The 193,053-nt window shown below is 62.0% G+C and carries 153 protein-coding genes, 6 tRNA genes and 3 pseudogenes; 64 read left to right on the top strand and 98 right to left on the bottom strand.

The genetic code is table 11. The features are described from left to right. Positions 1 to 105 precede the first annotated feature (105 nt). Together H621_RS0124755 and H621_RS0124750 are read right to left on the bottom strand one after the other, a co-directional pair. Complete coding sequence (locus H621_RS0124755) at positions 106 to 1,458, bottom strand: aminotransferase class I/II-fold pyridoxal phosphate-dependent enzyme (RefSeq protein WP_028945955.1); 1,353 nt, start codon at positions 1,456 to 1,458, stop codon at positions 106 to 108. A gap of 22 nt (positions 1,459 to 1,480) precedes the next feature. Beyond that, positions 1,481 to 9,004, bottom strand: coding sequence for a type I polyketide synthase (locus H621_RS0124750; protein WP_028945954.1), 7,524 nt, complete (start codon positions 9,002 to 9,004; stop codon positions 1,481 to 1,483). 520 nt (positions 9,005 to 9,524) lie between these two features. Here H621_RS0124750 and dusA point away from each other — a divergent pair. The 3 genes from dusA to H621_RS0124735 all read left to right on the top strand — a co-directional run bounded on the left by dusA (position 9,525) and on the right by H621_RS0124735 (position 13,621). Continuing rightward, the gene (gene dusA / locus H621_RS0124745; protein ID WP_028945953.1) at positions 9,525 to 10,535 is read left to right on the top strand and encodes a tRNA dihydrouridine(20/20a) synthase DusA; all 1,011 of its coding nucleotides are present in this window, start codon (positions 9,525 to 9,527) and stop codon (positions 10,533 to 10,535) included. Positions 10,536 to 10,659: 124 nt separating this feature from the next. Then, the gene (tal, locus tag H621_RS0124740) at positions 10,660 to 11,586 is read left to right on the top strand and encodes a transaldolase (RefSeq protein ID WP_028945952.1); all 927 of its coding nucleotides are present in this window, start codon (positions 10,660 to 10,662) and stop codon (positions 11,584 to 11,586) included. A 130-nt stretch (positions 11,587 to 11,716) separates the two neighbouring features. After that, a complete protein-coding gene (locus tag H621_RS0124735) occupies positions 11,717 to 13,621 on the top strand; it encodes an alkaline phosphatase D family protein (RefSeq protein WP_028945951.1) in 1,905 nt (634 codons plus the stop codon). 39 nt (positions 13,622 to 13,660) lie between these two features. Here the strand turns inward: H621_RS0124735 and rssC are convergent, their stop codons facing one another. Both rssC and rssB read right to left on the bottom strand, forming a co-directional pair. Further along, positions 13,661 to 14,143, bottom strand: coding sequence for an anti-sigma factor antagonist RssC (rssC, locus tag H621_RS0124730; RefSeq protein WP_028945950.1), 483 nt, complete (start codon positions 14,141 to 14,143; stop codon positions 13,661 to 13,663). Continuing rightward, positions 14,140 to 15,324 carry a two-component system response regulator RssB gene (rssB, locus tag H621_RS0124725; RefSeq protein ID WP_028945949.1) on the bottom strand — a complete coding sequence of 395 codons (1,185 nt, stop codon included), beginning with the start codon at positions 15,322 to 15,324 and terminating at the stop codon, positions 14,140 to 14,142. The genes rssC and rssB overlap by 4 nt, the downstream gene beginning before the upstream one ends. A gap of 271 nt (positions 15,325 to 15,595) precedes the next feature. Between rssB and H621_RS0124720 the strand changes: the two genes are divergently transcribed. Beyond that, positions 15,596 to 15,895 (top strand): PilZ domain-containing protein, encoded by a 300-nt coding sequence (locus H621_RS0124720; protein ID WP_028945948.1) that lies wholly within the window; start codon positions 15,596 to 15,598, stop codon positions 15,893 to 15,895. Between the two features lie 57 nt (positions 15,896 to 15,952). On the opposite strand, the gene H621_RS0124715 is transcribed toward H621_RS0124720, so the two are convergent. Beyond that, entirely contained in the window at positions 15,953 to 16,627 is a 675-nt protein-coding gene (locus H621_RS0124715) for an MlaA family lipoprotein (RefSeq protein ID WP_371919754.1), read from the bottom strand. Between the two features lie 228 nt (positions 16,628 to 16,855). Between H621_RS0124715 and pcrP the strand changes: the two genes are divergently transcribed. Both pcrP and H621_RS0124705 read left to right on the top strand, forming a co-directional pair. Then, on the top strand, positions 16,856 to 17,425 hold the full coding sequence (pcrP, locus tag H621_RS0124710; RefSeq protein WP_028945946.1) for an HAD superfamily inactivated hydrolase PcrP: 570 nt from the start codon (positions 16,856 to 16,858) through the stop codon (positions 17,423 to 17,425). A 124-nt stretch (positions 17,426 to 17,549) separates the two neighbouring features. Beyond that, complete coding sequence (locus H621_RS0124705; RefSeq protein ID WP_028945945.1) at positions 17,550 to 17,813, top strand: DUF4404 family protein; 264 nt, start codon at positions 17,550 to 17,552, stop codon at positions 17,811 to 17,813. Positions 17,814 to 17,860: 47 nt separating this feature from the next. On the opposite strand, the gene queF is transcribed toward H621_RS0124705, so the two are convergent. Then, positions 17,861 to 18,691, bottom strand: coding sequence for an NADPH-dependent 7-cyano-7-deazaguanine reductase QueF (queF, locus tag H621_RS0124700; protein ID WP_028945944.1), 831 nt, complete (start codon positions 18,689 to 18,691; stop codon positions 17,861 to 17,863). Positions 18,692 to 18,759: 68 nt separating this feature from the next. Then, on the bottom strand, positions 18,760 to 19,254 hold the full coding sequence (locus H621_RS0124695; RefSeq protein ID WP_028945943.1) for a cupredoxin domain-containing protein: 495 nt from the start codon (positions 19,252 to 19,254) through the stop codon (positions 18,760 to 18,762). Positions 19,255 to 19,410: 156 nt separating this feature from the next. Between H621_RS0124695 and H621_RS0124690 the strand changes: the two genes are divergently transcribed. Both H621_RS0124690 and H621_RS0124685 read left to right on the top strand, forming a co-directional pair. Further along, positions 19,411 to 20,091, top strand: coding sequence for a heavy metal response regulator transcription factor (locus tag H621_RS0124690; RefSeq protein ID WP_028945942.1), 681 nt, complete (start codon positions 19,411 to 19,413; stop codon positions 20,089 to 20,091). Continuing rightward, on the top strand, positions 20,088 to 21,449 hold the full coding sequence (locus H621_RS0124685; RefSeq protein WP_028945941.1) for a heavy metal sensor histidine kinase: 1,362 nt from the start codon (positions 20,088 to 20,090) through the stop codon (positions 21,447 to 21,449). Before H621_RS0124690 ends, H621_RS0124685 begins: the two co-directional genes overlap by 4 nt. A 65-nt stretch (positions 21,450 to 21,514) precedes the next feature. Here H621_RS0124685 and H621_RS0124680 read toward each other — a convergent pair whose 3' ends face one another. From H621_RS0124680 to H621_RS0124670, 3 genes are all read right to left on the bottom strand, one after another. Further along, positions 21,515 to 22,759, bottom strand: a complete 1,245-nt coding sequence (locus H621_RS0124680) for a lipoprotein-releasing ABC transporter permease subunit (RefSeq protein WP_028945940.1) — start codon at positions 22,757 to 22,759, stop codon at positions 21,515 to 21,517. A gap of 72 nt (positions 22,760 to 22,831) precedes the next feature. Then, positions 22,832 to 23,515 (bottom strand): lipoprotein-releasing ABC transporter ATP-binding protein LolD, encoded by a 684-nt coding sequence (gene lolD / locus H621_RS0124675; protein ID WP_177431073.1) that lies wholly within the window; start codon positions 23,513 to 23,515, stop codon positions 22,832 to 22,834. Positions 23,516 to 23,522: 7 nt separating this feature from the next. Continuing rightward, positions 23,523 to 24,773: a lipoprotein-releasing ABC transporter permease subunit gene (locus tag H621_RS0124670; RefSeq protein ID WP_028945938.1), complete on the bottom strand. Its 1,251-nt coding sequence runs from the start codon at positions 24,771 to 24,773 to the stop codon at positions 23,523 to 23,525. Positions 24,774 to 24,867: 94 nt separating this feature from the next. On the opposite strand from H621_RS0124670, the gene H621_RS0124665 reads away from it, so the two are divergent. Continuing rightward, positions 24,868 to 25,455, top strand: coding sequence for a PilZ domain-containing protein (locus H621_RS0124665; protein WP_028945937.1), 588 nt, complete (start codon positions 24,868 to 24,870; stop codon positions 25,453 to 25,455). A 27-nt stretch (positions 25,456 to 25,482) separates the two neighbouring features. Beyond that, a complete protein-coding gene (locus H621_RS0124660) occupies positions 25,483 to 26,205 on the top strand; it encodes a glycerophosphodiester phosphodiesterase (RefSeq protein WP_028945936.1) in 723 nt (240 codons plus the stop codon). A 42-nt stretch (positions 26,206 to 26,247) separates the two neighbouring features. Here H621_RS0124660 and sthA read toward each other — a convergent pair whose 3' ends face one another. From sthA to H621_RS0124645, 3 genes are all read right to left on the bottom strand, one after another. Then, complete coding sequence (sthA, locus tag H621_RS0124655) at positions 26,248 to 27,642, bottom strand: Si-specific NAD(P)(+) transhydrogenase (RefSeq protein ID WP_028945935.1); 1,395 nt, start codon at positions 27,640 to 27,642, stop codon at positions 26,248 to 26,250. A gap of 201 nt (positions 27,643 to 27,843) precedes the next feature. Beyond that, a complete protein-coding gene (locus tag H621_RS0124650) occupies positions 27,844 to 28,845 on the bottom strand; it encodes an FAD:protein FMN transferase (RefSeq protein ID WP_036990391.1) in 1,002 nt (333 codons plus the stop codon). Between the two features lie 73 nt (positions 28,846 to 28,918). Continuing rightward, positions 28,919 to 30,382, bottom strand: coding sequence for a glyceraldehyde-3-phosphate dehydrogenase (locus H621_RS0124645; RefSeq protein WP_036990390.1), 1,464 nt, complete (start codon positions 30,380 to 30,382; stop codon positions 28,919 to 28,921). 169 nt (positions 30,383 to 30,551) lie between these two features. Between H621_RS0124645 and mfd the strand changes: the two genes are divergently transcribed. The 3 genes from mfd to H621_RS27530 are packed head-to-tail and all read left to right on the top strand — an operon-like array spanning position 30,552 to position 37,891. Continuing rightward, entirely contained in the window at positions 30,552 to 34,001 is a 3,450-nt protein-coding gene (mfd, locus tag H621_RS0124640) for a transcription-repair coupling factor (RefSeq protein WP_028945932.1), read from the top strand. Positions 34,002 to 34,011: 10 nt separating this feature from the next. Next, positions 34,012 to 34,575: a CsiV family protein gene (locus H621_RS0124635; protein WP_028945931.1), complete on the top strand. Its 564-nt coding sequence runs from the start codon at positions 34,012 to 34,014 to the stop codon at positions 34,573 to 34,575. Between the two features lie 4 nt (positions 34,576 to 34,579). Continuing rightward, entirely contained in the window at positions 34,580 to 37,891 is a 3,312-nt protein-coding gene (locus H621_RS27530; RefSeq protein ID WP_084168036.1) for a DEAD/DEAH box helicase, read from the top strand. A gap of 63 nt (positions 37,892 to 37,954) precedes the next feature. Here H621_RS27530 and nagZ read toward each other — a convergent pair whose 3' ends face one another. The 3 genes from nagZ to H621_RS0124615 are packed head-to-tail and all read right to left on the bottom strand — an operon-like array spanning position 37,955 to position 40,260. Next, positions 37,955 to 38,953, bottom strand: coding sequence for a beta-N-acetylhexosaminidase (gene nagZ / locus H621_RS0124625; protein WP_177431076.1), 999 nt, complete (start codon positions 38,951 to 38,953; stop codon positions 37,955 to 37,957). A gap of 22 nt (positions 38,954 to 38,975) precedes the next feature. After that, a complete protein-coding gene (locus H621_RS0124620; protein WP_028945929.1) occupies positions 38,976 to 39,500 on the bottom strand; it encodes a L,D-transpeptidase in 525 nt (174 codons plus the stop codon). Positions 39,501 to 39,546: 46 nt separating this feature from the next. After that, positions 39,547 to 40,260 carry a TetR/AcrR family transcriptional regulator gene (locus H621_RS0124615; protein WP_028945928.1) on the bottom strand — a complete coding sequence of 238 codons (714 nt, stop codon included), beginning with the start codon at positions 40,258 to 40,260 and terminating at the stop codon, positions 39,547 to 39,549. 231 nt (positions 40,261 to 40,491) lie between these two features. Between H621_RS0124615 and lexA the strand changes: the two genes are divergently transcribed. Both lexA and sulA read left to right on the top strand, forming a co-directional pair. Next, complete coding sequence (gene lexA, locus H621_RS0124610; protein WP_028945927.1) at positions 40,492 to 41,100, top strand: transcriptional repressor LexA; 609 nt, start codon at positions 40,492 to 40,494, stop codon at positions 41,098 to 41,100. Positions 41,101 to 41,112: 12 nt separating this feature from the next. Continuing rightward, positions 41,113 to 41,595 carry an SOS-induced cell division inhibitor SulA gene (gene sulA / locus H621_RS0124605; RefSeq protein ID WP_028945926.1) on the top strand — a complete coding sequence of 161 codons (483 nt, stop codon included), beginning with the start codon at positions 41,113 to 41,115 and terminating at the stop codon, positions 41,593 to 41,595. A gap of 64 nt (positions 41,596 to 41,659) precedes the next feature. Here sulA and H621_RS0124600 read toward each other — a convergent pair whose 3' ends face one another. The 7 genes from H621_RS0124600 to H621_RS0124570 all read right to left on the bottom strand — a co-directional run bounded on the left by H621_RS0124600 (position 41,660) and on the right by H621_RS0124570 (position 49,940). Further along, positions 41,660 to 41,893, bottom strand: a complete 234-nt coding sequence (locus tag H621_RS0124600) for a hypothetical protein (RefSeq protein WP_010226971.1) — start codon at positions 41,891 to 41,893, stop codon at positions 41,660 to 41,662. Positions 41,894 to 41,943: 50 nt separating this feature from the next. Then, positions 41,944 to 42,465 carry a DUF6586 family protein gene (locus H621_RS0124595; RefSeq protein ID WP_028945925.1) on the bottom strand — a complete coding sequence of 174 codons (522 nt, stop codon included), beginning with the start codon at positions 42,463 to 42,465 and terminating at the stop codon, positions 41,944 to 41,946. Between the two features lie 131 nt (positions 42,466 to 42,596). Then, the gene (topA, locus tag H621_RS0124590; RefSeq protein ID WP_028945924.1) at positions 42,597 to 45,209 is read right to left on the bottom strand and encodes a type I DNA topoisomerase; all 2,613 of its coding nucleotides are present in this window, start codon (positions 45,207 to 45,209) and stop codon (positions 42,597 to 42,599) included. Between the two features lie 100 nt (positions 45,210 to 45,309). After that, a complete protein-coding gene (locus tag H621_RS0124585) occupies positions 45,310 to 45,561 on the bottom strand; it encodes a DUF1653 domain-containing protein (protein WP_028945923.1) in 252 nt (83 codons plus the stop codon). 77 nt (positions 45,562 to 45,638) lie between these two features. Further along, positions 45,639 to 46,814, bottom strand: a complete 1,176-nt coding sequence (fadA, locus tag H621_RS0124580; protein WP_028945922.1) for an acetyl-CoA C-acyltransferase FadA — start codon at positions 46,812 to 46,814, stop codon at positions 45,639 to 45,641. 29 nt (positions 46,815 to 46,843) lie between these two features. Continuing rightward, entirely contained in the window at positions 46,844 to 48,991 is a 2,148-nt protein-coding gene (fadB, locus tag H621_RS0124575) for a fatty acid oxidation complex subunit alpha FadB (protein ID WP_028945921.1), read from the bottom strand. A gap of 511 nt (positions 48,992 to 49,502) precedes the next feature. Next, entirely contained in the window at positions 49,503 to 49,940 is a 438-nt protein-coding gene (locus tag H621_RS0124570; protein ID WP_028945920.1) for a hypothetical protein, read from the bottom strand. Between the two features lie 109 nt (positions 49,941 to 50,049). Between H621_RS0124570 and H621_RS0124565 the strand changes: the two genes are divergently transcribed. Next, positions 50,050 to 50,493, top strand: coding sequence for a universal stress protein (locus H621_RS0124565; RefSeq protein WP_028945919.1), 444 nt, complete (start codon positions 50,050 to 50,052; stop codon positions 50,491 to 50,493). A 42-nt stretch (positions 50,494 to 50,535) separates the two neighbouring features. Here the strand turns inward: H621_RS0124565 and H621_RS0124560 are convergent, their stop codons facing one another. Next, positions 50,536 to 52,446, bottom strand: coding sequence for an ATP-binding cassette domain-containing protein (locus H621_RS0124560; RefSeq protein ID WP_028945918.1), 1,911 nt, complete (start codon positions 52,444 to 52,446; stop codon positions 50,536 to 50,538). 221 nt (positions 52,447 to 52,667) lie between these two features. Between H621_RS0124560 and H621_RS0124555 the strand changes: the two genes are divergently transcribed. Then, on the top strand, positions 52,668 to 54,596 hold the full coding sequence (locus tag H621_RS0124555; RefSeq protein ID WP_028945917.1) for a transglycosylase SLT domain-containing protein: 1,929 nt from the start codon (positions 52,668 to 52,670) through the stop codon (positions 54,594 to 54,596). 50 nt (positions 54,597 to 54,646) lie between these two features. Here H621_RS0124555 and H621_RS0124550 read toward each other — a convergent pair whose 3' ends face one another. Both H621_RS0124550 and H621_RS0124545 read right to left on the bottom strand, forming a co-directional pair. Then, positions 54,647 to 55,450, bottom strand: coding sequence for an MOSC domain-containing protein (locus H621_RS0124550; protein WP_028945916.1), 804 nt, complete (start codon positions 55,448 to 55,450; stop codon positions 54,647 to 54,649). A 45-nt stretch (positions 55,451 to 55,495) separates the two neighbouring features. Next, positions 55,496 to 56,431 carry a chemotaxis protein CheV gene (locus H621_RS0124545; protein ID WP_028945915.1) on the bottom strand — a complete coding sequence of 312 codons (936 nt, stop codon included), beginning with the start codon at positions 56,429 to 56,431 and terminating at the stop codon, positions 55,496 to 55,498. Positions 56,432 to 56,777: 346 nt separating this feature from the next. Here H621_RS0124545 and H621_RS0124540 point away from each other — a divergent pair, with 346 nt between their 5' ends. The 3 genes from H621_RS0124540 to H621_RS0124530 all read left to right on the top strand — a co-directional run bounded on the left by H621_RS0124540 (position 56,778) and on the right by H621_RS0124530 (position 59,263). Then, a complete protein-coding gene (locus H621_RS0124540) occupies positions 56,778 to 57,275 on the top strand; it encodes a hypothetical protein (protein WP_036990389.1) in 498 nt (165 codons plus the stop codon). Positions 57,276 to 57,716: 441 nt separating this feature from the next. Then, a complete protein-coding gene (locus H621_RS0124535; protein WP_028945913.1) occupies positions 57,717 to 58,607 on the top strand; it encodes a sensor histidine kinase in 891 nt (296 codons plus the stop codon). Then, positions 58,604 to 59,263, top strand: a complete 660-nt coding sequence (locus H621_RS0124530; protein ID WP_028945912.1) for a response regulator — start codon at positions 58,604 to 58,606, stop codon at positions 59,261 to 59,263. The genes H621_RS0124535 and H621_RS0124530 overlap by 4 nt, the downstream gene beginning before the upstream one ends. Here H621_RS0124530 and yegS read toward each other — a convergent pair. Further along, positions 59,247 to 60,146: a lipid kinase YegS gene (gene yegS / locus H621_RS0124525; RefSeq protein WP_028945911.1), complete on the bottom strand. Its 900-nt coding sequence runs from the start codon at positions 60,144 to 60,146 to the stop codon at positions 59,247 to 59,249. The genes H621_RS0124530 and yegS overlap by 17 nt on opposite strands. 262 nt (positions 60,147 to 60,408) lie before the next feature. Here yegS and H621_RS0124520 point away from each other — a divergent pair, with 262 nt between their 5' ends. Further along, positions 60,409 to 61,863, top strand: coding sequence for a mannose-1-phosphate guanylyltransferase/mannose-6-phosphate isomerase (locus H621_RS0124520; RefSeq protein ID WP_028945910.1), 1,455 nt, complete (start codon positions 60,409 to 60,411; stop codon positions 61,861 to 61,863). A gap of 66 nt (positions 61,864 to 61,929) precedes the next feature. Continuing rightward, positions 61,930 to 63,177, top strand: a complete 1,248-nt coding sequence (locus tag H621_RS0124515) for a glycosyltransferase family 4 protein (protein WP_028945909.1) — start codon at positions 61,930 to 61,932, stop codon at positions 63,175 to 63,177. Here H621_RS0124515 and H621_RS0124510 read toward each other — a convergent pair. Both H621_RS0124510 and moaB read right to left on the bottom strand, forming a co-directional pair. Beyond that, positions 63,166 to 64,353, bottom strand: coding sequence for a molybdopterin molybdotransferase MoeA (locus H621_RS0124510; RefSeq protein WP_051270715.1), 1,188 nt, complete (start codon positions 64,351 to 64,353; stop codon positions 63,166 to 63,168). The genes H621_RS0124515 and H621_RS0124510 overlap by 12 nt on opposite strands. 22 nt (positions 64,354 to 64,375) lie before the next feature. Next, on the bottom strand, positions 64,376 to 64,915 hold the full coding sequence (moaB, locus tag H621_RS0124505) for a molybdenum cofactor biosynthesis protein B (protein ID WP_028945907.1): 540 nt from the start codon (positions 64,913 to 64,915) through the stop codon (positions 64,376 to 64,378). Positions 64,916 to 65,091: 176 nt separating this feature from the next. On the opposite strand from moaB, the gene H621_RS0124500 reads away from it, so the two are divergent. From H621_RS0124500 to H621_RS0124490, 3 genes are all read left to right on the top strand, one after another. Then, positions 65,092 to 65,313 carry a YgdI/YgdR family lipoprotein gene (locus H621_RS0124500; protein WP_028945906.1) on the top strand — a complete coding sequence of 74 codons (222 nt, stop codon included), beginning with the start codon at positions 65,092 to 65,094 and terminating at the stop codon, positions 65,311 to 65,313. 65 nt (positions 65,314 to 65,378) lie between these two features. Continuing rightward, positions 65,379 to 65,455: transfer RNA gene (locus tag H621_RS0124495), tRNA-Pro, on the top strand. Between the two features lie 134 nt (positions 65,456 to 65,589). Beyond that, on the top strand, positions 65,590 to 65,964 hold the full coding sequence (locus H621_RS0124490) for a glycine zipper domain-containing protein (RefSeq protein WP_028945905.1): 375 nt from the start codon (positions 65,590 to 65,592) through the stop codon (positions 65,962 to 65,964). Positions 65,965 to 66,090: 126 nt separating this feature from the next. Here H621_RS0124490 and mqo read toward each other — a convergent pair whose 3' ends face one another. The 4 genes and pseudogenes from mqo to H621_RS0124475 form a co-directional block, all read right to left on the bottom strand. Next, the gene (gene mqo / locus H621_RS0124485) at positions 66,091 to 67,689 is read right to left on the bottom strand and encodes a malate dehydrogenase (quinone) (RefSeq protein WP_028945904.1); all 1,599 of its coding nucleotides are present in this window, start codon (positions 67,687 to 67,689) and stop codon (positions 66,091 to 66,093) included. A 391-nt stretch (positions 67,690 to 68,080) separates the two neighbouring features. After that, entirely contained in the window at positions 68,081 to 68,794 is a 714-nt protein-coding gene (locus H621_RS29340; RefSeq protein WP_413694616.1) for a methyl-accepting chemotaxis protein, read from the bottom strand. Between the two features lie 171 nt (positions 68,795 to 68,965). After that, positions 68,966 to 69,124 (bottom strand): annotated as a pseudogene (locus H621_RS29335) (HAMP domain-containing protein); the annotation flags it as partial. A gap of 724 nt (positions 69,125 to 69,848) precedes the next feature. Then, positions 69,849 to 71,621, bottom strand: a complete 1,773-nt coding sequence (locus H621_RS0124475) for an ABC transporter transmembrane domain-containing protein (RefSeq protein WP_028945902.1) — start codon at positions 71,619 to 71,621, stop codon at positions 69,849 to 69,851. A gap of 281 nt (positions 71,622 to 71,902) precedes the next feature. Here H621_RS0124475 and H621_RS28805 point away from each other — a divergent pair, with 281 nt between their 5' ends. Further along, positions 71,903 to 72,079, top strand: a complete 177-nt coding sequence (locus H621_RS28805) for a PA1571 family protein (protein ID WP_167332141.1) — start codon at positions 71,903 to 71,905, stop codon at positions 72,077 to 72,079. Between the two features lie 53 nt (positions 72,080 to 72,132). Here H621_RS28805 and pdxB read toward each other — a convergent pair whose 3' ends face one another. After that, on the bottom strand, positions 72,133 to 73,275 hold the full coding sequence (pdxB, locus tag H621_RS0124465) for a 4-phosphoerythronate dehydrogenase PdxB (protein WP_028945901.1): 1,143 nt from the start codon (positions 73,273 to 73,275) through the stop codon (positions 72,133 to 72,135). A 154-nt stretch (positions 73,276 to 73,429) separates the two neighbouring features. Here pdxB and H621_RS0124460 point away from each other — a divergent pair, with 154 nt between their 5' ends. Further along, positions 73,430 to 74,827 (top strand): MATE family efflux transporter, encoded by a 1,398-nt coding sequence (locus H621_RS0124460; protein WP_177431074.1) that lies wholly within the window; start codon positions 73,430 to 73,432, stop codon positions 74,825 to 74,827. On the opposite strand, the gene tusA is transcribed toward H621_RS0124460, so the two are convergent. After that, positions 74,824 to 75,066, bottom strand: coding sequence for a sulfurtransferase TusA (gene tusA / locus H621_RS0124455; protein ID WP_028945899.1), 243 nt, complete (start codon positions 75,064 to 75,066; stop codon positions 74,824 to 74,826). The two genes, H621_RS0124460 and tusA, sit on opposite strands and share 4 nt — an antisense overlap. 97 nt (positions 75,067 to 75,163) lie before the next feature. Further along, the gene (gene rlmM, locus H621_RS0124450) at positions 75,164 to 76,228 is read right to left on the bottom strand and encodes a 23S rRNA (cytidine(2498)-2'-O)-methyltransferase RlmM (RefSeq protein ID WP_028945898.1); all 1,065 of its coding nucleotides are present in this window, start codon (positions 76,226 to 76,228) and stop codon (positions 75,164 to 75,166) included. 253 nt (positions 76,229 to 76,481) lie between these two features. On the opposite strand from rlmM, the gene acnA reads away from it, so the two are divergent. From acnA to H621_RS0124435, 3 genes are all read left to right on the top strand, one after another. After that, positions 76,482 to 79,223 carry an aconitate hydratase AcnA gene (acnA, locus tag H621_RS0124445; RefSeq protein ID WP_028945897.1) on the top strand — a complete coding sequence of 914 codons (2,742 nt, stop codon included), beginning with the start codon at positions 76,482 to 76,484 and terminating at the stop codon, positions 79,221 to 79,223. A 152-nt stretch (positions 79,224 to 79,375) separates the two neighbouring features. Further along, positions 79,376 to 80,149 carry a CPBP family intramembrane glutamic endopeptidase gene (locus H621_RS0124440; RefSeq protein ID WP_028945896.1) on the top strand — a complete coding sequence of 258 codons (774 nt, stop codon included), beginning with the start codon at positions 79,376 to 79,378 and terminating at the stop codon, positions 80,147 to 80,149. Between the two features lie 75 nt (positions 80,150 to 80,224). After that, the gene (locus H621_RS0124435; protein ID WP_028945895.1) at positions 80,225 to 81,790 is read left to right on the top strand and encodes a methyl-accepting chemotaxis protein; all 1,566 of its coding nucleotides are present in this window, start codon (positions 80,225 to 80,227) and stop codon (positions 81,788 to 81,790) included. A gap of 41 nt (positions 81,791 to 81,831) precedes the next feature. Here the strand turns inward: H621_RS0124435 and H621_RS0124430 are convergent, their stop codons facing one another. The 4 genes from H621_RS0124430 to H621_RS0124415 form a co-directional block, all read right to left on the bottom strand. Next, positions 81,832 to 82,719: a pseudouridine synthase gene (locus tag H621_RS0124430; RefSeq protein ID WP_028945894.1), complete on the bottom strand. Its 888-nt coding sequence runs from the start codon at positions 82,717 to 82,719 to the stop codon at positions 81,832 to 81,834. A gap of 50 nt (positions 82,720 to 82,769) precedes the next feature. Continuing rightward, positions 82,770 to 83,081, bottom strand: coding sequence for a hypothetical protein (locus H621_RS0124425; RefSeq protein ID WP_028945893.1), 312 nt, complete (start codon positions 83,079 to 83,081; stop codon positions 82,770 to 82,772). Between the two features lie 92 nt (positions 83,082 to 83,173). Then, entirely contained in the window at positions 83,174 to 83,605 is a 432-nt protein-coding gene (locus tag H621_RS0124420) for a D-Ala-D-Ala carboxypeptidase family metallohydrolase (RefSeq protein ID WP_028945892.1), read from the bottom strand. 93 nt (positions 83,606 to 83,698) lie between these two features. Next, the gene (locus H621_RS0124415; RefSeq protein WP_028945891.1) at positions 83,699 to 83,935 is read right to left on the bottom strand and encodes a glutaredoxin family protein; all 237 of its coding nucleotides are present in this window, start codon (positions 83,933 to 83,935) and stop codon (positions 83,699 to 83,701) included. Positions 83,936 to 84,112: 177 nt separating this feature from the next. Between H621_RS0124415 and H621_RS0124410 the strand changes: the two genes are divergently transcribed. Continuing rightward, complete coding sequence (locus H621_RS0124410; protein ID WP_028945890.1) at positions 84,113 to 86,071, top strand: monovalent cation:proton antiporter family protein; 1,959 nt, start codon at positions 84,113 to 84,115, stop codon at positions 86,069 to 86,071. 6 nt (positions 86,072 to 86,077) lie between these two features. On the opposite strand, the gene H621_RS0124405 is transcribed toward H621_RS0124410, so the two are convergent. Next, entirely contained in the window at positions 86,078 to 87,286 is a 1,209-nt protein-coding gene (locus tag H621_RS0124405) for an ammonium transporter (RefSeq protein ID WP_028945889.1), read from the bottom strand. 301 nt (positions 87,287 to 87,587) lie between these two features. On the opposite strand from H621_RS0124405, the gene H621_RS0124400 reads away from it, so the two are divergent. The 6 genes from H621_RS0124400 to H621_RS0124375 all read left to right on the top strand — a co-directional run bounded on the left by H621_RS0124400 (position 87,588) and on the right by H621_RS0124375 (position 94,616). Further along, positions 87,588 to 87,902, top strand: a complete 315-nt coding sequence (locus H621_RS0124400) for an ElaB/YgaM/YqjD family protein (protein WP_028945888.1) — start codon at positions 87,588 to 87,590, stop codon at positions 87,900 to 87,902. A gap of 10 nt (positions 87,903 to 87,912) precedes the next feature. Next, on the top strand, positions 87,913 to 88,290 hold the full coding sequence (locus H621_RS0124395) for a phage holin family protein (RefSeq protein ID WP_028945887.1): 378 nt from the start codon (positions 87,913 to 87,915) through the stop codon (positions 88,288 to 88,290). After that, a complete protein-coding gene (locus H621_RS0124390) occupies positions 88,287 to 88,619 on the top strand; it encodes a hypothetical protein (RefSeq protein WP_028945886.1) in 333 nt (110 codons plus the stop codon). The genes H621_RS0124395 and H621_RS0124390 overlap by 4 nt, the downstream gene beginning before the upstream one ends. 78 nt (positions 88,620 to 88,697) lie before the next feature. Further along, entirely contained in the window at positions 88,698 to 90,029 is a 1,332-nt protein-coding gene (locus tag H621_RS0124385; RefSeq protein ID WP_028945885.1) for a deoxyguanosinetriphosphate triphosphohydrolase, read from the top strand. 304 nt (positions 90,030 to 90,333) lie between these two features. Then, positions 90,334 to 90,957: a response regulator transcription factor gene (locus H621_RS0124380; RefSeq protein WP_028945884.1), complete on the top strand. Its 624-nt coding sequence runs from the start codon at positions 90,334 to 90,336 to the stop codon at positions 90,955 to 90,957. 8 nt (positions 90,958 to 90,965) lie between these two features. Further along, positions 90,966 to 94,616 carry a transporter substrate-binding domain-containing protein gene (locus tag H621_RS0124375; RefSeq protein WP_028945883.1) on the top strand — a complete coding sequence of 1,217 codons (3,651 nt, stop codon included), beginning with the start codon at positions 90,966 to 90,968 and terminating at the stop codon, positions 94,614 to 94,616. A gap of 41 nt (positions 94,617 to 94,657) precedes the next feature. On the opposite strand, the gene H621_RS0124370 is transcribed toward H621_RS0124375, so the two are convergent. Continuing rightward, complete coding sequence (locus H621_RS0124370) at positions 94,658 to 95,002, bottom strand: YggL family protein (RefSeq protein WP_028945882.1); 345 nt, start codon at positions 95,000 to 95,002, stop codon at positions 94,658 to 94,660. Positions 95,003 to 95,205: 203 nt separating this feature from the next. On the opposite strand from H621_RS0124370, the gene dacB reads away from it, so the two are divergent. Next, positions 95,206 to 96,672 carry a D-alanyl-D-alanine carboxypeptidase/D-alanyl-D-alanine endopeptidase gene (dacB, locus tag H621_RS0124365; protein WP_028945881.1) on the top strand — a complete coding sequence of 489 codons (1,467 nt, stop codon included), beginning with the start codon at positions 95,206 to 95,208 and terminating at the stop codon, positions 96,670 to 96,672. Between the two features lie 9 nt (positions 96,673 to 96,681). On the opposite strand, the gene H621_RS0124360 is transcribed toward dacB, so the two are convergent. Together H621_RS0124360 and rlmKL are read right to left on the bottom strand one after the other, a co-directional pair. Continuing rightward, the gene (locus H621_RS0124360) at positions 96,682 to 99,078 is read right to left on the bottom strand and encodes a sensor domain-containing diguanylate cyclase (RefSeq protein ID WP_028945880.1); all 2,397 of its coding nucleotides are present in this window, start codon (positions 99,076 to 99,078) and stop codon (positions 96,682 to 96,684) included. A 101-nt stretch (positions 99,079 to 99,179) separates the two neighbouring features. Beyond that, a complete protein-coding gene (gene rlmKL / locus H621_RS0124355) occupies positions 99,180 to 101,387 on the bottom strand; it encodes a bifunctional 23S rRNA (guanine(2069)-N(7))-methyltransferase RlmK/23S rRNA (guanine(2445)-N(2))-methyltransferase RlmL (protein ID WP_028945879.1) in 2,208 nt (735 codons plus the stop codon). 539 nt (positions 101,388 to 101,926) lie between these two features. Between rlmKL and rmf the strand changes: the two genes are divergently transcribed. Continuing rightward, positions 101,927 to 102,142: a ribosome modulation factor gene (gene rmf, locus H621_RS28305; protein WP_010223328.1), complete on the top strand. Its 216-nt coding sequence runs from the start codon at positions 101,927 to 101,929 to the stop codon at positions 102,140 to 102,142. 97 nt (positions 102,143 to 102,239) lie between these two features. Here the strand turns inward: rmf and H621_RS0124350 are convergent, their stop codons facing one another. Then, on the bottom strand, positions 102,240 to 103,262 hold the full coding sequence (locus H621_RS0124350) for a quinone-dependent dihydroorotate dehydrogenase (protein WP_028945878.1): 1,023 nt from the start codon (positions 103,260 to 103,262) through the stop codon (positions 102,240 to 102,242). 151 nt (positions 103,263 to 103,413) lie between these two features. Between H621_RS0124350 and H621_RS0124345 the strand changes: the two genes are divergently transcribed. The 5 genes from H621_RS0124345 (at position 103,414) to cobA (ending at position 109,051) form a co-directional block, all read left to right on the top strand. Next, the gene (locus H621_RS0124345) at positions 103,414 to 104,628 is read left to right on the top strand and encodes a CmpA/NrtA family ABC transporter substrate-binding protein (RefSeq protein ID WP_028945877.1); all 1,215 of its coding nucleotides are present in this window, start codon (positions 103,414 to 103,416) and stop codon (positions 104,626 to 104,628) included. 15 nt (positions 104,629 to 104,643) lie between these two features. After that, entirely contained in the window at positions 104,644 to 105,219 is a 576-nt protein-coding gene (locus H621_RS0124340; protein WP_028945876.1) for an ANTAR domain-containing response regulator, read from the top strand. A 173-nt stretch (positions 105,220 to 105,392) separates the two neighbouring features. Then, on the top strand, positions 105,393 to 106,604 hold the full coding sequence (locus H621_RS0124335; protein ID WP_028945875.1) for a nitrate/nitrite transporter: 1,212 nt from the start codon (positions 105,393 to 105,395) through the stop codon (positions 106,602 to 106,604). A 9-nt stretch (positions 106,605 to 106,613) separates the two neighbouring features. Continuing rightward, entirely contained in the window at positions 106,614 to 108,284 is a 1,671-nt protein-coding gene (locus tag H621_RS0124330; protein ID WP_028945874.1) for a bifunctional protein-serine/threonine kinase/phosphatase, read from the top strand. Between the two features lie 29 nt (positions 108,285 to 108,313). Continuing rightward, on the top strand, positions 108,314 to 109,051 hold the full coding sequence (gene cobA / locus H621_RS0124325) for a uroporphyrinogen-III C-methyltransferase (protein WP_028945873.1): 738 nt from the start codon (positions 108,314 to 108,316) through the stop codon (positions 109,049 to 109,051). 57 nt (positions 109,052 to 109,108) lie between these two features. Here the strand turns inward: cobA and H621_RS0124320 are convergent, their stop codons facing one another. From H621_RS0124320 to ppsA, 8 genes are all read right to left on the bottom strand, one after another. Beyond that, positions 109,109 to 110,146, bottom strand: coding sequence for an OmpA family protein (locus tag H621_RS0124320; RefSeq protein ID WP_028945872.1), 1,038 nt, complete (start codon positions 110,144 to 110,146; stop codon positions 109,109 to 109,111). Between the two features lie 110 nt (positions 110,147 to 110,256). Next, a complete protein-coding gene (sigX, locus tag H621_RS0124315; RefSeq protein ID WP_036990388.1) occupies positions 110,257 to 110,823 on the bottom strand; it encodes an RNA polymerase sigma factor SigX in 567 nt (188 codons plus the stop codon). A gap of 113 nt (positions 110,824 to 110,936) precedes the next feature. Beyond that, positions 110,937 to 111,761, bottom strand: a complete 825-nt coding sequence (locus H621_RS0124310; RefSeq protein ID WP_028945870.1) for a mechanosensitive ion channel family protein — start codon at positions 111,759 to 111,761, stop codon at positions 110,937 to 110,939. A gap of 2 nt (positions 111,762 to 111,763) precedes the next feature. Further along, on the bottom strand, positions 111,764 to 112,012 hold the full coding sequence (locus H621_RS0124305) for a hypothetical protein (RefSeq protein WP_028945869.1): 249 nt from the start codon (positions 112,010 to 112,012) through the stop codon (positions 111,764 to 111,766). Between the two features lie 101 nt (positions 112,013 to 112,113). Then, positions 112,114 to 113,109 carry a zinc transporter ZntB gene (locus tag H621_RS0124300; RefSeq protein ID WP_028945868.1) on the bottom strand — a complete coding sequence of 332 codons (996 nt, stop codon included), beginning with the start codon at positions 113,107 to 113,109 and terminating at the stop codon, positions 112,114 to 112,116. 27 nt (positions 113,110 to 113,136) lie between these two features. Continuing rightward, positions 113,137 to 113,625, bottom strand: coding sequence for a ribonuclease E activity regulator RraA (gene rraA, locus H621_RS0124295; RefSeq protein WP_028945867.1), 489 nt, complete (start codon positions 113,623 to 113,625; stop codon positions 113,137 to 113,139). 199 nt (positions 113,626 to 113,824) lie between these two features. Continuing rightward, positions 113,825 to 114,823 carry an alpha/beta fold hydrolase gene (locus H621_RS27525; RefSeq protein WP_036990387.1) on the bottom strand — a complete coding sequence of 333 codons (999 nt, stop codon included), beginning with the start codon at positions 114,821 to 114,823 and terminating at the stop codon, positions 113,825 to 113,827. 107 nt (positions 114,824 to 114,930) lie between these two features. Continuing rightward, positions 114,931 to 117,306 carry a phosphoenolpyruvate synthase gene (gene ppsA, locus H621_RS0124285; RefSeq protein WP_028945866.1) on the bottom strand — a complete coding sequence of 792 codons (2,376 nt, stop codon included), beginning with the start codon at positions 117,304 to 117,306 and terminating at the stop codon, positions 114,931 to 114,933. Positions 117,307 to 117,482: 176 nt separating this feature from the next. Here ppsA and ppsR point away from each other — a divergent pair, with 176 nt between their 5' ends. Next, positions 117,483 to 118,301 (top strand): posphoenolpyruvate synthetase regulatory kinase/phosphorylase PpsR, encoded by an 819-nt coding sequence (ppsR, locus tag H621_RS0124275; RefSeq protein WP_028945865.1) that lies wholly within the window; start codon positions 117,483 to 117,485, stop codon positions 118,299 to 118,301. A 72-nt stretch (positions 118,302 to 118,373) separates the two neighbouring features. Here ppsR and H621_RS0124270 read toward each other — a convergent pair whose 3' ends face one another. Then, positions 118,374 to 123,239, bottom strand: coding sequence for an NAD-glutamate dehydrogenase (locus H621_RS0124270; RefSeq protein ID WP_028945864.1), 4,866 nt, complete (start codon positions 123,237 to 123,239; stop codon positions 118,374 to 118,376). A 348-nt stretch (positions 123,240 to 123,587) separates the two neighbouring features. Here H621_RS0124270 and H621_RS0124265 point away from each other — a divergent pair, with 348 nt between their 5' ends. The 13 genes and pseudogenes from H621_RS0124265 to H621_RS27515 all read left to right on the top strand — a co-directional run bounded on the left by H621_RS0124265 (position 123,588) and on the right by H621_RS27515 (position 139,948). Beyond that, the gene (locus H621_RS0124265) at positions 123,588 to 123,941 is read left to right on the top strand and encodes a hypothetical protein (protein WP_028945863.1); all 354 of its coding nucleotides are present in this window, start codon (positions 123,588 to 123,590) and stop codon (positions 123,939 to 123,941) included. Positions 123,942 to 124,015: 74 nt separating this feature from the next. Further along, the gene (locus tag H621_RS0124260) at positions 124,016 to 124,726 is read left to right on the top strand and encodes a FadR/GntR family transcriptional regulator (RefSeq protein WP_028945862.1); all 711 of its coding nucleotides are present in this window, start codon (positions 124,016 to 124,018) and stop codon (positions 124,724 to 124,726) included. A gap of 116 nt (positions 124,727 to 124,842) precedes the next feature. After that, positions 124,843 to 126,036: an L-2-hydroxyglutarate oxidase gene (gene lhgO / locus H621_RS0124255; protein ID WP_028945861.1), complete on the top strand. Its 1,194-nt coding sequence runs from the start codon at positions 124,843 to 124,845 to the stop codon at positions 126,034 to 126,036. A 45-nt stretch (positions 126,037 to 126,081) separates the two neighbouring features. After that, positions 126,082 to 127,410 carry an MFS transporter gene (locus tag H621_RS0124250; protein ID WP_028945860.1) on the top strand — a complete coding sequence of 443 codons (1,329 nt, stop codon included), beginning with the start codon at positions 126,082 to 126,084 and terminating at the stop codon, positions 127,408 to 127,410. A 181-nt stretch (positions 127,411 to 127,591) separates the two neighbouring features. Then, positions 127,592 to 128,551 carry an AAA family ATPase gene (locus H621_RS0124245; protein ID WP_028945859.1) on the top strand — a complete coding sequence of 320 codons (960 nt, stop codon included), beginning with the start codon at positions 127,592 to 127,594 and terminating at the stop codon, positions 128,549 to 128,551. 4 nt (positions 128,552 to 128,555) lie between these two features. Next, the gene (locus tag H621_RS0124240; protein ID WP_028945858.1) at positions 128,556 to 129,500 is read left to right on the top strand and encodes a DUF58 domain-containing protein; all 945 of its coding nucleotides are present in this window, start codon (positions 128,556 to 128,558) and stop codon (positions 129,498 to 129,500) included. Next, positions 129,497 to 129,991 (top strand): DUF4381 domain-containing protein, encoded by a 495-nt coding sequence (locus H621_RS0124235; RefSeq protein ID WP_028945857.1) that lies wholly within the window; start codon positions 129,497 to 129,499, stop codon positions 129,989 to 129,991. Before H621_RS0124240 ends, H621_RS0124235 begins: the two co-directional genes overlap by 4 nt. Continuing rightward, the gene (locus tag H621_RS0124230; protein ID WP_028945856.1) at positions 129,984 to 131,084 is read left to right on the top strand and encodes a vWA domain-containing protein; all 1,101 of its coding nucleotides are present in this window, start codon (positions 129,984 to 129,986) and stop codon (positions 131,082 to 131,084) included. The genes H621_RS0124235 and H621_RS0124230 overlap by 8 nt, the downstream gene beginning before the upstream one ends. Further along, positions 131,081 to 132,811, top strand: a complete 1,731-nt coding sequence (locus tag H621_RS0124225) for a vWA domain-containing protein (protein ID WP_028945855.1) — start codon at positions 131,081 to 131,083, stop codon at positions 132,809 to 132,811. The genes H621_RS0124230 and H621_RS0124225 overlap by 4 nt, the downstream gene beginning before the upstream one ends. Further along, positions 132,808 to 134,433, top strand: a complete 1,626-nt coding sequence (locus tag H621_RS0124220; protein WP_028945854.1) for a BatD family protein — start codon at positions 132,808 to 132,810, stop codon at positions 134,431 to 134,433. The genes H621_RS0124225 and H621_RS0124220 overlap by 4 nt, the downstream gene beginning before the upstream one ends. A 51-nt stretch (positions 134,434 to 134,484) precedes the next feature. Further along, positions 134,485 to 135,726, top strand: a complete 1,242-nt coding sequence (locus H621_RS0124215; protein WP_028945853.1) for an exonuclease SbcCD subunit D C-terminal domain-containing protein — start codon at positions 134,485 to 134,487, stop codon at positions 135,724 to 135,726. Next, positions 135,723 to 139,359, top strand: a pseudogene (locus tag H621_RS27520) (AAA family ATPase). Before H621_RS0124215 ends, H621_RS27520 begins: the two are co-directional and overlap by 4 nt. Beyond that, positions 139,356 to 139,948, top strand: a pseudogene (locus H621_RS27515) (glutathione S-transferase). Before H621_RS27520 ends, H621_RS27515 begins: the two co-directional pseudogenes overlap by 4 nt. 68 nt (positions 139,949 to 140,016) lie before the next feature. Here the strand turns inward: H621_RS27515 and H621_RS0124200 are convergent. The 11 genes from H621_RS0124200 to H621_RS0124150 form a co-directional block, all read right to left on the bottom strand. After that, positions 140,017 to 140,196, bottom strand: coding sequence for a hypothetical protein (locus H621_RS0124200; RefSeq protein WP_028945852.1), 180 nt, complete (start codon positions 140,194 to 140,196; stop codon positions 140,017 to 140,019). A gap of 121 nt (positions 140,197 to 140,317) precedes the next feature. Then, positions 140,318 to 141,457, bottom strand: a complete 1,140-nt coding sequence (locus H621_RS0124195) for a lactonase family protein (protein WP_028945851.1) — start codon at positions 141,455 to 141,457, stop codon at positions 140,318 to 140,320. Continuing rightward, on the bottom strand, positions 141,423 to 141,713 hold the full coding sequence (locus H621_RS0124190; protein WP_028945850.1) for a DUF5629 family protein: 291 nt from the start codon (positions 141,711 to 141,713) through the stop codon (positions 141,423 to 141,425). The genes H621_RS0124195 and H621_RS0124190 overlap by 35 nt, the downstream gene beginning before the upstream one ends. Before the next feature lie 106 nt (positions 141,714 to 141,819). Further along, the gene (locus H621_RS0124185) at positions 141,820 to 144,201 is read right to left on the bottom strand and encodes an efflux RND transporter permease subunit (RefSeq protein WP_028945849.1); all 2,382 of its coding nucleotides are present in this window, start codon (positions 144,199 to 144,201) and stop codon (positions 141,820 to 141,822) included. A gap of 20 nt (positions 144,202 to 144,221) precedes the next feature. After that, entirely contained in the window at positions 144,222 to 145,268 is a 1,047-nt protein-coding gene (locus H621_RS0124180) for a WD40/YVTN/BNR-like repeat-containing protein (protein ID WP_051270712.1), read from the bottom strand. Positions 145,269 to 145,487: 219 nt separating this feature from the next. Next, positions 145,488 to 148,145 carry an aminopeptidase N gene (gene pepN, locus H621_RS0124175; RefSeq protein ID WP_028945847.1) on the bottom strand — a complete coding sequence of 886 codons (2,658 nt, stop codon included), beginning with the start codon at positions 148,143 to 148,145 and terminating at the stop codon, positions 145,488 to 145,490. A 12-nt stretch (positions 148,146 to 148,157) separates the two neighbouring features. Then, the gene (locus H621_RS0124170) at positions 148,158 to 148,988 is read right to left on the bottom strand and encodes a DUF2797 domain-containing protein (protein WP_028945846.1); all 831 of its coding nucleotides are present in this window, start codon (positions 148,986 to 148,988) and stop codon (positions 148,158 to 148,160) included. Beyond that, positions 148,985 to 149,245, bottom strand: coding sequence for a YeaC family protein (locus H621_RS0124165; RefSeq protein ID WP_028945845.1), 261 nt, complete (start codon positions 149,243 to 149,245; stop codon positions 148,985 to 148,987). The genes H621_RS0124170 and H621_RS0124165 overlap by 4 nt, the downstream gene beginning before the upstream one ends. A 13-nt stretch (positions 149,246 to 149,258) precedes the next feature. Continuing rightward, entirely contained in the window at positions 149,259 to 150,131 is an 873-nt protein-coding gene (locus tag H621_RS0124160; RefSeq protein WP_028945844.1) for a rhomboid family intramembrane serine protease, read from the bottom strand. Next, complete coding sequence (locus H621_RS0124155; RefSeq protein WP_028945843.1) at positions 150,128 to 151,099, bottom strand: metallophosphoesterase; 972 nt, start codon at positions 151,097 to 151,099, stop codon at positions 150,128 to 150,130. The genes H621_RS0124160 and H621_RS0124155 overlap by 4 nt, the downstream gene beginning before the upstream one ends. Beyond that, the gene (locus tag H621_RS0124150; RefSeq protein WP_028945842.1) at positions 151,099 to 151,989 is read right to left on the bottom strand and encodes an NAD(+) kinase; all 891 of its coding nucleotides are present in this window, start codon (positions 151,987 to 151,989) and stop codon (positions 151,099 to 151,101) included. Before H621_RS0124150 ends, H621_RS0124155 begins: the two co-directional genes overlap by 1 nt. 136 nt (positions 151,990 to 152,125) lie before the next feature. Here H621_RS0124150 and H621_RS0124145 point away from each other — a divergent pair, with 136 nt between their 5' ends. Then, a complete protein-coding gene (locus tag H621_RS0124145) occupies positions 152,126 to 153,070 on the top strand; it encodes a DUF1853 family protein (RefSeq protein ID WP_028945841.1) in 945 nt (314 codons plus the stop codon). 171 nt (positions 153,071 to 153,241) lie between these two features. Here the strand turns inward: H621_RS0124145 and H621_RS0124140 are convergent, their stop codons facing one another. Beyond that, the gene (locus H621_RS0124140; protein ID WP_028945840.1) at positions 153,242 to 154,522 is read right to left on the bottom strand and encodes an arsenic transporter; all 1,281 of its coding nucleotides are present in this window, start codon (positions 154,520 to 154,522) and stop codon (positions 153,242 to 153,244) included. Between the two features lie 168 nt (positions 154,523 to 154,690). Between H621_RS0124140 and H621_RS0124135 the strand changes: the two genes are divergently transcribed. Beyond that, positions 154,691 to 155,239 carry a cytochrome b gene (locus H621_RS0124135; RefSeq protein WP_028945839.1) on the top strand — a complete coding sequence of 183 codons (549 nt, stop codon included), beginning with the start codon at positions 154,691 to 154,693 and terminating at the stop codon, positions 155,237 to 155,239. Here the strand turns inward: H621_RS0124135 and H621_RS0124130 are convergent. The 5 genes from H621_RS0124130 to H621_RS0124110 form a co-directional block, all read right to left on the bottom strand. Next, positions 155,236 to 156,132, bottom strand: coding sequence for a 1-aminocyclopropane-1-carboxylate deaminase/D-cysteine desulfhydrase (locus H621_RS0124130; RefSeq protein WP_028945838.1), 897 nt, complete (start codon positions 156,130 to 156,132; stop codon positions 155,236 to 155,238). The genes H621_RS0124135 and H621_RS0124130 overlap by 4 nt on opposite strands. A 72-nt stretch (positions 156,133 to 156,204) precedes the next feature. Next, on the bottom strand, positions 156,205 to 158,241 hold the full coding sequence (locus H621_RS0124125; protein ID WP_028945837.1) for an NADPH-dependent 2,4-dienoyl-CoA reductase: 2,037 nt from the start codon (positions 158,239 to 158,241) through the stop codon (positions 156,205 to 156,207). A 207-nt stretch (positions 158,242 to 158,448) separates the two neighbouring features. Next, entirely contained in the window at positions 158,449 to 160,896 is a 2,448-nt protein-coding gene (locus H621_RS0124120) for a TonB-dependent receptor (protein WP_036990385.1), read from the bottom strand. 76 nt (positions 160,897 to 160,972) lie between these two features. Further along, complete coding sequence (locus H621_RS0124115; protein WP_028945835.1) at positions 160,973 to 161,815, bottom strand: FecR family protein; 843 nt, start codon at positions 161,813 to 161,815, stop codon at positions 160,973 to 160,975. Next, on the bottom strand, positions 161,812 to 162,333 hold the full coding sequence (locus H621_RS0124110; RefSeq protein ID WP_028945834.1) for an RNA polymerase sigma factor: 522 nt from the start codon (positions 162,331 to 162,333) through the stop codon (positions 161,812 to 161,814). The genes H621_RS0124115 and H621_RS0124110 overlap by 4 nt, the downstream gene beginning before the upstream one ends. Positions 162,334 to 162,529: 196 nt before the next feature. Between H621_RS0124110 and H621_RS0124105 the strand changes: the two genes are divergently transcribed. Together H621_RS0124105 and H621_RS0124100 are read left to right on the top strand one after the other, a co-directional pair. Further along, positions 162,530 to 163,651 carry a nitrilase-related carbon-nitrogen hydrolase gene (locus tag H621_RS0124105; RefSeq protein WP_028945833.1) on the top strand — a complete coding sequence of 374 codons (1,122 nt, stop codon included), beginning with the start codon at positions 162,530 to 162,532 and terminating at the stop codon, positions 163,649 to 163,651. A gap of 7 nt (positions 163,652 to 163,658) precedes the next feature. Further along, complete coding sequence (locus tag H621_RS0124100; protein ID WP_028945832.1) at positions 163,659 to 164,699, top strand: AraC family transcriptional regulator; 1,041 nt, start codon at positions 163,659 to 163,661, stop codon at positions 164,697 to 164,699. Positions 164,700 to 164,914: 215 nt separating this feature from the next. Here the strand turns inward: H621_RS0124100 and H621_RS0124090 are convergent, their stop codons facing one another. The 21 genes from H621_RS0124090 to leuC all read right to left on the bottom strand — a co-directional run bounded on the left by H621_RS0124090 (position 164,915) and on the right by leuC (position 184,847). Beyond that, positions 164,915 to 165,799, bottom strand: a complete 885-nt coding sequence (locus H621_RS0124090; protein WP_028945831.1) for a DUF2242 domain-containing protein — start codon at positions 165,797 to 165,799, stop codon at positions 164,915 to 164,917. Positions 165,800 to 166,030: 231 nt separating this feature from the next. After that, positions 166,031 to 166,107: transfer RNA gene (locus H621_RS0124085), tRNA-Asp, on the bottom strand. A 112-nt stretch (positions 166,108 to 166,219) separates the two neighbouring features. Further along, positions 166,220 to 166,296, bottom strand: a tRNA-Asp gene (locus H621_RS0124080). 99 nt (positions 166,297 to 166,395) lie between these two features. Further along, a tRNA-Asp gene (locus H621_RS0124075) sits at positions 166,396 to 166,472 on the bottom strand. Positions 166,473 to 166,548: 76 nt separating this feature from the next. Beyond that, positions 166,549 to 166,624: transfer RNA gene (locus H621_RS0124070), tRNA-Val, on the bottom strand. Positions 166,625 to 166,718: 94 nt separating this feature from the next. After that, entirely contained in the window at positions 166,719 to 167,492 is a 774-nt protein-coding gene (locus tag H621_RS0124065; RefSeq protein ID WP_028945830.1) for an SDR family oxidoreductase, read from the bottom strand. After that, positions 167,489 to 168,700 (bottom strand): O-succinylhomoserine sulfhydrylase, encoded by a 1,212-nt coding sequence (locus H621_RS0124060; protein WP_028945829.1) that lies wholly within the window; start codon positions 168,698 to 168,700, stop codon positions 167,489 to 167,491. Before H621_RS0124060 ends, H621_RS0124065 begins: the two co-directional genes overlap by 4 nt. Positions 168,701 to 168,715: 15 nt before the next feature. Further along, positions 168,716 to 170,221, bottom strand: a complete 1,506-nt coding sequence (purF, locus tag H621_RS0124055) for an amidophosphoribosyltransferase (RefSeq protein ID WP_028945828.1) — start codon at positions 170,219 to 170,221, stop codon at positions 168,716 to 168,718. A gap of 41 nt (positions 170,222 to 170,262) precedes the next feature. Continuing rightward, entirely contained in the window at positions 170,263 to 170,817 is a 555-nt protein-coding gene (locus H621_RS0124050) for a CvpA family protein (RefSeq protein ID WP_028945827.1), read from the bottom strand. 99 nt (positions 170,818 to 170,916) lie between these two features. Next, a complete protein-coding gene (locus H621_RS0124045; protein WP_028945826.1) occupies positions 170,917 to 171,582 on the bottom strand; it encodes an SPOR domain-containing protein in 666 nt (221 codons plus the stop codon). Continuing rightward, the gene (gene folC, locus H621_RS0124040; protein ID WP_028945825.1) at positions 171,566 to 172,873 is read right to left on the bottom strand and encodes a bifunctional tetrahydrofolate synthase/dihydrofolate synthase; all 1,308 of its coding nucleotides are present in this window, start codon (positions 172,871 to 172,873) and stop codon (positions 171,566 to 171,568) included. Before folC ends, H621_RS0124045 begins: the two co-directional genes overlap by 17 nt. Then, positions 172,870 to 173,790, bottom strand: coding sequence for an acetyl-CoA carboxylase, carboxyltransferase subunit beta (accD, locus tag H621_RS0124035; RefSeq protein WP_028945824.1), 921 nt, complete (start codon positions 173,788 to 173,790; stop codon positions 172,870 to 172,872). Before accD ends, folC begins: the two co-directional genes overlap by 4 nt. Positions 173,791 to 174,070: 280 nt before the next feature. Then, positions 174,071 to 174,691: a phosphoribosylanthranilate isomerase gene (locus H621_RS0124030; RefSeq protein ID WP_028945823.1), complete on the bottom strand. Its 621-nt coding sequence runs from the start codon at positions 174,689 to 174,691 to the stop codon at positions 174,071 to 174,073. Positions 174,692 to 174,729: 38 nt separating this feature from the next. Next, positions 174,730 to 175,605 (bottom strand): tRNA pseudouridine(38-40) synthase TruA, encoded by an 876-nt coding sequence (gene truA, locus H621_RS0124025; RefSeq protein ID WP_028945822.1) that lies wholly within the window; start codon positions 175,603 to 175,605, stop codon positions 174,730 to 174,732. Between the two features lie 90 nt (positions 175,606 to 175,695). After that, entirely contained in the window at positions 175,696 to 178,398 is a 2,703-nt protein-coding gene (locus H621_RS0124020; RefSeq protein ID WP_028945821.1) for a FimV/HubP family polar landmark protein, read from the bottom strand. A gap of 71 nt (positions 178,399 to 178,469) precedes the next feature. Then, a complete protein-coding gene (locus H621_RS0124015) occupies positions 178,470 to 179,480 on the bottom strand; it encodes an aspartate-semialdehyde dehydrogenase (protein WP_028945820.1) in 1,011 nt (336 codons plus the stop codon). A 124-nt stretch (positions 179,481 to 179,604) separates the two neighbouring features. After that, positions 179,605 to 180,717 carry an aspartate-semialdehyde dehydrogenase gene (asd, locus tag H621_RS0124010; RefSeq protein ID WP_010223256.1) on the bottom strand — a complete coding sequence of 371 codons (1,113 nt, stop codon included), beginning with the start codon at positions 180,715 to 180,717 and terminating at the stop codon, positions 179,605 to 179,607. Between the two features lie 68 nt (positions 180,718 to 180,785). After that, positions 180,786 to 181,868: a 3-isopropylmalate dehydrogenase gene (leuB, locus tag H621_RS0124005; RefSeq protein ID WP_028945819.1), complete on the bottom strand. Its 1,083-nt coding sequence runs from the start codon at positions 181,866 to 181,868 to the stop codon at positions 180,786 to 180,788. A 55-nt stretch (positions 181,869 to 181,923) separates the two neighbouring features. Continuing rightward, on the bottom strand, positions 181,924 to 182,688 hold the full coding sequence (locus H621_RS0124000) for a class I SAM-dependent methyltransferase (RefSeq protein ID WP_028945818.1): 765 nt from the start codon (positions 182,686 to 182,688) through the stop codon (positions 181,924 to 181,926). Positions 182,689 to 182,772: 84 nt separating this feature from the next. Further along, on the bottom strand, positions 182,773 to 183,417 hold the full coding sequence (gene leuD, locus H621_RS0123995; RefSeq protein ID WP_028945817.1) for a 3-isopropylmalate dehydratase small subunit: 645 nt from the start codon (positions 183,415 to 183,417) through the stop codon (positions 182,773 to 182,775). Continuing rightward, positions 183,414 to 184,847: a 3-isopropylmalate dehydratase large subunit gene (gene leuC, locus H621_RS0123990; RefSeq protein ID WP_028945816.1), complete on the bottom strand. Its 1,434-nt coding sequence runs from the start codon at positions 184,845 to 184,847 to the stop codon at positions 183,414 to 183,416. Before leuC ends, leuD begins: the two co-directional genes overlap by 4 nt. A 132-nt stretch (positions 184,848 to 184,979) precedes the next feature. Between leuC and H621_RS0123985 the strand changes: the two genes are divergently transcribed. Then, positions 184,980 to 185,858 carry a LysR family transcriptional regulator gene (locus tag H621_RS0123985; protein WP_028945815.1) on the top strand — a complete coding sequence of 293 codons (879 nt, stop codon included), beginning with the start codon at positions 184,980 to 184,982 and terminating at the stop codon, positions 185,856 to 185,858. Between the two features lie 67 nt (positions 185,859 to 185,925). Then, positions 185,926 to 189,219: a sensor domain-containing protein gene (locus H621_RS0123980; RefSeq protein WP_028945814.1), complete on the top strand. Its 3,294-nt coding sequence runs from the start codon at positions 185,926 to 185,928 to the stop codon at positions 189,217 to 189,219. 106 nt (positions 189,220 to 189,325) lie between these two features. Here H621_RS0123980 and H621_RS0123975 read toward each other — a convergent pair whose 3' ends face one another. From H621_RS0123975 to H621_RS0123950, 6 genes are all read right to left on the bottom strand, one after another. Next, positions 189,326 to 189,772 carry an Hsp20 family protein gene (locus tag H621_RS0123975; protein ID WP_028945813.1) on the bottom strand — a complete coding sequence of 149 codons (447 nt, stop codon included), beginning with the start codon at positions 189,770 to 189,772 and terminating at the stop codon, positions 189,326 to 189,328. A 114-nt stretch (positions 189,773 to 189,886) separates the two neighbouring features. Continuing rightward, positions 189,887 to 190,846 carry a tRNA dihydrouridine synthase gene (locus H621_RS0123970; RefSeq protein ID WP_028945812.1) on the bottom strand — a complete coding sequence of 320 codons (960 nt, stop codon included), beginning with the start codon at positions 190,844 to 190,846 and terminating at the stop codon, positions 189,887 to 189,889. A 49-nt stretch (positions 190,847 to 190,895) separates the two neighbouring features. Further along, on the bottom strand, positions 190,896 to 191,336 hold the full coding sequence (locus H621_RS0123965; protein WP_028945811.1) for an acyl-CoA thioesterase: 441 nt from the start codon (positions 191,334 to 191,336) through the stop codon (positions 190,896 to 190,898). A 44-nt stretch (positions 191,337 to 191,380) separates the two neighbouring features. Next, positions 191,381 to 192,214, bottom strand: a complete 834-nt coding sequence (locus H621_RS0123960; protein WP_028945810.1) for an alpha/beta fold hydrolase — start codon at positions 192,212 to 192,214, stop codon at positions 191,381 to 191,383. Positions 192,215 to 192,241: 27 nt separating this feature from the next. Continuing rightward, complete coding sequence (locus tag H621_RS0123955; protein WP_028945809.1) at positions 192,242 to 192,781, bottom strand: TetR/AcrR family transcriptional regulator; 540 nt, start codon at positions 192,779 to 192,781, stop codon at positions 192,242 to 192,244. Positions 192,782 to 192,958: 177 nt separating this feature from the next. Continuing rightward, a tRNA-Glu gene (locus H621_RS0123950) sits at positions 192,959 to 193,034 on the bottom strand. Between the last annotated feature and the right edge of the window lie 19 nt (positions 193,035 to 193,053).

Here is a 193,053-nt window from a genome sequence, read left to right as displayed (position 1 = left end):
CCAGCGGCTACGCCGGTAATCTGTAGCCGCTGCCGAGGCACGAGGCTGCGATCGACTGCGCAGCAGTCGCTCGGTGGGGTGGGAGCAGCCTCGCCCCGCGATACATCACGAAAGTCTGGCCATCTCTTCGGCGACGATGGCCACGGTGCTGATGATCTGTTCCTCGGTGTGTTCGCAAGACACGAAGAACCGCACCCGCGCCGCCTTCTCCGGCACTGCCGGGTAGAGGATCGGCTGCGCATTGATGCCGCGCTCGAACAACGCACTCGACAACCGCCCTGCCTTGAACGAGCTGCCGGTAATCACCGGGATTACCGCAAGCCCGGTGCTGGTGGCGGTATCCAGGCCGGCCGCTTTGGCCAGGCGCAGGAACAGTTCGCCACGGGCCTGTACGGTCTGCACACGCCCCTGATCACCCACCATGCACTTGAGCGCCGCCAGCGCCGAAGCGGTCACCGAAGGCGGTATGCCCACGCTGTACAAAAACCCCGGCGCCAGGAACTTGAGGTGCTCCACCAGCGCCGTGTTGCCAGCAATGTAACCGCCACAGCTGGCCAGGGTCTTGCTCAAGGTTCCCATCCAGATATCGACGTCATCACCCGCCAGGCCGAAATGCTCGCGAATGCCTTTGCCGGTCGCGCCCATCACCCCCAGTGAGTGCGCCTCGTCGACCATGAGGAAGACTTTGTGCTTGCGTTTGAGCTCGACGAAACGCGGCAGGTCCGGGTAGTCACCATCCATGCTGTAGATGCCTTCGACCACCACCAGCACCCGCTCGAAGTGCTGGCGCTGTTCGAGCAGAATCCGGTCCAGTGCCTGCCAGTCGTTATGGGCGAAGCTCAAGCGCCGCGCCCCCGACAACTGGATGCCCTGCAGCACGCTGTTGTGGATCAGTTCGTCATGCAGCACCAGGTCACGCGGGCCGAACAGGTAGCCAATGGTGGTGACGTTGGTGGCGTGGCCACTGACAAACACCACGGCATCGTCGACCTCATAGAGGTTCGCCAGCTCACGCTCCAGTTCGCGGTGCAACGGGCGGTCACCCGACACTGGCCGACTGGCCGACACCGAGGTGCCATAGCGATCAATCGCGGCCTTGGCCGCTTCGGCCACTACCGGGTGACCTGAATAGCCAAGGTAGTTGTAACTGGCAAAGTTGATGTACTCGCGGCTGCCGATGCAGGTTTCTGCACCCGCCGTACCTTCGTGCATACGAAAGAACGGATTGGCCAGACCCAGACGGGCAGCGCTCTGCTGCATCACCCGCAACTGCTGATAGCCGGGGTGCTGGTCGAAGCGGTAGAACGCCTCGGGCACTTTGAGCGCCGCCTGTTGTGCCTGCTCCAGGGTCGCGCCGCCGGCCGTATCGCCCGCCTCGCTGCGACGGCGTTCCAGTGCTTGCTGGATCAGCCGCTGCTTGATACCAGCGCCAAGGCCGGTGGGCGTTTTTGCAGTCATCGGACTATCACTCAATCAAACATCACTCAATCAAACGGTTAGGGACTGCAGTGTTATCGGCAAGCTCGGCGTTAAGTTCAGCGATTTGCTCACGGCTCAGCTCGCTGCCGTGGCGGGCCAGTACGTTCTCGGCAACGGCGGCAGGTGCCGACGCTTCGTTGGCCCCGCCATCACCGCGCAGCAACTCCAGAATGCGCACGCTGAGTTTGTCGATGCTGGAGCTTTCGCTGAGCTCCATGACCGGCAAGCGAATGCCGAAACGCTCTTCCAGCGCGACGACCAACTCGACACTCATCAGCGAGTCCAGCCCCAACTCTTGCAGCGGGCGCTGGGTGTCCAGGCGCGCGGCCGGCAACCGGAGGATTTCGCAGACTTCGTGCTTGAGCAGCTCGACAAAGCGCTCCAACACTTGTTCATCGTCAAGCTCGGCAAGCATGCGCTGAATGTCTTCGGCGTCGTTGTCGTCGTCCTGTTCGCCGCCGTGGGCACGGACCAGCTCAACGAAGCGCGGTGTCGCCGCACTGGGCAGGAAGCGCGACAAGGCCTTCCATTCCAGCTCGAGCACACCGACACCATCGTCACCCTTGAGCAGCATCTGCTCCAGGTGCGCCAGCGCCACCTCGGCCCGCAGGGCTGCACCGCCCATACGGCTTTGCAGGGCATCCTTGATCTGCGCGTTGCGGGCCAGGAAGCCGACGTCGTCGATGGCGCCCCAGAGCACGGCGGTAGCTGCCAGCCCCAGGCTGCGGCGATGGCGGGCCAGGGCTTCGAGCCAATGGTTGGCCGCCACGTAGTTGGCCTGCCCGGGGTTGCCGAACAGGGTGGTGGCCGACGAGAACATCACGAAGAAGTCCAATGCCAGCTCACGGGTCAGTTCGTGCAGGTATTGCGCACCCTTGGCCTTGGGTTCCAGCACACGCTGCAACTGCTCGGCATCGAGGTTGCGAATAAGACTGTCATCGATCACCGTGGCCGCATGTACCAGGCCGCGCAATGGATAAGCGCTGGCATTGATGCGTTCGAATACAGCGCGCAGCTGCTGCGCGTCGGTGATATCGCAGGCCAGGGCCTGCACATCGATACCCTGGGCCTGCCATGCCGCCAGGGCTGGTTGCGCCTCGACGCTGGCCGGGCCACGGCGGCCGAGCAACACCAGGTGGCGCGCACCTTTATCCACCAGCCACTGCGCCGTGCGCAGGCCGAAACCGCCCAGGCCGCCAGTGACCAGGTAGGTGGCATCAGCACTGAGCTGCAGGTGCTGAACCGGCTGTTGGCGGGTTTCCACCAGTTGTTCGATCGGGTTGCCATAGGTGACCACGATCTTGCCGATCTGTCGGGCCTGCTGCATGTAGCGGAAGGCCTCGACCACCTGGTTGGCATCGAACTCGCGGAACGGTAACGGGTGGAGGATGCCCTGCTCGAAGAGCGCCATCATCTGCGCGAACAGGCGTCGGGTCAGGTCCGGGCGCTCGCTCATCAGTTGGTCGGCATCGATACCAAAGTAACTGATGTTGTTGCGGAACGGACGCAGGCCGATGCGGGTGTTCTGGTAGAAGTCACGCTTGCCCAGTTCCAGGAACCGGCCAAACGGCTTGAGCACCCGCAGGTTGCGGTTGATCGCTTCGCCCGCCAGGGAGTTGAGCACCACGTCGACGCCTCGCCCGCCGGTCATCGCCAGCACTTCGTCGGCATAGGCCAGGGAGCGTGAATCGAACACCTTGTCGACACCGAGCAGGCGCAGGAAATCGCGCTTTTCGTCGCTGCCGGCGGTGGCGTAGATCTCCGCGCCGCACCACTTGGCGATCTGGATCGCAGCGATGCCCACGCCACCGGCGGCGCCATGGATCAGCACCTTCTCGCCTGGCTCCAGGCGCGCCAGGTAATGCAGGGCGTAGTACACGGTGAAAAACGTACTTGGAATGGTCGCCGCCGCCTCGAACGACATGCCATCCGGAATGCGCGCCACGGCGTTGGCGTTGGTCACCAGGCGGTTGGCAAAGCTGCACGGTCCGAAGCCCACCACACGGTCGCCCGGGGCGAAATCGCCAAGTACATCGGCGCCTTTGCCCTGCACCACGCCAGAGAACTCAAAGCCCAGAGTCGGCCCGGAGAAGCCGTTTTCGATGGCTTCATCCGACAGCAAGCCAAGGGCGAACATCACGTCGCGGAAGTTCAGGCCGGTGGCCCGCACGGCAATGTCCAGCTCGTCCGGGGCAGGCAGGCGCGGCTCGCGCACTTCCCAGCGCAGGTTGCGCAACTGGCCGGGCAGGTCGAAGCCCAAGCTGATGCGCTTGTCGGTATCACCTACTACCTGGGCCTGATCGTGCAACACGCGCAAACGCGGTACGTAGCGTTGGCCATCGGCAGTGATCGCAAGCTCGGTCTCGCTATCGGCGTGCAACAGCGCTGGCAGCAGGCTGTCGATCGGTGCACTGAAGGCCAGGTCGAGCAGGCGGACCTTGCAACTGGCCGACTCGTTCGCCAAGGTGCGGCCGAAGCCCCAGAACGCAGCATCGGCGATGGCATCGACGTTCCCGGCGTTCTCACCAGCGTACAGGTGAGTGGCAGCGCCGCGGGTCAACAGCCAGCATTGCGGCGCCATGCCAAGCGACTCGCACGCCTGGACCAGAGCAGCCGCCTGCATGCAGCGCAGGCCCTGGCCATCAAGGCCATGGTCGGTATCGAACCCGACCAGGTGCAGGAGCTGCTCCGGTGCCTGGTCCAATGCAGCGAGCTGCTGTGCCAGCGCCTGCGCATCGCCTGGCAGCAGCAGGCTGACCTGCTGGCCTTGCTCGCGCAGGGCCTGGGCCAATTGCGCAGCGGCGCCCTGCCCGGCTTCGGCCAGCACGGCCCAGCGTTGCATCGCAACGTCGGATGCGGGTGCGCATTTGCTGTCGGCATTTTCGGCCAGCAACAGGTAACTGCCACAGGCAGTGCCTGGCAAGGCTTCCAGGGTGTGGGTCAGGGTCAGGCCGTGGCGCTGCAGTTCATGCAGCCAGAACGATGGCCGCTGCTGCCGCGACAACGCCTGTTGCGGGCCCGCCAGCCACCAGTCGGCCTGGGCACCGAAGACGAAGTCGGCCCAGCGCGCCGGGTGCTGCGCCAGCAAGGCCAGTTGGCCGTGCGGACTGAGCCGGCTCGCGGCCTGGCGCAAGGCTTCACCGATGCTGTCCAGCGCCGCCAGGTCAGTGGGCGCCAGTACCCAGTCGAACGCACGGGCATCGGCCAGTTGATCAAAGCCGATGATATCCAGCGCCGGGCAATCGTCGCGCAGCATCTGCGCCAGCTCCGGCTCCTGAACGCAGTAGCTGTAGTCGACGCGATCAAAGTCGATACCCGCGTACAGCGACTCGATAAAGGACTGGCCACCAAAGCCGAGCTCCAGTACGCGCAAGCGCTGACCCGCCGGCAAAGTGGCCAATCGTTGGGCGAGGGTCTCACGCACCCCGGCAAGCAGGCGTTGCTGGCCCGCTGCACCCAGTACCAGGCGTACCAGGTTGGCCCCGCTGGTTTCTCGCGGCAGCAGTTGTTCAAGGGCCTGGGTACCCTCCAGCAGGGTCGGCAAGTGGCGGCCGATACGGCCGACCGAATGAATGATCTGGAAGTGTTCCGGGTAGCTCCTGAACAGCTCCTGCCAGATGTCCTCGGAGGCAGGACGCTCGCCCGCCTCGACCATCTGCCAGTTGCCGTCGGCATCACGGCTCAGGCTGCCATCGTCATGGCCATGGCGCAGCAAGGTGGCCAGGTAGTCACCGGGCACGCCTTCGTGCTGCGACCACAGGGCAACCTGCTCGGCGCTCAACTGGCCGCCGGCCTGCTCGATCAGGTCGAGGACAAAGCTGGAACACAGGGCGTCGAGCAACGGCTCGACTTCATTGAGGTAACGCGCCTGCACGGCTTCGTCACCCAGCCCTTGCAGGTGGCCCACCAGCGGCGTGCCGGCCTGGGCCTCACGCAACACCGGAACGACCTGGCCCGGTGCAACAACCCCGACGTGGGCCATGCGCTTGATGTCGCCAGAGCGGTCTCGCTGCAGGCGCACGCCACGGAAGCGCGCATCCTTGATAAACAGCACGGCTTCGCCGGCCGCATCGAACAGGGTGAAATCCACCAGCAACGAATGCTCGGTGCGTTTGAGCTGCACGACCTCGGCCAGGCACGGCACACCGCCGGCCTTGGCAAAGGCGATACGACCGAACTTGACCGGAATGAACGCCAGGCCCTTGTTGCTGCCCGGTTGGCTGACCAGCAGTTCGGTGATCAACTGGAAAGCGCCGTCGAGCAAGGCCGGGTGCAGGTGCAGCGAGGCCAGTTCAGCGGCGATGGCATCAGGCACGCTCAGTTGCGCCAGCACGCGCGCAGGCTCTACCCACACGGCAGATACCGCCTGGTAGGCCGGGCCGTAGTTCAGGCCAACCGCGCAGGTCAGCGCCAGGTGCTGCTCGCCGGTGAAGTCCGCCGGGCGCTGCGGCAGTGCCGGTGCACGACCACCGAGCAGCACGCCACGGGCTTCACCCGGCAGGCGCGCCACCACGTGCTGCACCCACTCTTCACGCTGGGCCAACGTGCGCGAGGTAACGCGCAAGGTGCCGTCTGCCTCTTCAACGTTGACGCGGATTTTCTTGCTGCCTTCGCTGCCGAGCAGCAACGGGTTATGAATTTCCAGTTCTTCGATATCGACGAACTCGCCCGGCTGGTGCAGCAAGGCCACCGCCAATGCCAGCTCGGTGAAACCGGCGCCGGGGAACAGCACCGACTCACCGACCTTGTGATCGCCCAAGGTGGGGAACAGTTGTGTATCGAGACGGTTTTCCCACGTCAGCGCGCGGTCGGCCAATGGATAGCCCAGCAGCGGGTGTACACGCTCGCGCTGCAGTACGCCGAAGGACTCGGCGCTGACCGGCAGCTGGAAGTGGTCTCGCTGCCAGGTGTAGTTCGGCAGGCGCAGGTTGTTGCCGGCCACCGGGAAGTGCGGCTGCCAGTCCGGCTCGGCGCCAGCAATCAGCAGCTTGGCCACGCAACGTTCCAGCAACGCCGGGCTGTTGTCCTTGCGCAGCAAGGTGCCGATCACTTGGCCAGCGAGCTCGCGCGCATTCAGGGCGTCGGTGACATAACCGCGCAGGATCGGGTGCGGACCGACTTCGACGTAGAGGTTGAAGCCCTGCCCCGCCAAGGCGTCCATCGCGCCCTGGAACAACACCGGGAAGCGGATGTTCTGCCACCAGTAGCGGCTGTCCAGGCGCTGGCCGTCCAGCTCGCCGCCAACGACGGTCGAGTAGAACGGGATATCGCCGCTGCGCGGCTGAATGTGTGCAAGGTCAGCAATGACCTGCTGTTCGATCGGGTTCATCGCCGGGGAATGGAAGGCATAGTCCAGGCCCAGGCGGCGGGCGAACACCTGACGCTCGGTGAGCACCTCTTCAAGCGCGGTCAACGCCTCGACACCACCAGCGACCGTGGCGCCACGGGCACTGTTTTCGCCGGCGACTACCAACTGGCTGTCCAGACCCAGCTCACCCAGCACGGCGGCGGTGGCTTCGCCCGACAGGCCCACGGCGGTCATCTGGCCGCTGCCACGGGTCAGGCCCTGCAGGCGGCTGCGGTGGAAAATGACCTGTGTGGCGTCTTCCAGGCTCAATGCACCGCAGGCCCAGGCAGCGGCCACTTCACCCACGCTGTGGCCAATCACTGCCGCCGGATGGAAGCCCTGGGCTGCCAACACACGGGTGACCGCCACTTGCAAGGCGAACAGCGCCGGCTGGGCGATTTCAGTGCGTACGTAGCGGTCTTCACCGTTTTCACCGAGCAGCTCGGCGCGCAGCGAATAGCCCGCCAGCGGTTGGAAAATGGCATCGACTTCAGCCACGGCAGCCTCGAACAGCGGGTTGCCGAGCATCGCGCTGCCCATGCCCTGCCACTGTGAACCGTTGCCGGAGTAGACGAAGACCGGCCCCTGGACCTTGTCCAGCGCCTGGCCGGCCTCGAGCACCGAGCTCAGCTCGCTGAGACTCGGATCGTCGGCATAGTCCGCCAGCGCCTGGGCGGCCTCGGCCGGATCGGCGCTGATCAGCAGCAAGCGATGCGAGTGGGCGTCACGACGGAACATGGCCTGGTAGGCCACGTCGTAGTAATTGGCCTCGGGGTGCGCGGCCAGGTAGTCGGCAAAGCGTTCGGCGGTGGCACGCAAGCCGTTGGTATCCTTGGCGCTGAGCATCAATGGCAGGCGGCGCGCCTGGGTCGGTGCGGCAGACGCCGGAAGCGGCTCAGGGCTTTGCAGAATGACGTGCGCGTTGGCGCCGCCGAAACCGAAGGAGTTGACCCCGACGGTCAACTGGCCCTCTGGCTTGAGTGCGTGGGTCTGGGTCACGACCTTGAGGTTAAGGTCGGCAAACGCAATATTCGGGTTGAGCTCCTCGACACCGATGGTGGCCGGCACTTTGCGTTCGATCAGGCAATTGAGCGCCTTCATCAGGCCGGCAACACCGGAGGCTGCTTCCAGGTGGCCCAGGTTGCTCTTGACCGAGCCGATCGGCAACGGATTGCCGGCGCCACGGACCTGGCCCAGGGCTTCACCGATGGCGCGGGTCTCGACCGGGTCACCCACCGCAGTACCCGTGCCATGCGCTTCCAGGTAATCAAGCTGCGAAGGATCGATACCGGCCTTGGCGTAAGCGTGCTTGAGAAGCGCGGCCTGGGCATCGGCATTGGGCAGGGTCAGGCTCGACTTGCGGCCATCGGTGTTCACCGCACTGGCGGCGACCACGGCCAGGATCGGGTTGCCGTCGGCCACGGCCTGGTCGTAGTCCTTGAGCAGGAACAAACCACCGCCCTCGGAGCGCGCATACCCATCACCGCTCTCGTCGAAGGAGTGGCAACGCCCGGTGCGCGACAGCATCGAGGCCTTGGCGAAGATCATGAAACCGAACGGGTGCATGTGCAGGCTGATGCCGCCAGTCACAGCCTGATCGATATCACCACTGAGAATGGCCTGGCAGGCCTGGTGAAAGGCCACGAGCGAAGACGAACAGGCCGTATCGATAGCCATGCTCGGGCCGCGCAGGTCGTAGAAGAACGACAGGCGATTGGCCGCGATGCTCATGGTATTGCCAGTGGCGGTGGCGGCGTCGATCGAGGCCATGTCTTCCACCAGGCGATACGCCTGCTCCACCGCGGCGATGCCCAGGTACACACCACAATTGCTGCCACGCAGGCTGGACGGCTTGACGCCGGCGTTCTCGAAAGTTTCCCAGCACATTTCCAGCAACATGCGTTGCTGCGGGTCCATCACCGCCGCTTCGCGTGGCGAGATATTGAAGAAGCCCGCATCGAATGCACTGACGTCGCCCAGGGTGCCGGCTGCGAAGGTATAACTGGTAGCCGGGTTGGCTTTGTCCGGGTGCAGGAACTCGGCATGGTCCCAGCGCGAGGCGTCGACCTGGGTAACCAGGTCCCGCCCGGCCATCAAGTTCTGCCAGAAGCTGCTCGTGGTAGAGCCGGGAAAACGGAAAGAACAACCAACAATTGCTACCTGTCTACGCTTTGTCAAAACCCATTCCTTTAAAACTCTTCCGGGCACCATCCCATCCATCGGACAGCCGGCGTGCCAGGCCATATTCTTTTGGCAAGTCGTTAAACGTCACCTGCGGATCATTGTTATCTGGAGCTTGCCTTGCTGCGCACAGAGAGGGTGCAAGGCTAATGGCCTACACGCATCACGTAGGAAATCTTCAGAAATATTGTAGGAATGATACGCGGTATGACCGGCCAGGGAAAACCCAAAGCGGCGGGTGGCGGCACGAATGTTCGAAGTGGTTCACGTGAGTGAGAATTGGTCGCAAGGCCGGGCTGATATTTGGCCTCGTTTTCAACCCGCCGCTTAAAGGCGTGGATCATAACGGCACAAAAAGAGGTTTTTGTGACAGCCCTGCCCCCCCAACGCTCATTTTCCTCCCGAGCGCCTCCGGCACTACTGATTGTTGGCGGCCAACGAACTTGCGACTACTGACAGGCGAATCCCACGCGCTCTTGGTAGAATGCCGGCTTACCGCGACAGATCCCGAGCACCAATGCCAGCCACTACTGCGTCAACTTCTGTAAATCCACGTTCTGAGCCCTCGCGCCGCTTCAGCGTTGCGCCGATGATGGATTGGACTGATAGGCACTGCAGATTCTTTCTGCGCCTACTCTCCAGCAACGCCCTGCTCTATACCGAGATGGTCACCACCGGCGCCCTGTTGCACGGCGATACCGAGCGCTTTTTGCGCCATGACGAAGCCGAACACCCCCTGGCCTTGCAACTGGGCGGCAGTGTGCCGGCGGATCTGGCGGCCTGCGCCAAGCTGGCCCAGGATGCCGGGTACGATGAGGTGAACCTCAATGTCGGCTGCCCTAGCGATCGGGTGCAGAACAACATGATCGGCGCCTGCCTGATGGGGCACCCGGCTTTGGTAGGCGATTGCGTCAAGGCGATGCAAGATGCGGTGCAGATTCCGGTAACGGTAAAACATCGTATCGGGATCAACGGGCGCGACAGTTATGCCGAGCTGTGTGATTTCGTTGGCCAGGTGCGTGATGCCGGCTGCCGCAGTTTTACCGTGCATGCACGCATTGCGATTCTTGAAGGGCTGTCGCCAAAAGAGAACCGCGAGATTCCACCGCTGCGTTATGACGTAGCTGCACAACTGAAGGCCGACTTCCCTGATCTGGAGATCGTGCTCAACGGCGGTATCAAGACCCTGGCCGAGTGCCGGGAGCATCTGCAGACGTTCGACGGGGTGATGCTTGGCCGCGAGGCCTACCACAATCCGTATGTGCTGGCCGAGGTTGACCAACAGTTGTTCGGCAGCCAGGCGCCGGTGATCAGCCGCAGTGAGGCACTGTCCAAGCTGCGCCCCTATATCGCCGCGCACTTGGCATCGGGCGGCGCCATGCACCATGTGACCCGGCACATCCTTGGCCTTGGCCAGGGCTTCCCGGGGGCGCGCAAGTTCCGTCAGTTGCTGTCGGTGGATATCCACAAGACCAACGACCCTCTGGCACTGCTCGATCAGGCCGGCGAGCTGTTGCAGGGGCGCTGACTCCGGAACCTGTGCCCACTTGCGGACTCGAAGTCTTATCCTTTGCCCCGGCGTACCTGCCAGCCCTTGAGCGGCTGGCAACGCTCGGGTAATGTCGATCCACCGCACAGGACAGAGCACGCCCATGACCTCCAAGCTGGAACAACTCAAGCAGTTCACCACTGTAGTTGCTGACACGGGTGATATTGATGCCATCAGCCGTCTGAAACCGGTCGACGCCACCACCAACCCTTCGCTGCTGCTCAAGGCCGCAGCGATGCCCGGCTATGCAGATCTGCTCAAGCAGTCGGTCGAACACGGCAAGGGCGATGTCGGCCTTGCCTGTGACACCTTTGCCGTGGCCATTGGCGCCGGCATTCTCAAGGTGATTCCGGGGCGTATCTCTACCGAAGTCGATGCCCGGCTGTCTTTCGATGAACCTGCCTTGCTGGCCAAGGCCCGCCAGTTAATCGAGCTGTACGACAAGGCCGGTATTGGCCGCGACCGCGTGCTGATCAAGCTGGCTTCGACCTGGGAAGGTATTCGGGCCGCCGAGAAGCTGGAGAAGGAAGGCATCCAGACCAACCTCACGCTGTTGTTCTCGTTTGCCCAGGCACAAGCCTGTGCCGACGCCGGGGTGTTCCTGATTTCGCCGTTCGTGGGCCGTATCTACGACTGGTACAAGAAGTCCACCGGCAAGGAGTATGTTGGCGCCGAAGACCCGGGCGTGCAGTCGGTGACGCGAATCTACGACTACTACAAGACCAACGGTTACAACACCGTGGTCATGGGCGCGAGCTTCCGCAACATTGGCCAGATCGAGCAACTGGCTGGCTGCGACCGACTGACCATCAGCCCCGAACTGCTGCAACAGCTCAGTGACGACCAGGGCGACCTGCCGCGCACCCTCAAGCCGGGCAACAAGGGCGAGCCACGCCAGCACCTGAGCGAGGCGCAGTTCCGCTGGGCATCCAACGAAGACGCCATGGCCACCGAGAAGCTGGCCGAGGGGATTCGTCAGTTTGCACGGGACCAGGAAAAACTTGAGGCTTTGCTGGCTGCAAAAGCCTGATACAAATCGGGTTTGCCACTGAGGCGAGGAATGCGGAGCATTCTTTCCTTTTCGCGGGTCAAGCCCGCTCCTACCGGCTGTAGGAGCGGGCTTGACCCGCGATGCTTTTGACTTTGCTTTCAGAGATCTGATGCCTGAACTTTCTGCACTACCCGCCGTACTGGCCGGCCCCCTGTTGCGCCGCCTCGAATCACAACGGATGGTGTTCTGGCTGGTCGCCTCGCAGCCCCTGCAGCCAGCGCTGGCGTTGAATGTTACAGGCATTACCCCCAGCATCGACTGCCAGGTCATGCCTATCGGTCGCCAGGCCTTCGTACACCTGATCGACATTCACCTCGACAATCCGTTGCCCTGCGATGAGCAGATCGACTATGACCTGATCCTGCAAACCGATGCCGGCCCCCAAGGCATCGCCCAATGGGCCCCGCACTTGCTCTACGACGGCGCCCGGCAGCCGAGCTTCGTCCTTCGTTCACGCCTTGAACATCTGCTCCACGGTTCCTGTCGCAAGCCGCACCACCCTGCCGCCGACGGCTTGCTGTGTGCAGACCGCCTGCTGATGGAATGCACCAACCCCACGGCGCGCCCGGCCCTGCTGATGATGAGTGGCGACCAGGTGTATGCCGATGACGTCGCCGGGCCCATGCTGCGCGCCATTCATGCATTGATCGAGCGACTGGAGCTGTTTGACGAGCAACTGGAGGGCGCCGTGGTCGATGACAGCCAGGCGCTCTACCGGCACGCCGCCAGCTATTACCACCGCGCTGACCTGCTGCCTGCACTGGAAAGCAACGAAACCCTGCGCGAGCGCTTTTTTGGTGGCGCACGCAAGCCGATCTTCACCAGCAGCAATGCCGACAATCACCTGGTGACTTTTGCCGAGGTCATGGCCATGTACCTGCTGGTGTGGTCGCCGGTACCGTGGACGCTGGTCGACGTGCAGATGCCGGCCGGGCTCACCGAGCAGCGTCAGGAGCGCTTCGAGCAGGAGCAGCAGTTGATCCTGGGCTTCGTCAGCGGCCTGGGCGGGGTCGCCCGGGTGCTGGCACACCTGCCAAGCCTGATGATTTTCGACGACCACGACATTACCGATGACTGGAACCTGTCGGCGCAATGGGAGGAGACCGCCTACGGTCATCCGTTTTCCAAACGCATCATCGGCAATGCACTGCTCGCCTATTTGCTGTGCCAAGGCTGGGGCAACGACCCCGACGCCTGCCGACACCTGATACTCAAATGCCAGGCATTGAGCCAGAGCGCTTTGGCCGACCAGCCCCTGGATGCTCCATTGCAAGATGCCCTGATCGAGGACGTGCTGCGCTTCCAGGGCTGGCAGTTTGTACTGCCAAGCAATCCGCCACTGCTGGTGCTCGATACCCGAACTCGCCGCTGGCGTAGCGAAAGCAACTTCAAGAAGCCGTCCGGCCTGCTCGACTGGGAGGCCTTGAGTGAACTGCAGCAAGCCTTGCTCGACCACCCCTCGGCCATCATCGTGTCGCCCGCCCCCATCTTCGGCGTCAAGCTGATCGAGACGGTGCAGCGGGCGTTCAGCTGGCTAGGCTATCCCCTGCTGGTCGATGCGGAGAACTGGATGGCCCACCGCGGCGCTGCCCAGGTGATTCTGAACATCTTCCGACATTCGCGCACACCGGGGCATTACGTGGTGCTGTCGGGCGATGTGCATTACTCGTTTGTCTATGAAGTACTGATCCGCCACCGCCAGCGCAGCCCGCACTTGTGGCAGATCACCAGCAGCGGCATCAAGAACGAGTTTCCGCGGCGCCTGCTGGATATATTCGACCGCCTGAACCGCTGGCTGTATTCACCCCGCTCTCCCCTCAACTGGCTGACCAAGCGTCGCCAGATGGAAGTCATTCCACGTACGCCCGCGCACAGCAAGGCCGGCGAGCGGCTATGGAACAGCGCAGGCCTGGGCCAGGTGTTTTTCAATGAACAAGGGCAGCCGCAGCGGATATTCCAGCTCAACGCCAATGGCGCAGCAAAAACCGAGTTCCCGCCAAGGGCAACGGACTAGCCGGGAAAGGCAGGCGCCATGAGGCGCCTGTTGTACGGGTCAGGTCCGCTCGAGGGCGTTGACCAGGTCATGAAAGGCTTCACGATTGGAGTCGTTCAGGCCCATGAGGATCTTGTGGGCCTCAAGCACCTTGGAGCGCACGATATCTTCGCTCTGGTCCTGGGAAGGCAGGTCGGTCAGGCACTCCGGGCACGGGATCGGCCGATCGACGATGTTGAACACCTGATCGAAGCCCATCGACTGCAGCAACCGCGAGATGTCCGGGTTGGTGGTCACCACGGTAGGCAGCAGCCCGACCTTCTGCCGCGACAGGATCGAGAGTTTGGCCAGCAAACCCAGGGTGGTGCTGTCGATGCTTTCGGTTTCTGTCAGATCGATGACGATCGCCGAGAAATTCAGCGCCGTGAAGATCTTTTCAATCGTCGCATCCAGCGCCGAACACAAGGTCAGGCGCACTTCACCGACGAACTTCAGCACAAAGGTGCCGCTCTGCTCGGCGAACTGGATTCTACCCGTACTCATTGAAGGTTCCTGCTCAACACCAATAGGGCGATATCATCCGGCATCTCCCCAAGCGTAGCCAATCCGAATCGTTGGCGCAGCCCATCCAGGCTGCCTCCTGCGGCCTTGATGATTTCAGGCAGGGCCGCTTCTTTATCTTTGAGTGTTTCCCCAGGCAAAAGGTCCAGAATGCCATCAGAGAGCAGTGTCAGGCTGAACTGCGGTGGCAACTCCAGGACGTGATCCTGGTAAGTTGCCTCTTCGAACAATCCGACCGGCAAACCGCGGCCTTCCAGATAACGGCTCTGGCCCGGGGTATAGAGCACGGGCAGCGGCAAGTGGCCGCCAATGCTGTAGGTCATGATGCCAGTGTCTTCGTCGATTACACCACCGACCATCGTTACGTGCTTGCCCAACTTGCAGTTGATCAGGCCGCGGTTGATATGCCCGAGGACTTCCGACGGCTTGAAGTCACGCAGGGCCGCGCTGCGCTTGAATTCGAACAACAGCCGGGTCGTCATGAACTTCAACAGCACCGTCACGAATGCCGACGACGCCCCGTGCCCGGAAACGTCTGCCAGGTAGAAAGCGATGCGGCGCTCATCGACCCGAAAATAGTCGGCAAAGTCACCCGACAGGTACAGCGACGGAATAATCTGGTGCTCGAACGACAGTTCGTCGGCGACCCAGGGGCTTTCCGGCAGCATGTTCATCTGCACCTGGCGCCCGGCCGTCTGGTCTTCTTGCAGTAAATGCAAGCTGGCTTCCAGTTCGCGGTTGGCGGTCTCGAGTTTTTCCCGGTAACGCTGGTTTTCCAGCACCAGGTGAGCTCGATCCAGCGCACGGCGTACCGAATGCTCCAGTACCGCAAGGTCTTCCAGGGGCTTGATCAGGTAATCGGCGGCGCCCAGGCGCAACGCCTCGACCGCGTCGTTCATGACCCCGGCGCCAGAGACCACGATCACCGGCAACTCGGGGGCACGCTCGGTCACCTGGCGAATCAGCTCCAGACCGCCCATTTGCGGCATGCGCAGATCGCAGATCACAAGATCGGGCTGGTGCTGTTCGAAGACCTGGAGGCCCTGCTGGCCATTACTCGCTTGCAGGACACTGAAACCACTGTCTTCAAGGTAGGCGGCGAGACTCGCACGTACGACGTCGTCGTCATCGATTATCAGCAGCGTTGCACTGGTTTTCTGCATGTGGGCAAACGGCGCCAGAATTAGGTTGGCGTAGGCGCGCTCGACAAGGCTTGAGCACGCATACTGGATTCGCTTCTAGCCACTCTTCTATGAGTTGTAGGACAAGACAGGCTGTCCGGCAACTAGCAGAGGTGCCCTGTAAGGCGCAGACGGTACTCCCATCCGCCGGGCGTTTCAAGGGTACGCCGATGCCCGCCGCTGCTCTTTACAGGCTAAAGAGCCGGGAGTTATAAAAACCCTTCGAACCGCAACGCAATGGAAGGATGCAGGTATGACCTCAACGCCTACGGACTACAGCGAGAAACGCGACTTCATACGAATGCAGGTAGATGCGGGCGTGAGCCTCATCCATGCGGGACAGGTCGTTGCAGCCATCTGCCTGGACCTTTCCAGCAGCGGCATGCAGATTCAGTCGCCTCGTCAGTTCAAGGTGGGCGACAACCTCGAGGTGCATATCGACTCCGAGCATCCTGCGCTCACGGGCCTTCAGGCCAGCACCGAAGTGGTGTGGATCGCCGACCAGCCCCGGGGCCAACAAAAGCTCGGCCTGCGCATTATCAGACTGATCTGAATCCGCATGCACAAAAAAGGCGACCCTGGGGTCGCCTTTTTTTCAAGCTCGCACGCCTTAAAAGTCGTCGACGACTTCGCCATCTTTGACTTTGAACTCGCGATTCTGCAGGTAAGCGTTGCGGATGAACACGTACTTGTCGCCGCTGATCATCTTTTCTGCCGACAGCAGGCTGGCGCGGGTGTCGACTACATCCACGGCGAGTGCCGTGTTGCGGGTCGGTACGTGGTCGATATAGCGGTAGGGTTCGGTGTAGGTGTCCGGGTACTTCGCAACGGCGTCACGCACGGTGCTTGGGCCAAGCAGTGGCAGCATCACGTACGGGCCGCTGCCCACGCCCCAGTAGCCCAGCGTCTGGCCGAAGTCTTCATCGTTGCGCTGCAGACCCATCTTGGTACCGACGTCGAAGAAGCCGGCCAGGCCGAAGGTGGTGTTGACGATCAGGCGTGCCGTGTCGACACCGGCAGCATGCGGCTTGAGCTGCAGGACGTTGTTGGCAAGGTTGGTCACGTCCCCCAGGTTGCGGAACATATTGTGGATGCCGTCTTCAAGGAACTGCGGGGTAACTGCCTGGTAACCTTTGGCCAGCGGCTTGAGCGCATAGGTGTCGACCGTGTCGTTGAACCTGAAGATCGGGCGGTTGATGCTCTCCCAGGGATCTTCCTCGGTGGCCGCCTGGGCCGCGCCGACCGACGCCAGCAGCAGGCTTGCACAGACACAGGCCCGCGCCATCCGATCGATCACATCAGTACCGATCCTACGCATAGAGTTACTCCTCGACAGTCACAGCACCAAGCGTCAAGCACCTGGCGTTTAAAAGGAAACAAGTATAAAGGGTCTTTCAGTGATAACCAGCCTGACACAAAGGAGGTCATGAAATTGTGAACATCTGTTTCTTGGCAATGTAACCAGAGCGTAACAACCCCCGCGTAGCCTGCAGGGTATTTCAGGGACGTTTCCATGCCAGACTCCCCCGCCTTCACCGCTTTGCTGTTTGGTCTGCGCGACTGCCTCGTCGACGTGAGCAAGCCTTCGAACTTCCCGCAACCCACCCCCGGCGCCCTGCACACCCTCGACTGGCTGAAACAGCAGCGGGTGCCCTGCGCCTGGCTGGACGAATTGAGCGACGCCGACGCCGAGCACATCGCCAGCTCACTGCCTGACTGGATCAAGGCCCAGCACCACACGCCTGCGCCATGGCCGGCACCGGATGCGTGCTGGCAGGCACTGATGAAGCTCAAGACCCGCACGCTGGATGGCTGCGTGCTGGTCAGTGGCGAGCCGCGCTTGCTGCAATCGGGGCTCAATGCCGGCCTGTGGACCATCGGCATTGCCACCTGCAGCTCGCTCTGTGGCGTCGACAACCAGCAGTGGCAGGCACTCAGCCCCCAGGAGCAGGAACGCAAGCGTGGCAAGGCCACCCTGCAACTGTTTGCACTGGGCGTGCATTCGGTAATCGACCACCTCGAATCGCTCGGCGACTGCCTGGCCGATATTGCCCAGCGTCGGCTCAAAGGCGAAAAGCCCTGACGCAGGGCCCTTGATCCGGGTCATGCAAAGCGCTCGCCGGTGGATTACTCTGTAGGACAAGGCATGGACCTTTCGCCCGTCGGCGGGGTCCATGAATGTGCCTATCCATAGAGGGAGATCACCCATGCCTGCCCGCGAACTGCAAGAGCAACTCAACGCCCTGCGCGAGCAACTGGAGCAAAACCCGCCGCTCTCGGAAGAGGAGCGCGTCCACCTGCATGAGTTGATGCAGCAGATCGAGGCCAAGATCGAATTGGAAGCCGTTACCCCGGACAACAACCTGGTCGATGGCGTCAACCTGGCCGTGGAGCGCTTTGAAGTCGATCACCCCGGCCTGACCGCCACCTTGCGCAATATCGTTCAGAGCCTGCAAAGCATGGGTATCTGAACCCCCGTCAGCAATAAAAAGCCCCGTCATTGGACGGGGCTTTTTCGTTACTGGCGAACCAGGCGCAGGTTCGGCAGCGTCACCGCCTCAGTGCTGCGGTAGGGGTTGATGTCCAAGCCGCCGCGGCGCACATAACGGGCGTATACGGTCAGGAACTCGGGGTTGAGCAAACGCTTGAGGTCCAGGTAGATACGCTCGACACACTGCTCATGGAAGTCTGCGTGCTGGCGGAAGCTGATCAGATAGGTCAGCAGGCTGGCATGATCCAGCGCCGCACCGCGGTAATGCACGGTAACACTGCCCCAGTCCGGCTGGCCGGTGACCGGGCAGTTGGATTTGAGCAAGTGGCTGTGCAAGGTTTCTTCGACAATACGATTGCTGTCGCTGCGCAGCAGTTCAGGTTGAGGCTGTTCGTAGTTGCTGATGCTGACATCCAGGTCATCGATACACACACCTGGCAAGGCAACCACGCCCTGCCCTTCGACTTCGGCCAGGCTGCGGATTTGCACCTTGACCGGCTTGCCGGCAGCAGCGGACAGGTCCTTTTCAAGGCAGGCCTGCAGCGCATCGTACGACTCGAATGCTGTTTGGTTCAGCGAGTTCAGGTACAGCTTGAATGACTTGGATTCGATGATGTTCGGCGAATCGGCGGGAATGGCGAACTCGCCGATTGCCACCACCGGCTTGCCCGAAGGCAGCAGCCAGGACAGCTCGAAACAGTTCCAGAAATCCACACCCTGCCAAGGCAAGGTCTGGGCAGTGACACCCAGTTCGGCCCATTTCGCGGCGCGAGGGATCGGGAACAGCAGCGAGGGTGTGTAAGTGGCGATGTATTCGCTGGATTTACCCAGCGGGGAATGTTCGGCGGCGGGATGCATGGCTCAAACCTGAAGGACGAAAATGCCCCTAGTTTATAGAGTTTGTGCCATGCATTGGGATCGGGCTGTTATTGGCCGATGGTCAGCCTGCCGACCATGCCTGCCTGGTAGTGTCCCGGCACGTTGCAGGCAAACTCGATGGGGGTGGACTCGCTGAAGGTCCAGGTCAGCTCGCCACGCTTGCCAGGCTCGACCATCACGGTGTTGGGGTCGTCATGCTTCATGCGTTGACCCTGCTGCATGTTGCCGTGGCCCATGGCGGCGTGGTCCATCTGACCTTGCATGGCGATCATTTCTTTCTGGTGCTTGGCATGCATGACCGCATCGCCCAGGCTGAACTCATGTATTACCGCGCCCTTGTTGACCAGCACGAAGCGCACCGTTTCGCCGGCCTTGACCTGCAGGCTGCGCGGTTCGTAATACATGTCGCCCATGACGACTTCCACGGTGCGGTCGGCTTTGGCAGCGGGTGCTGGCGCACCAAAGGCAAAGGAATGCGCCGGTGACGCCAGTGCTGGAAGGCTGAACAGCGCCAAGGCACCGGCAAAAATAACGTGTTTCATCAAAGGCTCACTCCAGGGTTGCGACGAATCAGGCTTCACTGTAGAAAACCGGCGCTGGCAGCTACCTGACAAAAAGATTACAACTTTGTCAGCTTGGCCATCCACAGCGCCCGGCGCGGTATAACCACCCGGCAACCCACGTCCAAGAGCCACCTGATGAAACTGCTGATCGTCGAAGACCAGACCAAAACCGGCCAGTACCTTTGCCAGGGCCTCAGTGAAGCAGGCTTTGCTACCGAACTTGCCGCCGACGGCAACACCGGCCAGCACCTGGCCCTGACGGGCGACTACGATCTGCTGATCCTCGATGTGATGCTGCCCGGCCGCGATGGCTGGCAGATCCTGCAGGCCGTACGCGCCGCCGGCCTGGAGATTCCGGTGCTGTTTCTCACCGCTCGCGATGCCGTGGAAGACCGCGTACACGGCCTGGAGCTGGGCGCTGACGACTATCTGGTCAAACCCTTTGCGTTCTCCGAGCTGTTGGCACGGGTACGCAGCCTGCTGCGCCGCGGCAGCAACCCGACCCAGGAAACCAGCTTGGGCCTGGGCGACCTGCGCCTGGATCTGATTCGCCGCAGGGTGGAACGTGCCGGTCAACGCATCGACCTGACCGCCAAGGAATTCGCCCTGCTCGAACTGCTGTTGCGACGCCAGGGCGAAGTGCTGCCAAAGTCACTGATCGCCTCGCAGGTCTGGGACATGAACTTTGACAGCGACACCAACGTCATCGAAGTGGCCATCCGCCGCTTGCGCCTGAAAATCGACGACAACCACGAACACAAGCTGATCCATACTGTGCGCGGCATGGGCTATGTACTTGAAGAGCGGGCGGCCTGATGCGTCGATTGTCCCTGGGCAGTCGCCTGGCGCTGCTGTTCGCTGCGTGTACGGCAGCGGTGTCACTCACCGCTGGCGTGCTGTTCAGTCGCGCCAGTGAAATCCATTTCATCGAGCTCGACCAGCAACTGCTGAACAGCCGGCTGTCGGTGCTGCGCCAGATGCTCGATGGTGTTCACGATGCCGCCAGCCTTGCCCCGCGCCTGGGCGACCTGCAATCGGAGCTGAGCCATCAGGCGGACCTGGCGGTGCGTATTCGCGGCACGGATGGCCAGGTCCTGTTCGACAGCCAGGCAGGCCTGCCGGACTCACCCCGGATGCCGGGCCTGAGCACCCTGCACAGCACCAGCAGCGATTACCGAAGCTTGTGCGTTAACCTCGACAGCGGCGATCCAGCGTCCGCCCAACTCACGCTGTTTCTGGACATCACTCACCACCAGCACTTTCTTCAGCGCATGCAGCAGTTGATCTGGCTGACGGTCGGTCTCTCGGCCCTGGCCACGGCACTGCTCGGCGCCTGGGCGGCGCGCAGTGGCTTGCGTCCGCTGCGGCAAATGGGCGAAGTGGCCTCCAAGGTATCGGCGCGCTCGCTGACCACCCGGCTGCCCGAGGGGCAGATGCCGCTCGAACTGGAGGAGCTGGCGCAAACCGTCAACGCCATGCTCGAACGCCTGGACAACGCCTTCCAGCGTCTGTCGGCGTTCTCCGCCGACATTGCCCATGAACTGCGCACCCCGCTGTCCAACCTGTTGACCCACACCCAGGTCACCCTCACCCGCCCCCGCGACCTGGACGAGTACCGTGAAGCCCTGCACAGCAACCTTGAGGAGCTGCAGTGGATGGCACAGCTGGTCAACGACATGCTCTACCTGGCCAAGGCCGACCATGGCTTGTTGATGCCCAGCCGCCAACGGCTGGACCTGGCAGCGGAAGCAGACGCACTCATCGAGTACTACGCGCCCCTGGCCGAAGATGCTGGCGTGACACTGACCCGGGTGGGTAGAGCGAGCCTTGAAGGCGACCAGAATATGCTGCGCCGGGCCCTGTCGAATCTGCTGGACAATGCCTTGCGCTTCACGCCCGCTACCGGTGAGATCCGCGTCAGCATCGAGGTGGAAAGCAAGCAAGTGCGCCTGCTGGTGGCCAACACTGGCGAGCCGATTGACCCGGCACTGTTGCCGCGCTTGTTTGACCGGTTTTATCGGGCCGATCCGGCGCGACGGGAAGGCAGCAGCGAGCATGCGGGACTGGGGCTGGCGATTACCCGATCGATCGTGCAGGCCCATGGTGGAGCGATTCGGGGGGAATCAAACGGTGGGTGGACGCGGTTTGTGATTGAATTGCCAATGGCCGGGTAGGAGCGAGCTTGCCCCGCGATGCGACCAAACGATCGCATCGCGGGCAAGCCCGGCTCCTACAGGTATCAGTCGTAACGCAAGGCGTACGCCGGCTCTACCTGCGATGCGCGCCACGCCGGATACAGCGTCGCCAGGAAGCTCATTACCAACCCCGCGCTGCAGATCAACGCCACATCGCCCCACTGCAGCTCCGACGGCAGACTGCTGATGAAGTACACATCGGAGGTGAAGATGTGCTGGCCACTGACACGCTCCAGCCAGCCGACGATCTGACTGACATTGAGCGCGGCGATTACCCCGAGCACGCCACCGATCAAGGTGCCGACAATACCGATCAAGGTCCCCTGGACCATGAAGGTGCCCATGATCTGCGCCGGTGTCGCGCCGATGGTACGCAGGATGGCGATGTCCGCACCCTTGTCGTTGACCACCATGATCAGCGTGGCAATGATGTTGAACGCCGCCACGGCGATGATCATCAGCAGCAACAGGCCGATCATGGTCTTTTCCATTTTCATGGCACTGAACAGGCTGCCCTGGGTGTGCGACCAGTCATCGGCGCGGTATTGGTCGCCCAGCCCGGCAGCAATGGCCCTGGATACCTGCGGCGCGCTGTACAGGTCCTTGAGCTTGATCCGCACGCCCTGCACCTGGCCCGGCTGCCAGCGCTGCATCTGCGCGGCATCGGCCAGGTGGATGTAGGCCATGGAGCCATCCAGTTCGGCCCCCACCTTGAACACACCCACCACGTTCAGGCGTTGCATGCGCGGAGTGATACCGCCGGGTGCGCTGCTCACTTCCGGGACGATCAGGGTCAGCTTGTCACCGACGTTCAGGCGAAAGCGCCGGGCGGTGATCTCACCGATCACCACCCCGTACTCACCTGGTTCGAGGTTCTGCAGACGCCCCTGGACGATGTGCTGGCCGACGATCGAAACCTTGCCCTCTTCGGCCGGATCGATACCGCTGACCTGAATCGGCTGCATCGCCCCTTTGTACGAGAGCATGCCTTCCATTTCGGTCAGCGGTGCTGCAGCCATTACTTGCGGGTTCTTCAGCGCCGCCTCGGCTGCTGGCCGCCAGTCATCCAGCGGCTGGACTCCCAGAATGCTGGCATGAGGCACCATGCCCAGGATCCGCGAGCTCATTTCACGCTGGAAGCCGTTCATCACCGACAACACCACGATCATCGCCAGCACACCCAGGGACAGGCCGATCATCGAGGTCATGGAGATGAACGAGATGAAATGGTTGCGGCGCTTGGCGCGGGTGTAGCGCGCGCCGATGAAGATAGACAAGGGTCTGAACATGAACGGAAGCACCCAGGTAAAGAAAAGAATCAAGGTGCCCGCCGCAGGTGGCGGGCACTCAACACGCCCAGATCAGATCGGCACCAGGTGCCCATCTTCGAGGCGCAGCACACGGTCCATCTGGCGCGCCAGGTTGAGGTCGTGGGTCACGACCAGGAAGGCCGTTTGCGAGGCGCTGCTCAGTTCCTGCATGAGGTCCTGGATACCCTGGGCGGTGTGATGGTCGAGGTTGCCGGTGGGCTCATCGAGCATCACCAGGCCTGGGCGGTTCACCAGCGCACGGGCGATCGCCACGCGCTGACGCTCGCCACCGGACAGCTCGGCCGGCTTGTGCGTCAGGCGATGCCCCAGGCCCACGCGCTTGAGCAGCGCTTCAGCACGCTCACGAGCCTCAGGAATGGCGGTGCGCCCGATCAGCAGTGGCATGCACACGTTTTCGAGCGCGGTGAACTCCGGCAACAGGTGATGGAACTGGTAGACGAAACCCAGCGCGCGGTTGCGCAATAAGCCACGGGCACGCTCATTAAGTGCCGACAGCTCTTCACCGGCCAGCCAGACGCTGCCCTGGGTTGGCGTATCGAGGCCGCCGAGCAGGTTGAGCAAGGTACTTTTACCCGAGCCCGAACTGCCAACGATGGCAACCCGCTCGCCGGGGTGCAGCTCCAGTTGCAAACCGGACAACACCTGTACCGACTCCGGGCCTTCCTCGTAGGACTTGCCCAGGTTGCGGCAACTCAGCACTGCTTTATCACTCATGCCCAACTCACTCATAACGTAGCGCCTCCGCAGGCTGGGTGCGTGCCGCACGCCAGGCCGGATACAAGGTGGCGAGGAAACTCAGGACCAATGCCGCACCGCACACCATCCATACATCCTCGGCCATGACCTGGGACGGCAGGTAGTCGATGAAATAGACGTCGGCATTGAGAAACTTGTGGCCGATCAGGGTTTCGATGCCGGCAATCGCGGCGCTCACATTGAGCGCGGCGAAGATGCCGACCAGCGCACCGATCAGGGTGCCGACCACGCCGATCACCGTACCCTGGACCATGAAGATCGCCATGATCTGCCCGGGGGTCGAGCCAAGGGTGCGCAGGATGGCGATGTCGCCCTTCTTGTCGTTGACCACCATGACCAGGGTGGAAATGATGTTGAACGCCGCCACGGCAACGATCAGCAGCAACAGCAGGCCGATCATGGCCTTCTCCATGCGGATAGCCTGGTACAGGTTGCCGTGGGTGCGGGTCCAGTCACGGGCATAGAACTCTTGCTCTCCCAGCTTCTGGGCGATATCCCAGGCAACGCGCGGGGCCTGGAACAGGTCATCGAACTTCAGGCGCAGGCCCTGTACCTGGTCCGCCTTCCAGCGGTGCAGGCGCGAAAGATCCGAAAGGTTGGTCAGCCCCAGGTAGCCGTCGATTTCACCGGCCCCCACATGAAAGATGCCCACCACAGTAAAGCGTTTCATGCGCGGGAACATGCCGGCCGGGGTGACGGTGACCTCGGGTGCGACGAAGGTCAGCTTGTCGCCGATGCCGACGCCCAGCTTGGCCGCCGCCTTGTCACCGATCATGATGCCGAAGTCGCCCGGGGCCAGGTCATCGAGCTTACCCTCGCGGATAAAGTTGTCGATGATCGACACCTGCCGTTCCTGGGCAGGGTCGATGCCATTGAGCAGCACCTTCTGCACCTTGCCCTCATGGGTGAGCAAGCCTTGCATCTGGGTAAAGGGCGCGACAGCCACCACCCGTGGGTTCTGCTTTACTTGATCGGCAAGGGCAGGCCAGTTGTTGAGCGGCTGGCCGGTTTCCAGGGTGGCATGGGGCACCATGCCCAACACCCGGGTGCGCATTTCATGATCGAAGCCATTCATCACCGACAACACCACGATCATCACTACCACGCCCAGGGCGAGGCCGATCATCGAGGTCAGGGAAATGAACGAGACGAAGTGGTTGCGACGCTTGGCACGGGTGTAGCGCGTACCAATGAATACGAAGAGAGGTCTGAACATGTCGGGGCTTGTTCGGGTGAAAGAGGAACGTCCTTGTGGCGGGGCTTGAATAGCAGCTTTACACTCAGACCACCGCCGCTACCATGGGTTCGCCATGTCGACACTAGATGAAGAAGATCGCCGCGAATACTACCGTATCGAGGACCGGATCGCACTGGAAATTAGCCCACTGAGTGGCGCTGAAGCCCTTGGGACAGACTTGTTGCAAGATGATTCCCCACTGTTCAACCTGCTCAGCGAACTGCACCTGAGCGAGTTCGAATCCCAGCACCTGCTGCGCCAGCTCAGCGAAAAGGATCGTACCCTGGCGGCGTTCCTCAAGGCTCAGAACAAACGCATCGACCTGCTCAGCGCCGTGGTTGCCCAGACCCTGCTCGGCCAGCTCAATGCACCGCAACCTGTCGTGTTGTCGGAAGGCGGTATCGAGTTCACCCAGGCCCAACCCATTGCCGCTGGCAGCCGGATTGCCGTGAAGATGGTACTGATGCCCCAGGCCCTGGGACTGCTGCTGCGCGCCAGGATCACCCATTGCGACCCACAGGCCGACGGCCGGCACGAGATAGGCAGCGAGTTCATCGATATGACCGACGCCCAACGCCAGTTGCTGGCCCGCTACATCCTGCAACGGCAGGCGCAACAACGTCGCCAGGCGCTGGAACAAACCAACCCGAGCGCTTCCTGAGTTTCACTCTTTCTTGAAGGAACAAACGTGACCCAGATTTACGGCCACCGCGGCGCCAAGGGCGAAGCCCCTGAAAACACCCTGACCAGCTTCCAGCAGTGCCTTGGGCACGGCGTGCGTCGCTGCGAACTGGACCTGCACCTGTCGGCCGACAACGAGCTGATGGTGATTCACGACACGACCCTCAAGCGCACCACCGGCCGTAACGGCAAGGTGGTCGAGCACACGGCAGCGGAGCTTGTGACTTACGACGCCCGCAAAGGCTGCCCTGAATGGGTATCGCCCTGCCCCATCCCGCGCCTTGAAGAGTTGTTTGAAAAGTGCGACTTCGAGCATTGGCAGCTTGAGGTCAAGAGCGCCTCGCGCACGCGCGCCGTCACCACCGTACTGGCCATTCGTGAAATGGCCCTGCAGTTCGGCTTGCTCGACAAGATCACCATTACCTCCAGCTCACGGGAAGTCCTCGGTGCTGCTCAGGAGCTGACCCCGGATATCTCGCGGGGGCTGGTAGCCGAAAGGGCCTGGCTCGACCCACTGAAGGTCGCCCAGAACTATGGCTGCAATCTGCTGGCATTGAACTGGACACTGTGCACCCCGGAACGCCTGATGAAGGCCCAGCGCCAGGGGTTGCACGTGTCGGTGTGGACAGTCAACGAGCCGGCGCTGATGCGCAGGCTCGCCGACTTCGGCGTAGACAGCCTGATTACAGACTTTCCCGGTTTGGCCAGCGCCACTCTCGAGAATCGCTGAAATCGGTCTCCCCGGCCGGCTCAGGCCACCGGCCGGAGCCGCTCAAAAAAGCCGGTTGAGGCCGTCGTAGGCCGCCACCCGATAGGCTTCGGCCATGGTCGGGTAGTTGAAGGTGGTGTTGACGAAATACTTCAGGGTATTGCTCTCACCCGGCTGATCCATGATCGCCTGTCCGATGTGGACAATCTCCGAAGCCTGGTAGCCAAAGCAATGCACGCCGAGGATTTCCAGGGTCTCGCGGTGGAACAGAATCTTCAGCATGCCTTGCGGCTCGCCGGCAATCTGCGCTCGCGCCATGCCCTTGAAGAAGGCCTTGCCTACTTCGTAAGGCACCTTGGCCTGGGTCAGCTCCTGCTCGTTCTTGCCGATCGAGCTGATCTCCGGAATGGTGTAGATACCGGTCGGTACATCGTTGACGAAGCGCCAGCTACCGTTGTCGACGATGCTGCCAGCGGCCGAGCGGCCCTGGTCGTGGGCGGCACTGGCCAGGCTTGGCCAGCCGATCACGTCACCGGCACCGTAGATGTTCGGCACGTGGGTGCGATAGTTCTCGTCGACCTCGATCTGGCCACGGCTGTTGACCTTGATACCGATGTTTTCCAGGCCCAACTTGTCGGTGTTGCCGGTACGACCGTTGCACCAGAGCAAGGCGTCGGCCTTGATCTTCTTGCCGGACTTGAGGTGCAGGATCACACCGTTGTCCAGGCCTTCGACACGTTCGTACTCTTCGTTGTGGCGAACCGTGATGTTGTTGTTGCTGAAGTGGTAGCTCAACGCCTGGGAAATTTCCGAGTCGAGGAAGCTCAGCAACTGGCTGCGGTTGTCGACCAGCTCCACCAGAACACCCAGGCCACTGAAAATCGAGGCGTATTCGCAGCCGATGACCCCGGCGCCGTAGACAATCAGTTTGCGTGGAGTGTGGCCGAGGCTGAGGATGGTGTCGCTATCGTAGATCCGCGGGTGGTGGAAATCGATGTCGGCCGGGCGATACGGGCGTGAACCGGTGGCGATGATGATGTGCTTGGCCACCAGCTTTTCCACTACGCCATTGGCGCAGACGACTTCGATGGTTTGCTCGTCGGCGAAGCTGCCGGTGCCGAAGAACACATCGACGCGGTTGCGGGCATAGTAGCCGGTGCGCGAGGCCACCTGCTTGGAGATGACTTTCTCGGCGCTCTTGAGCACGTCGGGGAACGAGAACCAGCGCGGCTCACCAATGGCCCGGAACATCGGGTTGGTGTTGAACTGCATGATCTGGCGGACCGAGTGACGCAGGGCCTTGGACGGGATGGTGCCCAGGTGGGTGCAGTTACCGCCGACCTGACGACGGCTATCGACCATCGCCACCTTGCGTCCTGCTTTGGCAGCATTCATTGCCGCCCCTTCTCCTGCGGGGCCGGAACCCAGCACCACTACGTCGTAGTTGTAGACAGCCATGCGTACTCCTTCAGAACAGGCCCGTTCGCCACATTGGCGAGCGGGGCTAGATCATGTCGCCAGGGGCGCCATGAAAAAATTCGGGTGCAGTCTAATCAAGCTTGAACGCCGCGCACATTAACCCTTGGTCGCGTCGTAGGCTAATTTTCTCTGCACTACATGTATTTCATCGCGGGGCAAGCCCGCTCCTACAGGGTTCTTTCAATCTTTGAGCAATACGTGCTCGAATGCCGGGGTTGCGCGGGACACGAAGCCATCGGCAACACGGGTCACGAACACGGCGGCGAGCTGGTGCTCGAGGGCAAAATCCCACCCCTGCTCCGGCCCGAGAATCAACAACAGCGTCGAGTAACCATCGGCCATGAGCGTCGAGCGGTCGAATACAGTCACCGCCGCCAGGTCATGCCTGACCGGTTTGCCCATCCGCGCATCGAAGGTATGTGAATAGCGCTGGCCATTCTCCTCGAAATAGTTGCGATAGTCACCGGAGGTAGACACGCCAAAACCATCCACCGGCACCACCTGGCGAGCAATCTGGCGATCGTCGCGCGGTAATTCCAGGGCAATGTTCCAGGCGCTGCCATCAGGCTTGCGCCCCAGCGCCTTGAGCTCACCGGTGACTTCGACCAGTAAATTCGCGATGCCCAGCCCTTCGAGTCGCGCCACCAGGACGTCGACGGCATGCCCGGCGGCCAGGCTGTTGAAGTCCACCTGCACGGCTTCATCCTTGCACAACTGCTCGCCCACTATGCGCAAATGCCCATGCCCGACACGCTGACGTACATCAGCCAACGCCTGGACGCCGGGGACTGCCTCTGTTCTCGATTGCGGCCCGAAGCCCCACAGGTCAAGCAGCGGTTCCACCGTCAGGTCGAACGCACCCTCGCTTTGTTGCGACAGCTGCTCGCCGACCGCAACCAGCTCCAGCACATCGGCCGGCATCCACTGGCAGCTATTGGCAGGCAGGCGATTGAAGGCTTCGATCATCGAGTCGCGACGGTAGGTGGAAAACCGCTGATCGACCCCTTCGAGCACCTGCTCCACTTCACGCCGGACCTGCTGAGGTGTCGGCCCATCCGCCGTACGCACATATTGCACGGTATAGCTGCTGCCCATGGTCGGCCCGCTGACGCGCTCCAGCGACGCCGTCGGCGAGCACGCCGCAAGGACCAGCATCACACTGATCAACACCCCTCTGCGCATTCGTCCTCCTGGATCATGGGCGAAAAAAAAACGGGAACCCAGAGGTTCCCGTTTTTTGATCACGCCGTGAAGCTTAGCGTGGGAAAGCTGGCGGGTTTACACCGGCCATGTCTTCCATCACGCGCACAACCTGGCAGCTGTAACCGAACTCGTTGTCGTACCAGACGTACAGGACAACACGGTTATCGTTACAGATGGTGGCTTCGGCATCGACCACACCAGCGTGGCGCGAACCGACGAAGTCGGTGGAAACCACTTCCTGGGAGCTGACGTAATCGATCTGCTTGTGCAGATCCGAGTGCATGGCCATCTGGCGCAGGTACTCGTTGATTTCTTCGCGGTTGGTGGCTTTTTCCAGGTTCAGGTTCAGGATGGCCATCGACACGTTCGGCGTTGGAACGCGAATGGCGTTACCGGTCAGCTTGCCCTTGAGCACTGGCAGTGCCTTGGCGGCTGCAGTGGCAGCACCGGTTTCGGTGATAACCATGTTCAGCGGCGCGGCGCGGCCACGACGGCTGCCCTTGTGGAAGTTGTCGATCAGGTTCTGGTCGTTGGTGAACGAGTGAACGGTTTCGACGTGGCCATTGACGATGCCGAACTTGTCGTTGACAGCCTTGAGCACCGGCACGATGGCGTTGGTGGTGCAGGATGCCGCCGAGATGATCTTGTCGTCAGCGGTGATTTCGGCGTGGTTGATGCCGTGCACGATGTTCTTCAGCGCGCCCTTGCCAGGTGCGGTGAGGATCACGCGGCCAGCGCCCGGGCAGGCCAGGTGCTGGCCCAGGCCGTCGGCGTCACGCCATACACCGGTGTTGTCGACGATCAGCGCGTTCTCGATGCCGTACTGGGTGTAGTCGACTTCGGACGGGCTCTTCGCGTAGATAACCTGGATCAGGTTGCCGTTGGCGGTGATGGTGTTGTTTTCTTCGTCAATGGTGATAGTGCCATCGAACGGGCCGTGAACCGAGTCACGACGCAGCAGACTTGCACGCTTTACCAGATCGTTCTCGGCGCCTTTGCGCACGACGATGGCACGCAGGCGCAGACCGTCGCCACCACCGGTTTTTTCGATCAGGATGCGCGCCAGCAGACGGCCGATACGACCGAAGCCGTACAGGACAACGTCGGTGCCTTTGCGCGCCGAAGCATTCTGCTGACCAACCACGTCAGCCATTTCTTCGCGTACGAACTGCTCGGCGCTACGGCCGTTGCCTTCGAGCTTGAACTTGTTGGCCAGCTTGCCCAGGTCGACCGAAGCGGCGCCCAGTTTCAGCTCGCTCATCGCCTTGAGCAGCGGGAATGTCTCGTGGACAGAGAGTTCGGTTTCGTCTGTTTGGCGATGACGGGCAAAGCGGTGCGCTTTGAGGATCGAGATCACCGAACGGTTGATCAGGCTGCGGCCATAGATCGAGCTCACCACATTGTTATTGCGGTAGAGCTGACCGATAAGCGGGATCATCGCTTCTGCAAGTGCTTCACGATCAATCCACTCACCAAGACACTGGTCGGGCTTCTGAGTCACGGGAACCTTCCACATGTAGGGACAGAAAAAAGGGGCTACATTATGACGCCCCGCAGCCCATCGAGCAATGAGCGCCTGTCGCTGATGCTTCACTGCATGGATTTAGCCTGCGCAAACCTGACAGCACGGGCCTGCGCCCGGTACAATTGGCGTCTTTGTCGCAACGCTTGGAGCTCGACCTCCCGTGCCTGTTCTGCGTCTACCGCACCTGCCGGCCACTGCCGGCAAACAAACCTGGGGCAACCTGCCGGGCGCCGCCCTGAGCCTGGCCATCGCCGAGGCGGCCAGCGCCGCCAAGCGCTTCACCCTGCTACTGACCGCCGACAGCCAGAGTGCTGACCGGCTCGAGCAGGAGCTGCGCTTTTTCGCGCCCGAACTGCCGGTGCTGCCTTTCCCCGATTGGGAAACCCTGCCCTACGACCTGTTCTCGCCGCACCAGGACATCATCTCCCAGCGCATCTCCAGCCTGTACCGGCTGCCGGAGCTTGACCACGGCATTCTCGTGGTGCCGATCACCACCGCCCTGCACCGCCTGGCGCCCACGCGCTTTTTGCTCGGCAGCAGCCTGGTGCTGGACATCGGCCAGAAGCTCGATGTCGAACAGATGCGCCTGCGCCTGGAAGCCAGCGGCTACCGCTGCGTCGATACCGTCTACGAACACGGTGAGTTCGCCGTACGCGGCGCGCTGATCGACCTCTTCCCCATGGGCAGCAAGTTGCCTTACCGGATCGACCTGTTCGACGACGAGATCGAAACCCTGCGCACCTTCGACCCGGAGACCCAGCGCTCGATCGACAAGGTCGACTCCGTACGCCTGCTGCCGGCCCGCGAGTTCCCGCTGCAAAAAGACGCCGTGACCCAGTTCAAGGCGCGCTTTCGCGAGCGCTTCGACGTCGACTTCCGCCGCAGCCCGATCTTCCAGGACCTCTCCAGCGGCATCACCCCGGCGGGTATCGAGTATTACCTGCCGCTGTTCTTCGAAGAGACTTCAACCCTGTTCGACTACCTGCCCCAGGACACCCAGGTGTTCTCGCTGCCGGGCGTGGAACAGGCTGCCGAGCACTTCTGGAGCGATGTGCGCAATCGCTACGAGGAGCGTCGCATCGACCCTGCGCGCCCGCTGCTGCCGCCAGCCGAGCTGTTCCTGCCGGTGGAAGACTGCTTTGCCCGACTGAAGAATTGGCCGCGTGTAGTGGTCAGCCAGGATGACCTGGACCGTGGCGCTGGCCGTGAGCGCTTCCCGGCCCAGGCATTGCCGAACCTTGCCATCGAAGCCAAGGCCAACCAGCCACTGGCAGCACTGTCGAACTTCCTCGACCAGTTCCCAGGGCGCGTGCTGTTCACCGCCGAATCGGCGGGCCGCCGCGAAGTGCTGCTCGAGCTGCTTGAACGCCTGAAGCTGCGCCCGCAGACGGTCGACAGCTGGAGCGCCTTCGTTGCCGGCAAGGAGCGCCTGGCGATCACCATCGCGCCGCTGGATGAAGGCCTGCTGCTGGACGCGCCAGCGATCGCCCTGGTCGCCGAGAGCCCGCTGTTCGGCCAGCGGGTGATGCAACGCCGGCGCCGGGAGAAACGCAGCGACGGCAACAACGATGCAGTCATCAAGAACCTCACCGAATTGCGCGAAGGCGCGCCGGTGGTGCATATCGACCATGGCGTGGGCCGCTACCTGGGCCTGGCGACCCTGGAGATCGACAACCAGGCCGCCGAATTCCTCACCCTGGAATATGCCGAGGGCGCCAAGCTTTACGTGCCGGTGGCCAACCTGCACCTGATCGCCCGCTACACCGGCAGCGACGACGCCCTGGCACCGCTGCATCGCCTGGGCTCGGAGGCCTGGCAGAAAGCCAAGCGCAAGGCTGCCGAACAAGTGCGCGACGTCGCCGCCGAACTGCTCGACATCTATGCCCGTCGCGCAGCGCGCAAAGGCTATGCCTTCGCCGATCCGTCGGCCGACTATGCCACCTTCAGCGCCGGCTTCCCGTTCGAAGAAACACCGGACCAACAAAGCGCCATCGAAGCCGTTCGCGACGACATGCTGGCAGCCAAGCCCATGGACCGCCTGGTCTGTGGCGACGTCGGCTTCGGCAAGACCGAAGTCGCCATGCGCGCTGCCTTCATCGCCGTCCACGGCGGTCGCCAGGTGGCCATCCTGGTCCCCACCACCCTGCTCGCCCAGCAGCACTACAACAGCTTTCGTGACCGTTTCGCCGACTGGCCGGTGACCGTCGAAGTGATGAGCCGCTTCAAGTCGCCCAAGGAAGTCGCTGCCGCAGTCGCCGACCTCGCCGAAGGCAAGATCGACATCGTCATCGGCACCCACAAGCTGTTGCAGGATGACGTCAAGATCAAGGACCTGGGCCTGGTGATCATCGACGAGGAACACCGCTTCGGTGTGCGCCAGAAAGAACAGCTCAAGGCTTTGCGCAGCGAGGTCGACATTCTCACCCTCACCGCGACGCCGATTCCGCGCACCTTGAACATGGCTGTGGCCGGCATGCGCGACCTGTCGATCATCGCCACCCCGCCAGCGCGGCGCCTGTCGGTGCGCACCTTCGTGATGGAGCAGAACAAGAGCACGGTCAAGGAAGCGCTGCTGCGTGAGCTGCTGCGCGGTGGCCAGGTCTACTACCTGCACAACGATGTGAAGAGCATCGAGAAATGCGCCGCCGACCTCGCCGAACTGGTGCCGGAGGCACGTATCGGTATCGGCCACGGGCAAATGCGCGAACGCGAACTCGAACAGGTGATGAGCGACTTCTACCACAAGCGCTTCAACGTGCTGATCGCTTCGACCATCATCGAGACCGGCATCGACGTGCCCAGCGCCAACACCATCATCATCGAGCGGGCCGACAAGTTCGGCCTGGCCCAGCTGCACCAGTTGCGCGGCCGGGTCGGGCGCAGCCACCACCAGGCTTACGCCTACCTGCTCACCCCGCCACGCCAGCAGATCACCCCGGACGCCGAAAAGCGCCTGGAAGCCATCGCCAACACCCAGGACCTGGGTGCAGGTTTCGTGCTGGCCACCAACGACCTGGAAATCCGCGGCGCTGGCGAACTGCTCGGCGAAGGCCAGAGCGGACAGATCCAGGCGGTGGGGTTCACCCTGTACATGGAAATGCTCGAGCGCGCGGTCAAGGCCATCCGCAAGGGCACCCAGCCCAACCTCGACCAGCCCCTGGGCGGCGGCCCGGAAATCAACCTGCGCCTGCCGGCATTGATTCCCGAGGACTACCTGCCGGATGTGCATGCGCGACTGATCCTGTACAAGCGCATCGCCTCGGCGGTAGACGAAGACGGTCTCAAGGACTTGCAAGTGGAGATGATCGACCGCTTTGGCCTGCTGCCGGAGCCAACCAAGAACCTGGTGCGCCTGACCCTGCTCAAGCTGCAGGCCGAAAAGCTCGGCATCAAGAAGGTCGATGCCGGCCCCAACGGTGGCAAGATCGAGTTCGAAGCCCAGACTCCGGTCGACCCACTGGTGCTGATCAAGTTGATCCAGGGCCAGCCCAAACGCTACAAGTTCGAAGGCGCCACCCAGTTCAAGTTCATGGTGCCTATGGAGCGCCCGGAAGAACGCTTCAACAACCTCGAGGCGCTGTTCGAGCGCCTGACCCCACAATCTGCGTGAAGGAAGATCCATGCGTGCCATTCGCTGCCTGACCCTGCTGCTGGCCTTGTTCGCTCCGGCGGCCTTCGCTGAAGGCGTCTATCAGGTCGAAATGATTCTGGTGCGGCAGAACGCCGTGCCGGCAATTACCAGCCAGTTTGCCCCCGAAGACTGGAGCAACGGCGCCCAGGCGCCCGCCGAAGGCGACATGCGCCAGCCATTGATGACCGATGAGGCCGCCAAGCTTGCCGCCGACCCGAGCCAGTACACCGTGCTGCTGCACAAGGCCTGGCAGCAGGATGCCGGCGCCGTGGCCATCAGCGAAGGCGAGGAACAGTTCGGCCAGTTTCCCATCGAGGGCAACCTGAGCGTGACGGAAGATCGCTTCATCGCCGTCGACGCCAGCTTTTGGGTCAACCAGTTCGACAGTAACGGCAGCGTGATCCAGAGCGAACAGCTCAAGCAGAGCAACAGTACGGTAAAGAACGGCGAATTGACCTTCCTCGATGGCGGCCACCTGGCGCTGCTGCTCAAGGTGACCGCCAATCGGCCAGTCAGTGCACCCGTTCCTGCGCCGGAGATGATGGAGCAGTAGCCTGATGCCGAAAAAGCTGCGACAGCTGCTCGAAGATAGCGACTGGACCTTCGCCTTCCACCCCAGGGCACTGGAAAGAGGGTTCGAGTATGCCGATCAGCACCGGGTAACGGTGATATCACTGGAGCCCCACAGGCTTACGTCGACCTGTCGCGGTTCAGGTGATAACAACTACACCCAGCACATTCGCGTAAAGGGAAGCGAACACTACACGTCGCTCGACACCACCTGCACCTGCCCAGTCGGTTTCGACTGCAAGCACTGCGTAGCAGCCTTGTTCTCCCTGATGGATCTGCCCGAAGAGCCAACGGGAGCGCAGGGAGAGCAACTGAGCCCTACGCTCGAGCGCTGGCTGGAGCGCCTGACGGTAGCTGCCCCCGACGCTGAAAAGCCCGCCGGGCAAAGCGCCCGCACCTTGATGTATGAACTTGAGTTCAACTCGAGCGGCAACGCCACCATCACACCGTACAAATGCAAGCGTCTCAAGAATGGCCGTTTCACCGACCTCAGGCCGATCCTATACCCGCACGAAATTCTCCGGCAGAACGCCGCCCCCCAAGAAAACGATGCCAAATTCTTACGCCTGGTGGTCGCCAGAACACCCCCTGGCGCGCTTTCGAGCGGCGTACCACTCGAAGGCAGTGAAGGCGCCGAGCTGCTCGAACATGCCCTTGCCACCGGGCGCCTGTTCCTGCCGGGAGATGAAGAGCCCCTCAAACCAGGCCCGCCCCTGACAGGCGAATTTCGCTGGGAAAAACTCGAGGGTGAACAATACAGAGGCTGCTGGTACCACCAGGGCAAAATGCTCAAGCGGGTACTGGCGCTGCAGCCGCTGCACTACGTTGAAGCCGAACAAGGCCGGGTTGGGCTGCTCAGCCACGACTATGATGAAATGATTGCCTCCTCCCTCGCCATGGCGCCGCCGGTGCCTGAAAGCCAGGTAGTCAGTTTCAGCCAGCGGATCCAGACCCTCAACCGGCAGATCCCCACCCCTAGAACATTGAGCGAGACAATCATCGACGGTATTGCCCCCACGCCCCACCTGATTCTGGGCAGCCACGAGTTCAGCGCTTATGTGCCGCAATCGGGGAGGATGCAACGCCAGCACCAGCATCGCGCTGCACTTTCCTTTGTGTATGACGGCATTCGCGCCAGCGGCCGCCAAGGCACCGAAGTCACCCGCCTTGACGGCAATACCAACCTGCGCATCCAGCGCCAGGCTGAAGCCGAAAAGCTGATTCGCCTGAAACTGTTGCGCCTGGGCTTCAAAGTAGCCACTCGCCAGAGCAAGGCACTGCCGGAGAGCGCAGGCGAGCTCCTGGAGCTGGCAACCGAAGGTGCCTGGCTACGCTTCATGCTCAATGACGTCCCAAGCTTGCGCGAGCAAGGCTGGGAGATCGAATACACCGACGATTTCGCCTTCAACCTGGCCGAAGTCGACAACTGGTACGCCCATATCGACGAGGCCAGCGGACGCGACTGGTTCGACCTGGAAGTGGGTATCGAGGTCAACGGCCAGCGCCTGAGCCTGCTGCCCATCCTGCTGAACGTGCTGCGCGCCCACCCGGAACTGCTCAACCCCGCCCAACTGAACAAGCGGCGCGACGACGAAAGCCTGCTGCTGCAGATACCCGCCCCACAGGGTGAGGTACGCCGCAACTTGCAAGTGGCACTACCGTATGGCCGGTTGAAGCCGGTATTGGCGACACTTGGCGATTTCTACCTGCGCGAACCGGGCGAAGCCAGCGTGCGCCTGCCAACGCTTGACGCCACCCGACTCAACGCCCTGGAAGACATACCGCTGAATTGGCAGGGCGGCGAACAAATGCGCAACCTGGGCGAACGCCTGCGTGATATCCGCCGCCAGCCGGCACAGGTCCCGGCAGGCCTCAACGCCACGCTGCGCAGTTATCAGCTGGAAGGCCTGAGCTGGATGCAGGCCCTGCGCGAACTGGAAGTGGGTGGTATCCTCGCCGACGACATGGGCCTGGGCAAAACCCTGCAGACCCTGGCACACCTGCTGACCGAGAAGAACGCCGGTCGCCTCACTCGCCCGGCCATGGTGGTGATGCCGACCAGCTTGATTCCCAACTGGCAGGACGAAGCGGCGCGTTTTGCGCCCGGCCTGCGCGTGCTGGCCCTGCAAGGCCTCGGGCGGCGCAAGCAGTTCGACAAGCTGGAAGACTATGACCTGCTGCTGACCACCTACGCATTGCTGCCCAAAGATCTGGAGCACTTCAAGGGCCTGAAGCTGCATGTACTGATTCTCGACGAAGCCCAATACATCAAGAGCCCAGGCAGCAAGGCTGCCCAGGCCGCGCGCCAGCTCGAAGCCCGCCAGCGTCTGTGCCTGAGCGGCACGCCACTGGAAAACCACCTGGGCGAGTTGTGGTCACTGTTCCACTTCCTGCTGCCAGGCTGGCTGGGTGACGCCAAGGCCTTCAACCGCGACTACCGTACACCGATCGAACGCCAGGGTAACAACGAGCGTCTGCAACACCTCAACGCCCGGATCAAACCGTTCCTGCTGCGCCGCACCAAGGAGCAGGTGGCCACCGAGTTGCCGGCCAAGACCGAGATGATCCACTGGGTCGAACTCAGTGATGCCCAGCGCGATGTCTACGAGACCATGCGCCTGGCCATGGATCAGAAAGTACGCGCCGAAATCACCCGCAAAGGTGTCGCCCGCAGCCAGATCATCATTCTTGAAGCGCTGCTGAAGCTGCGCCAGGTCTGTTGCGACTTGCGCCTGGTAAACAGCGAGGCATCGACGGCCCGCGGCGCCCATTCGGGCAAGCTCACCAGCCTGATGGAGATGCTCGAAGAACTGCTCGCCGAAGGACGCCGCGTGCTGCTGTTCTCACAGTTCACCAGCATGTTGCGACTGATCGAGGCCGAGCTTGAGCAGCGAGGCATTGCCTATGCCCTGCTGACCGGCGAAACACGTGACCGCCGTGCACCGGTACAGGACTTCCAGAATGGCCGGTTGCAGATTTTCCTGATCAGCCTCAAGGCCGGCGGCGTGGGCCTGAACCTGACCGCTGCCGATACCGTGATCCATTACGACCCCTGGTGGAACCCGGCCGCCGAGAACCAGGCCACGGACCGTGCGTATCGCATTGGCCAGGAGAAGCCGGTGTTCGTCTACAAGCTGATCACCCGAGGCACGGTGGAAGAGAAGATCCAGCAACTGCAGCAGGAGAAGTCTGCATTGGCGGCCGGGGTACTGGATGGACGCCAGGCCGGAGACTGGCGGTTGGCGGCAGAAGATATCGACGCGCTGTTTGCGCCTTTGCCGGGGCCTCGCAAAGGCTGAAAACATCGCGGGGCAGGCCCGCTCCTACCCGGTAGGAGTAGGCCTGCCCCGCGATTGCTTGCATCAGTCTACCAACTGCGCTTCCTTGAGCGCCCCAAGCGCCTCCAGCCAACGAGGCTGCTGGCGATAGTCCGTACGGGCAAAACCCTGACCGCGCATTTGCGCGATACGTGGCGACGGCTTGACCTTCAGGCGCTGGGCAGCGCTCAGGGCCAGTTCAGCCGCTGCACGGTCGTTGCACACCAGCCCCATGTCACACCCCGCAGTCAGTGCCGCCTCGATGCGGCTGGCAGCGTCGCCCACGACATGAGCCCCGGCCATCGACAAGTCATCACTGAAAATAACCCCATCAAAGCCCAGCTCACCACGCAGGATGTCCTGCAGCCAACGGCGCGAGAAACCGGCCGGCTGGTTGTCGACCTGCGGGTAGATCACGTGGGCCGGCATGACTGCAGCCAATTGCCCACCCAGGCGCGCGAACGGCACCAGGTCAGCCGCGCGAATCTGCTCCAGGCTGCGCTCATCGGTCGGAATGGCCACATGAGAGTCGGCCTCGGCCCAGCCATGCCCCGGGAAGTGCTTGCCACAGGCCGCCATGCCCGCCGCCTTCATGCCGCGGATGAAGGCACCGGCCAGGGCTGTTGCGCGCAGAGGATCACCCTCGAATGCCCTGCTGCCGACCACCGCGCTACGCTGGTGGTCCAGGTCCAGCACGGGGGCAAAGCTAAGGTCCAGGCCTACCGCCAACACTTCGGTCGCCATCAACCAGCCGCACTGCTCGGCCAGGCACTCGGCATTGTCGTTGTCGGCGATCGCACGCATCGCTGGCAGGCGCACGAAGCCCTGGCGCAGGCGCTGGACCCGACCGCCCTCCTGGTCCACTGCCAGGATCAGGTCGGGGCGAATGGCGCGGATCGAGGCAGTCAGCTCACGCACCTGGCGGGGACAGTCGATATTGCGGGCAAAGATGATCAGACCGGCCACTTCAGGCTGGCGCAGAAGCTGGCGATCTTCGGCGGTCAGCCAGGTACCGGCGATGTCCACCATCAAGGAGCCTTGCAGGCTGGCACTCATAAATGATCCTTCAATTCAGGGGCGCAGCGGCCCATAGGGGGCATGCGGCTTCTTCGATCCGCACCAGGCAATGCAGTGGCACGCGATCGAACAGGTACAAAAGGTCGGCATTGCGCAAGCGCACACAGCCATGGGACAACGGCACGCCCATTGGTTCGCTGTCGGGCGTGCCGTGCAGGTAAATATAACGACGGAAGGTGTCAACCGGCCCCAGGCGATTCAGCCCTGGCTCGCAACCGCTGAGCCAGAGGATCCGGGAGAGGATCCAGTCGCGTCCGGGGTGCAGCGCATGCAGGGCCGGGGTCCAGGTCTCGCCGGTCCAACGCCGCCCGCGCAACACCGCGCCCTGCGGCAAGCCCGCCCCGATTTTCGCCCGCACCTGATGCAGGCCACGCGGCGTACAGCCTGAGCCGCTACGCTCACCGGCACCACTCAACGCCGTGGATACCGGCAGGCGCAGGCACAGTTGCCCCCGGGAAAACCCGTAGAGGCATTGATCGGCGAGGGAGATGTGCAGTAGATCGAGACTCGGCATAGGGCGCTAGCTTAGCCGATGCGGCCGGCGGCGCCCAGCCGTTGAATCAGGCCTTGGCAGCCACCGGTGCGCTGGACGATTTGCTGCGTGGGCGCAACTGGGCTGCAGCCATCGCCTCGTCCGTAACGCCACTGTCGGCACGCATGCCGGCAGCAAGGAACGGCACCATCAGGCGCATGACCTGTTCAATCGAGGTATTGATGCCGAAGTCGGTTTCGGCAATCGCACGCAGTGCCTTGATCCCGGACATGCTGAAGGCCGCGGCACCGAGCATGAAATGCACGCGCCAGAACAGCTCGATGGGAGGAATGCGTGGAGCTGCCTCGTTGACCAGCAGCATGTAGCGGCGGAACACCTTGCCGTACATGTCTTCAAGGTAGCGGCGCAGGTGCCCTTGGCTCTGGCTGAAGGCCAATCCCAGCAGACGCATGAAAATGGACAGGTCGTTGCCGCTGCGAGGCTGTACCACCAGCGCCTGCTCGACCAGCATCTCCAGCAACTCTTCAAGACTTGGCTTATTTTCCGGTCGAGCCTGGCGACGCTCCAGCTCACGCTCGAGACTGGTGCAGAACGGGCCAAGGAAACGCGAGAAAACCGCCTGAATCAGAGCCTTTTTCGAGCCGAAATGGTAGTTCACCGCCGCCAGGTTGACGCCGGCCTTGCTGGTGATCAGCCGCAATGAGGTTTCGGCAAAACCTTTTTCCGCGAACAACTGCTCGGCAGCATCGAGAATGCGTTCAACGGTTTCCGACTGGGCCATGACTACTCCGCCTGACAAACACTTGTTTGAAACATACGTTTCAAAGCGGTGATTTGTCAAGCCTGCGCAGCCGTTTTGCGGCTACACGGTCACGTATTAAATCATACCCTCAACCGACAAGCTCTCCACTGCTGGCGAGGCCACCCCGCCCTTTCTTGCAGTTTGGCGCTTGCAGCTTGCCATCTACTGTATATAATCCCAGTCACTGTATAAAAAGACAGAGCGATCAACATGCTAAAACTGACGCCACGCCAAGCTGAGATTCTGGCTTTTATCAAGCGCTGCCTGGAAGACAACGGCTTCCCGCCCACCCGCGCCGAAATTGCCCAGGAGCTGGGCTTCAAATCGCCCAATGCCGCCGAGGAACACCTCAAGGCACTGGCCCGCAAGGGCGCGATCGAAATGACCCCCGGCGCTTCCCGCGGCATCCGCATCCCCGGCGTCGAGGCCAAAGCCGAAGACAACGGCCTGCCAATCATTGGTCGCGTCGCTGCCGGCGCCCCTATTCTCGCCCAGCAACATATCGAAGAATCCTGCAACATCAATCCGGCCTTCTTCCATCCCCGGGCCGACTACCTGCTGCGCGTTCACGGCATGAGCATGAAGGACGTCGGCATTGTCGATGGCGACCTGCTCGCCGTACACACCTGCCGCGAAGCCCGCAATGGCCAGATCGTGGTCGCCCGCCTGGGTGACGAAGTCACGGTCAAGCGCTTCAAGCGCGAAGGCAACAAAGTCTGGCTGATTGCCGAGAACCCTGAGTTCGCCCCCATCGAAGTCAACCTGAAAGATCAGGAGCTGGTGATCGAGGGCTTGAGTGTCGGCGTCATTCGCCGGTAAAAAGGAGGCGTCATGCAGTTCCCCCATGCACCACAGCAAGCACAATTGCCCCTGTTCGAAGCGTTCCTGGCCCAGCCAGTTCTGCCCGGACTGAAAGCCGCCAAACCAGCACCCCACGCAGGTACGGCGCAGGTTTTCAGCGAACTGTCCTTTCGTGGCGCATTGGGAAGCTGCCAGAACCTCCTGGCCCCCATGCTGCGTGAACTGAGCGAGCTGAGCGAAGAGCAGGACGCCCGTTGGCTGACCCTGATTGCCCCGCCAGCCATTCTTACCCAAGCGTGGCTACGCGACGCCGGCCTCAATCGCGAGCGCATCCTGTTGCTGCAACCGCGCGGCAACCAGAGCGCCCTGCAACTGGCCTGCGATGCCCTGCGACTGGGCCGCAGCCATACCGTGGTCAGCTGGCTGAATACGGTCAGCAGCAGTGCTCGCCAACAACTGAGCATCGCCGCCCGCACCGGAGACGCACAAAGCCTGAACATCCGCCTCGGCTGATAATCAGGCTTGATTTACATGGGCTTCGTCAGGCTTCCTCAGGACGAGGAGGCCGGCAGGATGATCAATGCAGGACGCGCGGCCCCTCGTCTCGCTCGATTTCGCCTTCTACAAGCTTGCCAGCCATCTGCACGCCTACGCTGAGCATGGCCTTGGCCACTTCAACATGCTGACCTTGCAGGAAAGCCTTGGCGTCCTCGGAGAAATCCAGGGTTACCAGGGAGCCTTCGTCCTCGGCGCGGCGCAACTCGATCCGGCCATCAGGCAACTCGACAATTTCTAGAAAGGACGTTGGCATAAAGGGCAGTTCTCCACGAAAGGCCACCATTGTACCAGCGACCGCCTCAATCAGCACTCACTCAAGCCCTCGCGAAAACGAACAGTGAGGCCCTTGAGGTTCTGTCTCCAGCTTTCCAGTTCTTCTCGCGACAGCGGCGCTACCTCGGGCTCGTCCAGGCTCACCGCCTGAATCAGGGGCTGGGTCACGTCGTTTTTCGGCGCTTTTTTCGCGACCGGCGGTCGGAACAAATCGGCATAAGCTGCTAGTAGTTGCGCCAGCCAGGTCTCCCGCTGCTCGGCCAGTTCGACTAGCTCGGCCATTTCCGGAATCGCCACGGCCTCCAGCACTTCACGCGTCAACAGCAGTTCGGCACGGGGTGCGCTCGCCTGGGGCAAACGATAGAACCCGGCAATCTCATGGCACAGGCCAAGCAGTGCGCCATACAGATGGAACAGCGCTGATTCGCGCTCTGACTGAATCAGCGCTTGGGCGTTCATGGCCCGGCTTTCCTGTGCTCTGCCCAAGGCCTCAAGGGCAAGGCCCGCAAAATAGATCTTCTGGTTGGTACGGGTATAGAGTTCCTGGGCCATCTGGGAGCCCTCCGATAGGATGCAAGGCGATGAGCCAATTTACACTAGTACAGGGCTGAAAAGCATCGCGGGGCAAGCCCGCTCCCACAGTAGGAGCGGGCTTGCCCCGCGATTGCATCAACTACGCCCGATCAGCGTTTGTCTTCGACCTTCCAGGCATTGCCATCGTAGAAGGCGCGCCAGCCGGTCGGCTTGCCCTCGACTTCGGTCTGCACGTACTGCTCCTTGGTCTTGCGGCTATAGCGGATGACTGCCGGACGACCGTCGGGGTCTTTCTTCGGGGCTTCGCAGAGGAAGTGGTACTTCGGGTCGATTTCATCCTTGTGAGGAATGATCTCGATTACCAGTGGCGCACGGGTCTCGCGGTTCTTCGGGAACTGGCTGGCCGCCAGGAACAGGCCCGAAGCACCATCACGCAGCACGTAGGTATCATTGACCTTCTCGCACTTGAGTTCCGGCATCTTCACCGCATCCATCTTGGGTGGCGCCGCCTCGCCGCTCTTGAGCAGCTTGCGGGTGTTCTTGCACTCTGCGTTGGTGCAACCGAAGAACTTGCCGAAGCGACCTGTCTTGAGTTGCATCTCACTACCGCACTTGTCGCACTCAAGGCTCGGCCCTTCGTAACCCTTGATGCGGTAGTTCCCTTCTTCGATCTCGTAGCCGGTGCAATCAGGGTTGTTACCGCAGATATGCAGCTTGCGCTTTTCGTCGAGCAGGTAAGCATCCATGGCCGTGGAGCAGATCGGGCAACGGTGCTTGTTGAGCAACACGCGCGATTCCGACTCACCCTCGTCATCCGCTGCAATTTCATCACCCGGAACCAGGTTGACCGTGGCCTTGCAACGCTCTTTGGGCGGCAGGCTGTAGCCCGAGCAACCAAGGAAGACACCGGTGGACGCAGTACGGATCATCATCGGCCGACCGCAATCCTTGCACGGAATGTTGGTCAGGGTCGGCTGGTTGGCACGCATGCCCTTCTCTGCATCCTCGGCCAGTTTCAGCTTGTTGCTGAAATCGCCGTAAAACTCGTCCAGCACGTTCTTCCAATCACGCTCACCCTGGGCAACATCATCGAGGTTCTCTTCCATGCCGGCGGTGAAGCCGTAGTCCATGAGGTTGGAGAAGCTCTCCGACAGGCGCTCGGTAACGATGTCGCCCATCTTCTCGGAATAGAAACGACGGTTGTGCAGGGTCACATAGCCGCGGTCCTGAATGGTCGAGATGATGGCCGCGTAGGTGGAAGGACGGCCAATGCCGCGTTTTTCCATTTCCTTGACCAGGCTCGCTTCGGAGTAACGCGCAGGCGGCTTGGTGAAATGCTGGCTCGGGTCGATCTGTATCAGCTTGAGCACTTCGCCCTGGTTCATCTCCGGCAGCACGTCGTCATCGCCCGGCTTGCTCTGTTGTGGCAGTACGCGGGTATAACCGTCGAACTTGAGGATGCGGCCCTTGGCGCGCAGCTCGAAGTCGCCGGCGGTGACGCTGACGGTGGTCGACAGGTATTGGGCCGGCGGCATCTGGCAGGCCAGGAACTGACGCCAGATCAGCTCGTACAGGCGCTCGGCATCACGCTCCATGCCACTGAGCTTGGTCGGATGGGTGTTCACATCCGAAGGGCGGATCGCTTCGTGCGCTTCCTGGGCACCTTCTTTGCTGCCGTAGACGATCGGAGCTTCAGGCAAGTACTTCTTGCCGAACTCGCTTTCGATATAGCTGCGGGCCATTTCAACCGCATCGACCGAGAGGTTGGTCGAGTCGGTACGCATGTAGGTGATGTAACCGGCTTCGTACAGACGCTGGGCCATCATCATGGTTTTCTTCACCCCGAAGCCCAGGCGATTGCTCGCCGCCTGCTGCAGGGTAGAGGTGATGAACGGGGCCGAGGGCTTGCTGCTGGTCGGACGGTCTTCACGCTTGGCAACGGTGTAGCTGGAAGCCTTGAGCTTCTCCAGGGCCGCCATGGCTTGCGCTTCGTTCAGCGGCTTGAAGGCCTCGCCCTTCTCCCGAGCCACTTCAAAACGCACCTTGGCGTCCTTGGCGGTACCCAGGTCAGCATGCACTTCCCAGTATTCTTCCGGGATGAACGCGCGAATTTCACGCTCACGCTCGACCACCAGCTTCACCGCAACCGACTGTACGCGACCGGCAGACAGGCCACGGGCAATTTTCTGCCACAGCAGCGGGGAGACCATGTAGCCAACCACACGATCGAGGAAGCGACGCGCCTGCTGGGCGTTGACCCGATCGATATCCAGCTCGCCCGGCTGCGAGAACGCCTCCTGGATGGCTTTCTTGGTGATTTCGTTGAACACCACGCGCTTGTAGCGGCTGTCGTCACCGCCGATGGCTTCGCGCAGGTGCCAGGCAATGGCTTCCCCCTCGCGGTCCAAGTCGGTTGCGAGATAGATGGTGTCGGCATCCTTGGCCAGGCGACGCAGTTCGTCGATGACCTTTTCCTTGCCCGGGAGGATCTCGTACTTGGCCTTCCAGCCGTGATCCGGATCAACCCCCATGCGTGCAACCAGCTGCTTGCGCGCCTTCTCTTTCGGCGACAGGGCCGGCGCCTCGCCTGCGGCGGCCTTGCCGCGCTTGGCGGCAGGCTCCTTGCTGGCGCTGGCCGAACCGCTGGTGGGCAGGTCTCGGATATGGCCGATACTCGACTTCACCACGTACTGGCTGCCCAGGTACTTGTTGATGGTCTTGGCCTTAGCCGGGGATTCCACAATGACCAGCGATTTGCCCATGGATCGGAAATTTCCTGAATACTGAAAATAAAAACACGGCAGGTACCTGACGCGGCACCGCTATATATAGTGGCAATACAGTGAGGTCAAGCGCGGGGCTTTATCCGCCCTCGGCATCGGGCCGCGAAAACAGCTCGGGTTCAGCCTTGACCAAAGCAAAGCGCGGCACTTGCTCGCCGTCAACCTCGACCGACTCCAGAAACATCGAAAGTGGTCGAACCCAAAGCCCGAACTCGCCATACAGGGCCTGGTAGAACACCACCCACTCCTCGGTTTCGGAATGGCGCGCGGTGCCGAACACACGATACTCAGGCCCTTTGTAATGCCGGTAAACGCCTGGTTGTATCTGCATGTTGCTCGCCCTCTTGAAAAAAAATCCGCAAAAACAAAAACCGGGGCACAAGGCCCCGGCTTCCTTCCCCGAAACGCTTAGACGCGTTCGAAGACGGTGGTAATGCCCTGACCCAGGCCGACGCACATGGTCGAGACACCGAAGGTCCCGCCATTCTGCTTCATGACGTTGAGCAGAGTGCCGGAAATCCGCGCACCAGAGCAACCGAAAGGATGACCCAGGGCGATGGCGCCGCCGTGCAGGTTAACCTTCTCATCCATCTTGTCGAGCACTTTCAGATCTTTCAGCACCGGCAAGGCCTGTGCGGCGAAAGCTTCGTTGAGCTCGAAGAAGTCGATGTCGGCGATGGTCAGGCCAGCGCGCTTGAGCGCTTTCTGGGTCGCCGGCACCGGACCGTAGCCCATGATTGCCGGGTCGACACCGGCCACCGCCATGGAGCGGATCACGGCCAGCGGTTGAATGCCCAGGTCTTGGGCACGCTGGGCCGACATCACGATCATGCACGAGGCACCGTCGGTGATCTGAGAAGACGTACCGGCAGTTACGGTACCGCCTTTGGGGTTGAAGGCAGGCTTCAACGCCGCGAGGCTTTCCAGGGTGGTGTCCGGACGGATGGTTTCGTCATAATCGAATGTCTTGAGGAAACCGTTCTCGTCGTAACCCTGCATCGGGATGATTTCATCCTTGAACTTGCCTTCGACCGTCGCCTTGTGGGCGAGCTGGTGCGAACGCAGGCCGAACAGGTCCTGCTGCTCACGGCTGATGCCGTGCATCTTGCCCAGCATCTCGGCGGTCAGGCCCATCATGCCCGACGCCTTGGCCGCGTACAGCGACATGTGCGGGTTCGGATCGACACCGTGCATCATGCTGACGTGCCCCATGTGCTCGACGCCGCCGACAACGAATACGTCGCCGTTGCCGGTCATGATCGCCTGGGCTGCAGTGTGCAGGGCGCTCATGGACGAGCCGCACAGGCGGCTGACAGTCTGGCCGGCCGCGGTGTGAGGGATCTGGGTCATCAACGACGCCATGCGGGCGATGTTCCAGCCCTGCTCCAGGGTCTGGTTGACGCAACCCCAGATCACGTCCTCGACCTCGTTGGGGTCGACCTTGGTGTTACGCTCCAGCACCTTGCTGATCAGGTGCGCAGACATGTCTTCGGCGCGGGTGTTGCGGTGCATGCCACCCTTGGAGCGGCCCATCGGCGTGCGACCGAAGTCGACAATCACCACGTCTCTTGGATTCAGGCTCATATATTCTCTCGCTCTCTATCGTTGGGCGCTTAACCGAAGAAGCTCTGGCCGTTCTTGGCCATTTCACGCAGCTTCGCGGTGGGGTGGTACAGCGGACCCAGATCGGCGTACTTGTCTGCCAGGGCAACGAATTCGGCCACACCGATCGAGTCGATGTAGCGCAGCGCGCCGCCACGGAAGGGAGGGAAACCGATGCCGTAGACCAGACCCATGTCGGCTTCGGCGGCGGTTTCGACGATACCGTCTTCCAGGCAACGAACGGTTTCAAGGCACAGCGGCACCATCATCCAGTTGATGATGTCTTCGTCACTGACTTCACGCTGCTCGTAGACGATTGGCTTGAGCACTTCGAGTACCGACGCATCGGCGACCTTCTTCGGCTTGCCGCGCTTGTCGGTTTCGTAGGCGTAGAAGCCCTTGCCGTTCTTCTGGCCCAGGCGATTGGCTTCGTAGAGTGCATCGACGGCCGAACGACGGTCGTCTTTCATGCGGTCCGGGAAACCTTCGGCCATCACGTCGCGGCCATGGTGGCCGGTGTCGATGCCAACAACGTCCATGAGATAGGCCGGGCCCATCGGCCAGCCGAATTTTTCCATGACCTTGTCGATACGCACGAAGTCGACGCCGGCGCTGACCAGCTTGGCGAAACCGCCGAAGTACGGGAACAGTACGCGGTTGACCAGGAAGCCCGGGCAGTCGTTGACCACGATCGGGTTCTTGCCCATTTTCTTGGCGTAGGCAACGGTGGTGGCAACGGCCACTTCGCTGGACTTCTCGCCACGGATGACTTCCACCAGCGGCATCATGTGCACCGGGTTGAAGAAGTGCATGCCGACGAAGTTTTCCGGACGCTTGAGAGCCTTGGCCAGTAGGTTGATGGAGATGGTCGAGGTGTTGGAAGCCAGGATGGCATCGTCCTTCACCTGGCCTTCCACTTCAGCCAATACTGCTTGCTTGACTTTCGGATTCTCGACCACGGCCTCGACCACGATGTCGACATTGGCAAAGTCGCCATACGACAGGGTCGGGCGAATCGCGTTCAGCGCTTCAGCCATCTTGGCCGGGGTCAGGCGACCTTTTTCAACGCGGCCGCCGAGCAGCTTGGAGGCTTCGTTCAGGCCCAGTTGAATGGCGTCTTCGCGAATGTCCTTCATCAGGATCGGGGTGCCTTTGACCGCCGACTGATAGGCAATGCCGCCACCCATGATGCCGGCGCCGAGTACGGCAGCCTGCTTCACGTCACGAGCGATTTCGTCGTGGGCCTTGGCTTTGCGCTTGAGCTCCTGGTCATTCAGGAAGAGGCCGATCAGACTCTCGGCAACCGACGTCTTGGCCAGCTTGACGAAGCCTGCGGCTTCGACTTCCAGCGCCTTGTCACGCCCGAAGTTGGCCGCTTTCTGAATGCTTTTGATCGCTTCGACCGGTGCCGGGTAGTTAGGGCCGGCCTGGCCGGCCACGAAACCTTTGGCGGTCTCGAAGGACATCATCTGTTCGATGGCGTTGAGCTTGAGTTTTTCCAGCTTGGGCTGGCGCTTGGCCTTGTAGTCGAACTCGCCGCTGATGGCGCGCTTGATCAAGTCCAGGGCCGCAGCCTGCAGCAGATCAGGGGCGACCACGGCATCGACGGCACCGACTTTCAGTGCGTCTTCAGCACGGTTTTCCTTGCCGGCGGCAATCCACTCGATGGCGTTGTCGGCACCGATGATGCGCGGCAGGCGCACGGTGCCGCCGAAGCCTGGGTAGATACCCAGCTTGACTTCCGGCAGGCCGATCTTGGCGCTGGTAGCCATGACGCGATAGTCGGCAGCCAGGCACATTTCCAGACCGCCGCCCAGGGCGATGCCATTGATCGCGGCAACAGTTGGCACGGCCAGGTCTTCGAAGTCGCTGAAAATCCGGTTGGCTTCCAGGTTGCCGGCGACCAGTTCGGCCTCGGGCAGCTTGAAGTTATCGACAAACTCGGTGATGTCCGCGCCGACGATGAACACGTCTTTGCCACTGCTGACAATCACGCCCTTGATAGAGGCGTCGGCCTTGATGGTGTCTACGGCCTGACGCAATTCGTTCAGGGTAAGACGGTTGAACTTGTTGACGGACTCACCCTTGAGGTCGAACTTCAGTTCGACGATGCCGCTTTCAAGAGCCTTAACCGTGATGGCTTTACCTTCGTAAATCATCAACTGATCTCCACGATATGGAAGCTGAACTGTACACGCCGAACGCTGGTGAAAGACCCGGCCGGCCATAGGCCGCTGTTTGCCGAATCCTTGCGCCAGGCACACCCGTCAGCGCGATAGTCGGGATTCTGTAAGAGCCTTCTGACAATACAAACGCTCAATTCATACGCCCGTTTGATTTGGGTACGCACACATTCAACGAAAAAATCGCTGTTGTCAAATACCCAAAAGCAGCTTGAAAACGCGACTTTGCGGTCATTATTCGCTGTTCGCGAGCAAACACCTGCATCGGTGATCAGGCCGTATTCATCGCGACGATAGTGGTCAAAGGCTTACACCTGCGTGCGCAGGATGGACATGCGCCAGCGCGCACCAAGAAGGAAATCAAAAAAGCGGCAGGTAGCGTGGCGCCCGCTACACTGGAAGGAAATAAACACTACACCGGCCTGCCTGGCCCGTCTGCCCGATGCGTGAATCGGGCTTTTTATTGGACGGTATTCCAGTGGGCGAATCAGGCCAGGGCTTTCAATACTTCGGCAATATCCTGCAACACAGCCGATTCGCCGCGTTCGCCCCAATAAAGCGCAACCATTTGCTTCCCGGCTTCGACCTTGTAGACGCTTTCGGGAAGCCGCGTGAACTGTTCCATCAAGACCGGATCGGCGCAGGGTTCGCGCCATTGATTGAGCCAGGTACCGGGCATGGTCTGCCAGTAGCTCCAGCTGTCTGCCCTGCCCTGGCGCCGCGGCCGCACGTACCGTGCGCAAGGGCTTGGCGGCTCCTTGGGCAGCCAGTGTGGCCACTCCTGAGGCGTCAGTTGCATGTTCAGCCCCATACGTCGGGCTTCCATGCGCAGGGCCATGCGACCACTCTGATTACGCGAAGGGCGCAACCAGGCCAGAGGACTCAAAATCAGCGCAAGGATTGACACCACTAGCCAGACCGTCATATCTGTTGTTCCCATAAAGCTTTGCAAATGAGCTGGTTAGCCGGGGTTTGCAGCGATCAGCCTGAAACCGACCATACTTGAACCAATGCAACTGTCAGGAGAGCTACTCATGCCCTACGAACATATTCTGGTTGCCGTCGACCTGACCGAAGAATGCGACCCGGTCATCAAGCGCGCCCGTGAACTGGCTACACCCGCGGGCACCAAGGTCTCTCTGGTACACATCGTCGAGCCCATGGCCATGGCCTTTGGTGGCGATGTACCCATGGACCTCTCGCAACTGCAACAGCAACAGTTCGACCAGGCCAAGGAGCGCATGGACCGCCTATTCAACAAGTACCCTGAGATCAACCGCGGCGACTCGCACCTGACCTACGGCCAGCCTCGCCAGGAAATCCACCAGTTGGCCAAGGACCAGAACTGCGACTTGATCGTGGTGGGCAGCCACGGCCGTCACGGCCTGGCCCTGCTGCTGGGCTCCACGGCCAACGACGTGCTGCACGGCGCACCGTGCGATGTGCTTGCCGTACGCCTGCAGAAAAAAGCCGAGTAACGCAAAAGGCCCGACGCAAGATCATGCGTCGGGCCTTTCTCGTCAGCTGTCCAGTTCGGCCCAGCGCTCCACCAGGACATCCAGTTCAGCCTGCATCTGCTCCAGGCGCGCCAGCACGGCGCTGGTCTGGTCGATTGGGCGCTGGTAGAAGGCTGGATCGGAAATCTCTTCCTGCACCGCTGCCATCTTCTGCTCCAGCTCGTCAATCTGACCTGGCAAGGCTTCAAGCTCACGCTGAAGCTTGTAGCTGAGCTTTTTCTTGGGTGCCTCGGCAGCCGCCGGAACCGGTGCAACGGCTTCGACTACGGCAGTGTTCAGCTCCGACTTGCCCGACTTGCTCTCGGAGACACCGAGCAGCTTCGGCGAACCGCCCTGGCGAATCCAGTCCTGATACCCACCGACGTACTCACGCACCTTGCCTTCGCCTTCAAAGACCAGGGTGCTGGTCACCACGTTATCGAGGAAGGCCCGATCGTGGCTGACCATCAGCACAGTGCCCTTGAACGCCGAGAGCACCTCTTCGAGCAACTCGAGGGTTTCCACGTCCAGGTCGTTGGTCGGTTCGTCCAGCACCAGCAGGTTGGCAGGCTTGCTGAACAGCTTGGCCAGCAACAAGCGCGCACGCTCGCCGCCAGACAGCGCCTTGACCGGTGTACGCGCACGCTGCGGGCTGAACAGGAAGTCGCCCAAGTAGCTCAACACGTGACGGTTCTGCCCGTCGATCTCGATGAAGTCGCGACCTTCGGACAAGTTGTCGATCACGGTCTTTTCCAGGTCCAACTGATGGCGCAACTGGTCGAAATAGGCCACTTCCAGGCGGGTGCCGGACTCGACCTTGCCGCTGGTGGGCTCAAGATCACCGAGCATCAACTTGAGCAAGGTGGTCTTGCCGGTGCCGTTGGCGCCGAGCAGGCCGATCCTGTCCTCGCGCTGCAGGACCATGGAGAAATCCTTCACCAGCTGCGGGCCACCCGGGTGACTGAAGCTGACGTTCTCCAGCACCATGACCTGCTTGCCGGACTTCTCGGCAACATCGAGCTGGATGTTGGCCTTGCCGGTGCGCTCGCGGCGTTCGCTGCGCTCTACCCGCAGCGCCTTGAGTGCGCGCACACGGCCTTCGTTACGGGTACGCCGGGCCTTGATGCCCTGGCGGATCCACACTTCTTCCTGGGCCAGCTTCTTGTCGAACAGGGCGTTGGCGGTCTCTTCAGCCGCCAGCATGGCTTCCTTGTGGACCAGGAAGCTGGCGTAGTCGCCATTCCAGTCGATCAGGCCGCCGCGGTCCAGTTCGAGGATGCGCGTGGCCAGGTTTTGCAGGAAGGAACGGTCGTGGGTGATAAACAGCACCGCACCGCCAAAACCGCTGAGGGCTTCTTCGAGCCAGGCGATGGCGCCGATGTCCAGGTGGTTGGTCGGCTCGTCAAGCAGCAGCAGGTCGGGTTCGGACACCAGCGCCTGAGCGAGCAGAACACGGCGACGCCAGCCACCGGACAGCTCGGCCAGGGTTTTGTCGGCCGGCAGCTGTAAGCGGCTCAGGGTGCTGTCGACCAGCTGCTGCAGACGCCAGCCATCACGCGCTTCCAGGTCGTGCTGGACGTGCATGAGCTTTTCCAGGTCTGCATCGCTATGGATGTTCTGGCTCAGATGGTGGTATTCGGCCAGCAAGGCGCCGACGCCGTCGAGGCCTTCGGCAACCACATCGAACACCGTACGGCCATCGGCCACCGGCAGCTCCTGCGGCAGCTCGCCGATCTTGAGCCCCGGGGCACGCCAGACATCACCGTCATCAGGCTTCTGGTCACCCTTGACCAGGCGCAGCATGCTCGATTTGCCAGTACCGTTACGGCCGATGATGCACACCCGCTCACCACGGGCGATCTGCCAGGACACCTTGTCCAACAACGGCATGGCGCCGAACGCAAGGGACACATCGCTTAATTTGAGCAGGGTCATGATCTTCTCCAAAAACAGGGCGCGCATTCTACCCGACTTGGGCCGGCTTCACATTAAGCAGGCGCTCCTACAGACTATTCCGACGACAGACTGCCCGATTACAACTCGATACAAGCACAATGCTTTCATCCGCCGGCGGCAAACGGCTAAGCTTAAGCAACGTAACCCCAACAGTGCTGGCTCCGCCGTCACTTTTCATGGTCAAACTGCCCGGAAGTCTCATGCGCAGCCGCCTGTTCAGCCTAGTTTCCTGCCTGCTTCTCTCGACCTGCGCGGCGAGCGTCGCCCAGGCCACCGATATCACCGTACAACGCCAATACTATGACGAGGCCAAGCGCGCCCTGGCCAAAGGCGACAAGGGCCCGTACCTGCGCTATGCCCAGGCGCTGCGCGACTACCCCCTGACGCCCTACCTCGCCTACGACGAGCTGACCGCTCGACTCAAAAGCGCCAGCAATGAAGAAATCGAGAAGTTCCTCGCCGCCCATGGCGACCTGCCCCAGTCCAACTGGATGAAATTGCGCTGGTTGCGCTGGCTGGCCGAGCGTGGCGACTGGGCGACCTTCAACCGCTACTACGACCCCAAGCTGAACTTCACCGAGCTCGATTGCCTCAATGGTCAGTACCAACTGAGCCACGGCCAGCGCGCCGAAGGCTTCGCCACCGCCGAGAAGCTCTGGCTGGTGGGCAAGTCGCAACCGGCCGCCTGTGACGCCCTGTTCAATCGCTGGGCCGCCGAAGGCCAGCTCACCGAACAGAAGCGCTGGGAGCGTATCAAGCTGGCTGCCCAGGCCCGCAACTATGCCTTGGCCACCGCCCTGACCAAAGACCTCACCACCCTCGCCCCTCAGGGTCGCCTGCTGGTGGACGTGGCGCAAAAACCGCAATTGCTCAATCAGCCGAGCCGTTTCGTGCCAGTCAACGAGGCCATGTCCGACGTGGTCAGCCTGGGCCTGCGGCGCCTGGCACGCCAGGACCCTGAACGTGCCATGGGCCTGCTGGACGACTACGCCAACCGCATGCATTTCTCCCGCGATGAAAAAGTCGCCATCGCCCGGGAAATCGGCCTGACCCTGGCCCGCCGGTACGACCCGCGCGCCCTCGACCTGATGACCCGCTACGACCCTGAGCTGCGCGACAACACCGTCACCGAATGGCGACTGCGCCTGCTGCTGCGCCTGGGCCGCTGGGAGGATGCCTACGAGCTGACCACGCGCCTGCCCCAGGACCTGGCCAGCAGCAACCGCTGGCGCTACTGGCAGGCCCGCAGCCTTGAGTTGGCCCAGCCGAAGAACCCGCAGATTCCAATGTTGTACAAGACGGTCGCCCGCGAGCGTGACTTCTACGGCTTCCTCGCCGCCGACCGCACGCAGACCCCGTATCAGCTCAACAACAAGCCACTGGTGCTGAGCCAGGCCCTGATGAACAAGGTGCGCAACACCCCTGGCATCCGCCGTGCGCTGGAGTTCCATGCCCGCGGCCAGATCGTCGACGGACGTCGCGAGTGGTACTACGTCAGCCGCCATTTCAACCGTGATGAAATGGTTGCCCAGGCCAGGCTTGCCTATGACATGCGTTGGTACTTCCCGGCCATTCGCACCATCAGCCAGGCGCAGTATTGGGATGATCTGGATATCCGTTTCCCAATGGCCCATCGCGACACCCTGGTCCGCGAAGCCAAGGTGCGCGGCCTGCATTCGAGCTGGGTGTTTGCCATTACACGCCAGGAAAGTGCCTTCATGGAGGATGCGCGCTCCAGCGTCGGCGCCAGTGGCCTGATGCAATTGATGCCGGCCACCGCCAAGGAAACCGCGCGAAAGTTCAGCATCCCCTTAGCCTCACCGGCACAGGTGTTCAATCCAGACAAGAACATCCAGCTGGGTGCAGCCTACCTGAGCCAGGTGCATAGTCAGTTCAACGGTAACCGGGTGCTCGCCTCCGCGGCCTACAACGCCGGCCCGGGACGTGTGCGGCAATGGCTGCGTGGCGCCGACCACCTGAGTTTCGATGTGTGGGTCGAGTCGATCCCGTTCGATGAAACCCGCCAATACGTGCAGAACGTACTGTCGTACTCGGTTATCTACGGGCAAAAGCTCAATTCACCTCAGCCGCTGGTTGACTGGCATGAGCGGTATTTTGACGATCAGTGATTGAATGAAAACATCGCGGGGCTTGCCCCGCGATCTCGTTCGGCTACAGCCTACTCCAGCACCGCCACCGCCATTCCCACCTCCAACACCCCGCTGCCATCAGCCACCAGGTTCTGCCCGAACAGCACATCCCCTTCCTTCTGCCGGTACGTCTTGAGCGTCGCCAGGGGTTCGCGGTCGGCACTGCGCTCACCAGTCTGCGGATCGATGGTGGTCAGGATGCAGCGCTCACATGGCTTGAGCACACGAAACTCCATCTCGCCGATACGGATGCGCTTCCAGCCGTCTTCGGCAAAGGCCGAAGCGCCTTCCACCACCAGGTTGGGACGAAAACGCAGCATCTCCAGCGGGCGACCAACACGCTGCACCAGGTCATCGAGCGATGCCTGGCCGATCAGCAACAGGGGGAAACCGTCGGCAAAGGCCACTCGATCACTGTTCAGGCCGTAGCCATTGGGCAAAAAGCGTGTGCGCTGCTCAGGTACATGGACCAGGCGGACATCCTTGCCTATGAATTCGCTGAGCCACTGCGCCGCCTCGTCACCGGCATCCGGCACGCGCAAGGTGTCGCGCCAGATGAGGACGCCACGCAGGTTACTGTCACCTTCAGGGACCGGCACCTGCAGCGACGCGCGCCCCGGAGCGTCCAGGACCAGCCCGCCGTCATTGGCACATGCCGCCGACAGCTGGCTCATCTGTGGATAGGCACGCTGGGTCAGGAAGCGTCCGTTGTCGCGCTCCACCAGCATCCAGCGACGGTCTCCGCTCAATCCCAGCAGATCCAGCGGGGACGATTGCAGCGCCTGGGCGCGTGCGGACTTGAGCGGGTAGCGGTACAGAGCACTCAGACGCATTTCGAGCAGCCTTGCTTGAGGGTCGGAGACCTAGCTTATACCGACTCAGGCCGTCACTTCATCCAGCATCAGGCGCTGGCGCACCACGTCGACCAGCTTGTCGGGCTGGAACTTGGAGAGGAAGTTGTCACAGCCGACCTTCTTTACCATCGACTCGTTGAAGCTGCCGGACAATGAAGTATGCAGCACCACGTACAACGCACGCAGGCGCGGATCATTGCGGATCTCGGTGGTCAATCGATAGCCGTCCATTTCCGGCATCTCGGCATCGGTGAAGACCATCAGCAGCTTCTCGCAAACATTTTCCCCGGCATCTGCCCAACCCTTGAGCAGGCGCAGAGCCTTGAGACCGTCACTGGCAACATGCATTTTCACACCCAGTTGCGACAAGGTATCGCGCAGCTGGGCCAGGGCTACGGAAGAGTCATCCACCAGCAGCACTTCACGCCCACGGGCACGGGCCATCACCGGATCCTCGAGCTTTTCACGCGAGACCCTGGCGTTGTACGGCACGATCTCGGCCAGCACTTTTTCAACGTCGATGATTTCCACCAACTGATCGTCGACCTTGCTGATTGCCGTCAGGTAATGCTGGCGACCGGCACTGGAAGGCGGTGGCATGATGGCCTCCCAGTTCATGTTGACGATACGGTCGACCCCGCCTACCAGAAACGCCTGCACCGAGCGGTTGTACTCGGTAACGATGATGGTGCTGCCTGGACCGGGCGCAATCGGACGCATACCGATGGCTTGCGAAAGATCGATCACCGGCAGAGTCTGCCCGCGCAGGTTGACCACGCCGCACACGAATGGGTGCCGTTGCGGCATCAAGGTCAGCTTGGGCATCTGCAGCACCTCCTGCACCTTGAACACGTTGATCGCGAACAATTGACGGCCAGCCAGGCGAAACATCAGGATTTCCAGCCGGTTCTCACCCACCAGCTGCGTTCTTTGGTCTACCGTGTCGAGAATGCCAGCCATTGAAGAACCCCCAGGTGTTCTAAAAAATGAATCCAATGGCCCTGTATCGGCCAGATCGCACGCAGCTTGACCCCAGTAGAAAATGCGCTGCCGAGCATTGATGTCATTTTACCATCATGCTTTACTGCGCTCACTGCCTGCCTGTCGCGATTGCCTCTAAAGGGTCGCGATCAAAACACCCCATCAGGGAAACCCCTAGTGACAATCGGGCGGGACCTGATGTTCGCGATATCCATTAGCCATTAATGTGACGCCATTCTCATTGCATGAACGGAGTCAGGCTTTTGTCAGCGATCGCCGCATTGTCGCCAATCCTTGCTCCAGCCTTGTGTGCTGGAGCCAAATGATGACTATCGACTCACTGAACAGCAGCGCCCTGCAGGATTTTCTGGTGGATGCCCAGGTCCTGTTGACCAAGGCCGAGGAGTGCCTGCAGCACCTGGAACTGATCGACAACGATCCGGATGCCTGCCACTGCCTGAAGGATACCCTCGCCACTCTGGTTGCCCGTGCCCAGGAACTGGGGTTGCTTGAAGTGGCCGGCTACTGCCAGCAACTGCAACAGTTGCTGGTGTCTGCGCAGACACCGATACACCTGCCCGAAGGTGCGCTCACAGCCATTCAAGATTGCTTGACGCTGCTGGCCTGGCAATTGGAGCTGGTGGATCCGCGAACCGGTCGCCTGAACCTGGACACCGAGGAGCAAGTGGTGCTGCTGGACAACCTGGCAAGCGCCCTGAACCCTTCTCAAGCCTGCGCCTCCTGCACCTTGATCATGTCCCCCTGCGAGCACCCTGCCCAAGTGCCCAGGATGGCTATCGAGCGCTCAACTACGGCCAACTAAGTGAAATTAGCAAACTATTTACCAGCGCAGTCCAGCGTATTGTGCGCCGCATACTAAGCTAGAACTTTTACTGCACGCCGATGACTTTCCCGCGCTGGTGAAACTGCTGATTTAATTTATCTTGTAAATGTTTCTTGCACTTCCAGCTGATGGCAAAGTGCTAGACCCTTACGCGTGCCTGCCCCCCTTACCACCCCGTAAAACCTGATGATTCAGACAGTTACAGGAGTCCGCGACCATTTTTACTTGAAGTGATACCATGCGCACCGCTGGATGACTTTTACACTTGGGTTGACCGATCTCTTCGATTTCTTACCTTGTCACAAGCATTCATGAACGCGCCCGGCAACGACCGTCAACTATTATCAAGACAATACGGCAACGCCTCTAGCTTGACCCTTGCAAGACTTCGACAGCGAAATTTCAGTGGCTTCATTTCCTATGCTCACAAGCCTCAAGACATTCACGCACTGGCGTCCCGGGGCCGCCCTGATGCGCTGGTCGGCCGCGCTTTTGTGCCTGGCCTCGATCGTCGCCAACCTGGTGCTGTATCTGGCCGGCCAACCGATGACTGCCGCTGTGATGGCCGTGCACGTGGTGGCGATGTTGAGCATCGGCTGGCACCTGCGCCACTGGGCACGCACCATTGCCCTGCGCCCGGCCGAACTTGCCGATCGCCTGCTCAAAGTCCAGGAGAACGAGCGCCAGCGCCTGAGCCGTGAACTTCACGACGAAATCGGCCAGTTGCTGACTGCAGCCAAACTTCAGGCCAGCTGGCTGCAGCGGCGCGCGCCGAACGAGCTGCAAGCGCAATGCAGCACCCTGCTCAGCACGCTGGATGACACCCTGGCCAACGTGCGCGACGTCTCGGCCATACTCAACCCTCGCCAGCTTTCCAGCCTGGGGCTGGAAGCCAGTTTGCGCGCACACTTGCTGCGGACCCTGGAGAACACCAACGTCAATTGGAGCCTGGAGTGCCGCCAACGCCTGGGGGGTGTTCCCGAGGATATGGCCATCGCAGCCTTTCGCATCACCCAGGAAGCGGTAACCAACATGTTGCGCCATGCCCGCGCCAGTAATCTGCTGGTCTGTATCCAGCGCCTGCCTGAAGGCCTGTCATTAAGGATCAACGATGACGGCCAGGGGTTTTCGCCTGCCAGCAACCCCGCCGACGAAGGACAGCGAGGCATGGCCGGCATGGCCGAGCGGGCCAGCCTGCTCGGTGGCAAGCTGTCGGTCAGTAGCCAGCCTGGCCAAGGCACCCGGATCCAGGCCCTGTTTCCCTGGCCACCGCGCACCCTCGAACGCGCCAAGACAAGTACCGCCCCATGACCTGTAGTTTGCTGCTGGTGGACGACCACTCACTGATACGCGCCGGCGTCCGCGCCCTGGTGTCGGACATTCCCGGCTATACAGTGATTGGCGAAGGCGACGATGGCAACCAGGTCATCGAGCTGGTCGAGCAACTGGACCCGGATATTGTGCTACTGGACATCTCCATGCGCTCGACCAGCGGCTTGCAAGCCCTCAGCTGCCTGCGCGCCAGCGGATGTCGCAGCAAGGTATTGATCCTGTCGATGCACACCGATCCCGAGCTGATCATGCAGGCCCTGGAAAGCGGCGCCCATGGCTATCTGCTCAAGGACACCACGGCCACCGAACTGGAACAAGCGCTGGCGGCGCTTCGCAGCAACGAGCGTTACCTGAGCCCGGCCATTGCCCATACGGTGATCAACCAGGCTCTGCTGCGCGCCCAGACCAACAAACCACCCGCCAGCGAAAACCACAACCTGACAGCGCGCCAGCTGGAGATCCTGCGCCTGATCGTGCGCGGCAAGTCCACCCGCGAAATTGCCCACGGGCTGGGCCTGAGCATCAAGACGGTAGAAACCCACCGCTCACAGATCATGAAACGCCTGCAGATCTACGACGTTGCAGGCCTGGTGCTGTTTGCCGTACGCGAACAGATCATCAGCCTCGACGACTGAGCAACGACGAACCGGCCGGCAGGTGTACCCGCAGCGCTGCTGGCAGCACTTCAAAGCGCAGGCTCTCACCTTGCAGCGGCTCACCGTCCAGGTTGATGTCCAGGCCTTGCGAGCTCTTGATCTCGACCCAGGGCAGGCGTGCACGCACAAACATGTTCTCAAGGCCCAGGCCATCGCTGAGCAGGTTGCGCAAGGTACTGACCATTTCCTGGGGGGCCGGCAGAATACTGATATCCAGCAGCCCGTCATCCGCCTGCGCCTCGGGGCACAGCACGTGCCCACCCCCTGCCTGCCGGCCGTTGCCGATCCCCAGGGCCAGCAAGTCGCCTTGCCATTGAAAGTCTGGTCCGTGCAACTCCACCGACGCCGCACTGAGCTCGCTGAAGCGAGACAAACCGGTGAACAGGTAGGCCGCCGCACCCAATACCTTTTTCAGGTCTTCAGACGTATTGGCCGTGACCTGGCTGCCGAACCCGCCCGTGGCCATGTTGAGGAAGACCTGCTCGCCGACCTGCCCAAGATCAATCGCTCTGGCGGGCACCTCCAGCAACGCCAGCGCCTGATCCGGTTCGAGCGGTACGCCAGCGGCCCGGGCAAAGTCATTGGCCGTACCCAGGGGCAGCAGCACCAGGCTGGCCTCAGTGCGCGCCCGGGCCATGGCCTCGGCAACGTCGCGCAAGGTGCCATCACCGCCGCCCGCCACCAGCTGGCCATATCCTGCCGCCAGCGCCTCCTCGACCAGACGGGCGGCATCGCCCCCCTCCCAGGTCACCCGTACATCCAGTTGCCAGCCACGCTCGCGCATGGCGCCAACCGCCGCCCGCACGTCCTCGTTCATGGCTTGCTTGCCGTGCAGGATCATCAAAGCCTTGCGCTGCGCCATTGTCTTCCCCACGTTTTAGATGCCTCGAGCGCCTTTGGACCGACACAAACACGTGAATGCTGCACACCTGATTGCCGATGTAACGGATAATTCCCAGGCGCCTGCATGCAGCAAAATTGTAAACATGGCCATTTGCACCCAGCACTCGACAAATTATTGGCCATACTTAATACAACCAATAAGAGTGGCATTTTATTGACACTCAAATACAGAATTTTCTTACTGCACTGTAGCTCCAGTGCACCGACTTCAAGGCCATTAGATGAGCGCTCTGATTCCCTGCATCATCGCCGGTGGCGCCGGCACTCGGCTCTGGCCCGTTTCCCGCGAAACCATGCCCAAGCCTTTCATGCGCCTGCCCGATGGTCAGAGCCTGCTGCAAAAAACCTTTGCCCGCGCCAGCAACCTGCCCGGCGTCGAGCGCGTGCTGACGGTGACCCACCGCGAGGTGTACTTCCGCACACTGGATGAGTATCGCCAGGTCAACCCGGCCAGCCTGGACCTGGACTTTATCCTCGAACCATTCGGACGCAACACGGCACCCGCCATCGCCGCCGCAGCCCTGCACTGCGCCAGCCTCTACGGCGAGGACGCCCACCTGCTGGTGCTGCCGGCCGACCACCTGATCACCGACCTGGATGCCTTCGAGCGCGCCATCGGCGATGCCCGCACGCTAGCGGAACAGGGCTGGCTGAGCACATTCGGCCTGGTACCGGATCGTGCGGAAACCGGGTTTGGGTACATCGAAAAAGGCCAGCCACTGGCCGGCCCTGGCTACAAGGTCGCGCACTTCGTCGAAAAGCCCGACGCCGAGCGAGCCCGAGCGTACCTGCGGGGCGGTCAACACTTGTGGAATGCCGGCATGTTCTGCATGCGCGTGGATGCGATTCTCGCCGAACTTGAGCGCCACGCCCCCCAGGTACTGGCCGCCGTCAACCACTGCCTGCAACACAGTTCGTGCAAGCAGGGCCTGGGTGAACTGCAACTGGAGCTCGACCCGACAACGTTCGAGACAGTGCCGGACATTTCCATCGACTATGCCGTGATGGAGCGTTCGCACCAGGTTGCCGTCCTGCCGGCAACGCTTGGCTGGAGCGATATCGGTTGCTGGCAGGCCGTGCGCGCGCTTCAAGCCGCCGACCCTCAGGGCAACCGCTGCAACGGCGAAACCGTGCTGCACGATGTACGCAATTGCTACATCGACTCGCCCCGCCGCTTGGTAGGTGGCGTGGGCCTGGACAACCTGATCATCATCGATACACCCGACGCCTTGCTGGTGGCCGACGCTTCGCGCAGCCAAGAGGTCAAGGTGATTGCCCAGCAGTTGAAGCATCAGGGCCATGCGGCTTATCGCCTGCACCGCACTGTCGATCGACCGTGGGGCACCTACACGATTCTTGAGGAAGGCCCGCGTTTCAAGATCAAGCGCATCATGGTCCACCCGCAAGCGTCACTGTCACTGCAAAAGCACCATCACCGCAGCGAACACTGGATTGTGGTCAGCGGCACAGCCCGGGTGACCAACGGCGAAAAGGAATTCCAGCTCGACACCAACGAATCGACCTTCATCAAGCCTGGGCGGGTACATCGCCTGACCAACCCCGGCGTGATCGACCTGGTCATGATCGAAGTACAAAGTGGCGAATATCTGGGCGAGGACGACATCGTGCGCTTTACTGATAGCTACGGACGCGCCCGGGAGCCAGCCATCGGCTGACACCCCGGGCGCGTCCTTGTTATCTGCATGTCGTCGTCACCGGCCCGGTAACAGAGGAAAGGGGTCATGCGCGTACTCTGGACACTGCCTTACCTGCCCTGGCCGACCACCAGCGGCGGCAAATCCCGGCAATATCACCTGCTGCGCAGCCTGGCGCAGCGCGGTCACCAGATCACCTTGCTGGTGCAATCGAAGATCCCACCCAGCGAAGCGGCGCGCCAAGCGCTCGAGCCCCTGCTCGAACGCCTGATCGTGCTGCCCAGGCGGCCCTTGCACAGCCCGCTGAATGTCCTCGCGGCGCTGTACGTCGGTTACCCCATGCGGGCCAGCGTCAACGGCCTGGCACCGCATCTGCGCCACTGCTTCGAGCACCTGCTGGACGAGCACTGGGATGTAATCCAGATCGAACACAGCTACAGCTTCCAGCCATTCGAGAGGGCCCTGCAAGCCCGCGGCCTGCCCTTCGTGCTCAGCGAACACACGATCGAATCAGCCGCAGGCGATGCCTGTCACGACCGTCTGCCGCTGTGGTTGCGCCCCTTCAATGCCTTCGACCGCTGGCGCTATCGGCACTGGGAAAGCCGTGTGCTGGGCCAGGCCCGCGAAGTGGTAGCAGTGAGCCCCTCCGATGCCGAACACATCCGCCAGATGACCGGCAACCCCGCTTCGCTGGTGATCAACGGTGTCGACTGCGCGCACTTTCACGACATTCACCCCTCGCCGCACAGTCAGCGGCTATTGTTTGTCGGCAATTTCGAGCATGGCGCAAGCCTGGAAGCGGTTGAGTGGGCGCTCGAAGACATCCTGCCGCAGGTGTGGCAGAGCAATCCGGCAGTGCGCCTAGCCGTGGTTGGGTATGGGCTGCCAGAAAGCTGGAAGTCACGCTGGACCGATCCGCGGATCGAATGGGTCGGGTATCTGCCTGATCTGCGCGAGCTTCAGCGCCATTCAGCAATTTTCTTCGCGCCACTGCGCTATGGCGGCGGCTCGAAAATCAAAGTTCTGGAGGCCATGGCGGCAGGCTTGCCGGTCGTCACTACGCTCAAGGGCGTGTCTGGATTGCAAGTGAACCTGGGCGAGCACTACCTGGGCAGCGACGACGCCGATCAACTGGCGCTGCTGATCACCCAATTGCTCAATCAGCCCTGGCGCATGCGCCAACTGTCAGAGGCGGCGCGCCAGTTCGTCAATGATCGCCATGACTGGAGCATTGCTGCCGCGCAGCTCGAAAACGTACATGCGCGCCTGAGTCAGCGTGCGCCGATACGTGCCGAGCCGAGCAGCAACGGCCTGCTCAGCCGTTCAGCCGAGTAGCTCGCTCAAGGGAATGAACTGCACGCTGTCGCCCTTGGTCGGTGTAGTGCCCTCACGGACCTCCACCAGGCCCTCGGCCCACGCGGCACTGCGCAATACACCCGAGTTCTGGTTCTTGTAGATGAGCGCCTGCCCTTGCTCCAGGCGTGCTCTCAGGTACTCGCGGCGATTGCCGGCAACCGGCCAGTCGAAACCCGCAGGCACTGCAAACTGCAGCGGCGCCACATCGACCACACCCTGGCGGCGCAGCAGATAGGGACGTGTCAGCAGCCCGAAGGTCACCAGCGTCGAGGCTGGATTGCCCGGCAGGCCAATGACCGGCACACCGTTGTAGTGCCCGAAAGTCAGCGGCTTGCCGGGCTTGATCGCCAGTTTCCACAGCGCAATTTCACCGGCTTCGCGCAGGGCGAGCCCCAGATAGTCGGCCTCGCCGACCGAAACGCCTCCGGTAGAAAGGATCAGGTCGACGTGCTGCAAGCCGGCAAGGCAATCCCGGGTTTTCTGCAGGTCGTCGGCAAGAATACCGGCGTCGATCACTTCGCATCCCAGGCGTTGCAGCCAGCTCACCAGCAAACGCCTGTTGCTGTTGTAAATCTGCCCAGGCCCAAGCGGCAAGCCCGGCTCAACCAGTTCATCGCCGGTAGACAGCACAGCCACCTTGACCTTGCGCACCACTGTGAGCCCGGCAAACCCGAGCGTGGCAGCCAGACCCAACTCGATAGGCCCCAGGCGCGTACCGGCGGCCAGTACCGACTCGCCCTTGCGAGCCTCTTGGCCCTGCGGGCGAACATTCTGGCCGACGCGCAGCGGCTCGGTGAAACGTGCGCGCTGATCGGCCTGGACCTCGACGTTTTCCTGCATCTCGACGCAGTCGGCGCCTGGCGGCAGTGGCGCGCCAGTGAAAATCCGCGCACAGGTACCTGGCTCGAGCGGCTGCGGGGCGTGCCCGGCAAAAATCCGCTGGCTGACTGGCAACGGCTCGCCCTGCCAATCGGCAAGACGCAGGGCGTAACCGTCCATGGCACTGTTCGGCCAGGGCGGCAGGTCAAGTCCTGCGACCAGTTCCCGGGCCAGCACCCGGCCTTCAGCCTCTGCCAGCGCCAGCTGTTCGACCTCAACGATCGGCGCTGCTTCTGCCAGGGCCAGCAATTGCGCCAGGGCATCCTCGACCGGCATCAAGGCTCTGTTCACAGGCGCCTCAGCCACGAGTCGCGCAGGGTTCGGCCTGCTTCAGGTGGGTGACAAAGTTGCAAGGACGATGACGAGCGTCCAACTGTTCGGCAAGGATTCCGTCCCAGCCGGTGCGCACCGCATTGGTAGAACCTGGCAAGCAGCAAACCAGAGTACCGTTGGCCAGCCCTGCGAGGGCACGGGACTGCACGGTAGAGGTGCCGATATCCGCCACAGAGATGTGGCGGAACAGCTCACCGAACCCCTCGACCTGCTTGTCCAGCAGGCAAGCGACCGCCTCCGGGGTGCTGTCGCGACCGGTGAACCCGGTACCGCCAGTGATCAGCACCACCTGCACTTGTTCATCGGCAATCCAGGTGGCCACCTGGGCGCGAATCTTGTACAGGTCGTCCTTGAGCAACACCCGTGCGGCAAGGCCATGGCCGGCCTCGGTGAGTCGATCGACAAACATCTGGCCGGAGGTGTCGGTGTCCAGGGTACGGGTGTCGCTGACCGTCAACACCGCGATGTTCAGCGGCACGAAAGGGGTATCTGCCTTGGCTTTCATCAGACCTTGAATCCATGAGTGGTAGGGAGTATGGGACGAATTTATATCACAGCCCCTCGCAGGATTTTTGCCCGTCACTATCGGTTGGCAACCGCTATGCTGCAATCGACAAGGAACTTGCGCAGCCACCCTGCGTCTGAAGAACAATACGCACCATCCTTAACTGGAGAAACACCATGATTAAACGGACCCTTCCCGCTTTCCTGCTCGCCCTGGGTCTGGGCACCCTGGCCGGCTGTGCATCACCGACCGTCATCACCCTGAATGACGGGCGAGAAATCCAGGCAGTCGACACGCCGCAGTACGATGAGGAGTCGGGTTTCTACGAATTCGAACAACTTGATGGCAAGCAAACCCGTATCAACAAGGATCAGGTGCGTACCGTCAAGGACCTCTGAAACCTGCGCCAAGCCTCCTGAAGGGGGCTTGCCCGGGAGAAAATTTTGAGTAATATTTTCTCCATCGGAGTGTAGCGCAGCCAGGTAGCGCGTCTCGTTCGGGACGAGAAGGCCGCAGGTTCGAATCCTGTCTCTCCGACCAGACCGCTCAACGAAAAGCCCGCCTTGATGCGGGCTTTTTCGTGCCTGTCATTCCACAAACTGCACTGGCCAGCATTGCGCCGCGACGACGGTGCCAGCAGAATGCGCGCCTTTCGAACTTTGAGGTTGATTCACATGCGTAAGACTCTTGCCGCCCTGACCCTGGGCCTGCTGTGCGCACACGGCGCCGTGGCTGGCGATGGCCAGACTGCTATTGGCGGTGGCCTGGGTGGTGCACTGGGGAACGTGGTCGGGCAGAAGCTCGGCGGCAGTACCGGTGCCGCGATCGGTGCCGGCGTCGGCGGTGCCACGGGCAGTGCCATGGCCGCGAAGAAAGGCAACAAGACCAAGGCAGCCATTGGTGGCGGCCTGGGTTCGGCCGGTGGTTCGCTGGTAGGCAACAAGCTCGGTGGCAAGACCGGCGCTACCATTGGTGCCGGCCTGGGCGGCGCGGCCGGTGGCGCACTGGGCAACAACCTGGCCGATGACCATCGCAAGAAGCGTCACTGATAGCGTCAATTGCAGGGCAAACCCGCGCCTACCGATAGGAGCAGGCTCGCCCCGCGATGCTTTCAAGGCCCGGAAACTAAACAACCCCCTGCAAAGGGGGTTGTTCGTTTCTACCGACGCTGATGCTTACAGTGCAGGCTCAGCCTGTACCGCAGCGGTCTCTTCCGGCTGTACGGGAACATACAGCAGACCCAGGCGCGAACTGCTCCATTCACGGGTCTTGTTGGTCAGCTCAAGGTTGTTGTTGAGCTTCTGGCCGTAGGTCGGAACGATCTCCTTGAGCTTGGACTGCCACTCAGGGGTCTTGATGCGATCCTTGTAGGTCTTCTCCAGCACGGTCAGCATGATCGGTGCAGCGGTCGAGGCGCCTGGCGATGCACCCAGCAGCGCGGCGATGGTGCCGTCCTGGGAGGCTACGACTTCGGTACCGAACTGCAGCACGCCGCCGTGAACCGGGTCTTTCTTGATGACCTGAACACGTTGACCGGCCTGCAGCAGCTTCCAGTCTTGATCCTTGGCATTCGGGTAGTACTCGCGCAGGGCATCCATGCGGTCTTCGAAGCTGAGCATCAACTGACCCATCAGGTAGGTGCTCAGGTCGATGTTGTCGATACCCGCATGCGTCATCGGCAGGATGTTGTGGGTGGTCAGCGCCGCGAACATATCCAGCAGCGAACCGTTCTTCAGGAACTTGGTGGAGAACGTGGCGAACGGGCCGAACAGCAACACTTCCTTGCCGTCGATCACACGGGTGTCCAGGTGCGGAACAGACATCGGTGGCGCGCCGACCGAAGCCTTGCCGTACAGCTTGGCCTTGTGGCGGGAAACAATGTCCTGGTTGTCAGTCATCAGGAACTGGCCGCCTACCGGGAAGCCTGCGTAGCCATCAGCCTCGGGAATGCCCGACTTCTGCAGCAGTTTCAGGGCGCCACCACCGGCACCGATGAAGACGAACTTGGCCTTCACGCTGCGCTCCACACCCTTGTTGGCCAGGTCTGCTACGACCACGGTCCAGGTGTTGTCGGCATTGCGCACGATGTCGCGCACTTCGTGCTGCACGTGCAGCTTGACGTTGTCGTGCTTGGTCAGCGAAGCGATCATCTGGCGAGTGATCTCGCCGAAGTTGACGTCGGTACCAATCGACATGCGGGTTGCGGCAATCTTCTGGTCGGCAGCACGGCCTTCCATCACGACCGGCACCCACTTCTGGATCTGGGCGTGGTCTTCGGAGTATTCCATGCCGCGGAACAGTGAACTGTGCTGCAGGGCTTCATGGCGCTTCTTGAGGAACTCGACGTTCTTCTCGCCCCAGACAAAGCTCATGTGTGGAACGTTGTTGATGAACGATTTCGGGTTGCTCAGCACATTCTGCTCGACCTGATAGGCCCAGAACTGCTTGGAGATTTCGAACTGCTCGTTGACCCCGACCGCTTTGCTGATGTCGATCTTGCCGTCGGCACCTTCGCTGGTGTAGTTCAGCTCGCAGAACGCGGAGTGACCGGTACCGGCGTTGTTCCAGGCGTTGGAGCTTTCTTCGGCGACCTTGTCCAGGCGCTCGTAGATGTCGATCGACCAGCCCGGCTCCAGCTCATTGAGGTAGGTACCGAGACTTGCGCTCATGATGCCGCCGCCGATCAACAGCACGTCTACGGTTTTCTCTGGCTCGCTGGGCTTGGAGCAGCCGATGACACTCAGGCACAGGAGCGTCAGCAGGATTTTTTTCATAATTCAATCCAATTGAGGTGAAGTAATTGGCAATGACCGCTGGTCCCGTTGTGCACGCCCGGATTCTTGTTGTCGCTCGCGCAGACCAAAGCTTAGCTGGGCCCGGCACTCAGGCAACTGGCCTGAACGCACGCGCTAGGGTTGGCGGCTGGGGTTGTTCGATGGATCGGGAACGGTCGTCACCCTGACGGTTGGCTGTACAGATGGCCGCCGGGTGCTTGCGAGGCATAGGCCTACCCGCCTATAAGCACAAAGCAGGCCAACTTTTGCAATACCAAGGGCTAATAGCTAGGACGAGTCGTCGCACCCCATATTTATCGGTTTTATTGGCGACATTCCGCCACGCCTATGGCCTCGGGACCAACAATGTGGCGGATTTCCCCCTGCCTGATCAGGCACTCAACCGCGCAGTCACTTCGCCCAACTGCCCCGACAAGCCATGCAAACGATGTCCCGCCTGCTCGGCATGCTGCACGGCTTGCTGGTTGGCGGTGGCGATACGGGTGATTGCCACCAGATTGCAAGAAATGTCTTCGGCGACATTGGTCTGTTCTTCAGCGGCGGTAGCTATCTGTCGGTTCATGTCGCGAATGGCTTCCACGGCCACGGTAATGCGTTGCAGCATCTGGCCGGCATGCTGCACCTGCTCGGCCCCCTCCTCGCTACGCTGCTGACCGCTTTCGATGGCCTTGACCGCCTCCAGGGCACCGGACTGTACCGCGCTGATAATCTGGTTGATTTCAGCAATCGAGGCCGCCGTGCGCTGGGCCAGGCTGCGCACCTCGTCGGCGACCACAGCAAAGCCGCGACCCGCCTCCCCTGCGCGCGCCGCCTCGATGGCAGCATTCAGCGCCAGCAGGTTGGTTTGCTCGGCAATCCCGCGGATCACTTCCAACACCTTGCCGATCCGGGCGCTGTCAGCCTCGAGGTGGCGAATCACCGCCGCCGTGCCGGCAATTTCCTGATTGACCGTAGCGATGGTGGCGATCGTGGCCTGCATCACCTGTTTGCCTGCCTGGGCACTGTGATCGGCGTCATCGGCCGCACGCGCAGCCTCCGCGGCATGGCGCGCAACTTCCTGGGCAGTGGCCGACATTTCATGCATCGCCGTGGCTACCTGGTCGGTGCGCTGGAACTGGTCATCGGTGCCGCGGGCCATGCTGCCGGCAAGGATGCGCAATTCGCCGCTGGCGGTTTCCAGCTCGCCTGCATTGTCCTGCAAGCGAACGATGGTATCGGCGAGAAAATCACGCAAGGTGTTGGCCGCGACCGCCAAGCGGCCCAGCTCGTCCTGGCGATTGCTGGGAACGTGCGCCTCGAAACGCCCCTGGCTCAACTGCGCGACATATTCAATCAAGCCACGGATCGGCTCGATCAGGCTACGGTTCACCAGCCACAGGCTGAGCAGGCCGACCAGCAACGCCGAGCCGAACATCACCAGCAGCCCCAGCCACACCGTACGCTCTGCCGACTGGCTGATAGCATGGGCGCGAGCCTGGGCTTCGCTGCGCAGTTGACTGACCAGTGTGCTCATTTGCTCACTGGCGGCGCGGTCCACACCCTTGACAGCCTGATCGCCGACCACGGGATCGGCGCCCGCGGCAAGAAATGCCTGCCGCCCCCGCTCATAAGCCTGCCCGAGCTGGCGGTGGCTTTCCTTCAACTGCTCGGCGCGCGCCCTGAGCGTCGCATCGCTACCCTGGATCAATTGCTCGAGAATGCGCTGTACCTGCTGCTCACGGGCGAGAAATTGCTGCCAGTATCTATCCCGTTCGGCCGGCTGTTTACCACGCAACAGCATGTTCTTCCACTCCTGAACCTGAACCTTGAACTGCAAGTTGGCCTCATCGATCAACTGTGAGGCTTGTAGCGGTCCGTCAATCAACTGCCCATACCCGCGCACACTGGACGACAGCAATTGAAAGCAGACCAGCGCGATCAGCAGTATCGCCAACAGGCTGCCACCGAGTAAGGCAAGAATTTGCACTCTGAGGGATTTACGCAACATCGGAAGGAATCTCGGTACAAGAAGATAGGGAGCAACAGGCGAAAAAAAAGCTGCCATCGGTCGATAGCAGCCAAGTTCGAGCGTTACGCAACAGCTGGGATAGATACTCTCAGGGGATTGCTACAGAAATGTGACAGCCTGTGGAACCCTGTCACAAATCCGTAATGACATTGAATTGCAGCGCCGCCAACCGGGCGTATAGCGGGCTTTCGGCAATCAGCTGGCGATGGGTGCCGATCGCCACCAGACGCCCCTGGTCAATCACCGCGATGCGGTCGGCATGCTGCACGGTGGCCAAGCGGTGAGCGATCACCAGGGTGGTGCGGCCGCTCATCAGGGTCGGCAGCGCCTGCTGAATCAGATACTCGCTCTGGGCATCCAGGGCACTGGTGGCCTCGTCCAGCAACAGGATCGGTGCATCCACCAGCAACGCCCGGGCTATTGCCAGCCGCTGCCGCTGACCGCCAGACAACCCCAAACCCGCATCGCCCAAATGGGTCTGATAGCCCTGAGGCAATTGCAGGATGAATTCATGGGCATGGGCGCTGCGGGCGGCAGCCTCTACTTGCTCGAAGCTGGCATCGGCGCGGCCGTAGCGGATGTTCTCTTCTACGGTGCCGAAAAACAGTGCGGGATTCTGGGCCACCAGGGCGAAGTGCCGGCGCAGGTCCTGCGGGTCGAGCCGGTTCAGGTCCTGGCCATCAATCAGAATGCGGCCCTGCTGGGGATCATAAAAACGCAACAACAGGTCGAACAGGGTCGACTTGCCCGCCCCCGAAGGCCCGACCAGTGCCAGGGTTTCCCCCGCTTCCACGCTAAGGCTCAAACCGTCGATGGCCGCAGGTTCTGGCCGCGAGGGGTAGGCAAAGTGGATGCCCTGCAGTTCAAGATGACCGCTGACCCGTGCCGGCGTGCGTTCCACCCCCTCTGCCGGAGCGGTGATTTCGCTGCGTGCAGCCAGCAGCTCTGCTATTCGTTCGGCCGCCCCGGCAGCGCGCTGCAGTTCGCCAATGACTTCACTCAATGTGCCAAAGGCACCGCCCACGATCAGGCTGTAGAACACAAAAGCTGCCAGCTCTCCGGCCGTAATCCGCCCCGCGATCACATCCATGCCACCGACCCAGAGCATGACGCCAACAGCCCCGAGTACCAGTACGATCACCAGCGTGATCAACCAGGCGCGCTGCAGAATGCGCTTGCGGGCAACGCTGAAGGCCGCCTCCACCGTACTACCAAAACGCTGCTGGTCCCGCGCCTGGTGATTGTAGGCCTGCACGGTCTTGATCTGCCCCAGAGTCTCGGCCACGTAGCTGCCCACATCGGCCACGCGGTCCTGACTCTGACGCGACAGCGTGCGCACCCGACGCCCGAAGATCAGGATCGGTGCCAGCACCAGCGGCAAGGCCAGCACCACGATGCTGGTGAGCTTGGGGTTGGTGATGAACAGCAGAACGATCCCCCCCAGCACCATCAGGGCATTGCGCAGGAACAGCGACAACGACGAACCGATCACCGATTGCAGCAAGGTGGTATCGGCGGTCAGGCGCGACTGGATTTCCGAGCTGCGGTTACGCTCAAAAAAGCCCGGGTGCAGGAAGATCAGATGGTCGAACACCTGCTGGCGGATATCGGCCACGCACCGCTCACCGATCCACGACACCAGGTAAAAGCGGCTGAAGGTACCGATTGCCAGCGCCAGCACCAATATCAGGAAAAAACCGATGGACTGGTTGAGCAATTGCGGAGAGCGGGTCATGAACCCCTGATCGACCATCAGGCGTATGCCCTGCCCCAGGGACAAGGTGATGCCCGCCGTAACCACCAGTGCCAGCAAAGCCAACAACACCTGCTTGCGATAAGGTCGAATGAAGCGCCAGCCCAGGCGCAGCGCCTGGCGCTGGCGGGAAGAAAAGCGATTGAGCATGAAAGGACCGTTGATCAGCAGTTTCGTCCAGCCTACACCTGACCGCTCGTCTTGCGCCAAGGAACTCGCGGCAAGGCAGGCCGTCGGATCCGGAACGGGCATGCGAACCTTTAAGGTCCGCACTGAAAGTGGCTAGACCGTTTCGTTCTAAAGTACTGCTGGAGGTTTAGTCGGCTTTCTGGTGGACTGGAAGGGTCGTACAGTGATCACCGAAGAGGCTGTCACAGCCCGGTCACGAAGCGCATCTAGTCTGAGCTTGCAACCTGATGAGGAGACAGGAAATGGGCTTGCAACAGGGTAGTAACACGCAGCAAAAAACCACGCCTAACCCACAGGCGCCGGTAGGTGGATCGATCATTGACCAACATGGCAAAGAGATCACGATCACCGAAGAGATGATCCAGCAAGCCTGCGAGAAGCTGGAGCAGAGCCGCAAGGAACCCGCCAAGAAAGACTGACCCACCCAGATTCTTCAACCCGGCATATACGCCGGGTTTTTGTTGCCTGTGATTCAGACCAGCACGCCGCCCAGGGCACGAACCATCTGCGCCAGTTGCGGTGCGTCGCCCTGCAAGCGCACGGTCAGGCCTTCGATCTCGCGACGAGAAGGGTAATGCTTGCGCAGTGTGTCGAACGCCGCTTTTTGCTCGACCGGATCATTGCTCAGGCTGCGACGGAAATCCGCATCGTCGCGGCGCGGGTCGTACACGGCGCGGCACAGGGTAGCCAAGGCCCAGGCCGGATCGGTTTCGGCCTGCAGGCCAATTTCGGCCAACCAGGGTTGCGGCAGCAGGTCGGCCAATTGTACCGCGGCAGGCTCACCGCGCCAGGCACAGAAAGCCTGATAGATCTGTGAAGTACCGCGCTGCTTGCCGTCCAGGCTGTAGCCTGCAATGTGTGGCGTGGCCAGTACACAGAGATCGGCCAATTCCAGGTCTACCTGTGGCTCGCCCTCCCAGACATCCAGCACGGCCAGCACGTCTTCGCGCGCCAGCAGCAGCTCGCGCAGCGCCTCATTATCGATGACCGGACCACGGCTGGCGTTGATCAGCCAGGTGCCCGGGCGCACACCGGCCAACTGTCGGGCGCCGAGCAAATGCCAGGTGGCGTTTTCGCCTTCGCGAGTCAACGGGGTGTGCAGGCTGATCACGTCGCAGTCGGCGAGAATCTGCTCCAGGCTTACGTAGTCGCCGCCTTCGCGGGCCTGGCGCGGCGGATCGCAGACCAGCACCTTCCAGCCCAGCCCGCGCAACACGCTCACCAGGCGCCCCCCCACCTCACCCGCTCCGACCACACCATAGGTGCGGCGAGGCAGTTCGGCGCCATCGAGTTCGGCCAGGGTCAACAGGCTGCCCAGTACATAGTCCACCACCCCGCGCGCATTGCAGCCTGGGGCGCTGGACCACTCGATACCGGCCTGGGCAAAATAATCCAGGGCCAGGTGGTCGGTGCCGATGGTGCAGGTACCGACAAAGCGCACCTTGCTGCCTTCGAGCAATGCCTGATCGACACGGGTCACCGAGCGCACCAGCAGAACATCGGCGTCTTTCACGCAGGCCGCGTCGATGGCGCGTCCAGGGTGGCGGCGGATCTCGCCAAAACCTGCAAAAAAGGCATCGAGCAGCGGGATATTCTCGTCGGCAACAATCAGCATGGCGCTCTCCTATCGGGGTGCGCAGTGTAGGCGCTTGACGGAGGCTAATCCAGCAAGGTGGGTAACCAACCGGTGCATTTCCTGACCGAGGCGTCAAAGCGTACACTACGCCGTTCCGCGCAACTTTCTTGTGGACGCCTGCCTTGTGACATCGATGACCAACGACACCCTTCCTCCCACCCTGCCCCGCGCCGCACGAATCCGTACCGAGCTGCGCGGCCTGCTGCTGCTGGCGTTACCCATTATCGTCGCGCAGCTGGCCACTACTGCCATGGGCTTTGTCGATGCCGTCATGGCCGGGCGGGTAAGCCCACGTGACCTGGCCGCCGTGGCACTGGGCAACTCGATCTGGATTCCGGTGTTCCTGCTGATGACCGGCATCCTCCTGGCCACCACACCCAAGGTCGCACAGCGCTTCGGCGCCGGCCAGCACGCCGAGATCGGCCCACTGGTGCGCCAGGCCCTGTGGCTGGCACTGCTTGTCGGGTTGATTGCCAGCGGCCTGCTGGTTTGCGCGGAGCCGATCCTGCAGTTGATGAAGGTCGACCCGCAACTGATCGACCCCAGCATGGGCTACCTGCAAGGCATCGCCTTCGGCTTTCCTGGCATTGCCCTCTATTACGTACTGCGCTGCTACAGCGACGGCCTGGGTCGTACCCGCCCGAGCATGGTGATTGGTGTACTGGGCCTACTGCTGAACATCCCGCTCAACTACGTGCTGATCTATGGGCACTTCGGCTTGCCGGCGCTGGGTGGCGTCGGCTGCGGCTGGGCCAGCGGCATTGTCATGTGGTTCATGGCGCTGAGCATGGCCGGCTGGAGCCGCTGGGCTCCGGCCTACCAGAACAGCCGCGTGCTGGTGCGCTTCGAACGCCCGCAGTGGGCGGTGATCAAGCGCTTGATGGGCGTCGGCCTGCCGATCGGCATTGCAGTGTTCGCAGAATCGAGCATTTTCGCCGTGATTGCCCTGTTGATTGGCAGCCTCGGCGCGACCGTAGTAGCTGGGCACCAGATTGCCCTGAACATCAGCTCGCTGTTGTTCATGATTCCGTACTCATTGGGGATGGCGGTAACGGTACGGGTCGGCCAGGCCCTTGGCGCAGGTGAGCCTCGCCAGGCCCGCTTTGCCGCCCTGGTTGGGTTGGGCGCGGCACTGATGTTCGCCTGCTTCTCGGCGGGATTGATCCTGCTGATGCGCGAGCCGATTGCCTCGATCTACACCCCGGACACGACAGTGATCCAGATTGCCGCGATGCTGATCGTGTACGCCGCGCTGTATCAGTTCTCCGATGCGATCCAGGTGATCGCGGCCGGTGCCCTGCGTGGTTACCAGGACACCCGAGTCACCATGATCCTGACCCTGTTCGCGTACTGGGGTATCGGCTTGCCGGTCGGCTACCTGCTGGGCCTGACCGACTACTTCGGCCCGGCCAGTGGCCCCAATGGCTTGTGGGAAGGCTTGATCGCCGGCCTGACCTGCGCAGCGTTGATGCTGTCGATTCGCCTGGCACGCAGCAGCGGCAAACACATTCGCCGCGCTGAACGGGCTTAGTCGGCTTTCTTGCGAATCCAGTACAGGTAGATGCCCGCTTCTTCCTGTTGCTGGACCAGCTCGTGGCCCAGGAACACACAGAACTTGGGAATATCGCGACGGGTCGACGGATCGGTAGCGATCACCTTGAGCAAGCCGCCAGCGGCCAGGTCGCGCACGTGCTGGTGCAGCATCATCACAGGCTCCGGGCAGTTGAGCCCAGTGGCGTCGAGGGTTGCGTCTGGGGTGAGAACGGTCATGTAGAACTCCGGAAACAATCAGCTATTGTCGGTAGGAGCGGGCTTGTCCCGCAATTTTCATGGGCATCACTGGCCTCATCGCGGGGAAAGCCCGCTCCTACCGTGGTTTGAGGTCCAGGCGGCGCAGGTGGCAGGTGACCTCTTCACGGTCGTGGTACAGCTGCTTGCAGCCGATCGACACCTTGACCTTGCGCGCCTTGAAACCCTCCTCGATCCGCTCCAGCAAGCGCCGTACCTCGGCATAGCGCTGCTTCATCGGCAACTTCAGGTTGACCACCGCCTCACGGCACAGCCCTTCGCCCAACCAGGTTTCCAGCAGGGCTGCACTGCGCGCCGGCTTTTCGACGATGTCGCAGACCATCCAGTCCACCGTCTGCCTGGGCTTGTAGGTAAAGCCATCTGCCATCAGGTGCTGGACCAATCCGGTATCCATCAGGCTCTCGGCCATCGGGCCGTTATCAATGGCCGTCACCAACATACCGCGCTTGACCAGCTGGTAGGTCCAGCCGCCCGGCGCTGCACCGAGGTCGACGCCTGTCATGTCATCCGACAGCCGCGCCTCCCACTGATCACGGGGAATGAAGTGATGCCAGGCCTCTTCCAGTTTCAGGGTCGAGCGGCTCGGCGCTTCGCGAGGGAACTTCAAGCGCGGGATGCCCATCGGCCACATCGCCGAGTTGTCAGCTGCCGCCAGGCCGACAAACACTCGCCGGCCACTGACGAAGGTCAGCAGCAGGCGTGGTTTGCTCGGGTCGTCGACCAAGCGCCCGGCCTTGCTCAGGGCCTTGCGCAACGGCACCTCGAACTTGCGGCAGAACGTCGAAAGCTCTTTGCCGTCGTTGGTGTCCATGACTTCCAGCCACAGGCTGCCACACACCGGGTAATCGCCCAGGGATTCCAGCAACACGCTGATACGGTCGGTTTCCGGCAGCTCGATGTAGGCACCACGGGCCCACTGCCGAGGGAAGATCAACTGGCTGAAGTGCAGTTCACGCATCAAGCGCTCGGTGCCTTCGGCATCGTTGCAGATGAATTCGGCACAAGCACTCTGTGGCTTGGCCTTGGCGTAGCCGGCGACGTTCAACCGCGCGGCATGGTCGGCGATTTCGGAACACACTTCGCCCTCGAAACCGGGCCGGCAATGCATAAACAGGGTATTCATCTTCACTCCAGAACGGTTGGCGGCCAAACACCCCAACCCTGACCGGGCGCAATTCACAGCGCCGGTAAATCGGCGAATGATAAAGGAAGTTCGGAACCTGCGACACGCCCCGCCGGTCCAGTACTTGGTCAGGCCCGCCAAACAGGGCTAACCTGACCGCTCAGCCAGGTCCGTGCCGTGCGGACCGTCACAGAGGCGGTGAATCGGCGACTGCAGGGAAGATTGCCGATCACCGGCGCAGAAGGAGTTGGAAATGCCCTCGCTCGATAGCCTGAAAACCCTCAAGACCTTGACGGTCGCCGACCGTGCCTATCACTACTTCAGCCTGACCGCGGCCGCCAAGAGTCTCGGCGATCTGCAACGCCTGCCCATGTCGCTGAAAGTGTTGCTGGAAAACCTGCTGCGCTGGGAAGACGCCAAGACCGTCACCCGCGACGACCTTGGCGCCCTGGCCGACTGGCTCAAGGAACGGCGCTCCGACCGTGAGATCCAGTACCGCCCGGCACGGGTATTGATGCAGGACTTCACTGGCGTACCGGCCGTGGTCGACCTGGCCGCCATGCGTGCCGCCATGGCCAGGGCCGGCGGCGACCCGCAGCGGATCAATCCGTTGTCGCCGGTGGACCTGGTCATCGACCATTCGGTAATGGTCGACCGTTACGCCAGCCAGGAAGCCTTCGCCCAGAACGTCGACATCGAGATGCAGCGCAACGGTGAACGCTATGCCTTCCTGCGCTGGGGCCAGAACGCCTTCGACAACTTCAGCGTGGTGCCACCGGGCACCGGCATCTGTCACCAGGTCAACCTGGAATACCTTGGCCGCACGGTCTGGACCCGCGAGGAAGACGGTCGCACCTATGCCTTCCCCGACACGCTGGTCGGCACCGACTCGCACACCACCATGATCAATGGACTGGGCGTACTCGGCTGGGGGGTTGGCGGTATCGAGGCAGAGGCCGCCATGCTCGGCCAACCAGTGTCGATGCTGATTCCGGAGGTCATCGGTTTCAAACTGACCGGCAAACTGCGTGAAGGCATCACCGCCACCGACCTGGTGCTGACGGTCACCCAGATGCTGCGCAAGAAAGGCGTGGTAGGCAAATTCGTTGAGTTCTACGGCGACGGCCTGGCCGACCTGCCGCTTGCCGACCGCGCCACCATCGCCAACATGGCCCCGGAATACGGGGCCACCTGCGGATTCTTCCCAGTCGACCAGGTTACCCTGGACTACTTGCGCCTGTCGGGTCGCCCCGAGGCAACCGTCCAACTGGTCGAAGCCTACTGCAAGGAGCAGGGCCTGTGGCGCCTGCCCGGTCAGGAACCGGTATTCACCGACACCCTGGCACTGGACATGAATGAAGTCGAAGCCAGCCTGGCCGGGCCCAAGCGGCCCCAAGACCGGGTCGCGCTGTCTCAGGTCAGTCAGGCGTTCGACAACTTCCTCGGCCTGCAACTGCGTGCCTCCAACAAAGAGGTGGGCCGCCTGGAAAGCGAAGGCGGCGGCGGTGTGGCCGTGGGCAATGCCGATCAGGCTGGCGAGGCCAGTTATGAACACGAGGGGCAAAGCCACCTGCTGCGCGATGGCGCGGTGGTGATCGCGGCGATCACCTCCTGTACCAACACGTCCAACCCCAGCGTCATGATGGCCGCAGGTCTGGTGGCGAAAAAAGCCGTCGAAAAAGGCCTCACGCGCAAACCCTGGGTCAAGAGTTCGCTGGCCCCCGGCTCCAAGGTGGTGACCGACTACTACAAGGCTGCCGGCCTTACGCCCTATCTGAATGAACTGGGTTTCGATCTGGTCGGCTACGGCTGTACCACCTGTATCGGCAACTCGGGACCGCTGGACGACGCCATCGAAAAAGCCATTACCGGCGCCGACCTCACCGTGGCCTCGGTGCTGTCAGGCAACCGCAACTTCGAAGGCCGGGTGCATCCGCTGGTGAAAACCAACTGGCTGGCCTCGCCACCGCTGGTGGTGGCGTATGCCCTGGCGGGCAGCGTGCGCCTGGACCTGTCCACCGAGCCGCTCGGTACCGACACCCATGGACAACCCGTGTACCTGCGCGACATCTGGCCGAGCCAGCAAGAAATCGCCGCGGCGGTGGCCAGCGTCAACACCGCGATGTTCCACAAGGAGTACGCCGAAGTCTTCGCCGGTGACGCCCAATGGCAAGCCATCGACGTGCCCCAGGCAGCGACCTATGTGTGGCAGGACGACTCCACCTACATCCAGCACCCGCCGTTCTTCGATGACATCACCGGCCCCTTGCCGCACATCGAAGACATTCACGGCGCTCGGGTACTGGCCCTGCTCGGCGACTCGGTGACCACCGACCACATCTCCCCGGCTGGCAACATCAAGGCCGACAGCCCCGCCGGTCGCTATTTGCGCGACAAGGGTGTAGAGCCGCGTGATTTCAACTCCTACGGCTCGCGTCGAGGTAATCATGAAGTGATGATGCGCGGCACTTTCGCCAACATCCGTATCCGCAACGAGATGCTCGGCGGCGAAGAAGGTGGTAACACCTTGTATGCCCCCACCAGCGAGAAGATGGCGATCTATGACGCGGCCATGCGCTACCAGGCCGATGGTACCCCGCTGGTGGTGATTGCAGGCCAGGAGTACGGCACCGGTTCCAGCCGCGACTGGGCGGCCAAAGGCACTAACCTGCTGGGGATCAAAGCGGTGCTGGCCGAGAGCTTCGAGCGTATCCACCGCTCCAACCTGGTCGGCATGGGGGTGTTGCCGCTGCAATTCGTCAGCGGCCAGACCCGCAAGACCCTGGCCCTGGACGGTAGCGAGCGCATCGACATTCTTGGTCTGAGCAACGCGGACATCCGGCCTCACATGCCGCTGAACTTGAAGATCACCCGCTCGGATGGTCGCCAGGAACAGATCGAAGTGTTGTGCCGCATCGACACGCTCAATGAGGTGGAGTACTTCAAGGCAGGTGGCATCCTGCACTATGTGCTGCGGCAATTGATCGCAGCCTGAAACAACGGCCCGGCCCACGACGGCCGGGCCTTCTTCGCTGGGACGCCGGCCAGCATGGCGGCGCGCCCGGTCCTTGGCATGGCCGATGAACGTGTCCTGGTTGGCGCCCAGGGAGTCGTAAGCATCAGGTCTTCACTGCCAAAGGAATCTACATGCTTGTCTCGCAAGGAATCGGACTGGCCATGCTAGGCCTGGGCTACGCCGTTGCACTTGCACACGGCAGCCTTGGCCTGCATGCCGTGCCTGGCCTGGTCGCCCTGGCAGGAGCCGGGCTGCTGGCGAACCGCTCCGTCCGCTGGCAACAGTCACTCGGCCACGCCCTGTTCATATTGCTGGCACTGAGCCTGGCCCTGCACTGGGTTCCGGGTTTCCAGGGTGCCAAGGTGATCGACAAGGCTGTTTTCAGCGATGGTGCCCTGCCGTTCTCCATGCACCTGAACCTGGACAAACCCTTGATCGGTTTCTGGCTCCTGCTGGCCTGCCCCTGGGTGCTGGGTATCGGCGGCAAACGCCCAGCGGCGGGCCTGGCCCTGACGCTGGCGACGATCATCGCCGTGTGCCTGGGCGGTGCCTGGCTACTGGGCATTGTGGCCTGGGCGCCCAAATGGCCCGAGCAAACCTGGATCTGGGCGCTGAATAACCTGCTACTGGTCAGCTTGACCGAAGAGCTGCTGTTTCGCGGGTACATCCAGGGCGGGCTCGAACGCCTGCTGCACCACCGCACCCTGGCGCTACTGCTGGCCAGCGGCATATTCGGTATTGCTCACCTGGGTGCTGGCTGGCAGTGGGTGCTGCTGGCAACCCTGGCAGGCCTTGGCTACGGCCTGGCCTATCGTCAGGGTGGGCTGTATGCCGCCGTGCTCTGCCATTTCGCGCTTAACCTGAGCCACTTCGTCGGCTTCACCTACCCCCTGTTGAAACCGTGACGAACTGCAAATATTCATTCAACAAAACCTCCACGCTGCCGATACCCCTCGAAAGCCTTGCGGATTGAACAGCTTATGCGTAACAACCAGCCGATTACCCAGCGCGAACGGACTTTCCCTGCTCAACAACGCTTGATCTCCACTACCGATGCCAAAGGTGTGATCACCTATTGCAACGATGCCTTTGTCGAGATCAGCGGTTTTTCCCGCGAGGAGCTGATGCGCGCGCCGCACAACCTGGTGCGCCACCCGGATGTGCCACCTGCCGTGTTTGCGCACATGTGGGCCACGCTCAAGCAAGGCTTGCCATGGATGGGCATCGTCAAGAACCGCTGCAAGAATGGCGACCACTATTGGGTCAACGCCTACGTCACGCCGGTGTTCGAGAACAATCAGGTGGTGGGCTTCGAGTCGGTGCGGGTCAAACCCACGGCCGAACAGATCCGCCGGGGCGAAGCCCTGTACCAGCGCATCAACCAGGGCAAGTCGGCGATTCCGCGTCGCGATAAATGGCTGCCGGTGGTGCAGGACTGGTTGCCGTTTATTCTGGTCAGCCAGGTTGGTTTCCTGATCGGCAGTTGGCTGGGGCATTCCTGGGGCTTCGCCCTGGCTGCTGCCCTGTCGGTGCCACTCGGCCTGCTGGGCTTGAGCTGGCAACAGCGCGGCCTCAAACGCCTGCTGCGCCTGGCCGAACAGACCACCTCCGACCCACTCATCGCGCAGATGTACACAGACAGCCGTGGAGTCCAGGCCCGCCTGGAAATGGCAATGCTCAGCCAGGATGCACGCATGAAGACCTGCCTGACCCGCCTGCAGGACACCGCCGAGCACCTCAACGAACAGGCGCGGCAATCCGATACCCTGGCCCATAACAGCTCGTCGGGCCTGGAGCGTCAACGAGTCGAGACCGAACAGGTCGCTGCTGCAGTCAACCAAATGGCCGCCACCACCCAGGAAGTGGCCAATCACGTTCAGCGCACAGCCGATGCCACACAGGAAGCCAATCGCCTGACTGGGCGCGGGCGCGACATCGCCGGCGAGACCCGTGATGCCATCCAGCGGCTGTCGGCTGCCGTGGGCGAAACCGGCCTGACCGTGACCCAACTGGCCCGCGACAGCGATGAAATCGGTGGCGTGGTCGATGTGATCAAAGGCATTGCCGATCAGACCAATCTGCTGGCACTCAATGCGGCCATCGAAGCGGCCCGCGCCGGCGAGATGGGCCGAGGCTTTGCCGTGGTAGCCGATGAGGTTCGCCAACTGGCCCAACGCACCGCCGAGTCTACCGGGCAGATTCATAACCTGATCGCCAAACTGCAGCAGACCGCCACCAATGCCGTGCAGACCATGGAGGCCGGCCATCGCCAGGCCGAGGAAGGCGTGGCGCGGGTAATGGAAGCCGACCAGGCCTTGGTCGGTATCAGCGAAGCAGTGGCCAACATTACCGACATGGCCACCCAGATTGCCGCCGCGACCGAAGAGCAGACGGCGGTGGCCGACGAGATCAGCCGCAATATCAGCACCATTGCCGAGTTGGCGGACCAGACCTCCGAGCAGGCCCAGCATTCGGCGCTGCTCAGTGAAGAGCTGACTCGAACCGCCACCAGCCAGTACTCACTGGTAGAACGCTTCAACCGCTGAAAAAAACGGCGCACCCGGTACCGGGTGCGCCGTTTCCTGCCTTACCAGTCGAGTGTCAGCCGACTTTCAAAATAGCGTTCTGCGCCACTGAGTGGGTCCTTGAAGCGCAGGCTATGGGCAAGCAGCTTCAATGGCCTGCTGTAGTCGTCCGGCTGGTGGACCACCTGCGGGTAGAACGGATCATTGCAGATACTCGCCCCCAGCGCAGTCATGTGGACGCGCAACTGGTGGGTCTTGCCGGTGACCGGTGACAAGCCGTATCGCCAAAGCTCGCCGTGCTTCTCCAGTACCTCGGCGAGGGTCTCGCTATTGCTCTGCCCTTCGACTTCCTGCATGCGAAAGAACGGCTCGCCATTGACCATGCGGCTTTTGTGCACCCGTGGAAACTCGAGCTCAGGCAACGCCCGGGCAATGGCCTGGTAACGCTTGTCGATCTGGCGATTGGGGAACAACGACTGGTAGGCCGAGCGACTCTGCGGATTGGCGGAAAACAACACGAGCCCGGCGGTGTGCCGGTCAATGCGATGCAGGGGCACCAGGTTGGGGTTGCCCAGGCGACGGATCAGGCGGCGCAACAAGGTGTGCTCGACATACTCGCCCGTCGGGGTGACCGGCAGGAAATGGGGTTTGTCCGCGACCACCAGGTGCTCATCGACGTGCAGGATCTGCTCTACAACCGGGATCGGCTTCTCGTTGGGCACTTCGCGAAAATAGTGGATGCGCAACCCAGGCTTGTAGGCCAGTGTCACCGCGATCGGCTCCCCCTGGGCATCCAGCACCCGTCCGCGGGCGATACGATCAAGCCATTGCTCGCGCCCAATGGCTTTGAAATGGTCGCTCAGGCAATCGAGCACCGTCTCCCAGTTGCCAGGTGGCAGGCAGACCGTGCTGGCTTGGTGCTGGGCCGGATCGAAAGGGGCAGTGGCCATGGAAACGCTCGTGACGGATTGGTCGGGCATTATCCCGCATGCCCGGCGCCTCAGCCAGCCTGGGGTGCCGCCGCCTCGACGAACTCCTTGAGCCAGCGCAGTACGTCGACAGCGTCCCAGCGGCCTGGGTCATACAAGGCATAGATAAGCCCCTGGTACCCCACCACATCCAGCGGCCGGTGAAACCCGGCACGCTGGAACAAGGCTTCGATCTCGGCAAAGCAGGTGTTGAAATGCAGTTTGTTGAACGGCGTCTTGCCCTCCAGCACCAGGCCATCGAGGCGCAACTCCAGCACCGCCTCGCTCACCACCTCGGTGGACATGCGATTGACGGTGTATTTCAGTTGTTCGACATTGACCATGATCCGGACCCTCGGGGTAAACGCCACCCCATATACTGTGTTTATATACAGCATATTCAGAGATGCCTGTCGCGTCAATCAGCCAGCGCCTGTCAGACCACGCCGGGAAGATAACCGGTACCGCGGCGGATCGTCAGCAATTGCCGACGCTGCTGCGCATCGCCAAGGCCGATGTGTACCCACTGGTCGTATTCGAGAATCAGTTGATCGAACATCAGCCGGCTGTCGGCCACGCTTCGCGCCAACGCTGCCGGTGTGACGCCCGGTACATTGATATCCGCGGCCAGGCCCCGGGTATGCGCACTCCCGGGCGTCCCGCCCAGGGCACTGTTCAGTTCGACACTGCGATAGCCACTGCTGACCAGTACTGGCTTGCCGTGCAGCAGCCGTACGCGTTCGAGAAAGGCGCACAACCGACGAAGGTTGGCCATGATCTGCGGGGAGGGTGAATTGTCGAGGCCCCGACGCGCTGCCGTCTCCGACACCGTCATCTCAGCCAGCGTGAAGTGTTCACTCAAGTACATGGCCCGCTCCTTGGCATGCGATTGCAAAGCCAGGATTGTCCATGCCCCCCCCCTGTCATGCACGACAGGAAACGCTCCCCACGTGCGGCTACTTCACCGCAAGAAGGCCACCACCTGCTCGGCGTCGAACGGCCAGTTCAACTCGGCCCCGGTGTCGCAGCGACGCAACACCGGAATCCTCAGACCGTAGCGTTCGACCTGAGACTCGTCATCGGCAATGTCGACCAGCTCGACCAGCAGGCCGTGCTCGACAAAAGGCATCAACACGGCTTCGGCCACTTCACACAGGTGGCAACCGAGGGTACCGAACAATTGGCATTCAGGAGGCATCTACAGGTACCGGCAAGAGTTACAAAGATTCATTATTCTAGGTCCGCTGCCCGTGACCGTCGAGCAGGAGGCCAAGACCATGAATGACTTCCAGTCCCCTGATCCAGGTCAGCCCTCGAACAGCGACTATTGTTCAGACTTACTGGTTTTTTGCCGCTTTCCTACATGGAGTGTTTTGTGTTCGCCAACCTGTTAATCATCCTGGCCTCGTCACTGGTCGTCATTGCCTTCTTCAGACGACTGAAATTGCCGCCGGTATTGGGTTACCTGTGCGTCGGCCTGTTTGTCGGCCCTACCGCCCTGAACTGGGTCAACGAAAGCGAAGAGCTGCCGGACCTCGCGGAAATGGGCGTGGTGTTCCTGCTGTTTTCCCTGGGCCTTGAGTTCTCCCTGTCGAAAATGCTCGCCCTGCGCAACGTCGTGTTTGGCCTGGGCAGCCTGCAGGTAGTCTGTTCGGCGGTGCTGCTGGCTGGCCTGCTGGCCTTGCTGGGCATGCCAGCAAATGCTGCACTGCTGCTGGGTGCCGGGCTTGCGTTGTCGTCCACCGCCATCGTCAGCAAGGAATTGACCAGCCTCGGCGAGATTTTCAGCAGCCATGGCCAGAACGCCATTGGCGTGTTGCTGTTCCAGGATGTGGTTGCCGTCCTGCTGCTGACGCTGGTGCCGGTGTTTGCCGGCGACGGCGGTCAGGCCTGGTACTGGGCGCTGCCGCTGACCCTGGCAAAGACCGTGGTGCTGTTCATCGGCCTGCTACTGGCCAGTCGCTGGCTGCTGCCACGTCTGTTCCATGAGGTCGCCAGCTCCCATTCGGCGGAGTTGTTCGTGCTGCTGGCACTGGTCATCGTGCTGCTGACGGCCTGGTTGACCCACCTGCTGGGCCTGTCTCCTGCACTGGGCGCGTTCCTGGCCGGCATGTTGTTGGGCGAGAGCAACTATCGCCATCAGATCGAAGCGGATATCCGCCCGTTCCGCGACATCTTGCTGGGCTTGTTCTTCGTCAGTATCGGTATGCTGATCGACCTGCAGTTGTTCGCCACCCATGGCCTGGAAATCCTCGGACTGACGCTCGGTCTGCTGCTGATCAAAGGTGTCGTGGTGGCCGCACTGGTGCGGATCCGCGGCAGCGATGCAGAGACCGCCTGGCGCAGCGGCCTGGCCCTGGCCCAGGGTGGTGAGTTCTGTTTCGCCCTGATGGCGCAGATGCAGCAAACCCAGTTGTTGCCCGAGGCCATCGGCAACTTGTTGCTGGCGGCCACATTCTGCTCGATGGTAGTGACTCCCCTGATGCTGCGCGCCGCACCTGGCATTGCTGCCCGTTTGCACCGAAAACCGAACCAGGAAGTCCACCTGGAAGAAATCGAGGCCCAGAGCGCCTCGATGAGTGGCCACGTACTGATCTGCGGTTACGGTCGTGTGGGCCAGTCGATCGGTCGCTTCCTGCGCCGGGAAAATATCCCGTTCATCGCCCTGGACGACGACCCTGTGCGCGTCCAGGAAGCGGCGGCCGGCGAAAGCAGCGTGCATTACGGCGATTCTCGCCGGGGCGAACTGCTCAGTGCCATCGGCCTGGAGCGCGCACGCTTGCTGGTGATCGCCGTCGACAAGACCGATATCGCCATGAGCGTGCTCAAGGCGGCGCGAGAGCGTCATCCGCAGGTGCAGATCCTGGTCCGCACACGCGACGACAGCCAGCGCGAAGAGTTGCGTGCCGCCGGGGCGACCGCCGTGGTGCCAGAGCTGCTCGAATCGAGCCTGATGCTGGCCTCGCACGCACTGGTCATGCTCGGCCTGCCAATGGAACATGTCCAGCAGCGTATCGACGAGGTGCGCCAGACCCGCTATCGCATGCTCCAGGCCTTTTACCACGGCGCCCAGACCAGCCCGGTGGACAGCGAAGGTCAACCCAAGGCCATGATGCATGCCGTGAACCTGGGGGCCGATGCCTATGCCTGCGGACGGGCGCTGACCGAACTGGACCTTGAGCAACTGGGAGTCGAGTTGCAGGCAGTGCAGCGCAACGGTGAAGAAGTGGCAGTGAACGCCGGCACCTGCTTGCATGCCGGCGATGCGGTGTTGCTCAGCGGCCCGCTGTCGGCGCTTGAAGCGTGCGAGGCACGCCTGGTCGCGGGGCGCTGAGGCGGATCACTCGTGGTTGGTGGCGCCGATCTTGTGAATCGACAGGTCGGCGCCGTAGTACTCCTGCTCCTGGCTCAGGCGCAGGCCATGCACCGTCTTGATCGCACCATAGACGGCAAAGCCACCGAGCAGCGCCACCATCACCCCGGCGAGGCTGCCGATCAACTGGCTTATCAGGCTGACGCCCCCCAGGCCACCCAGCGCAGTCTGGCCAAAGATCCCGCAGGCGATACCCCCCCATACACCGCACACGCCGTGCAGCGGCCAGACGCCCAGCACATCGTCGATCTCCCATGTGTTCTGCGCCGCAATAAAGCACCGCACAAACAGCCCGCCGGCTATCGCGCCGGTGGCCAGGGCACCGACCGGGTGCATCAGGTCGGACCCGGCACACACCGCGACCAATCCGGCCAACGGTCCGTTATGCAGAAAGCCCGGGTCATTGCGCCCCACCAGCAAGGCGGCGACGGTGCCCCCCACCATGGCCATCAAGGAGTTGACCGCGACCAGGCCACTGACCCCTTGTAGCGTCTGGGCACTCATGACGTTGAAGCCGAACCAGCCGACAATCAAGATCCACGACCCCAGGGCCAGAAACGGAATATTCGAAGGGGCGAAGGCCACCAACTTGCCGTCCCGGTAGCGACCATTGCGCGGACCGAGCAACAGCACTGCTGCCAACGCCAGCCAACCGCCCATGGCATGCACCACCACGGAGCCTGCGAAATCGTGGAAGCCAGCACCGAACTGCGCCTGCAGCCAGCCTTGCACCCCAAAATTGCCGTTCCAGACGATACCCTCGAAAAACGGATAGACGAACGCGACAAGCAACACCGTGGCGCACAATTGCGGCGCAAAGCGTGCCCGTTCGGCGATACCACCGGAGATGATCGCCGGAATCGCGGCGGCGAAGGTCAGCAGGAAAAAGAATTTCACCAGGCTGTAGCCGTGCTCACTGCCCAACACAGCCGCCGGTTGCAGGAAACTGACACCGTAGGAAATCCAGTAGCCCACAAAAAAGTACGCCAGGGTCGAAACCGCGAAATCGCTGAGAATCTTGCACAGGGCATTGACCTGGTTCTTGTGCCGCACGGTGCCCACTTCAAGAAAGGCAAACCCGGCGTGCATGGCCAGGACCATGACGGCACCCAGAAGGATGAACAGAGTGTTGGAGCCGTGAACGAGCGTGTCCACTGCACTTTGCAGGTTATCCATAAAGTCGGCAGGCCTCTCAAAAGAGCACCAAGACAGCGCGGGAAAACCCCTTTATGCACCAGCCTGGATCACATAAAAGCCACCTCCTTGGCCGATCCTGCTGATAAGTGGAGTTTTTCCTTGGGTTTGTCGTGGATTGGTTTAAGGTTTAAAGGTTCGTTTACCTCGGTGCGCCCGGATTCGGCGCAGGCACCGGACCCGGCGCACCAACCCACAGCAAAAGCTGTACCAGCGTTTTGAACTGAACCTTCGCAAGCCCCCATTACTCGAAGTAGCCACACACACCGTTAGGGAGAGCCCCATGGCCAGCAAATCGGCAAAGACTGCTCAAGACATATTGATGGCTGACTTCCAGGCCTTGGTTCGCGACACCGAAAAGTTGCTGGAGCACACCGCCACCCTGGCCGGTGACCAGGCTGACGAATTGCGCGGCCAGATCCATGAGAGCCTGCTGCGCGCCAGGGAAACCCTGCAACAGACCCAGGACTCGGTACGTGAGCGCGGAGAGGCGGCCCTGACGGCGACCGAGGACTATGTCCAGAGCAACCCCTGGCAATCCATCGGCATCGCCGCAGGGGTCGGCTTTCTGATCGGCCTGCTCGCCAGCCGTCGTTGAGGTCAGGGCTATGGAAAGCGAATCGTCCGGTACCACCGGGGCATCCAGCAAGCGTTTGGGTGCAGCAGTGCTTGGCTTGCTGCATGGCCACGTTGAGCTGTTCGGCATCGAACTGCAGGAGCAGAAAGCCCGCACCCTGAGCCTGCTGCTGTTCGCCGGCCTGGCCCTGGTGTTCGCCCTGCTGCTGTTGGTCGCGCTCTCGGCCCTGGTGCTGGTACTGCTGTGGGACAGCTATCGACTGGCTGGTGTCATCGGCCTGTGCGTGTTCTACGGAGTCGCGGCACTGTACTGCGGACTGCGCTTGAAGGCTGCTGTGTACGATGAATCATCGCCCTTCAGCTCGACCCTCGAAGAACTCGCCAAGGACCGGGAGCGCCTGTTGCCATGAGCCTGCCTGAACTGCCCAACACCACCAACCGCCGCGAACTGCGCAAGGCCCTGGTGCGACTGCGCCTGGAGATGCACCGCCAGGAAATCCGCCATGAATCCGGGCAACTGCTCAATCCACTGACCCGGCTGCGCGCCATGGGCGACAGCCTACAGGGCGGGCTGGGCATCAAGCATGCGCCTTTGTGGGGAATCGGCGCCGTGGTGGTGCTGGGGTTTCTGACCGGCAAAGGGGCCAGGAGCGGTGGCATGAGCCGCCTGATCCGCTTGGGCACCAGCCTGATCCCGCTACTCAAGCTGGCCCTGCAGGGTGCTGCCAGCAAGCGCTGAAGGCTGCACACCGCAGGACTTGCAGATACAGGCCCCACACGGGAAGCTAGGGGCCTGCATCTATCTGGAGTACAGGCCTTGGATTGGCAAACCCTGCTCACCCGCGAACGTCTCGGCAAGACGCTGCACAGCCCCGAAGAGCTGGGCCGCAGCCCCTTTCACAAGGACCATGACCGGATCATTTTTTCCGGTGCCTTTCGTCGCCTGGGACGCAAGACTCAGGTACACCCGGTATCGAGCAACGATCATATCCATACCCGCCTGACCCACTCGCTGGAAGTCAGCTGCGTCGGCCGCTCCCTGGGCATGCGCGTGGGTGAAACCCTGCGTGACCGACTGCCGCAATGGTGCGAGCCGAGCGACCTGGGCATGGTGGTGCAATCTGCCTGCCTTGCACACGACATCGGTAACCCGCCCTTCGGCCACTCTGGCGAAGACGCTATCCGCCATTGGTTCCAGCAGGCCGCAGGCCGTGGATGGCTGGATGCAATGAGCGAGGCCGAACGCGCCGACTTTCTCAACTTCGAAGGTAATGCCCAGGGGTTTCGTGTACTCACCCAACTGGAATACCACCAGTTCGATGGCGGTACCCGGCTGACCTACGCCACCCTTGGCACGTACCTCAAATACCCCTGGACCGCTCGCCACGCAGACGCGCTGGGCTACAAAAAGCACAAGTTTGGCTGCTACCAGAGCGAGCTGCCGCTGCTTGAACAGATCGCTCGTAAACTCGGTTTGCCACAGTTGGAAGAACAACGCTGGGCGAGACACCCGCTGGTGTACCTCATGGAGGCCGCCGACGATATCTGTTACGCCCTGATCGACCTGGAAGACGGTCTGGAAATGGACCTGCTGGATTATCCGGAAGTCGAGTCGCTGCTATTGAGCCTGGTGGGTGACGACCTGCCCGAAACCTATCGACAATTGGGCCCGCAAGACTCACGTCGACGCAAATTGGCGATTCTGCGCGGTAAAGCCATCGAGCACCTGACCAACGCCGCTGCCCGCGCATTTGTCGAGCAACAAGACGCCCTGCTGTCGGGACAGTTGCACGGCGACCTGGTGGAACATATGCATGGCCCGGCCAAGCGCTGTGTGCTCCAGGCCAAAGACATGGCACGCAAAAAGATCTTTCAGGACAAACGCAAGACACTTCACGAAATCGGTGCCTACACCACCCTCGAGATATTGCTCAACGCCTTTTGTGGAGCAGCGCTCGAACAACACGGTGGACGTACGCCTTCGTTCAAGAGCCGGCGCATTCTTGATCTACTGGGCAACAATGCGCCAGACCCTACCGCCTCGCTACACACTTCGTTCTTGCGCATGATCGACTTCATTGCCGGGATGACAGACAGCTATGCCAGTGAAATGGCCCGAGAAATGACGGGGCGCTCAAGCCCGACCTGAAAGAGTCAGGCGAACGGCCAGGCGGTACGAGTGCGACAGTGCCCGAACACCTGGCCAGCGACTCAATTGAAGTAAATTAAAGGAAAACACCCGACACGCTTAAACACAGAGTGTACTTAGCAATACCCCGTTACCAATATCCGGATTGACAATAGTGTATTCCCAGAAGACTTGTAATCCATGCCCGCTATTTAAGTAAGACTTTTCCCATACAGGCTCTACCCACCCTTCTCTTCATGTGCGCTCTCCTATAACTGCGTTAAGGTGCAACCTTACCCATGGCACATTAACTGGAAAGTTCAACATGCACTCAGTTTTCATTGTCGACGATCACCCGGTCATTCGCCTGGCGGTACGAATGCTCTTGGAAAATGAAGGCTATCGCGTTATCGGAGAATCGGATAACGGCGTGGACGCCATGCAGATGGCCCGCGAATGCCTGCCCGACTTGATCATCCTCGACATCAGCATCCCGAGGCTGGATGGCCTCGAGGTGCTGTCGCGCTTCCACTCCATGGCCGTACCGCTGAAAATCCTGGTACTCACCGCACAATCTCCGGCACTCTTCGCTATTCGCTGCATGCATTCCGGCGCGGCCGGCTACGTGTGCAAACAAGAAGACCTGAGCGAATTACTCAGTGCAATTAAGGCAGTACTCTCCGGCTACAACTATTTCCCTAGCCAGGCAATCAACCAGCACCCGGGCGACAACGACCCGCACGAACTGGAACTGTTCAAGCACATCAATGACCGCGAATTGATGGTACTGCAACTTTTCGCCCAAGGCAGAAACAACAAAGAGATAGCCCAAGGCATGTTCCTCAGCAACAAGACCGTCAGCACTTACAAAAAACGCCTGATGCAAAAACTCAAGGCCAATTCGTTGGTGGAACTCATTGAAATGGCCAAACGCAACTCGCTGGTTTGAGGCGGGCCATGCGAAGGTACGGACTCTCACGCTGTCTGTGGAGCATTCTGGCCAGCCTGTGCATGGGGTTGGCGGTACAGGCAGATGAAACCCAACCCAGTTCGTACAACTTGCTCAGCCGTACCCCTCCCGTTCCTTTTTCCCTCGCCCTGGACCCTGCACAACGGCAATGGATCAACCAGAAAGAGACGTTGGTACTTGGCACTTCGGCGCCGGACTATCCCCCCTTCGACATGACCGCCAGTGGCCGTGACTACGAGGGATTGACCGCCGATTATGCCGGTATCCTCAGCAGCACCCTGGGCCTGCCGATCCGTGTACGGCGCTTTGCCGATCGCCAGGAGGCGGTACGCGCCCTGGTGCAGGGCAAGATCGACCTGCTAGGCAGTGCCAACGGCTTTGAAGCTGCCACGCCCGGCGTCGTGCTTTCCCGGCCTTATGCCGTGGACCAACCGGTGCTGGTCACCCGAGAAGACGAAAACCGTCCCCTCGATACCGGCCTCGCCAATCTGCGCTTGAGCATGGTCTACCACTACCTGCCACTGGACGAAATAAGGGCCAACTACCCCGAAGCCAGGATCCAGGCTTACCCTTCCTACCAAAACGCTCTCAATGCCGTGGCCTTCGACCAGGCCGATGTATTTCTAGGCGACACCATCTCCACACACTATATGATCAACCAGGGCCACCTTCAAAACGTCAAGATGGCCAATTTCGGCAAACACGAGCCCGAAGGTTTCAGTTTTGCCGTGCAGCAGAACAATCACGAACTGCTGAAGTTGATCAACGCCACCCTCGAGAACGTCTCCAGCAATACCCGCGAAGCCATTTTCAAGCGCTGGAGCGTTGGCAGCGATGTGCTGTTGACCGATCGCAAGCTTCAGCTCTCGCCGTGCGAAGAACGCTGGTTGAGCAAACACCCGGTGGTGCGAGTCGTGGTCAACGAAACTGCAGCTCCCGTTACCTTCTTCGACAGCAATGGCAACTTTCGAGGTATCGCTGCCGACTTGCTTGAACTGATCCGCCTGCGCACCGGCTTGCGCTTCGAAGTCCAACGCGCCTCAGGTATCAGTGACATGATCGAGCGCCTGAACAACAACCAGGCCGATGTCATCGCCGCCATCGCTCCAAATACCAACGCAAGCAACCTGACCATCAGCCGCCCGTACCTGGAAAATTCCTATGTCCTGTTGACCCGCCAAGGCCCGGACCAACCGGGTGCGGTCGCGCAGCTGAAAGAGCGACGCGTCGCCCTGGTTCGCGGCAGTTCCCTGGCTGACACCCTGTACAAACAGGCGCCCGGTGTGCAACTGGTAGAAACGGAAAGTACCAACAGCGCCGTCTCCCTACTCACCAATGGACACGTCGACGCAGTGGTCACTGCCCTGATCACAGCCAATTTCAGCCTGGCGTCCCAGCGAGGGTTGACCATTCGCGCAACCGTTGGCGCCGAGCCGGCAACCTTTTCCATGGCCACCGCAGGCGCCGCGCCGGAGCTGGCCTCGATCCTGGACAAAGCGCTGCTGAGCATTGCCCCGGAAGAACTGGGGGTGATCAATTCACGCTGGCGAGGCTACCGCACCGAGACCGATGCCTATTGGCACAAATACCAGAACCTGATTTTCCAGGTCATCCTGTGCACCAGCCTGCTGTTGCTCATATCGCTGGCCTGGAACGCCCGCATGCGCCGACAGATCCAGCAACGCAAAGCGGTCGAACGCGCCTTGAGCGATCAGCTTGAATTCATGCGCGCACTGCTTAACGGTACGCCACACCCCATGTATGTGCGTGATCGCGAAGGGATGTTGCAAAGCTGCAACGACAGTTATCTGGAAGCGGTCGAACTGCAGCTGGACGAAGTACTGGGCAAAGGCATCGAGGAAGGCGTGTTGAGCGACATCAACTTTGCCGGCCAGATGCAGAGTGACTACCAGAAAGTCATCAACGAAGGCGTCCCGCTGATTGTTGATCGTCCCTTGCTGCTCAAAGGCAAGGAGCTGACCATCTACCACTGGATCCTGCCGTATCGGGACTCTCTGGGTGAAGTCCAAGGCATCATAGGGGGTTGGATCGATATCAGCGAACGGCGCCAACTGGTTCAGGACCTGCGCCTGGCCAAACAGCAGGCCGATGATGCCAACCGGGCCAAGAGCACCTTCCTGGCTACCATCAGCCATGAAATCCGCACGCCGATGAATGCCATCCTCGGCATGCTCGAACTGACCCTCGAAAAAGCCGGCCAGGGGCACCTGGATCGCTCGGCCGTCGAAGTGGCCTACAACTCTGCCAAAGACCTGCTGGCGCTGATCGGCGACATTCTCGACATTGCCCGTATCGAGGCCGGCCACCTGACCCTGGCACCGGAGCAGGTCAACCTGGTCGACCTGGTGGAGTCGGTCGGCAGGGTATTTGATGGCGTGGCACGGCAAAAGAACGTGCGCCTGCTGCTCAAGATCGCACCCGCCGCCCATTGCAACGTACTGCTGGACCCCTTGCGCTTCAAGCAGATCCTGTCGAACCTGGTCAGTAACGCCATCAAATTCACCGAACAAGGCCAGGTCATCCTGGACCTGGCCCTTGAAACAGACAGCGCGTCAGGCGCCTCGCGCCTGGAGTTGACCGTGCAAGACAGCGGCATCGGTATTCGTGAGCAGGATCAACACCGCCTCTTCCTGCCATTCGCCCAAGCCGATCCTGACAGCGAGTTGGCACGTAGTGGTACGGGCCTGGGCCTGGCAATCAGCCGCGACCTGTGCCACATCATGGGCGGCAGCCTGACGCTGCACAGTGTCTACGGTGAAGGCACCCGTGCGCACATCAGCATGCCATTGACCGGTACGGCCAGTGATCCTGACACCCCGCCCCCCGATACCGAGCCTTGCGCCGCGGTCTCCGGACTGAGGGTGCTGGTCGTCGATGATCATCCCGCCAATCTCTTGCTGATGACCCAGCAATTGAACTACCTGGAGCTACAGCACCGCAGTGCCGACAACGGCCGGGAGGGGCTGGATCTGTGGCGGAGAGAGCCTTTCGATGTACTGATCGTCGACTGCAATATGCCGCATATGAGTGGCTATCAGTTTGCCCAGACCGTCCGCGCGAACGAACTGCAAGCAGGGTTGCCGCGTTGCACGATCCTTGGCTACACCGCCAACGCCCAACTTGAGGTACGTGAGCGCTGCCAGCAGGCGGGCATGGATGATTGCCTGCTCAAACCCATCAGCCTCAAGGCCCTGGGCATGCGCCTGGCCAAAGCCCAACCCCTGCCACCCCGGCAGTCGCCTGCGCCTCTGTTCGATCTACAAGCGCTGGGGCCGGTGGTAGGCGATAGTGCTGCCGACCTGCAGAGACTGCTGGAGAAACTGCACTGCAACCTTGCCAAGGATCGGACCACCCTTGAAGAACTCGACCCGTGTCATCAAGCCGAACAGTTGATGAGCGAGGCACACCGCATGCTGGGCGCAGCGCGGATCATCCAGGCAGACACGCTGATCAATGCCTGCGAACAACTCGAGTCCGCCTGCGAAGCAAAACTGCCCACAGCTACGCTTGAACAGCTTCAGCAACAGCTACTGATTGCCACGACAGCCGTAGAATCGGCGCTTGAACAACACTTGCTCGACAGTGTCGCAAGCGCAGCGACGGCAAAAACCGGATAAAAAAAAACGGCGGCCACTGGGGCCGCCGTTTTTTTCAGGCATCAGGCAACCGGATTGATCGGCTTTTCCGGATACCAGGCGTCCAGCAGCGGGCTGACTTCAATTTTGGTCAGTTCGTTGCGACCTTTGAGCCAGCTTTCAACAGCAGCGCGCTGTTCTTCGCTGACCGAGCCACGCGCAGCCTTGCAGACCAGACCGAAGTCATCGCCGCCAACATAGTCCAGGCCATTGGCATCCATGGCTTCATCGAGGAAAGCATCGAGGAAGGCATCAACGGCTTCGTCGGACAGATCTTCCTTGAACTCCAGGTTCAGCTCAAAACCCAGCTCCTGGAATTCATCCACGCAGAGTTTTTTGCGCAGACGGCGGGAACGGTTAGTGGCCATGAAACAATCCTCTTGAGTATTAACGCGCGGCACTTTACCAGTTTCGCCGCAAGGTTGCCGGAATAAAAGCCGATAAGCCGCCCTTTTGCACTGCCCCATCGGGCCCCGCCTTGGGGCATAATGCGCGCTATATTTTTTATAACCGGGGCCTTCACCTTTTCTCGCTCCGACATTCTCCCCTCGCTCGCAGGGTTTTATTGCACATGATCAAATCTCTTCGCCCTTTTCTGCTCGCCGGCCTGCTGTTGCCAGTAGCGTTCTCCACTCAAGCGGCCGCGATCAACACCACCCTTTCACCGAAGGTCCAGCAAGCGCTGAAAACCAACAAGCTGCAGGATTCGGCCCTGTCGCTGGTAATGCTGCCGTTGAACGGCCCAGGTACTCCCACCGTGTTCAATGCCGACGTGTCGGTCAACCCGGCCTCGACCATGAAGCTGGTCACCACCTACGCCGCTCTTGAGCTGCTCGGCCCGACCCACCAGTGGAAAACCGAGTTCTACAGCGATGGCGCGCTGCGTAACGGCACCTTGCAAGGCAATCTCTATCTCAAGGGTGGCGGCGATCCGAAACTGAACATGGAAAAGCTCTGGCTGTTGATGCGCGACCTGCGTGCCAATGGCGTGCAAACCATCAGCGGCGACCTGGTGCTGGACCGCAGCCATTTCGTGCAGCCCGTGCTCCCTCACTTCAATGACGACGGTGGCGACGTAAACAAGCCCTTCCTGGTCAAGCCCGACTCGCTGCTGATCAACCTCAAGGCCCTGCGCTTCGTGGCCCGCAACGATGGCGGCAAGGTCCGGGTATCGGTCGAACCGCCGATCGCCACGATCCGCATCGATAACCAGGTCAAAGCGGTAAACAGCAAGCAGTGCAGCGGCGATGTGCGCTACAACCCGGTGACCCAGGCCGATGGCAGCGTCAGCGTGACTGTAAGCGGCCAACTGGGTGATGGTTGCAACTCGCAAACTTACCTGTCGCTGCTCGACCACCCGACCTATGCCGCCGGCGCAGTTCGGGCGATCTGGAGCGAACTGGGTGGCACCATCCAGGGGCGTGACCGCATCGACGCCGTGCCAAAGAGCGCTCGCCTGCTGGCCCGCGCCTTCTCGCCGGATCTGGTCGAGATCATCCGCGACATCAACAAGTACAGTAACAACACCATGGCCCAGCAACTGTTCCTGAGCCTCGGTGCGCAGTTCCGTACCGATGCCGACGGCGACGATGCCCGCGCCGCGCAACGCGTGGTGCGCCAGTGGCTGGCGAAAAAGGGCATTACCGCCCCGCACCTGATCATGGAAAACGGCTCCGGGCTGTCCCGTGCCGAACGGGTCAGCACCCGGGAAATGGCCGCCCTGTTGCAAGCGGCCTGGAAGAGCCCCTATGCCGCCGAGTTCATCAGCTCGATGCCACTGGTCGGCATGGACGGTACCATGCGCAAGCGCCTCAAGCGCACCGCCATGACGGGTGAAGCGCATATCAAGACCGGTACCTTGAACACGGTACGCGCCATCGCCGGTTTCAGCCGCGACAGCAACGGCAACACCTGGGCCGTGGCGGCGATCCTCAACGACCCCAAGCCCTGGGGCGCCTCGGCAGTCCTCGACCAGGTATTGCTGGACTTGTACCGCCAGCCAAAACTGGTCAATAGCACCGCAGCCGTACAACCCTGAGATGACGGCTCAGGGCAGCTCGGCCTCGACCCTGTCGCGGCCGCCCTGCTTGGCCGCATAAACCCCGGAATCGGCGCGCAGCAGCAAGGCATCGGCGCCCTCCCCCGGGCGCCAGCCGGCCACACCGAAGCTGGCGGTGACAATGCCCACCCCTTCCACCGGCACACTGCGCAGCCCCTGCCACAACTCCAGGGCCAGCGAGTGCGCCTGGACGACATTGCTGCCCGGGCACAACACCATGAATTCCTCACCACCCAACCGACAGAACACGTCGGTGCGCCGCAGCCGGTGGTTGATGCGCTGGCACAAGCTGCGCAGCACATGATCGCCCACTGCATGGCCGAACTGATCGTTGACCCGCTTGAAATGGTCGATGTCCAGCATGATGACGGCCAGGTCCTGCTGGTCGCGATGGGCACGCTCCAGTTCCGCCTTGAGCCGCTCCTGGAAATAGCGTCGGTTGTGGATGCCGGTCAAGGCATCCGTCACTGACAGCGCGCGCAGCTCTTCCTCGACCCGTTTGAGATCGGATATATCCGTGACATAGCCGTGCCAGAGTGTCCCCCCATCATCCGTCGGCTCCGGGGTTGCCTCCCCCCTGACCCAGCGTAACCCGGCCAGTGGCAACAACACCCGGTACTCTTCGCGCCAAGGGGTCAGGTGCTCGGCCGAATACCGTATCGACGTACGCACCCGTCCCAGGTCATCCGGATGAATGCGATCGAACACCGCCGTGGCATCCAGGCGCAACAGACTGGGCTCGATTTCGTAGATATCCCGCAGCCCTTCGCTGGCATAGCTGAAACAGGAGCTGCCATCCGGACGGAGACTGAACTGATAGATACCACCGGGCACCTCGGCACTGAGCTTGTCGAGCAGCCGGTCACGGGCTGCCAGGGCATCATGGATACGCTTGCGCTCGGTGACATCGATGCAAATCGCCAGGTGCCCCACCCACAGGCCATGCTCATCCAACACTGCCGTCACCAGCATGTTGGCCAGCAGGTGGCTGCCGTCCTTGCGCTGCAGCGTCCACTCACCCGGTTCACTGCCGCCTTCCTGGATAGTTTCGGCGAACATTGCCTGGGCCAGGCTGACCTCGCGGCCATAACGCACGCTCAAGGCCCTGGCTCGCTGCTGCAACTCCTCGGGCGATACCAGGGCTTCCAGAGTGAGGCTGCCCACGGCTTCCGCGCTGGTGTAGCCCAGCATGCGTTCAGCACCGGCATTGAACGTGCTGATCATCCCGCGCAGGCTGGTGGCGATGATCGCAACCTGAGTCGCAGCATCCAGCACACTGCGCAATTGATTGTGGGTATTGCGCAAGGATTGTTCGCTGACGCGCAGTTCGCCAGTGCGCTGCTCGACCAACGTCAGGGCGCGCTGACGCTGGCTGAACAGACTGAACAGCAAGGCACTGAGCATCAGGCTGAGCAACCCACCGAGAAACACCACCGCAGTCACCGCCGACGACCGATTGGCCTGCATGAACGCCAGGCTCGGGCGAATATCCAGCTGATAGTCGTGATCTGCCAGATGCAGCAGGTGGCTGGCGGCCAGCGTCGTCGTTGCGCCCTGGTTGTCGGACTGGAACAGTACCTCATGCTGGGTGTCCGGCCCCGTCAAGTCGCGGATACGCACCACCAGATTGTCCTGGGCGGCGCTTGGCAACCCCTCGGCCATCAACTGGCGCATGCTGATGACCGCCATGACATAGCCTTGCGGTTCTCGCGCAAGTTGCTGAGCCGCGAACACCGGGGCAGCCATCAGAACGCCACGGGCATAGGCCGGATCAACATCGGTAAGCGTCAGTGGCGCTGACACCGCCATGCTACCCGGTGCCGAAGCTCGCGCGAGGGTGTCCTGGCGCTGGGCCTGGGACAGCAGGTCCAGGCCGAATGGCTGACGTTGCCAGGCCAAAGCCTGGGTAAACAATACCGGGTAGTAATAGGGCCGCTCGGGTGAAGCCCGCAAGGCACCGCTGTCGGTCAGTTGAAGGATTTCATAGCGCAGACCCAAGGCCTTGCTGGCGCGCTGCTCGAAGTCGTTACGCTGCGCCGCAAGCACTCGCGGCGCCCACGAATAGGCCTGGGTGCGATGCAATAGCGGCCGTGCATAGCCATTGAACTCTTCAAGGGTGATTTCGTTGGCAAAAACGAAAAACCGGCGCAAGCCATCCAAGCGCTGCACCTGATCCTCGAAGCGTTCTTCGATACGGCTGTAGCGCTCACTGGCGAGCAACTCGAAGCGTTGACGCAACTGCTGCTGATACAACTCGTGAGTGGCCAGCGCCAGTAACGCAGTCAACAGTCCACCGGCTATCAGTGCCACAAGGGCAACCAGCCAGGCAGACACTTCTTCGCTGACAAAGCCGAGCATTTTTGGACGAACGCCATGCATCGACATAGACAACACTCATAACGCCAGCATGCAGCGTTTCCCGGACCCACCTTCAGTTATAGCCATTAGCCATTAATGAAGCAATGAGGCCCGGGAAAGATCCCTGCTCAGCGTGCCTGGATGCGCCAGGCTCGATGGATCTTGGTGTTGCGGGCGAAGTCGGGGTCCAGGGTCTGGGCCGTGATTTCTTCTACCGCATAGCGCTCGGCCAGACGTTCGTCGAGCTGGAACTTGCGGAAGTTGTTGGAGAAGTACAGCACCCCACCCGGCGCCAGGCGGGCCACGGCCAGGTCAAGCAGTTCGACATGGTCACGCTGGACGTCGAACACACCTTCCATGCGCTTGGAGTTGGAGAACGTCGGCGGGTCGATGAAAATCAGCTCGAACTCGTCGCGGCAAGCTTGCAGCCAGGCCATGACATCGCCTTGCTCCAGGCGGTTCTTGTCGGAGAAACCGTTGAGCGACAGGTTGCGCCGGGCCCAGTCCAGGTAGGTGCGCGACAGGTCGACGCTGGTGGTGCTGCGCGCTCCGCCCTTGGCCGCGTGAACGCTGGCAGTGGCGGTATAGCAGAACAGGTTGAGGAAGCGCTTGCCGGCCGCCTCGCGCTGGATGCGCATGCGCATCGGGCGATGGTCGAGGAACAGGCCGGTGTCGAGGTAGTCAGTCAGGTTGACAAGCAACTTCACGCCGCCTTCGCTGACCTCCAGGAACTGGCCCTGGGTGCTCTGACGCTCGTATTGGCGGGTGCCGCTCTGACGTTCGCGACGCTTGACCACCACTCGGCTCTGGTCGATGCCCAAGGCCTGGGGAATGGCGGCCAGCGCATCGAACAGGCGGGCCTGGGCTTTCTCCGGGTCTACCGAGCGAGGCGCGGCGTACTCCTGGACGTGGACCCAGTCCTGGTAAAGGTCGATAGCCAGCGCGTACTCGGGCATATCGGCGTCATACAGCCGGTAACAACTGACTTGCTCACGCTTGGCCCACTTGCCCAGTTGCTTGAGATTCTTCTGCAGGCGATTGGCGAACATCTGCCCGCCTTCACTCAGGCGCGCAGGTTCGCTGGCCACTGCGGCAGGAGAACGCTGGACTTCACTGCCATTGCCAGTGTTATCGCGCTCAGGCTGGCGGCGCTCACCGGTGACGAACTGATCCGGCTGGACCTTGATCAGCAACAGTTTGCACGGCAATGCGCCGTTCCAGAAGGCGTACTGCTTGTGGCTGCGGATACCCATGCGCTTGCCCAAGTCCGGGGCACCGGTAAATACCGCCGCCTCCCAGTTCAAGCAGGCCTGGCGCAGGCGCTCGCCCAGGTTCTGGTAGAGATACAGCAGGCTGGCTTCGTCACCCAGGCGTTCGCCGTAGGGTGGGTTGCAGATCACCAGGCCTTTCTGATTCTGGTCGGGACGCGGCTCGAAGGTGCCGACTTCACCCTGGTAGATCTTCACCCAGTCGCTCAAGCCCGCACGTTCGACGTTGTTGCGTCCTGGCTGGATCAGCCGAGGATCGGCCTCGTAACCGCGAATCCACAGCGGCGGTCGCGCCAGGCCGGCCTGGGCCCGGGCCAGCGCCTCGTCGTGCAGCTTGCGCCACAGCGCCGGCACATGGCCAAGCCAGGCGCTGAAGCCCCAGCGCTCGCGCTTGAGGTTAGGGGCGATGTCGGCGGCAATCATCGCTGCCTCGACCAGGAAGGTACCCACACCGCACATCGGGTCGGCCAGGGCGCCGCCTTCGGCGGCAATGCGCGGCCAGCCGGCACGAATCAGAACGGCGGCAGCCAGGTTTTCCTTGAGCGGTGCGGCGCCTTGCTGCAAGCGATAGCCACGCTGGTGCAAGCTGTGACCGGAAAGGTCCAGGGAGAGAATGGCTTCGCCGCGCTCCAGGCGCAGGTGAACGCGCAGGTCCGGGTTGAGCTTGTCGACCGACGGCCGCTCGCCATCGCGAGTACGCAGCTTGTCGACAATGGCGTCCTTGACCTTGAGGGCACCGAAGTGGGTGTTATCGATACCCGAGCCATGACCGCTGAACTCCACCGCCAGCGAGCCGCTCGGCTCCAGGTGATCCTGCCACTCGACGTCGTGGATACCGTCGTACAGGTCATCGGCGTTCTTCATGTTGAAGCGCTTGAGCACCAGCAACACGCGGTTGCCCAGGCGTGACCACAGGCACAACCGGTAGGCGGTTTCCATGTCGGCCGAGCCGCGAATGGCGGAGGTGTGCTCGCGCACCTCTTCAAGGCCAAGGCCGCGGGCTTCTTCGGCAAGCAGGCCTTCAAGGCCTTTGGGGCAGGTAAGGTAGAGTTCGAAACGGTCCGACATGAGGTATCCAGTGCCTTGAGCAAAAAGTGGAGGACAAGCGCATTGCCCTGCCGATGTTTAATCGAACGCCTTTCCAGCGAGCGCTCGAATGGCACTGCATCAGTGCCGGGCCACCCGGAAAACCGACCTTTTACCTAGGGCAAAAAGTCTTTGATTGCCGGGCAGAATGAAAATTTCACGATTTACAGGGTGAAAAATGACCCTTCGTCGCATTAGCTGCCTTGTTACAAATTATCACCCAGCAATGGCCAAGTGACTTCAATTCTTATCAAACCCTGATCATAGCGGGCTTTGCGTCTGAACCTGCTCCGACGCAAATATTTACTTATCACGTGACCCTCACAAAGGTTACGTCCTTATGACAAAACGATCATTCACACTGTGTCGTGCATTGGTTAGAACTCATCTCAGGTTGTCACCGCAATGGGGCAACACCTTCGCTCGCGACGCCGGCAGCGAGCGCAAACCGGTAGAACGATTCTGCCCGGCCTCCTAGAGGCCGACGGGACATTACAGTCAACAAGTGAGGGCAACACCCTATGAGAAGACTTAAGCGTGATCCGTTGGAACGAGCATTTTCACGTGGCTACCAATATGGGGTCACCGGCAAATCCCGCGAGCTTTGCCCCTTTACTCTACCGTCTGTACGCCAGGCATGGATCAATGGCTGGCGCGAGGGACGCGGCGACAACTGGGACGGTATGACCGGCACTGCGGGTATTCACAGACTCAACGAACTTCACGCCGTTGGCTGAACGAGGATCTGAATTCGATTAACCATGCGCGCCCCATCCGGGCGGCGGGCTAAGGCCCAGGGGCCCCTTCAAGGGGCCCTTTTTTATGCCCGCGCTGTTAGCGTGGCATGGCGGCGATAGCGTCGACAGCCTCGCGAATCAGCGCAGGCCCCTTGTAGATGAACCCCGAGTAGATCTGCACAAGGCTGGCGCCCGCAGCGATTTTTTGCGCGGCATGCTTGCCCTCGGTGATTCCGCCTGCAGCGATGATCGGCAACTTGCCGCTCAGCTCGCCAGACAGCACCTTGACGATATGAGTACTCTTCTCCAGCACCGGCGCCCCCGACAAGCCACCAGCCTCATCGCCATACGGCAGGCCTTCGACCCCTTCGCGGCCCAGGGTGGTGTTGGTGGCGATCACCGCGTCCATGCCCGATTCGGTCAAGGCACTGGCCACCAGCGCTGTTTCTTCATCGTTCATGTCTGGGGCGATCTTGATCGCCAGGGGTACATGCTTGCCGTACTGTGCGGCCAGATGCCCACGGCGTTCGGCCAGGGCGTCGAGCAACTGCTTGAGCGAATCGCCAAACTGCAGGCTGCGCAGGCCCGGGGTGTTCGGCGAGCTGACGTTGACGGTGATGTAGCTGGCGTGGTCGTAGACCTTGTCCAGGCAGATCAGGTAGTCGTCCACCGCACGCTCGACCGGGGTGTCGAAGTTCTTGCCGATGTTGATACCCAGTACGCCCCGGTACTTGGCCGCCCGAACCCGATTGATCAGGTTGTCGACCCCCAGGTTGTTGAAGCCCATGCGATTGATGATTGCTTCGGCCTCAGGCAGTCGGAACAGCCGCGGCTTGGGATTGCCCGGCTGCGGACGGGGTGTCACCGTACCGATCTCGACAAAACCGAAACCCAACTGGGCAAAGCCGTCGATAGCCGCACCGTTTTTGTCCAGCCCTGCCGCCAGCCCCACCGGGTTGGCGAATTCCAGGCCCATGACCGTCACCGGCACAGAAGCCGGGGCTTTGGTCAGTATCCCGTTCAGGCCCAGGCGGCCACCGGCGCCGATGAGGTCCAGGGACAGGTCATGGGAAGTCTCCGGGGAGAGCTTGAACAGCAGCTGGCGGGCCAGGGTATACATGGGCGGGCTTAGCTCGACGTGAGTGAGGGGGGCGATTATAGCCGTGGCGTCGTCCGGGGGACAGGGCCGCCTTGGCATATGCGTTGCTTTATCGACAGTAACGCCAGCCACGCAAACGGCACGGCCTGACCCTCGATACAGGCGCAACACTGTGAAAAACGACTTCCCCGCTACTCCCCTGGCCTGGGTCAACGGCAGCGATGCGCCCGAGAAGCACAGCCTGGACATCGGCTTCATGGCCCTGAGCGACTGTGCCTCGGTGGTGGTCGCCGCTACCCAGGGCTTTGCCCAGCCCTATGGGCTGACCCTCAACCTCAAGCGCCAGAGCTCCTGGGCCGGGTTGCGCGACAAACTGGCCAGCGGCGAGCTGGATGCCGCCCACAGCCTGTACGGGCTGATCTATGCAGTACACCTGGGCATTGGCGGCACCAGTGCCACCGAGATGGCCGTGCTGATGGGACTGAACCAGAACGCCCAGGGCATCAACCTGTCCTCGGCGCTGCAACGCCAGGGCGTGACCAGTCCCGAGGCACTGGAGCGTTTCGTGCACCAAAGCAGCACAAAACTGACCTTTGCCCAGACCTTCCCCACCGGCAACCACGCCATGTGGCTGTATTACTGGCTGGCCAGCCAAGGCATCCATCCGCTGCACGACGTCAACAGCGTGGTGGTGCCTCCGGCACAGATGACCGTCCACCTGAAGGCCGGGCGCATCGACGGCTTCTGCGCCGGCGAGCCGTGGTCGGCCGATGCTGTCGAACAGGGCAACGGCTTCACTTTGGCCACCAGCCAGTCGATCTGGCCCGATCACCCGGAAAAGGTCCTCGGTTGCACCCGCGCCTTTGTCGAGCAGTACCCCAACTCGGCCCGGTCGCTGGTCATGGCAATTCTGGCCGCCAGCCGCTTTATCGAACACAGCCCGGAAAACCGCCACAGCACAGCACAACTACTCAGTGGCAAGGCCTACCTGGATGCGCCGCTCTCGAGCATCGAACCGCGCTTGCTCGGCGACTACCATGATGGCCTGGGCAATCACTGGCACGATCCCCGCGCCCTGTGCCTGCACGATCAGGGGCGCGCCAACCTGCCCTACCTTTCCGATGGCATGTGGTTCATGACCCAGTTCCGTCGTTGGGGCCTGCTACGCGAAGACCCGGACTACCTCGGCGTGGCCCGGCAGGTACAACAATTGGCGCTGTACCGCGACGCCGCCACTGCCCTCGGGGTGCCCTGCGATGCCCGGAACATGCGTAGCAGCCAATTGATCGACGGTATCCTGTGGGACGGCAGCGACCCGTCCGCCTATGCCCGAGGCTTTCGCCTTCACGCGCTGGCCGACTCGCCCGCTGCACTGGCCCAGCACTGACAGGGAGACGCCACGATGTTGCGAATCCTGTTGATCGATGACACCGAGAAAAAAGTCGGGCGCCTGAAGGCGGCGCTCGTCGAAGCCGGCTTCGAAGTAATCGAAGAGTCCGGGCTGACAATCGACTTGCCGGCGCGCGTCGAAACGGTGCGTCCGGACGTCGTGCTGATCGATACCGAGTCACCCGGCCGGGATGTCATGGAACAAGTGATCCTGGTCAGTCGCGACCGGCCACGGCCGATCGTGATGTTCACTGATGAACATGACCCTGGGGTCATGCGCCAGGCAATCCAGGCCGGAGTCAGTGCCTATATCGTCGAGGGCATCCACGCGGCCAGGCTGCAGCCGATCCTGGACGTGGCCATGGCCCGCTTCGAGAGCGACCAGGCGCTCAAGGCCCAGCTTCAGGCACGCGACCAGCAACTGGCTGAACGCAAACGCATTGAACTGGCCAAGGGGCTGCTGATGAAAATGAAAGACTGCAATGAAGAGCAGGCCTATACCCTCATGCGCCGCCAGGCGATGAGCAAGCAACAGAAGCTGATCCAGGTGGCCGAACAGATCATCGCGATGAGCGACCTGCTTGGCTGAACTGGCGTTGGCCCGGCTCTTGCTAAAACTTCTCTACAGGTAGCCAACGGCGGTTGCCCCTTCACGACAAAGACGTCGCTCCCCACTCGCACCAGCGGGTCGGGTGGCGACGTCTTTGTCGTTTCTGCCCCTAGAGGGCGCGACCTGCAGTGCAATGTTCAACGAGGTGTTCGATGAATACGAGTTTCTGGAAGTCCGGGCATATCCCCACCCTGTTCGCCGCCTTTTTGTACTTCGACCTGAGCTTCATGGTCTGGTACCTGCTGGGCCCCCTGGCGGTGCAGATCGCCACCGACCTGCAACTGACCACCCAACAACGCGGCCTGATGGTGGCCACACCGATCCTGGCGGGGGCCATTCTGCGCTTTGTCATGGGCGTTCTGGTGGATCGCCTGTCGCCCAAGACCGCCGGCCTTATCGGCCAGGTGATTGTCATCGTGGCGTTGTTCTGCGCCTGGAACCTGGGCATCCACAGCTATGAGCAGGCGCTGCTACTGGGTGTGTTCCTGGGCGTGGCAGGCGCCTCCTTTGCCGTCTCGCTGCCGCTGGCCTCGCAGTGGTACCCGGCCCAGCATCAGGGCAAGGCCATGGGCATTGCCGGCGCCGGCAACTCCGGCACGGTGTTCGCCGCCCTGCTAGCGCCCGTGCTGGCCGCGAGCTTTGGCTGGAACAACGTATTCGGCTTTGCCGTGATCCCCCTGGTATTGACCCTGGTACTGTTCGGCCTGCTTGCCCGCAACGCGCCTCAACGCCCCAAACCCAAGGCCGTGGCCGATTACCTCAAGGCTCTGGGCGACCGGGACAGCTGGTGGTTCATGTTTTTCTACAGCGTCACCTTTGGCGGTTTCATCGGCCTTGCCAGCGCCCTGCCCGGCTACTTCAACGACCAGTACGGCCTGAGCCCGGTCACAGCCGGCTACTACACCGCCGCCTGCGTGTTTGCCGGCAGCCTGATGCGCCCCCTGGGTGGTGCCCTGGCCGATCGCTTCGGCGGGATTCGCACCTTGCTGGCGATGTACACCGTGGCCGCTGTCTGCATCGCTGCAGTGGGCTTCAACCTGCCAAGCTCGATGGCCGCACTGGCCTTGTTCGTCAGCGCCATGCTCGGTCTTGGTGCTGGCAATGGCGCTGTGTTCCAGCTGGTGCCCCAGCGCTTTCGCCAGGAAATCGGGGTGATGACCGGCTTGATCGGCATGGCCGGAGGGATTGGAGGCTTTTTGCTCGCGGCTGGCCTGGGGGCAATCAAACAGCACAGCGGTGACTATCAGCTGGGGCTCTGGTTCTTCGCCAGTCTGGGTGTACTGGCCTGGTTCGGCCTGCACGGCGTCAAGCAACGCTGGCGCACCACCTGGGGCTCGGCAGCCGTCACCGCGGCACGGGTCTGAGGCAATGCCATGAGCCTGCAACTGAGCTTCGCCCAAGCAAGCGCCACGGGCCCCAGGGAGCAGAACCAGGATGCTCTGCGCCTGGTCACGCCCAATGCCGAGTTGGCTGCCAGCAAAGGCTACCTGTTCGCCCTGGCCGACGGTGTCAGTCAGTGTGCCGACGGCGGCCTTGCGGCACGCGCGAGCCTGCAGGCCCTGGCACTTGACTACTACGCCACCCCGGCCACCTGGAGCGTGCCACAAGCCCTGGACAAGCTGCTGCTGGCCCAGAATCGCTGGCTACGGGCCAACGGTGGCGGGCAGCCCCTGCTGACCACCCTGAGCGCCCTGGTGATGCGCGGCCGGCGCTTTACCTTGGCGCACATCGGCGACTGCCGGGTGTATCGCTGGCAGGATCAGCAATTGCAACGCATCAGCCAGGACCATGTCTGGGACCAGCCCGGCATGCAGCACGTCCTCAAGCGCGCCCTGGGCCTGGACCAGCACCTGCTGGTGGACTATCTGGAAGGCGACATGCGCCCAGGCGAGTGTTTTGCCCTCCTCAGCGACGGTATCTGGGCGAGCCTGAGCGAAACCCAGATCAAGTCGGTGCTGCGTGACCAACCTGACTTGCAGGCGGCCGCCCAGACTCTCGTCAAGACAGCCCACTTATGCGGCAGCCAGGACAATGCCAGTGCCCTTCTGGTGCGGGTCGAGCAACTGGGCACGGCATCACTTGGCGATACCTTGGCCCAGCACCAGCAGTGGCCCTTGCCACCGGCACTGCGTATTGGCCAAGCCATCGACGGCTGGCAGGTCGAGCAGCCACTGGGGCACAGTCGTCAGTCGCTGCTGTATCGGGTACGCGATCACCAGCACAATCCCTGGCTGTTGAAAACCTTGCCATTGGCGCGTGAGAACGAGTCTGGCGCCCTGCAGGGCCTGCTGTTGGAGGAATGGTTTCTGCGGCGCATGGCAGGCCGTTTTTTTCCTGAAGTGCATGTGGCCGGCCAGCGCCAGCACCTGTACTACGTGATGCGCGAATACCGCGGCCAGACCCTCGCCCAACTGCTGAAACAGTCCGGCCCGCTACCGTTGGCGCAGTGGCAAGGGCTCGCCCAGCAACTGCTCCAGGCCGTCGGCATGTTGCATCGACGCAACATACTGCATCGCGACATCAAGCCCGAGAACGTCCACCTGGACGAAACAGGCCAACTGCGCTTGCTTGATTTCGGCCTGGCGTATTGTCCGGGCCTGTCCGAGGACCGCGCCCATGAGTTGCCAGGCACCCCCTCGTTTATTGCCCCCGAAGCATTTGAAGGCCAGGCCCCAAGCCCACGACAGGACCTCTACAGCGTCGGTGTGACGCTGTTCTACCTGCTTACCGGTCAGTACCCCTACGGCGAGATAGAAGCCTTTCAGCGGCCCCGCTTCAACCAGCCGGCCACTGTTGCGCGGTTTCGACCCGATGTACCGGAGTGGCTGGAGCGGAACCTGATCCAGGCAGTTGCAGCCGACCCAGCCCAACGCTTTGAAACTGCCGAGCAATGGCTGTTGTTGCTTGAGCAAGGTGAACGTCAGCCTCTGATACTTCGGGCACGCCCGCTACTTGAGCGTGAGCCGCTGAAAGTCTGGCGCGGCCTGGCATTGCTGTCCTTGTTACTGAACCTGATCCTGCTGATCAGCCTGCTAAAGGGCTGACAGCCTCCAAGACCGATGAGGAGTTCCCGATGAATGCAAAAGTCTGGCTGATTGGAGCGGGTCCTGGCGATCCGGAGTTGCTGACACTCAAGGCCGTGCGTGCCCTGGGCGAAGCCGAAGTCGTCCTGATCGACGATCTGGTCAACCCGCTGATCCTGGAGCACTGCCCGCAGGCAAGGGTCATTGCCGTAGGCAAGCGCGGCGGCTGCCGCTCGACACCCCAGGCGTTCATCCAGCGCCTGATGCTGCGCTACGCCCGCCAGGGACGCTGCGTGGCGCGGCTCAAGGGGGGGGATCCGTGCATATTCGGGCGTGGCGGCGAGGAAGCGGCCTGGCTGCAAGACCATGGCATAGACGTCGAGCTGGTCAATGGCATCACTGCCGGGCTCGCCGGGGCCACCCAGTGCGGAATCCCCCTGACCCTGCGCGGGGTCAGCCGCGGCGTGACGCTGGTGACCGCCCATACCCAGGACGACAGCCCGCTGAACTGGCAAGCGCTTGCCCAGGGCGGCACCACACTGGTGGTGTACATGGGCGTCAGCAAACTGGATGAAGTGCGCCAGGGCTTGCTGGAAGGCGGCATGTCCACCGACACACCGGTGGCCATGATCGAGAACGCCTCCCTGCCCCAGCAACGCGAACAACGCACCACCTTGGCCAGCATGACCGAAGACGCTGCCAGCTTCGAACTGTGCAGCCCGGCCATCCTGGTGATTGGTGAGGTGGCGGGACACCAGGCGGCGGGGCTGATCCAGCTGACTGCCTGAATCGCAGGCAAAGAAAAGCCCGGCCTAGGCCGGGCTTTTCAGTAGCGCTTGGACCAATTACTTGGCTTGGGCTTCTACTTGTGCTTCTACGCGACGGTTAACAGCGCGACCAGCGTCGGTAGCGTTGTCAGCAACCGGACGGGTTTCACCGTAGCCAACCGACTCAACGCGGTTCGACTCAACACCGTACTCGTTGGTCAGAACTTGCTTAACGGCGTTTGCACGACGCTCAGACAGCTTCTGGTTGTAAGCATCAGGACCGACGGAGTCAGTGTGACCTTCAACGGTGGTGGTGGTCTGTGGGTACTGCTTCATGAAGTCAGCCAGGTTTTTGATGTCACCGTAGCTGTTCTGCTTGACGACCGACTTGTCGAAGTCGAACTTCACGTCCAGCTCAACACGAACGACTTCAGCAACAGCTGGGCAGCCGTCAGCGTCAACAGTAACGTTTGCTGGGGTGTCAGGGCACTTGTCGACGTTGTCGCAAACGCCGTCGTTGTCGCTGTCGGAGCAGACTTCAGCTACTGGAGCTGGAGCTGGAGCAACCTTGCCGCCGCTGCCACCGAAGTTCAGACCCAGACCGAGGGATGGACCCCACTCAGTGTTGCCGTTGTCGATGTTGTACATGGCTTCAACGCCAGCACGGGCGAAGAACATGTCGGTGATGTACCACTTGGCACCAGCGCCAACGTTGGCGAAGGTGGAGTGGTCACGACCGTTGTTGAAGCTCTGGCCGATGCTCTCGTGCGCGAAACCAGCCGAGACGTAAGGACGTACTGCGTCGCCTACGGTGCCCAGGTGGTAGGTAGCGTCGAGCTTGGCCTTGGAGCCTTTGATGTCCTTGTTGAAGACATCGCCACGAACGTTGTGAGTTTCGTTGTAGCCCAGATCCAGAGACAGATCGTCAGTCAGGAAGTAACCGAGGCGAACACCTGGGTTGGTGCCGTCGTTCTGAAAATTGCGCTCGCTATCGTAGTACTGCTTGGTAACGTTGCCTTCAATTTCGACCGCGCCTTGGCCTTGTGCCAGAGCGCCGAGCGAAGTTGCGGCTACAAGAGAACCAATGGCCAAGCCCAAGGTGTTTTTCAATTTCATCCGTTAAATCCCCATCTGGTGATAGTTAAGCAGTCCCACCAACATCCGGGGGACAACTCGACGGCAAGTCTAGCAGAACTTGCCGGTACGTTAGAGATATTTGCGCGCTGCTAAGTTTCAGCAAGGCCCGCAAATTTCTCACGTAGCTTGTCAAGCGCACGCTTGTACCGCATTTTCGTTGCGCTCAGGCCCATATGCATGATATCGGCGATTTCCTGAAATTCCAGTTCTGCGACAAATCGTAGCACCAGAATTTCACGGTCAATCGGATTTACATGCACTAGCCATTTATCCAGCCCACCTTTCTCTTCCGGTTTCGGCGCCTTCTCTTCCGAGGCCTCCTCAAGTGGATCAAGACTCAAGGCATCCATCAGTCGACGCTTGCGCCGCTCCTTGCGGTACTGGGTGATGCATTCGTTATACGTGATGCTATAGAGCCATGTTTTGAACTTCGACTTACCCTCGAAGTTCTTCAGGCCATAGAGCACCTTCAGCATGACCTCCTGACAGACATCGTCAGCATCCCGATCGTTCCCCAGATAACGTGCGCATACGTTAAAAAGAGTTCGCTGGTAACGGCGCATGAGTTCCTCATACGCGCGAGTAACATGAAACAGCTCCTCATGCGAACGCGCCACCAACTCCTCATCAGTGAGCTCGCGGGGGTCGTAACGCATGGGCAGCGAGTGAACTTTATTCAAAACGGATCTGGCCGACAGTCAGGTCAATGTCGCCGCTTACCCCTGCCTGGGGCAATTTTGCGGCGGCATACATTAGCAGGATTACCCGGTTAGCGGCTATTGACCCGCTGCTCCAGGAGAATCCGGTTGGACAACGAGACCAGTTCGCCGTCGTCAGTCAGCAACGTCGTCTTGACGGTTCCGATCTCTTCGATCTGCCCTTCAACCTCTCCAACCTGCACCTGTTGGCCTACCTGGTACAGCTCCCGCACATAGATTCCGGCCAGGATCTGCCCGGCGATTTCACGACTGCCCAGGCCCATTGCCAGCGCAACGGCCAGACCAACGGTAATCAATCCGATGACGATTACGTGATTGAGCAGGTCGGTCTTGACCTCAAGCTGGCTGATGGCCACCGAGATACTGATGATGATGACCAGGCCCTGGGCGATCCGCCCGACACCTGCGGCATACTCCAGGCCAATGCCTTCGGCTGCACCGCGAACCAGGCCATTCACAAGCTGTGCCAACAGTACACCCGCCAGCAGTACCAGCGCCGCCCCGAACACCTTCGGCAGGTACAGGGCGAGCATGTCCAGTGTCGCCGAGACCCGCTCGAGACCGAGGGATTCAGCGGCAGAGACCAGGAAAATCAACAGCACGAACCAATAGACGATCTTGCCGATCAGCGTCGAGATAGGCACCTGGATGCCAACCCTGCTGAGCATCTTGGTCAGGCCCGTGCCGCCCATCAGACGATCGAGGCCCAACTTGGCCAGCAACTTAGAAAGCAAGGTATCGAGCAACTTGGCAACAACAAAGCCCAACAGCACCACGACCAGTGCGCCAAACAGATTGGGGATGAAGTTCGCCACTTTGGTCCACAACGCAGTCATCGCGGTGACCAGGCTCTGGGTCCAGAGATCAAGTTCCATATTCAATCGGCCTTATCAGCTTTACGAACGGTAGCGTTACGTCGGACCGGCGCAACATGCGCCGAACCATTGTTGACGGCAATCATCAGTGCCTGGCTCCAGCGGCCAAGCAGGCTGAACAGATCGCCTGCACCCACCTGACGGTTGGCGGTTTTCAGGACCCGGCCCAGGCATGCATCGTCGTCTCGGTCCTGGCCGGACGACGAAGCCTTGAGCAGGTCTCGCAGGGATTCTTCAAACGGATCGTGCATGGGCACCTCGCGCAATATCTGTCAAAGACGAGATCGCCCCGGCGCGGGTCACATGAACCCGGTAGACAGTAAATGACTGAGCGTTCACAAAAGCCACTGCGTCATACCCAGCGCAGGCGGCGGAATAACCACCACTGCCCCAGCGCCAACCCCAGCACCAACAGGCTGGCGAACAGGAAGCCGTAGGGGCTTTCGGCACCTGGAATTCCCCCGACGTTGATCCCCAGCAGCCCGGTCACGAAGCTCATAGGCAGGAAAATGCAGGTAATGATGCCGAAGCGGTACATGGTTCGGTTCATCCGCTCGGCCCGGCGACGATCCTCGCTTTCCAGCACCAGGGCCGCCCGCTCGCGGGTCAACTCAAGTTCTTCCAGGTAACGGATCAAGCTGTTGTTCAGCTCGTTCCAGTAGTCGGTGTCGTCTTCGGCAAACCAGCTCCACTTGTTGCGTGCCAGTTGGGCGTAGATTTCCCGCTGAGGGGCGAGAAAGCGCCGTAAACCGGCAGCACGACGGCGAATCTGTTGCAGGGAACCCTGCTCCGGCGCATACCGCTTGTCAGCTTCGAGCTTTTCTTCTTCCAGATCGACCACTTCCGAGAGGTCGCTGACCAATGCCTGGACCTTCTCGGTAAGCAACTGCGCCATGCTCAGCAGCAACTCGGAAGCGGTTTTCGGCCCACGCCCCTCGGCCAGTTGCTGAAGCAGCTCGTCGCTGGCGCGCAAGGGACGCAGGCGGAGTGAGATCACGCGCTGCGCCTGGGCAAAGATGCGCACCGAGACCATGTCTTCAGGCTCGGCACCGGGGTTGAGATTCACCCCGCGCAGAAACAGCAACATCTGCTCTTCTGGCAAGGTCAACAAGCGAGGACGGGTGTTTTCTTCAAGCAGCAGGTCACAGACGAACTCGTTCAGGCCACTGTCGTGGCGCAACCAGGTCCGGGTTTGCGGGTGACTGCGGTCCCAGTGCAACCAGAGGCTCTGCTCTGGCTGCAACTGCAGACCGTTCAGTTCAGTTCGAGCGATCGAACGCGCACCGCCTTTGCCATCGAGCACCAGGGCATGAACCAGCCCCCACTGCGCGTTTTCTTCCTCGAACATTCCTGCTCCACTCAGCGGTCTACGTACTTATTCAGGCATCTTAAGCGGGCTTGGCGAGACAATCACGCCGTTGTTGTCGGCATAGATGTACTCACCTGGACGGAAGGTCACCCCAGCAAAGTTCACCACCACGTTGAGGTCACCGATGCCGCGCTTGTCGGTTTTCATCGGGTGGCTGGCCAAAGCCTGCACACCGACGTCAGTCTGGGCGATGACGTCGACGTCGCGAATGCAACCGTAGATCACCAGGCCTTCCCAGCCGTTCTTGGCGGCTTTTTCGGCGAGCATGTCGCCCAACAGCGCGCGACGCAGCGAACCACCGCCATCGACCACCAGCACTTTGCCCTTGCCGTCCAGGTCGACCTGCTCCTTGACCAGGGAGTTGTCCTCGAAGCACTTGATGGTGACGATTTGCCCACCAAAGGAATCGCGGCCACCGAAGTTGCTGAACATCGGCTCCAGCACCTGGACCAGATCCGGGTAGGTGTCGCACAAGTCGGGCGTGAGGTAATGCATGGGAAACTCCTGTCGATTGCCTAGACATTGGATGTAAGTGTCGCAGTGTCATTGAAGAGACGAGGTGCGGCGATACCGCCCAAGGCTACACCGTCCAGAGACCTGCGGTCACCCGATGTCGCGCTTGGCCACCCTCTCAAATGAACATATCAACTTCGCCAAAGCCCAAAATGACCAAAATCAAAAAGCGCGTCACATCTTAGCGATAACCAGGCGTCGGCGAAACGCTCGGTGCTACGCCTTCGAACAACGGCTCCAGCGGATTGCGCAGCCAGCGCTCGACCAGCGGCCAGACCTGTACTTGCGCCGACTTGCTGACCAGCATGTCGACATGGCCGAAGTTGTCGAAACCTTCTTCGCGCCCAAGGCGCACGAACTGCTTGGCTTCGCTGCCCACTTGTTCGAACAGCTTGCGACAGGCCCAGACCGGATCCTGCTGGTCGCCAGCCGCTGCCACGGCCAGCACCGGCACACTCACGTCGGCAAGGCCGGCCCACCAGTCGCGCTCCTTGTCGCCGAATCGGCCGAACAAACCAAACCAGCGCATGCTTTCCAGGGCCAGACCGATCGGCTCGTCTTCCGGGCCACGCTTGAACCGGGCACCCGAGATCTGCACAAAACGCTTGAGCAGCAAACGGCCGCCCCATTCCACCGGCGGGACTTTCAACGGCCAATAGGTACGACTGACCTGAGTGCCGAAAAACGCGGCACTGGCGACCAGGTCGGCGTCCAGGTACTGACCACCCAGCGCAGCTGCCAACGTGGTGCCGCCCAGCGAGTGCCCTACCCAATGTGCGGCGCGGCCACTCTTTTCCCTGACGAACGCACCAATCACCGGCAGGTCGTAGCGTGCGTAATCGGCAACTCGGTTATTGCGATAGTCGCGGTTACGCGGGGATAACCCGTGGCCGCGCATCTCCGCAATCCACACGTCAAAACCGGCACGCGCCAGTTGCGCACCCAGGCCAATGCCCCGGGGCGAATACCAGAAACGCCGGTTGGAAAAGCTGCCATGCAGCAAAATGACCGGGATGCCACGCACCTCGGTCTGATCGGCCATGCCCAGGCGGGTAAGCGCGAGCTCCACGGTGCGATCCGGGCTGTTACCGGCCTTGATCCGGTAGACATCTTCGCTTAGATCACCCCGGCGCTCGGCACTGAGCAAGGCCACGGGAAATAGGGTGCTGCTGCTTTGCATAGGGTTCTTGTACGAAAAAGGGCGGGAACCATCACTGGAACTCGCCCTGGAAGATCAACGAAAGACGCGGCCACTCACGGAGCGACCGCGCCTTTCACTTCAGTACATCAGATTGCATCCTGGCCTTCGGCGAGGAAGAACCAGGTCTCGAGCACCGAGTCCGGGTTCAACGAAACGCTCTCGATGCCCTGTTCCATCAGCCATTTGGCCAGGTCGGGGTGGTCCGATGGGCCCTGGCCGCAGATGCCGATGTACTTGCCGGCCTTGTTGCAGGCCTGGATGGCATTGGCCAGCAGCTTCTTGACCGCAGGGTTACGCTCGTCGAACAAGTGAGCGATGATTCCCGAGTCACGGTCCAGGCCCAGGGTCAGCTGGGTAAGGTCGTTGGAACCGATGGAGAAACCGTCGAAGTATTCCAGGAACTCTTCGGCGAGGATCGCGTTGGACGGCAGCTCGCACATCATGATGACGCGCAGGCCGTTCTCGCCACGGGCCAGGCCGTTTTCGGCGAGCAGGTCGACAACCTGGCTGGCTTCGCCCAGGGTGCGCACGAACGGCACCATGATCTCGACGTTGGTCAGGCCCATCTCGTTGCGGACGCGCTTGAGTGCGCGGCACTCGAGCTCGAAGCAATCGCGGAACGACTCGCTGATGTAGCGCGAAGCGCCGCGGAAGCCCAGCATCGGGTTTTCTTCTTCCGGCTCGTAGAGCTTGCCGCCGATCAGGTTGGCGTATTCATTGGACTTGAAGTCCGACAGACGCACGATGACCTTCTTCGGCCAGAACGCCGCCGCCAGGGTGCTGATGCCTTCAACCAGTTTCTCGACGTAGAATCCGACCGGGTCGTTGTAGCCGGCGATGCGCTTGTCGACGCTCTCCTTGAGCTCTGGCGGCAAGCCGGCGTAGTTCAGCAGCGCCTTGGGGTGCACGCCGATCATGCGGTTGATGATGAACTCCAGGCGCGCCAGGCCGACACCGGCGTTGGGCAACTGGGCGAAGTCGAACGCGCGGTCCGGGTTGCCGACGTTCATCATGATCTTGAACGGTAGATCAGGCATGGCATCGACCGAGTTCTGGCGGATGTCAAAGCCCAGCTCGCCTTCGAAAATGAAACCGGTATCGCCTTCGGCGCAGGAAACGGTCACGCCCTGGCCATCCTTGAGCAGCTGAGTGGCGTTGCCACAACCGACCACTGCCGGTATACCCAGTTCACGGGCAATGATCGCGGCATGGCAGGTACGGCCGCCACGGTTGGTCACGATGGCGCTGGCGCGCTTCATCACCGGTTCCCAATCCGGGTCGGTCATGTCGGAGACCAGCACGTCGCCTGGCTGGACCTTGTCCATTTCAGACACGTCCTTGATGATCCGTACCTTGCCCGCGCCGATGCGCTGGCCGATGGCACGGCCTTCGGCCAGCACGGTACCGGTTTCCTTGAGCAGGTAACGCTCCATGACATTGGCCTGGGCGCGGCTCTTCACGGTTTCAGGACGGGCCTGAACGATGTACAGCTTGCCGTCGTCGCCGTCTTTGGCCCACTCGATGTCCATCGGGCACTTGTAGTGCTGCTCGATGATCATCGCCTGCTTGGCCAGCTCGCTGACTTCGGCGTCGCTCAGGCAGAAACGGGTGCGGTCAGCCTTGTCGACATCGACAGTCTTGACCGAACGACCGGCCTTGGCTTCTTCGCCATAGACCATCTTGATGGCCTTGCTGCCCAGGTTGCGGCGCAGGATGGCCGGACGACCGGCTTGCAGGGTGCCCTTGTGGACGTAGAACTCGTCCGGGTTGACCGCGCCTTGAACGACGGTTTCACCCAGGCCGTAGGCGCCGGTGATGAAGACCACGTCACGGAAACCCGACTCGGTGTCCAGGGTGAACATCACACCGGCAGTACCGGTTTCCGAACGCACCATGCGCTGTACACCGGCCGACAGGGCGACCAGCTTGTGGTCGAAGCCCTGGTGGACACGGTAGGAAATGGCGCGGTCGTTGAACAGGGAAGCGAACACTTCCTTGGCGGCGCGAATGACGTTATCCACGCCACGGATGTTCAGGAAAGTTTCCTGCTGGCCGGCAAACGAGGCGTCTGGCAGGTCTTCGGCGGTGGCCGAGGAACGTACGGCAACGGCCATGTTCGGGTTGCCCTGGGACATCTGCTCGAATGCCGTGCGGATTTCGCTGTTCAGGCGCTCAGGAAACTCGGCTTCCATGATCCACTGGCGGATCTGGGCACCGGTCTTGGCGAGCGCGTTGACGTCGTCCACATCCAGCGCATCCAGCGCTTCATGGATCTGGGCGTTCAGGCCACTCTGCTCGAGAAAGTCACGGTACGCCTGAGCCGTAGTGGCAAAGCCGCCGGGAACCGATACACCGGCGCCCGCGAGGTTACTGATCATCTCGCCGAGGGATGCGTTCTTGCCCCCCACATGCTCCACATCATGGACGCCGAGCTTATCGAGGGAAACTACGTACTCTACCAAGGTGATCTCTCCACTAACTGTGTTGGAAAAGCTCAGGTCGCCCGCCTGCCAGCTCTGACTTGGCCGGGCGCTTGTGGCCTGGACCTGGAAAATAAGTGAGAATGCCGAACACGTCGTTCGGCAAACCGAACCTATCATAAACAAGATTCGTCATCAGCTTAAGGCCCAAGGCGCAAATGAAACGAACTGCTTTCTTTATTTCAGACGGCACCGGCATCACGGCCGAGACCCTGGGGCAAAGCCTGCTTGCCCAATTCGATAGCATTCCGTTCAATAAATTCACACGCCCGTACATCGACAGCGTGGAAAAAGCGCGGGCCATGGTACAACAAATCAATATGGCCGCCGAAAGGGACGGCATGCGCCCGATCATCTTCGACACCATCGTCAACCAGGATATCCGTGAGGTGCTGGCCACTTCCAACGGTTTCATGATCGATATCTTCTCGACCTTCCTGGCCCCGCTGGAGCAGGAGCTGACCGCGCACTCGTCGTATTCGGTGGGCAAATCCCATTCCATTGGCGGCAACTCCAACTACATGGAGCGTATCGAGGCAGTCAACTTCGCCCTCGACAATGACGACGGCGCCCGCACCCACTACTACGACAAGGCCGACCTGATCCTGGTGGGCGTATCGCGTTGCGGCAAGACCCCGACCTGTCTGTACATGGCCATGCAATTCGGTATCCGTGCGGCCAACTACCCGCTGACCGAAGACGACATGGAGCGCCTGCAACTGCCCCAGGCACTGAAAAACCACCAGAACAAGTTGTTTGGCCTGACCATCGACCCGGATCGCCTGACCGCCATTCGTCATGAGCGCAAGCCCAACAGCCGCTACTCAAGCTTTGCCCAGTGCGAGTTTGAAGTGCGCGAGGTAGAGAACCTGTTCCGTCGCGAAAACATCCCCAACATCAACTCCACCCATTTCTCGGTAGAAGAGATCGCGGCAAAGATCCTGGTAGAAAAAGGTGTAGAGCGCCGCTTCAAATAGCCGCTGCCGCAAGGCTGCAGCTACACAAAAAAGCCCCGGCAATTGCCGGGGCTCTTTTATTTCAGCTCAGACTCAGGACGGTACCACGGCCGCCTGCCCGCTCATGGCCAGATCCACCAGTTCGCGGTTGGCGACCGCATACATGGCGTAATCGGTACCGGTCGCGGCCCGCAGGTCGTCAAGCATGGCACGCCAGCGCTCGACCATCACCCGGTGCTGCTCCAGCCACAGGGCTACCCGTGCGTCCATGTCTTCAGGTGCATCGACCATCTGCAGGACCGAGATGGTGATCGCCCGCTGCTGCAGGTCGATGTCATCGCGGAATGCCTCGCGGGCCAGGGCCTGCCAGTTGTTTTCAACCGACAGGTTGCTGATTTCCTGCAGGTACCAGGTCAGGTCCAGGGCACTGCCGACGGCGAAGAAGGCCTTGGCCACTTCGGCCGGATCCTGACCCGTGACGTCGGATGCCTCGATGATTGGCAGCAAGGTGTACAGGTGAGTGGTCCCGGCAACCATGCGTGCCAGCAATTCCGGCACACCGGCCTCGACGAAGCCCTGGTAGCGGGTCATCCAGCGCTGACGGGTCGGCCCCTCCAGCAGTTCGTCGAGCTTCAGCCCCAACTGCGCGATCTTCGGCCCGAAGTGGGCGACATCGCGACCCGCATCCTGCTCGTTGCGACGGCTGCGCAGGAACCAGCGGGTGGCCCGGCGCCCCAGGCGCATCAACTCGTCCATCAGGGTCAGCTGGATTTCAGCCGGCACCTGGTAGTCCAGTGCCTCGATCTGGCGGAACCAGTGCGGCAGGTGGAAGATGTCCCGCACGATGACATAGGCGCCGGCAACGTTCGCCGGGCTCATGCCGGTGGACTCCTTCAGGCGCTGGACGAAGGTGATACCCATGTTGTTGACCAGATCGTTGGCAATCTGGGTGCTGACGATCTCGCGCTTGAGGCGGTGGCGGCGCATGGCCTCGGCGAACTTGTTGACCAGTGACGGCGGGAACGCGGTTTCCATGTCGCGGGTCAGGTAGTCGTCATCGGGTACCAACGACTTGAGCAGCGCTTCCTTGAGGTCAATCTTGCTGTAGGAGATCAACACCGACAATTCGGCACGGGTCAGGCCCTGGTTGGCGGCAATACGCTCGGCCAGTTGCTCCTCGGTCGGCAGGAACTCGATGGCACGGTCCAGCTTGCCACGGCTTTCCAGGTCTGCCATCAGCCGCTTGTACTCGGCAATGCGCTCCCGGGCACGACGGGCAGCCAGCGACAACGCCTGGGTCTGCTTGTAGTTGTTGCCCAGCACCAGGCCCGACACTTCGTCGGTCATGCTGCCCAGCAGCTGGTTACGTTGCTTCTCGGTCATGTCGCCGGCCTGCACCACTTCATTGAGCAGGATCTTGATATTGACCTCGTGGTCGGAGCAGTCCACACCACCGGCGTTGTCGATGAAATCGGTGTTGGTGGCGCCGCCGTTGAGACCGAACTCGACCCGGCCCAACTGGGTCATGCCGAGGTTGCCGCCCTCGCCCACCACCTTGCAGCGCAACTCATTGCCGTCAACGCGCAGGGCGTCGTTGGCCTTGTCGCCGACATCTGCATGGCTTTCTTCACTGGACTTGACGTACGTGCCGATACCACCGTTCCAGAGCAGGTCCACCGGTGCCTTGAGCAGTGCATTGAGCAGCTCGGTCGGGGTCAGCTTGTCGGCCTCGATGGCAAAGCGCTCTTTCATCTGCGGGGTGATCGCGATGCTTTTTGCGCTGCGCGGGAAGATCCCGCCGCCCTCGGACATGATGCTGGTGTCGTAGTCGCTCCAGGCCGACCGCGGCAGGTCGAACAGGCGCTTGCGCTCGGCAAAGCTGCTGGCCGGCTCCGGGTTCGGGTCGATGAAGATGTGCAGGTGGTTGAACGCGGCCACCAGTTGCAGCTTGTCGGACATCAGCAAGCCGTTGCCGAACACGTCGCCGGCCATATCACCCACGCCCACCACGGTGATCGGGTCTTCCTGGACGTTGATGCCGCGCTCCCGGAAGTGACGCTGCACACCGACCCAGGCACCACGAGCAGTGATGCCCATTTTCTTGTGGTCGTAACCGGCCGAGCCGCCGGAGGCGAATGCATCGCCCAGCCAGAAGCCGTAGTCGATGGCGATGCCGTTGGCGATATCGGAGAAGGTCGCGGTGCCTTTGTCGGCCGCCACGACCAGGTACGGGTCGTCATCGTCATGACGCACGACGTTGGCTGGCGGCACCAGGACGCCGTCCTTGAGGTTGTCGGTGATATCCAGCAGGCCGGAAATGAAGATCCGGTAGCAGGCGATGCCTTCGGCCTGGATCTCGTCGCGGCTACCGCCCAGGGGCAGGCGACGCGGCAGGAAGCCGCCCTTGGCGCCGACCGGGACGATGACCGAGTTCTTCACCTGCTGGGCTTTTACCAGGCCCAGCACTTCGGTACGGAAGTCTTCCTCGCGGTCCGACCAGCGCAGGCCACCGCGGGCCACGTTGCCAAAGCGCAGGTGCACACCCTCGACACGCGGGGAGTAGACGAAAATCTCGAACTTGGGCACCGGCTTGGGCAGTTCGGGAATCAGCTTGGGGTTGAACTTGAAGCTGAAGTACGACTTGGCCTGGCCCTGGGCGTCGGTCTGGTAGAAGTTGGTGCGCAGGGTAGCCTTGATCAGGTCCAGGTAGCGACGCAGGATGCGGTCTTCGTTGAGCACCTGGACATCGTCCAGCGCGGTGAGGATCGCCTGTTCCAGGCGCTGCTGCTTGTCGTCCAGGTCTTCGCCGGTGAGCTTGCGCGCCAGGTAGAAGCGGGTCTTGAACAACCGGGTCAATTCGCGGGCGATGTCGGTGTGGTTGTTAAGGGTGCTGGCGATGTAGCCAAGATCGAAGCCCAGGCGGATCTGCTTGAGGTAGCGGGCATAGGCACGCAGCAGCGCCACATCGCGCCACGGCAGGCCGGCGGTCAGTACCAGGCGGTTGAAGGCGTCGTTTTCCGCATCGCCATTGACGATGTGGACAAACGCATCCTGCAGGGTGTCGTTGAGCTGCTGGATATCCAGGTTCAGGCCTTCGCTGTAGGTGAAGGCAAAATCATGAATCCAGAATTCGCGGCCGCTGGCATGGCGCAGGCGGTACGGGAACTCGCCCAGCACACGCAGGCCCAGGTTTTCCAGGATCGGCAGCACGTCCGAGAGCGCCAGCGGGGTATCGGCGTGGTACAGCTTGCAGTGCAGTTGCTGTTTACCAGCCTGGGTCAGCGGCTGGTAGAAGCTCATCACCAGCGGCTTGCGCTCGGACAGGGTCAGCAGGTGCTGCATGTCGACCACTGCCGAGTGGGCGGCGAAGCGCTCACGGTAGCCGGCCGGGAAGCCTTTCGGGAAGTCGGCCAGGACATTGGTGCCCTGGGCTTCGCCGAAGCTTTCGACGGTCAGGCTGGCATAGTCGTCCTGCCATGAACGGCAGGCCTGGATGACTTCGTTTTCCAGTTGTTGCGGGTCGATGTCGATACGGTTCTTCGGATCGACACGCAGAATCAGCTGCACGCGGGCCAGCACCGACTCGGAGAAGAACGTCCAGAACTCGCAGTCGCTGGCCTTGAGGCGCTCCATCAGCACCTGCTGGATCTTCTGGCGCACTTCGGTGGAGTAGATGTCACGCGGCACATAGGCCAGGCAGTAGCAGAAGCGGCCGTAGGGGTCCTTGCGCAGGAACACGCGGATCTTGTTGCGCTCCTGGATCTGCACGATCGACATCACGGTGGTGAACAGCTCGTCGATCGGGGTCTGGAACAAGTCGTCGCGCGGCAGCACTTCCAGTACCTGCGCCAGTTCCTTGCCCAGGTGGGCCTTGGGGTCGAAATGCGAGCGACGCTCGACTTCGGCCACCTTGCCACGGATATAGGGGATGTTGCGGACGCTCTCGCCGTACACCGACGAGGTGTACAGTCCCATGAAACGGCATTCCTTGATGACCTTGCCGTCGGCATCCAGCTGGCGGATAGAGACATAGTCGGGGTAAGCCGGGCGGTGTACACGGCTCGGGTAAGCGGCCTTGGCGAACGACAGCAGCAGCGGCTCGTTGAGGTAGTTGACCGCATAGTCTTCGATGCGCAGGTCTTCGGCGGTCAAGCCGGCACGCAGCAGGCGGGTCAGGCCGAGGAAGGAGTTTTCGTCATACACCAGCTGGCCGCCCTGGGCATCGCCATGGACAACGAACTCCTCATAACCGAGGAAGGTGAAATGATTGCCCAGCAGCCATTCGAGGAAGGCGCTGGCTTCGGCCTTTTCGCCCTGGGCCGGGGCATACGGGGTTTGCTCGACCAGCGCGGCGATTTCACGCAGCTTGGCCTTCATCGGTTCGAAATCGGCAACGGCAACGCGCACTTCGGCCAGTACCTGCTCCAACTCGCGGGTCAGTACGTTGAGTTCGGCATTGTTGGCGCAGCGGTCGATTTCCAGGTACATCAGCGATTCTTGCAGTACGCCCTCGCCCTGGGTGCCCTTGGGGAGAATCTCCAGCAGCTCGCCCTTGGCCCCGCGACGCACGCTCAACACAGTGGTCTGCAGGGTATGGATGCTGTAGCCGCGGCGGTTCAGCTCGGTGCGAACCGAGTCGACCAGAAATGGCAGGTCATGGTGCAGGACTTCGACCGCCGTGTGGGTCGACTGCCAGCCATGGCGCTCGTAATCGGGGTTGTAGACCCGAACCTCAGGCGTGGTGTGATCGAAACGTTCGATGATGCGCCAGGCAGAGAGGGTGCAACCGGCCAGGTCCGACAGGCGGCGCTGGGTGAGTTCGTCAAGAGAGATGATGCCGAAGAACTGTTCGGCGAACAGCGCCACTTGTGGCAGTGCCTGTTCGCTGATGTGCTGCGCCAGCGCCGCTTGCAGTTGATGCTGAAAGTCGGCCTTGCTGGCTGCGGTGAAAAACGCCATCTGTGGTACTCCGCTTGGGCTTTGTTATGGAGTGAAGCGTCGTGCGCGTCCGCCGTATACGGATCAACGATAGCCAACCCGTAGCCGAAGGACGGTAAAACCGGAAGAACAGGTGCAAAACGCGACTCATGGGTCACATTCCCCCTTCCACGGATGGGCATCTGCAAAGACGACTGCGCCAGAGGGGCTGTGTCTTTACGGGTGTCCATCGACAGCGCAGCTTAACGAGTGCCCGCCCGCCCCTGCTTGCGGTGCTGCGACATATTCGGACATTGAGGTGCAACACCACGTTTATCCGGGGGCCGAAGACTGGCAGAATCGTGTTTCAACTTATTTATCGAGCTGCCCATGCAACTGACCACCGCCCTGCTCTTCGCCACCCCTTGCGATGATGAAGAAGACAACATGGCCACCCTGTGCTGCCACAGCGACAAGGGCCAGATGTTCCTCATGACCCGCTACCCGGACGAAGACACGGTGGACATCACCCTGGATGACGAGCCCAGCACCGTCGATGGCCTCAAGGTCACCCTGAGTGCCACCCGCCTGCTGATCGAAGTGGCACCGGGCGATGCCGATGTGTTCAACGGCGATGATCATCTCGAGATCACCCTGAGCAGCGATGGCACCGACCTGGCCGAGGTCGAAGAGACCCTGCAGAACATCCTCCAGGGCACCGGCACCTACATCAGCGAGCTGTAGACGACGCTGCGGTTTCTTGACAAGAAACCGTGCCATAGGCATTGTCTGACAACCTGATCAATGAGCAATACCCCATGCTTGAGCTTCAGCGCCCCGATACGCTGGTCGAACGCGTCGTCGGGGCCATCCGTGCAGAGATCGATTCCGGGCGCCTGGCGGCCGAATCGCGCCTGCCCACCGAACAGCAACTGGCCGAACAGCTGAACGTCAGCCGCTCGGTGGTGCGCGAGGCGGTGGCCCAGCTCAAGGCAGACGGGGTATTGATCGCCCGCCGGGGCCTGGGTTCGTACATTTCCCAAACCCCGACCGGCACGGTATTCCGCTTCCCTTCCGCCCAGGGCCGCAGCCCGGACCTGGTGCAGATGTTTGAAGTGCGCCTGTGGATCGAAACCCAGGCTGCCTCCGTTGCCGCCCAGCGCCGCGATGCCGCGGACCTGGCGCGCATGAACACGGCCCTGCAGGAAATGCTCGACAAACGCAGCGACTTTGCCGCCGCTGCAGCCGCCGACGTCGCCTTCCACCGCGCCATCGCCGAAGCCAGCAAGAACGATTACTTCATTGCCTTCCACGACTTTCTTCGCGGGCAGCTGGCTGCCGCGCGCAGGACCGCCTGGGAAAACTCCGCCGTCCACTCGGTAGGGGGCTCGGCCGATGCCAACCGTGAGCACCAGGCGCTGTACCAGGCCATTGCCGATGGCGACCGCCAGGCCGCGGCCGCTTGCGCCGAAGCGCATCTGCGCGCCTCGGCCAAACGCCTGAAGCTGGATTTGCCCAGTATCGATTGACCCATATTTGCCGTATAGAGCGGGCGCTGGTGCACAGCGCCCTTTTGTTTGACCTACTTAGTCTGACAACCTGATAAGCAGACTCTCTGATAAGAACAAGCCAAGGTGACACCTGCATGATCTACGACTACTGCATCATCGGCGGCGGCATCGTCGGCCTCGCCACCGCCATGGCGCTGCTCGAACGCCAGCCTGGCGCCTCACTGGTAATTCTGGAGAAGGAAAACACCCTCGCCCGGCACCAGACCGGCCACAACAGTGGCGTGATCCACGCGGGCATCTACTATGCCCCGGGCAGCCTCAAGGCCGACCTGTGCAAGCGTGGCGCCCAGGCCACCAAGGACTTCTGCACCGAGCACCAGATCAAGTTCGACGTCTGCGGCAAATTGCTGGTGGCCTCCACGCCGCTGGAAGTGCAACGCATGCACGCCCTGTACGAGCGTTCGCAGCAAAACGGCTTAAAGGTCGAGCGCCTGGACGCCACCGAGCTGCAGCGCCGCGAACCGAACATCGTCGGCCTGGGCGGACTGTTCCTCGATGCCACCGGCATCGTCGACTACAAGCAGGTCTGCCAGGCCATGGCCCGGGTGATCCAGGCCGCAGGCGGCGAAGTACACCTGTCGACCACGGTGCAGGCAATTGTCGAGAACGACGATAGCGTCACCATCAGCAGTGACGACAAGGTCTGGCGTGCCCGCCAACTGGTGGCGTGCGCCGGTTTGCAATCGGATCGCCTGGCCGCGCTGGCCGGGGTGAAGATCGATCACCAGATCATCCCCTTTCGCGGTGAATACTTCCGCCTGCCGGCGAGCAAGAACGACATCGTCAACCACCTGATCTACCCGATCCCCGACCCGGAGCTGCCGTTCCTCGGTGTACACCTGACGCGAATGATCGACGGCAGCGTCACCGTCGGGCCGAACGCCGTACTGGGCCTGGGCCGCGAGAACTACAAGAAGTTCTCGGTGAACTGGTGCGATGTCGCCGAGTACGCACGCTTCCCCGGCTTCTGGAAAACCCTCTGGAACAACCTGGGTTCCGGCACCACCGAAATGAAGAACTCGCTGTTCAAGGGCGGCTACCTGGAGCAGTGCCGCAAGTACTGCCCGTCACTGAACATCGAAGACCTGCTGCCCTATGAAGCCGGCATCCGTGCCCAGGCAGTGATGCGCGACGGCACCCTGGTGCATGACTTCCTGTTCGCCGAGACGCCACGCATGGTTCACGTCTGCAACGCGCCGTCACCGGCCGCCACCTCGGCCATCCCGATCGGCCAGATGATCGCCGACAAGATACTCAAACCTCGCTGAAACCCTGCTGCACACATAACTACAAAGACAAAAAGGAAACCTCCCATGTCGGTACATGAGGCGGCTGCGGCCGCGACAGAAACTCCGGAACAGAAAAAGAAGCGCCTGCGCAAAGTCGCGGCGGCCACCATCTTCGGCTCGATGCTGGAGTGGTATGACTTTTACCTCTACGCCACCATGGCGGCGATCGTGTTCTCGAAGATCTTCTTCGACGCCAGCAACCCGGCCGTGGCCTCGCTGCTGGCCTTCTCCACCTTCGCCATCGGCTTTATCGCCCGGCCGTTCGGCGGCGTCCTGTTCGGCTACCTGGGCGACCGTTTCGGCCGCAAACAGGTACTGGTCATCACCTTTTGCCTGATGGGTGTGTGTACCACCCTGATCGGCCTGATCCCCAGCTATGCCACGATTGGCATCTGGGCGCCGATCATCCTGGTCTTCGTGCGCATCATCCAGGGCCTGGGTGCCGGTGCCGAGCTTGCGGGCGCGGCGGTCACCTCCTACGAACACGCCAGCGAAGGCAAGCGCGGCAGCCAGGGCGCCTGGCCGGCGCTGGGCCTGAACCTGGGCCTGCTGCTGTCGTCGCTGACCATCTACCTGCTGACCATGAACGGCAACGACTTCCTGTTGGCCGGCGGCTGGCGTATTCCGTTCATCTGCAGCATCGTGCTGGTGGGTGTAGGCCTGTGGGTACGCCGCAGCATTCCGGAAACCCCGGACTTCAAGGAACTGGACAAGGCCCCGAAAAAAGATCAGGTCTCGCCGCTCAAGCTGCTGTTCAAGAATGACCTCAAGGGCCTGGCCGTGGTGTTCTTCGTGGCTATCGGCTACAACGCCCTGAGCTACATTTTCAAGACCTTCTCCCTGGCCTACCTGACGCAGTTCAAAGGCGTCGAAGCCCATGTCACCTCGCTGTCGGTGACCATTGCCAGCCTGGTGGCGATCTTTGCCGTGCCGTTCTTCGGCTGGCTGTGCGACCGCTGGAGCAGCAAGAACGTGCTGATCCTGGGCGGCATCTTCTCGGTGCTGTTCGCTTACCCGTTCCTGGCCCTGCTCAACACCGGCGAGCCGATGATGATCTACCTGGCCATCGCCATCGGTACCGGCCTGCTGGCACCAATGATGTTTGCGCCACAAGGCTCGTTCCTCAGCCGCCAGTTCCCGACCCAGACCCGCTCCTCGGGCTTCGGTACCGGGCGTGAAATCGGCACCGCTGTAGCCGGTGGCCTGGCGCCGCTGGGTGGCCTGGCTCTGGTGGCCAGCTCCGCGACCCACTCCACCGATGGCGTGGTGGTGATCCTGGCGGTCGCTGCGGTGCTGGTGGTGGTGTTTGCCTTGTGTGACCAGGGCTACAAGCACTCCAAGTTCAAGAACTGAGTGACGTGATCGCGGGGCAAGCCCGCTCCTGTAGGAGCGGGCTTGCCCCGCGATGCTTTTCCAACTGCACAAATTTACGCGACGCCATTAGTCCCCAGCCCCCCGGATGCATTAAAGTATCAGCCCCCGCCCGGGCGCTTTCACGCGGTACGCCCTGGCTTATTTCCAGGAATCGTCAACGATGGAACACCGTGAGGCGCTGATCGCGCTGCGCACCTTTCTTTCAACCCAGATCCTGGGCCAGGAAAAACTCGTTGAGCGCTTGCTCATTGTGCTCCTGGCCGACGGCCACATGCTGGTCGAAGGCGCCCCGGGCCTGGCCAAGACCAAGGCCATCAAGGAACTGGCCGAAGGCGTCGAGGCCGAGTTCCATCGTATCCAGTTCACCCCCGACCTGCTCCCGGCCGACATCACCGGCACCGAAATCTATCGCCCGGAAACCGGCAGTTTCGTCTTCCAGCAAGGGCCGATCTTTCACAACCTGGTACTGGCCGACGAAATCAACCGCGCCCCGGCCAAGGTCCAGTCCGCCCTGCTCGAAGCCATGGCCGAGCGCCAGGTCAGCGTCGGGCGCAGCACCTATGAGCTGTCGCCGTTGTTCCTGGTAATGGCCACCCAGAACCCGATCGAGCAGGAAGGCACCTACCCGCTGCCCGAAGCCCAGCTCGACCGCTTTTTGATGCACGTGAAGATCGGTTTCCCGGATGCCTCGGTGGAGCGCCGCATTCTCCAGCAGGCCCGCGGCGAGGCGCTCAATGGCGAGGCCAAGCCCGAGCGACGGGTCAGCCAAACGGCGATCTTCGCTGCACGCAAGGAAATCCTCGGTTTGTACATGGCCGACGCAGTAGAGGAATACCTGGTGCAACTGGTCATGGCCACCCGCACCCCGGCCAAGTTCGACCTGGAGCTGGCCGACTGGATCGCCTACGGCGCCAGCCCGCGTGGTTCCATTGCCCTGGATCGCTGCGCACGGGCCCACGCCTGGCTGGCCGGGCGCGACTTTGTCAGCCCCGAAGACATCCAGGCGGTGCTGTTCGACGTGCTGCGCCACCGCATCATTCTTTCCTTCGAGGCCGAGGCCGCCGGGATCGATCAGGACCGGGTGATCCAGCGCATCCTCGACGTCGTCGCCGTCGCCTGAGCCCATGCCCGATCGCCTGCTGGCCGCGCCCGGAATCCGTATCAGCCTCGCCGAGCTGATCGATATGCGTCATCGCGTACGCGAAGTGCAGTTGTTCTCCCGGCCCGGCCAGCGCAGCCCGCTGGTGGGCCTGCACCACTCCAAATTGCGTGGCCGCGGGGTCGATTTCGACCAGGTCCGGGTCTACCAGGCCGGCGACGATGTGCGCAACATCGACTGGCGGGTGACTGCACGCACCCAGGAGCCACACACCAAGCTGTTTCACGAAGAACGCGAGCGGCCGATTTTCATTCTGGTGGAGCAGAGCCAGCGCCTGTTCTTCGGTTCGGGGTTGATGTTCAAGTCGGTGCTTGCCGCACAGGCCGCTGCCCTGATCGGCTGGGCCGCCCTGGGCCACAACGACCGTATTGGCGGCCTGGTGTTCGGCGACAACGAGCACTATGAAATCAAGCCCCGGCGCAGCAAGCAGAGCCTGCTGCAACTGCTCAACCGCCTGGCCCGGGTCAACCAGTCGCTGCACACCGAGGCCCAGCCCCAGGCCGACAGCCTGGGCCTTGCCCTGCGCCGCGCCCGCGAGGTGCTGCGCCCGGGAAGCCTGGCAATCATCATCTGCGACGAACGCGCCCTAAGCCCGACCGTGGAGCAACAATTGAGCCTGCTGGCCCGTCACTGCGACCTGCTCCTCCTGCCGCTGTCCGACCCTCTGGACCACGCGCTGCCTGCTGCCGGCCTGCTGCGTTTTGCCCAGCACGGCGCCCAGCTTGAGCTCGACACCCTCGACCCCACCTTGCGCAAGAGCTACCGTCAACAGAGCGACGCACGCATCGAGCGCTGGGAACTGCTGGCGCAAAAACTGCGGGTGGTGCTGATGCCCTTGAGCACTCAAAGCGAAATGATCGAACAACTGCGCGAATATTTGAACGCGCAACGACCGGGGAAAGCCCAGTGAACTCACTGGAGCAACTGCAACCGCTGATCGCCCCACCTCCTGTTGGCTGGTGGCCCTTGGCGCCGGGATGGTGGCTGTTGCTGGCGTTGCTGCCGCTGCTGGCCTGGGGCCTGTGGCGCTTTCGCCACTGGCGCCTGGGCAAAAAACCCATCGTGCGCGCCGAACTGCCACTGGACCCGATCCGCGTCGAAGCCCTGGCCGAGCTTGCCCGCCTGCCCAAACCCTACGACGGCGAACCGGCCGGCGCCTGGCTGCAGCAGATCAACGCCCTGCTCAAGCGCCTGTGCCGCAACCATTACCCCGGAAGCCACAGCCATACCCTCAACGGTCGTCAGTGGCTGGCCTTTCTCGACAACCGCTGCCCGGCCGCCGGCCTGACCCGCTGGATGGTGCTGGTAGAAGGCGCCTACAAGCCCGAGTGCAAGCTCGACGACAAGGCCATTGCCGGGCTCAACCAAGCGGTCGAAACATGGATCCGCAAACATGTTTGAATTGGCCTGGCCGTGGATCTTCGCGCTGTTCCCGCTGCCTTGGCTCGCGCGCCTGCTGCTGCCTGCCGCCGACAGTGGCGAGCCGGTACTCAAAATCAGCTTTCTCGACGAACTCGAAGGCCTGGCCGGGCGCCGGGCGCGCCTGAACCTGCCAACCTGGCGCCAGCAGGCTCCCTTCGTGCTGGTCTGGCTGTTGCTGCTGTTCGCCGCCGCCCGCCCACAGTGGCTGGGCGAGCCCTTGCCGGTGGCCGCCAGCGGTCGCGACCTGCTGGTGGCGGTGGATGTCTCCGGTTCGATGGACTTTCCCGACATGCACTGGCAGGGCGACGAAGTCAGCCGCCTGAGCCTGGTCAAGGCCTTGCTCGGCGATTTTCTTGAAGAGCGCCAGGGTGACCGCGTGGGCCTGATCCTGTTCGGCAGCCAGGCTTACCTGCAGGCCCCGCTGACGTTCGACCGCCACACCGTGCGCACCTTCCTCGATGAAGCGCAAATCGGCATCGCCGGGAAAAACACGGCCATCGGCGATGCCATTGGCCTTGCCCTCAAGCGCCTGCGCCAACGCCCGGCCCAGAGCCGCGTGCTGGTGCTGGTGACCGATGGCGCCAACAACGGCGGGCAGATACACCCGCTGACCGCCGCGCGCCTGGCCGCCCAGGAGAACGTCCGCATCTACACCATCGGCATCGGCGCCGACCCGGAAGCGTCCGGCACGGGGGGCCTGCTCGGTATCAACCCAAGCCTCGACCTGGACGAAGCCTCCCTGCGCGAAATCGCCGAACAAACCGGTGGCACCTACTTCCGTGCCCGTGACGGTGAAGAACTGCAGGCCATCGACAATGCCCTGGACCGCCTGGAGCCTGTGGCCCAGCAGCCCACCCAGGCACGTACCGCCCAGGCGCTGTACAGCTGGCCCCTGGCCCTGGCCTTGTGGCTCAGCCTGTTGCTGGTGATGCGCGAGCAATGGCCCGATAACCTGCTGCAACGGCTACTGCAACGTCTGTCGCAGCGCCTGGCGCGTCGACCGGGCTTTCTCGCCCCGCACCCGCAATGGCGCGAGCGGCTCAAACGCCTGCGCCTGAGGAGACGCCGATGATTGACCTCTGGCCGCAATGGTTGCGCCCTGCCTGGCTGATCGTGGTGCCGCTGCTCGCCTGGCTGCTGTGGAAACTCTGGCACCGGCAAAAACGCGCCGGTCGCTGGCAGATGATCCTGCCACCCAGCTTCCATGCCGTATTGCTCGGCGGTGGTACTGGCCGCGCCAGCAAATTGCCGTGGATTGCCCTGGGCCTGGCCTGGCTGCTCACCGTTCTGGCACTGCTGGGCCCCAGCTGGCAGCGCCTGGAAGAAACCCGGCAGCGCCCGGCCGACCCACTGGTGATCCTGCTGGAGCTGACCCCGCAGATGCTCGCCGAGGATGCCCAGCCCAGCCGCCTGGAACAAGCCCGGCGCAAGATCCTCGATGTGCTCGAACATCGTCGCGATAGCCAGACCGCCATTATTGTCTATGCCGGCAGCGCCCACACGCTGGTACCGCTATCGGACGACCTGGCAACCAGCCGCAACCTGCTCGAAGCCCTCACCCCATCGATCATGCCCCAGGCCGGCCAGCGCGCCGATCTGGCTGTACGCAAGGGGCTGACCCTGCTGGCCCAGGCAGGCCTGGGCCAGGGCCGCCTGCTGCTGGTGGGATCATCCTTGAGCGCCCGGGAGCGCGAAGGGATCAGCCAGGCCCTCGGACGACAGGGCCCCAGCCTGCTGATGCTGGGGATTGGCAGCGCCGAGGGCGCTCCGGTCAAACAGGCCAACGGTGAATTCCTCAAGGATGATCAGGGCGGCATCCTCATGCCCCGCCTGGACAGCGCCAGCCTGCGATCATTTATCAACAGCACCGGTGGGCGCTACCGCAGCGCCCGTATCGATGACCTGGACCTGCGCGGCCTGCGCCTGTTCGACACCCCAAAACGCCTGCGTGACGATGGCCAGACCCTGCAACTGGACAGCTGGGCCGACCAGGGCTATTGGCTGTTGCTGCCACTGCTTCTGCTCGCTGCCTGCGCCGGGCGCCGCGGCTGGTTGTTCTGCCTGCCGCTTTTACTGGTGCTCCCCCAGCCGAGCCATGCCTTCGAGTTCAATGACCTGTGGCTGCGGCCCGACCAGCAAGGCCAGCGGCTGCTCGAACAACAGCGCCCAGCCGAAGCCGCCGAGCACTTCGAGGACCGCCAATGGAAAGGCCTGGCCCTGTATGAAGCGGGCGACTTCAATGGCGCGGCCCGCCTCTTCGCCCAGGGCAGCAGCGCCGCCGACCATTACAATCGCGGTAACGCCCTGGCCCGCAGCGGTGAGCTGGAGGCCGCCGTCGACGCCTATGAACAGGCGCTTGAGCGTCAACCGGAACTGCAGGCCGCACTGAGCAACAAAGCGTTGGTCGAACGCCTGATGCAGGAGCGCCAGGCCGAAAAGCCCAAGCAGCCTCCCCAGGACACGGAGCAGAGCACGCCCGAAGCCCAGGCAGATAACGCCAGCAGCGCACAGAACAACCAGGCCCCGGCCAGCGAGAGGCCTGCGCAACAGCCCAGCGACGCCGACAAGGAGGCCGACAGCGCCGCCGAACAGGCGCAGAACCTGGCCAGCAATGGCGATGGCGATGGCGATGACGAACAAACCACCCAGCCGCCCAAACGGCCGCTGGACAGCACCCTGGATGCCGAACAGCGCCAGGCCCTGGAACAATGGCTGCGGCAGATCCCGGACAACCCGTCCGAGCTGTTGCGGCGCAAATTCTGGTACGAACAGCAACAGCATCAGGAACCCCATCAATGAGTCGCGTCTGCGTCTTTGTGCTCGGCCTCTTTCTTTGCCTGCAGGTACAGGCCGCGGCGTTGCTTGCCACGGTCGACCGCACCCGCCTGAACGCGGGCGAAACCCTGGAGCTGACCCTGCAGACCCAGGATGTGACCCAATTCGGCAAGCCCGACCTGAGCCCCCTGGACGCCAGCTTCGAAGTGCGCGGCACCCGCCAGGTCAACAGCCTCAACAGCCTTGACGATCAGGCAGGCGGTACCCGCTGGATCATCACCCTGCTGCCGCGCCAGAGCGGCAGCGTGGAGGTCCCGGCGCTGCAGATCGGTGATCTGCGCAGTGAGCCGATCAGCCTGCAGGTGCTGGTTGAAGCGGCCAACAATGAAAACCACGGCCCGGTATTCATCGACGCCAGCCTCGACCAGCCTGAAGTCTATGTACAGGCCCAGGCCGTACTGACCCTGAGCATCTATCACTCGGTGCCCCTGTACGACGACAGCAGCCTGAGCCCCTTGCAACTGGCCGACGCCAAGGTCGAACCGCTGGGTGAATCACGCACCTTCGAGAAAGACATCGACGGGGTACGCCATGGCGTGATTGAAATGCGCTACGCAATCTACCCGCAGCACAGCGGCGACCTGAAGATCCCCGCCTTGACCTTCAGCGCCACCGCCGCCCAGACCGATGCCGAACAGGAGCTGAACGCCCCCCGGGCCGGCAAACAGGTGCATGTGAGTTCTTCGGCACTGGTGCTCACGGTCAATCCGATCCCTTCCGACTACCCGGCCAACGCCCCTTGGCTGCCGACCAGCAACCTGAGCCTGGAGGAACACTGGAGCCCGGATCCGGCCCAGCAACAGACCCAGATCGGCGACTCTCTGACCCGTACCGTGATTGTCCAGGCCGAGGGCTTGTCCAGCGCCCAACTGCCGCCGCTGCCGGCTACCGAAGTGGTCGGCCTGCGCCGCTACCCCGACCAGCCGCAATTGCGCAACCAGGTCAACGACCGTGGCCTGCTCGGTATCCGCGAAGAACGCGAAGCCCTGGTGCCAACCCACGCCGGCAGCCTCGAATTGCCGGCCCAGGAAGTGTTCTGGTGGAATACCCGCGAAGACCACCTGGAGCACAGCAGCCTGCCGGCGCGCAGCCTGCAGATCCAGGACAACCCGGCCCTGAGCGCTGACAAGCCAGCCAGCACTGATCCCCTGAGCACCAGCGGGTACCCGCTGTGGCCGTGGCAACTGAGCACCTTTATCCTGGCCCTGACCACCCTGCTGGGCTTTGCCCTCTGGTGGCGGGCGCGCTCGCAGCCAGCGGTGTTACGCGCCGCGCAGACCGGCCCGAGCCCGCGCACCTTGCTGGACGATCTCAAGCGCGCCTGCCAGGCCAACGACCCCCAGGCCACTCGCCAGGCCCTGGATGCCTGGGCACGCCAGCAACCGGAAACCCTGGCCGAAATGGCCGCCCGCTTCGTGCCACTGTCCGATGCACTGGACGGTCTGAACGGTGCCCTCTACAGCGAAACCGGGCAGTATTGGCAGGGTGATGAACTCTGGCGTGCCATCGGCACCATACCGGCGGCCGAACAGATCCAGCCGGCCGCAAGCGACAACGGCAGCCTGCCGCCGCTCTACCCCAAATAACCTTCAGGCGCAGCCCCACGGGCGCTGTGCCGGCAATCTGCGGAACCCCTCATGCGTCTGTTTCACACCTCCGACTGGCACCTGGGACAAACCCTGCATGGCCAGGAACGCGATTTCGAACACGCCTGCTTTCTCGACTGGCTGCTCGGCCAGCTCAAGCTGCGCCAGCCCGATGCCCTGTTGATCGCCGGTGACATCTTCGACACGGTCAACCCGCCGGTCAAAGCCCAGGAGCGTCTCTACGACTTCATCGTCCAGGCCCACGAACAGCAACCCAAGCTGAACATCGTGATGATTGCCGGCAACCATGACTCCGGCTCGCGCATCGAGCTGCCGGCACCGCTGATGCGGCGCCTGCGCACCCACGCTCTGGGCCGGGTGCAGTGGCTCGACGAAGGCGTTCTCGACAGCGACCGCCTGTTGATCCCACTGACCAACGCCCGCGGCAAGGTCGCCGCCTGGTGCCTGGCCCTGCCCTTTCTGCGCCCGGCCGAAGTGACCGGCGCCCACCTGGGCGACGATTACCTGCGCGGTATCCGTCAAGTACACGAGCGCTTGATCGATGCCGCGCTGGAGCGACGCAAGCCGGGCCAGGCACTGATCGCCGTCAGCCACGCGCACATGGCCGGCGGCTCGATCTCGGAGGACTCCGAACGCAGCCTGATCATCGGCAACGCCGAGGCCTTGCCTGCCAGCCTGTTCAGCAAGGACATCAGCTACGTGGCCCTGGGACACCTGCACAAGCCGCAACGGGTCAACCGCGAAGAGCGTATCCGCTACAGCGGCTCGCCGATCCCGCTGTCGTTTTCCGAGATTGGCTATCAGCACCAGATCCTCGAGATCGAACTGGACGGCGCCAGCCTGGCCAGCGTCGAGTCGCGCCTGGTGCCGCGGGCGGTGCATTTGCAGCGCCTGGGCCCAGCGCCTCTGACCGAAATCCTCGAACAACTGGCCGGCTTGCCGGTGGTCGACCTGCTCGAAGACCCGCAGCGCCAGCCGTGGCTGGAGATTCGGGTGCAACTGGACGAGCCGCAGCCCGACCTGCGCCAGCAACTGGAAACCGCCCTGCAGGGTAAAGCCGTACGCCTGGTGCGCATCGGCGCTGAATATGCGGGCAACCGCGCAGGCGAGGACCTCGATGAAACCGCGCTGGTGGAGCTGGGCCAGATGACCCCGCACGAGCTGTTCAGCCGCGCCTGGGCCCAGGCCTACGGCAGCGCCGTGGACGAACAGACCCTGGCCGATTTCGCCCTGTTGCTGCAGGACGTCCAGCACGAGGAGCAGCAGCCATGAAGATTCTTGCCATCCGCCTGAAGAACCTGGCCTCCCTGGCCGGCCCCTTCGAAATCGACTTTACCGCCGAGCCCTTGGCCAGTGCCGGCCTGTTCGCCATCACCGGCCCTACCGGCGCCGGCAAGAGCACCTTGCTCGATGCCCTGTGCCTGGCACTGTTCGGCGCGGTACCGCGGCTGAGCAACATCGGCCGCGAAACCAAGCTGCCGGAAGTCGACAGCGACATCCTCACCAGTGACCCGCGCACCCTGTTGCGCCGCGGTACCGGCAGCGGCTTTGCCGAAGTCGACTTCGTCGGCATCGACGGGCGCCGCTACCGTGCCCGTTGGGAAGCCAACCGCGCTCGCGATAAAGCCAATGGCAAACTGCAGGGCAGCCGCCAGAGCCTGCACGACCTGGACAGCGACCAACTGCTGAGCAACCAGAGCAAGGCTGAGTACAAACAGCTGATCGAGTCGCGCCTGGGGCTGAACTTCGAACAGTTCACTCGCGCCGTGATGCTGGCCCAGAGCGAGTTCAGCGCCTTCCTCAAGGCCGACGACAAAGACCGTAGCGAGCTGCTGGAAAAACTCACCAACACGGCGATCTACAGCCAGCTGGGGCGCCGCGCCTACAGCAAGAGCAAGGAAGCCGAGGAAGCCCACAAGGCCCTGCAGGACCAGGCCGCCGGCGTCATGCCGATGACGCCCGAAGCCCGTGCCGATCTCGACCAGCGCTATAACCTGGCGGTGGAACAACTCAAGGGTGAACAGGCGCAACTGCGCCAGCTCGAACTGCAACGGGCGTGGATGACCGAGTTGCTGCAGTTGCAGGCCCAGGTACAAAACAGCAGCGAGCAACTGCACAGTGCCCGGCAGCACAGCGACAGCCTGCACGGCGAGCGCCTGAACCTGAAGCGCCTGGAGCACCTGGCGCCGCAGCGGCATCAGTTCGCCCGCCAGCAGGCGCTCGACAGCCAACTGTCACCCCTGGCTGCCAGCATCAGTGCCCAGCAGGTGCAGCACGACGCGTTGCTTACCCACCAGCAGCAGTTGCAGCAGCAACAGGTCGACGCCCAGCAGGCGCTGGCACAAGCGTTGGCTCGGCAGAGTGAAAGCGCCCCGTTGCTGCGCCAGGCCTTTGCCGAACAGAACACCCTGGCGCGCCTGTCCCAGGAACTGAGCAACTGCCAACACCTCAAGCAGCAGGCGGAGCTTGCTTGCAGCGAGGGCCAGCAGCAGCTGGACAACGTGCTCGAACAACAACGACTGACCGAGCAACGCCTTGGCCAGATCAGCGAGCAACTGGCCCAAAGCGCTTCTCTGGCAAGCCTGGGCGATGCCTGGAACGCCTATCGCGATCGCCTGCAACAACTGATGCAACTGGGCAACCGACTGAGCCAGGGGAGTGCAGAACTGCCCAGCCTGCAGGACCGGGCCACGCAAGCCAGCGCTGCGCTGGAGCAACAGCGCGCCGCCATCGCCCTGCTCTATCACGAAGCCCAGGCCGAGCCCGATGCCCTGGCCGAACAAGTCGGACTGCTTGGCGAACTGCTGCAGAAAAACCGCCAGCAGCAACGCCAGGTGGAAGCACTCAGCCGTCTCTGGGCCCAACAGCAGGATCTGGATCAGCGCCTCACCGGCCTGCGCGAACGCCAGCAGGCTGCCCTCAAGCAACGCGAGCAACTGATCAGCGAAGGCCTCAGCGGCAAGACCCGGCTGACCGCCGCAGAGCAGGCGCTTGACGTCACCCGGCAACTGCTGGAGCGCCAGCGCCTGGCTCGCAGCCAGAGCGTCGAGGAATTGCGCGCACAATTGCAGGATGACCAGCCCTGCCCGGTGTGCGGCAGCCAGGAGCACCCCTACCATCAACCTGAAGCCTTGCTGCAGAGCCTGGGACGGCATGACCAGGACGAAGAGCGCAACGCCCAGCAGGAAGTCGATGCGCTGAAACAGCAGCTCGACGCAACTGGGCGGCGTCAACGGCCAGATCAAGGAGTACCTGCACCAGCAGGAGCAACTGGCCGAGCAACAACAGGCTCTGGCGCCCGCCTTGCAGGCCCATGAACTCTTCCCTGTGCTCTGCGAGCAGGACCTCAGCCAGCGTACAGGCTGGCTGGAACTGCAGGCACGGCGCCTGAACGACGATATCAGCCGCGACGAGCAACGCCAGAACATCCTGCTGACCTTGCAAAAAGACGCCGCTCGCCTGCAGCAACAACTGCACGCTGCATCCGAAGCCTGCCAGCAGGCCAATCAGCAACTGAGCCATCAACAACAGGCCCTGGCTGCCGATCAGGAACGCCTGGAGCAAGACCTGGGCAGTTTCGCCAACGTACTGCCAGCCGATATTCTCGACGACCTGCGCCAGGCACCGGCCGCGACCTTCCTGCGCCTGGACCAGCAACTGGCCCTGCGCCTGGACCAGCTGCAACGGCAAAAGGATGAACAGCAAGAGTTCGGCGAGCGCCAGCAGACCTTGGACAAAGCACAGCTTCAGCAGCAGGCACGCGTGCAGAGGCAACAGGAACTGCAGCAGCAGGACGTCGAACTTGAACGCCAGCAACATGCCAGCCAGGCAAGCCTGACCACCCTGATCGGCGAGCAACCCAGTGCCGAGCAGTGGCAACAGCACCTGGAACACGCCGTGGAACAGGCCCGCCACCTCGACGCCCAGGCTGCCCGCCAATTGCAGGATACCCAGGCACAGCTGATCGAGCTGGCCGCCCGGATCAAGGCCAACGAGGAACGCCTGAACACGCTGGAGCAGGAAGGCAATGAAGTCCGCGCGCAGATCGAGCAGTGGCGTCGGGCACATCCCGAGCTCGATGACAGTGGTCTAGAGCAACTGCTGGCGCTCGACGACAATGCCGTCGCCCACTTGCGCCAGCGCCTGCAGGACAGCGACAAAGCCCTGGAGCAAGCGCAGATCCTGCTCAAGGAGCGCCAGCAACGCCTGGAACAACATCAGGCCCTGGCCACGCCCGAACTGCCGACCGAGGCGCTGGAACAGGCGGTTGAAAGCCTGCAAGGCCAGCTTGCGATCAGCGAACAAACCTGCGCCGAGCTGCGCGCCGAACAAGCCGACGATCAACGTCGGCAACAGGCCAACCAGGCCCTGGCCGAGCAAATCGCCCGGGCTTATGCCGAGTGGCAGCGCTGGGCACGGCTCAACGCCCTGATCGGCTCGGCCACCGGCGATACCTTCCGCAAGATCGCCCAGGGCTACAACCTCGACCTGCTGGTACACCACGCCAACGCCCAACTTCGCCAACTGGCCCGCCGCTATCGCCTCAAGCGGGGCGGCAGCCTGCTCGGCCTGTTGGTAATGGACACCGAAATGGGTGACGAACTGCGCTCGGTACATTCGCTGTCTGGCGGCGAGACCTTCCTGGTGTCCCTTGCCCTGGCCTTGGGCCTGGCATCGATGGCGTCGAGCACCCTGCGCATCGAATCGCTGTTTATCGACGAAGGCTTTGGCAGTCTGGACCCGGAGTCCCTGCAACTGGCCATGGATGCCCTGGATGGCCTGCAGGCCCAGGGCCGCAAGGTCGCGGTGATTTCCCACGTGCAGGAGATGCATGAGCGCATTCCAGTGCAGATCCAGGTGCGACGCCAGGGCAACGGCCTGAGCAGTGTGGAGGTCAGCGGATGATCCTGTATTCGTTTCGCCGCTGCCCGTGGGCTATGCGCGCGCGCCTGGCGCTGCGCTATGCCGAGTGCCCGGTGGAGGTTGTCGAAGTAAGCCTGAAGGCCAAGCCTGCCGAACTGCTGGTGCTTTCGCCCAAGGGTACGGTGCCGGTATTGGATACGGGTGAAGGCGTGCTCGATGAGAGCCTTGAGATCATGCGCTGGGCGTTGACCCGGCATGACCCGCAAGACTGGTTGCTGCGTAGCGACCCTGAGGCGGCGCAGGCGACCGATGCGTTGATTGTGCGTAACGACCGCGACTTCAAGCTTCAGGTGAACCTGTACAAGTACGCCGAGCGTTACCCGGAACACTCGCGTGAACACTATCGCCAACAGGCTGAGGGCTGGCTGGTGGAGCTGGAAGCGCTACTGGCACAGCACACGTATCTGTTCGCCGAACATCCGAGCCTGGCGGACGCTGCATTGATGCCGTTGATGCGTCAGTTTGCCGGGGTCGAGCCGCAGTGGTTCGCCGAGGCGCCCTACCCGCGCCTGCGTGCCTGGCTGCAAGGTGGTTGGAGTCGGCGTTGTTCAAGGCGGTTATGGCTAAGTAGGCAGATTGATCACGGGGCAAGCCCGCTCCCACAGATCCAGTGGGAGCGGCCTTGCCCCGTGATCAACTTCAATGCTGCGACTTAGGGTCCAGCGCCGCATAGAAGTGAGCACTTTGCTGCAGGTACTTCTGGGTGTAGCTGGGAGTGGAGGATGTGCGCTCGCTGATTTCAACCTGAGCGTGGGCAGGCAGTACAACCGAAGCAGAAATGGCAGAAGCGGCGATGACCGGGAAGATGTTGAAGCTCATGGCGCGGACCTCGAAGTCTGTGGTTTGAAGTGGCCGTCTCGGGCCTTGGTCCAAACTTACGCCGCTGATGCGGCGCACAGAAATTCATTGCAGCAGTAGCCATTATCAAGGCGGTTGATAGTCAGTCGACAAACTTCAGGTCGGACGGCGCAGCCTGGGGCAGTTTCTGTACGGTTTCACCGAGCATGCCGCTGCGTGGGTCGCGGCGGATCACCACGATCTCGTTGCTCTTCTGGTTGGCCACCAACAGGAACTTGCCCGACGGGTCGAGGGTGAACTCGCGGGGGTGGTCGCCCTCCACGCCGCGCTGTTGCACCTTCATCAGTTTGCCGCTGTCGTCATCCACGGCGAACACCACAATCTCGTTGGCCGTACCACGGTTGCTGACGTACAGGAATCGCCCGTCGGCCGACAGGTGCAAGGCACCCGCCGCCTTCGCGGCGGCATCGCTCTGCTCGGTCAATGGCAGGCGCTGGCGTTCGGTCAGTTTGCCGTCGTTGTGTTCGAAGACCACCACCTGGGCGCTCATCTCCAGTGTCAGGTAGGCCTGTTTGCCATCGCTGCTGAACGCCAGGTGACGCGGCCCGCTGCCGGGCGGCAGGTCAACCGAAGGCGGTTCGGCCGGGCTCAGCGGATGCTTGGGGCTGGCCCCGTCGTAGCGGTAGATGAACACCTTGTCGGCGCCCAGGTCGCTGGCGAAGACAAAATGCCCGTCGGGGGACGACACCACCGAGTGTACATGCGGCCCGGCCTGGCGCTGCGGATTGGCGCCGCTGGCCTTGTGGCGGTCCTGCTGTACCGACGCCTGCAACTTGCCGGCCTTGTCCACTGGCAGCACGCTCAGGCTGCCGCCAGGCGTGGGCTGCACGCCGTAGTTGGCGACGAACAGGTAGCGTTGGTCGTGACTGAGGCTGGCGTGGGTTGGCTCGTCGCCGGCGCTGCTGACCTGGCTCAATGGCTTCAGGGTGCCGTCTTTGGCGCTGACGGAAAAACTGCTGGCCTGGCCCTTGCCATCACCGTTCTCGTTGACCGCGAACAGCAGGCGCTTGTCCACCGACAGGGCCAACCAGGAAGGGTTTTCGCTTTTGAGCACCTGCAACGGCGTTTCGCCGATCAGGCCACTGACGCTGCTGAAGGCATAACGGTACAACCCCTCACTGGCACCATCGGTGTAGCTGCCCACCAGCAACTGCGCGCTGTGGGCGGTGGCACATACACTCATGGCACTAGCGATCAGCAGGGTCGTCAGCTGGCGTTTCATCGTCATCCTCGTCCGGTGCGCGAAAGGCACTCATACAGACTAGTCGATGCTCGCTGGCGTCGGCAGCGATCAGCCAGTCCTGGCCGTCGGCACGGGCGGCGGCGATCTGCTCAGGGGTGAAGGACCACTTCTTCAGGGCACGGCCATCCATGCTTTCGATGTGCAGGCCGGTGTCGTCGAAGGTGAAGTCAAAGGCGTGCAAGCCGTCGACCAGGAGCATGTCGCAGGTTTGCAGGGCTTGGGAAAGGGTTGTCATTGCGTGGGTATCATCGAGGGGTAAAGCGGCATGATACCTGAAAGCATCGCGGGGCAAGCCCGCTCCTGCAGTTCCCTGCAGGAGCGGGCTTGCCCCGCGCTATCACTCAGTGAGCAAAAATCGACTTGCTCTCCTGACCCGCCATTTTCTCCGGCTTGATGAGGAACCGTGCCAGCGCCGGCAGCAGCCACAGCGCACCGAACATGTTCCACAGCAGCATGAAGGTCAGCATCAGGCCCATGTCGGCCTGGAACTTGATGGCCGAGAAGATCCAGGTGCATACACCGATGGCCAGGCACAGGCCGGTGAACAGCACGGCCTTGCCGGTGGACTTGAGCGTCTGGTAGTAGGCTTCCTGCAACGGCAGGCCAGCACGCAGGAAGCTCTCCAGGCGGCTGTAGATGTAGATACCGTAGTCCACACCAATACCCACGCCCAGCGCCACCACCGGCAAGGTCGCCACCTTCACGCCAATGCCCATGAAGGCCATCAGGGCGTTGCCCAGCACCGAGGTCAGTACCAGGGGCAGGACAATACACAAGGTCGCCGCGAACGAGCGGAAGGTGATCATGCACATCACCGCCACGCAGATGTACACCAGGATCAGGATGGTCAGCTCGGCCGACTTGATCACTTCGTTGGTGGCCGCCTCGATCCCGGCGTTACCCGCGGCCAGCAGGAACTCCAGACCGTCCTTGTTGTGGGTGTCGGCAAACTCTTTCACCGCATTGACCGCACGGTCCAGGGTCTCGGCCTTGTGGTCGTTGAGGAACACCAGCACCGGTGCCAGCGAACAGTCGGCGTTGTACAGGCCGTCGGCACGGGCAATGGAGCTGTTGAGCACGTCCGGGTTGCGCGACAGGCTTTCCCATTTCAGGTTGCCCTCGTTCATGCCCTTGATCATCTGCTTGGACACCGTCACCAGCGAGATGGCCGACTGCACGCCCGGGGTGTTCTCCATCTTCCACATCAGCTCGTCTATCGGCGCCATGGTGGAATACACCGAGCAGCCTTCCGACGGCGTCTTGACCATCACTACCAACACGTCGGAGCTGGTCGAGTAATTGTCGATGATGAAGCTGTTGTCCTTGTTGTAGCGCGAGTCCGGGCGCAGCTCCGGCGCCCCCTGGTCGAGGTCGCCGATCTTCAGATTCTGGCTGTACCAGAGGCCGCCACCGAAAGCCAGCAAGGCCAGGACGATGGACACCGGCGCCACCTTGGCGCTGGCGAAGTTGGACAGCAGGCGCCAGAACGGGTGTTCGCGAGTTGCGTCCTTCTTGCTGCGCTCGATGGCTTTCTTGCTGATGCCGACATAGGAGATCGCCACCGGCAGCAGGATCAGGTTGGTGAACACGATCACCGCAACACCGATGGACGCGCCGATGGCCAGCTCGCGGATCACACCGATGTCGATGATCAACAGGGTGATGAAGCCCACGGCGTCGGCCAGAATGGCGATCATCCCCGGTAGGAACAGCTGGCGGAATGTTCGCCGTGCGGCGGTCAGCGCGTTGTCGGCATCGCTCGATTGCAGGGCAATACCGTTGATCTTCTGCACACCATGGGAAATACCGATGGCGAAGATCAGGAACGGCACCAGCATCGAATACGGATCGAGTCCGAACCCTACCGCGTGCATCAGCCCCAGCTGCCAGACCACTGCCACCAGGGTGGTGATCAGCACCGCGATGGTGCTGCGAATGCACCAGGTGAACCAGTACAACAGCACCCAGGTGATCACCAGGGCGATACCGAAGAACATCACCACCATGATCAAGCCATCGATCAGGTCACCGACCTTCTTGGCAAAACCGACGATGTGTACCTTCACATTGGGGTTCTGGGCCTGGAACTTGTCGCGGATCTTTTCTTCAAGCTGGTGGGAGAACTGCTGGTAATCGAGCTTGATCAGCTTGCCCTGGTCCTGCGGGTCTGGATAGGACTCCAGCAGCGGCACATCGATGATGCTCGACTTGAAGTTGTTGGCCACCAGGCGCCCGACCTGGCCCGACTTGAGCACGTTGTTGCGCAACAGGTCGAGGCTGTCGGCCGAACCGTCGTAGGTGTTGGGGATGACCTCGCCGCCGGCGAAGCCCTCTTCGGTCACTTCGGTCCAGCGAACGCTGGGGCTCCACAGCGACTTCAGCCCGGAACGGTCGACACCGGGAATATAGAAGACCTCGTCGTGGATCTGACGCAGGGTCTCCATGTACTCCTTGCTGAAGATATCGCCATCGGTAGCCTCGACCGAGATGCGCACGGTGTTGCCGAGGTTGGCCAGGTCGTTACGGTGTTCGAGCATCTTCTCGATGAAGGGATGCTCGAGCGGGATCATTTTCTCGAAACTGGTCGATGGACGAATCTGCGTGGCCTGCCAGAACAGGAACACACTGACCAGCAGGCAGATAAGAATCACCACCGGGCGGTTGTTGAAGATCAGGCGCTCAAGGAGCGTCGCCTTGTCCTGATGGTGTTGCTGCTGGTTCATGTTGAACTGCTCCTGACTGGTCATGGCTGCACTCCTTCGGCGCCCTGGGCCGAAGCCAGGTGCACGCCACCCTGGCCGACAAGGATCAGGCCTTCGCCGTTACGACCGCTGACACCCGCCAGGGCGATGCGGTCAGCGCGGTTGAAGACGCTGAAGGTCTGGCCGTCGTCGCTGCTGCGCAGGACGGTGCCGCCATTACCGACCAATACCAGGTTGCCATCATCGAGAAGCGTAGCGCTTGCCAGGCCAAATTCGAGGGCCCCGCGCGCGGCTTTCAGTTCGACTTGCTGCCAGCTGTCGCCAAAATCGGTGGAGCGGTAGAGGTTGCCACGCAGCCCATAGGCCAGCAGCGTGCGTGACTGGGCGGTGCCGATCACGCCGAACAGCGAGCCCTCATAGGGACCTTCGAGCTTCTGCCAGGTCTGGCCGTCGTCGCTGGAACGGAACATGCTGCCCTGTTCGCCAACGATGAACAGGCCTGCGTCCTTGACTGCAGCGATACCGTTGAGGTGCAACTGGTCTTCGTTGTCCAGACGTTCACCGACCTCGTTCCACTGCTGGCCACCGTCGGTGGTCTCCAGCAGCGCACCGTAGGCGCCCACGGCAAAGCCATGCTGGGCGTCCTTGAACCAGACATCCAGCAACGGCGCTTCACGCTTGAGGTCTTCGAATTGTTTGGTCCAGGTCACACCACCATCGCTGCTGGCGAGGATCTGTGCGTCATGGCCGACCGCCCAGCCGTGCTTGTCGTCGACAAAATAAACGGCGGTGAGCAGTTGCCGGGTCGGCACCTTGGACTGGGTCCAGGACTTGCCCTGGTCATCGGAGAAGAGAATATGGCCGCGATCGCCGACAGCGATCAGGCGTGGGCCGGCTTGGGTCACGTCAAGCAACAGGCTCTTTTCGGCCTTGGCCGATTCGGTGGAGTAGACCTTCGGTTCGGAAGCAGACGCCTCCACCGTACTGGCCCACATTCCCATTGCCATCACCAGCAACCCGCTGGCGGCCAATGCCCATGGGCGTGCGCGCAAAGCGCCGCCGGTACCTGCCAAATAAGGCTCGGTCATAGATCTGTCCCCCGATTATTGTTATTTGGGTCAATCTATTTGCAGGTACTGCCAAAAACCGTGTTCCAGAGCCCCGCAATAGCTGGGAGCCATCCTATCGGGGTTTGCGAAGGGCTGACAACGAACGGGACGTTATCTTTTGTTAAGCAGGAAATGCATCGCGGGGCAAGCCCGCTCCTACAGGGCTTGCAGGAGCGGGATTGCCCCGCGATGAGTGCATCAGGCCAGGCTTTTGCTTACAACTTCATAGACATCGCTGGACAGCGAACCGGACGCCAGAATGCGCTCCAGCTCGCCCTTCATCAGGGCCTGGCGAGCACTGTCGTACTTGCGCCAGCGAGTCAGCGGCGCCAGCTGGCGCGAGGCGATCTGCGGGTTGAGGGCATTGAGCTCGATCACCAGGTCCGCCAGGAAGCGATAGCCAGAGCCGTCTGCCGCATGGAAGTTGACCAGGTTCTGGCCGGCAAAGGCGCCGACCAGGGCACGGACCTTGTTCGGATTCTTCATCGTGAACGCTGGATGCTGCATCAGCGCCTTGACCCGTACCAGACCACCCGGGAGGGTGCTGGCGGCCTGCACGCTGAACCACTGGTCCATGACCAGCGGATTGTCCTTGAAGTTCTCGGCAAAGACGTCCAGCGCCTTGGCCCGTTCGGCTTCGAACGGCGAGTTGACCAGCACGGCCAGCGCGGTCAGACGCTCGGTCATGTTGTCACAGGCGTCGAACTGCTCCAGCGTCGCGGTCAGCACCTCGGCCTTGCCGCTGAGCATCAGGTACGACAAGGCGATGTTCTGCAGGCTGCGGCGGGCAAAATGCTCGGCTTCGGCCACGTACTCGGTGCCTCGCGATATGCCGCGGTTGGCCTGGTAGCGAGCATCGAGGGCATCGAACAACTGGTCGGCGATCTGCTTGCGGGCGAACTCGCGGGCGGCGTGGATGGCATCGACATCGGCCACTTCGCTGATTTCGGTGAGATAGGCTTCGCTCGGCAGCGAGAGCATCTCGGCAACCATGGCCTGATCGAGCTGCTCATTGGCCAGCACTGCACCCAACGCGGTGACCAGGCGCTGGTCGAGCACCAGGGCGCTACCCTGCTGGTGCTGGACGATCAGCTCCTGGAGCACCTGTACCGACAATTGTTGCCCGGCTTCCCAACGATTGAAGCCATCACTGTCGTGTTGCATCAGGAACATCAACTGGTCGCGATCATACGGGAAGCTGAGTTTGACCGGCGCGCTGAAGCCACGCAGCAGTGACGGCAGCGGCTTGGCCGCAACATCGACGAAGGTGAAGGTCTGCTCGGCCTCGGTCACCTGCAGCACGCGCGAGGTACCCGCCGCCGTCGCTTCGCCTTGCAGGCGCAGGGCGATGTCGTTGCCCTGGGCGTCGAGCAGGCCCAGTTCGACCGGAATCACAAACGGCTTTTTCTCGACCTTGTCCGGGGTGGCCGGGCAGCTCTGGCGGAAAGTCAGGCTGTAGGTCTGGGCCGCGCTGTCGTACGCCTCGCTTACCGCGAGGCGCGGCGTACCCGCCTGGCTGTACCAGCGCTTGAACTGGGTCAGGTCGACGCCGTTGGCATCTTCCATGGCCTTGATGAAGTCGTCGCAGGTCACGGCCTGGCCGTCATGACGCTCGAAATACAGGTCGCTGCCTTTGCGGAAACCTTCGGCGCCCAGCAGCGTGCGGACCATGCGTACCACTTCCGAACCTTTCTCGTAGACGGTCAAGGTGTAGAAGTTGGAAATCTCGATGAAGCTGTCCGGGCGTACCGCGTGAGCCATCGGACCGGCATCCTCGGCAAACTGGTGGGTACGCAGGTAGGCAACGTCTTCGATGCGCTTGACCGTGCGCGAGTTCATGTCGGCGCTGAACTCCGAGTCACGGAACACCGTGAAGCCTTCCTTGAGCGAAAGCTGGAACCAGTCGCGGCAGGTCACGCGGTTGCCCGACCAGTTGTGGAAATACTCGTGGGCAACCACAGCCTCGACCCGCTGGTGGGCAGCGTCGGTGGCGGTTTCGGCACGGGCCAGAACGCAACTGGAGTTGAAGATGTTCAGGCCCTTGTTTTCCATGGCGCCCATATTGAAGTCGTTGACCGCCACGATCATGAAGATGTCGAGGTCGTATTCGCGGCCATAGACTTCTTCGTCCCAGCGCATGGACTTTTTCAGGCTGGTCATGGCGTGCTGGCACTTGTCGATGTTTTCCGGCTCGACATAGATGCGCAGGGTCACGTCGCGACCCGACTGGCGGGTGAACTTGTCTTCGACGCACCACAGGTCACCGGCCACCAGCGCGAACAGGTAGGCCGGTTTCATGAACGGGTCTTCCCAGGTCGCCCAATGCCGGCCATCGTCCTGCGGACCGCTGCCGACCGGGTTGCCGTTGGACAGCAGTACCGGGTAGCGATGCTGTTCGGCGATCACCGTGGTGGTGAACGTGCTCATCACATCCGGGCGGTCGAGGTAGTAGGTGATCTTGCGAAAGCCCTCGGCCTCGCACTGGGTGCAGAACATGCTGCCGGACTTGTACAGACCTTCCAGTGCAGTGTTGCTCTCGGGGTGGATCTTCACGCTGGTGTCGAGGGTGAAGGTCGCAGCCTTTGGCTGCACCGTCAGGTGGCTGTCATCGAGCTGGTAGTCGCCAGCGCTCAAGGCCTGGTCATCCAGGGCCACACTCAACAGTTCCAGTTGCTGGCCATCCAGTACCAACGGCGGCAAGCCGGTACCGCGGGCGGGGTTGCGGCGCATGACCAGCTGCGCGTGGACCAGGCTGTGGTCCTCGAACAGTTCAAAGGTCAGGTGCGTCTCGTCGATCAGGTACTCGGGCGCCTGATAGTCCTTGAGGTAGATCACTTGCGGCTGTTCGGTACGCATGTGGCGGTCCTTTTACTGATGCACGGCGAGCTGGTACGCCGTGTACTTGCGGATGTTGATCACGCCGGTGTCGAAGATCAGGTACTGGCCCTTGATGCCCAGCAGCGTGCCTTCAGCCACGGGATTCTTGTCCAGGTTGAAGCTGACGATCTTGCTCGGATAGGCCTCGACCGGGTAGCGGATTTCCAGCACTTCGCCGTCGTTGAGCGGCTGGATGGCCTGCAGGCCGAAACGCCCCTGCAGGGCACTGAGACCTTCGGCGCAGCTGGCGAACAGTTGCGCGCGCACCGCCAGCAGGTCGACCGCCTCGGCATCGCCTTTGAGCAAGGCTCGCCAGTTGGTGCGGTCGGCCACCTGGCTCCGAAACAGGTCTTCGACCAGTCCCGACTGCTGGCGGGTAGCAACGCGCACGATCGGCAGGGCCTGACTGGCACCCTGGTCGAGCCAGCGGGTAGGCAGCTGGCTGGCACGGGTGATGCCGACCTTGATGCCCGAGGAGTTTGCCAGGTAGACCACATGATCGGTCATGCAGAACTGCTCGCCCCAGCCGGGTTCGCGGCAGGTGCCCTGGTCGTAGTGGCATTTTTCCGGTGCCATGATGCAGACATCGCACTGCGCCAGCTTGGTCATGCACGGGTAGCAATAACCCTGGCTGAAGCTGGTCTTGGTCTTGCGACCGCAGTGGGTGCAATGGATGGCCCCGAGGTATTCCAGGCGCAGGGTCTTGCCGATCAGGGGATTGACCGGCACTTCCTGCTCGCCCAGACGAAAAGCGTACTGCACCACAGGCGCGTCGAGACGCGCCGACATTTTACTGATGGAGCCGCGGCCAAGTTCGATCAATGGATCGCATCCGACTTGAACAGGATGTTCGGCACGGGTGCCGACTTCGATGCGCATTCCTGCGGGCCCATGTAGCCGGTGCGCTGTTCTTCGGGCAGGTTCTGGATTTCCCAGGCGATCACTGCCTGCAGCGAGAGCTCTTTCTGTTCGGTGGTGAGCTTGCGCCCGTCCGCCCATTTACCCAGTTCCACGGCCAGTTTCAGGCTTTCGTAGATTTCCGGCGTGATGTTTTCGATCATTTGCGCAAAAGTGGACATAGCGTCTCCCAAATCAAGCCGTCAGTTTACGCCGGGCCAGCGCCCCGCCCAAGAGCCCGCTCAGGCAACCGACCAACAACCCACCGACGTGGGCGGCGTTGGCAATCTGGCCAAAGCCGAGCAGGCTGACCAGCCCGGACAGGCACAAGAGCAGCCAGGCCAGCATCATCACCAGCACCCCACGCGGCATGCGGTATACCGGGTTGGGTGCCAACCACTGGTACAGCCAGACATGCCCGAGCAATCCGTAGAGCACCCCGGAAAGGCCGCCAAACAGGCTCGGCCCACCGAACAGGTACTGCGCGGCATTGGATACCAGGCTGAACAGCAGGGTCAGGCTCAGCAGCGACCAGGGTCCCTGGCGCAGCTCGATTCGCCGCCCCAGCTCCCAGTACCACAAGGCATTCATGGCTAGGTGAAGGATGCCGAAGTGCACCAGCATCGGTGTGAATAGCCGCCACCACTGGCCGTCGGCAAGGCTTGCCGGCAGCGGCGTGAAGTACAGGTACTCGCCCTGCACGCGAAAATCGAGAAAGGTCAGCCAGCTCAGGGTGGCGAAATTGTCGCCAAGCCCCGTGAGGCCGGCGACGATCAGGCACAACAGCAACACCGCGGCGGTGGCCTTGCTCGCTCGCAGTTGCTCGCCAAAGCCCGGGCGGGCCGGTGGCGCGAGCATGGCGCCGGCCGGCGGCTCGAAGTCCGCGTTGCCCTCGGGAAAGCGCTGGTACAGTTCGCGTACATCCTCGGCCAGGTTTTCCGCCACCCACAACACCTGGTCACCGCCCTCCTCGCTGACCCGGTGCGGTACCTGCAGGCGCCGCAGCAGGCCGACAAAACCGCTCAGGTCGGTGTTCAAGGGCATGCGCAATACCACCACTGCACTCATTGGCTGGCCTCCGGCCGGTCCACATCGACCCACACGAACTTGCGCGGGTCTATTCGGGTTTCATCGTCGAGTCGATACGCGACCAGCTTGCCGTACAACACCGCGCTGTAGTCCAGGCAGGCCAGGTTGGAGCGGATCGGTGCCGGCTTGCCGCTACGCCAGTAGTGCCCGACGAACAGCATCGGCTCGTCCTCGCCGTAGCGCAGCAAGGCGTTCTTCTGGCTGTGGCTCAAGGGCGTGCTGGCGACCTTTTCCGGCAATGCGTCGGGCTGGAAGACAATGTCGCCGTAGGTCTGCGGGTCTTCTTCCCAGAACTTGGTGCGGAAGAAGGCCCGTGTCAGGCCGTCGCCGCCGGTCAGGGTCAAACCATCCGGCAGGCGCATGTCGGTGCCGCGCAGCAAGCGATTGCAGACCATCGAGGCAAAGCTGTCCGACACCCCGGATGCCTGGATGAAGTGTTCATCGATGCGGCCATCGGCATACTGCTGGCGCAATGGCTCGATCAGCCGTGGGTCCCAACAGGCGTGGACCAGGCGGAACCGGCCGGCATCGATGAACAGCGGCAGTTCGTAGAACCATTCGAGAAAATCATGCCAGTCGCCCGGATGTTGCTCGAACTGGGTCAAGGTTTCGTAGATCAGGCGGCCGTGGCGCGGGGTGTGCTCGCGAACAAACTGTTTGCCACTTTCAGGCAAGGCCGGGGTGTTCCAGCCCAGGGCGTTGTACTCATGATTGCCCATGATGCAGTAGGCCTGGCCAGCATCGACCATGTCATGGACGATGTGCAGCGCCTCGCGGATCCGCGGGCCCCGGTCGATGATATCGCCGAGGAACAGCGCCTGGCGCTGGGCATGGCGCCAGACGCCGCCCTGGCGCTTGTAGCCAAGGGCATCGAGCAGGCGTTCGAGGGTGTGTGCACAGCCGTGCACATCACCAATCAGGTCGTAACTACGGGCTGGATCGAGCATCACTCGCCTCCACCACCCAGGCGGCTGCCCCAACCGAGTTTGGTCCGGCATACCTCGTAGTAATTGTGATCCAGCGGGTGAATCAGGCGCAGTTTCTGCGGTTTCTTGTTCACCGTGATGGTGTCGCCCGGGGCGCAGGTGAAGTGGTTCTGGCCGTCACAGGAAATCTGCGGGTAGATCTGCAGGTCCTTGGACACCACGATCTTCAGCTCGCTGTTGCCGTCGACCACGATCGGCCGGCCAGACAAGGTATGCGGGTACATCGGCACGATGACGATGGCGTCGAGCTTGGGGTGCATGATCGGACCGCCCGCCGACAGCGCGTAGGCGGTCGAGCCGGTCGGCGTGGCGACGATCAGGCCGTCGGCCTTCTGGCTGCAGACGAACTGGCCGTCGATGTAGATCTCGAACTCGATCATGCGCGTCGATTTGCCCGGGTGCAGCACCACATCGTTGAGCGCATCGCCCTGGCCGATGGCTTCGGCGTGACGACGAACCTCGGCCTGGAGCAGAAAGCGGTTTTCCACCAGGTAATGGCCGTCGAGCACCTCGGCGACTTTTACCTCCAGCTCGTCAGGGCGGATATCGGTGAGAAAGCCCAGGCTGCCGCGGTTGATACCCAGCACCGGGGTGTTGTGCTTGGCCAGGGCACGGGCGGCGCCGAGCAGGCTGCCGTCGCCGCCTACCACGATGACCAGGTCGCAGACCTCACCCAGCAACTTGCGCGAGGACGTCTGCAGGCCGTGGCCGGGCAGGACTTCGGCGATGGTGTCCTCGAGGATCACGTGCAGATGCCGCTGCAGCAGGAATTTTTTCAGTCGGCGAATGGTATCGAGCACCTGGGAGCTGCCGAGGCGGCCGATGATACCGATATTGCGAAATTGCTCCATGGGGCTCCTGCTAGGCGCTACGGCGGGTAAAGAGGCGAAGTTCGCCAAAGAGTTCGATTATGGGCGAAAGCCCCGGGCAGCGGCAAACGCAGGAGAAAATCGTCAAGGTGCGCGGCTGAAGGACTATGCTCGCTGGATGAACCCTTTTCCCGGCCTGATCGACCTGCCCCACCAGTTGCGCCACCCTCAGGTGCGCGACCTGGCCTGGGTCATCCTTGCCCCGCCAATGCTGCACGAGACGCCCTGGCCCCAGCGTCATCCACTGGCGGCCAGCGATTGGGTCGCCGATCCTGAACAACTGCGGCAATGGCTCCTGGATCTGGATCACGACAGCAATGCCCTGCAGCACTGGTTGGCCCAGGCCGCCACACGGCGCCTGGGGCTGTACTACGAGCGTCTATGGCAGTTTGCCCTGCAACACGCGCCGGGGGTGACGCTGCTGGCGGCCAACCTGCCGATCCGCACTGGCGGGCACACGCTGGGCGAACTGGACATCCTCCTGCACGACAGCGAAGGGGTTCACCACTTGGAGCTGGCCATCAAACTGTACCTGGGGCCGCCGGGGGGCGATGGCAAGGATCCTGCGCACTGGTTGGGGCCGGGCTGTCATGACCGTCTGGACCGAAAACTGGCGCACCTGGCTGAACATCAACTGCCGATCTCGGCGCGGGAAGAAAGTCGAGAAGTGCTGGCGGCGCTGGATATCACCCAGCTCAGCGCCCAGCTCTGGCTGGCGGGCTACCTGTTCTACCCCTGGCCCGGGCATGCCGATGCTCCCGAAGGCGCCCATCCGCAGCATTTGCATGGAAGGTGGTTGCATCGACGAGATTGGCCGGCATTCATCGCCCAGGACCCACAGGCCTTTTGGCAGCCCATCCCGCGCCATGCCTGGCTGGCATCGGCCCGCTGCAGCGAGCAGGAACGCTGGTCGCGGGAACGGTTTGAAGCGTGGCTGCAGCTACTGGATCCGTTGGCGCCTGCGCAACTGCTGGTGCGCTGGGTAGCGGGCGAAGATGGCGATTGGGAAGAGGCGGAGCGACTGTTCCTGGTAGCCGATGCGTGGCCGGACTTCCCGGCGTGATCGCACCTGCAGATTGCTGCGCAAGACAGTTACGTCTATCGGGCGACTGCTGCGCAATCGATCGCAGCCTCGTTCCTCGGCAGCGGCTACGGATAGCAAGCCGAACCGGGGTAGCCGCTGGCGATAGCCTGCGATCGACCGCATAGCGGCCGTGGTGCAAGGCCGTTGCCCCTACCCCAACCGCAGCGCCAACGCTGCCAGGGTCACCAGCAGCACCGGCACCGTCAGCACAATCCCCACCTTGAAGTAATACCCCCAGCCGATCTTCACCCCCTTGCGCTCCAGTACATGCAGCCACAGCAAGGTTGCCAGGCTACCGATGGGGGTGATCTTCGGCCCCAGGTCGCTACCGATCACATTGGCATAGATCATCGCCTCCTTGACCACCCCACTGGCCGAACTCGCATCAATCGACAACGCACCGATCAACACGGTCGGCAAGTTGTTCATCACCGACGACAACAGTGCCGCCAACAGCCCCGTGCCCATGGCCGCGCCCCACACCCCGCCGGTGGCGAAGCTGTCGAGCCACCCCGCCAGGTTGTCGGTCAGCCCGGCATTGCGCAGACCATAAACCACCAGGTACATCCCCAGGGAGAACACCACGATGTGCCAAGGCGCCTCCTTGAGCACTTTACGTGTGGAGATTTTGTGACCGCGCGCCGCCACCAACAGCAACACCAGCGCACACAGCCCCGCGATCGCGCTGATGGGAATCCCCAGCGGCTCCAGGGCAAAGCAGCCGACCAACAGGATCGCCAGCACCAGCCAGCCGGCCACAAAGGTCGCCGGGTCGTGTACCACACTGCGCGGCCGGTCCAGTTGCAAGGGGTCGTAGTCAGCCGGGATGTCGCGGCGGAAGTACCACAGCAGCACTGCCAGGGTGGCCGCCACACTGACCAGGTTCACCGGCAGCATCACGGCGGCATAGCGGTTGAAACCGATACCAAAGTAGTCGGCCGAGACGATATTGACCAGGTTCGACACCACCAGCGGCAGGCTCGCCGTATCGGCGATAAAACCTGCCGCCATGACGAACGCCAGGGTTGCCGCCGGGCTGAAGCGCAGGGCCAGCAGCATCGCCACCACAATGGGCGTGAGGATCAGCGCCGCACCGTCATTGGCGAACAGCGCCGATACCACCGCCCCCAGCAGGACGATATAGCAGAACAGGCGCCGCCCGCTGCCCCGGCCCCAACGCGCCACATGCAGCGCGGCCCAGGCGAAGAAGCCTGCAGCATCGAGCAACAGGCTGATGATGATCAGGGCGATGAAGGTGCCGGTCGCATTCCAGATGATCTGCCACACCACCGGGATGTCGCTCCACTGCACCACCCCACACAGCAGTGCCAGCAGCGCACCGCCGGTGGCACTCCAGCCTACGCCCAGCCCTTTGGGTTGCCAGATCACCAGGGTAATGGTCAGAAGGAAGATCAACGACGCCATCAACATGAACACAGCCTTGCTTTCGAGGAAAAGACGCGGCGAATTCTAGCGACAGATCAATACCGAAGTGGCCATATTTTGTTGCAATAGCCCGGTAAACGGCACGCAAGCGTTTACAGTTATGTCCATGCGCCACCAAGAGCGCGAGCCCAGACCTGAGAATGAGGAATGACCATGACCCTGAATCCCCCCCAGGCTCGCTACGGCAGCCTGTCAATTGCCTTGCACTGGCTGATGCTGGTGCTGCTGGTGGCGGTCTACGCCCTGATCGAGTTGCGCGGCCTGTTTCCCAAGGACAGTGCCGGGCGCAACCTGATGAAGGAGCTGCACTTCATGCTGGGGCTGACCGTATTCGTGCTGGTCTGGCTACGCCTGGCCCTGCGCTTGAGCCGCCCTACTCCACCCATCGTTCCCGCTCCACCCGCCTGGCAGACCGGCCTGGCCCACCTGATGCACCTGGCCCTGTACCTGATGATGATCGGCCTGCCGATTGCCGGCTGGTTGATTCTCAGTGCGGCGGACAAGCCGATTCCGTTCTACGGCCTGGAGCTTCCCGCCTTGATCACACCGGACCCGGACCTTGCCAAGTTCATCAAGGGCTGGCACGAGCGCATCGGCACCTGGGGCTATTGGCTGATCGGCCTGCACGCCGTGGCCGGGCTCTTCCATCACTATGTGCAACGTGACAACACCCTGGTGCGCATGCTTCCGGGCCACCACTAGGCAAAGCCGCGGCGGCCCTGCAGGCCGCCGCTGTGCAGGAAGATCAGGCGAGTACCCGGGGCAAAGACGCCCGCCTCGACCTGCTCGCACAACGCCAGCAATGCCTTGCCGGTGTACAGCGGCTCCAGCGGCAGGCCAGCTTCGGCCTCGCAGGCTTCGATAAACGCCTGCAACTGCGCATCGACCTTGGCAAAACCACCGCGACTGGCATCGTGCAACACATATCCCTGCCGCCCTGACAGCGCCTCGACCGCCACCTTCACACCATGATCCTTCGGCACCGCCAGCGCGCCGAACACCGGGTGTACGCCGGCTTCAGCCTGCACCAGCCCCGCCAAGGTAGTACCCGTACCCGCTGCCAGCCACCAGCCGTCGTAGTCGGCCCAGCCCAAGGCTGGCAACTGTGCCCGGGCCTGTTTGACGATCAAGGCGCAGCCCTTGGCGCCCAACGGGCCTCCACCGCCTTCAGGTACACAGTGCCAACTCGGATACAGAGCCTGCCAGGGATGCCAGAAATCCGCTTGATGCCGAGCCCGGTAGCCGGCGTAGCCCAGCCAGTGCAACTGCATGCCGAACGCCTGCAAGTCGCGCACCGTGGGCGTGTCCTGGGCATGCCCGCGCAGCAGTCCTGCCGTGGCAAAGCCGAAGCGTTTGCCGGCAGCAGCCAGGGCATGCAGGTGATTGGAATAGGCGCCGCCCAAGCTGATGACGCCCGGCGAGCCTGCGGCCTGGGCCAGGCGCAGGTGTTCAAGCAGCTTGAACCATTTGTTGCCACTGATCAGCGGGTCGATCAAGTCCAGGCGCAGCACCGCCAGCTCGATGCCGAACGGGCGCAACCAGCTGAGTTCGAGGCGTTGCAAGGGGGCTTGGGGGAGGGAATCAAAACCGGTCATGAACAGTTCACTGGCGCAGGGACGCGCCAGTTTACCAGTGCGGCGGGGTGGGCTCCCCGCCGCACGCAACGCTTAGAGCTCTGCCGCCAGGCGCGAGCCCTGGTTGATCGCCCGCTTGGCATCCAGCTCGGCTGCCACATCGGCGCCACCGATCAGGTGAACCGACTGCCCGGCCGCCTGCAGCCCCTCGTGCAGTTCGCGCAGCGGATCCTGCCCTGCACAGATCACGATGTTATCCACAGGCAGCACCTGCGGCTCGCCCTCGCCGATGCGGATGTGCAGGCCGGCGTCGTCAATGCTCAGGTACTCGACGCTGTTGAGCATCTGCACCCGCTTGTTCTTCAGGCCCGTGCGGTGAATCCAGCCGGTGGTCTTGCCCAGCCCGTCGCCGACCTTGGATTTCTTGCGCTGCAGCAGGAACACCTGGCGCGCCGGGGCATGGGGCTCGGCCTTGATCCCGGCAACCCCGCCACGGGCCTCGAGTGCCGTGTCGATACCCCACTCCTTCCAGAACGCCTCACGGTCCTGGCTGGTGGCCACGCCCTGATGCACCAGGTACTCGGAGACGTCAAAACCGATACCGCCTGCACCGATCACCGCCACCTTCTGCCCCACCGGCTTGCGCTCGAGCAGCACGTCCAGGTAGCTCAGTACCTTGCTGTGCTCAATGCCAGGAATCGCGGGCAGGCGCGGTGCGATACCGGTAGCCAGGATGATCTCGTCGTAACCCCCAGCTGCCAATTGCTCGACATCGACACGGGTGTTGAGGCACAGCTCGACCCCGGTGGTCTGCAGCTTGCGTTTGAAGTAGCGCAGGGTCTCAAAGAACTCTTCCTTGCCCGGCACGCGCTTGGCCACGTTGAACTGGCCACCGATTTCGCTGGCCGAGTCGAACAGCGTCACCTGGTGACCGCGCTCTGCCGCCACCGTGGCAGCCGACAGCCCCGCCGGGCCGGCACCGACCACGGCAATGCGCTTGAGCTGAGTGACTGGCAGGTAGTTGAGCTCGGTTTCGTGGCAGGCACGCGGGTTGACCAGGCAACTGGTCAACTTGCCGCCAAAGGTGTGGTCCAGGCAGGCCTGGTTGCAGCCGATACAGGTGTTGATCTCATCGCCCCGGTCGGCGGCGGCCTTGTTGACGAACTCGGGATCGGCGAGGAACGGGCGAGCCATCGACACCATGTCGGCATCGCCCTCGGCCAGGATCTGCTCGGCCACTTCCGGGGTGTTGATCCGGTTGGTGGTGATCAGCGGGATCTGCACCGCGCCACGCAGCTTGGCCGTGACCTTGCTGAATGCCGCGCGTGGCACTTTGGTGGCGATGGTTGGAATTCGCGCTTCGTGCCAGCCAATACCGGTATTGATCAGGGTTGCACCGGCCTTTTCAATGGCCTGGGCCAGTTGCACGACTTCTTCCCAGTTACTGCCACCTTCGATCAGGTCCAGCATCGACAAGCGGAAGATGATGATGAAGTTCGGGCCAACCGCCTCACGCACACGGCTGACGATTTCCACCGCCAGGCGCATGCGATTCTCGTAGCTGCCGCCCCAACGGTCGGTACGGTGGTTGGTGTGGGCAGCGAGGAACTGGTTGATGAAGTAGCCTTCCGACCCCATGATCTCGACGCCGTCGTACTCGGCGCTTTGCGCCAGCAGCGAGCAGGTGACGAAATCCTGGATCTGCTTCTCGATGCCCTCTTCGTCCAGCTCGCGCGGCTTGAATGGGTTGATCGGTGCCTGGATGGCACTCGGCGCCACCGATTTGGGGCTGTAGGCATAGCGGCCAGCGTGAAGGATTTGCATGCAGATCTTGCCACCGGCCTCGTGCACGGCCTTGGTGACGATGCGGTGTTTGTCGGCTTCTTCCGGGGTACTGAGCTTGGCGGCACCGGAATACACCCCACCCTCCACGTTCGGCCCGATGCCGCCAGTAACCATCAGACCGACGCCGCCACGGGCACGCTCGGCAAAATACGCGGCCATACGCTCGAAACCGCCCGGCTTCTCTTCAAGACCGGTGTGCATCGAGCCCATCAGGCTGCGGTTGCGCAAAGTGGTAAAGCCCAGGTCCAGCGGGGCAAGCAGGTGCGGGTAACGAGCGGCGGCCATAGTGAACTCCACAACAGGCGTAATCACGGAATGCGGGCGCCTCACCGGTGTGGCGGGGCCCGTCAGTTATCTGTGACCGACATTAAAGAGCCTGCGTGCGGGGTTCAATGATCGAAAGTGACAGGTTAATGACCCTGTAGTACAGGAAGCCTGCCCTCCTGCCTGAATGACAGGAGGACGCGCTGCCCCTCAGTCAAGCGTCGGCGCTTACCATTGGTGGGTGTAGCTGGCCGTCAGGACGGTGCCGGGTGCCGGCAGGTGGCTGGTGTTGTTGCTGCTGCGCATCAGCTGGCTGTACAGCGGGTAGTAGTCGCGATTGAACAGGTTCTGCAGGCCTACGCTGACCTGGTCGTCCTTGCTCAACTGGTACTGGCTGATCAGGTCCACGGTGGTATAGCCATCGACCTTGCGCCGGCCGAAACTGGCAACGCCATCCAGGCGGTAGTCATCACCGTCAAAGTAGGTGGCCTGCAGGCGGTTGCTCCAGACGTCGCTCGGTTTGAACTGTACGTAGGCGGTCAGCTTGAGTGGCGGGATGCGATACCCGGTCATGTCTTGCCAGTCTCCCCCATCCGGCTGCTCACGGCCCTTCATCCAGGTGAAGGTACCACCGGCTCCCCAACGCTCGTCGCTGTTCAGCCAGTCGGCGCTGCCTTCCACACCGTAGATCCGCTCCTTGGTGCGCGTCAGGATCAGGCCGTTGTTGAAGCTCTGCACATCGCCAAGCTTGGAGGTGGTGTAGAACACTGCCAGCGTCGCCAGGGTCTGCTCACCCAGGGCGCCCCGCCAGCCCAACTCGTAGTTGTTGGTCTTCACTGGCTCCAGGTTCGATGAGTCGATATCAAAGCCGCGACGGGCATTACGCAGTTGCACGCCAATGTCGGGTAACTGGAAACCCTGGCTGAACGCCGCATAGACTTCCTGGCCCGCCACCGGGGAGTAAGTCACGCTGAGGTTGGACAGTACGGAATCGTACTGGACGTCACCGCCCTGGACCGTAGCCGGCTGGACAGCGGTGGATTCCGATAGCGGGATGAAGTCGTCGTATTCGGCGGTGGCGTACTCATAACGAACACCGCCCTCCATCGACCATTGATCGTTGAACTTGTGCTGCAGTTGCGCAAAACCGCCGACACTGCGTGTGGTCAGGTCGGGCATGTACGTCAGCTTGCCGATCTTGTCGAACACCCTGCCGCCGCTGGCGTCATATGCCTGCGGGTCGAAGATGTCGATGGGCATGTCGCTGCGCTCCTGGTTGAAGTCAGCGCCCCACAACAGTTCTGTATTGCCCTGGTTGCCGAGCGGGGTGCGCAGGGTTACACGACTGCCGAACACTTCGCTGTTCTGCATCACCTGATCGACATTGCGTCCACGCGTGGCCACCGCCCGTGCATCGAAGGGTGTAAAGCGGGTGAAGTAGTCGCGGTAGTAGAGCTGCGCATTGAGCGAGCCGCCGAGGATATCGGTGTGTGCGTACTCAAGATTCAGCAGGGTGTTCTTGATCTGGTTCTGCTCATCCAGCGACAAGCCGGACAGCGGCCGCGCCGGGACCGAACCCGGCGGCAGGCTGGCCACGGACGGATCGGAGGTGTAGTCGGTGTCTTGCTCGGCGTTGTAATGGCTGGCCGACAGCTGGATGCGCTGGACCTCATCGATGCGCAAACCCAGTTTGCCGCCGATGTTGTAGGTGTTCGAATCAAACAGATCACCCTGGCTGGACTCCGGCGCGATGCGGTGCCCGTTGGCATCATAGGAAGCGCCAATGTGTCGGGCGCCGAAGTCCATGGCGTAATCGACCTGGCCCTGGGAGCCGGACAGGTGATGCTGCAACTGGCCGCCAAGGCCATCGCTGTCCAGTTGGCTCAGGGGCGACACCGCGGTCAGGCTGGTCTGCGCACGCGGCTCACCACCGGCCGGGCGGGTGGTGATGGAGATGATGCCACCCGTTGCACCGGCCCCATAGATAGCACTGCTGCCGCGGATCACTTCGATGCGCTCGATCAGTGCCGGGTCGATGTTCGCCAGGTTGCGTGAGGAGTCACGGTTGGTGTTGAGCGGCACCCCATCCACCAGCACCAGCATCGTACGTCCGCGCAGTGTCTGGCCGTAGTCGGTGATAGTACGGCTGGAGTCGGCCATGCCGGGAATGCTTTTGGCCAACAAGGTGGCCAGGCCATCGGAGCCTTGGCGCAGTTGCTCAATTTGCTCGCGCTCGATGACATTGACCTGCCGGGCTTGCGGCACCAGGTCGCTGTTGAGTCGTGAAGAACTGATTTCCAGGCTGGCCAGCTCTACTGCACCGGTTCCGCTGGCAGCCGCCTCGGTGACTGGCGTGGACGCGCTCGGCACCACCAGGTAGGTGTGTTCGTCTTGCTCCTGGGCCGTCAGCCCGCTCTTGCCCAGCAGCCGTTCAAGTGCTTCCTGCAAGGTATAGCGGCCGTGCAATGCCGGTGCGGTCTTGCCGGCAGTGACTTCACTGGCGAACAGGATCTGTGCCGAGGATTGGCGGGCTACGGCATTGAGGGATTTCTCCAGCGAATTGGCTGGAACATCGAAATCGACCGGTGCAGATTGCGCCAATGACCATTGGCTGAGCAACAGACTGCTAGCCAGCAAGGACAAGCGCACAGGCGCACGCAGGAAGGGCTGACTCACGTTTTTATTCTCCACGGATTAAGGTTGCATGGAGATAGCCGCCAGCAGTGCCGCGTAACCCTACCTCGGTGGACAATTATTTTTTCGGGTCGCGCGATTTGATCAGCACCGCACCATCGGCTGCGCTGGCAACACTCACCGGCAAGATGCCGGGCAACAGCGCCAGCAGACGGTCAACGTGATCGCTGTCGAACACACCGGACACCGGCAACCGGGCGAGGCTCGCGTCCATGAGCGTGATCGGCTGGCGGTGGTAGCGCTGGAGCGTGCCGATGACCTCGGCCAGCGGGGTGCTTTCAAACACCAGCCGGCTGTCTTTCCAGGCACTGACATCGTCGGCGCTGACCTGCGTCACCTGGCCTGGGACACCTTTGCGCATGCGCAATTGCTGGCCTGGCCCGAGCAGCGCAACGGCGTCGGTAGCAGCTCCCCGAACAGCCACCTTGCCTTCGGCCACGGTGACCTGCACCTCCTGTTCGAGCCGATTGACGTTGAAGTGCGTCCCCACTACACGCACTGCGGCCGACCCGGCGTCGACCAGGAACGGGCGGTACACCATCGGCGCGACGTCAAACAGCGCCTGGCCCCTTTTCAAGGTGACCTGGCGCGTGCGCAGGTGCCAACTGACCGTCATCTCACTGTCGCTGTCGAGCAGGATCGTACTGCCATCGGCCAGTTGCAGCGCCTGGCGCTGACCAACCTGGCTGGCGACATGCTGGGATTGGTAGGCGGGGTCGACCCAGGCCGCGCCGGCAGCCATCGCCAACAACAGCAAACCGAGGGTCTTTGCAGTGCTGCGCTTGTTCTTGGCCGGGGTGGGCACGGGCAGTGGAAAGCGCTGCTTGAGCGCTTCACGAAAGCGGGCGATAGCCTCGTCTTCCTGGCTGAAGTCCTTGGCATCGCGCGGCGGCCGGCTCATGACAACACCTCGGCACCCAAATACTCTCGGCAAGCGTTCATGCCCAGGCGAAGGTGCTTCTCTACAGTTTTCAGGGAAATGCCCATGCGTTCGGCAACTTCGGCCTGGGGCAACTCGTGCACCTTGTGCATGACGAATACCATCTGGCAGCGCGGCGGCAGTTTGGCAATCGCTTCAGTCAGTAGCTCCAGGGCCCTGGCCCCCTCAAGATGGCGTTGCTGGCTCGGCGCAGCGCTGGCGACCTCCGGCAATGCTGGCACCGCCACCATCCAGGTCTCGCGCCGGCGATCGCTGCGATAGCGAGTGACGGCCGTGTCGTGGGCGATTTTACGCAGCAACGCCAAAGGCGCGCGCACATCGTCCTTTTCATCCTTTTCGAGCAACTGGATACACAGGTCATGGACCACATCACGTGCGAATACCCGCTCGCCAAAACGCCGGCGAACGTGATCCACCAGTTCTTCATAATGACGAACCAGCGTAGCGAGCAGTGATGGCTTGGGAGGGTCGACCTGCACGATGACCTGCGCGAAAGAAAGGACAAGAGCCTGGCGTGGAGAAATTTGTCGGGGAGTATAAATGCGAATACATTTCATTTAAAGCATCCCTACACTCAATGGCTTGCGGGACAAACACAGGTTCCCCGGTAAAACCCGCCGTTATGCCCTTGATCTGCGGTATTGCTCTGTGGAATTTTCAGTGCAAACTATCGCCATGCGAAAAATTCTGTTGAGCGCACTGGCGCTGGTTGTCATTGCTGCGATGAGCGGCTACGGGTTCTGGACCGAGCAGCGGCCGGTGGGGCACTACTTGTCTGACCTGCGTATCGAACTGGCCCTGAGCGAAGGCACTCCCACAGGCAATGGCAACCTGCTGGGGGTCGAGCCGCAGCTTTACCCGGGTGACTACCAGAACCTGCATCGCCTGCATCGCAAGTTGGCTGCCTATCTGGAACAGGCGCGCAGCCAGGGCCTGATCAATGACCGCACTATTGTCATCCTGCCCGAACACATCGGCACGTGGCTGTGGGCAAGGGGCGAGAAGAACGAGCTTTACCAGGTGACGGAGCGACGCGAGGCCTGGCAGTGGCTGGAGCTCAGCAATCCGATCCGTTATGGCCTGGCCATGCTCGGCGCCGAAGGCGATGACTGGCGCGCCGATGCCCACTTGCGCATGAAGGCGCAACAGATGGCCAACGACTACCAGCAACTGTTCGGCGGCCTGGCCAAGGAATTTGGCGTCACACTGGTCGCAGGCTCCATCGTGCTGCCCTCCCCCTATGTGGAACGCGGCACCCTCCAGGTCGGCACCGGGGCGCTGTACAACAGCACCCTGGTGTTCGCAGGCGACGGCTCGGTACTCGGCCAGCCGCAACTTCAACAGCACCCCGACGGTGACGTACGGCGCTACATCGACAGCGGCACCGACCAGCCCCCGCAAGTACTGCAGACGCCGGCAGGTCGCCTGGGCGTGCTGATCGGCAGCGACAGCTGGTACCCGAGCAACCAGCAACAGTTGGCCAACCAGTCGGCGCAGTTCATTGCCAACCCGGCGTTCCTCGGCGGCAAGGACAGCTGGAGCGGCCCTTGGCGCGGCAACCGTCACCAGCCCCTGGCGGCCACACTGCCCTTCAAGCCGGGTGAGGTCAGCGAAGCCCGGGCCTGGCAGCAACTGACCTTGAACGCCAATCCCGGCGGCATGAGCAGCATGAGCGTGTTCCTGCGCGGACGCTTCTGGGATGTCGTCGCCGACGGCCAGGGCTTTGCCAACCGCGACGGGCTGAACCTCAACGGCAGCAGCGCCCACGGCGCCCGTCTGCTCAACCTCTGGCTGTAGCCCGGCCATGCCCCGCCCACGGATGCGCCTGGGTGACCTCTCAGTGGGTTTTGTCCAGAGCCTGGAGGATGTCCTGCAGCAACACGGCATCGAGCCCACAGCGCTTCTGAAGCGCTATGGGCTCGATACTGCGCGCCTGGCTGAAGCGGGGGCACGCTTGTCCATCCCGCGCTACATGCACTTGGGCCATGCCGCCATCGAGCTTACTGGCGACCCGGCACTGGGCTTACAGATGGGCCGCCTCAGCCGCTTGAGCCAGGCGGGCCTGGCCGGCGTCACGGCGGCCCAGGCACCCACCGTAGGGGATGCGGCGCGTACGCTGCTGCGTTTCGAACCGCTGTACGCCTCCAACTACCGTGGCCGCTCAAGCTTTCACGAAGACGGCAGCGGTGCCTGGCTGCGCTTCTACTCCATCAGCCCCTACAACGCCTATAACCGTTTTGTCGTCGATTCGCTGCTGTCTGGATGGTTGGCCCAGCTGTCGAACCTGGTCGGTACGCCCCTGCTGGCTGACCGGGTGGAAATCGAATTCGAGCCGCCCGCCTATGCATCGCACTACCAGGTGCTGTGCAGCACCCCGGTGCAATTTGGCGCCCAGACCAACCAACTGCACCTGAGTCGAACGAGCCTCGAGCTGCGCAACCCGGCCCATTGCCCCAGTACCTGGCAGCACCTGCTGAACTTGTGTGAGGCGGAGCTGGAGCAACGCACGCGGATTCGCAGCCTGGGCGAGCGCATTGCCCACCTGCTGGGGCCGCTGCTCAATGGCGGACGGGAACCGGATCTGGAAGAAGTGGCGCGTCATCTGCATTTGCCCACCTGGACGCTGCGACGCAAGCTGGCCGAGGAAGGCACGCAGTTTCGCGCCATCCTCAACGATACGAGACGCGACCTCGCCATGACCTACATCCGTGACACGGAGCTGGCCTTTGGCGAGATCGCCTATTTGCTTGGGTTTGCTTCGGCCGAAGCCTTCCAGCGCGCGTTCAAGCGCTGGAACAACATCACCCCGGGAGAGTTTCGTCGCAGCCAGCGGCGTACCGGCTGAGACTACAGCTCAGTGGCGTCTTCGGCAGGCTCGGGCGGATCAAGCTCCAGGGCGCGCAATTCGAGTAGTTCTTCCTGATAGTCGTCCATCGTTTGCTCCGTTGTTTCTCATTCAAGTCATTGATTCGTTATCGAGCCTAAAGTGCCGCGATGAAAGAAAAATGACAATGACACTCATCAAAACAACGTAGCAGCAGACGAGAAATTTATCCGCCTTTACAAGGGTGCCTGCTCAGGATTGTTGGCAGGCACAACCGGAGCAACGGTCGGTACCGGCTCAGCCGCCGCCGGGGCTGGCTGCTCGGCGCTGATCGGCGCGGCCTCTGCCGGTGGTGCAACGGGCATCGAACCCTTGCTGTCGTCGACTACAGGGGCCGGTGCAGCCTCGGCAGCTGCCGGCGGCTGGACCGGTGCCGTTTCGCCGGGCTGTGACGCGTCAGCAGCTTCCGGGGCCGGAACCGGGGCTGGCACTGCCGCATCGGACGGCGTCAAGGCAGCAGGCGCAGGCTCCGGGATTCCCAACTCAGGCGCAGGCTTTTCGACGGCCTTCTTCGGTGCCGCCTTTTTTTTCTGCTCCTTGGGCAGGAAGCTCTCGACCAGGGCGAAGTAACGCTCGTAGAACTTGGCCGAGGTCACCGTTTCGCTGGCGACCTTGACCATGGAGTCGTCGGAGGAGCCGATGGGCATCGACACCGAACCCAGCACCCCAACCCCGAGGCTGGCGGAGGTGTTGGATTTTTTCAGGGCATAACGGTCCTGCAGGGCATTGGCGAACATGGTCGAACGCTTCGCATCGCCGCTGTCAGGGGCGCAAACCACGTTGAAGCTGATCTGCAGGTGCGAATCGCCTGTCTGCTGGAAACTCTTGTTGCCATTCACCTGACCGGCACCGCTGCTGGTGATGATATAGCCCTGGCTGAGCAAGGCACGGCGGGCCGCTTCACACGAGCCCGCTTCGCTGACCGGGAAGTTGCGCGAAAAGGTACCCGAGTCGTCGAAATTCTCGTGTTCGTAGATGGCAGCTTTCTTCGAAGAACAGCCGGAAACACCCGCCAGCACCAGGGCCAGCCCGAGCGCACTGAAGACGGTTGACTTTGACATTGCAAATCCTGAGTAAAACGGTCGGCGCCTATTGTGCAACACATCGGCGGATCACTGAAACCACAGCCGGTCAATCACCGCGGAAAATTCATCGACACCTGGGCCTGGTCCCGTCGGGGGACGGGGCGAAACCGTTGGTCGGCAGCTTTGGGCTGAGCCGTTCAAGGCGTAGGAAGGTGTAGGCGCGGGCACAAAAAAAGCGACCCGAAGGTCGCTTTTTTTGTTGCTGTATGGCGCAGCGGACGGGACTCGAACCCGCGACCCCCGGCGTGACAGGCCGGTATTCTAACCGACTGAACTACCGCTGCGTGTCGTGCAAGCCTGGGCTGCGAAACCTCCGCTAGTCTCAGGCACAAAAAAAGCGAACCGTAGGTCGCTCTCTTTGCTGCTTCGAGGAGTTCAAGGGCCTCGAAGCGAATATGGCGCAGCGGACGGGACTCGAACCCGCGACCCCCGGCGTGACAGGCCGGTATTCTAACCGACTGAACTACCGCTGCGTATCATACAGACTTTCGCCTGCTTGAAACTGGGATCTGGCCTGAAGGCTTCGGTGCCTTCCGACCTCAAACCGGTCATTCAACCAATCTGGAGAAAAGTGGCGCAGCGGACGGGACTCGAACCCGCGACCCCCGGCGTGACAGGCCGGTATTCTAACCGACTGAACTACCGCTGCGCATATGGACTTGCGTCCGGTTCCTCTCTGGTAACACCTTCTTGCGAAAGTGTTGGGTCAGGAACATCTCAGGAAGTGGTGGGTGATGACGGGATCGAACCGCCGACCCTCTGCTTGTAAGGCAGATGCTCTCCCGGCTGAGCTAATCACCCGTGTGCTTCGCTGAGGTGGCGAAATTTACGCAGGTATCGATGCTAAGTCAATACCCCTGTTGAAGTTTTTTCAAAAAAGATGAAACCCGCAGTGTTACTTGTAGATCATCTTCTTGGTCATGCCGCCGTCGACCACGAACTCCTGGCCCGTGACGAAGCCGGCATTGCGTGACAACAGCCAGGCAACCATGGCTGCTACGTCTTCCACTGTCCCCACCCTGCCCGCTGGATGCTGGGCATGATCGGTTTCGGTCAATGGCTCGGCGCGGCGCTGGGACGGATCACGTGCATCGATCCAGCCAGGGCTCACAGCGTTCACGCGGATCTCCGGCCCCAGGCTCACCGCCAGGGCGTGCGTGAGGGCCAGTAGGCCGCCCTTGCTCGCCGCGTAGGCTTCTGTGTCGGGTTCGGACTGGGCCGCGCGGGTCGAGGCCAGGTTGACGATGGCCCCGCCATGGGCACGCAGATACGGCGCACAGTGCTTGGCCAGCAACATCGGCCCACCCAGGTTGACCGCCAGCACCCGGTTCCAGTGCGCAAGGCTGAGCGTCTCCAGGGTGGTGTTGTGCGGATCGGCGATGGCGGCATTGCACACCAGTGCATCGAGGCGACCGAATTGCCCAAGCACCTCGGCCACACCCGTCTTGACCTGACCTTCGTCGGCGACATCCATGCCGATGAACCAGGCGTTGTCACCGAGTACCTTGGCAGCCTTGGCACCACGCGCGCGATCAAGATCGGTGAGTACCACCTGCCACCCCTCGGCAATCAGCCAGGCAGCAATGCCCAGGCCGATGCCTCGCGCCGCACCGGTCACCAGGGCGACGCGGCCGTTATGGCTGCCGTCGCCCGTTGACCAGTCGATCACAGCGCCGCCAGACCACGGGCCAGGTCGGCCTTCAGGTCAACGACATCTTCCAGGCCCACGGCGACGCGGATCAGGCTGTCGCGAATACCGGCAGCTTCACGCTCCTGCGGCGAAAGACGACCGTGGGAGGTAGTGCCCGGGTGGGTGATGGTGGTTTTGCTGTCGCCCAGGTTGGCCGTGATCGAAATCAGCCGGGTGGCGTCGATGAAGCGCCAGGCGCCCTCTTTGCCACCCTTGACCTCGAAGCTCACCACCGCACCGAAACCGCTCATCTGGCGCTTGGCAAGGTCATGCTGCGGATGGCTTGCGAGACCGGCGTAATGAACCTTCTCGATGCCTTCCTGCTGCTCCAGCCACTCGGCCAGGGCCTGTGCGTTGGCACAGTGGGCGCGCATGCGCAGGTTCAGGGTCTCGAGACCCTTGAGAAAGATCCAGGCATTGAAGGGGCTCAGGGACGGCCCCGCAGTGCGCAGGAAGCCCACCACTTCTTTCATCTGCTCGCTGCGCCCGGCAACCACACCGCCCATGCAACGGCCCTGGCCGTCGATGAACTTGGTGGCCGAATGCACGACGATGTCGGCCCCCAGCTTCAGCGGTTGCTGCAGGGCTGGGGTGCTGAAGCAGTTGTCGACTACCAGCTGGGCGCCCTTGGCATGGGCGATTTCGGCAAGTGCCGAGATATCCACAAGCTCGGCCAGCGGGTTGGACGGCGACTCGACGAACAACAGCTTGGTGTTGGTCTTGATGGCCCGCTCCCAACCGGCGAGATCCACCAGTGGAACGTAGTCGACCTCGACACCGAAGCGCTTGAAGTACTTCTCGAACAGGCTGATGGTCGAGCCGAACACGCTCTGCGAGACCAGCACATGATCGCCAGCGCTGCACAGGGCCATTACGGTGGACAGAATCGCCGACATGCCAGTGGACGTAGCCACGGCCTGCTCGGCGCCTTCCAGGGCGGCGATGCGCTCTTCGAACGCACGTACTGTAGGGTTGGTGTAGCGTGAATAGACGTTGCCTGGAACCTCGCCGGCGAACCGTGCAGCGGCATCGGCCGCTGTACGGAACACGTAGCTGGAGGTGAAGAACAGCGGATCGCTGTGCTCGCCCTCCGGCGTGCGATGTTGGCCGGCGCGTACCGCCAGCGTGTCAAAAGCGACCCCTTCGAGGTCGCTGTCCAGGCGCCCGGCATCCCATTCCTGTGTCATGCCGCTGCTCCTAAATCAGTTGTTGTACAGGTCGATAATGGCACTGACCGCCTGGTTCTTGACCTTGGAGGCGTCGTTGCGCGCCTGTTCGATCTTGTCCAGGTAGGCCTCGTCGATGTCGCCGGTAACATACTTACCGTCGAACACGGCGCAGTCGAAATGCTCGATCTTGATCTTGCCACCGCCAACAGCCTCGATCAGGTCCGGCAGGTCCTGGTAGACCAGCCAGTCGGCGCCGATCAGTTCGGCGACATCCTCGGTGCTGCGGTTGTGGGCGATCAGTTCATGAGCGCTCGGCATGTCGATGCCGTAGACGTTGGGGTAGCGCACAGCCGGGGCTGCAGAGCAGAAGTAGACGTTCTTGGCACCCGCTTCGCGGGCCATCTGGATGATTTGCTTGCAGGTGGTGCCACGGACAATGGAGTCATCCACCAGCATCACGTTCTTGCCGCGGAATTCCAGCTCGATGGCATTGAGCTTCTGGCGGACCGACTTCTTGCGCGCCGCCTGGCCGGGCATGATGAAGGTACGGCCGATGTAGCGGTTCTTGACGAAGCCTTCGCGGAACTTGACGCCCAGGTGGTTGGCCAATTCCAGCGCAGCAGTACGGCTGGTGTCGGGAATCGGGATCACCACGTCGATGTCATGGTCCGGACGCTCGCGCTGGATTTTCTCGGCCAGCTTCTCGCCCATGCGCAGGCGCGCCTTGTACACCGAGACACCGTCGATGATCGAGTCAGGACGAGCCAGGTAGACGTGTTCGAAGATGCACGGGGCCAGTTGTGGGTTCACGGCGCACTGGCGCGTGTGCAACTTACCTTCCTCAGTGATGTACACCGCTTCGCCCGGCGCCAGGTCACGGATCAGGGTGAAGCCGAGCACGTCCAGGGAAACGCTTTCGGAAGCGATCATGTACTCCACGCCTTCGTCGGTGTGACGCTGGCCGAAGACGATCGGGCGAATGCCGTGGGGGTCGCGGAAACCGACAATGCCGTAGCCGGTGATCATCGCCACCACGGCGTAACCACCGACACAACGGTTGTGGACGTCAGTCACCGCGGCAAACACGTCTTCTTCGGTTGGCTGCAGCTTGCCACGCACCGCCAGTTCATGGGCGAAGACGTTGAGCAGGACTTCGGAGTCGGAGCTGGTGTTGACGTGGCGCAGGTCGGACTCGTAGATCTCCTTGGCCAACTGTTCGACGTTGGTCAGGTTGCCGTTGTGCGCCAGGGTGATGCCGTAGGGCGAGTTGACATAAAACGGCTGGGCCTCGGCCGAAGTCGAGCTGCCCGCTGTTGGGTAACGCACGTGGCCGATGCCCATGTGGCCCACCAGGCGCTGCATATGGCGCTGCTGGAACACATCACGGACCAGGCCATTGTCCTTGCGCAGGAATAACCGGCCATCATGGCTGGTCACAATACCGGCAGCGTCCTGGCCGCGGTGCTGGAGGACGGTTAGCGCGTCATACAGCGCCTGATTGACGTTCGACTTACCGACGATACCGACGATGCCACACATGCGACGCAACCCCTACTTAATGAAACTGGACTGAGCAGCTTTCAAGGCGTTTTGGGCCCCAGAAGCTGATCCTTGAACGGGAGATCAGCCGGTGCGCTGATCCCGCTGGCTAGCCACTGACTGGTGAACCCCAGAATGAGGTTTTTTGACCAGTCAGCCACCAATAGAAATTGTGGCACCAGGCGAGACTCCTGCCACCACTGATCCTGCTGTACCGGCCCCAGGCTCAACAGCCCGACAGCCACTACCACCAGCAAGGCCCCACGGGCGGCACCGAAGGCCATGCCCAGGAAGCGGTCGGTCCCGGAAAGCCCGGTGACGCGAATCAGCTCGCCGATCAGAAAGTTGATCATTGCCCCCACCAGCAAGGTGGCGACGAAAAGAATGGTGCATCCAGCGATGACCCGTGCCGAAGGCGTCTGGATATAGGCTTCCAGGTACTGCGACAGCGAACCACCGAACATCCAGGCAACAGCACCGGCGATGATCCAGGTAAGCAACGACAAGGCCTCTTTGACAAAGCCGCGCTTGAGACTGATCAGCGAAGAAATGGCGATGATCGCGAAAATCGCCCAGTCGACCCAGGTAAATGCCACAGTGTTGCCTGCAAACGGATAAGGCGGCGCATTTTACCAGAGCGGCGGGCTGTCGGTAAGCAGTGATTTGCCGCCCTGCGCTGGCCGGGCGACGAGCAATCAGCTGCGCTCGGGCTGGAAGCGCACCACGATACCGTTGAGCTTTTGCTGGCGGCTGATCACCTCGCGCAGGCGCTCGGCTTCGGATCGCTCGATCAACGGCCCGACATACACGCGATTCATGCCACCCGCCGAGCGGATATAGGCGTTGTAGCCTTGGCTGCGCAGAGTCGCCTGCAGCTTGTCGGCACCGGCTCGATTGGACAGGCTGGCCAGTTGCACCGACCAGCTGATCGGCAGGCCGTTGGCGTCGATCTTGCCTTGGGCAGGCTTGGCCGTACTGGCAACAGGGGCCGCCGGCTTGGCTTCTGGCTTGGCCGCAGGCGGTGGCGTAACGGGCTTGGCGGCTACCACAGGCTCTGCTGCAGGCGCCGGCACCGCCGTTGGCCCCGAGGCAATCGGTGTGCTCGGCGCCTGAGCAGGCGCGCTGGACTGCTCGACGATGACGGGTTGCTCTTCAGGCAAAACCTGAGGCTCCGGCACGGGCACCGGCTCGACCTGCACCGGCGCCATGCTCGGTGCAGCCGGCGCCTCGGGGGCCTCGACGCGCACCTGGCGCATTTCGTCTTCGCGAGTGAAAAGCATCGGCAAGAAGATCACCGCCAGTGCCACCAGCACCAGCGCACCGACCATACGTTGCTTGACCACTTTATCCAGCAATGCCATTTGCCCCATCCTCCGTGGCCTGCCCGCTCAGCCACTGCAGGGCCTCACCGACACAGAAAAACGATCCGAACAACAGGATTTCATCATCCGCCGTCGCCAGTGCGCTCTGCCCTTCCAGGGCCGCTGCCACGCTGGCGTAAGACGCAACACCAGCCCCCAGGCCAGTCAGTGCAGCTTCAAGCTCACTGGCCGGGCGACTGCGAACGGTATCCAGCGGAGCAACAGCCCACGCCTGGACTTGGCCGAGCAATGGCTGAACCACACCGGCAAGGTCCTTGTCGGCCAGCAGGCCGAACACCGCCAGGCGCTTGCCCCTCACCGGCCGTGCGGCCAGGCGCTGGGCCAGGTACTCGGCAGCATGAGGGTTGTGTCCGACATCCATGAGGATAGTCAAATCCTTGCCCTGCCAGCGAAAAGCCCGACGATCCAGGCGACCGACCATGCGCGTGGCCTGCAGCGCTGCAGCGATCTGCCCGGCATCCCACGGAAAATCCAGCAGCAAATAGGCCTGCAGCGCCAGGGCGGCATTTTCCATCGGCAGGTCGAGCAATGGCAGGTCGTGAAGCTCGACCACCTGGCCGCGGCTATCCACACCCCGCCACTGCCAGTACTGATCAGTGGTCGCCAGATCGAAATCACGGCCGCGCAGGAAGAATGGACACGCCAGCTCGCGAGCTTTATCCAGCAACGGCTGCGGCGGGTTCAAGTCACCACACAAGGCCGGTTTGCCCTGACGGAAGATCCCGGCCTTTTCAAACGCCACCAGTTCCCGGGTATCCCCCAGGTAATCGACATGATCGACGCCAATGCTGGTCACCAGCGCCACATCGGCATCGACAATATTGACGGTATCCAGGCGCCCGCCCAGACCGACTTCAAGCACCACGGCATCCAGTGCCGACTGCTTGAACAGCCATAACGCCGCCAGGGTACCGGCTTCGAAGTAGGTCAGGGAGATTTCGCCTCGGGCGGCCTCGACGGCAGCAAAGGCTTCGCACAACTGCTGGTCGGCCGCTTCCTCGCCGTCGATCTGCACCCGCTCGTTGTAGCGCAGCAGGTGCGGCGAGCTATAGACCCCGACCTTCAGCCCCTGGGCCCGCAGCAAGGCGGCCACAAAGGCGCAGGTGGAGCCCTTGCCGTTGGTACCGGTCACGGTGATGACCCGTGGCGCCGGCTTGTCCAGCCCGAGCCTGGCTGCAACCCGTTGCGAACGCGCCAGGCCCATGTCGATGGCCGAGGGGTGCAACTGCTCGAGATAGGCGAGCCAGTCGCCAAGGGTACGTTGGGTCATACGGTGGCAGGCGCCGGCGGTACGACGATCGGCTCGATGACTGGCGCGACGAACTTCGGCGTCGGCAGGCCCATCATTTGCGCCAGCAGGTTACCCAGGCGCGGGCGCAATTCTTGACGCGGGATGATCATGTCGATGGCGCCGTGCTCCAGCAGGAACTCGCTGCGCTGGAAACCTTCCGGCAGTTTTTCGCGCACGGTCTGCTCGATCACGCGCGGGCCGGCAAAACCGATCAGGGCTTTTGGCTCACCGACAATCACGTCGCCAAGCATCGCCAGACTGGCAGATACACCACCATAGACCGGATCGGTCAGCACCGAAATGAACGGGATGCCTTCTTCGCGAAGTCGTGCCAGCACGGCCGAGGTCTTGGCCATCTGCATCAGCGAGATCAACGCTTCTTGCATGCGCGCACCGCCGGAGGCCGAGAAACAGACCATCGGGCAGCGGTTTTCCAGAGCGTAGTTGGCGGCGCGAACGAAGCGCTCGCCGACGATGGCACCCATCGAACCACCCATGAAGGAGAATTCGAAAGCACTCACCACCACCGGCATGCCCAGCAGCGTACCGCTCATGGAGATCAGCGCGTCTTTTTCGCCAGTCTGCTTCTGTGCAGCGGTCAGGCGATCCTTGTACTTCTTGCCGTCGCGGAACTTCAGGCGGTCGACCGGCTCGAGATCCGCTCCCAGCTCGGCACGGCCTTCGGCATCGAGGAAGATGTCGATGCGCGCGCGGGCGCCGATACGCATGTGGTGGTTGCACTTGGGGCAGACATCCAGGGTCTTTTCCAGCTCCGGACGATACAGCACGGCCTCGCAGGATGGGCACTTGTGCCACAGCCCTTCAGGCACCGAACTCTTCTTCACCTCGGAACGCATGATCGAAGGGATCAGTTTGTCTACTAACCAGTTGCTCATGCTTTCTTTCTCCAGTAGCGGCGACCGGCAGGCTTTGGCTGCCTGGTCACGCGTATGCCCTTGAGCTCAATTCGTGTATGACGCGATGATGGGCCGGCCCTTGCGCCTCGCATACAGCGAGCCGCCCCGGTACCGCTCCATCGTCAACCTGTAAGGGCAACGCCTGGGGCGTCACCCGATAATTTCGACCGGCCCTTGGGCACGATCCGGCAGCACCGGGCTGCGAAAGTTATGGACGATGGCGCGCGGCCAGCCGTCACATCCGCAGCAGCAGACGTTATCACGCCTGTTTCACCGCCTTGATGAACGCCTCGATGCGCGCTGCATCCTTGATGCCCTTGGCCTGCTCTACCCCACCACTGACGTCTACCGCATAGGGGCGAACCTGGCTGATTGCACTGGCGACGTTATCCGGCGACAGGCCACCCGCCAGGATGATCGGCTTGCTTAGCCTCTCGGGAATCAGCGACCAGTCGAACGCCTCGCCCGTACCACCCGGCACACCGGCAACATAGGTATCGAGCAGAACCCCGCTGGCGCGGCTGTACAGCTTGCAGCTGGCTTCCAGGTCATCCCCCGGGCGCACCCGCAGGGCCTTGATCCAGGGCCGGCTGTAGCCTTCGCAATCGGCAGGGGTTTCATCACCGTGGAACTGCAGCAAGTCCAGCGGTACGACCTCGAGGATTTCGTTGAGTTCGCAACGGCTGGCATTGACGAAAAGGCCCACGGTGGTCACGAACGGCGGCAAAGCGGCAATGATTGCCCGCGCCTGCTGCACATCCACCGCCCGCGGGCTCTTGGAATAGAACACCAGGCCAATGGCATCAGCGCCCGCCTCGGCTGCGGCCAGCGCATCCTCGATGCGGGTAATACCGCAGATTTTGCTGCGAACGGCGCTCATGACCTGTGAACCTCAGCTGATCCGGAAAGCCCCGGATGTTAGCAAATGGCTTGCGGGCCGTCAGCCGCCAATGCTTCGTAGCCGGTGAGGAAGTGCGGGCCGATATAACGCTCGGGCAATGCGAACTCGTCGTGGTATTCGACCTGAACCAGGTACAGGCCGAACGGATGCGCGGTAACCCCTCCGGTACGCCGCTCGCGGCTCTCCAGCACATCCCTGGCCCATTCCACCGGACGCTCGCCGGCACCGATCGTCATCAGCACGCCGGCAATGTTGCGCACCATATGGTGCAGGAAGGCACTGGCACGGATATCGAGCACGATCATTTTGCCGTGGCGAGTCACCCGCAGGTGGTGGATGTTCTTGATTGGCGACTTGGCCTGGCACTGGCCTGCACGAAAGGCACTGAAGTCGTGGGTACCGACCAGGTACTGGGCAGCCAGGGCCATGCGCTCGACATCCAGTGGCCGGTGATTCCAGGTCACTTCCTGGCCCATGTGCGCCGGACGAATCTGGTCGTTGTAGATCACATAGCGATAGCGCCGGGCGACGGCCTTGAAGCGGGCATGAAAATGCGCGGGCATCTCCTTGGCCCAGGTCACGCTGATATCGTGAGGCAGGTTGATGTTGGCGCCCATGGTCCAGGCTTTCATGCTGCGCACGGCCTGGGTGTCAAAATGCACCACCTGGCCGCAGGCGTGTACACCGGCATCGGTTCGCCCGGCACACAGCAAGGTTACCGGCGAATCGGCCACTCGGGACAACGCCTCTTCCAGTGTCTGCTGGACACTGAGCACGCCATCGGCCTGACGCTGCCAGCCACGGTAGCGTGAACCCTTGTATTCAACGCCCAGGGCGATGCGAAAGAAGCCTTCGGCCGCCGATTCGGCAACCGTGTTATCAATGATTTCCAAGAAGATACAGCCTGTCGATTTTGCAGATGGCGGGAATTATAACGACAACGGCAGCCACTCGGGCTGCCGTCGGACGTTCAGAGGCCGGACTCAGACCAGGCGCGAAAGCATCTCTTCAGCTTCCTGACGCTGGGCATCACTGCCCTCCTTGCAGACTTCGTCGAGAATGTCGCGGGCACCGTCATGGTCACCCATGTCGATATAGGCCCGGGCCAGGTCTAGCTTGGTTGCCGCCTCATCAGCGCCGCCCAGGTAGTCGAACTCCAGGTCATCGCTCAAGTCGTCGCTGACAACGGCGTCTTCGGCGGTGAAATGCGGCTCGATCGAAGGTTGCTCCAGGCTCTGGGACAGCTTGTCGAGCTCGGCGTTGACGTCATCGAGTTCCGAGGCGAAGTGCTTGGCCGCATCGGACTCATCGTCCAGTGACAACGACAGGTCGAAATCTTCCGGCAGGTCGAGCTCGCTCAGCGGATCGAACTCCGGCATCGACTCATCGAACGCGGCAAGCTCGGCGGCAATATCCACCGGCTCGCTCTCCGGCAGTACAGCCGGCTGGTCGCCAGCCACATCGAGATCGAAATCAGAGAGATCGGTCAGCTCGGGGACTTCTTCAGCCAACGGCTCGGCTGGCGCCAGATCGTCCGTCTCGACAACCGGTACCTGAAGTTCAGGCTCCGGCGCGACCTCGACGGCTTCGGCCTCTGCAACCGCCGCTTCGTCGAGCAGCGGTGGCTCTTCCAGCTCCAGGCCCTGCAGACCTTCGTCCAGACTCAGGTCGAAAGCGCTGTCCAGGCCATCCTCGACAATCAGCTCTGGTTCCGGCTGCAGCTCTGGCGCCGGTTCTGCCTCTGACTCCAGAGCGGCAACTGCTTCCGGGTCAGGTTCCAATTCCGGTTGCGACTCCGGCTGAGGCTCGTCGTCTGCCTGCGGCTCGTCGTTGAGCAGGGCCTGGACGTACTGGGCATCCAGTTCGGCAGCCAGGGCCGCGGCACCGATTCCGCCTGCGGCCGCCAGTGCCACCATGGCCGGGAACCGGCTCTTGAGGGCTTCGACATCCGCGTGATTCTGGCCGGTGGCGATCAACTGACGCTCATGCCCCACGAAGGCATCGCGATCGCCTTGACGGGCATAGACTTCCATCAGTTTCAGGCGCAGGTCACTGCGTTGCGGTTCAGCCGCAACAGCAGGCTCAAGCAGCTCGGCCGCCTGGTTGAGTCGACCCTGGGCAACGCACTGTTGCACTTCATCAAGCAGCGCGTCACCCGTAGGTGCAGGCGCAGCGTCGGCCGCCGGAGCAACCAGAGGGGCTGCCATCGGCTGCGGCTGAGCGGGTTCGACCGGCTTCACTTCGCTGGCAGGTGCTTCGGCGGCAGTGGCGGCCGCAGCCGACGCGGCTACCACGGCCGGCGACAGCGTTACCTTGGGCTCTTGCGCCTCCAGGCCGTCGAAACTGTCCGGCGGCAGGTCAAGGTCCGGCCCGCGATCACCTTCTTCGGCCAGGGCGCGGGCCATGCGCAGATGCTTTTCTGCCTCCTGATCGGCCTTGCGCTTGCGTGCCAGCAGCAACAACAGCAGCAGTACCAGGAAGGCGGAACCGGCGATCAACGCCAGCAGGTAGGGGTTGGCAAGCAGGTCATCGAGCATTTTGCCGGAGCTGGCCGGTGCAGGTTGTTCCGCGACCGGTGCCGGCGGCTCAAGCGGTGCTGTATCGACCGCTGCCGGTGGTGGCGTGACCACGGCGTCTTCTGGCGAAGGCTGCAAGTCGGCGGAAACGGCTGGCGGCTCACCGGAAGCACCCTGGGCTTCAAGCCTGGCCAACTGGTCATTCTTGAGGGCGATCAGGCGTTCGAGCTTGTCCAGCTGGCTCTGCAGATCTTCCATGCGATCCTTGAGCTCGGCATTGTCGCGACGCGTGGTGTCGAGAGTTTCCTGGGCCACGGCGAGTTTGTCGCTGACACCCTTGCCGTTACCGGCAGCCTTGCTGCCCGGTGCTACCAGGCGCAGGTTGTCCTGGTTGGCGATTCGCGCCGGAGCGGCCTCGGCACCAGCGCGGTGCGTGGCGTCCAACTGCCGGGCCCGCGGCCCCAGGCGCCGGCCTTCGCGCCAGGCGGAATACTGTTCGGCAACTTCAGCCACCGCTTCGGTCTGGGGAATGCTGGCGATCTGTTGTTGATCGGGCATGCGCAGGACCTGGCCGGTCTTGAGCAAGTTGATATTGCCATTGATGAAAGCATCGGGGTTCAACGCCTGGATGGCCAGCATGGTCTGCTGCACCGATCCACCCTGGCGGGCCTTGGAGGCAATTTCCCACAATGTGTCTCGACGCACCGTGGTGTAGTTGGCTGCAGCACTGGTCGCCGGCGTAATTGCCGAGTCAGGCTTGGCGCCCGGCAGCGCCGAGGCGTTGACCAGTACGCTGTAGTCCCGCAACAGGCGGCCGCTTGGCCACATCACCTGGACAATGAATTTGACCATCGGCGCCGGCAGCGGCTGGCTCGAGGTCACCCGCAACACGCTTTTGCCGTTGGGGTTGATCACCGGGGTGAAGGTCAGGTCATTGAGGTAAGCCTGACGCTCGATGCCGGCCTTGGCGAACTCTTCAGGCGGCGCCAGGCTGGGTGCCATTTCAGTTGCCGTCAGGTCGCGCACATCGAGCAATTCGATCTCGGCGTCCAGGGGCTGGTTCTGCGCCGACTTGAGCGTCAGCTCACCCAGGCCAAGGGCATGCGCCATACCGGACGACAGCGCCGACGCCGCGGCAATTGCTAAGACCAGTTTGCGAATTCGAAGCATGACCTCTTCCTTTGATAGAACCGTCCCCGGCAACCGAGAATTATCGGGTAAAAATTATCGGCAAGTATCTTTTACACAATGTGTTTTATCAACAATTGCGCCAGCTGCACGGCGTTCAGCGCCGCACCTTTGCGCACGTTGTCAGTGGTCAGCCATAGATTCAGCTGCTCGACCTCGTCGATCCCACCGCGTACTCGTCCAACATAGACCACGTCCTGGCCGACTGCGTCACCCACCGGCGTCGGGTAATCACCCTCCTCCACCAGCTCGATGCTGTCGGCCGCCTCCAGCGCAGCATTGACCGCAATCAGGTCGACCGGTTCACGGCTCTGCACGGTCACACTGTAGCTATCGCCGAAAAACACCGGGACTTGAATGCATGTCACGGAAATCTTCAGGGCCGGTAGTTCAAGCACCTCACGCAGTTCATCGACCAGGCGACGCTCCAGCGCGCCATGTCCCTGATCATCGCTGGCACCGACCTGGGCCAACACGTTGAATGCCATCTGGCGGTCGAAAAAGCGTGGCTCCAGCGGTCGGGCATTGAGCAGCTCGGCCGTCTGGCGGGCCAGTTCATTTACCGCCTCACGCCCCTGGGCAGAGACCGCCAGACAGGCCGTCACCTGAACCCGCTCGATATCGAGCAACCCCTTGAGGGGCGCCAGCGCAACAGCAAGCGCTACCGCTCCGGCGCTCGGGCTGCTGACCTGAACCGGTTGCGGCAGGTTTTCGAGACGCTCAGCGTTGGCTTCGGGCACCACGGCTGGTGCCTGGCCGGCGGGCAAGCCTCCGGACAGATCGATCACCATGCAGCCTGCTGCCTGGGCCCGAGGGGCAAAGCTGCGGGTTACGGCTGGCCCTGCTGCGAAGAACGCGAGCTTCACTTTGCTGAAGTCGAAACTGTCGACCTCGCGTACCCGCAGGCTTTTACTGCGAAACATCACGCCACTGCCTGCCGATTCGTTGCTGGCCAGCAGGTGCAGGGTTCCCACGGCAACATCCTGCTCTTCGAGAATCTGCACAAGGGTTTCACCGACTGTACCGGTGGCACCGATGACGGCGATATCAATAGGCTGGCTCATGGAAAAATCCTCTGCTGGAACGGCGGGAGCGGCACTTTACTTGGATTTGTGGCCGTGGAATACCTGCAATGAAAAAGCCCGTGCTGTTGGCAGCACGGGCTTCGGGTTCATCTCGCTGCCGCGATCAACGCTCCAGCAGGATCCGCAGCATGCGACGCAGCGGCTCGGCAGCGCCCCACAGCAGTTGGTCACCGACGGTGAAGGCGCCCAGGTACTGCGACCCCATGTTCAGCTTGCGCAGACGACCCACCGGGATGTTAAGGGTACCGGTGACGTTGGTCGGGCTCAGCTCCTGCATGCTGATTTCACGCTGGTTCGGCACCAGTTTCACCCAAGGGTTGTGCTGGCTGATCATGCCTTCGATGTCGGCGATCGGGACATCCTTGTTCAGCTTGATGGTCAGCGCCTGGCTGTGGCAGCGCATGGCGCCGATCCGCACGCAGATACCATCGACCGGGATCGGGCTCTTGAAGCGGCCGAGGATCTTGTTGGTCTCGGCCTGGGCCTTCCACTCTTCGCGGCTCTGGCCGTTCGGCAGCTCCTTGTCGATCCATGGGATCAGGCTGCCGGCCAGCGGAACGCCGAAGTTCTCGGTCGGGTAGGCCTCACTGCGCATGGCCTCGGCCACCTTGCGGTCGATGTCGAGGATGGCGCTGGCCGGGTTGGCCAGGTCATCGGCCACGGCCGCATGGGTAGCGCCCATCTGGCGGATCAGCTCTCGCATGTTCTGCGCACCGGCACCGGAGGCCGCCTGGTAGGTCATGGCACTCATCCACTCGACCAGGCCGGCCTCGAACAGGCCGCCCAGGCCCATCAGCATCAGGCTGACGGTGCAGTTGCCACCGATGTAGTTCTTGGTACCGGCATCGAGCTGCTGGTCGATCACCTTGCGGTTGACCGGGTCCAGGACGATGACCGCGTCATCCTGCATGCGCAGGCTGGAAGCGGCGTCGATCCAGTAGCCCTGCCAGCCGGCTTCGCGCAGTTTGGGGAAAACCTCATTGGTGTAGTCGCCGCCCTGGCAGGTCAGGATCACATCAAGGGTCTTGAGCTCTTCAATGCTGTAAGCGTCCTTGAGCGGAGCAATATCCTTGCCCACAGCCGGACCCTGGCCACCCACGTTGGAGGTGGTGAAGAACACCGGCTCGATGAGATCAAAATCCTGCTCTTCCAGCATCCGCTGCATGAGCACGGAACCGACCATACCGCGCCAACCGATCAGACCTACACGTTTCATCGCAACTACACCTTTGCTAAAAAGTGGGCCGCTGCTTCACAAGGAAAAACAGCAGCGGGCCCGAGAGATTACAGATTCCGCAGCGCTGCGACTACTGCGTCGCCCATTTCCTGCGTACCCACTTTGCTGCAGCCGGTCGACCAGATGTCGCCCGTGCGCAGCCCCTGATCCAGCACCTGGCTGACAGCCTGTTCGATCGCTTCGGCAGCCGCCTGCTGATTGAAGCTGTAACGCAGCATCATCGAGACCGACAAAATGGTTGCCAGCGGGTTAGCGATGCCTTGGCCGGCGATGTCTGGGGCCGAACCGTGGCAAGGCTCGTACATGCCCTTGTTGTTGGCATCCAGCGAAGCTGACGGCAGCATGCCAATGGAGCCGGTGAGCATGGAAGCCTCATCCGACAGGATGTCACCGAACATGTTGTCGGTGACCATTACGTCGAACTGCTTGGGCGCACGCACCAGTTGCATGGCAGCGTTGTCGACGTACATGTGCGACAACTCCACATCCGGGTAGTCCTTGGCCACCTCCTCGACGATTTCGCGCCACAGCTGGCTGGACGCCAGGACGTTGGCCTTGTCCACCGAGCACAGCTTCTTGCCGCGCACACGGGCCATGTCGAAGCCGACGCGGGCGATACGGCGGATTTCGCTCTCGCTGTAAGGCAGGGTGTCGTAGGACTGGCGCTCGCCGCCTTCCAGCTCGCGGGTGCCACGCGGAGCACCGAAGTAGATACCGCCGGTCAGCTCACGGACAATGAGGATATCCAGGCCAGAAACGATTTCCGGCTTGAGCGAGGAAGCATCGGCCAACTGTGGATAAAGAATCGCCGGACGCAGGTTGGCGAACAGGCCCAGCTGCGAACGGATTTTCAGCAGGCCGCGCTCAGGACGGATGTCGCGCTCGATCTTGTCCCACTTCGGACCACCCACGGCGCCCAGCAGTACGGCGTCGGCCTGGCGCGCACGCTCCAGGGTTTCATCAGCCAGCGGCACGCCGTGCTTGTCGATGGCAGCGCCACCGATCACGTCGTGGGAAAGGCTGAAGCCAAGCTGGAACTTGTCGTTGGCCAGTTCCAGCACCTTGACCGCCTCGGCCATGATTTCCGGACCAATGCCATCACCTGGGAGAATCAGAATCTGTTTGCTCATGGGTTCCTCTTGTTCGACTCAAGCGACACGCCGCACTGGCCTGCCGGAAAATTAATCAGCACTCGGCCCAGAGCACCAGAACATCGGTGCTGAAGGAGCCGTCGGCTTCAATCTGGTAATACTGCCGTACTTCTTCGCCCATCGCCTGCTGCAAATGGCGTATGGCGCCGCGCATCACGTCCGGGGTACGCATACGCTCGACCCAGGAACTGAACTCCAGGCGCAAGCGCTGGCGCGTGTGACTGCGGGTGTACAGGCCCGCCTCGCTGACCTGTTGCAACCATTGGGCTGCCGAATAATCGCGCACATGGCTGGTGTCACGCATCACCTCGACGCTCTGCAAATACGTGTCGAGCAACGGACTGCCAGGCGACATCACATCAATGAACGCCGCCACCCCACCCGGCTTGAGTACCCGGCGCACTTCGCGCAGGGCCAGGCCCAGGTCGCTCCAGTGGTGTGCCGAGTAGCGGCTGAAGACAAAGTCGAAGGATGCATCGGCGAATGGCAAGCGTTCGGCGGCACCGCATTCGGTGGTGATATTGGCAAAGTTGCGCTCGGCGGCGGCAGCGGCAACCACGTCGAGCATCTGCTGCGACAAGTCATAGGCCACTACGTCGCGCACCAGCGGTGCAATGTGGAAGCTGACATGCCCGGCACCACAGCCAAGGTCCAGCACACGCGCCTGGCCTTGCCCGACAAGTTCAGCCTGCAGCAAGGCGAACTCACTGCCCTGGGCGTGAACGGCACTGCTCAAGTAGGCACTGGCTTGCTCGCCGAACTGGCGCTGGACGACTTCCGTATGGGTGGTGCTGGTCATTGGGGGCTCCGGGTACTTATCGCGGGGCAAGCCCGCTCCTACAGGGTTTGTGGGAGCGGGTCTGCCCCGCGATCACATCAACGATCAAGCATCACGAAACAACCAGGGCTGGCTGGCCCGGTGCTTGGCTTCGAAAGTGGCAATGGCATCGCTGTCCTGCAAGGTCAGGCCGATGTCGTCCAGGCCGTTGAGCAGGCAGTGCTTGCGAAACGCATCGATCTCGAAGCTCAGTACCTTGCCGTCTGGACGGGTCACGGTCTGCTCTTGCAGGTCGATGGTCAGCTGGTAGCCAGGATCGGCCTCGACTTGCTTGAACAACTCATCCACTTCCTCATCGCTGAGGATGATCGGCAACAAGCCGTTCTTGAAGCTGTTGTTGAAGAAGATATCGGCATAGCTCGGCGCAATGATGCTGCGAAAGCCGTACTCCTCAAGGGCCCAGGGCGCGTGCTCGCGGCTGGAGCCACAACCGAAGTTCTCACGGGCGAGCAATACGCTGGCGCCCTGGTAACGATCGTGATTCAAGACGAAGTCCGGGTTTTTCGGACGCTTGCTGTTGTCCTGATACGGCTGACCCACATCCAGGTAGCGCCACTCGTCGAACAGGTTGGGGCCAAAGCCGGTGCGCTTGATCGACTTCAAGAATTGCTTGGGAATGATCTGGTCGGTGTCGACGTTGGCGCGATCCAATGGCGCGACGAGGCCGGTGTGCTGGGTAAAGGCTTTCATGCTGCGCTCCCTTGGATCAACTCACGTACATCGACAAAGCGACCGGTTACTGCGGCGGCGGCGGCCATGGCCGGGCTCACCAGGTGGGTACGACCGCCAGCACCCTGGCGACCTTCGAAGTTGCGGTTGGAGGTCGAGGCGCAATGCTCGCCGCTCTCCAGGCGGTCCGGGTTCATCGCCAGGCACATGGAGCAACCCGGTTCGCGCCACTCGAAACCGGCTTCGACGAAGATCTTGTCCAGGCCTTCTTTTTCCGCCTGGGCTTTCACCAGGCCCGAACCCGGCACCACGATGGCCTGCTTGATGGTCGAGGCAACCTTGCGACCCTTGGCGATCACGGCAGCGGCGCGCAGGTCTTCGATCCGCGAGTTGGTGCAGGAGCCGATGAACACCCGGTCGAGCTGGATGTCGGTAATCGCCTGGTTGGCGCTCAAGCCCATGTACTTCAAGGCCCGCTCGATGGAGCCGCGCTTGACCAGGTCGGCTTCGGCAGCCGGGTCCGGTACGCACTGGTCAACCGCCAGCACCATTTCCGGCGAGGTGCCCCAACTGACCTGCGGCTTGATCTGCGCAGCATCGAGTTCGACCACGGTGTCAAACACAGCGTCGGCGTCGGAAACCAGTTCTTTCCAGGCTTCCACCGCTTGCGCCCACTGCTCGCCTTTCGGCGCGTATGGACGACCCTTGACGTACTCCACGGTCTTCTCGTCGGTGGCCACCAGGCCTACCCGAGCACCGGCTTCGATGGACATGTTGCAGATGGTCATGCGGCCTTCGACGGACAGGTCGCGAATGGCGCTGCCGGCAAACTCGATGGCATGGCCGTTGCCGCCCGCCGTACCGATCTTGCCGATCACGGCCAGGACGATATCCTTGGCGGTGACGCCGAACGGCAACTGGCCTTCGACGCGCACCAGCATGTTCTTCATTTTCTTGGCCACCAGGCACTGGGTGGCGAGCACATGCTCGACCTCGGAGGTGCCGATGCCATGGGCCAGGGCACCGAAGGCGCCGTGGGTGGAGGTGTGCGAGTCGCCGCAGACCACAGTCATGCCCGGCAAGGTTGCACCCTGCTCCGGGCCGATGACGTGGACGATGCCCTGACGCACGTCGTTCATCTTGAATTCGGTGATGCCGTACTCATCGCAGTTTTCGTCGAGGGTCTGGACCTGCAAGCGCGACACCTGGTCGACAATGGCCTCGATACCGCCTTTGCGCTCTGGCGTGGTCGGTACGTTGTGATCGGGCGTGGCGATGTTGGCATCGATGCGCCAGGGCTTGCGATTGGCCAGGCGCAGGCCTTCAAAGGCTTGCGGCGACGTCACTTCATGAATGATGTGACGGTCGATATAGATCAGCGCCGAACCATCGTCGCGCTGTTTGACCAAATGCGAATCCCAGAGCTTGTCGTAGAGCGTTTTGCCGGCCATCAGACTGTTCCTCATCAGCGTCTTTCTATGCCAATAACCCCTTGGCTTGTACGGACGATGCTATGCCGGTAGATTGAATAACTCAAATTCATAATTTTTATGCTTTGGATAACCAAAGGGAATACCTGCACCGTGGACCTCGCCAACCTCAATGCATTTATTGCCGTGGCTGAAACCGGCAGCTTTTCAGGGGCCGGCGAACGCCTGCACCTGACTCAACCTGCCATCAGCAAACGTATAGCCGGGCTTGAGCAACAGCTGGACCTGCGCCTGTTCGATCGCCTCGGGCGAGAGGTCAACCTCACTGAAGCCGGCCGCGCCCTGCTGCCACGTGCCTACCAGATCATCAACGTACTGGACGACACTCGCCGCGCCCTCACCAATCTCACCGGTGAAGTGGCAGGTCGCCTGACCCTCGCCACCAGCCACCACATCGGCTTGCACCGGTTACCCCCGGTTCTGCGGGCATTCACCCGCCAATACCCTGAGGTTGCACTGGATATACAGTTCCTGGATTCGGAGGCTGCCTACGACGAGATTCTCCATGGCCGCGCAGAAATTGCCGTGATCACCCTGGCACCCGAGCCGCACCCACTGGTCAGGGCGGTGCCGGTCTGGGACGACCTGCTGGACTTCGTCGCTGCCCCGGAACACCCGCTGGCACGCAATGGCTCAGTGAGCCTTGCCGATGTCGCCCACCACCCGGCGGTGTTTCCCGGTGGCAATACGTTTACCCATCACATTGTTCAGCGACTGTTCGAGGCCCAGGGCCTGACGCCGAACATTGCCATGAGCACCAACTACCTGGAAACCATCAAGATGATGGTTTCCATCGGCCTGGCGTGGAGTGTGCTGCCACGTACTATGCTCGATGAGCAGGTTGCGCCTATCGCTTTGCCGGGCATACAGCTGTCCCGCCAGCTAGGCTACATTCTGCACACCGAGCGAACGCTATCGAATGCCGCCAAAGCCTTCATGGCCCTGCTCGACAGCCATGCACGGCACCCCTGAGCCATTGAGGTAGAACCCAGTCAGTAGGACCCTCAAGGACGCGTCACCTGCCAAAGGTCTGGTACCGATGCCCAAATCAGCAAACCGCTTTCCGCGCCTGCCACGCATCCATGCGGCGGATCCCCAGGCGTCGGAGCAGACCTGGGAGAACGCCCCACAACTGTTGGCGGCGCTCAATGGCGCGCACCTGGGCGCCTGGTTCTGGGACATAGAAACCGGGCAAATCAGTTGGTCACGCGGCACCCAGGCCCTGTTCGGCTTCGACCCGGATCAACCCTTGCCCAATGACCTGGACTATCTCGAATTGCTGCCTGCCGAAGATCGCGCCCGCACCCTGCAGGCCTTTCATGCCGTTATCAACGGCGAGCCGGTGGAGCAAGCCCTGCGCCATCGTATCCGCTGGCCAGATGGCAGCCTGCACTGGCTGGAAATCAACGGCAGCCTGGCAAAGGACAAACTGGGTCGCCCGCAGATGATTGGCGTGATCCGCGAAATCACCCGCCAGCGAGACCGGGAAACCGCGCTGATCAATTCGGAGAAGCGCTTTGCCACGCTGTTTCACCTGAGTCCCAACGTGGTGCTGCTCACCCGCCGCTCCGACGGCCTGATCCACGAGGTCAACCAGCACTTCGAGCAGATCCTCGGCTGGCCTGGCCACCAGGTCATCAACAAGACCACCCTCGAGCTGGGCCTGTGGGCCAACCCGCAGCAGCGCAATGCCGTGCTTGAAGCCACCCGGGGCAACAGTGGCCCGGTGACAATGGAGGTGCAGTTCCGCGCCAGCAGCGGCAAGATCCACGACGGTATCCTCAGCACCCAGAACATCGAACTCGAAGGCACGGTCTACCTGCTCAGCACCTTTGTCGACACCAGCGAACGCAAACGCGCCGAACAAGCCCTCAAGGACAGCCAGGAACGCCTGGACCTGGCCCTGGACTCCGCCCAGCTGGGCACCTGGGACTGGCATATTCCCAGCGGCATGCTCTATGGCTCGGCCCGCGCTGCCGAGCTGCATGGCCTTGAGCCGGTCCCCTTCCATGAGTCCTTCGAGGCCTTCTTCGAGGGCGTGCCGGAACTTGAGCGCAGCACCATGCGCCAAGCCTACCGCAGCCTTCGCGAGGGCCCCGCCGGCAATTACCAGATCACCTACCATATCCAGCTGGAAAACGGCACTTCGCGCTACATAGAAAGCCGGGCCCGGCTGTATCGCGACGAACACGGCAAGCCCCTGCGCATGGCTGGCACCTTGCTGGACATCACCGACCAGGTCGAGCGCGAACAACGGCTGACCAGTTCGGAAGAAAAATTCGCCAGCCTGTTCCAGGCCAGCCCCGACCCGATCTGCGTCACCCGCCAGGACAGCGGCCGATTCATCGAGATCAATCCGGCGTTTACCCAGATTTTCGGCTGGGGCACTGACCAGGTCATCGGCCATACCGCCGAAGAAATCGGCTTGTGGGCAGAATCCGCCGAGCGCGCCCGACGCATCGAGCAAGTGATTCGCGACCAGGCTTTGAACAATGTCGCGGTGGTGGTCAACCACAAGGATGGCCAACCGCTGACCTGCGTGATTTCCAGCCGCCTGATCACGGTCGACAATCACCCTTGCAGCGTCACTACCCTGCGCGACATCACTCAGCAGCAACGGGCCGAGGCCGCGCTCAAGGCCAGCGAGGAGAAATTCGCCAAAGCGTTCCACTCGAGCCCAGACGCCATCACCATCACCGAACTCGAAAGCGGCCGCTACCTGGAAGTCAACGACGGCTTTTGTCGCCTGACCGGCTACAGTTCGGCCGAAGTCATCGGCCGCACCGTGTATGAAATCGGCATCTGGGCCGATGACAAGCAACGCACGGCCCTGATCAGCGAACTGCAGGACAGGGGCCGGGTACACCACCGGGAAATGCTCGGGCGCAACAAGCGTGGCGAGATACTGACGGTAGAAGTGTCGATCGAGCCGCTCGTGCTGAACGAAACGGAGTGCCTGTTGCTGACTGCCCGAGACGTCAGCCAATTGAAGAATGCCCAGGCGCAGATCCGCCACCTGGCCTACCACGACCCACTCACCAACCTGCCCAACCGCGCCTTGCTGATGGACCGCCTGAGCCAGCAGATCGCCTTGCTCAAGCGCCACAATCTGCGCGGTGCCCTATTGTTCCTCGACCTGGATCACTTCAAGCACATCAACGACTCCCTGGGCCATCCGGTGGGCGACACGGTTCTGAAGATCATTACCGCCCGCCTGGAAGCCAGCGTGCGCCTGGAAGACACCGTCGCGCGCCTGGGAGGTGATGAATTCGTGGTGCTGCTCAGCGGCTTGGAAGGCAGTCGCGACGAGGTCACGGAAAAGGTCCGGGAACTGGCCGATACCTTGCGCGAATTGCTGGCCGAACCAATGTCCCTGGATGGCCAGCGCCTGCAGGTCACCCCCAGCATCGGTGTGGCGCTGATTCCCGATCACGGCTCGACGCCGGCCGACCTGCTCAAGCGCGCCGACATCGCCCTGTACCGGGCCAAGGATTCCGGCCGCAACACCACCCAACTGTTCCATTCCACCATGCAAAAGGCCGCCAGCGAGCGTCTGCGCATGGAAAGCGACCTGCGCCTGGCCCTGGCCCGCGGTGAACTTGCCCTGCACTTCCAGCCACAGGTCGATGCCCGCGACAACCGCATTGTCGGCGCCGAAGTGCTGTTGCGCTGGCATCACCCGCAACTGGGCCAGCAGCCCCCGGCACAGTTCATCCAGGTACTGGAAGAAAGCGGCCTGATTCTCGAAGTGGGTAGCTGGATCCTGGAAGAAGCCTGCGATGCCTGTGCCGGCATGCTACGAGATCACCTGATCGACCCCGACGACTTCAGCCTGTGCGTGAACATCAGCCCCCGCCAGTTTCGCCAGAACGACTTTGTCGAACGTGTGCTGCGCAGCCTCGATGACTTCCGCCTGCCATACAAGATGCTCAAGCTGGAAATCACCGAAGGGATCGTGATCCAGAACCTGGAAGACACCATCAGCAAAATGCGTGAGCTCAAGCGTTACGGCGTGAGCTTTGCCATGGATGATTTTGGCACTGGATACTCATCGCTGACCTACCTCAAGCGACTGCCGGTGGATGCGCTGAAGATCGACCAGTCGTTTGTACGCGATGCGCCACTGGACCCCAACGATGCAGAGATTGTCCGGGCCATCGTGGCCATGGCCCAAAGCCTTGATCTGGCGGTGATTGCCGAGGGGGTGGAGCTGTCGGAGCAGTTGGAGTTCCTGGAGCGACTGGGGTGTTTCCTGTACCAGGGCTACCTGCACAGCAGGCCGTTGCCGCTGATCGAGTTTCGCCGCATGCTCCTCGAAACCCCGGCGCTGTAGCCGCTGCCGCGAGGCTGCGATGAGGGCGAAGCGCCCGCAAAAATGGCAGGGGGAAAGAACAAACAAAAAAGGGCACCCGAAGGTGCCCTTTTCTACATCACCGCACTCAGTTCAGCGCAGGCTTGCTGTCCCCGTTGATCGGGATGCGCTTGGCCTTGGCCTCTTCAGGCACGATGCGCAGCAGGTCGATGCTGAGCAGGCCGTTGGCCAGACCCGCGGCTTTGACCTCGATATGGTCGGCCAGGCGGAAGGACAACTTGAATGCCCGTTGGGCAATACCCTGATGCAGGTAGGTGACGCTTTCACCGTTGTTGTCACGCTTGCCGCCAGTAACGGTCAAGACGCCTTTTTCCACTTGCAGCTCCAGGTCTTGTTCCTGGAAACCAGCTGCGGCAACAACAATTCGATAGTGGTCATCGCCATGTTTTTCAACGTTGTAGGGTGGGTAGCTGCTACCCGCCTCGTTACGTGCCGCGGATTCGAACAGGTCGTTGAAGCGGTCGAAGCCTACGGAATGACGGAACAGTGGAGCCAGAGAAAAAGCAGTAGTCATGGTGCATCTCCTGAGAATCAGCGAGGTTTTTAGTAACGCGACCCGACTTCGGCATCGCGTACTCCCTAGATAAGGACCCCCGCTTTTTTTTCAAGCGACCCTGCAAAAAAAATTTCAGGCTGCCTCGCTGACCGGCATACCAATCAATTGCCCGACGCGATCGCAGTCGGTTTCCCGGCGCAGCGCGGTGAACAGCTCGACAGCCTCCGGGTAAGTACGGGTCAGCATTGCTACCCATTGCTTCAAGCGCCCCGGCGCCTGCCTGGGGGTCAACTGCGCACACGCCTGGCCCCAGAAGTCGTGGATCAATGGCAACAGGCTCTGCCAGTCCATGGACACGAATTCGACACCATCACGTTCAGCGGCGATCTGTCGGGCAAGGTCCGGACGAGACACCAGGCCACGGCCGAGCATGATGTCTTCGACACCGCTGACCTCGCGGCAGCGTCGCCAGTCGTCAAGGGTCCAGACTTCACCGTTGGCGTAGACCGGCACCTTGACCACGTCCTGCACCCGGGCCACCCATTCCCAATGCGCAGGTGGCTTGTAGCCATCGACCTTGGTCCGCGCATGCACCACCAACTGTTCGGCGCCGCCTTCAGCCAGGGCCAGGGCGCAGTCCAGGGCGCCGTCCGGGCTGTCGAAGCCCAGGCGCATCTTGGCGGTTACCGGAATGTGTGCAGGTACCGCACGGCGCACTTCCCTCAGAATGGCATGGAGCAACTCTGGCTCCTTGAGCAGTACCGCACCCCCACGGGACTTGTTCACCGTCTTGGCCGGGCAGCCGAAGTTCAGGTCGATCACCGGTGCCCCCAACTCACACGCCAGGACGGCGTTCTCGGCGAGGCACACCGGGTCCGAACCCAGAAGCTGCACGCGCAAAGGCACTCCGGCCAGGGTCTGCGCACCATGACGCAGCTCCGGCGCCAGTTTGTCGAAGGTGGCTGCCGGCAGCAGCCGGTCGCAGACGCGAATGAACTCGGTGACGCACCAGTCGATACCACCCACTTGGGTCAGTACGTCACGAAGGATGTTGTCGACCAGCCCCTCCATCGGGGCCAGGGCAATTTGCATGGAATGCATCTCGGGTGAAAAAGGCCGGCAGTCTAGCAAAATCCGCTGGCTACAGCGTCCCGGTCATCAGCGCCGGGCCGTAGCCGTCGATGAATTCGCTCGGCATGCGCTTGGGCCGCCCTGTGGATAACTCGATGCAGACGAAGGTTGTTTGCGCTCGCAACAAGGTGGTGCCATCGCTGGGTCGCACCAGCTGGAAACGCCGAGACATTTTCAGGCGCTGGTCCCAGTCGACGATCCAGGTTGCCAGTTGCAACTCGTCGTCCTCATAGGCAGCGGCCAGGTAGTCGATTTCGTGGCGGACAACGGCCATGGCCCGGTCCAGCCGGCGGTACTCGACCAGGTCCAGTCCCAGGCGCTGGGAGTGGCGCCAGGCGCAGCGCTCGAGCCAGGTGACATAGACCGCATTATTGGCGTGGCCGAGGCCGTCGATATCGTCGGCACCGACACGCAGGTCGATGGTGAACGGTGTTGCCAGATCCCAACTCATGCCCGCTCCAGGTCTGTGATGAACGGGCAGAGTGTAACGGATGCTCAGGCTGATTGCCGGGCTGGCACATCATGCCGTGCCAGCAAGGCCATGACGCCTTCAATCAAACGCGGGTCAGACAACACACGCTGGTGTCCACCTTCGGGCAGCAACATCAAGCGGCTGTCGAACCAGGCATCGTGAATTGCGCGAGCCTCGCTGGAAGGTACCAGGCTGTCGTCCTCGGCATGCGCGATCAACGCCGGAATCTCCAACTGGTAGCTGCTGACGTTCAGGCGCGAGACTTGAATCCCGACATCACGCTCGATCTGGCGAATAAAGGCCGCTCGCGCCCGTGCCGGCATGCCCAGGCGATGGGCAAAGCTACGCAATACGCCCATCAACTGCGCGGGGGCGGCAATACTGACCGCCCGCTCTGCACGCAACCCCCACTGCAGCGCGAGCATGACGCTGGCGCCACCCATGGAGTGGCCGATCACGGCTTTAAGTGGTGGCAACTCGGCGGCCGCCTCCAGTAGCGCCCGGGCAAACAACACGACGTTTGCCTGGTGGCCCGGCGAGTGACCATGAGCCGGCCCTTCCAGTGACACGGCGGTATAGCCCGACTGCACCAAGGTATCGATCAGGTGCGCAAACTGGGTGGGCCGCCCTTCCCAGCCGTGCATCAGCAGCACTGTAGGCCCCTTGCCCCAGCGCAGGGCCGACAGCCCGAAACGCAAGGTGATACGCTCTGCACGCGCCAACAACGGCAGTTCCCATTCACGCGCTGGCAAGTTGCGCGGTGTCATGAAGGCCCGACGCATTTTGCCCGCCACATGTTCCGGCGCCAGTCGTCCGAGGGTGCCGTTGACGCTACGAATCCAGGTCAAGGTGTTCATCGCTTCGCTCCGGTAGGTCTCGCAGGTTCAGACAACCGCCGACTTGGCGGCACGCAGAATACGATCAGACAGTTCGTCAGTGCCCAGGGCACGTGCCAAGGCCAAGCCACCGACCATCAAGGCCAGGTCTGCCAGGACTTTGTCGGCTTCTTCGGGGCTGTCGGCGAGATTGGCCATCATCAATTCGATGTGCTCGGCCAGCACCTCACGAAAAGCATCTGGCAGGCGCGACATCTCGCCCAGGGAGTTGGGCAGCGGGCAGGCGCGCTCGGTCGCGTCCCGGTGCTTGCGCGACAGGTAGAAGGCAGCCACCAGGGCACGACGCTCTTCGCCGCTCATGTTCGGATCGACCTCGGCTAGCAGTGCCCGGCGCTCATTGAGCAACTGGCTGAAGGCTTCGAGCATCAGGGCATCCTTGCTGTCGAAGTGCGCATAGAAGCCACCCACCGTCAGCCCCGCCGCCCCCATGACCTCATTGACGCTGGGCTCGGCCGGGCCATGCTGGATCAATGCACTACAGGCAGCTTCGAGTATCCGTTCGCGGGTTTTCGCTTTTTTGTCGTTCATGACCTGCCTCCAAATATTATGTCTAGAATATTATTCTCATAATATTTTTATGCAAGCGCCATCCCCTGCCGTTTGTCGCGCAGGGAGTACAGAGAGGAGGGAAACTTTTTTCGAGGAAAAAACAAAAGGCTCATTCAATAATCGAATGAGCCTTGAAATCCCACAAAGTGGGTAAAATGGCGTCCCCTAGGGGACTCGAACCCCTGTTACCGCCGTGAAAGGGCGGTGTCCTAGGCCACTAGACGAAGGGGACTTGTAACCTTCGTACAGAT

It is taken from the genome of Pseudomonas vranovensis DSM 16006 (assembly GCF_000425805.1).
Lineage (GTDB): Bacteria > Pseudomonadota > Gammaproteobacteria > Pseudomonadales > Pseudomonadaceae > Aquipseudomonas > Aquipseudomonas vranovensis.
The sequence above is the reverse complement of the archived record's forward strand: the minus strand, read 5'-3'. Positions and strand labels throughout refer to the sequence as shown.

Coding starts and splice junctions, on each gene's coding strand:
- H621_RS27530 (WP_084168036.1), top strand. CDS start 34,580: ATGCCGAAAAAGCTGCGACAGCTGCTCGAAGATAGCGACTGGACCTTC.
- H621_RS0124510 (WP_051270715.1), bottom strand. CDS start 64,353: ATGCCGGTCGAGGATGCCCTGGCGCAATTGCTGGCCCTGGCAGAAGCA.
- rssC (WP_028945950.1), bottom strand. CDS start 14,143: ATGAGTACGGGTAGAATCCAGTTCGCCGAGCAGAGCGGCACCTTTGTG.
- lexA (WP_028945927.1), top strand. CDS start 40,492: ATGCTAAAACTGACGCCACGCCAAGCTGAGATTCTGGCTTTTATCAAG.
- H621_RS0124585 (WP_028945923.1), bottom strand. CDS start 45,561: ATGCAGATACAACCAGGCGTTTACCGGCATTACAAAGGGCCTGAGTAT.
- H621_RS0124390 (WP_028945886.1), top strand. CDS start 88,287: ATGAGCCTGCCTGAACTGCCCAACACCACCAACCGCCGCGAACTGCGC.
- folC (WP_028945825.1), bottom strand. CDS start 172,873: ATGACCCAACGTACCCTTGGCGACTGGCTCGCCTATCTCGAGCAGTTG.
- H621_RS0124350 (WP_028945878.1), bottom strand. CDS start 103,262: ATGTATACCCTGGCCCGCCAGCTGCTGTTCAAGCTCTCCCCGGAGACT.
- H621_RS0123960 (WP_028945810.1), bottom strand. CDS start 192,214: ATGAACACCTTGACCTGGATTCGTAGCGTCAACGGCACCCTCGGACGA.
- H621_RS0124305 (WP_028945869.1), bottom strand. CDS start 112,012: ATGCACGATCCGTTTGAAGAATCCCTGCGAGACCTGCTCAAGGCTTCG.
- H621_RS0124600 (WP_010226971.1), bottom strand. CDS start 41,893: ATGCCAACGTCCTTTCTAGAAATTGTCGAGTTGCCTGATGGCCGGATC.
- H621_RS0124425 (WP_028945893.1), bottom strand. CDS start 83,081: ATGGTCAATGTCGAACAACTGAAATACACCGTCAATCGCATGTCCACC.
- H621_RS0124100 (WP_028945832.1), top strand. CDS start 163,659: ATGCCCCGCCCACGGATGCGCCTGGGTGACCTCTCAGTGGGTTTTGTC.
- H621_RS0124320 (WP_028945872.1), bottom strand. CDS start 110,146: ATGAAATTGAAAAACACCTTGGGCTTGGCCATTGGTTCTCTTGTAGCC.
- rlmKL (WP_028945879.1), bottom strand. CDS start 101,387: ATGTCGGACCGTTTCGAACTCTACCTTACCTGCCCCAAAGGCCTTGAA.
- H621_RS0124705 (WP_028945945.1), top strand. CDS start 17,550: ATGCCTGCCCGCGAACTGCAAGAGCAACTCAACGCCCTGCGCGAGCAA.
- pepN (WP_028945847.1), bottom strand. CDS start 148,145: ATGCGTACCGAACAGCCGCAAGTGATCTACCTCAAGGACTATCAGGCG.
- H621_RS0124615 (WP_028945928.1), bottom strand. CDS start 40,260: ATGGCCCAGTCGGAAACCGTTGAACGCATTCTCGATGCTGCCGAGCAG.
- H621_RS0124500 (WP_028945906.1), top strand. CDS start 65,092: ATGATTAAACGGACCCTTCCCGCTTTCCTGCTCGCCCTGGGTCTGGGC.
- H621_RS0124395 (WP_028945887.1), top strand. CDS start 87,913: ATGGAAAGCGAATCGTCCGGTACCACCGGGGCATCCAGCAAGCGTTTG.
- asd (WP_010223256.1), bottom strand. CDS start 180,717: ATGAAACGTGTAGGTCTGATCGGTTGGCGCGGTATGGTCGGTTCCGTG.
- H621_RS0123955 (WP_028945809.1), bottom strand. CDS start 192,781: ATGAACGACAAAAAAGCGAAAACCCGCGAACGGATACTCGAAGCTGCC.
- H621_RS0124460 (WP_177431074.1), top strand. CDS start 73,430: ATGACCAACGACACCCTTCCTCCCACCCTGCCCCGCGCCGCACGAATC.
- H621_RS0124130 (WP_028945838.1), bottom strand. CDS start 156,132: ATGACCGGTTTTGATTCCCTCCCCCAAGCCCCCTTGCAACGCCTCGAA.
- H621_RS29340 (WP_413694616.1), bottom strand. CDS start 68,794: ATGCATGAAATGTCGGCCACTGCCCAGGAAGTTGCGCGCCATGCCGCG.
- H621_RS0124335 (WP_028945875.1), top strand. CDS start 105,393: ATGAATACGAGTTTCTGGAAGTCCGGGCATATCCCCACCCTGTTCGCC.
- H621_RS0124190 (WP_028945850.1), bottom strand. CDS start 141,713: ATGACAACCCTTTCCCAAGCCCTGCAAACCTGCGACATGCTCCTGGTC.
- H621_RS0124115 (WP_028945835.1), bottom strand. CDS start 161,815: ATGAGCCGGCCGCCGCGCGATGCCAAGGACTTCAGCCAGGAAGACGAG.
- pcrP (WP_028945946.1), top strand. CDS start 16,856: ATGCCAGACTCCCCCGCCTTCACCGCTTTGCTGTTTGGTCTGCGCGAC.
- H621_RS0124535 (WP_028945913.1), top strand. CDS start 57,717: ATGCTCACAAGCCTCAAGACATTCACGCACTGGCGTCCCGGGGCCGCC.
- H621_RS0124560 (WP_028945918.1), bottom strand. CDS start 52,446: ATGACCCTGCTCAAATTAAGCGATGTGTCCCTTGCGTTCGGCGCCATG.
- H621_RS0124645 (WP_036990390.1), bottom strand. CDS start 30,382: ATGTGGAAGGTTCCCGTGACTCAGAAGCCCGACCAGTGTCTTGGTGAG.
- H621_RS0124200 (WP_028945852.1), bottom strand. CDS start 140,196: ATGAGCTTCAACATCTTCCCGGTCATCGCCGCTTCTGCCATTTCTGCT.
- mqo (WP_028945904.1), bottom strand. CDS start 67,689: ATGAAAAAAATCCTGCTGACGCTCCTGTGCCTGAGTGTCATCGGCTGC.
- H621_RS0124330 (WP_028945874.1), top strand. CDS start 106,614: ATGAGCCTGCAACTGAGCTTCGCCCAAGCAAGCGCCACGGGCCCCAGG.
- H621_RS0124565 (WP_028945919.1), top strand. CDS start 50,050: ATGCCCTACGAACATATTCTGGTTGCCGTCGACCTGACCGAAGAATGC.
- H621_RS0124165 (WP_028945845.1), bottom strand. CDS start 149,245: ATGTCCACTTTTGCGCAAATGATCGAAAACATCACGCCGGAAATCTAC.
- rraA (WP_028945867.1), bottom strand. CDS start 113,625: ATGCATTACCTCACGCCCGACTTGTGCGACACCTACCCGGATCTGGTC.
- H621_RS0124620 (WP_028945929.1), bottom strand. CDS start 39,500: ATGCCGAGTCTCGATCTACTGCACATCTCCCTCGCCGATCAATGCCTC.
- accD (WP_028945824.1), bottom strand. CDS start 173,790: ATGAGCAACTGGTTAGTAGACAAACTGATCCCTTCGATCATGCGTTCC.
- leuD (WP_028945817.1), bottom strand. CDS start 183,417: ATGAAAGCCTTTACCCAGCACACCGGCCTCGTCGCGCCATTGGATCGC.
- H621_RS0124670 (WP_028945938.1), bottom strand. CDS start 24,773: ATGTTCAGACCTCTCTTCGTATTCATTGGTACGCGCTACACCCGTGCC.
- H621_RS0124060 (WP_028945829.1), bottom strand. CDS start 168,700: ATGACACAGGAATGGGATGCCGGGCGCCTGGACAGCGACCTCGAAGGG.
- H621_RS0124715 (WP_371919754.1), bottom strand. CDS start 16,627: ATGGCGCGGGCCTGTGTCTGTGCAAGCCTGCTGCTGGCGTCGGTCGGC.
- yegS (WP_028945911.1), bottom strand. CDS start 60,146: ATGGCGCAGCGCAAGGCTTTGATGATCCTGCACGGCAAGCAAGCCATG.
- H621_RS0124665 (WP_028945937.1), top strand. CDS start 24,868: ATGTCGACACTAGATGAAGAAGATCGCCGCGAATACTACCGTATCGAG.
- H621_RS0124430 (WP_028945894.1), bottom strand. CDS start 82,719: ATGGCCACTGCCCCTTTCGATCCGGCCCAGCACCAAGCCAGCACGGTC.
- lolD (WP_177431073.1), bottom strand. CDS start 23,515: ATGAGTGATAAAGCAGTGCTGAGTTGCCGCAACCTGGGCAAGTCCTAC.
- H621_RS0124530 (WP_028945912.1), top strand. CDS start 58,604: ATGACCTGTAGTTTGCTGCTGGTGGACGACCACTCACTGATACGCGCC.
- H621_RS0124650 (WP_036990391.1), bottom strand. CDS start 28,845: ATGCGCAGAGGGGTGTTGATCAGTGTGATGCTGGTCCTTGCGGCGTGC.
- H621_RS0124690 (WP_028945942.1), top strand. CDS start 19,411: ATGAAACTGCTGATCGTCGAAGACCAGACCAAAACCGGCCAGTACCTT.
- H621_RS0124515 (WP_028945909.1), top strand. CDS start 61,930: ATGCGCGTACTCTGGACACTGCCTTACCTGCCCTGGCCGACCACCAGC.
- H621_RS0124550 (WP_028945916.1), bottom strand. CDS start 55,450: ATGCGTCTGAGTGCTCTGTACCGCTACCCGCTCAAGTCCGCACGCGCC.
- H621_RS0124680 (WP_028945940.1), bottom strand. CDS start 22,759: ATGTTCAGACCCTTGTCTATCTTCATCGGCGCGCGCTACACCCGCGCC.
- H621_RS0124360 (WP_028945880.1), bottom strand. CDS start 99,078: ATGTCGATGCATGGCGTTCGTCCAAAAATGCTCGGCTTTGTCAGCGAA.
- H621_RS27525 (WP_036990387.1), bottom strand. CDS start 114,823: ATGCAAAGCAGCAGCACCCTATTTCCCGTGGCCTTGCTCAGTGCCGAG.
- H621_RS0124520 (WP_028945910.1), top strand. CDS start 60,409: ATGAGCGCTCTGATTCCCTGCATCATCGCCGGTGGCGCCGGCACTCGG.
- H621_RS0124490 (WP_028945905.1), top strand. CDS start 65,590: ATGCGTAAGACTCTTGCCGCCCTGACCCTGGGCCTGCTGTGCGCACAC.
- H621_RS0124250 (WP_028945860.1), top strand. CDS start 126,082: ATGTCGGTACATGAGGCGGCTGCGGCCGCGACAGAAACTCCGGAACAG.
- H621_RS0124155 (WP_028945843.1), bottom strand. CDS start 151,099: ATGCTCGATCCAGCCCGTAGTTACGACCTGATTGGTGATGTGCACGGC.
- ppsR (WP_028945865.1), top strand. CDS start 117,483: ATGAAACGAACTGCTTTCTTTATTTCAGACGGCACCGGCATCACGGCC.
- H621_RS0124020 (WP_028945821.1), bottom strand. CDS start 178,398: ATGCTTCGAATTCGCAAACTGGTCTTAGCAATTGCCGCGGCGTCGGCG.
- H621_RS0124140 (WP_028945840.1), bottom strand. CDS start 154,522: ATGTTGATGGCGTCGTTGATCTTCCTTCTGACCATTACCCTGGTGATC.
- leuB (WP_028945819.1), bottom strand. CDS start 181,868: ATGAGCAAACAGATTCTGATTCTCCCAGGTGATGGCATTGGTCCGGAA.
- H621_RS0124695 (WP_028945943.1), bottom strand. CDS start 19,254: ATGAAACACGTTATTTTTGCCGGTGCCTTGGCGCTGTTCAGCCTTCCA.
- sigX (WP_036990388.1), bottom strand. CDS start 110,823: ATGCGTTACGACCCCCGCGAGCTCACTGATGAGGAGTTGGTGGCGCGT.
- H621_RS0124030 (WP_028945823.1), bottom strand. CDS start 174,691: ATGAGCGCCGTTCGCAGCAAAATCTGCGGTATTACCCGCATCGAGGAT.
- H621_RS0124635 (WP_028945931.1), top strand. CDS start 34,012: ATGCGTGCCATTCGCTGCCTGACCCTGCTGCTGGCCTTGTTCGCTCCG.
- H621_RS0123980 (WP_028945814.1), top strand. CDS start 185,926: ATGCCCAAATCAGCAAACCGCTTTCCGCGCCTGCCACGCATCCATGCG.
- H621_RS0124225 (WP_028945855.1), top strand. CDS start 131,081: ATGATTGACCTCTGGCCGCAATGGTTGCGCCCTGCCTGGCTGATCGTG.
- H621_RS0124045 (WP_028945826.1), bottom strand. CDS start 171,582: ATGGCATTGCTGGATAAAGTGGTCAAGCAACGTATGGTCGGTGCGCTG.
- H621_RS0123970 (WP_028945812.1), bottom strand. CDS start 190,846: ATGCAAATTGCCCTGGCCCCGATGGAGGGGCTGGTCGACAACATCCTT.
- dacB (WP_028945881.1), top strand. CDS start 95,206: ATGATCAAATCTCTTCGCCCTTTTCTGCTCGCCGGCCTGCTGTTGCCA.
- H621_RS0124150 (WP_028945842.1), bottom strand. CDS start 151,989: ATGGAGCAATTTCGCAATATCGGTATCATCGGCCGCCTCGGCAGCTCC.
- H621_RS0123975 (WP_028945813.1), bottom strand. CDS start 189,772: ATGACTACTGCTTTTTCTCTGGCTCCACTGTTCCGTCATTCCGTAGGC.
- H621_RS0124180 (WP_051270712.1), bottom strand. CDS start 145,268: ATGACCGAGCCTTATTTGGCAGGTACCGGCGGCGCTTTGCGCGCACGC.
- H621_RS0124240 (WP_028945858.1), top strand. CDS start 128,556: ATGCCCGATCGCCTGCTGGCCGCGCCCGGAATCCGTATCAGCCTCGCC.
- H621_RS0124160 (WP_028945844.1), bottom strand. CDS start 150,131: ATGAGTGCAGTGGTGGTATTGCGCATGCCCTTGAACACCGACCTGAGC.
- H621_RS0123965 (WP_028945811.1), bottom strand. CDS start 191,336: ATGAGTTGGGATCTGGCAACACCGTTCACCATCGACCTGCGTGTCGGT.
- rssB (WP_028945949.1), bottom strand. CDS start 15,324: ATGCAGAAAACCAGTGCAACGCTGCTGATAATCGATGACGACGACGTC.
- H621_RS0124735 (WP_028945951.1), top strand. CDS start 11,717: ATGCCTGAACTTTCTGCACTACCCGCCGTACTGGCCGGCCCCCTGTTG.
- rlmM (WP_028945898.1), bottom strand. CDS start 76,228: ATGAATACCCTGTTTATGCATTGCCGGCCCGGTTTCGAGGGCGAAGTG.
- H621_RS28805 (WP_167332141.1), top strand. CDS start 71,903: ATGGGCTTGCAACAGGGTAGTAACACGCAGCAAAAAACCACGCCTAAC.
- H621_RS0124000 (WP_028945818.1), bottom strand. CDS start 182,688: ATGACCAGCACCACCCATACGGAAGTCGTCCAGCGCCAGTTCGGCGAG.
- H621_RS0124380 (WP_028945884.1), top strand. CDS start 90,334: ATGCACTCAGTTTTCATTGTCGACGATCACCCGGTCATTCGCCTGGCG.
- fadA (WP_028945922.1), bottom strand. CDS start 46,814: ATGAGCCTGAATCCAAGAGACGTGGTGATTGTCGACTTCGGTCGCACG.
- H621_RS0124300 (WP_028945868.1), bottom strand. CDS start 113,109: ATGTTCGAGGAAGAAAACGCGCAGTGGGGGCTGGTTCATGCCCTGGTG.
- sthA (WP_028945935.1), bottom strand. CDS start 27,642: ATGGCTGTCTACAACTACGACGTAGTGGTGCTGGGTTCCGGCCCCGCA.
- H621_RS0124435 (WP_028945895.1), top strand. CDS start 80,225: ATGCGTAACAACCAGCCGATTACCCAGCGCGAACGGACTTTCCCTGCT.
- H621_RS0124015 (WP_028945820.1), bottom strand. CDS start 179,480: ATGAGCCAGCCTATTGATATCGCCGTCATCGGTGCCACCGGTACAGTC.
- H621_RS0124340 (WP_028945876.1), top strand. CDS start 104,644: ATGTTGCGAATCCTGTTGATCGATGACACCGAGAAAAAAGTCGGGCGC.
- purF (WP_028945828.1), bottom strand. CDS start 170,221: ATGTGTGGCATCGTCGGTATCGTCGGTAAGTCGAACGTCAATCAGGCG.
- sulA (WP_028945926.1), top strand. CDS start 41,113: ATGCAGTTCCCCCATGCACCACAGCAAGCACAATTGCCCCTGTTCGAA.
- H621_RS0124125 (WP_028945837.1), bottom strand. CDS start 158,241: ATGGCCGCCGCTCGTTACCCGCACCTGCTTGCCCCGCTGGACCTGGGC.
- leuC (WP_028945816.1), bottom strand. CDS start 184,847: ATGGCCGGCAAAACGCTCTACGACAAGCTCTGGGATTCGCATTTGGTC.
- tal (WP_028945952.1), top strand. CDS start 10,660: ATGACCTCCAAGCTGGAACAACTCAAGCAGTTCACCACTGTAGTTGCT.
- H621_RS0124185 (WP_028945849.1), bottom strand. CDS start 144,201: ATGAACCAGCAGCAACACCATCAGGACAAGGCGACGCTCCTTGAGCGC.
- pdxB (WP_028945901.1), bottom strand. CDS start 73,275: ATGCTGATTGTTGCCGACGAGAATATCCCGCTGCTCGATGCCTTTTTT.
- H621_RS0124415 (WP_028945891.1), bottom strand. CDS start 83,935: ATGCCTCCTGAATGCCAATTGTTCGGTACCCTCGGTTGCCACCTGTGT.
- H621_RS0124195 (WP_028945851.1), bottom strand. CDS start 141,457: ATGAAACGCCAGCTGACGACCCTGCTGATCGCTAGTGCCATGAGTGTA.
- H621_RS0124375 (WP_028945883.1), top strand. CDS start 90,966: ATGCGAAGGTACGGACTCTCACGCTGTCTGTGGAGCATTCTGGCCAGC.
- H621_RS0124260 (WP_028945862.1), top strand. CDS start 124,016: ATGCTTGAGCTTCAGCGCCCCGATACGCTGGTCGAACGCGTCGTCGGG.
- H621_RS0124265 (WP_028945863.1), top strand. CDS start 123,588: ATGCAACTGACCACCGCCCTGCTCTTCGCCACCCCTTGCGATGATGAA.
- H621_RS0124135 (WP_028945839.1), top strand. CDS start 154,691: ATGACCCTGAATCCCCCCCAGGCTCGCTACGGCAGCCTGTCAATTGCC.
- H621_RS0124270 (WP_028945864.1), bottom strand. CDS start 123,239: ATGGCGTTTTTCACCGCAGCCAGCAAGGCCGACTTTCAGCATCAACTG.
- H621_RS0124595 (WP_028945925.1), bottom strand. CDS start 42,465: ATGGCCCAGGAACTCTATACCCGTACCAACCAGAAGATCTATTTTGCG.
- H621_RS0124755 (WP_028945955.1), bottom strand. CDS start 1,458: ATGACTGCAAAAACGCCCACCGGCCTTGGCGCTGGTATCAAGCAGCGG.
- H621_RS0124545 (WP_028945915.1), bottom strand. CDS start 56,431: ATGGCTGGCATTCTCGACACGGTAGACCAAAGAACGCAGCTGGTGGGT.
- H621_RS0124370 (WP_028945882.1), bottom strand. CDS start 95,002: ATGGCCACTAACCGTTCCCGCCGTCTGCGCAAAAAACTCTGCGTGGAT.
- H621_RS0124405 (WP_028945889.1), bottom strand. CDS start 87,286: ATGGATAACCTGCAAAGTGCAGTGGACACGCTCGTTCACGGCTCCAAC.
- topA (WP_028945924.1), bottom strand. CDS start 45,209: ATGGGCAAATCGCTGGTCATTGTGGAATCCCCGGCTAAGGCCAAGACC.
- tusA (WP_028945899.1), bottom strand. CDS start 75,066: ATGACCGTTCTCACCCCAGACGCAACCCTCGACGCCACTGGGCTCAAC.
- H621_RS0124215 (WP_028945853.1), top strand. CDS start 134,485: ATGCGTCTGTTTCACACCTCCGACTGGCACCTGGGACAAACCCTGCAT.
- rmf (WP_010223328.1), top strand. CDS start 101,927: ATGAGAAGACTTAAGCGTGATCCGTTGGAACGAGCATTTTCACGTGGC.
- H621_RS0124540 (WP_036990389.1), top strand. CDS start 56,778: ATGACTATCGACTCACTGAACAGCAGCGCCCTGCAGGATTTTCTGGTG.
- H621_RS0124310 (WP_028945870.1), bottom strand. CDS start 111,761: ATGGAACTTGATCTCTGGACCCAGAGCCTGGTCACCGCGATGACTGCG.
- moaB (WP_028945907.1), bottom strand. CDS start 64,915: ATGAAAGCCAAGGCAGATACCCCTTTCGTGCCGCTGAACATCGCGGTG.
- H621_RS0124145 (WP_028945841.1), top strand. CDS start 152,126: ATGAACCCTTTTCCCGGCCTGATCGACCTGCCCCACCAGTTGCGCCAC.
- H621_RS0124400 (WP_028945888.1), top strand. CDS start 87,588: ATGGCCAGCAAATCGGCAAAGACTGCTCAAGACATATTGATGGCTGAC.
- H621_RS0124220 (WP_028945854.1), top strand. CDS start 132,808: ATGAGTCGCGTCTGCGTCTTTGTGCTCGGCCTCTTTCTTTGCCTGCAG.
- queF (WP_028945944.1), bottom strand. CDS start 18,691: ATGCATCCCGCCGCCGAACATTCCCCGCTGGGTAAATCCAGCGAATAC.
- H621_RS0124440 (WP_028945896.1), top strand. CDS start 79,376: ATGCTTGTCTCGCAAGGAATCGGACTGGCCATGCTAGGCCTGGGCTAC.
- H621_RS0124555 (WP_028945917.1), top strand. CDS start 52,668: ATGCGCAGCCGCCTGTTCAGCCTAGTTTCCTGCCTGCTTCTCTCGACC.
- H621_RS0124105 (WP_028945833.1), top strand. CDS start 162,530: ATGCGAAAAATTCTGTTGAGCGCACTGGCGCTGGTTGTCATTGCTGCG.
- H621_RS0124570 (WP_028945920.1), bottom strand. CDS start 49,940: ATGACGGTCTGGCTAGTGGTGTCAATCCTTGCGCTGATTTTGAGTCCT.
- H621_RS0124475 (WP_028945902.1), bottom strand. CDS start 71,621: ATGCTCAATCGCTTTTCTTCCCGCCAGCGCCAGGCGCTGCGCCTGGGC.
- H621_RS0124245 (WP_028945859.1), top strand. CDS start 127,592: ATGGAACACCGTGAGGCGCTGATCGCGCTGCGCACCTTTCTTTCAACC.
- H621_RS0124230 (WP_028945856.1), top strand. CDS start 129,984: ATGTTTGAATTGGCCTGGCCGTGGATCTTCGCGCTGTTCCCGCTGCCT.
- cobA (WP_028945873.1), top strand. CDS start 108,314: ATGAATGCAAAAGTCTGGCTGATTGGAGCGGGTCCTGGCGATCCGGAG.
- lhgO (WP_028945861.1), top strand. CDS start 124,843: ATGATCTACGACTACTGCATCATCGGCGGCGGCATCGTCGGCCTCGCC.
- acnA (WP_028945897.1), top strand. CDS start 76,482: ATGCCCTCGCTCGATAGCCTGAAAACCCTCAAGACCTTGACGGTCGCC.
- dusA (WP_028945953.1), top strand. CDS start 9,525: ATGCCAGCCACTACTGCGTCAACTTCTGTAAATCCACGTTCTGAGCCC.
- H621_RS0124420 (WP_028945892.1), bottom strand. CDS start 83,605: ATGTACTTGAGTGAACACTTCACGCTGGCTGAGATGACGGTGTCGGAG.
- H621_RS0124090 (WP_028945831.1), bottom strand. CDS start 165,799: ATGTCAAAGTCAACCGTCTTCAGTGCGCTCGGGCTGGCCCTGGTGCTG.
- fadB (WP_028945921.1), bottom strand. CDS start 48,991: ATGATTTACGAAGGTAAAGCCATCACGGTTAAGGCTCTTGAAAGCGGC.
- H621_RS0124720 (WP_028945948.1), top strand. CDS start 15,596: ATGACCTCAACGCCTACGGACTACAGCGAGAAACGCGACTTCATACGA.